This window comes from Rhodobium gokarnense (assembly GCF_025961475.1).
Classification (GTDB): domain Bacteria; phylum Pseudomonadota; class Alphaproteobacteria; order Rhizobiales; family Rhodobiaceae; genus Rhodobium; species Rhodobium gokarnense.
In genome coordinates this window covers 1-230,686 of sequence record NZ_JAOQNS010000006.1, presented here as the reverse complement: position 1 = coordinate 230,686, position 230,686 = coordinate 1, and the positions used below count along the sequence as shown (strand labels likewise).

Genomic DNA, 230,686 nt, shown 5'->3' with positions numbered 1-230,686 from the left:
ATGGTGGTGATGAAGTTGATGGCGCCAAGGATCGAGGAGGCGCCGGCGACGTGCAGCGCCAGGATCGCGAAGTCGACGGCCGGGCCGGGACTGCCGGAGGTCGACAGCGGCGCGTAGATCGTCCAGCCGGTGCCGGCACCTGAGGCGCCGGAAAGCGAGCCGGGCACGAACATCGACAGGATCAGCAGCGTCAGCGCCGGCGGCAGCAGCCAGAACGAGATGTTGTTCATGCGCGGGAAGGCCATGTCCGGGGCGCCGATCATGATCGGCACGAACCAGTTGGCAAAGCCGCCCATCAGCGCCGGCATGACCATGAAGAAGACCATGATCAGGCCGTGGCCGGAGACGAAAACGTTGAAGGTATGCGGATCGCCGAAGATCTGCATCCCCGGCTCCTGCAGTTCCATGCGCATGACGACGGACAGGAGCCCGCCGACGACACCGGCCACGATCGAGAAGATCAGGTACATCGTGCCGATGTCTTTGTGGTTGGTCGAGTATACGTAGCGCTGCCATCCGGTGGGATGATCGTGCGCCTCTGCTGCCGCACCCGCCATTGAAGTTTCCCCTTTTGAGTCTCGGGCCGCCCGGCGCGGGGCCGACGCGGCCGACTATGCGTTACGGGCCCGCGCCTAGCGCTTGGCCACGTCGATTGCCTTCCTGTCGGCCTTGATGGAGGCCATCAGCCCCTTGTAGGCCGCGTCGATGTCATCCTTGGCGGCCGCGGACCAGGTGGCGAACTGCTCCTCGGTCACGGCCCGCACCGAAATCGGCATGAAGGCGTGGCGCGAGCCGCACAGCTCCGAACACTGGCCGAAATAGACGCCCGGCCGCTCGGCCTGGAACCAGGTCTCGTTGAGGCGTCCCGGCACGGCGTCGACCTTGACGCCGAAGGCCGGCACGGCGAAGGAGTGGATGACGTCGGCGGCGGTCACCTGGACGCGGACGACCTTGCCGACCGGAACGATGACCTGGTTGTCGACGGCGAGAAGCCGCGGCACGTCGCGCTCCGTCAGGCCCTGCTTTTCGATGCGCTCGGCCCGTTCGTCGTCGGCCAGCATGATGGAATCGAAGGACAGGCCGTCATAGCCGTCGTCTGTGTACTCAAAGCCCCAGTACCACTGGTAGCCCGTCGCCTTGATGGTCAGGTCCGCCTCCGGCACCTCCAGCTCCTTGTAGAGCAGGCGGAAGGAGGGAACGGCGATGGCGACCAGGATCAGGATCGGCACCAGCGTCCAGACCACCTCCAGCATGGTGTGGTGCGAGCGCTTGGACGGCGTCGGATTGGCGCTGGCGTTGAATTTGATGATGACGAGCACCATCAGCACGGCGACCAGCAGCGTCACGCCGACGGCGATGTACAGGGTGAAGGCGTTGAACCAGTGAATGTCTTCCATCACCGGGGTCGCGGCGTCCTGCATGCTGATGCCCCAGGGCACCGGCTGGTCGGCCAGAGCCGCGCCGATAAATCCGGTGAGCGCGGCGAATGCCGCAAGGACATGCGCGGCGAGACGCATCGTCGGTTTGATCACGTCGTTGCCCCCTTCCCTTCTCGTTGTTCTTGGGCGCCGGTCCTGCCGTCGTCCGTGAGCCTGCCTCGGGACCGCCCGCCGTTCCGGGCATAAAGCCTCTGCGTCAATCGGTCCTGCTAAAGTGGTTCTAGCTTTAATTTGATGTGGATCAAAAACTCAAGTCCAACTTACGTACATTCATTTTTTTGAATTTATCCCGGTGCACAAACGGTTTGCAAGCCCAATCGCGGCAAGTTGACGCAGGCTCTTACGACATGAAAAATCGCATCTATCGGGATCGCTGCCGTCTCACCGCCGCAAATCGATGAAATAGGGGCCGGGCCGTGAATTTCGGCGTTTTGCACCGCCCTGCCGTGGGTCGTCCCGCTTTGGGCTGGCGAAATGACAGCGATTCGGGCACAGATGGGACGGGCGCCGCTGTCGGCGCCCGGGTTTGGTACAGGTTTTCGGACGGGCGGGAGAACGACGTGGTGTTCTTGCGATATGTTGCGCGCCTTGCGGCGGGAGTGGCTTTGGTGACCGGTCTGGCGATGGCGCCGGCGGCCGGCCAGGGCCAGGTGCGGTCCCAGCACGGCGACTGGCAGATCCGGTGCGACACGCCGCCGGGCGCCAAGGCCGAGCAGTGCGCGCTGATCCAGAACGTGACGGCCGAGGACCGCGAGAATGTGGGCCTCTCCGTCATCGTCCTGAAGACCGCCGACCAGAAGGCCCAGCTCCTGCGCATCCTCGCCCCGCTCGGCCTGCTGTTGCCGCACGGCCTCGGGCTCAGGATCGACGACGAGGAAATCGGCCGCGTCCAGTTCATGCGCTGCCTGCCGAATGGCTGCATCGCCGAGGTCACCCTCAACGAGGACCTCCTGAAGAAGCTGGAGACCGGCACGACCGCCACCTTCATCATCTTCGAAACCATCGAGGAAGGCATCGGCATCCCGATCTCCCTCGCGGGCTTCAAGGAAGGCTACGACGCGCTGCCATAAGCGGCCGTCCCTCTCCTCTCATTCCCGCTCATACCGGCGGCATCGGCGGCGGCTGATGCCACGGATCGTTGGCGCTTGCGTTGATTCGGGCCCCTGCCCCCCGGCGCGGCCGCACGCAGTCCGTGAGCCCCAGGTCGCGGGCAAGGGCGGGGGACAGGTCGCGCGGATCGAGGCGACGTCGCGGCCCCCCGACCACCACCGAGAAAACCTGAAAAACGGCAAGGAGGGAGCGCAGCCGGCCGCGGCCGGCAAACGGGTTCTGGCCCATGGCGGAACGCCTCATGCATCAACAGGATGCGGCCATCATCCCACGCCGTGCTTGCTTTTCCAGTTTGAATTCGGCCCTAATGCATAAACAGGGCTTATCCATGGGACGCCGATGAAGGACCGTCGCCTGCCGCCGCTGCCTGCCCTTCGCGCGTTCGAGGCCGCCGCCCGGCACCTTAGCTTCACCCGCGCGGCAAACGAGCTCGGCATGACCCAGGCCGCCGTCAGCTATCAGGTGCGGCTGCTGGAGGAAAAGCTGGGCGTGCCGCTGTTCCTGAGGCGGCCGCGCAAGGTGACGCTGACCGATGCCGGATCGCGGCTTGCCGGGCGCGCCGGCGAGGCCTTCGACATTCTCGCCGAGGCGGTCTCGGACATTGCCGAACGGGCCGACGAGACGCTCGTCATCTCCTGCAACACGACCTTTGCGACGACCTGGCTCGGCAATCATATCGGCGACTTCCAGATGAAGCACCCGGCGCTTGCCGTGCGCCTCATCCCCTACAATTTCAACCGGGCCTTCGGCGAGGACGACGTCGACGTGGCGATCGTCGCCGGCACGACCGTCGAGCCCGGCCTCACCGGCCACCTCCTCGTCAGCGCTGCATTCACACCGATGCTGCATCCCGGGCTCGCCGCGGCCGCCGGGGGCATCGCCCGGCCGGCCGATCTTCTGAAGCTGCCGATCATCGGTTCGGACGATCCCTGGTGGAGGCAATGGTTCGCCGCGGCCGGCATCGACAATCCCGACCTCGGCCACAACCCCGTCGCCGAAATGGGTGCCCAGATGCTGGAGGCGCACCGCGCCATCGCCGGCCAGGGCGTCGCCATCCTGACGCCGTTCTTCTATCGCGAGGCGATCGCCCGGGGCGACCTCATCCAGCCCTTCGAGCTCCAGCACGACAATGGCGAGGCCTGGCGCCTGGTCTATCCGGCACGACACCGTAACCAGCGCAAGATCCGGCTGTTTCGCGACTGGCTGCTGCCGCAGATGCCGGCGGCCTCGTCCCCTCCGGCACCGGCTTTTGCGGCGACAGGCGGTGACAGGCGGGGCGCAACGCCCTAAATCTCTATCGACTTTCCAGGATATGCGGCGCCCCTCCCGGCGCCGACGAGGAGCCTCTTTGATGACAGAACCGACCAGCGACGACCTCATCCGCGCTGCCGGCCTCGACACCGACCGGGTCACGGCGATCGCCGCCGATGCCCTTTCCGGCGCCGACGACGGCGAGCTGTTCTTCGAATACAGCCAGTCCGAGGCGCTGATGTTCGACAATGGGCGGCTGAAGTCGGCGAGCTACAACACCGCGCAAGGGTTCGGCCTTAGGGCCGTCGCCGACGAGGCCGTCGGCTATGCCCATTCCGATGAACTGTCCGAGGCGTCCCTGAAGCGCGCCGCCGACGCCGTCCAGGCGGTCAAGCGCGGCTATGCCGGCACCTATGCCGCCCCGCCGGCGCGCACCAACCGCTCGCTCTACGGCGATGCCAACCCGCTCGACGGGCCGGTGTTCGAGGAAAAGGTCAAGCTCCTGCAGACCATCGACGCCTATGCCCGCGACCGCGATCCGCGGGTGCGCCAGGTGACCGTCTCCATGGCCGGCTCGCACCAGATCGTCGACATCCTCAGGGCCGACGGCGCCCGGGTCCGCGACGTGCGCCCGCTGGTCCGCCTCAACGTTTCCATCGTCGTCGGCGACGGCGACCGCCAGGAGGCCGGCAGCCACGGCACCGGCGGGCGGGAAGCATTCTCCCGCTTCATCACAGAGGACTCCTGGCAGTTTTGCGCCGACGAGGCCCTGCGCCAGGCACTCGTCAATCTCGATGCGGTGCCGGCCCCGGCCGGCAGCTTCGATGTCGTGCTCGGCCCCGGCTGGCCCGGCATCCTCCTGCACGAGGCGGTCGGCCACGGGCTTGAGGGCGACTTCAACCGCAAGGACCAGTCGGCCTTTGCCGGCCTCCTCGGCCAGCGCGTCGCCTCTCCGGGCGTCACCGTCATCGACGACGGCACCATTGCCGACCGGCGAGGCTCGCTCACCGTCGACGACGAGGGCACGCCGACCGAGCGCACCGTTCTCATCGAGGACGGCATCCTCAAGGGCTACATGCAGGACCGCCAGAACGCCCGGCTGATGGGCGTCAAGCCGACCGGCAACGGGCGGCGCCAGTCCTTTGCCCACGTTCCCATGCCGCGCATGACCAACACCTACATGCTTGCCGGCGAACACGACCCGGCGGAAATCCTCGCCTCGGTCAAGGACGGCATCTATGCCGTCTCCTTCGGCGGCGGCCAGGTCGACATCACCTCGGGCAAGTTCGTGTTCTCCTGCACCGAGGCCTACCGGATCGAGAACGGCAAGGTCGGCGCCCCGGTCAAGGGCGCGATGCTGATCGGCAACGGCCCGGATGCGCTGACCCGTGTGCCGATGATCGGCAACGACATGGCGCTCGATCCGGGCATCGGCACCTGCGGCAAGGCCGGTCAGGGCGTTCCCGTCGGCGTCGGCCAGCCGACGCTGAGGATCGATGCGATGACCGTCGGCGGCACCGGGTAGTCCCGCCAGGCGTCCCCCGCGGCCTTTAAGGGGCCATCCTGTCGCAGCCTTTTTTCGCCTTGCGGACCGGCGCGGCGAGACGATACCACTTGGCCGCGATAGCCGATTCATTTCGACGGGAACGGGACGCCGTGGAATCGACGTCACAATTCACCCATGTGCTGGTGCTGCTGGCGGCAGCGGTCATTGCCGTGCCGATCTTCAAGCGGCTGGGGCTTTCCTCCATCCTCGGCTATCTCGCCGCCGGCATCGCCGTCGGCCCGAGCGGGTTCCGGATCTTCACCGATCCTGCGGAAATCCTGCACACGGCCGAACTCGGCGTCGTCTTCCTCCTGTTCGTCATCGGGCTGGAGCTGAAACCCTCGCTCTTGTGGTCGATGCGCCGCGACATCTTCGGCCTCGGCACATTGCAGGTGGTGGTGACCGGCGCGATCCTGACGGGCGCGGCGCTCGCCGGCTTCGGCTTCGACCTATCCGCGGCCCTTATCGCCGGCTTCGGCCTGGCGCTGTCGTCGACCGCCTATGGCGTGCAGACGCTGGAGGAACGGGCCGAACTCAACACGGGCTACGGCAAGCGGGCGTTTTCCATCCTGTTGCTGCAGGACCTTGCCATCGTCCCGCTCCTGACCCTCGTCTCGGTGCTGGCGCCGTTCGGCGAGCCGCGCAACCTGACCACCGGCCTCGTCAGTGCGGCTGCGGCCGGTGCGGCACTCCTCGCCATCGTCGTCGCCGGGCGCTATTTCATCAATCCGCTGTTCCGCACCCTTGCCCATGCGCGGGCCCGCGAGATCATGACGGCGGCCGCCCTCCTCGTCGTCATCGGCGCGGCCTGGCTGATGGAGGGGGTCGGCTTTTCCATGGCGCTTGGCGCCTTCCTTGCCGGCGTCCTCTTGGCCGAATCGTCCTTCCGGCACGAGCTGGAAGCCGACATCGAGCCGTTCCGCGGCCTCCTCCTCGGCCTCTTCTTCCTCGCCATCGGCATGTCCATCGACCTTGCCGTCATCGTCCGCAACTGGACGACCATCGCCGGCGCCGTCGTTGCCCTCCTTGCCGTCAAGACGGTGCTTCTCTACGGCCTGACCCGGGCCTTCGGCGCCTCCCACAATGAGGCGGTGCGGGTCGCGGTGCTGCTACCGCAAGGCGGCGAGTTCGGCTTCGTGCTGTTTTCGACGGCCGCCGCGGCACAGGTCATGCGGGTTTCCGACACCACCATGCTGGCCGCAATCGTCGCCATCTCCATGGCGCTGACGCCGGTCGTCGGGCTTGCCTCCAGGCGGCTCCTGCGTGCCCCGCGGCGCGAGGAACTGAAGGAGGATTTCGCCGGCGCCCGCGGCACGGTCTTCATCGTCGGCTTCGGCCGCTTCGGCCAGATCGTCTCGCAGGTGCTGCTCGCCCGCGGCATCGACGTCACCATCATCGACAACGACCCGGCGCGCCTGAAGGCCGCCGCCCGCTTCGGCTTCCACATCTACTACGGCGACGGCATCCGGCTCGACGTGCTGCGCGCGGCAGGCGCCGCCAAGGCCGAGGTCATCGCGGTCTGCACCGCAAGGCGCTCGGCCGACAGGATCGTCAGCATCGTGCGGTCCGAATTCCCCCTCGCCAAGCTCTATGTGCGCTCAGAGGACCGCATGCATTCGCTGGAACTGCGCCGCAAGGACGTCACCTACGAGCAGCGCGAGACGCTGGAATCGGCGCTTGCCTTCGGGCGGGAGGCACTGGTGGAACTCGGCGTCGACAACAGCGAGGCCGACGAGGTGGTGGACAGCGTGCGCCGGCTCGACGCGGAACGTCTGGTGCTGCAGGAGACCGACGGCATCCAGGCCGGCAACGACCTCGTCTTCCGCAAGCGCGTGGTGCCGCACCCGCTGACAAAACCCCACCGGGAGAGCCAGGCGCTCAGCGAGGAGACCCGGGCGGTCGCATCCGACGACAAGGACGGTTGACGAAGCTCACGCCTCCGTCCGTTCTTCTTCGGCCGGATCGAGGGTCTTTTGCAGCGTTGCACCATGCTGCCAGGCATCGATGGCGCGGGACAAGTCGTGCTTCAGCGTCTCGCGCAGCGGTGCCGTCGCCCGCATGATCTCCGCGGTCTTTAAAAAATCGAGCACCCGGAAGGCGTTGATGTCGGGGCGCACGAGGATATCCGGCCGGCGCAGCTTCAGTTTCTCGCGCAGGATCGAGTGCATCAGCAGTTGGGTGGCGCCGAAGATCGATTCCGTGGCGTTCGGCAGGCCCCCATGGTCGCCGGGCTCCGGGCCGCCGACGACGTCGACGGCAACGACGATGTCGACGTCTTCCGGCAGGGTGTCGAAGGGCAGCGGATTGATGACGCCGCCGTCGACCATGATCCGTCCGTCCAGCACCACCGGCTTGAAGATGACCGGAATGGCGATGGAGGCGGCAACCGCCGGCAGCAACGGACCGGACCGGATATCCGCCTCGCACCAGCCGTAGAAATCGGCGGCGACGATGGTGAGCGGGGTCTTCAACTCCTCAAAAGTCAGCGCGATGGTGTCTGGCAGGAACATCTGCGTCACCCGCTCGGCATCGAAACGGGCGATGCCGCGATTGCCGAACAGCTCCGACAGGCCCTTGGGGCGCACCTTCCAGAGCCGGCCGAGGACGTCGGCGCGGTTGGCGAAGGTGGCGGTGGCGAATTCGCGAATTTCCGCGCCGGTCATGCCGCTGGCATAGCCCGCCCCGATCATCGCGCCGATGGAAGCGCCGGAGATCGCCGTCGGGCGGATGCCGAGGTCGTCGAAGGCCTCAAGGACGGCGATATGGGCCATGCCTCTCGCACCGCCGCCGCCAAGGGCAAGCCCCACTTTCGGGGTCGTCATTGTTTTTTTCCTTTCGTCAGACCGGACCCCAACACGCGGGACCGTCAGGCCCTGCCTGTCAGGCCCCTGCCCGCTCGGCATAGTGCCAGGCGGCCTCGGCCAGCGGGCGGACCTGTGCGGCCATGCGCGCCGCCTCCGGGTTGGCGGCGGTGCCGTCACGGACGCGGCCGATGATGCCCTGGAAGATCGCCGCCAGCCGGAAGAAGTTGTAGGCGAAGTGAAAGTCCAGATCGGCGCGCACGCCGAGGCCGGTCCGCTCCTCATAGATCGCCAGATAGGTATCCAGCGCCGGGATTCCGAGGGCTTCGAGGTTTTCGCCTTGAAGGGTGCCGACGCCGGCGCCGGTGTCCGAGGCCGGCATCACCCATTGCATGGCGTGGTAGGCGACGTCGGCGACGGGATCGCCGAGGGTCGCCAGTTCCCAGTCGAGCACGGCCTCGATGTTCGGGCCGGCGGCGGAGACGATGAGGTTGTCGAGGCGATAGTCGCCATGGACGAGGCGGGTCGGATTTTCCGGCGGCAGGTTGTCCGGCAGCCAGTCAACCAGTCGGTCCATCTCCGGGATCTCCTCGGTCGTCGACAGGCGGTACTGCTGGGACCAGCGGGCGATCTGGCGGGCGACATAGCCGCCCTTGTGGCCGAAATCGCCAAGGCCGAGGGCGTCGGGATCGAGGGCGTGCAGTTCGGCCAGCGTCCGGTTCATGGTGTCGTAGACCGCCGCCCGTTCCACCGGGTCGGAGCCGGGCATCGCCGGCTCCCAGAAGATGCGGCCGCGGACCTCGTCCATGAGGTAGAACATGGAGCCGATGACGCTCTCGTCGCGGCAGAGGACGCGGGCGGTCGCCACCGGAAAACCGACGCTGCCGAGCGCCGAAATCACCCGGTATTCCCGGTCGACGGCATGGGCCGACGGCAACAGGTCGCCGGGCGGCTTGCGGCGCAGCACGTAGTTCTTTTCCGGCGTCTTCAGAAGGAAGGTCGGGTTCGACTGGCCGCCCCGGAACTGCTGCAGTTCGACCGGGCCCCTGAAGCCGGCAACGGCGGTTTCCAGCCAGCGCTCCAACCGGGCGACGTCGATCGCCAGATCCTCGTCGACGGGCCTTGTGCCGGAAAAGGCCTGTTGGCGATCGAGCCGGTCGGGCACCGCTCAGCACTCCCCTTTCAGGAAGGGCAGCAGCGCGGCAAGCGTCTCTTCCGGCGCCTCCTCGGCGACGAAATGGCCGCTATCGACGGCGGTTCCGTCGACGTCCTCGGCCCAGCGGCGCCAGACTTCGAGCGGCGAGGGTCCGGCGGGCGCGAGGCCGCCGCCGCCCCAGATGGCACAGAGCGGTACCCCGATCCGGCGCCCGGCCTCGACGTCGGCGGTGTCCAGCTCCATGTCGATGCCGGCGCCGGCCCGGTAGTCCTCGCAGGCCGCATGGACGCGGGCCGGATCGGTGAAGAGACGGCGATAACGGTCGAGCGCCCGCGGGTCGAAGGCGGAAAGGTCCCTAGCCTTGGTCCAGCTTGCGATCGTGTGGTCGAGATAACGCTCCGGTTCGCCGGAAATCAGCATTTCCGGCAGGGGCTCCGGCTGGGCGAGGAACAGCCAGTGGTACATCGACAGCCCGTAGGCCATGTTCATGCGCTGCCAGTACTCATAGGTCGGCAGGATGTCGAGGACGGCGACGCGCTCGAGGCGTTCGGGCTGGTCGAAGGCGAGCCGGTAGGCGACGCGGGCACCGCGGTCGTGACCGGCGATCCGGAAGCGCTCGTGGCCGAGGCCGGCCATCAGGGCGACGACGTCGCTCGCCATGGTGCGCTTGGAATAGGCCGCGTGGTCGCCTCCGCCGCGCGGGGCATCGCTGTCGCCGTAGCCGCGCAAATCCGGAATCACCAGCGTGAAATGCTCGCTGAGCGCCGGGGCCAGGCGATGCCACATCACGTGGCACTGGGGATAGCCGTGGAGGAGGACGAGCGGCGGGCCGTCGCCGCCGATCCGGCAGTGGAACTCCACGCCGTTGGCGGCGCGGCGCTCCGTCGCAAAGCCCGGAAATAGATCGTCGCTGCCGGTCATGGCCGATTCTCCGCCGCGGGGTAGGACGCAGCGAAGTGTGGCCAGCGGCGACGTCCTTGGCAAGACGGGCGGCGGCGCCGAAGCGGCTTTGAAAACTTCTAAAAAACGGCCGTCAGGCGGTCGTCTTGCCGTCTCCCTCGGGTCTGGAGTCGCCGTCGCCGACAGGGGCCGCCGAGGCCCCGGCAGGTGTTTCTTCCTGCGTTTCCTGCGGCGTTTCCGGGCCGCTTTCGGCCTCCTCGCGGGCGATCGCCTGCCAGCCGATATCGCGGCGGCAGAAGCCGTTCGGCCAGTCGATGGCATCGACCGCCTGATAGGCGCGCTGCTGGGCCGCCTTCACGGTTTTTCCGAGCGCCGTGACATTGAGGACACGCCCGCCGGTGGCCAGCAGCCGGTCGCCGTCCATCGCCGTGCCGGCATGGGTGACGGTGACGTCCGCCATCGCCGCGGCGGCCTCGACATTGGCGATCTCGGTGCGCTTTTCGTAAGACCCCGGATAGCCCTTGGAGGCCATGACCACGGTGAGCGCCGTCTCCGGGCGCCAGGAAAGCTCGGTCGCCTCCAGCGTGCCCTCGGCGCAGGCAAAGAGCAGCGGCAGCAGATCATCGTTCAGCCGCGCCATCAGCACCTGGCATTCCGGATCGCCGAAGCGGACGTTGTATTCGATCAGCTTGGGACCGTCCTTTGTCAGCATCAGCCCGGCATAGAGGACGCCGCGATAGGTGATGCCCTTTTCTGCCAGCGCCTTCACCGTCGGCTCGATGATCTCGCGCATGGTGCGGGCGACGAGATCCGGGGTCATCGCCGGCGCCGGCGAATAGGCGCCCATGCCGCCGGTGTTCGGCCCCGTGTCGCCGTCGCCGACGCGCTTGTGGTCCTGTGCGGTCGCCAGCGGCACCACGGTCTTGCCGTCCGTCAGCGCAAAGAAGCTCGCCTCCTCGCCGACCATGCATTCCTCGATGACGACGCCGCCCTCCATGCCGCCCTCGAAGCAGGCGTCGACGGCGGCCACCGCCTCGGCCGAAGTTTCGGCCACCACCACGCCCTTGCCGGCGGCGAGCCCGTCGGCCTTGACGACGATCGGCGTGCCGATCACCGAAAGGTAGAGCTTGGCCGCCGACGGATCGTCGTAGCGGCGGTAGCGGGCGGTCGGGATGCGGGCGCGGTCGCAGACCTCCTTGGTGAAGGCCTTGGAGCCTTCCAGCCGGGCGGCCTCTTTGGTCGGCCCGAAGGCCTTGATGCCGGCGGCATCGAGGTCATCGACGAGGCCGGCGACGAGCGGGGCTTCGGGTCCGACGACGACGAGGCCGATCTCCTTGTCGCGGCAAAAAGCGATGACGGCGTCGTGGTCGTCCACATTCAACGCCACGCATTCGGCGACGTCGGCCATGCCGGCATTTCCCGGCGCGGCAAAAAGCGTGTCGCACATCGGCGAGCGGGCAATTGTCACGGCCAGCGCATGTTCGCGGCCGCCGCTGCCGATCAGCAGAACATTCATGTCGGTGCAATTCCTTTGAACGACGATTCCGGACAGATCGCTTAGCATGTCGCGCCCTCAAGGCAAATGAAGGGCACCGCGACCGCAAACCGCATGGCCGAGCGGCTGCGCTTCGGTGTCGCATTGCAGCAAGGGCTTTTCGCCGGGGCCGTTGGGCCGTAAGAAGGGGCGTTCAGAAAGGACGGGCCACCATGAGCGAACTGACCGGAATGGTCACCGATGCGGTTTCCGGCAACTGGGTCGACCGGCGCGCGCCGGCCTGGCTGAAGCCCTATGGCCGGCTGGCGCGCTGGGACCGGCCGATCGGCTGGTGGCTCCTGATGTGGCCGTGCTGGTGGTCGGCGGCGCTCGCCGCCGGGCATGCAGGAACGCCGTTTCCCGATCCCTGGCACCTGTTCCTGTTCATGGTCGGGGCGATCGCCATGCGCGGCGCCGGCTGTACCTATAACGACCTGGTCGATGAAAACATCGACAGCCGGGTGGAACGCACGCGCACGCGGCCGATCCCGAGCGGCCAGGTCACCCGCAACCAGGCCCGCATCTTCATGGTGCTGCAGTCGCTGGTCGGGCTCGCCGTCCTCGTCCAGTTCAACCGATTCTCCATCGGCCTCGGCATCGCGTCGCTCGCCATCGTCGCCGCCTATCCGTTCATGAAGCGGGTGACCGACTGGCCGCAGTCCGTCCTCGGGCTGTCCTTTTCCTGGGGCGCGCTGATGGGCTGGGCCGCCGTTTTCGGCCACCTCGACTGGGCACCGGTGGCGCTCTATTTCGCCGGCTTCTTCTGGACCATCGGCTACGACACCATCTACGCCCACCAGGACAAGGAGGACGATGCCCTCGTCGGCGTGCGCTCCACGGCGCTGCTGTTTGCCGACCGGACCCTGCAATGGGTGAGCGGGCTCTATCTCGCTGCCGTCTTCTGCGTCGCGCTGGCGCTCTGGCTCGCCGGTGCCGGGCCCTTCGCCTATCTCGGCCTTCTCGCCGTCATGGTCCATCTCGGCTGGCAGCTCGCGCGCCTCGACATCAACGATTCGGCCCGCTGCCTCGCCCTCTTCCGCTCCAACCGGGATACGGGCTGGCTCTTGTTCGGCGGCTTGGTGCTCGACAGCCTTGCGCGGAATCTTTGAGCGCTGATTGTTGGGCGGGGCCTTGCAACAAATAAGGCCGTCACCCCGGACTTGACCCTGCCTCTGCGCCATCATCATTGGCCCTGAGATATGCAAACGACTCCGAAAAGGACTGGATTGCTTCGCTGCGCTCGCAATGACGATGATCATTTCAGCGTCATTGCGAGGAGGCCGAAAGGCCGACGTGGCAATCCATCGGGCCGAGTCGCAAATATCACGCTAACAGTTTGAAATCAAAGGCCCTATGGATTTCCGGATCAAGCCCGGCAATGACCCCTGAGGGGGGACACGTAGGAGACCTCGCAACGGGCATACCGTGTTGACAGGGACAATGGGTCCCGGCTCTGCGCTGCGCTCCGGCCGGGATGACGACGGAGGGTTACTGAGCTTCCTCGACACTCAAGAACAGTAACTGCGTGTCGCCGCTTTCGCGCTTTTCCAGCAGCGAAAAGCCCTCCGGGAGCACGATCTCGCTGCGCCGGTCCTCCTCCAGAACGAAGATGGCCCCAGGCCGCGCCCAGCCGCCCTCGCGGACCGAGGAAAGCGCCTTTTCGCCAAGACCCTTGCCGTAGGGCGGATCGAGGAAGACGATGTCGAAGGGCATCATCGGGCTGCACTTGCCGAGGCGGGTCGCGTCGCGGCGGTAGAGCTTGGCAAGGCCGGTGGCGCCGAGCGTTTCCATGTTGGTGCGGATGGCGGCGCGGGCGTCCGGCCCCTCCTCCACGAAGAGGACAAAGCGCGCGCCGCGCGACAGGGCTTCCAGGCCGAGCGCACCGGAGCCAGCGAAGAGGTCGAGGACGCGGGCGCCGTCGAGCGGGTCGTCATAGCCGTGGGCGAGGACGTTGAAGAGGCTTTCGCGCAGGCGATCCGTCGTCGGCCGGGTCGCACGGCCGCGCGGGGCGGCAATCGCCGCACCCTTGAACCGTCCCGCCACGATCCTCATCGGGCGGTTCTCACGGCTTCGGCCGGCGGCCGGACGGGCGTCCGGAGGGTTTCGCGGCGCCGCCGGCGGCGGGCTTGCCCGAGGGCTTGCCGGCCGTGCGGACCGGTGGCTTGCCGGGCCGAAGCGTCCGGTTGCGGTCGCGCTTGTCGGGGACGTCGTCGACGTCGACCATGCCCCGGCGCCGGCGCGGCTTTTTCGGTTGCGGCTTGGCGGTTGCGGCATCTTTCTTCGCCGGCTTCTTCGGCGCGGGCTTCTTCTCGCCCGCCTCCTCGGCGAAGGGCGTGTCGAAATCGGCGCCGGCCTCCACCGCGAGCCGGTGGCCGAGCTGGTCGCGCAGTACCCGGCCGCGGATCTCGCGCACCTCGCCGTCGGCGAGGTCGCCAAGCTGGAACGGGCCGTAGGAGACCCGGATCAGCCGGTTGACGGCGAGCCCGAGCGCTTCCAGCACCCGCTTGACCTCGCGGTTCTTGCCTTCCCTTAACGCAAGAGTCAGCCAGGCATTCTCGCCCTGCTCGCGGTCGAGCGTTGCCTCGATCGCCCCGTAGAGAATGCCGTCGACGGCAAACCCGTCGGCGAGCCTGTCGAGATCGGCCTGCGTGATCGAGCCGTAGGCGCGCACCCGGTAGCGGCGCAGCCAGCCGGTCGCCGGCAGTTCCAGCACCCGGGCAAGGCCGCCGTCATTGGTGAGCAGCAGCAGGCCCTCGGTGTTGATGTCGAGGCGGCCGACGCTCATGACGCGCGGCATCTCCGCCGGCAGTTTTTCAAAGACGGTCGGCCGGCCTTCCGGATCGCGGTTGGTGGTGACGAGGCCGCGCGGCTTGTGGAACAGCCACAGCCGCGTGCGCTCGCGCTTCGGCAGCGGCTTGCCGTCGACGAGGACGTCGTCCCTTGGGCCGACCGTCGTTGCCGGGGTCGTCAGCACCTTGCCGTTAAGCGACACCCGGCCCTCGGCGATCCATCTTTCCGCGTCGCGGCGCGAGCAGAGCCCGGCGCGCGCCATCACCTTGGCGATGCGTTCGGCCTTCGGCGCGGGGCCGGCTGATTTTGTCTGGGTCTTCATGGTGGTGGCGTGATAGCAGGAAAGCGAAAGCCATGCGAAGCGGAAACGACGCGCGATGACCAGCGAAACGTCCCTGCCGATGACCGCGGCGCTGGAAGAGGCCCGGGCGGCAGCCGCGCGCGGCGAGGTGCCGGTCGGTGCCGTCATCGTCAAGGACGGGACGATCGTCGCCCGCGCCGGCAACCGGACGCTCCAGGACCGCGACCCGACAGCGCATGCCGAGCTGCTGGCCATCCGTACGGCAGCGGCGAGCCTTGGCACCGAGCGGCTCATCGGCTGCGACCTCTATGTCACGCTGGAGCCCTGCGCCATGTGCGCGGCGGCGATCTCGTTCGCCCGCATCCGCCGGCTCTATTTCGGCGCCGGCGACCCGAAAATGGGCGCGGTGGAGCACGGGCCCCGGTTCTTCTCCCAGGTCACCTGCCACCACGCCCCGGAGGTCTATTCCGGCATCGCCGAGACGGAGGCCGCAGAGCTTCTCAAAGCCTTCTTTCGCGACCGCAGAAATTGAGGGACTGGCGATTCCCGCGCGAAACGCCTATTTTGCTCCTCAAGCACCCGAACCTTTGGAGCCCTGATGAACCGCTACGAAGCGCCGCGTCCGGCGAGCGAAGCCAAGATCCGCTATCTCGATGCAGACTTCCAGGTCCTGCAGCCGGGCAGCTATGTGCGCTGCGCCGTCACCGGCCAGCCGATCCCGCTCGACGAACTGCGCTACTGGAGCGTCGAGCGCCAGGAAGCCTATGTGGACGCCGCAGCCTCGCTGAAGCGTCACCTGGAAACGCGCTGAGGCGCGCGCCACCAAGTCAGCCACTGTCATTGCGAGCGCAGCGAAGCAATCCAGGGCCACACGCTCCGAGCGTACCGCTCTGGATCGCCGCGTCGCATTCCCAGGCTCGCGTCACGCGCCGCTCCCCGTCCTTCGGACCCTCGCGATGACGGACATGTTCGGTCTTATTTGACCTTTGCCCAGCCCTTCTTGGCGTTTCGGGCGGTGTGGTTGGCAAGCGCCGCCAGCACCAGCGCCTTCGGCGCCTCATCGACAAAATCGATCGAGACCTTCAGGAGGCGTGCCGCCTCGCAAAGGCGCTGGACGGCGCCAGACCCTGCCTGCATGCGGGCGTGGTCCTTTTCCGTCGTCACCAGTTCCCGCCCTTCGCTCGATGCCCGAGAAAGCAGCTTTGCGGCCTCCGCATCGGTGAAGACGTGGTGGTCGGAAAAGGGAGCGCCGGCGACATCGGCGCCGCAGGCCGTCAGGCTTTCGAAGAATTTTTCCGGCCGGCCGATGCCGGCAAAGGCGAGGACGCGCTTGCCTTCGAACTCCGCGCCGTTCTGAGGCGCCAGCACGGCCGCATGCAGCGGGATGCCATAGTCCGCGGCGATCGCACGGAGGCCGGCGTCCACCGGTCCCTCGCCGACGGCGATGATGGCGTCCGCGAACTGGAGCTGGGTGTCGAGCGGCGCGCGCAAGGGGCCGGCGGGAAAGACCAGGCCGTTGCCGATGCCGGCCGCCGCGTCGACGACGACGAAGCTGAGGGTCTTTGCCAGAGAGTGATTCTGGAAGCCGTCGTCCATGACGAGGACGTCGGCGCCGGCCTCAATGGCAGTCGCGGCCCCCGCCACCCGGTCACCGCCGACGACCACCGGCGCAATCGTCGCCAGAAGCAGCGCCTCGTCGCCGATATGGGCGGCCGTATGCACCGCCGGATCGGCCAGCACCGGGCCCTTCAGCCGGCCGCCATAGCCGCGGGTCAGCACGGCCGGCTTTTTCCCCGCCTCCAGCAGCATGCGCACCACGGCGATCGCCACCGGCGTCTTGCCGGCGCCGCCCATGGTGAAATTGCCGACGCAGATGACCGGCACCTCGGAGCGCAGCCGCGGCCGCTTGTACATGCGGTGGCCGGCAATGGCGCCGTAAAGGACGGAGAGCGGCCAGAGGGCGCGGGAGGCAAGGCTGTCCTTCTGCCACCAGAACTCCGGCGCCCGGTTCATTTCGCCGCCTCCCCCCAATGGACAAGGCAAGGCTTCAGGGCCGCATAGGTCTTTTCGAGCGCGCCACGGCCTTCGGCGACGATCGCCTCGGCCTTTTCGCCCATCTCGCGGGCGACATCGGGATTGTCGAGGAGATGGCCGACGGCGCGGATCAGCCCTTCGCCATCGGCCACAGGGGCCATGGCGCCGGCGTGGTCGAGCTCGCGATAGACGTCGGCGAAGCTCGACAGGTGCGGCCCGGCGACCAGCGCCACCTTCAACTGGGCCGGCTCGATCGGATTGTGGCCGCCGAACGGGATCATCGAGCCGCCAACGAAAGCGACGGGCGCCAGGCGATAGAACAGCCCCAACTCGCCGATGGTGTCGGCGATGTAGACGTCGGTCTCCGGCCCGATCGCCGCCCCTTGCGCGCGGCGCGCAACGGTCAGGCCGCGCTCGGCAAGCGCTGCGGCGATTTCCGGGCCGCGGCGCGGATGGCGCGGCACCAGCAGCGTGAGGAGGCCGGGACGGTCGGGCGCCAGGGTTTCGTGGACGGCGGCAACGGCATCGTCCTCGCCGGCATGGGTGCTCGCCGCGACCCAGACCGGCCGGCCGCCGATCTGCCCTGCAAGATCCGCCTCCGCAGCGGCATCGGACGGCAGCGTCTCACTGTCGAATTTCAGGTTGCCCGTCACCACCACATCGGCAAGGCCGAGGTCGCGGAAGCGCTCCGCGTCGCGCTCAGTCTGGGCGAGGCAGCGGTCGACGAGGCCGAAGACGGTGCCGGCGAGCGCCGGGCGCTTCTTCCAGCGCGACCAGGAGCGGCGCGACAGCCGGCCGTTGACGATGCCGACAGGAACGTCCCGCGCCGCCAGTTCCGAAAGCGTCGCCGGCCACAGCTCCGATTCCACGAAGAACGCCGCCTGGGGCCGCCAGGTGTCGAGGAAGCGGCGCACGGCCGGCACCACGTCGAACGGGACATATTGGTGGATGGCGCCGGTGGGCAGCCGCTTGTCGGCGATCTTGGCCGAGGTCACGGTCGCCGTCGTCAGCAGCACGGCGACGTCGTCGGCAACGAAGCGCTCGACCAGCGGCAGGACGGCGTTGGTCTCGCCGACGCTGGCCGCATGGACCCAGACCAGCGGGCCCGCCGGGCGTGTCAGAGAGGCCCGACCGTAGCGCTCGCCGCTGCGCGCCGGGTCCTCCTTGGCCTTGCGGTTGCGCCAGGCGAGCAGCAGGTGGAGGAACGGCGTCGCCGCGCGGCCGAGGCCGCGATAGAACACCATTGCCGGCGAAAACCGTGTCGGAGCCGCCATCATGCCGGATCAGTCTGTTGTTTCATCGGCAATCGCATAGGCCCGTTTTATGACCGCGTCGAGGCCTGCCTTGACTCGTTCGCATTCGCGCTTGAGCCCCGCCTCGTCGAGATTGGACGGTACGAAGATCGGATCGCCGGCAACGAATCCGCAGCGGCTGAACGGCACGTTGACCGCCATCCTGTCCCAGGTGTCGAGCGTGATGCGGCGGGATGTCGCATAGCCGGTCGGCAGGATCGGCCGGCCGGAGCGGCTGGCGAGCTGGACGATGCCGGGGCCGCAGACTCGCGCGGGGCCCTTCGGGACGTCCGCGGTGAGCGAGACGGAGACACCGTTTTCCAGGCACCTCAGCGCCTCCAGGAAGCCGCGCACGCCGCCGCGGCGGGAGATCTGGCGCGCGGTCTTGCCGCCGGAGGCGCGGATCAGGCCCATGCCGAGCTTCTTTGCGGCAATCGCGTTGATGTCGCCGTCGCCGGACTTGGAGATCATGACGCGGATGTCGGCGTTGGTCGGCCTCGCGAACGGCATCAAAAAATGCTGGCCGTGCCACATGGTAACGATGTTGGGGACGACCGCGTGGTAGTAGCCGTCGATGTCCTCCGGCTCGATGATCAGCGTGCTGGTGCGGTCGACGAAATCCAGATAGGCGGCGAGCGTATTTCCTATGAGGCGCCGGAACGCCTCCGATTTGACGACCCGTTTCAGCATGGCGTCAGCCGGCGCTCGCGGCGGGCGTTGCCGGGGTTTTGGGCTCGGGCGCCGCGCCGTCGGCGTCGCCGCGAAACTGGGTGCGGTGGAGATGGGCGTAGAGGCCGTCGCGGGCGATCAGCTCGGCGTGAGTTCCGGTCTCGACGATGCGGCCCTTGTCCATGACGACGATGATGTCTGCCTTTTTCACCGTCGACAGCCGGTGAGCGATCATCAGCACGGTGCGTCCCTCAAGCAGCGTGTCGAGGGCAAGCTGCACCTTGGCCTCGGCTTCGGCATCGAGCGCGCTCGTCGGCTCGTCGAGGAGGACGATGGGGGCATCGCGCAGGATGGCGCGGGCGAAGGCGATGCGCTGTTTCTGGCCACCGGACAGGAGATTGCCGGATTCGCCGACGCGGGTCTCATAGCCGTCGGCGAGCGCGGCGATGAACTCGTCGGCGCCGGCGGCCCGTGCGGCATCGAGAATGGCCTCGTCGGTGGCGCCCTCCGAGCCGTAGCAGATGTTGGCGCGGACGGTGTCGTCGAAGAGCACCGGCTCCTGGGTCAAAAGCGCGTTGGAGAGGCGCACGCTCGACAGCGTCGCGTCGCGCAGGTCCTGGTCGTCGACGAGGATGCGTCCAGAATCGGGGTCGAAGAAGCGCAGCATCAGGTTGATCAGCGTCGACTTGCCGGCGCCGGACGGCCCGACAAGGGCGATGCGGCTGCCGGCGGGCACGTCGAGGGTGAAGTCGGCAAGGACCGGGCGCCCCTCTTCGTAGGAGAAGCTGACATTGTCGAACCGGATGGCGCCTTCGCGCACGACCAGGGGCTTTGCCGCGGGGTTCTCGGCGACCTTGGTGTCGCGGTCGATGATGCCGTAGACACGCGAGGCCGCGATGACGCCTTCCTGCAGCGTGTTGTGGAGCTGGGCGAGCGCCTTCACCGGCTGGTAGATCAGCATCGCCGCCGTCATGAAGCCGGAGAAATGGCCGAGGGTGAGATCGCCATAGATGCCCTGGTAGCCGCCATAGAGGATGGCGCCGGCAAAGCCGAGGCCGGAGAGCGATTCGGCGACCGGCGCGGTGGCGGCGCGCATCCTGACCGTCTGCATCATGTATTCCAGCGTCCGGTCGATGATCGCGCGGGCCCGCGACGTCTCCTCGGCCTCGCGGTGATAGGCCTTGACGACGCGGATGCCGTGCAGGGTCTGGGCGACGATGGAGCCGAGGTCGCCGGTCTCCTGCAAGGTGCGGCGGACCGAGGAGCGGGTGCGCTTTCGCTGCAGGCGCAGGAGCGAGCCGCCGATCGGCAACGCGGCAAGGACGATCAGTGCCAGGAGCCAGTCCATGTAGAACATGGCGCCGGTCAGGAAGACGATCTGCAGGAAGTTCTTGGCGATGCCGGAAAGGGTCTGGGCGGCGGCGCGGTTGACCACGGTGACGTCGGTCATGAAGACCGAGACGAAGCGCCCGGAATGGGTCGACTGCAGCCAGCCGAGGTCGGAAAAGGCAAGCTTTTCGAAGAGCTGGGTGCGCAGATCCGCAATGATGCGGCTGCCGAGATAGGCTTCCGTGACCCGCGAGGTGTAGTCGGCAAGGCCGCGCGCCACCATCACCAGGAGGACGGCGACCGGCAGCACGTAGAGCATCGCCTCCTTGCGGGCGATGAAGATGTCGTCGATCGCCCGCTGCATCAGGAACGGCATGGCGCCGGTGGTGGCGGCAACGAAGGCCATGGTGGCGAGCGCCACCACCAGCAGCGGCCAGCGCGGCTTCAGGTGGTCGCGGGCAATGCGGCGAACGACCTCAAAGGTCTCGATCGGCGGCACGTCGAGGGTGTCGTCGTCCCGCGCGTCCATCGCCTTGTCTAGAAGGATACCCTTCAACCAATTATTCCCGCATTGTCGCCGGCGTTCACGGACGCTCAATACACGTCGCGACCGCCGGCGTCATCCCTTTGCCACCTACCGCGGCAACGGGTCAGCCCTGCAGATCCTTGTCGTGGTCCGGGTCGAGCAACCGGTGCACGTGGATGATGAAATAGCGCATATGGGCGTTGTCGACGGTCATGTGCGCCTTCGATTTCCAGACGTCGTAGGCGGCAGCGTAGTTCGGGTAGACGCCGACCACCTCGACCTCGTCGAGGTTGGAAAAGGTCACGTCTTCCAGGTCTTCCAGCTCGCCGCCGATGACGATGTGGAGAAGCTGCTTCTGCTTGTCTTCGGCCATTTTGTGCTCCGCATGAGATCGGGTGTCGTCCGGGAGGAACGGCTATCGGTGACGGACGGACGAGGCGATCCGCTGCCGCAGCGCTTCATGGACACCGGCGGCGGCAGCCACCAGCGCCGGATGACGCAAGCGCCGTTCATTATAGCGGATCTGGCGGCCGTCGATATCCGTCATCAGACCGCCCGCTTCATGCACGATCAGGTCGGCGGCGGCAAGGTCCCAGTCATAGGCGTCGGGACGGGCGGCGGCGCCGTCGATACGGCCGTCGCCGACCAGCGCGAGGCGATAGGCGAGCGAGGGGATGAAGCCGGCCCGCCTGATGCCGGTCGCGGCCAGCGCCTTGTCGGAAATGACGTTCTTGGAGCCGGCGATCAGCGCGCCCTTCAGGCCCTTATGGCGGCTCGGCGCAATCGGCGCGCCGTTGAGGCTGGCGCCGGCGCCGGCGGAGGCCAGGAACAACTCGTCGTGAACCGGGGCAAAGAGGGCGGCGGCAACGGGCCGGCCGGCCTCGGCGATGGCCAGCGACACGGTCCAGTCGGGCCGACCGTCGACGAAGGCCCTGGTGCCGTCGATGGGATCGACGACGAAGACCCGGGCGCAGCCGAGCCGGGTCGCGTTGTCCTCCGATTCCTCGGAAATCCAGCCATGGTCGGGCCGCGAGGACACGAGGCGCTCGCGCAGGAAATCGTCGACGGCGATATCGGCCTCGGTGACGACCGAGTTGCCCTCCTTCATCCAGCGGTCGGGATCGCGCCGGAAATAGGTGAGCGCGAGGGCCCCGGCATCGCGGGCGGCCCCTGCCAGGAGGTCGAGGTCGGCACGCCCGGCGGCGTCAGCGTCCGGCAATGGTCACCCCTTCGACGGCGACCGTCGGCACCTCGATGCCGAAGCGGTACTCGGGATCGTTGGCGGGGATCATGCGGGCGAACATGTCCTTCAGGTTGGCCGCGACGGTGATCTCGCTGACGGGCGTGGTGATCTCGCCGTTCTCGAACCAGAAGCCGGAAGCGCCGCGGCTGTAGTCGCCGGTCACCGCATTGACGCCGTGGCCGATGAGGTCGGTGATGAAGAGCCCGGAGCCGATCTCCTTCATCAGCTCCTGCGGCGACTTCTCGCCGGCGCCGAGCGTGACGTTGGTGGCCGACGGCGAGGTGCCGCCGCCACCGCGCGAGGCGCGGCCGTTGGTCTCAAGGCCGAGTTCGCGGGCGGTCGCCGAATCGAGCAACCAGGACTGCAGCACGCCGCCGTCGACCAGGTCGAGCGGCGAAACGCTCACCCCTTCCGCATCGAAGGGGCGCGAGCCGAGGCCGCGACGGCGCAGGGGATCGTCGGCAATGCGGATGCCGGGCGCAAAGACCGGCTTGCCCAGACGGTCGGTCAGGAAGCTGGTCTTGCGGGCGATGGCGCCGCCGCTGATGGCGGCGATGAAATGGCGGATGAGGCTGGCCGCCGCGCGCGGCTCATAGATGACGGTTGCGCCGTTGCGGGTCTCGATCTTGTCGGCGCCGAGCCGGGCCACCGCTCGCTCGCCGGCGCCGCGGCCGATCTTTTCAGGCGCATCGAGATCATCGCGGTGGGTGGCGACCGACATCTCGTAGTCGCGCTCCATCGCCGTGCCGCTGCCGGCGATGGCCGTCATGGAGATGGTGTGGCGGGAGACGAGGTAGGAGCCGGCAAAGCCGTCGGAGGTGGCAAGGACGAGGCCGGAGAGGCTGGTGCCGGCATGGGCGCCGCCGGATTTGGCAACGCCGTCGACGGCAAGGCCGGCCTCTTCGGCAACGAGCGCCACGTCGGTAAGCGCCTTGGCGTCCGGCTGCACCGGGTCGACGAGGTCGAGGTCGGGGAACTCGCGGGCGAGCCGGTCGCTGTCGGCAAGGCCGGCGAAGCGGTCCTCCGGGGCGACCCTGGCCATGGCGACGGCGCGCTCGGCCAGCGTGTCCAGCCGGTCGAGCACATTGGCCGAGACCGAGGCGGAGCGGTTGCCGACGAAGACGCGTAGCGAGAAGTCGTCCGACTCGGAGCGCTCGCTCTCCTCCACCTTGCCGCCGCGCACGTCGATGCCGAGCTGCACGCCTTTGACGACGACCGCATCGGCGGCATCGGCGCCGGCGCGCTTGGCCGCGGCAACGAGCTCGGCGGCCCGCGCCTCGAGCGGTTTTAGATCCAGATCAACTGACATTGAAAGAGTCTCCAGGTTGGGGACTTCTTAGGGCGCCCAGAGCGGTGCGGCAAGCGCGGCGGATTTTCCGGACGGTCGGGTGCGTGCTGCAACGGGCCTCGAACGGGCCGCCGTCAAGATGAACAAGAGGTTTCCAAAAGTCCCGGTGAGATTCTGCTAACCCTTTCAGAAATCACTAAAATTTAACCAGACCGCTTAAGCCGATCCAAACCTGTCCCGCATAAATTGACCATCAACATGAACACGGGAACTCAAGAAAAACCATCCCAAGCAAAGTTCATGAGGCGTCAAATGTTGAGTAAAAGAGCCGCTCTTGAGCGGAACAGCTTCGGCTTGAGGCTGGATCCCTTCTCCCTGCCTGCGCGTTATTCGGCCCCGCTTGCCGGCGCGCAGGCAGGCGATGAGGCAAATATCTATCTCGACCGGGACCTGGTGGTGGTCAAGAGGCGGCTTTCGGGCCTGCCCCTCACCGTCTCGCTGCCGGTCTCGGCGTTCACGGGTATCGCCGTGCGCTCGACCCCGCTCGACGAGGAGGGCGCGGTCGCGGTCTCCATCGAGCTTCTGCACCGGGACCCGGCGCTGTCGCTGCCGCTGGTCGTCGCCGACTGCTATGACGAGATCGTCGCCGACTGGCAGGCCTGGTCGAAGACGCTCGGCCTGCCCCTGATGCTGATCGAGGCGGACGGCAGCCTGACCCAGCCGGTCGCCCATATCGGCCGGCTGCGCTTCGACGGCACGCTGTCGCGCCGCCGCCGGGCAAACCGTCGCCGGCGCCCACGCTTCCTCGGCCGGCGCAAGACCGGCCTGCCGGAGCGCACCGAGACGCGCTACGCGGAACGCGAGATCATCGCGCGGACGTAACGACGTCCGCGCCTTCCCGACATCAGCTCGAAGACTGCCCGACGACCGAAATCGTCAGGTCTCCGCCGGCCAGCACCCGCTTGGCCGCGCGCTTGACGTCTTCCAGGGTGACGGCCTCGATGAGGCCGTTGCGCTTGTCGATATAGTCGATGCCGAGGTCTTCCTGCTGGATGGCGACCAGCGCCTCGGCAATCTTGTCGGACGAGTCGAAGCGCAGCGGGTAGGACCCGATCAGGTATTTCTTGGCCTTTTCCAGCTCCTCGGCCGTCGGCCCCTCCTCCGCCATGCGGCGGATTTCGTCGCGGATCAGCTTCAGCGTCTCGTCGGCGCGCCCGGACCGGGTCGCAGTGCCGCCGAGGAAGATGCCGGCGTGGTCCATCGGCGCGAGATAGGTGTAGACGGAATAGGCAAGGCCGCGCTTCTCGCGCACCTCCTCATAGAGCCTTGAGGTAAAGCTGCCGCCGCCGAGGATGTGGTTCATCACATAAGCCGGGACAAAGTCCTTGTCGGCGCGCTTCAGGCCGGCGCCGCCGAAGCGGATGACGGTCTGCGGGATGGCCATCGATTCCACATTGCGCGCGCCGGTCACCGGTGAGACATCCGGCACCTCGGTGAGATTGGCCTTTTCCGGCAGGTCGCCAAAGACCTCGTCGACGAGCTTGCCGACGGTTTCCGCATCGATGGCACCGACGACGGCGATCTTCAGATTGTCCCTGGCAAAGACGTCCTTGCGGAAGGTCTTCAGGTCATCGACGGTGATCTTCTTGACGCTTTCCTCCGTGCCCTTGCTGGGATTGCCGTAGGGGTGGCTGGGGAAGGCGGTCTTGAACCAGACGCGGGCGGCGATGTTGCCGGGGTCCTTCTCGTTGCGGCGGATCGAGGTGAGCACCTGGGCGCGGATGCGCTCCACCGGCTCGGCATCGAAGCGCGGCTCGTTGACGGCGAGCTTCAACAGGTCGGCGCCCTCGGAGAGATTGGTCGTCAGGGTGCGCAGGCTGCCGTAGAAGGCATCGCGGCCTTCCGAGAAGGAAAGCTTCACCGAGGTGTCCTGCAGGCGCTCCTGGAAGGCGGCGCTGTCGAGATCGCCGGCGCCCTCGTCGAGGAGGCCGGAGACCATGTTGGCAACGCCCGCCTTACCTTCCGGGTCCTGGGTCGAGCCGCCCTGAAAGGCGAAATTGACCGCGATCAGCGGGATCGAATGCTCTTCCACCAGCCAGGCCTCGATGCCGCCGGGGCTGACGACCCGCTGGATCTCCATGGCGCGGGCGAACGGCGTGAGCGCCACCAGGGCGACGAAGGCGAACGCGACGGTGAGCGCCTGAAGCGCGCCGCGGGCGGGAACATGCTGCCGGATCACGGGCCGGGTCTCCTTCATTGTCATCGTCTCTGTCGGCATCTGAGCGGGCATCAGGATTTCGGCTCCGGTTTCTTGGCGGGCGCATCGGCGCCGTCCTTCGGCGCGTCGGCCGCGGTCTTGACGGGGGCCGGGAGGAGTTTGGCGGTCACGGCATAGTCGTTACGCAGATACGTTTTCGCGGCGTCCCGGACCTCCTTGGCCGTCACCTTGTCGATGCGGGCGGGCCAGGTCTGGACGCCCTCCACGGTGCCGCCGGTGGTCAGCGCGGCGCCGAAGATACGAGCAAGGGTCGCCTGGCTGTCCTGCGCGTAGATGGCGTCGGCGACGATGGTGCGCTTGGCGCGGGCCAGTTCCTCGTCGGTGACGCCGTTTTCCGCGACGTCGCGGATGATTGAGTCGATCTCGGTCGTCAGGGCGTCAAGCTCGATGCCCGGGCGCGGCGAGGCATAGACGGAGAAGCGGGTGTCGTCGAGGGAGGTGCCCTGGTACCAGGAGCCGGCGCTGGCCGCGAGCTTCTTGTCGACGACGAGGCTGCGGTAGATGCGGCTGGTCGAGCCGCCGCCGAGCACTTCGGCAAGGACGTCGAGCGCCTCGGCCTCGCCCTCCTTGGCCGTCGTGTAGCTCGGCGTCGGCCAGGCGCGGCGCACGCTCGGCTGCGTCACCTGCGGATCGCGCAGGATGAGGAACCGCTCGGCCATCGGCTTGGGATCGGTCGGGCGGATGCGCGGGCCGGGATCGGCGCGGCGCGCGACCTTGCCGTAGGTCTTTTCCGCAAGCGCCTTCACCTCGTCCGCAGTGACGTCACCGGCAACGACGAGGACGGCGTTGTTGGGCGTGTAGAAGCGGTTGTAGAAGGCAATCGCATCGTCGCGGCTCAGCTTTTCCATCTCGTGGCGCCAGCCGATGATCGGGATGCCGTAGGGGTGCTGGACGTAGAAGGCGGCGTCGAAGGCCTCGCCGAGCCGGGCGGACGGCGAGTTGTCGACGCGCGAGGCGCGCTCTTCCAGGATGACGTCGCGCTCCGGCAGCACCACCTCGTCGGTGAGCACCAGATTGGCCATGCGGTCGGCCTCGAACGACATCATCAGCTCAAGGTTCTGCTTGGAGACCTTCTGGTAGTAGGCGGTGTAGTCGTAGGAGGTGAAGGCGTTCTCCTCGCCGCCGATCTCCGCGACCGTTGCCGAGAACTCGCCGGTCGGGTGGGTCTTGGTACCCTTGAACATCAGGTGCTCAAGGAAGTGGGCGATGCCGGAAACGCCCGGCTTTTCGTCCGCCGCGCCGACCTTGTACCAGATCATGTGGGTGACCACCGGAGCCCGGCGATCCGGGATGACGACCACTTCCAGGCCGTTATCAAGCGTGAAGGTGGACACGTCGGCGCCGACGACCGGCGGCTTCTCCGCCGCCTCGATGGCCTTGGTCTCGGCAAGGGCCGCCGGAGCACCGGCGAAAAGGGCGGGGCCGACGGCGAGGAAGGTTGCGGCGGCAAGGCTCGGAATCCAGTGCTTCAAGGCGGGTCCTCTCGGCTGTTTCGGCGGACGGCGGCGAAGGCCGTCGTCTTCGGCAGGCGCGCGCGTTCCCGCGCGCGTTTTCAAAGCAATATAGGCGGCGGAAAACGCCCTGCCATAACCATTACGCGATTGTAATCTTTAGGCGGATCGGCAACGGACCACAGGGCGGCGTGCCGGCGGGGCACGCCGCCGGCGCACGGGACAAAAACGCGAACTTGAGAAAGGTCAGGTCGTACCGGCAAGGCCGGGCGAGATCAGAACAGGTCGCCGAGCCACTTGTTGACCTTGGACTTGTTCTCCGGCGGGCCGACCGGCGCGTTCGGCGCCGGCTTGCGGAAGTCGCTCGGCGGCTCGACCAGATAGCGGCGCTCGGGCACCTCGCCCGGATCGAGTTCCAGGTCCGTGTCCGGCACGTCGACGCGCTGGCCGTCCATTTCGGCGCGGGTCAGGCGCGGGGAAATGGATTCCTTCTGGCGCAGGCGCTCCAGATAGTTGCGCGGACGGCCCTTTTCGCCGGCACCGGAAATGCGGCCGGCCTCGATCTCTTCCTTGGTCAGGAGCGGCGCCTCGTCCTTCTTCAGGCGCTCCATTTCCTTCAGGGTGGCGGCCTGGCGCCGTGCGGCGTCCTTTTCTTCCTGGTCGACCGGGAAGTTGGCGACCTTTTCCTCCGCGGCGGCCGGGTCTTCCGGCGGCGGCAGATCGGTCTCGGAGGCGGGCATGGCCAGCGGCGAGCGCGGCGCATAGTTGATCGGCTTGTTGTCCGGATTGACGCCGCCGAGGCCTTCCATGATGCGGTTGACGACGGCCGTGTCCGGCGCCTCTTCGGCGCGCGTGCCGTCGTCGAAGCTACCGGAGGAGCCCGTCAACAGGCTGTTGCAGCCGGCAAGCATGCCGACGCCGACCACCAGGCAAAGCGGTTTCAGAAAACGCAACACTCTCGGTATCTCCGTCACCCGGCGATCCTCAATTCCGGCGGCCCGCGCCGCGACAGTCGTCGCGCCATTGCAGGCCGCTGTTCTAGCCGGTCGGTTCTTGCCCGTCCTTTGCGGCATCTTTCGGGCGGCCGACGAGGGAGTCGTACAGAAGACCGACGACGCCCGCAACAATCCATATGTCCGCGAAGTTGAACACATACCACGAGAATTGACCGATGTGAAAATGAAAGAAATCGGCGACGGCGCCGCGGAACACCCGGTCGATGCCGTTGCCGAGCGCCCCGCCGAGGACGAGGCCGAGGGAAATCGCCGGCAAAAAACGTGTCGCCCTGAGGAGCCAGAGGAGGAAAACCACGCCGGCGACGGCGGTGACGGCGATCAGAACCCAGCGGCCGAAATGGCTGTCCTGCTGGAACAGGCCGTAGGAGACGCCGCGATTCCAGGTCAGCACCAGATTGAACCAGGAGGTCACCGCGATCGGGCTTTTTTCCGCGATATCAACGACATGCAGCATCCAGTATTTGTGGATCTGGTCGACGAGCAGGCCGAAGACCAGGACCGCAAGGCCGAGCGACCGCGCCCGCCGGGCGCGGTCGGTATCGCGGGGCTCCGTCATTGCGCGGCAGCGGCAGCGCGGGCCTGGAACTCGCGCATCGCCTCGGCGTCGCGCGGGCTGAGGTCCGGCCACTCCGGATCGGCGCCGATGTCGGTCAGCACCTTCCAGGAGCGGGCGCATTTGGTGCCTTCCGCCTTTGCCGGCACGACCGAGACGCCGGCGACGTCATCAAGGCGGAACGCATCGTGCGGCCCCTCGCCCTGGACGACCTCGATGCCCGACGTGATCGAGACCTCGGCGAGGTCGACGCCCTCAAGGGCGACGATCAGACCGGCATCGGAGATGAACACCTTCGGCGCGGCTTCCAGCGAGGAGCCGATGCGCTTTTCGCGGCGCTCGATCTCCAGCGCGCCGGTGATGACCCGGCGCACGGCACGGATCTTCGCCCATTTCGCCGCCAGGTCGTCGTTGCGCCAGTCGGCCGGCACCTCGGGGAAGAGGTGCAGGTGAACCGTCTCCTCCTCGGCCGGGAACCGCGACAGCCAGGCCTCCTCCATGGTGAAGGGCAGCATCGGCGCCAGCCAGGTGACGAGGCACTCGAAAAGCTGGTCGATGACGTAGAGCGACGCCTTGCGGCGCGTCGAGGAGTAGGGATCGCAGTAGAGCGCGTCCTTGCGGACGTCGAAATAGAACGCCGACAGTTCGACCGTCATGAAGTTGAAGAGGGTCGAGACGATGCGCTTGAAGTCGAAGTCCTTATAGGCCTTGCGGACCAGGGCATCGAGCTCGACCAGCCGGTGCAGCATCAGCCGCTCCAGCTCCGGCATGTCGGCAATGTCGACGTCCTCGCCCTCGAAATGGGCGAGCGAGCCGAGCATCCAGCGCAGGGTGTTCCTGAGCTTGCGGTAGGCATCGACGTTGGTCTTGATGATCTCCTTGCCGATCCGCTGGTCCTCGCCATAGTCGGTGGACATCACCCAGAGCCGGAGGATATCGGCGCCGTTGTCCTTGATGACGTCCTGGGGGAACACCTGGTTGCCGAGCGACTTCGACATCTTGCGGCCGTCCTCGGCCATGGTGAAGCCGTGGGTGATGACCGTGTCGTAGGGCGCCCGGCCGCGGGTGCCACAGCTCTCCAGCAGCGAGGAATGGAACCAGCCGCGGTGCTGGTCGGAGCCTTCCAGATAGACGTCGGCGGGCCATTTGAGGTCCGGGCGCTGCTCCAGGCAGAAGGCGTGGGTCGAGCCGGAATCGAACCAGACGTCGAGGATGTCGTTGACCTTGTCCCAGGCCGACGGATCGTCGACGCGGCCTTCAAGGAACCGCTCCCTGGCGCCATCGGCGAACCAGGCATCGGCGCCCTCTTCTTCGAACGCGGCGATGACGCGATCGTTGACCTCCTGGTCCTGCAGGATCTCGCCGGTCTCCTTGTTGACAAACACCGTGATCGGCACGCCCCAGGCGCGCTGGCGCGACAGCACCCAGTCCGGGCGATGCTGGATCATGCCGTAGAGCCGGTTCTTGCCGGCAGCCGGCACGAAGCGGGTGTCCTCGATGGCGTTCAGGGCGCGGGTGCGGAGCGTGTCCTTTTCGGTTGAAGCGCCGCCATTAAGACCGAAACCGTCGAGGTCCCGGTCCATGTGGACAAACCATTGCGGGGTGTTGCGGAAGATGATCGGCTTTTTCGACCGCCAGGAATGGGGGTACTGGTGCTTCAGGCGCGCGCGGGCGATCAGCGCCCCGGCCTCCACCAGCTTCTCGATCACCACCTTGTTGGCGTCGCCCTTCTTGCCGTTCTGGTCGATCACCCGGCTGCCTTCGAAGCCCGGGGCGTCCTTTGTGAAGAAGCCTTCGGCGTCGACCGGATGGGGGATATTTGACGAGATCCCCCTCTCCTCGATCTCGGCCTTCTTCTCCATCCAGATGTCGAAGTCCTCGCCGCCATGGCTGGGGGCGGTGTGGACGAAGCCGGTGCCGTCCTCGTCCGTGACGTGGTCGCCGTCGAGCATCGGCACGGAAAAATCGTAGCCGAGATCGGCGAGCGGATGGGCGCAGGTGATGGCGGAAAGTTCAGAGGGTCGAACATCACATAGCCGCTCGAAGCCCTCGACCCGGGCAGACGCCATGACCTTGTCGGCAAGACTGTCGGCGAGCAGATAGGTATCGCCTGCCTTAGCCCAGTTCTCTTCCGGCGCCGCCGTCACCCTGTAGAGGCCATAGGCAATCCGCGAGGAATAGGAGATCGCCCGGTTGCCGGGGATCGTCCAAGGAGTCGTCGTCCAAATCACAACGCTAGAAGACACGAGAGCATCGACGAATTCTATACCAGAAAGGCCATCCTCCTGCGCATTCATAAAGCGTGCGCCTTCAAAGCGAGTTACCGGGAACTTCACGAAGATCGTGTCGGATTCGTAGTCGTGGTACTCGACCTCGGCCTCGGCGAGCGCGGTGTGTTCCACCACCGACCACATCACCGGCTTGGAGCCGCGATAGAGCTGGCCGGACATGGCGAACTTCATCAGTTCCTTGGCGATCAGCGCCTCGGAGGAAAAGGCCATGGTGGTGTAGGGCGTCTCGAAGTCGCCCTCGACGCCGAGGCGGCGGAACTCGCCCGACTGCACCGTGATCCAGTGGGCGGCGAAGTCACGGCATTCCTTGCGGAATTCGTTGATCGGGACGTCGTTCTTGTTCTTGCCCTTGGCGCGGTACTGCTCCTCGATCTTCCATTCGATCGGCAGGCCGTGGCAATCCCAGCCCGGCACGTAGTTGGAATCGTAGCCGAGCATCTGCATGGAGCGGGTGATGACGTCCTTCAGCACCTTGTTGAGGGCCGTGCCGATATGGATGTTGCCGTTCGCATAGGGCGGGCCGTCGTGGAGCACGAACTTCTCGCGGCCTGCGGCCTCTTCGCGCAGGCGCCGGTAGAGGTTCATCTCGTCCCAGCGCTTCAGGATTTCCGGCTCCTTCTTGGGCAGGCCGGCGCGCATGGGGAATTCGGTGTTCGGCAGGAACAGGGTCTTGGAATAGTCCCGGGTATCGGTCGTATCGGTCATTGCGGGGTCGCTTTCGGCGATGCGCTTTTTGTCGCGCATCCTGTCATCGGGAGTGTGGACGTTTGCGGCGAATGAAGAGCCCGGCCGGGCAGCGGCGCGGCTCTTTCGGTCCCGGTCCCTCGCGCGCCGTTTTGTCGGCGGTCAGGCGAAGGCCGGGCGCGTAATTCGAATCGGCGGCCGCAACGGCCGTATCGCGTTTTTCATCGGGCTCATGGCGCGCCTTTTACCAACCGGGGCTCCCCAAGAAAAGCCTTGCTTTGGTTTCGCCCCGTTCGCCGGCCCGCGGGGTTTATTGCGGCGCGAAAACGCGGCAAGGTGCAGCCCGATCGCGAAGGGGGCCGCCACGGCATGCGCATTCTGTTCCTGCACAACAATTTTCCCGGCCAGTACCGGCGGCTGATGCAGTATCTCGCCGACGACACGAGTATCGAGATGGTGGCGGGAACGCTCGCCACCAACAGCCAGACCTTTCCGATCAGCCGGGTGAACTACAAGCCGCACCGGGAGGTGACCCAGGCGATCCATCCGGCCGCGGCAACTACGGAATCGGCGATCCTGACGGCGCAGGCCGCATTCCAGGGGCTCTATCCCCTGAAGCAGCGCGGCTGGCGGCCGGACATCGTCTGTGCCCATTCCGGCTGGGGGCCGGCGCTGTTCCTGCGCGAGCTGTGGCCCGACACGAAGCTCCTCTCCTATTTCGAATGGTATTATCAGCCGCGCGGTTCCGATGCGGACTTCCTCGATGATGGCGACCGTTCGGAAGACTCTGACGCCCGCACCAGGATGCGCAACGCACCGATCCTGATGGACATCGCCCAGATGGACTGGGGCGTCTCGCCGACGCGCTGGCAGCTCTCGCAGTTTCCCGACCACCTGACGGCGCGCATCAGCGTGCTCCATGACGGCGTCGACACCGACTATCTGGTGCCGGACGGCGATGCGACGCTGGAGGTCGACGGGGTGACGCTGACGGCAAAGGACGAGGTCGTCACCTATGTCGCCCGCGGCATGGAGCCCTATCGCGGCTTTCCGCAATTCATGGAGGCGGTGGCGCGGCTGCAGAAGCACCGCCCGAACCTCCACACGGTCATCGTCGGCGACGACCGGGTCGCCTACGGCACCAGGCGCAAGGACGGCAAGAGCTACAAGGAGCACGCGCTGGAAACGCTCGACCTCGACACGTCGCGCGTCCATTTCCTCGGTCTCGTTCCCTTCGCCACCTTCCGCAGCGTCATCCAGATCTCCAGCGTCCACGTCTATCTGACGGTGCCGTTCGTGCTCTCCTGGTCGATGCTTGAATCGATGTCCTGCGGCGCGCTGATCGTTGCCTCCGACACGCCGCCGGTGCGCGAGGTGATCGCCGACGGCCTCAACGGGCTCCTCACCGACTTCTTCGATACCGAGAGGCTCGCGGCCCGCGTCGAGGAGGCGATCGAGAACCAGGTGAAGCTACGCCCCTTGCGCCTTGCCGCGCGGCAGACGGCGCTCGACCGCTATGCGGCGAAGAACCTCGTCCCGGCACATCGCCAGCTCATGATCGACGTTGCCACCGGCACATTGCCCGGACGGGGAAAGTAGCTCCGGCGACGCCGGTCAGTTCGACCAGAATTCCGGATCGAAGATCACCAGCACGGTAAAAAGCTCCAGCCGGCCCATCAGCATGGCCGCCGACAGCACCCATTTGGCGCCGTCGGAGAGCGGGGCGAAATTGCCGGACGGGCCGATGACGTCGCCAAGGCCGGGGCCGACATTGCCGATCGCCTGGGCGGCACCGGTGAGCGCGGTGACCAGGTCGAGGTGGAGCAGTGTCAGGATCACCGTGAAGACGCCGACGAGGCCGAGATAGGCAACGAGGAAGGCAAGCACCGAGGTGACGATGTCGGGCGTCAGGCGGACGTTGTTGTAATGCTCGGAGACGACCCGGTGCGGCCGCACCATCACCCTCAGATGGTGCCGCAACGTGCCGGCAAAGACGATGAAGCGGAAGATCTTGATGCCACCGCCCGTGGAGCCGGTACAGCCGCCGACGAAGGTGAGCATGAAGACCGTGCCGACGATGGGCGCGCCCCAGAGCGTGTAGTCCTGGTAGGAAAAGCCGGTCGTCGTCACCACCGAGGTGAAATTGAAGGCCGCCATCAGCAGCGCGTCGAGCAGCTCGAAGCGGTGGGTGAAGACGAGGAAAAGGGCGCCGAACAGCGAGACGATGACGAGGAAGCGGAACAGCGTGATCACCTGCGGGTCGCGCCACAGGGCGAGCGGGCGGCCGCGCACGGCCTGGATGATCAGCGTGAACGGCACGCCGCCGAGGAACATGAAGAGGACCGCGAACCACGCCGTCGCCGGTTCGGTGAAATAGCCGAAGGAGGCGTCGTGGGTGGAAAAGCCGCCCGTCGACAGCGTCGTCATGGCGTGGTTGATGGCGTCGAACCAGGTCATCTCCGAGGCCCGGTAGGCGAGCGCGCACAGCGCCGTCAGAAGCAGGTAGACGCCGGCGAGCAACCGCACGAAATCGCCGGCGCGCGGCACGATCTTTTCGCTGCGGTCGGAACTTTCGGTCTGGAAGAGCTGCATGCCGCCGACCCGAAGGTATGGCAGCAGCACGATCGCCATGACGATGATGCCGATGCCGCCGAGCCATTGCAGGATCGAGCGCCACAGGAGCAGCCCCGGCGGCTGCTGTTCCAGATGGTCGAGGACGGTGGAGCCGGTGGTAGTGATGCCGGAGACCGCCTCGAAGGCGGCATCGGCGTAGGAAATGCCGAGGCCGAGGAAGGGCAGCGCGCCGAAGGCCGGCAGCGTCGTCCAGGCGAGCGTCGTCAGCAGGAAGGCCTGGCGGATGCTGAGGCCCTCGACCAGTTCCCGGTGGAAGGAGAGCGCCAGGAGGAGGCCGATGGCTCCGGTGAACAGCGCCGAGGCGACGAAGGCGATCCAGTCCGGGTTGCCGACGGCGACGTCGACGATCGCCGGCACGATCATCGCCGTGGCGAGGCCGAAATAGAGAAAGCCGAGGATGAAGAAGATCGGCCGGACGTTCATCAGGAGCCCTTCAGGGATGCCGCGCACGGCGCACCGCGCGCGGCAGCGTTCGGGGTCGCCCCCGCACAATTGCTAAAACCGTCTATATGCGGCGGTGGTTCCTGATGCAAAGGGAGGTTTTCAGGAAAACGCAAGGGCGGCATCGAGCGCCGACAACGGCGCCAGCCCGGACAGCACCATGCGCGCCTCTTCGGTGTCACGGGTCATCTGGGCGATCAGCGCCTCGATGCTGTCGAACTTTTCCTCCGCCCTCAAGTAGGAGACGAAGGTGACGTCGACGGTCTTGCCGTAAAGGTCGCCGTCGAAATCGAACAGGAAAACTTCCAGCAGCGGGATGCCGTCGCCGAAGGTCGGGCGGCGGCCATAGCTTGCCGCCCCGTCATAGAGGACGCCGTCGACGCGCATCCGCACGGCATAGATGCCGTGGGCAAGGCCGCAGTCGCCGGGAAGCTTCATGTTGGCGGTCGGAAAGCCGAGTTCGCGGCCGCGCTTGTCGCCGTGGACGATTTCCTCCTCGATGAACCAGCGATAGCCGAGGAGGCTGGCGGCGCCCGTCACGTCGCCCTCTTCCAATGCGGCGCGCACGCGGCTTGAGGAAATGCTGGCGCCGCCCTCGTCGCCGAAGGCGTCCGCGACGGTAACGCCGAAGCCAAAGCGCGTTCCGGCCTCCTCCAAAAAACTCGGCGAGCCGGCCCGGCCCTTGCCGAAATGGAAGTTGTAGCCGACGACCACGTGGCTCGCCTTCAGGCGCTCCAGCAGGATGTCCTCGATGAAGTCCTCGGCCGAGACGGCGGCGAAATCCCGGTCGAAGGGGACGACGACGACGCCGTCGAGCCCGATCGCCTCGATGACCCGCGCCTTGGCGTTCGGCGGCGTCAGGCGGAAGAGCGGCAGGTCGGGGCGGAAGACGCGGCGCGGATGGGGCTCGAAGGTCATGGCGAGCGCGGGCACGCCCTTGTCGCGGGCGATCGTGACGGCGCGCTCCAGCACCGCCTGGTGGCCGCGGTGGACGCCGTCGAAATTGCCGATGGCGACGACGCCGCCCTTGACCGCAGCCGGAACGGCATCCAGCCCGGCGGCATGGACGAACCGACCCTTTGAGGCGTTGCCGACATCTTCCATGAAAAATTTCGGATCCTGTTGCGCCGCGGAAAGATCACTTTCCCATAGGCCCTTGCGGCGGCGCGACCCTGCCGCCTCACCGGATCGGCGTCAAGTGCCTGGCGTCATCGACCGGGCATCGGCCGTGCTCAGGTGGCCAGCGGCCTGGAGCCGAGCGGGCGCGCGGTGCGCGAGGGTACCTTGACCATCGCCTCGCCGTCGAGCACCAGCGTCTCGCCGACATGGCACTCGCAATGGAGCCGCGCGCGATGGCCGCGCTCCAGGAGTTCGATGACCTCCACCGTGACGACGACCTCGTCGTCGATATGGACCGGCGCCTTGAAGTTGAGGCTCTGGGACAGGTAGATCGCGCCCGGCCCCGGCAGCCGCGTGCCGAGCACGGCCGAGATCAGGCTGGCGGTGTAGAGGCCGTGGGCGATGCGGCTCTTGAAGGGCGTGCGCGCGGCAAAATGTTCGGAAAGATGTATCGGGTTGCGGTCGCCGGAGACCTCGGCAAAACCGACCACGTCGGAGGCGGACACGGTCTTGATGAAGGTTTCCGTCATGCCGACGGAAAGATCTTCGTAAAATAAAGTTCTGAGTTCCAGCACTTTCTGTTTCTCCCACCGGGAAAGGCCCGTTGCTCTTGTCTTGCCCCGCCCTTCCGGCCGGTGCCGCGGCGGCGAGGGTTTCCGGGGCCGAACGGGCCCTCGACCTCACCCTTAGGCGAGAGCCCCAACAGCGTCAACAGGACCATCGGATGGGGCGGCCGGGGCGCCCGAAAGCCCCCCTTCGGGAGCCCCCGGGGCAAGGCTTCCTGCGGTCCTGAATACCGCAAAGCCGAGGTTTTCCGCCCGTATACATAGACTTTTTCGGAATTAACGGAACTTTCAGAGCCTATCACTATATTCGGCGATGGGGATGCACATGATTACAGACAATCAACCCCCCAGTCGCAACATCGCGAACCAATTCAGGGGCGTATTCGCCGCGGTCGTTGAGAAGTGTGGAGTAAACGATGGCGCTTGATCTTTCAATGCCGGTCCTTGTGGTCGATGACTACAAGACTATGATTCGCATCATTCGGAACCTGCTGAAGCAGCTCGGGTTCACGGACATCGACGAAGCTTCGGACGGTACCGAGGCGTTCGACAAGATGCAGGAACGCAAGTACGGTCTGGTCATTTCCGACTGGAATATGGAGCCGATGACCGGATACGAACTCTTGAAAAAGGTTCGTGCGGAAAATTCGATCTCCAAGACGCCGTTCATCATGGTGACGGCGGAATCGAAGACCGAAAACGTGATCGCCGCCAAGAAGGCCGGCGTCAACAACTACATCGTGAAGCCGTTCAACGCGCAGACGCTGAAGGGCAAGATCGACGCCGTTTTCGCGTCCGAGTAATCGCCGACAGGCATTGACGGGACCGCCGGGGCTCCCCCGGCGAGGTTCCGGTTCCGTGATCGGGACCGGATGAGGGATCGATATGTCCAAGGGTTCGCCAGACCACGTCAAACGCGTGGCGGAATATATCCAGCAGCACAAGCCGAGCGACGGCGATATCTCGTTGAAGGAAGTCATGGCGCTCGCCGAGACCATGACCGACTCCTACAAGGAGGTCTTCGAGAAGATCAACACCGTCGTCTACAAGGACCTGACGGCGATCGCCACGGCGATCGAGGAGATGCGCGACGAGATCTCGAGCCTTCGGGCCGAAGACATCAAGCACAACCGCATCCCGGAGGCCGGCAAGGAGCTCGATGCCATCGTCGCTTCAACCGAGCAGGCGACGCACTCGATCATGGAAGCGGCCGAGGCCATCATGGCGGCCGACCAGAGCGACCCGGAGGCCTTCCAGGAAATCGTCAACGACCGCGTCGTGGAGATCTTCGAGGCCTGCGCCTTCCAGGACATCACCGGGCAGCGGATTTCGAAGGTGGTTTCCACCCTCTCCTTCATCGAGACGCGGGTGTCGTCCTTCATTGACCGGCTGAAGCTCGTCGGCGAGGACGCGGCCCATGAGGAAACCGCGGAAGAACGCCGCCGCCGCGAGCTGATCCTGCACGGACCGCAGCACGCCGGCGAAGGCGTCGACCAGAGCGACATCGACCGGATGCTCGCCGAAGACGGCGACGAGGCCGACGACACCGGATCGAGCTCCCAGAACGACATCGACAAGCTTTTCGACTAGAGCGTTTCACGCGTATTCTTATCCGAAAATCGGTTTCCACTTTTCGGGAATACGCTTCAGTCTCCAACGGCGGGCAAACAGAAAGACCGGACGGCGCGCGGTTATCCGACCGCGCGCTTTGCGTTTTGCCGCGATCGGCTGCGGTTATCCGAACAGGGCGATCTTGGCCTTGTAGATTTTCACGAAGAAGCGGTTCATCAGGCTGCGAACGGGGTAGCGCCGCCGTCGCTGCGCGCCGCTGTTCTCATGTACGCCGGCGATCGAGGCGGGAGTAACGCCCAGCACCGATGCCAGACGGTCGAGGTCGTCCTTGTTGCCCGTCCGGTAGACCATCACGGAGCCGCCGACGCCGCGGAAGAAGTCCAGGACCTCGGCATTGAAGTCGCGATAGGCCGCGATGTGTTCTTCCTCGCGCCCGTGCGGGTAATAATATCCGAAAAACCTGCGCATCGCGACGTTGCCCTGCCAGTGGTAACTTTCCGCGTGGGTCTTCAGGCTTTCTATCCAGGCGAATTCGTCTTCGCGCATGGACAGGATGAACAGGGCCTTGTTTTTATATTTCTGCCAAAGCTCGCGGTAGACGATCGGGATCGGCCAATCGGAGAACGCATCGGCTTCGTCCAGGAAATCGCCGAAATCGGAGCAGTCCCCGCTCCAGACCGCCTGCAGCAAGGCCTTGTTCTTGCCGCGCTGGCGCAGGCCTGCGATCTCGAAAATACGCCGTAACGTGGACAATCCGGTTTTGGGAAGACCGACCACGAAGATCTTGGCGTACCCGGCATTCCCGCCATCGCCAAATGTCAACTCAGACGCCGCCACAACCGCTGCAGCCCTATTTTGAAAACTTATCCGTTTTACAAATTCTCCAGACTATCTGCAACTCGTATCATACGAAATTTGAATTTTGGCACACAAAGGGGAGTCGAGTGGCAGGGCGTGTCAAAGCCCCGCTTGTCGGCAGGCGATTTGCGATCTATCGAAGATATGCGCGGACGGCGAGGATATGCGCGGCCGGCCGGCCTGCGGTCGATGGCGCCCGCGGCCGGCGCGCCGGTCCCTGTCCTACCAGGAAAGCCGCGGCATGGCGGCGACCACCCGGCGGCCTTCCCGGTCGAGCCGCTCGGCCACCCTGGCGGCGTCCGGCGCATCGATCGGGCCGAAATCGGCGGCGTGGATGCCGCCGGTGATGAACAGCGTCGGCAGGCCCTGGTCGCATGCGCCGGCGATGTCGGTCGGCAGGCCGTCGCCGATGGCAAGGACCTCGTTCTTGCCGAGGTCGGCCCCGGCCACCTCGGCGAGCCGGGCAAGGGCGGCGTCGTAGATCGGCGCATGGGGCTTGCCGAAGATCGTCACGTCGCCGCCGATGGCGGCATAATCGCGGGCGAGCGCGCCGGCGCACCAGATCAGGGTGTCGCCGCGGTGGACGACGACGTCGGGATTGGCGCAGACGAGGCGAAGCCCCTTTGCCTTCAGCTCGGCGAGAAGATCGCGATAGTCTTCCGGCGTCTCCGTGGTATCGTCGAAGAGGCCGGTACAGACGACGAGTTCCGCCTCGCCCGGGTCGACGCGGTCGATGCCGGTGCCGTCATAGAGGGTGAGGTCGCGGTCGGGGCCGAGGTGGAAGACCTTGCGGACGTTTTCGCGCTCGAAAAAGAGCTGGGTGGCATCGCCGGAGGTGACCACGCTGTCGAACGCATCGCGCGGCACGCCGACATGGGCGAGCTGGTCGTAGATCGGGCCGGACGGGCGCGGCGCATTGGTCAGCAGCACCACGGCGCCGCCGCCGGCGCGGAATTGCTGAAGCGCCTCGCAGGCGGCCGGAAACGCGGCGATGCCGTTGTGGACGACGCCCCAGACGTCGCAGAGGAGGCCGCGATAGCGGCCGGCGATTTCGGAAAGGCCCTTGGCGAGCGGAACGGATGCGGTTGTCATGGCGCTGGCGGTAGCCGGTAACGGGGTGGGGGTCAAGGCGGCGGCCTGAATGTCTGCCCTGCATGGACCGACTTCGCAGGGAAGTGTTGAAGCCATGTGACGGCGGGGTGCGAATCCGGCAGTAATCAGAGTTTCAACAGAGGTTGGAAACGAAACCCGTGGCGATCAAGAAACTTTCCGATGCAGTCGTCAACCGGATCGCGGCCGGCGAGGTCGTGGAGCGGCCGGCGAGCGTCGTCAAGGAACTGGTGGAAAACGCGCTCGATGCCGGCGCGCGGCGGATCGAGGTGGTGACCGCCGGCGGCGGCAAGTCGCTGATCCGGGTCAGCGACGACGGGCGCGGCATGACGCGGGCGGACCTTGAGCTCGCCGTGGAGCGCCACTGCACCTCCAAGCTGACCGAGGACGACCTCCTCGACATCCGCACCCTCGGCTTTCGCGGCGAGGCGCTGCCGTCCATCGGCGCGATCGCCGAGCTGACGATTGCGAGCCGGCACAAGGACGAGCCCCATGGCTGGGAGATTGCAGTCGCCGGCGGGCGCCTAACGGCACCGAAGCCGGCGGCGCTGACCGCCGGCACGCGGGTGGAGGTCAAAGAGCTCTTCTTTGCAACGCCGGCGCGGCTGAAATTCCTGAAATCGGACCGGGCCGAGGCGACGGCGATCACCGATGCGGTGCGCCGGCTGGCCCTCGCCCATCCCGCGATCCGCTTCTCGCTGACGGGGTCCGACCGCAGCGCCCTCGACTTTCCTGGCGCCACCAGAGGCGAGCGCATCTCCCAGGTGATCGGGCGCGAATTCGTCTCCAACGCCATCCCGATCGAGGCGGAGCGCGAAGGAGTGCGGCTCTCCGGCCTTGCCGGGCTGCCGACCTACAACCGGGCCAACACGCTGCAGCAGTTCTTCTTCGTCAACGGCCGGCCCGTGCGCGACAAGCTGCTGCTCGGTGCGCTCAAGGGCGCCTATCGCGACCTCCTTGCCCGCAGCCGCCATCCGGCCGTCGCGCTCTTCGTCGACCTCGACCCGCATGAGGTCGACGTCAACGTCCATCCGACCAAGGCCGACGTCAGGTTCCGCGATCCGGGGCTGGTGCGCGGGCTGGTGGTCGGCGCCGTCCGCCAGGCGCTCGGCGCCAGCGGGCCGCGGGCGACGACGACGGGGGCGGCCCGGACCCTTGAGGCGCTGAGGCCGCGCGGCGCGCCCCCTCCCCGCGCGCCGCACCGGCCGGCGACGGCCTGGCAATCGACCGACTGGCGCACCTCGCCGTACCGGCCGGTGGCACCTGTTGCGGGCGCCGATACCGAGACGCTGCCGCTGGAGCGCCCGGCGCCTGGCGGCTTTGCGGAGGAGCAGGCCGGCTTTGCCGATTTCGCCGCGCCGTCGGCCGACGCGCGCGGCCATGACGAGGCGTTAGGAGACAGCGTCGATGATATGGCGCTGCCACTGGGGGCCGCGCGGGCGCAACTGCACGAGACCTATATCGTCGCCCAGACCGATGACGGCATCGTCATCGTCGACCAGCACGCCGCCCATGAACGGCTGGTCTATGAGCGGCTGAAGACGGCGCTGGCGACCAAGGGCGTCGCCCGCCAGATCCTGCTCATCCCGGAGGTCGTCGACCTGCCGGAAGAGGACATCTCGCGGCTTCTCGACAGGGCCGAGGAACTCGCCGAGACCGGCCTCGTCGTGGAAGCCTTCGGCCCCGGCGCCGTCGCGGTACGCGAGACACCGTCGATGATGGGCGAGATCGACATTCGCGGCCTTGTCACCGATCTCGCCGACGACCTTGCCGAGTGGGAGGCCTCGACCCGCGTGCGCGACCGGCTCGACCACATCGCCGCGACCATGGCCTGCCACGGCTCGGTGCGCGCCGGCCGGCGGCTGAAGGCGGCGGAAATGAACGCGCTCCTACGCGACATGGAGGCAACGCCCAATTCCGGCCAGTGCAACCACGGCCGGCCGACCTTCGTGGAGCTGAAACTCTCCGACATCGAGCGGCTGTTCGGGCGGAAGTGAGTCCCAAGGAAAAGGGCGCCACCTACGCTCAGTTGGCCCATAGGTTACCTGCAATCTGAGTTGACGGGAACGAGGCGAACGTGCGGAATACGCTCTCTCGGAGCAAATTCAACACGGCGCTTCCCCCTCAATGCCAAACCGCAATCGAAGTGACAGAGGTGCACTCATAGCGCTTGGATTGGCGCTCGCCGCGATCGTGGCGGTTGTCGCTATCCAAACGTTGATGCCGGAACGAAACGGCCCAACGGCGCCTCAGCCTAAGTCACAACAAGTAGAGCGTGCCGAGCAACATGAACTCCAAAACCTCGTAGCCGCTATTCGCGAATTTAGGCCTTGGCAGGACTCCTACGCCCAATGGACTATGGCTGTTTTCGGTATTCTCGCCACGGCTGTTAGTGCTTTGGCGGTTTGGTTGGTCAACAATACTCTGGCTGAAACCAGGAAGGCTACAAGAGCTGCGGAGGAAGCCGTTGCCGCCACCCGTGAAATGGGAGAGGCGCAGGTCCGAGCATACCTCACTACCGATGGGGGCCGGATCCGGAGTGGAGCCGTAAAAGGCCACCTGGCCTTCAAGATCGAAATTACCCTGAAAAACAGCGGCCAATCGCCCGCGTTTGGAATCAGGGTAAGCGCAAGGATTTCGGCCAGCAACGCAAGCGTCGTACTCCCATTTGATGTGTTTGCTCATTGCAAAATAATTGGTGCGGGCGAGTCGGAAGCTGCAGAAAGCCAAGACTACATATTCAAAGGAAGACCGTGGCCACCGGAATTCGGATCAGATGGCACTTTGTCGGTCTTGGGAACTATTCACTGGCGAGATGTTGTCGGCGGTAAACATGAAACAGAGTTCGAACTTCGCCAAAAAAACGGCGGTTGGATGAACGCGGACAAGGGCATCATCGACTACGAGATGCTTGGCGCCTCGACCGTTATGCGCATAAACGGACGTGACACCAGACGAGCTAGCAATCATCGAAAGCGTTAGAATGGTTCGGCATCCGTTCGCTCTTGCTTTGTTCGCCCCATTCGCCAGATGCCGCCTCTCCCCGTCACCCCGGACTTGATCCGGGGCCTATTGCCCCTCACCGCACGGTATGCCGGATAGTGCAAGTATGGGCATCGGCGCGGAACGAGGTTTCGTCAAACGCCGAGAAGGGCTACTGCATCGAGAGAGGCAATGGGTCCCGGGTCTCCGCTGCGCTCCGCCCGGGATGACGGCGGAGAGAGAACGCGCCCGGGATGGAGCAAGGGAGAGATGACCCGGCAAGACCGACGGGCGTAGCGCCCTACCCCGCGGCGCGGCGGCGGGTTTTGGCGAGGCTCGGGGCCGGCGGCGGGGTGGTCGGGGCGGGCTGGGAGGTGCCGTCGGGCGGCGACAGGGAGGCGAGCACTTCCGGGCGCACGGGTTTGGGATGGGCGAAGACGGCGCCCTGGCCGTAGCGCAGCTTGAAGTCGAGGAGGCCGATGACCTGGGCCTCGCGCTCCACCGTGTCGGCGACGATCTCGATGCCGTGGCGCGAGGCAAGGTCGGCGATGTCGGCGACGTGGATGTCGGCGCGCGGCGGCGTGTCCTCGTCGAGGAGGCGCCCGGCCGGCAGCTTGACGAAGCGGAACCCGCGGGCGGAAAGATCGGCAAAGTCGATATGCAGGTCGCGGACCCGGTCGAGCGAGAAGCGGCAGCCGAGGTCGCGCAGGAAGGTGAGGCCTTCAAGCTCCAGCGGACCCATGGCGCGCAGGGATTCCTGGCGCAATTCGAACACCATGGAGCGGGCGAGATCCTTGTTGATCTCCAGGAAGCGCTCGAACTCGCCGAGGAACTGCTCGTCGACGAGGCTGGTGCCGGACAGGTTGCAGAACAGGCCGAGGCCGCGGTTGCGCTGGGTCAGGCGGCGGGCGATGCGCGAGGCGTTCTGCAGCACGAAGCGGTCGATGCGCGGCATCTGGCCGGCGCTTTCCGCGGCATGCAGGAAGGTCTCCGGATAGAGGTAGCTGCCGTCCTCCTCGATCAGCCGGGTCAGCACCTCGTAGAAGCGGACCTGGCGCTGCGGCAGGGAGACGATCGGCTGCATGTGCAGTTCGATGCGGTCGTTGTCGAGGGCGGAGCGAACCGCGGCGACGAGCCGGCGGCGCTCGGCATCCAGCCGGGCGGATTCCTTGCGCCTGGCCGCCGCCTCGGCCTCCTCTTCAGCAAGCGCGGCGCGTTCTTCCGCCTCCTCGTCGCGTGCGGGCCCGCGGACCTCGCGCGCCGGGGCATCGCGCGAGGGGATCATCGCCACCGGCGGCGGCGCGGCGGCCTGGCGCTCGCGCTCTTCCAGCTCGGCGATACGGGCTTCGCTTTCGGTCAGCTGCTCGGCCATCTGCTTGACGATGGCGCCCAGCACCTCGACCTCGGCGAGCAGGGAATCGATCTGGTTGCTGCGTTCCGGCTGGGTTTCCGCCTCCAGCTTGACGAGACGGCGCTCCACATTGGTGATCTCGTCGGCAGTGGCCTCGAAATTCTCCAGGATCTCGTCGAAGCGCGAGGCGACGATCCGGCGCTCGCGGCGGCGCTGGGACTCCGCCTGCAGCATCACCACCACGAGCATGACGGCGGCGGACAGCAGAAGCGCCTCGCCGATTTCCGCGCCAAGCTGCAGATGGGCGATGACGCCGACGGAGCCGGCGATCACAACCATGCAGACGAATACGAAAACGGCGATGATCCGGGCCATACGCGTGTCGAACAGTTCGCTTGCCGCGATTCCCCTGCAGAATCGCGAATCATTAAGGGGATGATGCGCGATTTTTCCCCGGCCTGCACGGTCGGTCTCACCTGTTTCCCCGGAGAAAGGCTTTCAATCCCCCCGGTTTTCACCGGTTTTCCAGTACCGCGCCCGCGTTCGCAGCCTGGCCAGGACGTGCAAGAGGACGCCGGCTGATGCGTGAAATTTCCCCGAAATCTCCGGCGCGGGGCTTCTGAGCGGTCAAAACCGGGCTTTTCCCGGTGCAGTCCAGCGCCTCAACCAATACAACTCTCCAGTCGGACACAGGCAATCCCCGGTTCATATACAGTTTATCCACAGGTTCCTGCACAACCGCGACACCCCGCCGCGCGATGCGGCCAGCGACCGGCTTGACCTTCCCGTTGCTGGAAGCACCAAGGTCCGCTCAGAAGCATTTTCCACCCAGGAGATCCCAGATGATCAGCCTCAACGTTACCGGAATGTCCTGCAATCACTGCGTGGCCGCGGTCAAGAAAGCCGTCACCGACGTCGATCCGGCGGCCGAGGTCGCCGTCGATCTTCAGGCCGGCCGTGTCGACATCGCCTCGGCGACCAAGGAAAAGGCCACTCTTTCCCAGGCGATCGAAGACGCCGGTTACGAGGTCACGAGTTAGTTTTTTTCGCTCACGGGGCGCACCGCACCCTGGTCGGGTGCTGTCCGTGCGCGGGTACGGCGCATCGGCGCCGGGCCGCTGTCGCGACCTGAAAGCTCTTTTGACTGACGAGGCTGCTAGCCGCGCAGCGGTTCGGCGCGATCGCGGATGGCGTGGTAGGCCTTTTTGAGGGCGGCGCGGGCGCGGCGGCGGCCGAGTTCGGTCGCCCGTGCCGCGGCGAAGGCGGCGGCGCTTGCGCCCGGTTTCAGATCGACCAGGAGGTCGACCGAGTCGGCCGTCTCGGGCCACAGATGCGCCATCAGCGGATGGCCGGCGTCGGTGCAGGAATCGGCGAAGGCCATGCCGGGATCGGCGGCAATCCCCCTGGTCACGTCCATCACCACCAGCATGCCGGGACTGAACCGGGCATAGGCCTCGTCATAGGTCGTCTTCCAGCAGAAGGCGGCGTTGCCGGAGCGGGTGACGATCGACATGGCCAGAGGCGCGCCGTCCAGTTCCAGGCTGTCGATGCGCACCTGGCCGGCTTCCGCCAGGTCGCAGACCGTGCGCAGGAAGAACCTCAGCGCATCGGGCTTGGTCAGGATCGCGCCCTTGCGGCGCCCCTTCCAGCCAGCACCTTCCAGCTCCACGAAACGGCGGAAAGCGACCATCACATCGCCGGGGCGCTCATAGACGCGCGCCTCCAGCCGGCCGAGGGCGGCAAGGTCGTCGCGATTCTTGACCATGCGCTTGCGGCGCCGCGCGCTCATGGCGCTTTTCAGGTGCGCCTCGCCGTCGGAGATGGCGCCGAGCACGATGTGCGGGTGGCGCTCCAGGAGGCAGAGCCGGCGCCGCGTGGCGTCGGCCGCATGGGTGATGTCGCTAAGGAGGCCGGACAGGTCCATCATCGTCGGCAGCACCAGATGCCGGGCACGGCCCGTGGCGGCGATCGCATCGAGCATCGCCGCCCAGACGGCGGGCCCGGCGCCGGGACCGATGAGCGGCGTCGCGCGGGTGCCGGAATCGTGCTTCCAGGTGAACCAGACCGGCCGCGACGGACCCCAGTGGTGGGGCTCCAGGACGATCGGCCAGACGCCGGAAAGCATGGCCCTTTGCCGGTCGGCCCAGGCGAGCACCATGAACACCCGGTCCGGATGGCGCGCCTCGGCGAGCGCGGCCTTCAGCACCACGGGCTCGAAGAAGACGTTGGCGACGACGGCGCGGCGGGCCAGATCGGCAAGCGGCGCGGCAAAAGCGTCGAGATCGGCCATCGGCCGGACCTCGACCACTACCGCCGTATCGGCAAGGCGGCTGCGGACGGCGGCCTCGGTGGCGGGATCGTCGAGGAAGGCCGGTGCGGCGGCGTCGAAACGGGCGGTTGAGGCGTTCATCCGGCCAGCGGCCCCTTCGGTCCGGGAGTGGTGGCGGCCTTGCGGGTCAGGATGCCGCGCAGCGCGGAGATGAGGTGGCGCGCATCGCCATAGGGCATCGGCACGAAGCCGAGGCGGCGGCGGACGGCGACGAGCGAGAGCCCGATCTCCATGGCGACCGCGATGGTGGTCGCCGTCGCCGCGCCGACGGTGCCGGCAATCGGGATAAGGATCAGGTTGAGGACCGTGTTGAGGGCGAGTGCGCCGGCAAGGATGACCACGCAGACGACGTGGTGACCGGTCATTGCCAGCATGGTCTGGGCCGGGGCGACGGCGGCGCGCATGGTGACGGCGACGAGGAGGATGAGGAGGACGTTGTAGGCGGCGGTGAACTCCTCGCCGAAAGCGGCAAGCAGCAGCGGCCCGGTGACGACGATCGCGATGCCGAGGACGAGCGAGGGCAGCAGCGACAGGGTCACCGCCTGGCGCGCGGTCTCGCGCAGGCCCTCATGGTCGTTGACGGCCTTGCCGTGGGAAAAGCGCGGGCCGAAGACGGCGATCACCGCATAGGGCACGAAGGAGACGAGCGCGACGACGCGGGTCGCGGCATAATACAGCCCGACCTCCTCGGCACCACGCAGGCTGCCGACGAGAAGCACGTCGACGTGGTTCATCAGCGCCAGCATTCCTTCCATCAGCACCAGCGGCATGGAGACGGCGAGCCAGGTCTTCAGTTCGTAGCGCGACGGTCCGGCCGGCACGAGGCCGTGGGTACCGCTCTCGGTGATCACGGTCTGGACGAGCACGGTGAGCGAAAAGGCGATGGCGACGACGGCCATGGCGTTGGTCGCCGTCGGCGCCAGCCCGAGGGCGAGCGCGGCGATGACGACGCCGGCGATCATCAGCAGCGGCCGCAGCACGTAGATCGGCGCGATGCCGCGCAGCGGCCAACCATGGCCGCGGCAGAGCCCGTCATTGATGTCGGACATGGCGTAGAACGGGAGCGCGGCGAGCGCCAGGACCAGCGGCAGCCGGTAGGCCGGCTCGACGATGTCGCCACCAAGGGTGAGAACCGGAATGCCGACGCCGGCGACGACGATGGCGGTCGTCAGGCCGACGGCGCGCCCGGCGCGGCGCAGCCCGCGCAACAGGTCCTCGCGGCCGAGCGCCAGATATTCCGGCACGAAACGGATCATGGCGCCGCCGAGGCCGAGCGAGACCCAGCCGCCGATCAGAAGGAAGATCACCCAGACATTGGCGAAGACGCCGTATTCGGCCGGCGTCAGCCAGCGGGCAATGGCGATCTGGGCAAGGAAGATGAGGCCGGCCCCGCCGATCCTGAGGCCATAGACCATGAGGGCCCGGAGCGCGCCGTTGTCGCTGCGGCAGACGCGGCCGACAAGGACGCCGAGGCGGCCGGCGCGGGCGGAAAGGCCCGGCGGCGCGCAGTCCTGATGTCCAAGGTCGACGGCTGTCACGGGGCTCCCCTCTTTTTTCTTGTGAAACCGGCCCGGATCGACCGCTCTCCCAGACCGATAACTTAGGCGGAAACCCTTTCATTCCCGTGAGTTTGTATCGTTACCAGGATGTGAATCCGGCCGCGGCCGTCGCCATTACATCGACATTGAAACCCTTTGTTTACCGTGTTGGCGGAAAACAGAAGCGTTGCGGCCTTCGGGCCGGTCGGGGATTGCAGCTCGGGGTTTGACGCCCGCTTCTTGCCGGTTCCTTGCCGATGCCCTGCCGGCCGATCCGCGTTGAAGGGGCATTTCTGGTCATGGGTGGAATCCGGGATTCGGTCGCCAACTGCCGCATCCTCGTCGTTGAGTCCGATCCCGCCGAACGGCGGGTCCTTTCCGCCGAACTGGACGGTGCCTTCGCGGCGGCCTCCGCGCCGGTCTTTGCCACGGAACCCCGGGACGCGCTGGCGCGGCTTCGCAGCGACAGCTTCGACCTCGTCCTCCTCGACATCGCCACCGTCGGCGAGAGCGAGCGCATCGCCGATTTCGCGCGCCAGGCGCCGGAGGCCGTGCTGCTGGCCACCTCGCGCACCGGCACGGTGACCGGCGCCGTTGAAGCGCTCCGGGCGGGCGCCGACGACTTCATCGTCAAGCCGTTCACCGCGCGCCGCATCAAGGAGCGTTTCGCCGAATGCGCCGCGCGTCGCCGGCGCCCGGTTCCGACCGCCGCTCCGCGCAAGGCGGAAAACGCCTCGGACCGGGACTTTGAGAATTTCGTCGGCACCTCGCCGGCCATGCTCGGCGTCTACGAGCAGATCAGGCGCATCGCCAATTCCCGCGCCCCGGTCTTCATCACCGGCGAATCCGGCACCGGCAAGGAGCTGTGCGCGGAAGCCGTGCATTCCCGCTCGCCGCGGGCCGACGGGCCGTTCATCGCGATCAACTGCAGCGCCATTCCCGCCGACCTGATGGAAAGCGAGATCTTCGGCCACCAGCGCGGCGCCTTCACCGGCGCCATCAGCGACCGGCCGGGCGCGGCGGAACTTGCCGACGGCGGCACGCTGTTCCTCGACGAAATCGGCGAGATGGATCTCGGCCTGCAGGCAAAGCTGCTGCGCTTCATCCAGACCGGCACGGTGCGCCGGGTCGGCGGCACCGCCATCGAGGCCGTCGACGTCCGGTTCGTGTGCGCCACCAACCGCGATCCGATGGCCGAGGTCGCCGAGGGCCGGTTTCGCGAGGACCTCTTCTACCGGCTGCACGTCCTGCCGATCGCCCTGCCGCCGCTGCGCCACCGGCCGGAGGACGTGCTGCCGCTCGCCGGCATCTTCCTCCGCCGTTTCGCCAGCGAAGAGTCGAAGGCCTTTTTCGCCTTCGATCCGGCCGTGGAAGCCCGGCTTGCGGCCTATTCCTGGCCGGGCAACGTGCGCCAGCTTGAAAACGTGGTGCGCCAGATCGTCGTCCTCTTCGACGGCGACGTGGTCACCGCGGACATGCTGCCGCCGGGCGTCTGCGCGAGCGGCGAGGGCGCCGGGCGCATGCCGATCGATGCACTTCGGCCGCGCTTTCACGGGCACCACGCGATCGTGCCGTTTCGCGAGCAGGAACAACAGATTATCGAGCAGGCGCTGGATGCCTTCGACGGCAATATCTCGCGCGCCGCGGCGGCCCTTGAGATCGCTCCCTCAACCATTTACCGCAAGCGCCAGAGCTGGCTCGGGCGCCATCCCGGCGCCGGAAACTGACCGCGGCGCGCCGACAAAGCCGTCCGGCTGCGTTTACCTCCTTGTTAATTCATTCTTAAGGGTCGGTTGTTCGCCGGCGAAAACCCGTGTAATTGCCTCTGATATAAGCCGATCTTCTGACTGATCGGCCGCGTTGCGCTTTTTGAGTCGGGGGTTGGGTCATGTGGCGCGTTCTGGTGTTGAGTGCGGCAATCGTTGGCGGGGCGTGGGCGGCCCATGCCGAGACGCCGGCGGCACTCGCGGAAAAGACCGCCAGTCTGATTGCGGCGGAAAAGCCCGCCGAGGCACTCGGTGCGGCAGAGGCGCTGCGCGATGCGGCCTGGCAGGCGGCGCCGCTCGGCTTTACGACGGCGCGCTTCGTCGCCGCTCCCGCCAAGGGCTACGGCCGCTATGAGCCGCGCGAGGACACCACCTTCAAGGCCGGCGAGCCGATCGCCGTCTATGCCGAGCCGGTCGGCTACGGCTTCGGCCGCGACGGCGAAGACATCCTCATCGACCTCGACGCCGACCTGGAACTGAGGACGCCCGACGGGCAGATCCTCGTTGCCCAGACCGATTTCACCCGCCTCAGCGCCCGCACGCGCCGGCCGGTCTATGAGTTCCAGGTGTCGTTCTCGCTGAACCTTTCCGGCCTGCAGCCCGGCGACTACGTGCTCTTCACCCGCCTGAAGGACGCCCACAGCGACAAGGCGGGAAGCTTCGAGCTCCCATTCACCATCAAGGGACCGGAGCCGGCACCGAAGCCGCAATAGGCAAAGCCGCAAAACTCCCCGTCCCTTTTGAAGGTGTCGCATCGCCGGCAAAGCCGGTATGGTGCGCGCCGCCGCCCGAACCGGGCGGTTTCTTTTTCGCCCCTTGCCCCACGCTGCCCGCGGAGCTCCCTACCATGGCGCGCCTTACTCCCGTTTTTGTCATGGTCCTTGCCCTTGGCGGCCTGTCGCTGATGGATGCCCTCGTCAAGATGCTCGGCGCCAGCTATCCGGTCTGGCAGATCACCTTCCTGCGCTATGCCTTCGGCCTTACCGTGGCGCTTCTGCTCATCCCGCTGGCGCGGCCGGCCTGGCCCGACGCCCAGACGATCCGCGCCAACATGCTGCGCGGTATCCTGGTGCTTGCCGCGGCGGCCAGCTTCTTTCATACCGTCCAGTATCTGCCGTTGGCGCTGGCGACGACCCTCTTCTTCCTCGCGCCGCTGTTCACGGTCGCGCTCGGCGGCCTCCTTCTCGGCGAACCGGTTACCCGCAGCGCGCTTGTCGCCCTCGGCCTCGGCCTTGCCGGCGTCGTCGTCATCGCCGGCGGCTCGCTCGCCACCGACCAGCTTGACGGCACGCTGACGGAGAACGCGATCGGCTTTGCGCTCGGCATCCTGACGGCCATCTGCTATTCGACCGCCATCGTCACCATCCGCGTGCGCGCCCAGAAAGACGACAAGGTATCGATGGCCGTGCTGCAGTCGCTCGGCGCCGTCATCCTCGTCACGCCGCTCGGGCTTGCAACCTGGGAGCCGGTCGCGACCGCCGATCTCGGCCTCTTCCTTGCCGTCGGCACCTGCGGAACCATGGGCTTCCTGGCCATTTCCTACGCCCTGTCGCTGGCGCCGGTGACGCGCATCGCGCCGCTGGAATATGCCGCCTTCCTGTGGGCGAGCCTGTGGGGGTTCCTGTTCTTCGGCGAGACGCCGCGGCTGCCGACCATCCTCGGCGGCGCCCTCATCGTCATTGCCGGCCTCATCGTCATCCGCCAGGAGAGTGCGGTGGCCATGACCGAGGAAGAGACGCCGCCGGTGTAACGGACAACGGCGATCACCGGGCGGGCGTCACCTCGATCTCGACCTTGTCGGGATAAAAGGCGACATGGCCGGCGATCGCAGCCGTTCCCTCGATCGGCGTCCGGTAGCTCCAGGCGGCGTTTTCCGCCCGCGTTCCCTTTGCGACGATGTGGAAATAGCTGGCATCGCCCTTGAACGGGCAATGGGTCCGGTGCGCCGACGGCTCGAAGGCGTCCGGCCTGAGGTCCTTCTGCGGCACATAGTAGACGACCGGATAGCTGCCCTCCGACAGCGCCAGCGCCTCGCCGCTTTCCGCCACGATCGTGCCGGCAAGGCGCACTGTTATTCGCCCGGGAAAGGGCGTCACCTCGATGCGGCGACCGGTTTCGGCCATTGCTGTTTCCTCCGTTCCTGTCCGCCCTGCCTGACCGGGATAACCGGCGCGACGCGGCGCCGGTTTCAAGCAAACGCCGGGCTCGCAGTTTACGCGTTCCTGGGCTACCGTTCGTGCGTTTTTGAAAGCCACCTGCCCGAGGAGACCATGGCGACCGTCTTCGACCTGAAACCGCGGTTCCAGGCCCTTTTGCGGCCGCTCGTCGTGCAACTGGCCGGAGCCGGCATCACGCCGAACGAGGTGACGCTCTTTGCCCTCGTCCTCTCGGCTGCCGGCGGCAGCTTCCTTATCTCCGTGCCCGACGCCCCGGCGATGCTTCTCATCCTTCCCGTCGTCCTCTTTCTGCGCATGGCGCTCAATGCCATCGACGGCATGCTGGCGCGCGAGCACGACATGAAGACCAGGAGGGGCGCCGTCCTCAACGAGATCGGCGACGTCCTTTCCGACCTCTGCCTCTATCTGGCGCTGATCCCGCCCTTCCTTGCCCTCGGCGCCGCGGCCATTCCGGTCGTTGCCTTCTGCCTCGGCGCGGTGCTGACGGAATTCGCCGGCCTGCTCGGCCAGGTCATCGGCGGCGGACGGCGCCATGACGGGCCGATGGGCAAGTCGGACCGGGCGCTGGCCGTCGGCGTCACCGCGTTTCTCATCGCCGTCTTCGGCCTGCCGGTCGTCGTCATCGATGGCATCTTCGTGACGCTTGCCATCGCCACGGCGCTGACCGTCTGGAAGCGGCTCGATGCGGCGCTGAAGGCGGCCGGAGAGGACGGCTGAGCGCGCCCGTCACGCCTCGTCCGGCATCGTCCTTTTCAGAAAGGCGTCGAAGAGCGGCACGGTGAACGCGGCAAACCCGTATTTCGGGCTGTAGATCATGCCGTTGGAAATCAGCGCATCGCGGATCGGCGCCACGTTCTGGGAGGTCTTTCCCATGGCCCTGGCGATGTCGCCGGAGCGGTGCGGACCGGGCCCGAGTTCGGCCATCGCACGCAAATAGCGCTTCTGGGGATCGGACAGGCGGGCAAAGCGGGACTGGAAGAAATTCTCGTCGAGCCGGGCGATCGCCGCTTCACTCGCCTTCTTCACATCCCGTTCCGTGATCGGCGAGGCCTTTGCCGTGTTCCAGCACTGGTAGCCCCATTCCTGCAGGAAGTAGGGATAGCCTTCCGTCACTTCGAGGATGCGGGCGATCGCGGCGTCCTTGAAGGCGACGCCGGCCGCGCTAGCAGGCGCGACCAGTGCGCGTTCCGCCTCCGTGTCGTCCAATGCGCCGATCCGGTTGTAGTCGAACAGCCGCTCGGCATAGGACTTCGCTTCGCCGGAGAGCTTGACCAGCAGCGGCAGTCCGGCGCCGACGACCAGGAGCGGCAGGCGCTTCTGGTCGATCCGGTGGATCGCCATGATCAGCGCCTCGAACTCGTCCTCGGCCAGCGTCTGGATCTCGTCGATGAGGAGGACGATGGAGGTGTTCCGCGCCTTTGCCGCCTCGGCCGCGGCGACGAAGAGCTCGGCAAGATCGCGGCGCAAGGTGCCGCTGTCGGCGACGCCCGCCTCCTCCTCCACGTCGACGGAGAATTCCACGTCGCCATATTTGAGCTTGATGGCGGAAACGAAGCTCTTCAGGACCCTCAGCCCCTTCTTCACCGTCTCGCTGACGCCCTTCATGCGGTCGAACTTCAAGAGCGCGGCGCGCAGGGTCGCGACGATGACGACGGAGAGCGGCTCGTTGCGGCTGACCTCGATGAAGTCGGTGAAGGCGCCCGCCTCATCCGCGATCTCCTGGATCTCGTTGAGGAGCACGGTCTTGCCGACGCCCCTGAGCCCGACCAGCATCAGGCTGCGCGCCGGCTTTCCCGCCCGGCTCATGGCGACCGCGAGCCGCGCCGCCTCGAGGATCGCATCGCGACCGGCAAGCTCCGGCGGCGGCGTCCCGGCGCCGGGGGCGTAGGGGTTGGAAAGCGGGTTCATGGCACCGAGCTTATGGCGAGTTTATAGCGTGACGAGGTAAACTTCATAGAACCGGTTCGCCGGCGATTATAGCGAGTTTATCGAGTATGGGGATAAACTGCTGCCGAAACGCGTCAGCGCCTGAAAGGCTTATTTAGACAGGCAAATATCAATATTATCATCTTTAAGTTGAAAAAGATTACTTGGTGATCAAGAATAAGGCCGCCTTATCTTGAGGAGTGATTGCGATGCCGATCGATCGTTACGGAATCTGGTGTGGGCAAGCCGTTCGGGTGACGGCCGAAACCAATGCCGACGATGCGGAAACACCGCACATCCACCTGTTCTACAACGACGGCGGCGGGAAGGATTTCCGGGCATCGATAAATGTGAAATCGACGGCCGCGATTTCAGAACTGGCCCTCTACAAGGACGAGCATTTTTCTCACCCCGTTCTCCAGTTGCTGCCGGAGGTGAGCCCGGGATTCCATCAATTGCCGCCAAAACCCAATTCGCTCGCCATCGACTACATCCGCAGCAATCTGCTCGACTTTTCCGAAGGCCTTCTGTTGCCGCACGACATTCCGGGCCGGGAGAACGACCTTCTCGACCTGATGCTCCCGACCCTGCGCCAGGCGGCGGAGAAGAAATCGAAGGTTTTCCTGTTCGGCGAGCCTTATTCGGGCAATGACGGCATTCACGACGTTCACATGAACCAGGGAAATGCCAGGAGTTTCGAAAAATACAACGGCGTCTGGCAAGACGGCGGCCTGATCATCGAAGACACCGACAATGACCGCCACATCGCGATCTGGCTCGCATTTGGATCGCAGGCGGTCCATACGGACGAAAAGACCGGAAACGCCCTGCCGGGAAGCCAATTGGTCGCCGAACTTCTGGGCAAAGACAGGCCGATCCCGCCGCGTCCCGATATTGAGGTGATCCCCGAGGACCTTCCGGTCGCCATCGTCAGCGCGCTCGTCAATCCGATCGGCGGCGAGAACCAGGACGCCCATTCGGGCCGGCCCGAGCTCGTCTATCTGTTGAACCGGACGACATCGGGTATTTCGCTTGCCGGCTGGCAACTGCTCAACCGAAACGATGACCCCCGTGTCCTTTCAAGCGACGTGTGGCTGGCGCCGGGCGACGTGCGCGCCGTGACGATGGGCGACGTTCCGCTCTCGAACAGCGGCGGCCTGATTTCCCTGCTCGACCCAGACGGCACGAAGGTCGACGGCGTCAGCTACACGCGTGACGATGCCAAGAACGAGGGACAGATCGTGCTCTTCCGCAGCGGCTGAAAACGCCGTCCTGCAAGTGTGGCAATGGCCGGCGCGGCCGTCAGCCCTCTCCGATCCGCCCCTTGAGCCCCGCAAACAGCGGATTGGTCGCCTCAAAGACGTAGTCGACCGAAGAGACCGTGACCGTTTCCGCGCCGTTCTCGCGCAGCCAGACGACGCAGGGGTAGACCTCGTCGACGGGGCAGTGGAGCACCAGGTTGGAGCCCTGGGCGCCGAAGGGGACGGTGGCCCCGAAGCGGGAGACGGCGTCGTGGCCGAGCATGGCCGCGCGGGCGACCGTGGTGCGGATTTCGCGGATTTGGCCGGCGCGGGCCTCGGCCGCGATGCGGTCGAGGATCGTGCGGGCGGCGGCAAGGGGCTCCTCGTCCCAAGGCGCACGCAACGCTGCCACCAGATGGGCCTGGGAGCGGCGGATGACGCCGTCCGACAGGATCTTGAGGTTGTTGGCGACGAGGGTCGCGCCGGTCGTGGTGATGTCGACGATGAGTTCGGCAACGCCGGAGGCCGGCGCGCCTTCCGTCGCGCCCAGGCTTTCCACGATCCGGTAGTCGGCAATGCCGTTCTCGGCAAAGAACGCCCGCGTGGTGCGGATGTATTTCGTCGCGACCCGCATCGCGCGGCCGGAGGAGGCGCGCATGTCCTGGGCGACGTCGGAGAGGTCGGACATGGTCGACACGTCGATCCAGGCTTTCGGCACGGCGACGACCACGTCGGCATGGCCGAAGCCGAGGGGCGTGACGAGATGGAGGCAGGTATCGGGCTCGGCGACCGTCTCGTAGACGAGGTCGAGGCCGGTGACGCCGAAATGGACGTTGCCGGCCGCAAGCTCCCGGGCGATCTCCGAGGCCGACAGGAAGGCGATCTCGACGCCGTCGAGCCCCTTGATGCGGCCGCGATAGTTGCGGGCACCGCCGGGCTGTTCCAGCTTCAGGCCGGCGCGGGCGAAGAACGCGGCAGCGTTTTCCTGCAGGCGGCCCTTGGAGGGGACGGCAAGGATCAGATCGCGGCTCATGTCAGCGCTCCAAGGCCGTTGGCGCCGAGCGCGGCGACACCGCCCGGCACCCGCTCGATCCAGATCGAAAAGCCGACGGCGGGCACCTCGCAGGGGGCGCCGAGCAGCGCCAGCAGCTTGTCATAGCGGCCTCCGCCGACGAGCGGACCGAGGTCCGGCCGGGCTGGGTCGAATATCTCGAAGACGAAGCCGGTGTAGTAATCCAGCCGGCGGCCGAAATCGGCGGCAAAGCGCATCCGGTCATAGGCGATGCCGCGGTCGGCGATGAGCTGGGCGCGGTGGTTGAAAGCCTCCAACGCAGCCGTCAGGTCGACGCCGGCATCGGCCGCGATCACCGCCAGCCGGTCGGCGACGACGTCCGGCGTGCCGGCAACATCGAGGAAAGCGGTCATCAGCTCGGCGATTTCCGGCCGGGCGCTGGAACCTGCGGCAAAGGTCGCCTGTTCGAGAAAGCGCTCGGCGATCTCGTTGGCGGTGCGGCCGCCGACGGTGGCGATGCCGGCGATGGAGAGGAGGTCCTCGACGAGATCGCGGGCAGCTTCGTGGTCGACGCCTTCCAGCGCGGCCAGCAGACCGGCGCGGCGGTCCTCGCCGCCGGGGCCGCGGCCGGCAAGCTGTTCGATCAGGGCATTAAGCCGCGCGCGGTCGCCGAAGGCGGCCTTCAGCCGACGCTTCCAGATCGCGGCGAGATCGAGCCCGTCGACGAAGGCAAAGAACAGGGCCTGGTCGCCGAGGCGAATATCCGGGGATTCCAGGTCGAAGGCCCTGAGGCACGACAGTGCGAGGGTCAGCGCCTCGGCGTCGGCGCCCTCGCGATCCTCGCGGCCCAGCGACTCGATCCCGGCCTGGGGGAACTCGCCGGTGCCGCCCGGACGCTGGCGGAACACCGGGCCGAGATAGGAATAGGCGGCCGCGCGCGCCGGATCGCCCGAGGCGATGTGGTGGCTGCAGACCGGGATAGTGAAATCGGGGCGCAGGCACAGCTCGGCGCCGCCGACGGTCGCGGTCAGGAACAGGCGGCCGCGCAGCTCCTCGCCGGCAAGGTCGATGAAGGTCTCGGCCGGCTGCAGGATGTCGGTCTCGACGAAACGGTAGCCCGTCGTCTCCATCAGCGAGCGCAGGCGCTCCAGCCGTTCGGAAAAATCGGTCATTGGCCCGCCTCCCCGTCCCGGTCCGCCGCCTGCTCGGCGAGCATTTTCTGGACGGTCTCGACGAGTTTTTCCCGCGGGACCGTCACCTGCGCCGGGCGGGCGGCGCGCCATTCGGCGTTGTCCTCGATGTTTTCCGACAGCCGCTTGCCCTCGATCAGGTCCTTGATCTGGACGACGCCCTCGCCGCGCTCGTCGGACCCCTGGATGATCGCCAGCGGGGCATTGCGGCGGTCGGCATATTGGAGCTGCTTGCCGAACTGCTTGGGGTTGCCGAGGAAGAGTTCGGCTCTGATGCGTGCTGCACGCAGTTCAGACACCATCGCCTGGTAGTCGGCGACGGCGGCGCGGTCCATGACGGTGACGATGACCGGGCCGTCCTCGTCGTCGAGCCGGACCTTGCCGGTCGCCTTCAAGGCCGACAAGAGCCGCGAGACGCCGATGGAAAAGCCGGTGGACGGCACGTCCTGGCCCTTGAAGCGGCCGACGAGGCCGTCATAGCGCCCGCCGCCGGCGACCGAGCCGAAGCGGACCACCTGGCCCTTGTCGTTGGTGACCTCGAAGGTCAGTTCGGCCTCGTAGACCGGGCCGGTGTAATATTCCAGGCCACGGACGACCGAGGGGTCGACCTCGACCTTGCCCTCATAGCCGGCGGCCCCGACGAGGCGGGCGATCTCGGCGAGTTCCTCGACGCCGGCGCTGCCGACGGCGCTTTCGGAGACGAGGCCCTTCAGGGTCTCGATCGTGTCGCTCGCCGCCGCGCCCTTGGCGCCGACGAAGGACAGTACCGTCTCGACCTCATTCGGTCCAAGCCCGGCGCCTTTGGTGAAATCGCCGCTGTCATCCTTGCGGCCTTCGCCGAGCAGAGCGCGGACGCCGTCGAGGCCGAGGCGGTCGAGCTTGTCGACGGCACGCAGCACGACGAGGCGTGTTCCGGCGTGCTCGGGACCGGCGAGCCCGATCGCCTCCATGACGCCGTCCAGAACCTTGCGGTTGTTGACGCGGACGACGTACTGGCCCTCAAGCCCGAGCGCATCCAGCGTGTCCGCCATCATCATGCACATTTCCGCGTCCGCCGCCGGGGTCGGCGCACCGACCGTGTCGGCGTCGAACTGCATGAACTGGCGGAACCGGCCGGGGCCGGGCTTTTCGTTGCGGAATACCCAGCCGTTCCGATAGGAGCGGTAGGGCTTCGGCAGGCTGTCAAAATTCTCCGCGACATGGCGGGCGAGCGGCGCGGTCAGGTCGTAGCGCAGGCTCAGCCACTGCTCGTCGTCGTCGGTGAAGGAAAAGACGCCCTCGTTGGGCCGGTCCTGGTCGGGCAGGAATTTCCCGAGCGCATCGGTATATTCGACCATCGGGGTCTCGACCGGATCGAAGCCGTAGCGCTCGAAGATCTCGCGGACCTTTTGCAACATGCGTTCCGTGGCGCGGATTTCCGCCGCTTCGCGATCGACGAACCCGCGCGGCAGACGCGCCTTCAGCTTGTCCGCTTTGGCCTTGCCAGACATGAAAACCCCGAGAATAGCAACCGGGCGCCGACCCTTTCGGCCGCGCCGGGCGCCCGCCGGGCGCCGCGGGATTTTCCTAGACGAAACGGCCGGCAAGGGCAAGGCGGCGGCTCATTCCAGCCTGTCCTCAGAAGCGGTGCCAGAGGCCGCCGGTCAGATAGCCATCGCGCGCGCCGTCGCGGCGCAGCCGGAGCCCGGCGGCGACGTTCCCGCGCAACCAGCCGAGGGGGGCGCCCAGAAGGGCCGCGCCGATGCGCCGCTCGTCATAGCTGTTGTTGCCGATGCCGACGAGTTCGGGACCGACGAAGAGGTCCGGCCGGAGCTCATGGCCGGCGAAGGCGCGGGCGTACCACAGCCCGTCGAAGGTGGAGGCGGAGACATAGCCGGTGGCGAGAATGTGCGGCGCGGGCTTTGCCCAGGTGTCGAGCGCGCCGCGGGCGGCGATGCGGGTGCCCTCGGCCGTGTTGCCCGGGTCGGGGCGCGACAGGGTCTGGCGTTCCACCGCCGGGCCGGCAAGCACAGTGACGCCGTAGCGCGGGCGCTCGAAGCGATAGCCGGCGGCGATGCCGGCGCCGCCGATGGCGGCATGAAACCAGCGCTTCGCATGGCGGCGCCGGCGGTAGCGGTACCAGCCGGTGCCGGCGGTCACGGCGCCGATGGGGGAGGACGCCCCGGCGCCGGCGGGCACAAAGCGCATGCCGATCGCCGCATAGGCGTTGTCCCGCGTGACGTCGAGGGAGGAGAAATAGAGCAGGCGCTTGAGGGCGAAGGATGTGCGCCCCGTCTCTTGCGAGGGATCGGCAGCGGCCGTTCCCGCCAGGATAATCGAGGCCAACGCGGAGCCGAGCACCCGCCGTGCGAAGACCCGGGCGGGCCGCGGCCCCATGCGGCGAAAACCGGCCGCGACCGGGCAAACCGCAACCCTGCTGCTGACGCCTGCCTGCGGCCCTTCTTGCGCGCTTTCGGCCTTTCGATCGGACGCCATACGCAAACGTCCGGCCGGCCCTGCGAAAGGGCCGGCCGCCCCTCACCCCAAAACGCCAAATACACTCTATGGTAGCGAAACCGGAGTCAAGGCGTGTATCCGCCGTCGTTGCCCCCGGCCGGCGCGCGCATCGGGCTTGCCGAGGCGGCCGCGAAATAGGTTATGCTCCGGATACCAATGCGGGGAGGCGGCCATGCGGCTCGACAAGAGTTTTCTGGAAAACAGCTTTTCGCTCGCCGGCCTGCCGGAGGCGCTGGCGGAGGGCCTTTCCGGGCTTGCCCGCGGCGTCAGCCTGTCGTCCGGCGAGATCCTGTTCCATGCCGGCGATCCGGGCAACGGCTTCTACGCTGTGCTCGAGGGCTCCATCAAGGTCAGCGTCATCTCGCACGAGGGCGAGGAGCAGTTGCTCGCCGTGTTCGGCCCCGGAGCGCTGGTCGGCGAACTGGCGCTGCTCGACGGCCGGCCGCGCTCGGCGACCGTGACGGCGCTGAAGCCGGCCAGGCTCGCCTTCATCGAAAAGGCCGCCTTCGAGCGCTTCGCCGATGCCAATCCGGCCGTCTACCGGCACATGCTGGCGGTCGTCGGCACGCGGCTCCGGCTCGCCAACGATGTCCTTGCCGCGCGCAGCTTCCTGCCGCTGCCGGGCCGGGTCGCGCAGACACTGCTGCAGCTCGCCGAGACCTTCGGCAAGCCGCTCGACAACGGCCGGGTGCTGATCCACTACAAGGTCAGCCAGGCGAACCTTGCCAACATGGCGGGCGCGGCGCGAGAAAACGTCAACCGCGTGCTCAGCGACTGGAAGCGCTCCGGCACCATCAGCCGCATTTCCGGCTATTACTGCATCGAGAACCACGACGCCCTGAAGGCGGCCTCGGAGATCTGAGCTGATAGTCGACCATGTCGGCACCTCGTTTTGGCCGCCGTGGTCGCCCGGGCGAAAGGGCGCCCTGGATTGCTTCGCTGCGCTCGCAATGACGATTTCACCCGTAATTTCAATGTCATTGCGAGGAGGCCGATAGGCCGACGCGGCAATCCATATGGCGTTGCGCGGCGCCCTGATCCCGCCAGACAGCCAAAAGCCCCGCCGGGGGACATCGGCGGGGCCTTCGGTCATTTGGAGGTCAGGTCAGGTTCGGATCAATCGCAGACCCAGACCTTCTTGCGGACGATCACGCGCTCGCCCCAGCGGTTGTAGCGCTTCTTGCGGACGATCTCCCAGCCGCAATCGCGGGTGGCGACATAGGCGGCGCCGGCGGCGAAGCCGAGGGCGGCGGCGCCGTAGCCCCAGCCGCGGCCGTGGCCACGGTGCCAGCGGTGGTGGCGACGATGGCGGTGGCGCCAGCCGACCTTCTGGACCTCGGCGGTGGTGTCGGCGGTGGCGGCGGCGACGGCCGGGCCGACATTGAGCGGGCCGGCGGCGGCCGGCGCGGCGGTGGCGGCAAAGGCGCCGGCAAGGATGCTGAGCGCGGTAAAGCCGGTGACGGTCTTCTTCATCAGGGTGTTCATGGCAGTGTTCTCCTCAAGGGTGTCTCTATGACTGTTTGGTTGGTGGTGGAGCTGTCCGTTCCTTCGGGGCTCCGCTTCGGGGCTCTTTGGTGCCCCCCGATGATTTGAAGGTAAGGGCGATCGCGCCCCGGCGTTGTGACCGGCGTCACGCTTTGGCGGGTTGGTCAAAAACCGCCGGAAATCCCGGCAAGAGGGATGCCGGACAAAGAAGGGCCCGGAAGGCGAGCCTTCCGGGCCGAGGCGGTCTTGGCGGCAAAGGCGGGAGGGGCTTTTTGCCCCTCTCCGCAAGCGGGATCAGTCGAGGCGCTTGGCCGAGCCGAGGTCGAGGAACAGCGTTTCGCCGGAGGCGTCGTCGACGCCGTCATTGTCGGTGACGGCAAGGATGCGGCCGTCGGCGGTGACCGTCAGGCCCTCGACCTTGTCGGGTGTCCAGCCCCTGGTCGCGGCCATTGCCGGCAACAGGTCGATGGCAAGGTGCTTTGCGACCACCGGCAGTTCGCCGCCGACAGGCGCGGGCGTCACGCCGTCGAGCGAGATCACCGTCACCTGCTTGATGGCGGCGTCCGGGCCACCCCTGTTGTCGCGCTCGATGAGGGCGAAGCGGGCGCCGCCGAGGGAGGTGATCTCCGACAGGCCGACCCAGCCGCCGGCGGCCGAGCGCGGCTTGTCCAGCGGATAGTGGACGAAGCCCCAGGTCTTTGCGGCCGGGTCGTAGATGCCGAGCTTGGTCATGCCTTTCGGGTCGTCGCCCCATTCGCGCTGGACGGCGACGACGACGCGGGTCTGGCCGTCGACCTCATATTCGGCAACGCCCTCCAGGCTGAAGCGCGCGGCCTTGGCGACGAGCTCTTCCGGCAGCGAGATTTCCTCCTCCACCGTGCCGTCGGCGGCGGCCTTGATCAGGAGGTGTTGCAGCTCCTTTTCGGGATGACCTTCGCTGGCGAGCCAGAAGCCGCCTTCGCCGTGGACCGCGATGCCTTCCAGATCGTAGCGCTTGGCAGCGCCGCCCTTGAGGTCGACATAGGAGACGATCTTTGCCGGCGTTTGCGACACGTCGAGGGTGAAGATGCGGGCCGCGTCATAAAAGCTGTCGCTGACCGCGTAGACCTTCGCGGCATCCGCCGGATCGGCGGCAAGGCCGGAAAGGGCGCCCCAGCCGATCGGCGCATCGGTCGCCGGATCGGTGTCGGAGACGATGGTCGGATAGGCCGGCGCCTTGGCACCGAAGCCGTAGATGCCGAGGACGGCGCGGACACTGTCCTCGGCGCTGTCCTTTTCATTGGCGACGACGAGAAGGTCGCGGGACGGGATGGCGAGGAGGCCTTCCGGGGCGACGTTGGTCGGCAGGAACTGGAGGAACTCCGGCTCGGCCCCCGTGTCGCGGTAGACGGCAACGAAATTGGCGCGCTCGCTGGAGACGAAGATCAGCCGCTCGCCGCGGAAGGTGCCGACGGTCGCCCCTTCCGGCTCGGCGCCCTTCTTGGCGGCGCGCTTGGCGGGATAGTGGCCGGTGCGCATCGCCATCTGCTCCAGCGTATTGCCGCTGTCATAGAGCACCGTTCCGGCCTTGTCGAAGATGGTGAAGCCACGCGAACCGCCCTTGTAGTCGCCCTCGTTCGCCGTGACGAAACGCTCGTTGTCGATCCAGGCGACGGCATCCGGCTCGCGGGCGACGTCCTTGATCGAGCCAGTGCCGTCGACGGCGCGGGCCTTCGCGGTCGGGATGTGCTCCGCGCTCGACGTGCCTGCGGAGAAGTGGGCCGTCACCTCGCCGGTGGCGAGGTCGACGAGGGCGATGTGGTTGTTCTCCTGCAGGGTGACGACGGCGATATTGTCGGCGTTGACGGAGACGAATTCCGGCTCCGGATCCTCCGGCGCGATCTCGGCAAGGCCGGTCATGTCGACGATGCGCACGGCGTCGCAGTTGGTGGGGCGGCCGTCGGCGTCGAGGTCGAAGATCGCAAGGTGGCCGGCCGGCATCTGCGGGATGACGCCGTCATTGAGGTCCTCGTCGCGCTCGTTCTCGATGGCGATCGCGACGAACTTGCCGTCGGGGCTGGCGGCAACGGAGTCCGGCTGGCCCTTGACGTCGCATTTGGCGACCGTCTCGCGGCTGTCGACGCCGATGACGGCGAGATGGCCGCCCGGCTTGACGAAGCTTTCCGAGGTGTTGACGCCGGCAAGGGCAAAGCCGCCGACGACGGCAACGGAGGTCGGCTCGCCGCCGAGGGCGGTGCGCCCGAGCGGCTTCGGCGCCGCCGGCTGGGTGGCGTCGACGAAGACCAGCGCCTCGCCCGGGCTGTCGGTGAAGATCAGGGTCCGGCCATCCATGGAGGCGGCGGCGATCTCGGCGACCGTCTCGGTCGTCCTGTCGACGCCCGCATCGAGGGTCTCGTAGACCGGCATCGACGCGAGGCGCTCGAAATAGGCGGCGCCGTCGGCGGCATTGGCGGGGGCATTGGCGGCGGTTACGGTGCCGGCGACGCACATCGCGCCGAGGCCGGTCAAGAGATGGCTGCGAAGGACGCGCATGATCTCTGGCTCTCCCTGGAAATTTCCGATGATCCGGACGTGAGGATTCGTTGAGGCTCGGCGGGAGGCTAGGAGGCGTTCATGCAAGCCGGGTGACGCTTGCTTGAAAGTTTTGTGACGGTCCGGCGACGCGGAAACGCCAGCATTGCCACAACGAAAAAGGGCGGCCCGAAGACCGCCCTTTCCCGTATTCGATTGCGTTAGGACGCGTGGCTTAGAAGCCCATGTCGCCCATGCCGCCACCCGGCATCGCCGGTGCGCCGGAGTCCTTCTTGGGAATCTCGGCGACCATCGCCTCGGTGGTGATCAGGAGGGCGGCGACGGAGGCCGCGTCCTGCAGGGCAGTGCGCACGACCTTGGTCGGGTCGATGATGCCGGCCTTGATCATGTCGACATAGGACTCGGACTGGGCGTCGAAGCCGAAGTTCTCGTCCTTGGACTCGGTCACCTTGCCGACGACGATCGAGCCTTCCACGCCGGCGTTCTCGGCGATCTGGCGGATCGGGGCCTCAAGGGCGCGCAGCACGATCTTGATGCCGGCGGCAACGTCGGCATTGTCGCTGGAGACCTTCTCCACGGCGCGGCGGGCGTGCAAGAGAGCGACGCCGCCACCCGGGACGATGCCTTCCTCGACGGCCGCACGGGTCGCGTTGAGGGCGTCGTCGACGCGGTCCTTCTTCTCCTTCACCTCGACCTCGGTGGCGCCACCGACGCGGATGACGGCCACACCGCCGGCGAGCTTGGCCAGGCGCTCCTGGAGCTTCTCGCGGTCGTAGTCGGACGTGGTTTCCTCGATCTGGCCCTTGATCTGGCCGACGCGGGCCTCGATGTCGGCCTTCTCGCCGGCACCGTCGACGATCGTGGTCTCTTCCTTGGTGATGGTGACGCGCTTGGCGGTGCCGAGCATGTCGAGGGTGACGTTCTCAAGCTTGATGCCGAGATCCTCGGAGATCACCTGGCCGCCGGTCAGGATCGCGATGTCCTCCAGCATGGCCTTGCGGCGGTCGCCGAAGCCCGGAGCCTTGACGGCCGCGACCTTGAGACCACCGCGCAGCTTGTTGACGACGAGCGTGGCGAGCGCCTCGCCCTCGACGTCCTCGGCGATGATCATCAGCGGACGGTTGGACTGAACGACGGCTTCCAGAACCGGCAGCATGGCCTGCAGGTTGGAGAGCTTCTTCTCGTGCAGGAGGATGTACGGATCCTCAAGCTCGGTGACCATCTTCTCGGCGTTGGTCACGAAGTACGGCGACAGGTAGCCGCGATCGAACTGCATGCCCTCGACGGTCTCCAGCTCGAACTCCAGAGCCTTCGATTCCTCGACGGTGATGACGCCCTCGTTGCCGACCTTCTGCATCGCCTCGGCGATCTTCTCGCCGATGATGTGCTCGCCATTGGCCGAGATGGTGCCGACCTGGGCGACTTCCTCGGAGGTGTTGATCGCCTTGGACTGGGCGGTCAGATCGTCGACGGCGGCCTTGACGGCCATGTCGACGCCGCGCTTCAGGTCCATCGGGTTCATGCCGGCGGCAACCGCCTTGGCGCCTTCCTTGACGATGGACTGGGCCAGCACGGTGGCGGTGGTGGTGCCGTCGCCGGCCAGGTCGTTGGTCTTGGAGGCGACTTCGCGCACCATCTGGGCGCCCATGTTCTCGAACTTGTCCTCAAGCTCGATTTCCTTGGCGACGGTGACGCCGTCCTTGGTGATGCGCGGGGCGCCGAACGACTTCTCGATGACGACGTTGCGGCCCTTCGGACCCAGCGTCACCTTGACGGCGTTGGCGAGGAGGTCAACGCCGCGAAGCATCTTGTCGCGGGCGTCGGATGCGAATTTTACTTCCTTGGCAGCCATATTTCAGCTCCTTGATTTCTTTCCCGGTCCGGAAGGATCCGCCGGGTGGTTCGGTGGTGGACTGGGACGGTCAGGCCGGGCTCGCGCCGGTCGGCGCGGATGCCGGGGTGACGTCCCGATCGTCGTTGCTACCGGCGGGTCAGCCGATCACGCCCATGATGTCGGATTCCTTCATGATCAGGACATCCTCACCATCGATCTTGACTTCGGTGCCCGACCACTTGCCGAACAGGACCCGGTCGCCGGCCTTGACGTCCATCGCGATCAGTTCGCCGGCCTCGCTGCGGGCGCCCTGGCCGACGGCGACGACTTCGCCTTCCTGCGGCTTTTCCTTGGCAGTGTCGGGGATGATGATGCCGCCGGCGGTCTTTTCTTCGGATTCGACGCGACGGACGACTACGCGGTCGTGAAGAGGGCGAAACTTCATTTTGAAAAGCTTCCTCTGAGTTTTTGCCGTGAACGTTTGTTCGCTGTTTGCGTGAGCGTTAGCACTCTCTTCAGGTGAGTGCTAACAGTCGTCGCTGAGTTAGTCACGGGGGAGGAAACTGTCAAGACGCGGTGCAACATGGCGGCGAAATTTTTCGCCTCAGAGCACCCTTGGGGCGACCTCAAACGCCGCCATCGTTAACGGCTTCAGATCGGCCTGTCGAATTGCGCCCGCTGGTTCTCTACGTCGTGTCGACACCAGCAGCTTTCAAGGTGGTCGTTGACGATGCCGACCGACTGCATGAAGGCGTAGGCCGTGGTCGGGCCGAAAAATTTCCAGCCGCGCTTCTTCAGGTCTTTGGCAAGCGCCACCGACTGCGCGGTCTTGGCGAGAGGGCCGAGGCTCGCCTTGTCGAAGCGGTCGGGACGCTCCTCCGGGGCCGGCTCGTAACGCCAGACGAAGGCAGCGAGCGAGCCCGCCTCCTCGACCAGTTCCACGGCGCGGGCGGCGTTGTTGATCGCCGCCTCGATCTTGCCGCGGTGGCGGATGATGCCGGCATCGCCGAGAAGACGTTCGACGTCGGCGGCGCCGAAGCGGGCGACCTTGTCGAAATCAAAGCCGGCAAAGGCGGCGCGGAAGTTCTCGCGCTTCCTGAGGATGGTCAGCCAGGACAGGCCCGACTGGAAGCCCTCCAGGCAGATCTTTTCAAAAAGGCGCCGGTCGTCGGCGACCGGGCGGCCCCATTCGGTGTCGTGATAGGCGAGGTAGTCCGGCAGGTTGCCGTGCCACCAGCAGCGCGGGTGGCCGTCGGTGCCGATCAGGATGCCGTCCTCGGCCGCCTGCTGCTTTCCGTCCTGGTCCATGAAATTCCCCTCGCCCTTCGGAGTGCGCAGAACATATCAGGAACAAACAAAAACGTCCAGACGGCCAAAGCCGTCCGGACGTCAAAAACTTTGGTGCGGTCTATTGCGTGGATCAGGCGAACAGCGCGTCGATATCGTCCTGGGAGGCGACGCCCTCGTCGACGGCCTGGGCCGGGCCGTTGAGCAGGGCCTTGTCGGCGTCGCTCTGGACCTTTTCCTCCTGGATCTCGCTCTCCACGTCCTTGAAGCTGTCGATGCCGCCCCAGATCTCCATCATCCGGGTGATGCGGTTCTCCACGAAGCGCAGGGCGTTGACGACCTTGGTGATGCGCTGGCCGGTGATGTCCTGGAAGTTACAGGCCTCGTAGATGCCAACGACCTTGTCCTGGATGTCGGCGGCCATGTCCTGGTCGCGGTTGGCGAGCCGGGCGACGAGGTTGGAAGCCTGCTCGTCGATGGTCTCGACGGCGGCGAGGATCTTTTCCGTCGCCTGCTCGGTGCCCTGCACGACCTCGTCGAGCTCGTCGGTGACGCGCGTCATCTGCTTGCCCTCGAACGAGTTGACATGCAGCGACGCGATCTCGCGCTTGGTCTGGCTGATGGCATCATGCATGGCATCGAGCTCGATCTTGAGCTTCTGCGCCTCGTGCATCTCCTGCTTGAGGTGTTTGAATTCCTCGTCGAGATGGGCGATGTCGGCCCGCACCTCGTCAGACCTGTCGCGGCCGTCTTCGCCGCCCGCCGCCGGCCGCGCCTTGGCAAGGTCGGTGACCATCTGCTTCAGCGCCGCGACCTCGCGCAGCACTTCCTGATGCCGCCGGTCGGCGAAGTGATCGACGGCAACCGGGCCGGAAGAGGCCATGCCGGCCGCCCCGCCGTGCATTGCCTCGACGCGAAAAAGTCGTCTGCGATTGGTCATGCAAGTCCTCATTATCCCGACGACAAAAGTAATCCGGTGAGAATTAAAGAAGTCCTTACCGTAGGGCGCGTTCTTTACCGCGATCGCAGAACGGTTGGACCGGACCCGACAACGCGCTAAAATCCGGCCAGTCGAACAAGGACACCGAACGTCCCATGTCCCGCGTCTTCATCGTCCGGCGCCGCACAAGCGGCATTGCTGCGGCCCTTGCCGCGGCCGTCTTTGCCGTCGCGCTCATCCCGGCCGCCGGCGGACGCAGCGTTGCCGCGCCCGCCGCCTACAGCGACCGTGAACTCATCGACGGCTTCATGAAGACGGTGTTCGGCCTGGAATACCGGACCTGGAACTGGCAGCCCTACCTCGTCAAGAAATACACCGGCAATGTCAGCTTCTTCGTGCGCAACATCTCCGGCAACGACCGCAGGCGCGACGCCACCGCCTTCATCCGCAGCCTGAGGCGCAAGATCCGCGGCCTCAGCGTCGACTTCGCGGCGCGGCCGGACGATGCCAATTTCGTCGTCTACATCGTCGACCGCAAGCAATATGCCGGCATCGTGAGGAACGAGATCTACGGCGATCCCGCGGCGAGCGCGCCCGGACGCTGCCTCGTTCGGGTGCTCTCCGACGAAAGCGGCATTTCGCGCTCGACCGCGGTCATCGTCGCCGACGAGGGCGAATTCCTGTTCCACCGCTGCCTGGTGGAGGAGGTGTTGCAGGGGCTCGGCCCGATGAACGACGACCGCAGCCTCACCCACAGCGTCTTCAACGACGCCTCGAGGCACAGCCAGTTCACCGACTACGACCGCTACATCCTCAACATGCTCTACCATCGCCGGATCCGCCCCGGCATGACCCAGCAGCAGGCGCGCGAGGTGCTGCCGAGCGTGCTGCGCGACGTGCGCCGCTTCGTGCATTAGGCCTGGCGCCTCTCCCGTCGCCCTCCCCTCCGGGGCTTTTTTCGTTCCTTTTGCCGCCGATTTTCGCCAAGATGGACGACCGGCCGCCCCACGGCTTCGCGCCCGAGCGCGGGGCCTGGTGCGAGAAAGGCGTGCGCCATGCTGAAACCTGCCCTGACCGCCCTCGCCTTCTGGCTTGCCGCCGCCAGCGCGGCGCTGCCGGCCACCCCGCGCGTTGAAGCCATCGTCACCGCCTATTCGGACGAGCAGCTCATCGACGGCTTCATGCGCACCGTGTTCGGCGCAGAGGACCCCTCGCAGCGGCGCGGACCCGGCGCCAACCACATCCGCAAGTTCCCCGGCCGGGTCCGGGTCCACGTCATCGACCTTGCCAGGCGCGACCACCGGACGGGCGACATCCGGCGCTTCGTCTCTAAGCTCGACCGCACCGTCAAGGGCCTCAGAATGTCGATGACGGCGAACCAGAACCGGGCGGAGATGATCGTCTTCCTCGTCGACAGAGCCGACTATCGCGGCGTCATCGAGGAGACCATGCCGAGCCAGTTCAACAAGCGGTTCCTGCTCACCAGCGACTGCTCGGCGGTCACCGGCGGGCGGCGCGGCGACAACCTCGACCGCGCCTTCGTCTTCATCGTCGTCAACGAGGGGCGGCGCGCGTTCCGGCACTGCATGATCGAGGAGATCAGCCAGAGCCTCGGGCCCGTCAACGACGACTGGCGGCTGAAGGACTCCATCTTCAACGACTATTCGACCGTCAGCCGCTTCAACGTCTTCGACTGGTTCATCCTCAACATGCTCTATGACCGGCGGGTCAGGGTCGGCATGACGCCGCGCCAGGTGGAGCGGGTGCTGCCGGCGGTGATCGCCGATGCCCGCATCCGGCTCCGGCGCATCGTCTCGACCGGCCAGTTGAGCCAGAGACGGTGACCGGGCGCCGCCCAAAAACGCCGCGCCGCCGATTCACCGGGCGTTAACCGCTTTTGCCAACCGATTTCTAACCATAGCCGCAAGGAGTCGGCCGCCGGGCCGTTTCCGCCCGGAATGATTCACCTTTTCCGAAATACCGCTCCTTAACCTTGATGGCGGGAAACGGGACACGGGGACCGGGCGCAGGGCGCCCGGAACCATCTCCCGACGACACGGTTGTTTCCCAGTGAGCCGGCGGGACACCCCGCCAATCAGCCGATTGACGAAATGTAGCCGAGTACGTCGATGAAACGCCTTTTTGCTCCGATGGCCCTGATGGTGTTTGGGATGGTCGCGACCAGCGGCGCGTTCCAGGCCGCCGCCGAGGGCCGCTATACCCAGAGACCGCCCGTCGTCCTCAGCCCGGACCTCTCCGAGCCCTGGCTTCTGCAACTCCAGCCGCGCCGCCGGGCCTATCGGGAAGCCCCGACATATCGCCGGGCACCGCGCACCTATGGCCGCGAGGAATATCGCGATCACCGCCGGGCCCCGCGCCTGTTCGGCCGCCGGGACGACCCGACCTATCGCCGCGCGCCGGCGCCCGCCCGCACCGACCGCTACGGCATGCGCTGGCAGGATGCCCCGAGCCGGGTGCGCCCCGCCTCCGTGGTGCAGCCGCGCCCGCATGTGGCCAAGCGCTCGCGCCGCGAGATGGACCCGAAATTCCTGCCGCAGACCGTTTCCTATGACGGCGGCCAGAAGCCGGGCACCATCATCATCGACACCAATGAGCGCTTCCTCTACCTCGTCCAGTCGGGCGGGACGGCCAAGCGCTACGGCGTCGGCGTCGGCCGGCCGGGGTTCGAGTGGGCCGGCACCCACAAGATCACCCGCAAGGCGGAATGGCCGGACTGGCATCCGCCGGCGGAAATGCGCCAGCGCCAGCCGGGCCTGCCGAAAATGATGGCCGGCGGTCCGAAGAACCCGCTCGGCGCGCGCGCCATGTATCTCGGCTCGACCCTTTACCGCATCCACGGCTCCAACCAGCCCTGGACCATCGGACACGCCGTCTCTTCCGGCTGCATCCGCATGCGCAACGAGGACGTGGTCGACCTTTACGGCCGCGTCGGCGTCGGCACCAAGGTCGTGGTGATGTAGGCACCGGCCTTTGATGGGACATTGAGACGGCCGCATCTCGAAAGGGATGCGGCCGTTTTCCGTTTTCAAGGTCGGTCAATGGGTCGGGGTCTTGCCGCTCCAGCGGGCCGGCTCGCATTGGACGCCATCGGCCGGCGCCGTGTCCGCCTCCTTGGCGCCGAGCTTTGGCAGTGGCGGCATTTTTTGTGTCGGCCCGGCCTCATCCTTGCCGGTCGCCTGACGTTCCGGCTTCGGCGGATCGCTCGCGGCAGCAGCCGTTGCCAGCGCAGCGGCCAGGACCGCAGCGAGGACCCGCGCCGCGCATCGGATGCCGGTTTGCCGGCCGATCAAAGATGTGGACAACTCACGCGTCGACATGTCGCCTTCCGACAACCGTTACACTTCGCTTGCATAACAGCATCGTCCGCGCTCAAACAAGGGCGTGGCCATTGCCGGGGCGCTTCCGCCTGCCGGCGATGCCGTATGCCGGCCATCCTGCCGGCGCCGAACGGTCCTTGCGGACAGGTGTCTGCACCGACGCCGACATGGCGTGCCCGGCCGTTGTCGTTTTCAAAGCAGTCCGAGATGCCGGCCTGTGGGATGAAGCGACCTCACCGCCGATCGGACCGCATTTCTCGTTCACGTGTCGGCGGCGCCGACGCCGTCTCGCCAGGAGGGAACAGGACCATGCTCACCAATCCGGACGCTGCAGGCGAACCCGAGGTCACCGTCGGCGAGCGCATCCGCCGCGCCCGCGAGGCGATGGGGCTTTCCGCCGCGCAGCTCGCCCGCCGGCTCGGCATCAAGACGCAGACGCTGACGATGTGGGAAGGCGACCGCTCCGAGCCGCGCTCCAACCGGCTCCTGATGCTCGCCGGGCTCCTCAATGTCAGCCCGAGCTGGCTCCTCAGCGGCCTCGGCACGGCCCCGGTCGGCGACCATACGGCGAGCGAGATGAAGACGCTCAGGGCCGAACTGAACTTGCTGAAGACCGAGATCGACAGCCTGTCGCGCCGGCTCGACAAGGTGATCACCCATTTCGACCGGCTGGTCGAGGACGAAACGGGCGAGTTGCCGGCCGGCGAGGAATAGGCGGCGGGCGGCCTTCGGACGACCGCAATGCCGTTGAAAAAGCTCAGAAATTCGTCATTGCGAGCGCAGCGAAGCAATCCAGGGCGGGGCTGGCCGAAGCGCACCAGGCCGCCTGCTTGAACGCCATCACCAGCCACACACTCCGCCGTCATCCCGGCCGCCGAGCCGGGGCCTATTGCCCCTCTCCAAGCGGTATGCCCTATCGATTCCTGTCGCTCCCGCCAGCTCGCTTCGCTCGCGGCTCCGCGGGGGCGGCCTGACCGGCCGGCGGGAGGTCGCTCCTGCAAGCCCTTCGGGCTCGATCGTCGATATCGCACGCCCTGCCTGGCACCAACGACATACCGTGTGGATTGGGGCAATGGGTCCCGGCTCTGCGCTGCGCTCCGGCCGGGATGACGCCGAGAGGCAAAGCAGCGGCAAACGGGAATACAGTGCGCTTGGCGCAGCGCGCGCAGCCAGCGTGCCCGAGCATTATTTCTCCCTGCCCTCCAGCGCCGCCGGCTGCGGCCCGCCATAGGCCCAGTCGAGGAGTTCCACCGTGTGGACCACCGGCACCTCGGCCTTTGCGGCCAGTTGGGTCATGCAGCCGATATTGCCGGTGGCGATCATTTGAGGCTCGGTCCGTGCGATGTTGGCGAGCTTGCGGTCGCGCAGGCGCCCGGCGATTTCCGGCTGGAGGATGTTGTAGACGCCGGCGGATCCGCAGCAAAGGTGGCCTTCCGGCACCTCGCGGACGTCGAAGCCGGCCGTTGCCAGCAGTTCCTTTGGCTGGCGGGTGATCTGCTGGCCGTGCTGCATGGAACAGGCGGCGTGGTAGGCGACGGCCTGGCCGGTTTCACGCACCGGAGGACCAAGGTCCAGCGTCTCCACATATTCCGAAACGTCCCGGGCAAGCCCGGCGACACGTGCCGCCTTTTCCGCATAGGCCGGATCGCCGGCCAGCAGATGGCCGTAGTCCTTCACCGTGGTGCCGCAGCCGGAGGCGGAAACGAGGATAGCGTCCAGCCCCTCCCCCTCGATCTCGCGCATCCAGGCATCGACGTTGCGGCGGGCCTGGGCGCGGGCGTCGTCGGCCTTGCCGAGGTGGTGGACGAGGGCGCCGCAGCAGCCCTCCCCCTCCGGCATGACGACCTCGATGCCGGCGCGATTGAGCAGACGCACCGCGGCCTCGTTTATCCCCGGCGCCAGCACGGCCTGGGCGCAGCCGGTCATCAGCACGACGCGGCCCTTGCGCCCCGTCACCGGAAAGCGGGCCGGCGCGATCGCTTCCGACCTTGGCGGCAGCCTTGAGGGCGTCAGCGCCAGCATGGCGGCGATCTTTTCAAGCCCTGGGATGCGGCGGATGAGCGGCAGGGCGAGGCGCGCGAACCAGGAGCCGGCGAGCGAGGCCCGGAACCGCCGCCGGTCCGGCAGCACGAAGGCGAGCGTGTCGCGCAGCATGCGATCCGCCCAAGGCCGCCGGTAGGTCTCCTCGATATGGGCGCGGGCGCCGTCGACGAGGTGCATGTAGTCGACGCCCGAGGGGCAAGTGGTCATGCAGGCAAGGCAGGTCAGGCAGCGGTCGATGTGCTTGACCACCTTCTCCGTCGCCGGCCGGTCGTTCTCCAGCATGTCCTTGATCAGGTAGATGCGACCGCGCGGCGAATCCAGCTCGTCGCCGAGCAGGACGAAGGTCGGGCAGGTCGCCGTGCAGAAGCCGCAATGGACGCATTTCCTGAGAATGCGGTCGGATTCGGCGATCAGCGGCTGAGCGAGCTGCTCTCGGGAAAAGGTGGTCTGCATTATTTACTGCGTGCTCAGAACGTCCAGGCCTCAAAACGTCCAGGTTTGGGGATCCGGGATCGGCTCGCCGTTGCTCGCCGCCTGCAGGCCCTTGATGCAGCGGATGATGACCCAGACGGCGACGAGGATCATCAACAGGAAGCCGATGAAGAGGAAGGTGAGCAGGAACGAGATGAAGCCGAACAGCAGCGATATCCAGAAGGTGCGGATCTGGAAGGTGTAGTGGGTATCGGCCCAGCCGCCCCGGCCGCGGTTCAGATAGGCGATGACGACGCCGATCAGCGGCGTGATGCCGAGGACGAAGCCGACCAGATAGAGGATGTAGATCAGCGTGACGTTCTTGGCCCCGGGCTCCATGTAGCCGCTGAGGTCGTCGGACCCTTGTGTGCTCATTTTCCGTTCTCCCCTGTTTGAAATCCCGATCGGTCGGTCACCCGCCCATCCGCCCCGGATTGAGGATGCCGGCCGGATCGAACTGGTCCTTCAGCCGGCGCGCGAGATTTGCGAGCGCCGCCGGCTGTGGCTGGAACACCGGCACGGCGGCGCGGGTTCCGGCATCGGCGCGGATCAGCGTCGCGTGGCCGCCCTGGGCTTCGGCGACGGCGCCGCGCACGGTGTCTGCCATCGGATCGGGCCCCGGCAGCATCAGCCAGACGAGGCCGCCGGCCCAGTCGAAGAAGGCCTTCGCGCCCTCCGCCGCTCCGATGACGGCGGCGACGACGGCGGGGCCGTCGGTCGGGGCAACGGAGATGCGCCAGAGCGGCAGGGACGTGTTGGCGGCAAAGGGTTTTACCGCGCCGATGGCGCGCCAGAGCGTTGCCGTCGTCGGCGTATCGAGGCGCTCGGCAAGGCCGAAGGGGCGCAGCACCTCGGCGAGCATGCCGGCGCGGGCCTCGACCGAGGGGCCGAAGCCTTCCAGCCGCATGACGGTCGCGCCCTCACCCAATCCATCGACGCCAAAGCCCCTGGCAACGTCGGCCGGCAGGTGTGCGGCGCCGGAGACTTCCGAGGACGAGCCCATGGCCGCGGCCATGGCGATCGCGGCGGTCTCGGGGTTAAGCCCGTGCACGACGAGGGTCGTCGCCGTCTCCGGCTTCGGCAGGGTCTTGAAGGTGAGTTCGGTAAGGACCGCAAGGGTTCCCCAGGAGCCGGCAAGGCCCTTCGTCAGGTCGTAGCCGGTGACGTTCTTCATCACCCGGCCGCCGGACTTGAAGATCTCGCCCCTGCCGGAGACGGCGCGGATGCCGAGGGCGTGGTCGCGCACGGCGCCCGCCTGCAGCCGGCGCGAGCCGGCAAAGTTGGTGCCGTAGAGGCCGGCGAGCGTCCCCTTGTCCGCCGCCTCGCCGAGGAGCGGGCCGAGATCAGCCGGCTCGAAGGCGAGCATCTGACCGTTGTCGTCCAGCAGCTTTTCGATCTCGGCGAGCGGCGTTGCGGCCCGTGCCGTCAGCACCAGTTCGGCCGGATCGTAGTCGACGATGCCGGAGAGGGCGGACAGGTCGACGCCGTATTCGGTCTGGGGCGGGCGGCCGATGCTGCGCTTGGTGCCGCCGGACCACAGCTCAAGTGGCGTCTCTTCCCCGAGCGCATAGGCGACGAGGGCTTCCACGTCCTTTTCGTCGGTCGGCTTGAACCTGTCGGTCATGTCGGCGGGCTGAACTTTCACTCAAAAACGCGGGATGTCGGGGAACGGCATCTGGCCCTTGTGGACGTGCATGCGGCCGAGCTCGGCGCAGCTATTGAGGGTCGGGAAGACCTTGCCGGGATTGAGGAGTTGCTTGGCGTCGAAGGCGCATTTGACGCGGATCTGGTGGTCCATGTCGATGTCGGTGAACATCTCGCCCATCAGGTCGCGCTTTTCGACGCCGACGCCGTGCTCGCCGGTCAGCACGCCGCCAACCTCCACGCAGAGCCGCAATATGTCGGCCCCAAAATCCTCGGCCTTGTCGAGGTCGCCCGGAATGTTGGCGTCGTAGAGGATCAGCGGATGCAGATTGCCGTCGCCGGCATGGAAGACGTTGGCAACGCCGAGGCCGTAGGACGCGGCCATCTCCTGCATGCGGGTCAGCACATGGGGCAGCGCCTTTCGCGGGATGGTGCCGTCCATGCACATATAGTCCGGCGAGATGCGCCCGACGGCGGGAAAGGCAGCCTTGCGGCCGGCCCAGAAGGAAAGCCGCTCGGCCTCCGTCTCGGAGACCCGGATATGGGCGGCGTTGTTCGCCTTCGCGATCGCGCCGACGCGCTCCAGGAGGTGGTCGACCTCGGCCTTCGGGCCGTCCAGTTCGACGATCAGCAACGCCTCGACGTCGAGCGGATAGCCGGCATGGACGAAGTCCTCGGCGGCGTGGATCGCCGGCCGGTCCATCATCTCCATGCCGCCGGGGATGATGCCGGCGCCGATCACGTCGGCAACGCATTTTCCGGCATCGTCGTTGGTGGGAAAGCCGATGAGGATGGCGCGGGCCGTGTCCGGCTGCTTCAGGAGCCTGACCGTCACCTCGGTGACGACGCCGAGCATGCCTTCGGACCCGACGACGAGGCCGAGGAGGTCGTAGCCCTCGGCATCGAGGTGCCTGCCGCCGATGCGGATCACCTCGCCCTCGATGGTGACGAGTTCGACGCCGAGCACGTTGTTGGTGGTAAGGCCGTATTTCAGGCAATGCACCCCGCCGGCATTCTCCGCGACGTTGCCGCCGATGGAGCAGGCGATCTGCGAGGACGGGTCGGGGGCGTAATAGAAGCCGCGGTGCTCCACGGCGCGGGTGATGCCGAGATTGGTGACGCCCGGCTGGACGACCGCGACCCGGTTGTCGAAGTCGATGTCGAGCACCCGGTTGAACTTCATCATCGACATCAGGACGCCGTCGGCGAGCGGCAGGGCGCCGCCGGAGAGCGACGTTCCGGCGCCGCGCGGCACCACCTTGACGCCGTTGTTATGGCAATAGCGCAGGACGCGGGCGACCTGGTCGACGGTTTCGGGAAGGACGACGACGAAGGGGACCTGGCGATAGGCGGTGAGGCCGTCGGTCTCGTAGACCCGCATCTCCGCCTCGTCGGAGATCACCCCCTCGCCGGGGACGATGGCGCGGAGCGCGGCGACGATCTCGTCGCGGCGCTGCAGCACCCCGGCATCGCTCGGCGGCATGACAAGGCCGCTCATGGCATCCTCCCCGGATGTTATCGTTTTGGCCGCACCCGCATGCGTGTGCGGCGTTTGAAGTCATTCTAGCGGGATTTCGCCGACCGGCCACCGCCGAAAGTCGTAGACGCCGGTTGCAGGGGCGATTTCGCTTCCACTATGCATCAAAATGTCGCTATCAAAGCATTTGTTTGGAAACGTACTAGCAGTCAATTTCCCGGTCTTATTCGCCGGTCGCCCGAAGAGCGGCGGCGTGACTACCGGATGTGAAACCTGCCACAGGAGCGAACACATGAAGGGTCTTATCGGCATCGGCATCGCCGCTGCTCTGACCATCGCGGCCACCGGCGCGGCGTCTGCCGCGGGCGACGCGGCCAAGGGCGAAAAGGTCGCCAAGAAGTGCGTTGCCTGCCACACCTTCGACGAAGGCGGCAAGAACAAGGTCGGCCCGAATCTCTGGGGCATCGTCGGCCGCACCGCCGGCACCCATGAGGGCTACAAATATTCCGAGAGCTACGTCTCCCTCGGCGAGGGCGGCATGACCTGGACGGAAGAGAACATCGCCGCCTATGTGCCGGATCCGAAGGGCTTCATCCAGGAAAAGACGGGCGACCCGAAGGCCAAGTCGAAGATGACCTTCAAGCTCACCAAGGACGAGGACATCGCCGACGTCATCGCCTATCTGGCGACGCTGAAGTAGACTTCCTCTCGCCGGATTTTTTCGAAAAGCCGGGCCCAGCGCCCGGCTTTTTTGTTTTTTTGGGAAGACGCACATTGACCGGACCGGTGGAGTGTTCGGTCGAGCCCTGCGCTCAATAGCCTCCGAGCAGTCCTAAACGAAGGTCGTCAATGCGTTGTCTTTTTGCAGGACGCGCATTGACCGGACTGGCGAAGCGAGTTGGCAAGCCCGGCGCTCCATAGCCTCCGAGCGATCTTCAGCGAAGGTCGTCAATGCGCTTTGGGGCCTTCAGGCCCTCAGTCCTTGTCCTTTTCGGCGTGGTGGCGGCGGATGCGCCTTGTCATCCAGTAGACGGCGCCCAGCACCATCGGCACGGCGACGCCGACGACGATCTCGGGCCGGACGGGCAGGACATGGGCCTCCTTCAGGCCCTTGGCGGCGTAGCCGATAATGCCGAGCAGGTAGTAGCTGATGGCACCGATCGAGAGGCCCTCCACCGTCTGCTGCAGGCGGAGCTGCAGCTTGGCGCGGCGGTTCATGGAGTTGAGCAAGGCCACGTTCTGGTGCTCCACGTCGATGGCGACGCGGGCGCGCAGGACGTCGATGGCGCGGGCGAGCTTGGTGGCGAGCTGGTTCTGGCGTTTCTCGAGCGACTGGCAGGTCCTCAGCGCCGGGTTCATGCGCCGGGCCAGGAACGTCTTCAGCGTGCCGTAGCCGGGCCAGGACTTCTCGTTGAGCGCGTCGAGGCGGATCTGCAGCACCTCGTCATAGGCCTGGGTCGCGCTCATGCGGTAGGAAAAGCGCGACACGTCGGCCTCCAGCTCGCTGGCGAGTTCCGTCAGGCGCGACAGCAGCGCGCGGTTGGAGGCGAGCTCGCCGCTTTCCCGGGCCTCGTTCGACAGGTCCGCCAGCTCCTGCTCGATGCGGTCGACGGTGGGCGTCGCCTTGCGCGCCGCCGGCAGGCCGAGCAGGGTCATGGAGCGGTAGGTCTCGACCTCCTGCAGACGCTGGAAGACGGCGCCAGCGCGCGCCTCGCTGATGCCGCGCGAGATGATGGCGTAGCGGGTCAGCCCGTTCTCGTCCTGGCGGAAGTCCGTGGCGATGACGGCCGCGCCCTCCTCCACTTCAGAGACGCAGAGGCTGCGCGGGTTGAACGGCGCCAGCGTCGGCTCGATGTCGCCGAGCACCTCGATGAGGGCAAAGCGGCCGCCGCCGACGAGCGGCCCCGGCGGCTCGAAGCCCTCGCCGAACGGGCCCATCGGCACCGGGCCGGTGAGCGGATCGTCCTCCGGCGGGCAGCGCCAGACGAAGGAGACGAACTCGTTGTGGCATTCCCAGCGCAACACGCCGATGTCGATCTTGGCGCGGTGGTAGCGCAGGCCCGGCTCGGGCGGCTTGCCGCCATGGCGGACATAGAGATCGGACGCCATCTCGGTGCATTCGTCCGGCGTCATCGTCGTGTTCATGAACGACAGGCTGACGACCCGGAGCGGCGGCTTGATCAGCGGGAACGGGCGGGCATGGATCTCGTCGAGGACCGCCTGGCGGTCCTGGTGGGCCTCAAAGCGGCGATAGCCGATCGTCACCGGCGCTGCGCCGTCCTCCGTTCCGGGCGTCGTCTCGTCGCTCATAGGCCCTCCGGTCCCCCGCTCTCGTGCCCGGAGTGTAGCCCAATGCGCCCGCCCGGATCACCACGGGACGATGACACCCGGGCTGTCCTGATGTCGCGGGGCGCCGGTCCGGGCGTCACCGCAAGAGGAAGCTCGGGAACCAGAGCGCGATCTCCGGAAAGATCATGACCAGGATCAGGCCGATCACCTGCAGGGCAACGAACGGCACGATGCCCTTGTAGATCTGCTGGATCTTCACCTCCGGCGGCGCCACGCCCTTCATGTAGAAGAGCGCGAAGCCGAAGGGTGGCGTCAGGAACGATGTCTGCAGATTGACCGAGACGAGGATGGTGAACCAGATCAGCGGCGCCTCGGCAACGCCCGGCCATTCGCCGATATGGCCGCCGAAATCGAGTCCGGCGACGATCGGCCCGAACACCGGCAGCACGATCAGCGTGATCTCGACCCAGTCGAAGAAGAAACCGAGCAGGAAGATCATGCCCATCAGCACCAGGAGGATGCCCCAGGGGCCGACGCCGGTGGCGGCGATGAATTCCTCGATCAGGGTGTCGCCGCCGAGCCACCGAAAGACGAGGCTGAAGCAGGTGGCGCCGACGAAGATGCCGAAGATCATCGCCGTCGTCAGCGCCGAGCGCTGGCAGACGTCCTTCAGCACGCTGCCGGAGAGCGCCCGGTTGATGAGGGCAAGGAGCGTCGCACCGACGGCGCCGACGCCGGCGGCCTCGGTCGGCGTCGCATAGCCCTTGAAGATGGAGCCGAGCACCAGGACGATGAGCAGCACCGGCGGCAGGAAGGAGCGCAGCAGCAGCGCGGTGAAGGCGGCGTTGCGGCTGGTGCCCCAGGCGCTGATCGCGAACAGGAAGACGACCACGGCGGCAAGCTGCAGCCAGTCGGCGGTGAAGAAGACGGCGGCGAAGGCGGCGATGGCAAGGACGAGCCAGGCGCTGCCGGGGATGCTGTCCGGCGATATCCGGCGCATCCTTTCGCCCATCGCCCGGTCGTTGTCGTCGAGCCCCTCGTCGGCCGGCATCGGCGGCGCCAGGTGCGGTTTCCAGAAGCACAGGCCCATGATGTAGACCATGTAGAGACCGGAGAGCAGCAGGCCCGGGATGATGGCGGCGATGAACACGGTGCCGACCGGGATCGACATCAGGTCCGACATGATCACCAGCATGATCGAGGGCGGAATGAGGATGCCGAGGGTGCCCGAGGAGGCGATGGTGCCGGTCGCCAGCGGCACGTTGTACTGCCGCTTCAGCATCACCGGCAGGGCCATCAGCGTCATCATCACCACCGAGGCGCCGATGATGCCGGTGGTGGCGGCCATGATCGTGCCCATCAGGGTGACGGAGAGGGCAAGGCCACCCGGGATGCGCCTTGTCAGCACCTGCAGGCAATGCAGGAGGTCGCGCGCGACGCCCGATTTTTCCAGCATCGTTCCCATGAAGATGAACATCGGGATGGCGACGAGGACCGGGTTTTCCATCGACCCGCCGAAGATGCGGTTCGGGACGATGACGAGGCGGGCGACGTTGAAGCCGCCCATCAGCTCGGCGATGAAGGCAAAGCCGAGGCCGACGCCGCCGAGGATCAGCGCCACCGGATAGCCGGTGAACAGCAGCAGCCCGAGGGCGACGAACATCAGGACCGGAAGCAGCTCCAGGACCGTCATTTCCTAAAACTCCTTCAGTCCGCGAGCCGGCCGCTGCGGGCCAGGTCGTCGGGTTCGCCGGCGTGCGGCGTGCCGGAATAGTGGGATCCGTGCCAGCGCAGGTGTCGCGGCGCGAAGAGATAGACCAGCGATTTCAGGATCGCGGAAATGCCGGCAAGCGCGAACAGGGAAAAGCCGAGGGGCAGCGCGGCCTTGATGATCCAGCGGTAGCTGAGGCCGGTCTGGGCGGCGGAGACCTCGTCGGTGGCGAATGCGCGCTCGGCGAAGGTGAAGCCGAACTTCACCACCAGATAGCAGTAGGGCAAGAGGAAGATGACGCCGCCGACAAGCTCCATCCAGACCCGCGCGTTCGGGCTCAGCCGGTCGCGGACCAGCTCGATGCGCACATGGGCGTCCTTCAGATAGGCATAGCCGAGGCAGAACAGGAACAGGACCGCATGGATATGCCACTCAAGCTCCTGCAGCTTGGTGGAGGAAAAGGCAAAGACCGTATCGAGGTAGTCCGGGTAGTATTCCAGGATCTTGCGCTGGGTGACGTCGTAGGCAATCACCACCATCAGCGGCACGAACAGCCAGGCGGACGACTTGCCAAAGAAGGAGACCAGCGCGTCGAGGTCCTTGATCGCAGTGATGGTGCCGGAGGCGGTGCCTTCCTTGTAGCGCCAGACCGCCAGCCAGAAGACGAGGGCGACCGCGGCAAGCACGACGAGCACCGCCTCGTTCTCCCAGGTGCGGAAGAAGGAGCGGCCGTTGGTGCCGTAGGTTTTGAGCACCGCCGGCAGCGCATCCGGGACCAGGATGAACAGGATGACGGCGGCAAGGCTGCCGAGGAGGACGAGCGCCGGGCGGGCGCCGACGAGCGCGGCCAGCACGATCAGCGCGGCACTGCCGGCGATCAGCCAGAGTGCGGCAGCGCCCGTCACGAAGATGGAGGCGGCAAGACCCGCAAGGCCCAGCCAGGCGAGCGGAGTGCCCATGGAGACGATCCTTCAGTGGGATGGCAGGTCGCGCGCTTGCGAGCGAGCGGAGCGACGCCGGCGAACGGGCGGCAGGAGAATGGCGGCAGCCGCCGCGCGGACGGAAATGGTCCGCACGGCGGCAACCGAAGTCGGAGCGTCCTGCCTATTCCAGGTAGCCGACGGCCTTCCACTCGGCATAGCCTTCGCGGAATTTCGACAGCGATTCCCAGACCTTGGCGAAGTTCTCGTTATTCGCCTTTTCCTCTTCCACGACCTCAAGCCAGGCGGCCTTCAGGGCGTCGAGGATCGCCGGATCCCACTTGTGGATGGTGACGCCCTCGTTCTTCAGGTCCTGCAGCGCCTTGAACTGGATCGCCTCGCCCTCGGCCAGGCCGTAGGCGACGTTGGCCTCGCAGACGGTCTCGATGAGCGCCTTGGTGTCGTCGCCGAGGCCTTCCCACTCGTCCTTGTTCATCATCAGCTCGAAGAAGGTCGACTGCTGGTGCCAGCCGGGGAAGTAGTAGTGCTTGGCAACCTGGTAGAAGCCGAGCTTCTGGTCGATGGCCGGCATGGAGAACTCGGTGGCGTCGATGGTGCCGAGTTCCAGCGCCGGGAAGATGTCGCCGCCGGCGAGGAGCTGGGTCGACACGCCCATCTTTTCCATCACCTTGGCGCCGAGGCCGAAGAAGCGCATCTTCAGGCCCTTGAGGTCGTCGACCGAGTTGATTTCCTTCTTGAACCAGCCGGAGGCTTCCGGCGCGATGACCGCGCAGACCAGCGCCTTGATGTTGTAGGGGGCGTAGATCTCGTCATAGAGCTCCTTGCCGCCGCCATACTTGATCCAGGCATAGTATTCGCCGGCGCTGGGGCCGAACGGCACGGCGGCGAACAGGGCGAGCGCGGTGTCCTTGCCGGTCCAGTAGCCCGGCGTCGACCAGGCCGCCTGTACGGCACCCGACGAGACCGCGTCGAAGGCCTCCAGCGCCGGTACGATGGCGCCCGGCTCCTGGAACTTGACCTGGACCTGGCCGTCGGAAATCTTGTCCAGCCGCTCCGAAATCACCTTGCCGAGCGTGCCGAGCTGGGTCAGCGAGCTGGCATAGGTGGACTGCATGTCCCAGTTGATCTTGTCGAACGCCGCGGCCTGCCCGGCAAGGGCGACCGAGGCGGTAAACGCACTGATGGCGAGTAGTTTCTTCATGCGAGGTTCCTCCCTGGTGGCATGATCCCGCACCGTTCGTTGCGGTGCTTATCGGTTCATTCGCGAAGCTTAGAACGATCCCGGCGACGATGGCCAGGGATTTCCTCCAGCCTCGACACAAGCGATCACACAAGTCGCCCTTATTGGGTAATAAACTTGACCACGCAAGGCAAGCCGGAATACTCTCGATAAAAGAATAATCCGTGAACGCCAGACAAAAACCAGCGACGCGGGGGAGCGAAACACTTTTCCATAGAAGCAAAAAGGCATGGTTTTTCAGCGCATACGGCACAATGTGACCGCAGACGCCGTCGTCGACCAAGTCGAGGGCCTGATCCTACAGGGCGTCCTGCGGTCGGGAGACCAGTTGCCGCCGGAGCGCGAACTGGCCAAATTAGTTGATGTCTCGCGGCCGATCCTGCGCGATGCCATCAAGAAGCTGGAGCAGCGCGGCCTCATCGTCACGCGCCATGGCGAGGGCACCTTCGTCGCCGACCTCATCGGCACCGTGTTTTCCGAGCCGATCATCGAGCTGTTCCAGCGCCGCCCGCCGGCCGTGCGCGACTATCTGGAGTTCCGCCGCGACATCGAGGCGGTCGCCGCCGGGCTCGCGGCCGAGCGCGCCACCGACGCCGACCGGGAGATCCTGACCCGGCTGTTTCGCAGCATGGAGGCGGCGCACGGGCGCGGCGACTTCGACGAGGAGGCCGCGATCGACGTGGAGCTGCATGCCGCGATCGGCGAGAGCAGCCACAACATCATGCTGCTCCATGTCCTGCGCGCCTGCTACCGGCTGCTCGCCGACGGCATCTTCTACAGTCGCAACAAGCTCTATGCCTATGCCGACGCGCCGGAGAGCCTCCTGCAGCAGCACCGGGCGATCTACGAGGCGATCATGGCCGGCGACCGGGCCGGCGCGGAGGAAGCGGCCCGCAGGCACATGGACTTCGTCATCACCACCATCGACGAGATCGATCGCGCCGGCATGTGGCAAACAGTTGCTTCCATGCGCCTGCAACAGCTAGACCAGCGACCGGGCGGTCGCGGCACGCGCCGCAGGACCGCCCGCGCAACGAAAGGACCCGACGGCACATGACATCCGCACCTCCCAGGCGCCCCAAGGTCGGGCTGTTCGTCACCTGCCTCGTCGACCTGATGCGCCCGGCCGTGGGGTTCGCTGCTGCGCGGCTGCTGTCCAATAACGGTTGCGACCTCGTCGTGCCGCCGGAGCAGACCTGCTGCGGCCAGCCGGCGTTCAATTCCGGCGACCGGGAGGACACGCGCGCCATCGCCGAACAGGTGATCGCCACCTTCGAGGGCTTCGACTATGTCGTCGTGCCGTCCGGCTCCTGCGCGGCGATGATGAAGGTGCACTATCCGGAATTGTTCGCGGCGGGCAGCAACTGGCGCGCCCGGGCCGAGGCGTTCTCGGCGAAGGTCTTCGAACTCGTCAGCTTCCTGACCGATGTGCTGAAGATCGAGGCGCTCGACGCCCGCTTTCCGGCCAGCGCCACCTATCACGACTCCTGCTCGGGCCTGCGCGAACTCGGCATCCACGACCAGCCGCGGAGGCTCCTTGCCGGCATCGACGGCTTGAGCCTCACCGAGATGAAGGACCCGGACGTCTGCTGCGGCTTCGGCGGCACGTTCTGCGTCAAATATTCCGACATCTCCAACGCCATCGTCGAACGCAAGGCGGCCAACATCACCGCCAGCGGCGCCGACACCGTGCTTGCCGGCGATCTCGGCTGCCTGCTCAACATGGCCGGCAAGCTGAAGCGGGACGGCTCGGCGATAAAGGCGCGGCATGTCGCGGAAGTGCTCGCCGGCATGGCCGACACGCCGGCCATCGGAGAAGGCTGATGCAGATCACCGCCCCGAAATTCAAGGAAAACGCGACCAAGGCGCTGCACGACGCCAGCCTGCAGAAGGCGCTCGGCAATGTGGAGCGCGGCTTCGTCGCCAAGCGGGCGAAGGCCGCCGCGGCGCTGCCGGAGTTCGATGCCCTGCGCGATGCGGCGCGCGACATCAAGAACCACACACTGGAAAACCTCGATCTTTACCTCGAAGCCTATGAGGAGAAGGTGACGGCGGCCGGCGGCCATGTGCACTGGGCCTCGACCGCCAAGGACGCCCGCGACGCCATCCTCGACATCTGCAAGACGGCGAATGCCCGCACGGTCACCAAGGGCAAGTCGATGATCACCGAGGAGATCGGCCTCAACGATCACCTCGAAAAGAACGGCATCCACCCGATCGAGACAGACCTCGGCGAATACATCATCCAGCTTCGCGGCGAGACGCCGAGCCACATCATCGCGCCGGCCGTCCACGTCAACAAGGAGGAGATCGAGGCCGATTTCCGCCGCGTCCACACCCACCTGCCGAAGGACCGGCAGATCACCGAGCCGACCGCCCTTCTCTCCGAAGCGCGCGTCGTGCTGCGCCAGGAATATTTCAACGCCGACGTCGGCATCACCGGCGCCAATTTCCTCATCGCCGAGACCGGCTCCTCGATCATCGTCACCAACGAGGGCAACGGCGACCTGACGCAGACGCTGCCGCGGGTCCACATCGTCGTCGCCTCGATCGAAAAGGTGGTGCCGACGCTGGAGGACGTCTCGACGATCCTGCGGGTGCTGGCGCGGTCCGCCACCGGCCAGGACATGTCGGTCTACACGACGCTCTCCACCGGGCCGAAGCGGCCGGAGGACCCGGACGGGCCGGACGAATACCACGTCATCCTGCTCGACAACGGCCGCTCGTCGATGCTCGGCACGGAGTTCCAGGACATGCTGCGCTGCATCCGCTGCGGCGCCTGCATGAACCACTGCCCGGTCTACCACGCGGTCGGCGGCCACGCCTACGGATCGGTCTATCCGGGGCCGATGGGCGCGGTGCTGACGCCGAAACTCTGGGGCATCGACCAGTCCGGCCACCTGCCGAACGCCTCGACCTTCTGCGGGCGCTGCGAGAGCGTCTGCCCGATGCGCATCCCGCTCCCGAAAATGATGCGGCACTGGCGCGAGCGGGCCTTCGAGGCGCATCAGGAGCCGGCCGCGCAGCGTTATGGGCTGAGCCTCTGGGCTTTCCTCGCCAAGCGCCCAAAACTCTATCACCTGGCGACCGGGATCGCCGCGCGGGGAATGGCGATGCTCGGCGGCAGCAAGCGCCGGCTGTCCTCGCTGCCGCTGGCCGGCGGCTGGACGAAGCATCGCGACCTACCGGCGCCGGAGCCGAAGACCTTCCTTCAGCAGTGGGCGGAGGGCAAGCGATGAGCCGCGACAGCATCCTCGGCACCGTCCGCGCCTCGCTGAAGGGCGACGCCGACCTCGATGCCCGCCGCGAGGCGGTTCGCGCGCGGCTTTCCGGCCACCAGCGCAACCTGATCCCGGCGCGCGGGCAACTCGGTGACGCCGAGCGCGTCGCGCTGTTCGCCGGGCAGGCGGAAAAGGTCGGCGCGACGGTCGCGCGCGTGGCGGATGCCGGCGCCGTGCCGGAAGCGGTTGCCGATTACCTGCGCGGCCGCAACCTGCCGCAGCGGATCCGCAAGGGCATGGACAAGCGCCTCGGCGCCCTCCCCTTCGACAAGACGCCCACTCTGGAGGTCAACACCGGCCCCTCCGACGGCACCGACCTCGTCGGCCTCAGCCACGCCTTCGGCGGCGTCGCGGAGACCGGCACGCTGGTGCTCGCCTCCGGAGGCGACAACCCGACGACCCTCAACTTCCTGCCGGAGACCCATATCGTCGTCATCTCCGCGGAAGACATCGCCGGCGACTACGAGACCGTGTTCGAGCGCGTCCGCGCCGCCTATGGCGAAGGCACCATGCCGCGCTGCCTCAACCTCGTCACCGGCCCCTCCCGCTCCGGCGACATCGAGCAGACCATTTTGCTCGGCGCCCACGGGCCGAAGGACGTGCACATCGTCGTGGTGGGGTAAGGGGCAAAGCCTTAAAGCATGTTGCGTTTTCCCTGAAACGGGAAACATGCTTTAAGTCTTTGTTTTGACGCGATTTCTTATCCAAAAAGTCTGTCAACTTTTTGGGAAAGCGCGTTAGGCAACGCTCAGGTGCTGATAGAGGATCAACGCACCCAGGCCCAACAGCGCGCAGCCGCCGAGCATCTCGGCCGCCCGCCCGAAATGCCGCCCGAGGAAGCGGCCCGCGAGGACGCCGGTCGAGCTCATGGTCATGGTCGCCAGGCCGATCGCGGCGGCGACGATGAGGATGTTCACATCGAGAAAGGCGAGGGAGACGCCGACGGCCATGGCATCGATGGACGTGCCGACCGCCGTGGCGATCGTCATCCACAGGTCCTGGGGCGGCCGCTCGTCCTCCTTGCGCGTCCAGGCCTGGTAGACCATGCGCAGGCCGACGGCGGCGAGCAGGCCAAAGGCGATCCAGTGATCGACCTTTTCCACATGACTGGCGGCGGCGACGCCGGCCGCCCAGCCGATCAGCGGCGTGATCGCCTCCACGATGCCGAAGATCGCCCCGGTCCGGATCGCCAGCCCGAAGCTCGGCCGGTCGCTGGCGGCGCCCTTGCCGAGCGAGGCGATGAACGCGTCGATGGACATGGAGACGGCGAGAACGCCGATGGCGAGGGGAGACATGGCCGGGTGTTCCTTTGGGCGAATCCGGGCGCTGGACGGCACCTGCCCGAAGACCCGCCGCACCACGGTCTCGCAAAGCCCGAAGGACCAGACACGCCACGCGAATTTGCGCGAGTATGTTGACGTGCCTCCGCCGCACCCGGCGGTCGCTACTCCCCGATGCCCCGTTGATACAAATCAACGACGGTAAGTCAAATGAAAACAATAGTTTAAAATGATACTTGGTTGCATTCTAGACACAGAATGGGCGGGAGGCTTCCGCGTGGGATGGAGGGGGTTTGGGGGCGAGATGGGGGCGGCGACGGAATGCGGACCCACATCGTCGCCATCTCCGCCGAGGACATCGCCGGCGACCACGAAACCGTGTTCGAGCGCGTCCGCGCCGCCTATGGCGAAGGCACCATGCCGCGCTGCCTCAACCTCATCACCGGCCCCTCCCGCTCCGGCGACATCGAGCAGACCATCCTGCTGGGCGCGCATGGGCCGAAGGACGTGCATGTCGTGGTGGTGGGGTAGCGGCGCACGGCCTCATCGGCCGAATGGCAACGCTATCCTGGCGTCCCACAGGGAACGCACAAGTCTCCTCAGAGGACGAAGAGGCCAAGCGGCGATGAGTGCGAATTGCCGGAATGGGCGGGGAAGCGGGCATTCGCTGCAGCAAGCACAAGCGACAGCAATGCGGACAAAGCTGCCATCTCAGAACCAAACGATAGTGCTCAAAGATCAGCACATAATTTCTGCGCAAATTTGCCCCTCCGAACAAAGCGATGCTTAGTCAGATAGATATGCTGATCGCGGGCTTTCAGTAACAGACTCTGCCTACGTTCGCACTAGACTTATCATCACCGGAGTGTCAGGGACTTAACCAGCCCTTGAACTAGGACCGAAGTCGATGGCTTTGGATTATATAACCCCGAACGCGAACCTCGCACGTGAACTGCACCAGGTCGCCAAGGAAGCCGCGCTAGTCGCTGACAGGTTGCGTGGCATCAATTTGATGCCACGAAAATTTCCTGAGGAAGCGGTGAACGAGCTTTGTCTCTCCCTCCTAAGCCTCAAAGATGGCACTGCTGAAGGCTGCGTCGAGCCGCTGAACTTTGCGCGATATATGCTCCCGTTGGTTCGACGGGACCACTTTTACATCGACGGCGAAGAGCCCGAGAATCTGGATGAAGAAGACACCTTCTTCATCCGCGATAGCCAACTCGATCAAGCGATGACCCGGCTATACGGCGCGGTCGGTACGGCGCTCGATGAGTATCGTGCTCAGGCCCAGAATAGGTATGACGACTATGTAGGCGCAGAAGAGAGCTTCGAATTCGAGGACGACGGTACGTTCGCAGAGATTTCTGACGCCTCGCGCGATGTATCCGAGAACGCTGAAGCAGAGCATCAAAATCTATCGGAATGGTCGGAACCTGATTCCAAGAAGGCCGAAAATCTAAGGCGTCAAATTCAAGACAGCGCGAACATTGCGCACTCAGTGCAGTCGCAAATTCGCATCCGCCCGATTGTTGCGCGTTGGTACGAATCTGCAGGCAAGGCACTTAGAAAATTGCCCGACGTGATCATCAGTACCGCTGACGTTATGAGAGCCGGAATAGATGTAGGACAGATTTGGGTCGAAGAATGGAGCGCGTTCAGAAAACGCCTTCGCCATCTTGCCTACGATCAAATGCGTGGCTTGGCTGACGCCTTGCAGGCGACAGGCGAACGTCTGAAAAAGCATTGTCGTCCAGCTCAAAATACTATCGAGAGACAGCGCGATCCCGAAGTCATGGCGGCAGAGCGCCGCGTGAAAGAGATTCTCTTGGCAGGAGACCCTTTGCCGAAGGAAATCGCCCAAAAGGCCGAAATCATTGTCTTCAGGAAACGCGACGGCACGATCAAGCGCTCTGAAGACCTGCTGTTGTTGACAAACGTTCGACGATTGGCGGTCGGCAATGCTGGGTTAAAGAGTAGCATCTTCTCCGCCCTGGGTCAGCTCTCGAACCTGACCAACCTAGTGGTGAGCGCAAACAAGGTCAGCGATATCTCTGCCCTGGGTCAGCTCTCGAACCTGACCAGCCTAGCGGTGAACGCGGCCAAAGTCAGCGATATCTCCGCCTTGGGTCAGCTCTCGAACCTGACCAGCCTAGCGGTGAACGCAAACAACGTCAGCGATATCTCTGCCCTGGGTCAGCTCTCGAACCTGACCAGCCTATCGGTAACCGCAAACAACGTCAGCGATATCTCCGCCCTGGGTCAGCTCTCGAACCTGACCAGTCTATCGGTGAACGCAAACAACGTCAGCGATATCTCCGCCCTGGGTCAGCTCTCGAACCTGACCAGACTAGCGGTGCACGCAAACAACGCCAGCGATATCTCCGCCCTGGGTCAGCTCTCGAACCTGACCAGCCTATCGGTGAACGCAAACAACGTCAGCGATATCTCCGCCCTGGGTCAGCTCTCGAACCTGACCAGTCTATCGCTGCACGCAAACAACATCAGCGATATCTCTGCCCTGGGTCAGCTCTCGAACCTGACCAGTCTATCGGTGTACGCAAACAACGTCAGCGATATCTCTGCCCTGCGTCAGCTCTCGAACCTGACCAGTCTATCGGTACGGGCAAGGCGCTTGGATTTGTCTGATATTGTTGGCTCGGAAAGCCTTACTTCGCTCAGGATTTCCGATGTGCGGCATCTAGATCTCGCACCCCTCTCGAAGTTAAAAAATCTGAGCGAGCTGAGTTTGGCAAATGTGAATTATCGAAACTCACGGTACCTAGATTCAGTTAAAATCAAGATCGTCGGCAATAGCAAGGACGCGCATTGGCCCCTGTTTCAATCGGACAGTCCGGAGTGAACAAGAAGGCTTGGGGTTATCCGCGAGGATAGAGGCTTATGTCGGACGACTATCAACGCATTGAAGTGATCACCGGAACGGCCCGCCGGAGATCATGATTACCGAACAGGGCTCGCAATTGCCGTTCGCTTCATAGCCGTTGAGTGGCAGCTCCGGGCCGGACGCGCCGGCGACGCCTATGGCGCCCTGCCGCCCTGCCGCCGCAGGATCACCGGGCCCGCGCGCTGCGGCGGCGGGGTCTCAGCGACCACACGCGCAGATCCGCGATCACCTTCGCCGTTGCCAGGAGAACCAGCGTGCAGAGCGCTGCCTTCGACACGGTTCCCATGGTCCCTTCGATCAGCATGGCATGGACGACGCTGCCGACGGCGGTCGCCGCCGCAAGGGCCGTGTGGGCGATGCGCCACCACAGGCGCGGCGGCAACTTCAACCGCTGGCGGAACGCCGCCAAGAGCGCTGCGGCGAAGACGGCCCACATGGCGATGACGCCCCAGACGGAGAAGGGCGTCGGCGACCGAAAGAGGAGGACGTCGACGACGTCCGGCGGGCTCGTCACCCAAAGCGCCGCGACATGGACGACGACGGCGAGGACCAGCAAGGCCCCGATCCCGCGATGCACCTTCCGCGCAAGCCGGCCGGAAAAGCCTGGCAGGAACCCGCCGATGATGAGGGGCTGGACCAGCAGCAATGCCATCGCGACGATGCCCGCAAAGCCCGCCGCGATATAGACCGGCTGGCGCCAGGCGAGCAGCGGGCTCGTCGCGGCAACCGCGATCGGCACCACGACGGCCGCCGCAAGGGCGGCCCAGATCAGGATGGCGCGGACCCGGGTCACGTCGTCTCGACCGCCACCGTCGTCAGGCCGGCTGTAGGACGAAGTCGGCATGCAGCGACGTGTCCCTGGAACTGCGCATCACCGGGCGCAGGAACACCGTCCTAAAGTCGCCGCTGTCATAGGCGAGGTGCCCATGGGGCTGGCCGAAGGCCGGCACGATCTGCGGCATCTCCAGGCGGAATTCGCCGTTGGCGTCGGTGAGCGTCGCGCCGTGGCTACGCCGGTCGCGCTCGTTGCCTTCGGTCGTGTGCGCCCAGATCTGGATGCGCTGGCCGGCGAGCGGGGCACCATCGCCGGCGCGGCGCACGGTGCCCGTCATCAGGAAACCGCCACCACCGATGCGCTCCACGATCGGGGCGCCGGGAATATAGTTGTTGGCCCCGCCGCGCATCGTCGGCGTCGGCGCGAGACCTTTCGCACTTGCCGGAACGCGGAGGCCGGAGACGCCGGATATGGCGACGGCACCGCCGACGGCGAGGAAGGTGCGGCGGGTGAAGAGGACGGTCGTCATGAACATGCCTCCTTTCGGGCATCCGGCCGCGTGGCCGGTGTGATCGGAGCGAACGAGAAGCTGATTGGATTGTAGCGTGCTTGCGATCAATTCCGAGGTAGGGCGGGCCGCGGCGGCGATAAACCGTTCTCACACCTTCGTGACACTCCGGCCCTGATCCTCGGCGCCATGGGCCGAAGGACGTGTATATCGTCGTGGCCGGGAAGGGTTCGCGACGGCGGGGGCGAAGCTGCTATGAAGGGTTTTCGTCCCGATTCTTCTCAGTGATTGTCCGATGCCCGCCACCGCCCTCAACATTCTGAAGACCGTCTATGGCTACGATGCGTTCCGGGGGCTGCAGGAGCGCATCGTCGAGCATGTGATTGCCGGCAACAACGCCTTCGTCTTGATGCCGACCGGGGGCGGCAAGTCGCTTTGCTATCAGATCCCGGCGATGGCCCGGCCCGGCATGGGGCTGATCGTCTCGCCGCTCCTCGCCCTGATGGCCGATCAGGTGGCGGCGCTGCGCCAAGCGGGGGTGAGGGCCGGCGCGCTCAATTCCGACCTGCCGCCGGAGGAGCGGCGCGCCCTTTGGGACGACATTTCGGCGGGCAATCTCGACCTGCTCTATGTGGCGCCGGAGACGCTGCTCAGCAACGGCGTCCTGGAGCGGCTCGGCCGGGCGAAGCTGTCGCTGATCGCCATCGACGAGGCCCACTGCCTCTCCCAATGGGGCCATGACTTCCGCCCCTCCTATCGCCAGCTCGACGTGCTCGTGCGGCAGTTTCCCGACATACCGCGCATGGCGCTGACGGCGACGGCCGATGCGCCGACGCGCGCGGAGATCCTCGCCCATCTTCAGATCGCCGAGAGCGATGCCTTCATCGCCGGCTTCGACCGCCCCAACATCCGCTATGCCATCGCGGAAAAGGACACTCCGCGCGCCCAGCTCAAGGATTTTCTGAAGCGCCACCAGGGCGAGGCCGGCATCGTCTATTGCCTCTCCAAGCGCAAGACCGAGGAGACGGCCGCCTGGCTGCGCGGCGAGGGCTACGACGCCCTGCCCTATCACGCCGGCCTCGACAAGGCCGAGCGGGCGGCCAACCAGCAGCGCTTCCAGCATGGCGAGGCGGTCGTCATGGTCGCCACCATCGCCTTCGGCATGGGCATCGACAAGCCGGACGTCAGGTTCGTCGCCCATATCGACCTGCCGGCGAGCGTCGAGGCCTATTACCAGGAGACCGGCCGCGCCGGGCGCGACGGCCTGCCGGCCGAGGCCCTGATGCTCTATGGCGCAGAGGACATCGCGCTGCGCAGCCGCTTCATCGAGGAATCGAACACGCCCGACGAGCGCAAGAGGACGGAGCGGAGCAAGCTCGATGCGCTGCTCGGGCTCGCCGAGACGGCCGGCTGCCGCCGCCAGGTGCTGCTCGCCTATTTCGGCGACGAGATCGCGCCTTGCGGCAATTGCGATACCTGCGCCGAGCCGCCGACCCTCTTCGACGGCACGATATCGGCGCAAAAGGCGCTTTCCTGCATCTACCGGACCGGCGAGCGCTTCGGCCAGGCCTATATCGTCGACGTGCTTCTCGGCGCCGAAAACGAGCGCATCGCCCGCTTCGGCCACGACCAGATATCCACCTTCGGCATCGGCACCGAGCACGACAAGACCCTGTGGCGGGCGATCCTGCGCCAGTTGATCGCGCTCCGCCTCGTCGACGTCGACCACGCGGGCCATGGCGGCCTCTCCATCTCGGACGCAGGCCGCGACTTCCTGCGCGAAAAACCAACCCTCATGCTCCGCGTCCCCGCCCCCCGCCGCTCCCGCCGCGGCAAGGCCGCCAAGAGCTCGACCCAGTCCGTCCTCCCCGAGGCCGACCAGGCCCTTTTCCAGGCCCTGCGCGAAAAACGCCTCGAGCTCGCCCGCGCCCAAGGCGTGCCGCCCTACGTCATCTTTCACGACAAGACGCTGATCGAGCTGGCTGCGGCGCGGCCGGCATCAAGGACGGAGATGGCGGGCGTGCCGGGCATCGGCGAAGCGAAGCTGGAGCGGTATGGGGAGGCGTTTCTGGAGGTGATTGCGGGGTTTGAGGGGTGATGGGGGCGAAGGCTGTTTTGCTCTGTGCTGCGGGGATGAAGAGCAAGCCGGCAACGTCACGCCACGTGCAGATGTAGTACCATGCGAAAGTCGTCGGCAGTCAAAACCCCACTACCCATTTGTCCGCGCTCTATGCTCACCATATTGGACCATACAGCAAAAGGCCTAAACTGCTCGCTAGCGCTTTCGTGCAAAGGTGATTAATGGCAAAGAAGATCGCATCTGTCGGAATTTCACTCGCATCTGATAATGTCGACTATATCGACTTTAACGATCGAGCCTCACTTCTTGATTGGGATATAGTTATATTCCGTCCAGAAGTTAATGAATTTATACGATACGACTATAAAATGAGCGAATACCAAGGGAAACCGTGCCTAAGTGACGGAAATTCTTTTGCGCTTAAAGAGGCCTGCGATCATTGGCGCAGGGAACTTGGCGAGGCGGTAGAGATTGGGAAGACGGTCATTGCGCACCTATGCAAACCGGCTGAAGTTTTCGTCCAAACTGGACAGAAAAAAACCTCTGGCACCGGGAAAAATCAAAAAGTAACTCGTATCGTTGATAATTTTGACAGTTATTGCTCCATTCCTGTCGATTTCAACTGGCACGTCGGGCGTGGGCGCGAGATCGTTCTTCGCCCAGAATACCAGGAAGTGCTTGCAAGTTATTGGCGACAGTTTGGTCCGCTTTCAAATTATGAAGTTGTGATTCCTGATATAGATAAGAATGCATGCCTAACCACAAAGCATGGTGACCGGGCCGTCGGACTCATCGTAGGGCATCAAATTTCCAACGGAGCTTTGCTGCTTCTTCCTGATATGGACTTCGCACCGGATCATTTTTTCTCCCAGGAAGAAGACCAGACAGACGAAGATGACGACCTGTTTACTGCTGATGCTAGAACGTTCGCCGCATCCTATATTGACGAGGTTATGGCAATTGATCGCGCACTGAGGCAGGGTGCAGAACGCACCTCGGAGCCGGGCTGGGCGAACGCTACGGATTACTTACTCAGTGCAGAAGGCGAGCTTCAACAGGAACTTCTCCGTGCCGAAGAAGCACTCGAACAGGCGCAAAAGCGCAAAGAAGACCTGAAAGCAGCACTCGTAGAGGCAGGTGAGCTTCGCGGGCTTTTGTATGAGTCTGGGAAACCGCTTGAGGCAGCGATTCTCAAGGCGCTCAGAATACTTGGGTTTAGTGCCGAGAACTACGATGACGGCAAGAGTGAGTTTGACGCAGTTTTTTCCTCCCCAGAAGGGCGTCTGTTAGGCGAGGCGGAAGGGAAGGACACGAAGGCAATTGCGATCTCGAAGCTACGACAGCTTGCAATGAACATTCATGAAGACCTTGAGCGTGACGAGGTCAGTAAGCCCGCAAAAGGAGTCCTCTTTGGTAACGCCTATCGCCTTACACCACCTTCCGAACGCTCGGAACCCTTTACCGAAAAATGCGTGACATCTGCAAAATCACAATCGGTTGCGCTCATACATACCCCAGATCTATTCGCAGTATGTCGGTACGTGATTGAGAGCGGTGATACGGAATTTGCCACGAAGTGCCGTGAAGCGGTGGTACATGGCATCGGGTTAGTGGCTTTCCCCGAGACGCCTACGGCGGATGCAGGTCAAGCGACCGGCGACGAAATTGCTTCAAATGAATCGCTATCCTGACCCGCTACGCCCCACCTCCCCATACCACGCATACCCCCGATAAAGCGGCGCGAAAGTCACGTCCGCCCCCCCCTCCCCCGCCGCCTCTTCCAGCGCCTCGCGCAGATCCGCACGAGGCGTGACATGAAACCCCTTCAGCCAGGCGAACAGCAGCCCCCGGAACGCCGCCGGGAGCCGTTCCTGTTGGCCGAAGTCCACGATATGCGCCCGCCCGCCCGGCTTCAGGTGGGAAAGGCCAAGGCGAAGCGCTTCGCGCCAGGGGGGGATCATGGAGAGGGTGTAGGAAAAAACGACGCGGTCGAAGGCGGGGACGCCGAAGAGGGCGTTGGCGTCGAAGTTGGCCGCGTCGGCGGCGGCGATGCGGATGCGGCCGATTTCGCCGGCGCGGGCGATGTTGGTGGCGGCGGTCTTCAGCATCGCTTCGGAGATGTCGATGCCGCAGAAGCGGGCGTAGGGGTAGCGGCGGCCGGCGGCGAGCATGTTGCGGCCGGTGCCGCAGCCGATCTCCAGCACCGAGCCGCCCTGCGGCGGGTCGAGCCTTGAGATCAGGTGGTCGCGGCCGAGCAGGTAGAATTTTCGGGTCGCGTCGTAGATGTGGCGCTGGTGGCGATAAATGCCGTCCATCAGCGCGCCGTTTGCCTGGCTTTCGGTATGCACGGGCGACGGGGCGGGCCCGGAAAACCGGGCCGCCGTCTCCGGATTGAAGGACTTCATGACGCCTCAGCCGTTGAACCGGTAGATGTGGAAGCCGCCATAGATCGACGAGCGGTCCCGGTGGCCGAGGTCCAGCGAGCGCTCTTCCTCATACGTCCAGCGACCGAGGATGTCGTCGGCAACCCGGCCCGGCAACAGGCTCGGCTCGGCGGCGGTGCGGAAGATGACGCGGGCGCCGGGCTTTGCCGTGCGGGTGATCTGGCCCCAGAGGTCGTTGAGTTGGGCGTCAGTCATCCAGTCCTGGGCGTCGAGCAGCACATAGGCGTCGAGAGTATCGTCGGCCTCGCCCTCCAGATGGTCGGTGAAGGAGCGGTTGACGACGTTCACGCGATCGGCGTTGTCGCGGATCTTTTCGAAATGCTCGTGGCGCAGATAGGGCGGCAGCGGGCCGGACTGGCCGCCGGCATAGCCGCGCGAAAAGGCCTGCCAGGCGAAATAGTTCTCGCCCATGGGGTGGTCGCAGGCGAGCTTTTCCAGCCGCGCCCGCAGCACCGTCGACATGTCGCCGCCGCCGGCCAGTGCCTCATATTGCGCCGGCGGGATGCCGAGGCCGTAGAGCGACATCTTCTTGGAGGTCGCCCAGCGCACCAGCCGCTTGTCGAAGATCGGCGCGATCACCGTGTCGAAATAGGTGCGCTGCTCGTCGATGGTCTTGCAGTGGACCATGTCCTTGGGATCGACGCCGTAGAGCCGGGCGACGAAATGGGCGGCGCCGACGAAATAGCCGAGGAGGCCGTGGTGGTAGAGGTCGCGGGAGAACAGCGTGATGCGCTTGCGGCCGGTGAGGTCGCGGCCCTCCCAGTATTTGCGGGTGTCGCCGTCGATGCGGTCGCGCAGGAAGCGCTTGTAGGCGCTGACGTTGGCCTTTTCGTCGGCCTCGCCGAAGAAGCGGTAGAAGGCGTCGTAGGACGGCAGGTGCCGGGCGCCGGCAAGCTTCAGCCGCGTCAGGGCGATGTGCGCGCGGTTGAGGTCGACGGCGGTGATGTCCTTGGGATCGGCCGTCAGGTAGGACAGGATGTTGCAGCCGCCGGAGGCGATCGCCACCATGCGGGACCCGGGCTTCAGGTCCAGGGCCTGCATGTCGACATCCGGGTCCTCCCAAATCTGCGGGTAGACGAGACCCTTGAAGGCGAAGGTGAAGGCCCGCTCCAGGAAGCCGTTGACGAGGCCCGCCTTCGGGCGGTGCACGGCCTTCTTCAGGAGGGTCTTGGTGGTTTTCGTCGGCGAATGGGGGGCGCTCTGGCTCATCACCGGATCGGCCTTTCCTCGGCTGGCGTTCGGTTTGAAAAAGATGAGAGCTGATAAGCCAAGAATGTGACAGTTTGGCTTCACACCCCTCAGGTTGCATCCCCGGAGCATCCCGCGCGGCCGGAGCGGCGCGGCGGAAGGGAAGGACAGGCGATGGCATTTCAGAACCGGGTGAGGCCCGACGGCGTCCTTGTCGCGCATGGCGCCCGCGGCACGATGATGGGCAATCGCGGCGGCCAACTGCATGATCCGGCTACAAAAACGCTGACAAAGCGGCGCTGGGCCTCGAAGGCCTGGATCGCCTGCGAGACGGCGTTCCGCGGCCGCTGGCGCGCGGTGATGGGGCGCGGCTATACGGAGCTCTTCTTTCTCGACGAGGTGACGGCGCTGTCGGCCGGCCACAGGCCCTGTTTCGAGTGCCGGCGGGCCGATGCGCGGGCGTTCGCCGAATCATGGGCGCGGGCGGCGGGGCTCGGGCGATCGCCGAAGGCCGGAGAGATGGACCGGGTGCTGCATGGGGAGCGGCTCGCGGGGCGGGAGAAGAGGCTGCACGAGGTATGCATCGACGGGCTGCCGGACGGGGCGATGGTCGTTTTTGAGGGTGTTCCGCACGCGGTCTCCGGGGACCGGCTGTTGCCTTGGCGTTTCGAGGGCTATGGGCTGGCTGTTGAGCGACCGGTGGGCATCACGGTTTCCGTACTGACGCCGCCCGCCATCCTCGCCGTGCTTGCCGCAGGCTACCGGCCGCGCTGGCACGAGAGTGCAGACCGTTGACTGTCCGGCTCAAGATACCGCTCGGCGTGCCAATGCTTGAAAAAACAAGTCGATACGAGCGGATCAGGCGGGCAGGACGGCCGTTTTTTCCCCGATCTTGACCCCTCTCATGCATCATTGCCGGGCTTGACTCGGCAATCCATGAGGCCTTTGTTTCCAATAAGATAGGCCGTTATCTGCCTCGATGCATCATAGACTACCGGATCAAGTCCGGTAGTGACGCGGAGTGGGGGGCAGCCGGCGTGCGCGCGCCTTCAGCCGGACAGCAAGCACGCGAAAGATGCCGGAGAAAGACGGACCGCAGCAGCAAAGTTTGCGGATGTTCGTCCGTCCTCACGGAACGGCCCGCCGCCCCCGCGCCCAGGCAAAGAACCGGCCGTCGATGGCCATCAGGCCGAGGGCGATGAGGGCCATGCCGGCGATTTCCTCGCCCGACAACCGCTCGCCGAGGAAGGCGGCGCCGAGCAGGATCGCGCTCACCGGGACCAGCAGCGTCACCAGCGAGACATTGGTCGAGCCCGCCGCCTTCAGGATGCGGAAATAGAGGATATAGGCAAAGGCGGAGGAGACCAGCGCCAGGGCGATGAGCGCGGCGACGGCCCCGCCGCTTGGCGCGGCCAACTGCCAGGGCCGGTCGAGGACGAACGCCACCGGGATCATCAGTGCCGACGATGCCGTGAGCTGGCCGCAGGCGGTGACCATCGGCGGCGTTCCGGCAAAGCGCCGGCCCCAGATGCTGGCAAGGCCATAGGAACACGCCGCGCCGACGCAGGCGAGTTGGGCGAGAACCGACCCGTCGGCATTCTCCAGGACGTCGACGCCGATCATTACGGCAACGCCGGCAATGCCGAGCAGGATGCCGAGGCCCTTGCCGGCGGTCAGCCGCTCGTCGGCCGTCAGCACCTGGGCGAACAGGGCGGTGAACAGCGGCGTCGTGGCGTTGAGGATGGCGGCAAGGCCGCTGGCGATGGTGATCTGGGCCCAGAACAGCAGCGTGAACGGCAGGGCGTTGTTGAGGAAGCCCATCACCGCGAAATTGCGCCAGGACGCAAGGTCGCGCGGCATGGCGTTGCCGAGGGCGCGCAACACGATCGCGAGGGCGGCCGCGGCAAGGCCGACCCGGCAGGCGACCACAGTCAGCGGCGGCACCTCGGCAACGGCGATCTTGGCAAAGAAGAACGAGCCGCCCCAGACGAGCGCGAGCAGGCAAAGCAATGCCCATTCGGCAGGGCCCATTTTCGGTGCGGCAACGGTCATGCTGACTACGCGCGAGCGATCCCTCGCGCCCTCCCCCGGTCTCAACGTCACGGGACGCTACGCGCGCTGCCGAAAGTCCGCTACCCGTTTCTTGCGGTCTTTCTTGAGGGCGGGCGTCGACCGAAGCTCGTCGATACCCTTGGGGCTTATTCTCCCCGCAGCCGGGCGACCCAGGCGCGGGCCATGTCGCGGCCGACGCGGTCGGCGACCGGGGCAAGCGTTTCGCGCTCCACGGCGAAGCGCTTGGGCCAGTCGGGGGCGAAGTCGGCGACCATGTCGGCGAACTCCGTGGTCCATTCCTCCACCATCTGAACCGTCGCCTCGAAATGGAACTGGATGCCGTAGACGGCGCGGCCGATCCTGAACGCCTGGTTCCTTGTCATGGAGCTTCGCGCCAGATGGACGGCGCCGGAGGGCAGGTCGAAGGTGTCGGTGTGCCAGTGGAACAGCGGGGCGGCGGCGGCGAGAGCGGAAATCAGCGGGTCGGTCTTGCCCTCCACGGTCGCGGTCACGTCGCGCCAGCCGAACTCCACCGGCCGGCCCACATGGTTGATGCCGCCATGGCCGCGGGCGACGAGCTGGGCGCCGAGGCAGATGCCGAGCACGGCCTTCTCCGCCTCGCCGAAGCGGCGGGCGAGCGCGGCGGTCAGCGGCAGGTCGGGATGGTTTTCGTCGTCGATGGCGCTCTGGGCGCCGCCGAGGATGACGAGGCCGTCATAGGGCGCATCGTCCTCGGGCACGTTGGCGCCCTCGTGGATGCGCACGATCTCGATCTCGATCCCCTCCTCAGCAAAGACGTCTGCGATCAGCCCGAGCGTTGCGCCCGGAAAATTCTCCAGAACCAGAACCCGCATGTCGCTCCTTTCGACAAGCCGTCGGCAGGCGCAGCACAGGCGTGCGCGCACACATTCGGCCTCTCGCATATTTTATTGGCGCGGTGGGAGTATCCCGCGCCGGGTTGGGATATAGTGGCTGCAACCTGCGTCAGACAGATCGGGAGGGAAGTCAATGGGCGAGATACGCCTTGGAGCATTCATCGCCGGGGCGGCCGTCGCCTCGGTTGTTTTTTTCGGCCTTGTTGCAGCCGGCATCGCCGAGGACATGCCGGAGCCGAAGGTCGGCGACAACGGCCTGCACACGCAGTCCTGGTTCCACGAATCGTTCCTCGACATGGCCGACGACCTCGCCGAGGCGAAGGCCGAGGGCAAGCACCTTGCCGTCATCTTCGAGCAGCGGGGCTGCCCCTATTGCCGGGAGATGCACCGGGTGAACCTTACCCGGCCGTCCATCGTCGACTACCTCAAGGAGCATTATTACGTCGTCCAGCTCGACCTGTGGGGCTCGCGCGAGGTCACCGACTTCGACGGCGAGGCGATGGAGGAGCGGGCGCTGGCGCGCAAATGGCGGATCACCTACACGCCGACGATCTCGTTCTTTTCCAACGAGGTCGACCTGTCCTCCGGCGACGACGGGCGCGACCTGGAGACGGCGCGGATGCCCGGCTATTTCAAGCCGTTCCACTTCCTCTCCATGTTCCAGTACGTGGCCGAAGGCGACTGGAAGGAAGAGCACTTCCAGAAATTCATCCAGGCAAAGTTCGACGAGCTGAAGGAAGCCGGCAAGACGCCCGAGGTGTGGGAATAGCTGCTGCTGTCCGATAAATGCCGATGCACTCCGGTACATACACACTCTGCATCATCACCGGGCTTGACCCGGTGATCCATGCGGCGCCAACCGATTGTTCCGAAAGGCAGAATGGATTGCCGGGTCAAGCCCGGCATTGACGCGGAGAGGGATCAAGACGCAGAGCGAACTCGCGTCCCGTTCGCCCGGCCGGCCGGCCCGCCCTATTCGGCGGCGACGCCGAGGGCTTCGTCGGCGTCCGGCACCGGCATGTTGCCGAGGGCGGAGACCACGTGGCCAGCGAGCGCTTCCATCGTGGCGCTGTTGGAATGCCAGTTCCGGAGGAGCCCGATCTCGCACATCGGCAGCGGCGGGAAGCCCTCGGCCGGGCCGAGGATCTTGACGCCGGGCCTCAGCGCCGATTCCGCGATGACGGAGACGGCAAGGCCGGCCTGGACCGTCGACATCAGTGCCGTGGTGTTGCGGCTGGAATAGACCAGGCGATAGGGGCGGTCGATGCCCTCAAGGGTCGCCATCGCCGTCTTGCGCCAGGTGCAGCTCGGCGCACCGAGGGCCAGCGGCAGCGGATCGTCGGCTTCCGTGTCGTGGTGCTTGGCGGCGATCCAGAACAGCGGCTCGCGGCGGAATACCTCCGAGCCCATCGTATCCTCGCAATGGGTGACGATCGCCATGTCCAGCTCGCCGGCGCGCACGCGCTTGGCCAGTTCGTCCGATTCGTCGCAGACGACGCACACCTCTACCCGCGGATTGGACCGCGCGAAGCGGGCGAGAATCTCCGGCAGGAAGCGTTCCGCGTAGTCGTCCGGCGTGCCGATGCAGACCCGGCCGCTCAGTTCGTCGTCGTTGAAGGCGGCGAGCGTCTCGTCGTTGAGGCGCAACAGGCGGCGGGCGAACGGGATCAGCTTGTCGCCGTCCTCCGACAGACGGACGTTGCGGCCGTCGCGGACGAACAACGGCTTGCCGATCTTGTCCTCCAGCCGGCGCATCTGCATGGAAACGGCCGACTGGGTGCGGTGAATATTGCTCGCCGCCTGGGTGAAACTGCCGGAATCCGCGATCGCCAGGAAGGTACGAAGTTGATCTAGATCAAGGAGTTGGGCCATGCCGGCCTCCATTCATCATCGAAAACGATTGAATACATAAAAAACATTCGTTGGACCGATCAGTCAAGGCAAATCATATTGGGGTCATTCCCGGCACGGAATGACTTGGCGCCCGAAAATACGTTTCGGGGCAACGCTCTCCCTTTCACCATCCGTCGCCGGCGCTGAGGAGCACACCATGAGCAAGGAGTTGCAGAGCACCGGTTTCCTGACCCGTCCCGCCACCGTCCTGACGGCCGCCCTCAAGGCCCTTTCGGCCACTGTGGAGCATCGCCGCCAGATCCGCCGCGACCGCCGCGAGCTTCGCCAGATGCTGACCTGGAGCAACCGCGCGCTGGAAGACATCGGCCTGACGCGCATGGACGTACGGATGGCTCTCGACCTGTCGGGCAAGACGGATGCCGCGACCTGGCTCGCCTCGCTCAAGTCCCAGCGCCAAGCGACCTTCCAGGAGGAAGCCGCCAAACGGCTGGCCACCTGCCGGGAACTGGCGCGCAACATCGCCGAACGTCGCAGGTCCCTTGCGTCCTGGGGCCCGGCTCAGGAGCCCTGCTGTTCCTGACGCCTACGGGCGACCGCAAGAAACGGGTTTCGCATCGTTCGCGACCCGCACAGAACAGGGAACACGGGTTCCCGCCCCTTCGCTGCCAGCCATGAAGGAGACGACCATGACCACCGAGTTGCGCAGCAGCAGTTTTCTCTCCCGGCTCGCCGATGTCTCGGCGAGCGCCCTTTCCGCCGTCGGCGCCTTTGCCGTTCGCCGCTGGCGGATCCACCGCAACCGGCGCGAGGTGCGCCAGCTGCTCGACTGGAACGCCCATTCGCTGAAGGACATCGGCCTGACGCCGATGGACGTGCGGCTCGCCGCCTCCATGCCCGGCTCGGTGGACTCCTCCACCCGGCTGCGCATCCTGGCGGTGGAGCGCCGGGCCGGCGAACGCGCCCAGGCCCGCGAGCGGATGGCGGAAATGCGCCGCATCGAGGCGGCCGCAAGGCGCACCGTGGAGACCGACAGCGAGCGTCCGGAGACCACGGCCTGCTGATGCCGCAAACGGCAGATAAGCCACGGGATCCGAACAACAGGATCCCGCGCAAGAAACAGGGAGCGACGGGCCGCCGTCCGCCGCTCCCCCTCTTTCGGAAGCAGCCGACGTCCATCCGGCCATGCGCAGGGCTCCAGACGATCCGGCCATGCGCCCGGTCCTCGGATGGGCGTCGGATGCCTCAGGAAGACCCCTCTCCCTGATGCAACCGCTGCACGGGGCATGACGCGGGAACCTTTTGCCCGCCTTGTGCCTTGTTGCTTCGTCACTCGCAGCCTTGGCCCGCCGTCCGCCCGGATGGCGGGCTTTTTTCGTAACGTCCCGGAGGCGTCTGGGGGCGTTCCCTCAATCCTCCTCTTCCTCTTCGTCCCCGGCCTCGTCGGCGGCGGCGAAGATGGCGCGGATCGCCCGCATGTGGGCGCGCTGGATGTCGAGGCCGGCGTCGAACAGGCTACCGAACATCTCCTCGCCCGTCGCCGGGGGGGTGTCGTCGACTTCCTCGTCCGCCACGTCCTCTTCAGACGGCGCCGTGCGGCCGCGGCCGAAACCCTCCAGGAAATCGCCGAGGGCATCGAGGACGTTGAAGTCCGGCTCGGGCGGCGGCGGCTCCGGCCGGCCGCGGGCAAAGCCCTCCAGGAAGTCGTCGAGCGGCATCGCCATTGCCTGCCTCGGCGCCTCGTGGGCAAGCCCGCCCATGAGGATCGCGGCGACGGCCGGCAGCATCGCGCGCACGACATTGGTCGCAATGCCGGTGGCCTGCTCGACCTGGTCGGAAACCGCGCGGCTGATCTCCTTGGAGCCGAGCAGGTGGCCGAGGATGACGTCCTCCTCGTGGCGCCGGGTCGGCGCAAAGGCGGCCATGGGGTCGAGGAAATAGCGCTGGTGGCCGCCGGTGCGCAGGGCCTGCAAAAAGCCGGCAAGGGCGAGCGGGTTGGCGGTGTTGCGCTTCAGGCCGAGGGAAAAGGCCGGCAGCATCGCCTCGACCACGCGCTCGGCATTGTCCATGGAAAGCCCGTACTGGCGGGCGATGTTCTCCATCGCGTCGCCGTTCTGGGCGTCGTAGAACAGGTTGATCAGCGAATAGCTCATGCCCGGCCCGGCCTCCCCTCCGGGAACGCGCAGCAGAAAGGGAGTCTCCGCGCGATTCCGCAATGATGGGGCATCCGCCGGTTGTGCGTCAAACCTGCGGTTTTGCGGGGGGCCTTCGGAGGGCCCTGCTCAGTAGGCGAATTCGTCGAATACCGGCTCGATGCTGCCGCCCCATTCCACATGGTATCTGCGCAGCATCTTCTGGGCCGGGGTCTCGCCGGTGGCCAGCGCCTCCTCGATGGTGGCCAGGAACGAGGTCTCGTCGAAGCCGGCCTGGTTGAGCCGGCCGCGGCGCGCAAGGCCCTTGCGCGACAGGTCGACGACGGTGCGGGCGATGTCGCCGACCGTGCCGCCGCGGAACGGCGTGTCGAAGGCCTCTTTCGGGATCCGGTCGCGCAGGGTCTGGCGCTCCTTGGCGGTCCAGTCGGCGACGAGGTCGGCGGCGGCGGCGAGGGAGTCCTCGTCATAGAGAAGCCCGACCCAGAACGCCGGCAGGGCGCAGATCTTGCGCCAGGGGCCGCCGTCGGCGCCGCGCATCTCGATGTAGCGCTTCAGCCGGACCTCCGGGAACAGGGTCGAGAGGTGGTTGTTCCAGTCGCCGACATTGGGCCGCTCGCCGGGCAGGAGGTCGAGCTTGCCGTTCATGAAGTCACGGAAGGTCCAGCCGGTGACGTCGTGGTAGGTGTCGCCGCGCTTGACGAAATACATCGGCACGTCGACGGCCCATTCCACATAGGCCTCGAAGCCGAAGCCCGGCTCAAAGACGAAGGGGATCATGCCGGTGCGGTCCGGATCGGTGTGGCGCCAGACCTCGGCCCGGTAGGAGAGGAACCCGTTCGGCTTGCCTTCCAGGAAGGGCGAATTGGCGAAGATCGCGGTGGCGATCGGCTGCAGGGCGATGCCGACCTGCATCTTCCTGACCATGTCGGCCTCGTCGGCGAAATCGAGATTCACCTGGATGGTCGAGGTCCGGTACATCATGTCGAGGCCGAGCGTGCCGACCTTCGGCATATAGTTGGTCATGATGTCGTAGCGCGACTTCGGCATGCGCGGCGTGTCCTTCAGCCGCCATTTCGGCGAGGCGCCGATGCCGAGGAAGCCGATGCCGAGCGGGTCGGCGATCTCGCGGAGCTGGGCGAGATGCGAGTGGGTTTCCTTGCAGGTCTGGTGGATGCTGTCGAGCGGGGCGCCGGAAAGCTCGAACTGGCCGCCCGGCTCCAGGCTGATGGCGCCGCCGCCGGTCGGATCGGCAAGGCCGATGATCGCCGGGCCGTCCATGATGCGGTCCCAGCCGAGCAGCGCCTCCATGCCTTCCAGGAGCTGGCGGATGCCGCGCGGGCCGTCATAGCCGACCGGCGTGTGCTCGTCCCGGTAAAAGGCGAATTTCTCGTGCTCGGTGCCGATGCGGAAATCGGACTTCGGCTTGCAGCCGGCGTCCATCCACGCCGCCAACTGATCGACCGACTCAATCGGCGTGTCGTCGAGCGTATCGCGCGCCATCTGGCCTCCAGCAAACTTTCCAAGGAATCGGCCGGGCTTCCAGCCCGCCACAGGGACAATTCGGCAGCGCCACGCCGGGCCGCCGGGGGATCGCGGCCAATCTAGATCAAAAGTTCCTGAGATCAAATCCTTGGGGGCGGAACAGCACGCGCGACAGCTGCGCGGCACCTAGGTACCAGCCGGCCTCCGATCGCCGGCAATCGTTCCGCATGCGCGGCTACAATGGGAAGAATCTTTGCGCATCCGTGACCGCCGCGCATCGGTCATCCGCCGCCCGAACGCCATCGGACCCGGATTAGATATACCGTAAGGCGAAATTTATATTGACATATATTAGTAGTATAGGACACTCTTCACAATGAACTGTAGCCGATGTCTTTCCTCAGAGTTTTCGCCATGAAAAACGTCTGCGCAACCATCTTGTTGTTAGGAATATTTTTCGCCGGAGAGGCGTTGGCCCGTGGTTATGACTTCGTTGTAACCTGTCAGGATGGCTATCAAGTGATCTACACTGTCAGATACGGTGACATCGACCCAGGGAAGGAATATGCGCGCGTCACCGCCGCAAGGAAACTTGCGCCATTTCACGGAAATTCTTGTTCCGCAAGCGATTTCAGAACTGCAGCCGACTGCCCAGGATGTCCGCGCGAGCAATTCGAGGGCGGAACCATTACCGGTGACGAGCTTGCGCGCCTAGGCAATGGCGATCTTACAGTAATACCTGAGGTTGCTATCGGCGTTCCCATAAAAACCGCAGACAAAATCATTAAGGGCATCGGAAAAGCTTTTAAATTCTGATCTCTTTAGCGTGACGAAAACTTTTTGACGTACGGTAACGCCAGAAACACACTTTTGCGGCGCTTTTTGAAGTTCTCATTTTGATCGTTCAGTGTGACTGGCCGGCTTAAGTCTTAGCGCGCGTTGCAGGCGCAGCCGGGTCCCTTGTGACATGTTTCCTTGCGGGAAATGCAGCTATTGCCGCAGGCCTTGCCCTTGCGGCAGGTCTTGCAGCACTCGGTTTTCACCGTGATCCATGGCGTCATCGGCCGGGCGGCTGCCGGTGCGATGAGACCGGCCAGAGCGCGTGGCTCAAACGCGGCAGATGCGGCTGCGGGTCCGGGAACGGTCACCGCGGCAAGGACGAATGCCGGGATGATACGGACGAGAGAAAGTGATTTTCTGACAGTCGGCATGGCGTGGGTCTGTCGGCCTTGCACCTGACGGTAGCAGGATACGGTCCATACACTCCGCCCAAAATCCGATGCACTGCAATATGTTCCCCAAGTTGCAGGAGCGCTGGCCGACGGCCGGCCGCCGCCTGCAATGAAAGCATCCCAGCGAAGAAGTGCTTCGCCGGCTTCACTACGGCCCGGCGCCTTCTTTTCCGGCTTATCTGCACAATATCTAAAATTTGCAAATATGCCTTTACGCCCGCGTCGGTTGTGCTAGTATTTCCCCCATAAATTGCAGACAAATACACCGGTGTATAAAAACACCTGCGAGGGGAGATGTGTCCATGACGCCGTTTCTCAATAATTTCGTGCGCCTGTATCTGTTATCCGCATTTTTCGTCTTTATTTCTTCTGCGATCCCACACGCGCAGGAGCAGCTCACCGCACAGGACATAGATGACGTCCGCTATATCGTGGAGCTGGCTAAGAAACGCGGCGCCTCGACCGGCCTTCTCGACTTCAACGATCCCGTGCAATACAGGTTCTTCCGGCGCCGGGCGATCCTGACGGGCGCAACGCCGGAGACGGCGCCACAATTTTTCCGCGAAATGGACGCGACGCGGGAGGCCCATATGAAGAAGGGCGGCCTCAGCGACGAAGAGGCGCTCGCGGGCGCCGCCGACGGCACCGGCGAGGTCGCCATCAACCAGGTCTCCGGCTTCGGCACCGCCAACGATACGGTCGAGGACTTCAGCGCCAGCCTGCTGTCGTCGACACCGGGCGGCAGCGAGCTGACGCGGCTCACCGTGCAGCTCCACGACGGCGCCTACGACCCGATCGGTCCGCTGGCCCAGAACACCGAACACGCCCAGGGCGAGAACACCCAGGTCAGCACGACCGGGACCTTCTCGACGCCGACGCAGCCACAGGACAAGCGCACGGTCTATACGGTCGGCACCTACCACTACCAGCCCTATGGCGGCGCGGCGCAGCACGGCTACATCGTCAACCAGAGCGACACGATCCCGCAGACGATCACCACCACCAACCCGGCCAAGCACGGCGGCAATGTCGCGGGCCAGATCCGCGTCTGCCTCAACCGCTCCGGCGACGACTGCGACATCACCGAGCCGAGCGGCGGCCAGCAGAACGTGATCTTCCCGGTCGCCGGCTCGATCACCTATTACGACGAGATCCAGACGCCGTTCGACAACAACAACTCGTTCAGCTCGGTGGTCATCACCAAGCAGCAGAGCGGCGGCGGCTGCCTGATGGCGGCATCCCAGAACCTCCTTCAGCTCGCCACCGTGTCGACCGACAAGATGACGCTGAGCTGGAACATCGATCCGGCGAGCTTCGGCGCCGCCTGCTTCAACCAGGCCGACCAGCTCGTCTACACGCTGACGGTCCAGGTGACGGTCGGCACCGGCAACAACGCCAAGCCGGTGTTCGCCTATGTCACCAACGCCACCGACGCCGTCGCCGACCTCAACACGGCGAAGATCCTGCCGATCCAGTTCCGCTGGGGGTGCCTGGCGGCCGGGACGGAAGTGCTGGTGCGCCGCGACCTCGACGACACCACCGTGCCGATCGAGGAGGTGCGGATCGGCGACCTGGTGCAGGCCAATCCGAACGGCGATCTGGTCAAGGTGATCGCCAACACCATCGGCACCGAGCCGATCCCGATGATCCGCATCCACACCGACGGCGACCGGTCGGTGCTCGTCACCGAGGGCCATCCGATGGTGACCTCCGGCGGCATCAAGCTGGCGCGCCAGCTTGCCGAGGGCGACGTGCTGTTCGGCCAGAAGGGCGAACACCTCCACGTCACCGGCCTGGAGCAGGAGATGTATGCCGGCAACGTGTGGAGCCTCGACGTCGCATCGGTCTCCTCCGACGGCACCGATCTCGGCTCCGACGGCACCACCTTCTTCGCCAACGGCATCCAGGTCGGCGACGTCAAGCTGCAGAACCGCTACGAGCGGCTGTCGCGCAAGGATCCGCGCTCGGTGCTCGAACGGCTTCCGGAAAAGTGGCACCAGGACTACTTCAACTACCTCCGCCTGCACGGCGGCAAGGAGTAGGCGCGGTGGCGGAGAAAACCGAACTGGACGCAACGGCGAAGCCGCCGGTGCTGTCGAAGGTGACGCTGACCCTGGAATGGACGGCGCCGGTGGATCCGGAGTTTCCGGTCAAGACCTACTTCGTCTCCGTCCGGGACGATCAGGGCAACCTGACCAACTACCCGGTGCCGTCCGGACAGATGACCTACACGCTGGACGTACCGCTCGACAAGAACGACCCCAGCTATGCCCGGATCGGCGTCACCTACGTCATCGGCTCTTCCGCACTTTCCGAAATGAGCGTCGCCTTCAACGTCGAACCGACGACCTGACGGCGGCGGCAATCGCGCAGCCCCGGCGCGGCGGCGGCCGCCGCGCTCCCGACATTTCCGACTTTTTCCGAGGAGAGAAGACATGGCGGTCAGTTACGACCAGGGCGGACACACCGTCTGGCTCAACGGCGAGATCTCGTCGCAAAGCGACATCACCCTTCTGGAGGCGCTGGAGCCGCGGGAGGACCCGGAGCAGTTCCCGCCGCTGAAGACCTCGCGCTATCCGGTCAGCCTGGAGGAATATGACCGGATGGTGGAGGAGGCCCGCAAGCCCTCCGACGAGACCGCGCAGGACGCGCGCACCGCCGGCGAGCGGGCCGTGCCGCCCGGCGAGGAGGAGCGCATCGGCGCGGCGCGGGAATTCTCCGAGGACCTCTCCGAACCGGCAACCGATGCCGCCCCCGGCATCCTCTCCACCTTCGAGGGCATCACCGCCACCGGCTGGTATCCGCCCGACCCGACCATCGCCGTCGGCAAGAGCCAGGTGCTGCTGTCGGTCAACAGCGACCTTGCCGTCTACGACAAGCTCGGCCGGTTCCAGTCGCGCTGGCCGAACCTGAAATCCTTCTTCAAGAAGGTGGTGCCGGGCAATGCCAAGGTGTTCGACCCGCGCCTGCTCTACGATGCGTTCAACAACCGCTTCATCGTCATGGCGGCGGCGACCCGCAGCAGCCCGAACGGCGCCTGGCTGCTGGTCGGTATCTCGGAGGGCGAGGACGCCTCGGGGCCCTATACGGTCTGGGCCTCCGACACCACGCTCAACAACGACACCGCCACCAACAACTGGGGCGACTATCCGATCGCCGGCTATGACGAGCAGGCGCTCTACGTCACCCTCAACATGTTCGAGTTCAACGGCAGCTACCAGTATTCCAAGCTGCGCATCTTCAACATGAGCGAACTGGCCGCCGGCGGCACCGGCAACGACCACCAGATCACCTATTGGGACATCTGGAGCATCAACGACCCGGACGGCCGCAACGCCTTTTCGATCAACCCGTGCATCCACTACCGGACCGCCGGCACCAATCTGCCGGCCTATCTGATGAGCGCGGTGTGGGCCAATTCCAGCCACCTGGTGCAGTGGAAGCTCGACAGCCCACTTGCCGGCTGGTCGAACGGCACGCCGACGCTGACCGCACAGGACGTTCCGTGCCTTGCCTATTCGCTGCCGCCGCAGGCCCAGCAGAAGGGCTCGAGCGTGCTGATGGCGACCAACGACACCCGGCTCCTGTCCGCCGTCTACCAGAACGCCGACAGCACCCAGCGCATCTGGGCGGCCCATTGCAGCCAGGTGTCCTGGGACGGCGACACGGAGGCGCGGTCCTGCGCCCAGTGGTACGAGATCGACATGCCGACGGCGACCGTCGTGCAGCAGAACCGGTTCGGCGCGTCCGGCATCTACTATTTCTTCCCGGCCCTCGACGTCGACCAGCGGCGCAGCGCCTACATGGTGATGGCGCGCTCCAGCGCCACCGAATACGCCTCGATCCGCGAGACCGGCCGGCGCAAGGAATACACCGCCGGCGAGATGGCACCGAGCGTGCAGATCCGCGCCGGCGACGGATCCTATTCCGTCAATGCCTCGCGGCAGCGCTGGGGCGACTACTTCACCGCCGTGCGCGACGGCCAGGACCTCTACAAGGTCTGGGTCTATGGCGAGTTCGCGGCCCCCAACAACCAGTGGAGCACCTGGGCGGCCTCGCTGAGGATCTAGCTTCCCGAAAAAACACGTCCACCAACGGAGACACCGTCCATGTTCACCCTGTTCAAGTCGCTGACCCTGCGCCAGGCGTTGTTCAACCAGGCGCCGGTGCTGATCGCCAGCCTGGCGATTGCCGAGATGTTCTACAAATTCCACAGCTTCCTGCTGGAATCGATCGCGTTCCTGGCGACCTGGTTCGTCCTCGACCTCGTCGTCTCGCTGCTGTTCGGAACGGCGACGAAAAAGCCGGACGCGACCTGAGCACAGCCGCGGGGCTGCCATGAAAACGGCAATTATCGGTGCGATCGTCGTCGTCATCGCCGTCGTGGCGGTTTTCGTGGGGTTGCAGATGTCGGCCAAGGACGAAAAGGGCAAGACACCGAAACCGCCGGCCGCGGACAAGGAAGTGCCGATCGGCATCCCGGTCCCGGAGGCGGAGTTCGAGGAGATGAAGGAGCGGGCGCGCAAGCCGCGCCCGGAGACCGGCGGCGGGCAGGCCGACCCGACCGGCAAGAAGCCGGACAGCGCCGACTGAGGCGCCGCGCGCCCGGCCGGCTCAGCTCCAGTCGCCGATGACGGCCTGGACGACGGCAAGGGCTGCGACAGCGGCGGTGTCGGCGCGCAATATCCGGGGCCCGAGCGGTATCGGCGTGACGAACTTCTGGGCCTTCAGGACCAGCCGCTCGTCGCGGGAAAAGCCGCCTTCCGGGCCGATCAGCACGGCGAGCGGGCCCTGGGAGAGGTCTGCCAGCGCCGGGATCGGGTTGAGGCCGTCGCTCGCCTCGTCGCAAAAGATCAGCCGCCGGCCGGGCTCATAGGTCGGATAGCGCTCGATCAGGTTGGCGAGCGCCACCGGCTCGCGCACCTCCGGCACCGCGAGGATGCCGCACTGCTCGGCCGCTTCGACGACGTTCCCCTCCATGCGCTCCAGATTGACCCGGCTCGCCTGGGTATGCTGGGTCAGCACCGGCTGCAGCACCCCTGCCCCCATCTCCACGGCCTTCTGCACCATATAGTCGAGGCGCGCGTGCTTCAGCGGCGCGAACAGGTAGTGCAGGTCCGGTAGCGGCGTCTGCGGGCGGGTCTGTTCGACGATCGCCAGCGTCACGTGGCGGCGCGTCGCCTCGGCGATCTCGGCCTTCCACTCGCCGTCATGGCCGTTGAAGACCAGCACCGCATCGCCCGGCCCCATCCTCAGGACGTTGACCAGGTAGTTGGCGTGGGATTTGTCGAGTTCGATGCGGGCGCCGGAATTGATCGAGGTTCTCAGATAAAGACGCTGCATGGTGAATTCGTAACGCGGCATGATCCCTCTTTCGCCGATTTCGCGGGTTGCGGCCGAAGCTGCCGAAACGGCAGGCCGGCTGAGGCGGGTGGGCGCCCGCGGCGCTTGACCGCCGGCAAGGCCCATGTCTCCCTTGGCACCGGAAGGAGGCAGCAGCTTGACCGATTCTCCATCGAATGTCGGCGAGTTCACCGTGTCGCAGATTTCCTTTGCGGTCAAAAGGACCGTGGAGGACGCCTTCGGCTATGTGCGCGTGCGCGGCGAGATCTCCGGCTTTCGCGGCCGCCATTCCTCCGGCCATGCCTATTTCGCCCTGAAGGACGAAAAGGCCCGGATCGAGGCGGTGATCTGGCGCGGCGCCTTCTCCAAGCTCGGCTTCATGCCCGAAGAAGGGCTGGAGGTGATCGCGTCCGGCAAGCTGACGACCTATCCGGGCTCGTCGAAATACCAGATCGTCATCGACCGTCTGGAGCCGGCCGGCGTCGGCGCGCTGATGGCGCTGCTGGAAGAACGCCGGAAAAAACTCGCCGCCGAGGGCCTGTTCGATGCGGAGCGCAAGAAGCGGCTGCCTTACCTTCCGAAGGTCATCGGCGTCGTCACCTCGCCGACCGGCGCCGTCATCCGCGACATCCTGCACCGGCTCGACGACCGCTTCCCGGTCCGCGTCGTCGTCTGGCCGGTCCGGGTCCAGGGCGAGACGTCGGCTGCGGAAGTCGCCGCCGCGATCCGCGGCTTCAACGCGCTCACCCCCGGCGGCAAGGTGCCGCGTCCCGACATCCTCATCGTCGCGCGTGGCGGCGGCAGCCTTGAGGACCTGTGGGGGTTCAACGAGGAGGTCGTCGTCAGGGCGGCGTCCGAGTCGCAAATTCCGCTCATATCCGCCGTCGGCCACGAGACGGACACGACGCTGATCGACCATGTCGCGGATCTGCGTGCGCCGACGCCGACGGGCGCGGCCGAAATGGCCGTGCCGGTGCGCTCCGAGCTGATCGCCGCGATCGACGACCTCGCGCGGCGCCATTTCGCCGGGCTCCTGCGCTATCTCGACGGCAGGCGGCGCGAGCTTCGGGCGCTTGCCCGGGTGTTGCCGAAGCCGGAGGATCTTGTTGCCGTGCCGCGCCAGCGCTTCGACGTTGCCGCGGGCCGGCTCGGCCGGGCGCTCGGCGCCAACACCCACGCCCATGCCACCCGCTATGCCCGGGTCTCTTCCCGGGTCTCCTTCGGCCTCGTCCAGCGGGCGCTGGAGACGCGCCGGCGCGACCTCGACCGGGCGGGCGAACGGCGGCGCCACGCCCTCACCCTTGCCCTCAACCGGCACCGGGCGCGCTTCGATGCCCGCGCAGGCCGGCTGCGGCCGGGGCTCGTCGCGGCGCGGGCGGCGGACGCGCGAAAGGCGCTGAACAGTGCCGAGCGCCAGTTCGGCGCCGCCCTCCTCCTCCGTCTTGAGCGCGGCCGGGCACGGTTTGCCGCCACCGCCAAGCTGATGGAATCGCTCTCCTACAAGCGGGTGCTGGCGCGCGGCTTTGCGGTCCTGCGCGACGCCGACAATGTGCCGGTGTCGAGCGCGGCGGCGATCTCCGGCGGCGACGTGCTCGACATCGAGCTTGCCGACGGCCATGTGGCCGCAATCGCGGGCGAAGCCAAAACGACGACACCGAAGAAGAAGCCGGCGAAGGCGAAGCCTGAAAAAACGAAAAAGCCGGACCAGGGGCAGCTCTTTTAGGGCGGGAACACGCCGGCGGCTCTGGTAACAAAAAAATTGCCTGAGGGAGGACAGCGGGCGATGGATCTGGACCTGACCGAGGAGCAGCGGCTGATCCGCGAGACCGCGGCGCGGCTCGCCGCCGACCGGCTGGCGCCGCTTGCCGAGACGCTCGATGCGGGCGGCGGCCGCGAGCCGTTCCTTGCCAATCTGAAGCTTCTCGCCGAAAACGGCTTCATGGGCCTCAACGTTACCGAAGAGCATGGCGGCAGCGCCGCCGGCACGGTCGCCTTCGCCCTTTCCGTGCGCGAATTCGGGCGGGCCTGCGCGGCGACGGGCGTCACCGTCTCCGTCACCAACATGGTCGGCGAGGTCATCCAGGCGGTGGGATCCGAGGAGCAGAAGGCGCGCCACCTGCCGAAGCTCTGCGACGGCAGCTACCCGGCCGGTGCCTTCTGCCTCACCGAGTCCGGCGCCGGGTCCGATCCCTCCTCCATGACAACCCGCGCGGTCATGGACGGCAACGAATGGGTGCTGAACGGGGCGAAACTCTACATCTCGTCCGCCGAATACGCCGGCGTCTTCGTCGTCTGGGCCGTCACCGACCCGGAGGCGCCACGCGGCAAGGGCATCACCTGCTTCCTGGTGGAGGCCGGCGCGCCGGGCATGACCATCGGCAAGGCGGAAAAGAAGATGGGCCAGACCGGCTCGGCCACCAACGAGGTCACTTTCCAGGACTGCCGCATCCCCGCCGATGCCGTCATGGGCGAGGTCAATGACGGGTTCCGGATCGCCGTTGGCGAACTCACCGGCGGGCGCATCGGCGTTGCCTCGCTGGCGCTCGGCATTGCCGAAGCCGCCATGGACCTTGCCAAGGCCTATGCGGTGGAACGCGAGCAGTTCGGCCGGGCGATCGCCGACATGCAGGGCGTGCAATGGATGATCGCCGACCGGGAGACGGAGTTGGAAGCGGCCCGCCTCCTGATCCTGCAGGCGGCCTGGCTGAAGGAAGCCGGCCGGCCCTTCGTGCGGCAAGCCTCCATGGCCAAGCTTTACGCCACCGAGGCGGCCCAGCGCGCCACTTATACGGCTTTGCAATTGCACGGCGGAGCGGGTTACATGAAGGACTATCCGCTCGAGCGCTTCGCCCGCGACGCCCGCATCACCACCATCTACGAGGGAACCAGCGAGATCCAGCGGCTGATCATCGCACGGGAAACCCTGAAACCTTTCAGATGACCGCCGTTCGGCGATTTACCGATCGTCCGCAACGCCTTAAAGCATGTATGGCGCGCGCCGGTTTTTGAGACGGGTCAAGGCAAAGCGCAGCGTTTTGGTCCATAATTGTCGCCAATCATTGGCGAGGAGGGAAAAATGGCAATCAAGGACATCGTCACCGTTCTCGACCTCAACCGGGACGGACCGGCTCCGAAGATGGCCGTGGAAGTCGCACGCTTCGTCGGCGCCCACGTCACCGGGCTGTCGCCCATCGTCGAGCCTGTGGTGCCCGGCTACGTCACCGCGCCGATCCCCGGCGACTTCCTGGAAGCCTCCATCCGCCAGGCCCGCGAGCGCGCGGAAAAGGCCGCAGCCGGCTTCGAAGACGCCATCAAGCGCAGCGACATCAACGGCGAGACCAGCCTCGTCACCATCGGCGACGGCGCCTGGGGCGGCCTTCTCGCCCGCACAAGGCTCTCCGACCTCGTCGTCATCGGCCAGGAGGACGCCGACCATCCCGAGCCGTTGCGCGAGGCGCTGATCGAGGCCGCCCTGTTCGATTCCGGTGTGCCGCTCCTGCTGGTGCCCTATGTCTCCTCGCCGACCTTCGCCGACCGCAAGGCGATGGTCGCCTGGGACGGCAGCCGCACGGCGAGCCGCGCCGTCCATGCCGCCCTGCCGATGCTGGAACTGGCCAAGAAGGTCACCGTGGTGTGCGTCGAAAACGGCTCCCGCTCCGAAGGCGAGGCCGGCGCCGACATCGCGCTCTATCTCGCCCGGCACGGCCTCAAGGTGGAGATCGACCGCATCCCGATGGCGCCGACCGGCGTCGGCGACACGCTGCTCAACTATGTGGCGGACAACGCCATCGATCTCGTCGTCATGGGCGGCTACGGCCACAGCCGGATGCGCGAGTTCATCATCGGCGGCGCCACCCGCTCTATCCTGAAGTCGATGACCGTGCCGGTGATGATGGCGCACTGACGCCGCACCAGGCCGAAACCGTTAACCCTTTCGGCAGATTCCGCGCCCGGGTGCCCCGCACCCGGGCGTTTTCGCGGCAACTGTTGCCTGCGACGAAAAACCGTTTCCAGGCAAGCTTCTAGGCGGATTGTAGACGGATTATACTTGGCTGATCACGGTCTATTGGCTTGCCAACGGGCCGAAAGACCCGAAATAGTCCTTCAGCAATCGTGATTTTGTCATGATTGAAGCCGAAAAGCTTTTCTCCGGACGCGTCGAGTGCGGCGCGTTTTTCTGGCAGAATCGATCCCGGATTCACGCGCAATCGGTGATTCGGTGCCCAAAAAAGAGTCCGAAACCCGGACAGAACAGATACTCCAGCAGGGCGAAACGTTCAGGGTTGCACGTAACGCACAACGTTTACGGGTGACACCATGACCGTTCGAAACCTTGACGTCCTGATGCGGCCGGCCAGCCTCGGCGTCATCGGCCCCAACCGCTTCGGCGACAAGGCCAAGTCCATCCTTTTCGACAGGATCGCCGCCTCCGGCTTTCCCGGCGACAGGATTGCCTGCGCCATCGACGGCGACATCCCGGACGGCTTCACGCGTTCCGATACCATCGACGGGCTTTCCGCCGCGCCGGAGCTTGCCGTGCTGCTGGCCGGCTCCGAGACGTCGGCGCGCGACCTGGAAGCCCTTGCCGACAAGGGCACGAAGGCCGTCGTCCTGATGGCGTCCGGCTTCGATGCCTGGGACCACGACACGCGCGCCAGGATGGTCAAGACGGCCAGTGCCTGCGGCATCCGCGTCGTCGGCCCGGGCAGCCTCGGCATCATTTCGCCGCACGCCAAGCTCGACGTCTCGCTGTCCGCACACAGCGCGACGCCCGGCGACCTCGCCCTCGTCTCGCGCTCCGGCGCCGTTGTCAACGCCATGCTCGCCTGGGGCGCCGCCCACCATGTGGGCTTTTCCGGCGTCGTCTCGCTCGGCCAGAAGACGGACATCTCCGTCGGCGACATGCTCGACTGGTTCGCCAACGACTACCGGACGCGGGCGATCCTCCTGCACCTGGAATCGATCTCCAATCCCGGCCTCTTCATGTCGGCGGCGCGCGCCGCGGCGCGTTCCAAGCCGGTCATCGTGCTGCGCTCGGGCGCCTATGGCCACCGGCGCGACGAGGTACTCACCGAAAGCGCCCGTCTCGCCACCCCCGATGCCGCCTATGACGCGGCGTTCCAGCGCGCCGGCCTGCTCAGGGTCCGGGACCTCGACGAGATGTTCGATGCAGCCGAGACCGTCAGCCGCTTCAAGCCCGGCTTCGGCCGGCGCCTTGCCATCGTCGGCAACGGCCATTCACTCGCCAATGTCGCCTCCGACCGCTTGCAGGCGGGCGGCGGCCAGATCGCCAAGCCGAGCCCGGAAAGCCGCGAGGAGCTGAAGAAGTTCCTGAGGCCCGCGGCCGCCAATGCCAATCCGTTCGTGCTCGACAACGATGCCCCGCCGGAGCATTTCTCCCACACCATCGCCGCGCTGATGGCCGACAAGCAGACCGACGGCGTCCTCGTCGTCATTGCGCCGAACGCCTTCATCTCCACGGCAGAGACGGTCACCGCGATTGCCGAGACGGCCAAGAAGACCCGCCGCGCCAGCATGAAGAAGAAGCCGGTGACGGTGGTGCTCGCCGACGAGGACCCGGCGCTGCGGCAAATGCTGGAAGAGGCCGGCATTCCCTGCTACCGCACGCCGTCGGAAGCCGTGCGCGGCTTCATGCACCTGGTGCGCTACGCCGAAGGCCAGGAGCTCCTGATGCGCACGCCGCCGAGCCTGCCGGCTGGCTTCACGCCGGCGGCCGTGCGCGCCCGCACCGTCATCGAGCGCTGCCTGATCGCCGGGCGCAACTGGCTCGACCCGACCTCGGTGCGCATCCTGTTGTCGGCCTACGGCATCCCGGTGATGGAATCGATCGTCGTCACCGACGGCGCGGAGGCCGAGGTCGCCGCCCATCGGCTGGCCACCGGCACGCGGCGCTTTGCCATCAAGATCGCCTCTCCCGACATCCCGTTCCATTCCGATGTCGACGGGGTCTGGCTCGACCTGCCCTCGCCCGCCGCCGTTGCCGATGCGACGGAAAAGATGCTGGAGCGGATGGCGACCGAGCACCCCGACAAGCGCATCGACGGCGTCGTCGTCCAGCCGATGCTGGATGCCCGCCACGCCCACGAGCTGGTCGGCGGCATCACCGACGATCCCGTGTTCGGTCCGCTGATCGTCCTCGGCGGCGTCGTCTCCGAAGGCGTCATCGACCTTGCCGTCGACCTGCCGCCGCTCGACCTCAACCTTGCGCGCCTCCTCCTGCAGCGCGCCGACATCTCCCATGTGCTCGCCGGCTCGCGGCACAGCGCGGCGATCGACCCGGAGGCGATCGCCCATCTGCTGGTGCGGCTGTCGCAGATCGCCATCGACTTCCCGGAGATCCGCGACCTCGACCTCGACCCGATCGTCATTGAGTCCGGCCGCATGGTCGTGCTCGATGCGCGCGTCGCCATCGGTCCGGTCGACCGCAGCCGCCACAAGCTCGGCCATCCGCGGCTGACCATCCGGCCCTATCCGCAGGAATGGGAGCGCAACATCACGCTGAAGGACGGCCGTCCGGTGTTCCTCCGCCCGATCCGCCCCGAAGACGAGGTGCTCTACGACGACTTCTTCGCCGAGGTCTCCGACGAGGACATGCGGCTGAGGTTCTTCGCGCCGATCAAGGAGTTCACCCACGCGTTCCTTTCCCGGCTGACCCAGATCGACTATGCGCGGGCGATGGCCTTCATCGCGCTTGACGGCAATACCGGCCAGCTCCTCGGCGTCGTCCGCCTGCACGCCGACGCCGACCACGACACGGGCGAATACGCCGTCCTCATCCGCTCGCCCCTGAAGGGCCTCGGCCTCGGCTGGGTGCTGATGAACCAGATCATCGAATACGCCCGCGCCGACGGCATCAAGGTCATCAACGGCGAGGTGCTGCACGAGAACGGCGGCATGCTGGCGATCTGCGAGGCGCTCGGCTTTTCCGTCCGCACCTCCGAGGACGACCGCTCCATCGCCAAGGTGACGCTGGAAGTGACGCCCGACGCGGATGCATCGCCGGTGCCGCAGTTGGAGAAGGTTGGGTAGTTTTTTCACTCAGGGTTCTGGTTTGCGCTCACGGCAGACGCGCTGCGCGCGTGCCTCCGCGGGGGCGGCGCAACGGCGCCGGCGGGCGGTCGCCCTTGCGAAGCCTGGGGGCTTCGGGGGTGCTCGCGGCCCTCGTTTTCGCTTACGGCAGACGCGTTGCGCGCGTGCCTCCGCGGGGGCGGCGCATAGGCGCCGGCGCCCGTTCGGGCTTGCGAAGCCTGACGGCTTCGGGGGCGCTCACGGCCGAGCGCTCGCTGACGCTCGCTGGCCTCCGCGGGGGCGGCGCAACGGCGCCGGCGGGCGGTCGCCCTTGCGAAGCCTGACGGCTTCGGGGACGCTCGCGGCCGCGCGCTCGCTGACGCTCGCTGGCCTCCGCGGGGGCGGCGCAACGGCGCCGGCGGGCGGTCGCCCTTGCGAAGCCTGGGGGCTTCGGGGGCGCTCGCGGCCGCGCGCTCGCTGACGCTCGCTGGCCTCCGCGGGGGCGGCGCTACGGCGCCGGCGGGCGGTCGGCCTTGCGAGCCCTGCGGGCTCGATGATCTTACATGCCAGCCCAAAACTCAGTCGTCATCCCGGGCTTGACCCGGGACCCATTGCCCGCCTCGACACGGTATGCCGGCGCGGCTCCGCGACGAACGGCGCGCCGCGCAAAGGCCGATGAACGTCACCGACGGCATACCGCGTGGGCAGGGACAATAGGCCCCGGCTCGGGGGCCGGGGTGACGGCGGAGGGTGTGGCGCGGTCGGCGTTTCAACGGGCAACGCGATACGCTATCGGCAACGCCGCTCTGGATTGCTTCGCTGCGCTCGCACAGCAATGACGGCGGAGGACGCCTCACGGCGCCCCAAAACTCAGTCGTCATCCCGGACTTGAGCCGGGATCCATTGCCCACCTCGACACGGTATGCCGTTGCGGCACTACGCACGACGGTGCCCCGCGCAAAGCCCGAGGACCTTCACCGACGGCATACCGCGTGGGTAGGGGCAATAGGCCCCGGACTAAATCCGGGGTGACGGCCGAGGATGGGGTGGGACCGGGGCTTCAACGAGCAGCGCGGTGCACTGACGCCAGCCAGCCCTACGCCCCCCTCGCCTTCTTCGCCGCGGCTCTGATCGCCGAGAGGGTCGTTGCCGGCGTGATCGCTTCCGGGTCGATGCGGACGTGGAGGATCGCGGGCTTGCCGCTTTGACGCGCGCGATCCAACGCCGGGAAAAACTCCTCCGTTTTCGTCGCCGTCTCGCCGTGGCCGCCATGGGCCCTTGCGAGGGCCGCGAAGTCCGGGTTGCCGACGTCCGTGCCGATGACACGGCCGGGATAGTTCCGCTCCTGGTGCATGCGGATGGTGCCGTAGATGCCGTTGTCGACGACGACGACGATGAGGGCTGCACCGTACTGGACGGCGGTCGAAAATTCCTGGCCGGTCATCTGGAAGCAGCCGTCTCCGGCCATGGCGATGACGGTGCGGTCCGGCCAGCGCAGCTTGGCGGCGACGCCGGCGGGAACGCCGTAGCCCATGGAGCCCGACGTCGGGGCGAGTTGGGTGCCGAGCTTGCGGAAGCGCCAGAAGCGGTGGATCCAGGTGGCGTAGTTGCCGGCGCCGTTGGTGATGATCGTATCGGCCGGCAGCTCGTCGCGGAGTTTTGCGACAATGGCGCCGAGCTGGACGTCGCCGGGGATATCTTCCGGCGGGACCGACCATTCCAGATAATCGCCGTTTGCGGCCCGTGTCGCCGCCTTCCAGATGTCGCGGGCCGCCGGCGGCACCAGCTTGTCCAGCGCGCCGGCGGCAGCGTCCGGGCTGGCGTTGATCGCCATTGCCGGCATGTAGACCCGGCCGAGTTCGCCGGCGTCCGGATGGATGTGGATCAGCGTCTGGTGCGGCATGGGCACGTCGAAGAGCGTGTAGCCCTGGCTCGGCGTTTCCGACATGCGCCCGCCGATCAGGATGACCACGTCGGCGCCCTTGATGCGCTCGGCCAGCTTCGGGTTGATGCCGAGGCCGACGTCGCCGGCATAGTTCGGGTGGGTATGGTCGAAGAGGTGCTGGCGGCGGAACGAACAGGCGACCGGCAGGTCGAAGCGTTCGGAAAAGCGCTGCAACGCCGCGCGGCCTTCCTCGCTCCAGCGCGCGCCGCCGGCAATGACGATCGGCCGCTCGGCCGTTGCCAGCGTCACCGCCACCGCTTCCATCTGAGACGATCCGGGCGAGACCTCCACCGGGCACGCGGCCGGGACGGTCTTTCCTGGCGCCAGCTCGCGCAGCATGTCCTCCGGCAGGGCGAGCACGACTGGGCCGGGACGGCCGGACATCGCCACGGTGAAGGCGCGGGCCATATATTCCGGGACGCGCTCGGCCTGGTCGATCTCGGCCACCCATTTGGCGATGCCGCCGAACATCTGGCGGTAGTCGACCTCCTGGAAGGCCTCGCGGTCGCGCTGGTCGCGGGCGATCTGGCCGACCAGCAGGATCATCGGCGTGGAATCCTGGCGCGCCACATGGACGCCGGAGGCGGCGTTGGTCGCGCCGGGGCCGCGGGTCACCATGCAGATGCCCGGCCGGCCGGTCATCTTGCCGTCGGCCTCGGCCATCATCGCCGCGCCGCCTTCCTGGCGGCAGACGGTGACGGCGATCTCCGTGTCGTAGAGGGCGTCGAGCACCGCCAGGTAGCTCTCGCCCGGAACGCAGAACACCCGGTCGACGCCGTTGGCGACAAGGGCGTCCACAACAAGCTCGCCGCCGGTCCGCATATTCGCACTCATGTCCGATGGTCTCTCACTGGAAGGGGATCGCGAGGGGATGGTCCGGGCTTACGCGGGGCGGCGCCCGCGCGCAAGTGGCGGAGCGGAAAACGGCGACAAATCAAAAAAAATGCCGCGCCCACCAGGGACGCGGCAGTGTGTTGCTCAATTGGAGCGACACAAGGGGGGAAGCTTGAAAAGCTCAGGATTTCGACTTGATCGCGATGCGGGCGGCCTCAATACCCTCGGGATCGGCTTCGACCGGCAGCGGACATCCGCTTCAAAGCCTGTCGGAGCGTTCGACCGGGGACCGGTCCTTGTCCTGCCACGCGCGTTCTGTCGTCTTCTCTCCTTCACACCTTGCGGCCGACCGAACGAGCGTTACCCCGTCGACGTCGGCCCGATATCCACTCCATCTTCCTGAATGGCCCCGCGGTTGCTTTGATCTTTGTCAATGACGGTGGTCGGCAGCCAGTGCGGAGCGAGAGAGAAGAGGTGGATGGTACTCGGAAATACCTCAATCAAGGCGCGCAAATACACCACGGCGGGACGGCCGCGGCCCCGACAGAAATGCGGAGTTTTCCGGGTTTTCCCTGATGGGCTACCGGGCCTGCGACCAACGCCGCATCGGCGGCCTCGCCGCCTGCATGGCGGCGGGCCGGATACCGGTTTTCCGATCCTGTGACCGCTTGCCGCAGCCCGCCCTGGTTGGTGCCGGCCGGCCTCAGACGTCGACGACGGTGACGACCTGGAAAGTGTAGAGGTCGCCGTCCTCGTCGCGGATGGAGACGTACTCGCCGGGCCGGAACGGGTGCTCGCCGAACTTGTAGCCGGCCTCGTCGTCCTCGTCGCCGTCGATGTCGTAGTGGAAGGCCCAGGTTCCGCCGCGGCGGTGGACCAGATGGCCGAGATCCTCCTCCTCGTCGCCCCAGAAGCGGCGAACGCGGCAATGCATGCGCTGCTTTTTCCATTCGACGGGATCGATGTGGCCGTTATCATCGAGGGGAGCAATGAACTCGTAGCCATGCAGGGACGACCCACCAGGGTGTTCCTTGGTGCGGGCCAGATTCAACCTGATCTTTTTCAGTCCGAGATGTTCCATGGCGTCACTCCCCCACACGGCTTTCAACTTATGCTGAACAGATTCAACGATCTGTCGCAATCGAACTCCACCAGAGCGACATCCGTCAACGGATTTGTGACGGCACGAACAAATGTCGCCCGGGCGGAGTCCACCGTCTTCAACAGATGGGGAAACGCACAATGAGCAACAACACCCGGCACCGCCAGCACGTCATGCAGGACCAGGGCGAAATCGTCGCTTTCCTCCAGGATCCAAAGACTTACGGGCTCAAGCAGGACGTGCGGCGGATCGACACCCACGCCGCAATGGTGTTCCTTGCCGGCGATGAGGTGCTGAAGATCAAGCGCGCCGTGCGCTATCCCTTTCTCGATTTTTCGACGCTGGAGAAACGCCGCCGCGCCTGCCATCGCGAAATCGAGGTCAACCGCGACAACGCGCCGGAGATCTATCGCGACGTCGTCGCCATCACCCGCGAGCCAGATGGCGGGCTCGCCATCGGCGGCGCGGGAACGCCCGTTGCGTGGGCGGTCCGGATGAACCGCTTCGACGAGACCGAGACGCTCGACCGCATCGCCGAGCATGGCCCGCTCAGCGACCGGCTGGTCGATGCGCTGGTCGCCCGCATCGCGGCCTCCCACGAGCGGGCGCCGAAGCGCGACGCCTTGCCATGGCTGAAAAGCCTTGCCGGCTACATCGCCAACAACGAGGCCGGCTTCAAGGAATGGCCGGATCTCTTCGACATCGGCCAGGTCCATGCCCTGTCGCATGCGATGGAGGATGCACTCGCCCGCCTCACCCCGCTGATCGAGCAGCGTGGCCGGCTCGGCCATATCCGGCTCTGCCACGGCGACTGCCATCTCGGCAACATCGCCTGCTTCGACGGCAAGCCGGTGCTGTTCGACGCCATCGAGTTCGACGATTCGATCGCCACCAACGACGTCCTTTACGACCTCGCCTTCCTGCTCATGGACCTGTGGCAGCGCGGCGACCACCGGGCCGCGAACCGGGTGCTCTGCCGCTATCTGGCGCACCGGCCGGACCCGGACCATTTCGAGGCGCTGGCGGCCCTGCCCTTCTTCATGGCGCTGCGCGCGGGGATCCGGGCGATGGTGACGGCGTCGCGGCTGGCGCATCTGGACGGCGCCGCCTTTGCCGAGGCCTCGGCCCAGGCGGGCGATTATTTCGCGCTCGCCCGCGCCCTGATGGACCCGGCGCCGCCGCGGCTCTATGCGGTCGGCGGGCTTTCCGGCACCGGCAAGTCGACGATCGCCGCGGCCGTTGCACCGCATCTCGACCGGGCGCCGGGGGCGCTGGTGCTGCGCTCCGACATCGAGCGCAAGGACCTTTTCGGGATCCCGGAGACCGAGCACCTGCCGGAGGACGCGTACACGCTGGAGGTCACCCACGAGGTCTATCACCGGATCATCGCCAAGGCGCGCACGGCGCTCGCTGCCGGCCAGTCGGTGGTGCTCGATGCGGTATTCTCCATGCCGGCGGAACGCGCGGCCGCGGAACGGATCGCCGAGGCGGTGGAGGTGCCCTTCCAGGGGCTGTGGCTGGAAGCGCCGGCCGAAACGCTGTTTGCCCGCGTCGAGGCGCGCACCGGCGATGCCTCCGACGCCGACGTCTCGGTGGTGGAACGCCAGCTCACCTACGACCTCGGCACCATCACCTGGGCCCGGGTCGATGCCTCCGGCGACACCGGGGAAGCGGTCGCGCTGGCACGCGAGGCCCTCGAAAGGGGCAGCATTCTGGCCGTTTAAGACGATGACGGGGCGGCGCACTGCCGATATAGTCGCCCCAAAATGCACCGGAGTACGCATGGCGGCGAACGCTATCCGGACACCGGGCCACGCCGAAGGTGGAAACGAGCGGGGGCTCAAACACATGCGCGCACCAATTCTGTCGGCCACCATCGCCGGACTTTTCGGCCTTTTCCTTGTCGCATCCGCCGTGGCGGAGACCAGCTTTCCAAGGGCCGAACTCGACGACGAGCACGAGCGGGTCGAGGTCAGCGCCGGCGGCATCACGGCTCGGGTCATCGCCGAGCCGCAGATCAGCGGCGGCGCCACCGAGGTGGTGCCGCTCCTAGAGGTGATCGTCGACGGGCGCACCGTTCTGCGCACCGAGGGCGTGTCGGCCGGCTCCGACTGGCGCCAGGGCGCGGCCGAGATCGCCGAGATGGATCCGGGGAACGCCACGCCCGAGGTCGTCTTTTCCAGCTATTCGGGCGGCGCCCATTGCTGCACGCGGGTGATCGTCGCGGCCGCCGACAAGGCCGGCAAATGGTCGGCCCATGTGATCGGCGACTGGGATGGCGGCGGCGACTATCTGGAGGATGCCGACGGCGACGGCACCGGGGAACTGGTGATCATCGACAACCGCTTCCTCTATGCCTTCGACTGCTACGCCTGCAGCGCCGCACCGCTGAAGATTCTCGCCATCCGGAACGGCAAGCCGGTGGACGTCACCCGCGACAAGCGCTTCGAAAAGAAGCACCGCACCTGGATCAAGGCGATGGAGGGCTGGGCCGCGGACCGCAACGGCGAGTTCGCCGCCGGCTTCTATGCCGGCTGGGTGGCGCAGAAATCGCTGGTCGGGGAAGGCAAGGAGGCCTGGGAGGCGATGCTGGAGGCCTACAAGAAAGCGCCCCAGGACGAGGGCTACGACATCTGCCGCACGGGCCAGCCGATGGAAAGCTGCAAGCCGGAAGACCAGGTCTCGGTCCCGTTTCCGGAGGCGCTGAAGGCGTTCCTTGACGAGGCCGGCTACCGATTCTGAGGGTATCCGCCGTATCCGGTTGAGGCCTTACGCCCCGCTACTTCCAGGCGTTTGCACATAAAAGAAGGCGTGTTGAACGGCGGGCCACACGAGCCAGCGTCGTTCAACACGCCTTAAGTCCTCCAGCATGCAAGGGAACAATAGCGCATTCGGCGCGGCCTCGATACTCCCCAAAAAGCACTTGGTATTTCTACCAAGGGACGTGTGCCATTTATGCAACTTTTATGATGCCTACGCGGTCTACGCACAATCGTGACGGCGCGGGCGCGGGCTACGCGCGGGGGAAATCGGCCGAATTCTGGAGAAATGGTACAGCTGGTAGGGGTCGAACCTACGACCTCCGGATCCACAATCCGGCGCTCTAACCAACTGAGCTACAGCTGCACAGGCGAAACGTTGGCGGACAATATGGAGAAACCGCCGCCTTTTCAAGAGGGCATCGGGCCAATCGGAAAGCGCCCCGAAATCCCTCGCCGGAGCGCTGGCCGGGCCGCGAATCGGTTGCCCTACCGCCTTCAAAAACCATAAAAAAACGCCCGGTGCGATGCACCGGGCGCCAGGCTAACATCAGGTCGTGGGAGGAAGCTTAAGCGACCTTGATGTTCTTGAAGGATTTCTCGAACACTTCCTTGAAGGGCTGCGAGGCGTCGGTGGCGGCGCGGGTGGCCAGTTCCTGCATGTCCTTGACCTGGGAACCGGCGGCCTCGAACTGCTTGCGGGCAAAGCCGGTCTGCAGCTCGATCGCCTCGGCCATCGACTTGGCGCCGAGCAGGTCCTTGAAGAAGTCGAACGTCGCGTCGGCGTTCTCCTTGACCAGGTCGATCGCCTTCCTGTTGAACTCGATCGCGTTCTGGCGGGAGGTCTCGTAGGAGTCCTCCATCATGCCGGTGGCGTCCTCGGTGGCCGTGCGGAACTTGTCGTAGGCGTCGCGGGCCTGGGTGACGCTCTTCTCGGCCATCTCGCGCATGGCGGTCGGGACTTCCATATTGCCCATATTGCCGATGGCGAAGGTGTCCTCGGCGGCCTTGGCGGCCGGCTTGGCAGCGGTCTTGGTGGTCTTTTCGGTGGTGGCCATTGTCTTTCTCCTCGGTTGTCCGTCGCCAGGTGATCCGCGCGGAACGAATGGGAAACTCTGCTTCCTGGCAGGCCCCGCCCGACCCGTTGCCGTCGGTGCCGATACCGGAACTGGCAGAATGTCTGCCCCTCAACTCTGCGACCCAATATAGGGAGACTTTTGCTGCAATGCAATATTTTTTTGCGCTGCAGCAAAATCCGCGTTTTCTGAAGGGGATAGCGGCAAGGCCGGGAGCCGAACGCAAAAAAGGCCGGCGGGAACCGGCCTTTCCATTATCGCAAAGGGGCGGACCGGCGCCTACTTGTCGCCGCTCTTGGTCGCCTCCGTGGCGGTCCGGGTGACGGCGTCGGAGAGCTCGCGGGCCTGTTCGCCGAGCGCGGTCATCTGCGTGCGCAGGAACTCGTTCTGGAGCTGCATCAGCTCCTGCATGTCCGCGACCTGCAGCGATTTCGTCGCATATTCGAAGGCCTTGGCGACGTTCTCCTCGGCATAGCCGAGCGCCTTCTTGTTGAAATCGAGGGCGCCGGTCTGGACCGTGGAGGCGGAGGATTCCACCGTCGTCACGGCCTTCTGCATCGCCGACATCATTTCGTCGAAGGCCTGCTGGGCCTGCTTGACGTTGCCTTCGGCCATCTGCCGAAACTGATCCGGCATCTCGAAGCCGGTCGGTTTTTTGGTTGCCATTTGCGGTTACTCCCAAGCGTGAATCCGTCGCCGGCCGCGTTGTTGTTATCGATGGTCGCCCGACGTGGCCGCAACCTATCAACGAAAATGCTGCACCGCAACATAAATCTCCCAGCCCGGGCGGCGTTTACCCTGTCGGCAATCTTGCCGCCCGGGACCGGGTCCGATGATGGACGCGATCGCGAATACTATATATTAACAAAGTATTAAAGGACATGGGGTCGACACCTAAGGCCCGCGGCGCCGAATATCGGGGCCGGCCGTGGCACGACGGACCGAAAACGTATGAGTATATCCGCCGCACAGCTTATCGATTTCCTCGGCGATCCGCGCATCGGGGCCCATTTCGGCGATGCGCGGCCAGTCTGGCTTTGGGACGCCAGCGGCCGCCGCATTCTGTGGGCCAATGCCGCGGGCACCCGCTTCTTCAGGGCGCGGACCCTTGCCGCCCTTGCCGGTCGCGACTTTTCCCGCGGCGGCGTTGCCGGCCATATCGCCCGGCTCGCGACAAGCGGTGCCGACCGGCCGAAGATCGTCCAGCTTCGCCTCTATCGCGGCATGACGGCGGTCAGCACGCCGGTGCTGTGCACGGTCGTGGAGCGGGGCGATGCGGACCCCGTCGTCCTCGGCATCGGGCTCAACGAGATGATCGATGCGCCGGAGGACGCCGAACAGCGCCTTTCCGACGATTGCGCCGTCCTCGGCGGCAACGGCCTTCGCGCCGCCGTCATCGACGCCGATGGCGCCATCGTTGCCGCGGGGCCCGGCTTTCCGGCCCCGGCCGACATTCCCGACACGGTCGCGGCCGCCGTCGGCAGCGCGCTTTCGCACGGCGCCACGGCGGCAACCGCGCTCTCCGGCGCCTTTGCCGGCCGGCGCATGCTGATTTCCCGGCTCGGCGATACCGGCAAGGCGATCGCGCTTCTGGCAACGCCTGGCGAGGCGGCGGCCCTTGCGGCCGACCCCGCCGCGATGGCGACGGCCTGGCCCGGCGTGCCGGTGCCGTCGATGTCGGAGCGCCGGCGGCCGGCGGAGCCGGCGGCGGCGCCGGGCGACGGAACGCCCGACCTGCCGAAGGACTGGTCCAGCGACGACGCCCCGCAGGGCAACGGCGAGAAGAGGACAGACCTGCCGCCGATGGTGCAGCAGACGATTGCCACGCCCTCGCCCGTCGGCGAAGCGCGCCCGCAGCCCGATGAGGACGCGACCGACGCGCCGGAGAGCGCTCCGGAGCCCGCCGAAGCCGACGCAGGGCCGACAGAGGAGACGTCGGAGCTTTCGGCATCCGATGCCGAAGAAGGCATTGCCGATGCCGGCGAGGAAACGGACGACGCGGCAGTGCCGCCGGCCGATGTCGCGGACGAAACGATCTCCGAAGACGCGCCGGCTGAGGCCGCCGAAGAGAGCAATGTGGCCGAGGCGGCCGCCGACGAAGACATCCCCTCCCCCGCCCCGACCGCTGCGGAAGCGCCCGCGAGCGTGCCGCACGAGGCGCCGACGCCGGCCGCCTTCACCTTCAAGCGCCGGGAGCGGCCGCACCGCTTCGTCTGGCAGATGGATACGGACGGCACCTTCACCTTCGTCAGCCACGAATTCGCCGACGCCGTCGGCCCGGCGGCGGCAAGCATCGTCGACCGGACCTGGCCGGAGGTCGCCGAACGCTACCGGCTCGCCAAGGCCGACGAGGTCTCGGCCGCGATCTCCAAGCAGGACACCTGGAGCGGGATCACCGTCGACTGGCCGGTCGAAGGCACGGACCTGCGCGTTCCCGTCGATCTCGCCGCCCTGCCCGCCTTCGGCCGCGGCCGCGAATTCGAGGGCTATCGCGGCTTCGGCGTCTGCCGGACGATGGAAGCCGAGTTCGACCCGCTCGCCTCCGGACGCCATCTCGGCGACGGCATCGCCAGCGACGTGCCGGATGGGACCGACGCCCCGGACACGGAAAACACCGAGACCGCCGAGACCGCCGACACCGCAGCATCGGTGACTGCTGTCGGCCTTACGTCCGGCGCGATGGACGAAATCGCCCGCCGGATCCAGTCCTCCGGCGACGAAACGCCGGAGGAGGCCGAGACGGCCGCGGAACCGGAGGCCGAAGACGAAGGGCCTGCGGCCACCGAGGCCGAACCGGCCGGGGAACCGGAAGCCGAATCGGAGATCGGCGCAACGGCCGACCCCGAAGAACCGGCCGACGACATCGCCGAGCGGGAAGCCGACGTCTTCGCCCCCGAACTGCGATACGAGCCGCGGGATGAGCCGCCGGCGATCCTGCGCACCACGCCAAGCGCGCCGCTCCTGTCGAAGCCCGAACTGCAGGCGTTCCGCCAGATAGCCGATGCGCTCGGCGCGCGGCTGGAAGGCGACGACGACGAGGTTGCCGAAACCGCGCTGAAAACCGACGGCGCGGAGGCGGAGAACGTCGTGCCGCTTCCCTCCGCCTTTGCCTCCTACAAGCCGCGCCAGATCGATCCGAGCCTTCTCGACCGGCTGCCGGTCGGCGTGCTGATCGCCCGCGACCAGACCGTGATCTACGCCAACCAGCCGATGCTCGACCTGATCGCCTATGACAGCCTCGACGCCCTCGACGAGGCCGGCGGGCTGGACGCCATCATCGTCGGCCCCGGCGAGGAAGCCGACGGCCCCTCCGAGAGCGATGCCGGCGGCCCGGCCGACCGCTATGTGCGCCTGCGCCGCCGCGACGACGACCTCGTCTCGGTGATGGCCCGGCTCCATGCCGTGCCGTGGAACGACGGCAACGCGCTGATGATGTCGTTCCGCCCGGCCGAAGAGCCGGGAAGCTCCCGGCCGCGCCTCGTCGCGGAGCGACCGGCGGAGAGCCCGGAACTGGCGAGCGCCCGGCACCGCGTCCGTGAGCTTGAGACCATCCTCGACACCGCCACCGACGGCACGCTGATCCTCGACGGCGACGGCACCATCCTCGGCGTCAACGCCAGCGCGGAGGCGCTCTTCGGCAGCGACCGCGAGGCGATGATCGGCCGCCGGCTGGTGCAGTTCCTTGCCCCGGAAAGCCGGCGCTCGGCCACCGACTATCTCGACGGGCTGACCAGGAACGGCGTCGCCAGCCTCCTCAATGACGGCCGCGAGGTCATCGGCCTTGCCGCCCAGGGCGGGCTGATCCCGCTGTTCATGACCATCGGCCGGCTCGACGACACCTCGGAGCGGGCCGGCGCGGCGCCGGCCTATGGCGGCGACCGCAAATACTGCGCGGTGCTGCGCGACATCACCCAGTGGAAGAAGGCCGAGGAGGAACTGACCGCCTCCAAACGCAAGGCCGAGGATGCCTCGTCCCAAAAATCCGACTTCCTGGCCAAGATCAGCCACGAGATCCGCACGCCGCTGAACGGCATCATCGGCTTTTCCGAAGTGATGATGGAGGAGCGCTTCGGGCCGATCGGCAACGACCGCTACCGCGATTATCTGCGCGATATCCACACCTCCGGCGAGCACATCATGAGCCTCGTCAACGATCTCCTGGACCTGTCCAAGATCGAGGCCGGCAAGCTGGAGCTCACCTTCGAGGCGGTGTCGCCGGCAGAGATCATCCAGGAGGGCGTGGCGCTGTTGCAGCCGCAGGCCAACCGCGCCCGGATCATCATCCGCACCAGCCTGCCGGCGTCCGTGCCGAAGGTCGTCGCCGATCCCAGGAGCCTGCGCCAGATCGTGCTCAATCTCCTGTCCAACGCCATCAAGTTCAACACGCCGGGCGGCCAGGTCATCGTCTCCACCGCGCTCGAAGACAATGGCGAGGTGACGCTCCGGGTCCGCGACACCGGCGTCGGCATGAGCGAGCGGGAGATCGAGATGGCGCTGGAGCCGTTCCGGCAGCTCCACACCTCGCGCTTCAGCGGCGGCACCGGCCTCGGCCTGCCGCTCACCAAGGCGCTGGCGGAGGCCAACCGGGCGAGCTTTGCCATCACCTCCGACCACGGCAGCGGCACGCTGGTGGAAATCAGCTTCCCGACGACCCGGGTACTCGCCGAATAGGCCCGTTTTTCAATGCCTTGCGCGGGGTGGGCGATATGCCCCGCCCCGCTGCGCCGTTTTCTTGGCCGGGGCGATTTCCCCGGCGCCGCAAATGGTCTATGCCCGGCTTCTAAAATAAACCGGGAAAGGGCCCCCAATGCTCACACAGTCGCAACTGGATGCCGCGCGCGACGTCGTCTACCAGGCGATGGCGCCGACGCCCGCCTATCGCTGGCCGCTTCTGGCCGAGGCCGCCGGCACCACGGTCGTCGTCAAGCACGAGAACATGACGCCGATCGGCGCCTTCAAGGTGCGCGGCGGGCTCGTCTATGTGGACCGGCTGAAGCGCGAGCGGCCGCATGTGAAGGGCATCGTGTCGGCGACGCGCGGCAATCACGGCCAGAGCCTTGCCTATGCGTCGGGACGGGCCGGCGTTGCCTGCACCATCGTCGTGCCTGAGGGCAATTCCAAGGAAAAGAACGCGGCGATGCGCGCCTTCGGCGCCGACGTCGTGGAACACGGCGCCGACTTCGACGCCGCGATCCCCAAGGCCATGGAGCTTGCCGAAGAGCTCGGCTACGAGATGGTGCCGAGCTTTGCCGCGGACCTCGTTGCCGGCGTTGCCACCTATTCCCACGAGCTTTTGACCGCCGCCCCGGATCTCGACGTCGTCTTCGTGCCGATCGGCCTCGGCTCCGGCATCTGCGGCATGGTCCAGGCCCGCAACCTCCTCGGCCACAAGACCGAGATCGTCGGCGTCGTCTCCGACAGGGCCGACGCCTATGCGCAGTCCTTCGAGGCCGGCGAGCGGCGCACCACGGAGACCGCGAACACCTTCGCCGACGGCGTCGCGGTCCGCACGCCCTCGCCCGAGGCCTTTGCGATCATCAAGGACGGGGTTGCGCGCGTCGCCCGGGTCTCCGATGAGCAGGTCGCCGATGCCATGCGGCTCTACTTCGCCGCCACCCACACGGTCGCCGAGGGCGCCGGAGCGGTCCCGCTCGCAGCAGTGATGGCCGAGAAGGAGACGCTGAAGGGCAAGACCGTCGGCGTGGTCCTGTCCGGCCAGAACCTCGACAGCGACCTTTATGCGAAGGTGCTCTCCGGCGGCGTACCCACCGTCTGACGCCACCGCCCCTCTCACCGCTTCCGCCGGCCCCCGGTTGCCGCGTCAAAGCGACCCTCTTTGCGACTAAATCGCAAGGATTTGACCTCTGTCATACCAGTGGATACAGCGGTGCGCTAAGCCGCGCCCTGCAATTTTACGGGGTGACTCTGTGGTGCGGCAGACGGGGTGACGATGGTGGCGATACGACGACTGGCGATGGTCCTTGCCGGCCTGGCGGCCCTTGCGCCGGCAGCGGCGTTCGGCGCGGACGCTGAGGCGGGGCGGGACGAGGAAGCGGCGGCGCCCGCGGCAGCGGAGAAAAAAACGCCGCCGCGCAAGAAGGTCGATTTCGACTATCCGTTCCTGACCTTTCAGGCGACCAACACAAGGCTCTTCCGCAACGTCCCGCGCTACGACCTGTCCCGCTGCGGCCACTATTACGGTGGGCCGAAGGGCACATTCGTTCCGGCGGGCGCCAACCCCGGCCTCAAGGCGCGCGCCGGCGTCCACGGCAAGATCGGCACCGCCTATACCGGCAACTGCGACCGCCGCGAGGCCTTTGCCGGCGGCTCGGCGCTCGTCGACGGCGTGCTGTTCCGCGCCATGACCTATGCGGAGGAATCCGGGTCCTATGAGGACGGCGCCGGAAAGACCGTGCGCTTCGGCGAGACCAAGCGGGTGGCCAACGGCGCCATCGGCTATCTCTCGCCGATCCACAAGTTCCTGTTATCCGGCGGCGTCGTCGACCGCCGCGATATCCTCTTTGCCACCGCCCCGGTCGACACGCCGAAGCTCGACATCGTCTACGGCACGCTGACCTACCGCTACGACGACAACGACACGCTCATCAACAAGGTGGCGGTCGACGGGCTCTTGCGCGAAATCGACCGGCGCAACGAGAATTTCGTCCTGCGCACCCTGACCCCCGGCACGCCCAAGGGGCGGGTGCTGCTCGACAACCGCGAGCGCGAGCTCAAAATCATGCTCGGCACCCGCACCGGGCCGGTGCAGCATATGTTCGGCTTCGGGTTTCGCGACGAGAACCGCTACGCCACGCGCTACCGCGACCATCCGGTGCTCGGCTCGCTCGCCAAGCAGAACCTCAATTTCGCCGACGCCACGATCACCCAGTACAGCGTGATCTATGAGGGCGCGCTGGCGCTGACCGCAAAACAGCGGCTGAAGCTCTGGGCGCAATACGACCGGGTCGAGGGCGAGGCCGCCAAGGCCAACGAGGTGCAGGCGGGCCGCCCGGCCGGGGCGCCGCTGACCTCGAACCAGCAATGGATGCAGACCTACGGGGTGAATGGCAGCGATCCGGCGGCGGAAAACAATTTCTCCGGCTCGCTGCGCTACGAGCGCGACTTCCTTGGGGCCACGGAAAGCGAGGCCGGCCAGTGGTTCGTCGAAGCCGGACGCTACATGCGCACCGCCGACATGCACGAGCGGTATCTCTCAAGCTGGGTCGGGCCTCCGGGAACGCCCGGCGGCTTCAAGACCTGGGCCGGCAATCCGGAGATCGACCCGGAGGCCCACCACAAGATCGCGGCCGGCGTGAAGATCGCCCGCGGCCCCTATGGCTTCGGCCTCGGCGGCTATGCCGACTTCGTGGAAGACTTCATCATCCGCGACAAGGCCCGCGGCCAGGACGGCGTCCTCATCTCCGACGGCTCCAACATCTACCGCAATGCCGATGCGCGGATCCTTGCCGTCGCCGCCGCCTTCGACTGGCGCTTCGCGCCCGGCTGGAAGCTGGGTCTCTGGTCGCAATATGTCTACGGCCACAACACCGAGGACGACCGGCCGCTCGCCCAGATCCCGCCGCTGGAAGGCCAGGTGACGCTGGAATATTCGGAGGAGATCTGGAGCGTCGGCGGGCGGCTGCGCGCCGTCTCGCGCCAGGACCGGGCCGACATCGACCCGCTGACCGGCTCCGGCGAAGACGACCAGGAGACCGACGGCTTTGCCACCGTCGACCTCTTCGCCTCGCTGCGACCGCAGAAATTCGCCGAGATCTCCGTGGGCGTCGAAAACCTCTTCGACAAGAACTACCGGGAGCACATCGACCGCGTCGATATCGGCGATCCGGACCGCTATGCCGTCAACATGCCCGGCCGCACCGTCTGGGTCCGCGGCCAGGTGACGTTCTGACGTTTTTTCCCCGCCCCTTGATCCAGCAGGGATCCGGTACGTAAGCTTTATTGACCGTATCGGTTCACCGGTGATATCCAGATCTCAAACTGCAAATGCCAATTGGTCGCACCTGGGGCGGTGCGGCAGTGGGAGACTGGAGAGCATGCCCGTAACAGGGCACCTATCTGCTTCGATCGCCACCCGCATTACGGCACCGCCGGTCCGGCTCCCCGCCGGCCGGCGGGACGTGCGGCCATGAGCTTTGCGGCCCCCACCCTCGACGACGCATCGACTGCCGCCGGCAGGACGCTCGGACCGCGCCTTGGTAGCGACGTCGCCTGGACGGTGCTGGTCAGCGTCATCTCCTTCTTCGCGCTGCTGCCGATCCTGGCGCTGGTCATCATCTCGCTGACGCCGGCCGGCGAGGTCTGGGCGCACCTGATCTCCACCGTGCTGCCGCGGGCGATCTCCACGACCGCCCTTTTGATGCTCGGCGTTGCCGGGGTCGTCACTGCCGTCGGGGTGACCACGGCCTGGCTCGTCACCATGTGCCGGTTTCCAGGCAGGCGGCTCTTTGACTGGGCACTGCTTCTGCCGCTCGCCGTCCCCACCTACATCGTCGCCTACACCTATGTGGAGGCGATGGACGTCACCGGGCCGATCCAGACGGCGATCCGCGCCGTCTTCGGCTTTTCCAGCGCCCGCGACTACTGGTTCCCGGAAATCCGCTCGCTGCCGGGCGCCGTCTTCGTCATGGGCATGGTGCTCTACCCTTACGTCTACCTGACGACGCGGGCGATGTTCCTGATGCAGTCGGCCTGCGCCCTCGATGTCGCGCGCACGCTCGGCGCCAATCCGCTGAGGCTGTTCGGTTCCGTCGCCCTGCCGCTCGCCCGCCCGGCGATCGCGGTCGGCGTGACGCTTGCCATGATGGAATGCCTCAACGACATCGGCGCGGTGGAGCATCTCGGCGTCAAGACGCTGACCTTTTCGATCTATGACACCTGGCTCAACCGCGGCAGCCTTGCCGGCGCCGCGCAGATGGCGACTGCCATGCTGGTCATCGTGTTCCTGTTGATCTGGCTGGAGCGCTTCGCGCGCCGGCACCAGCGCTATCACCAGACCTCCAGCCGCTACCGGATGCTGCCGAACTACCGGCTCACCGGCTGGAAGGCGGCCCTTGCCATCCTCGCCTGCTCCGCGCCCATCGTCCTTGGCTTTGTCGTTCCGGCGAGCGTCCTTGCCGATGTCGCCTCGCGGCGGCTGGAGCAGCTGAGCGCTCCGGGGTTCGTCTCGGCCGTCGTCAACAGCGTCGGCCTGTCGCTCGCCGCCGTGGTGCTGACGGTGCTGACCGGCCTCCTCGTTGCCTATACGCTCAGGCTCCGGCGCAACCGGCTGATCCACATGATCGCCCGGTTCTCCACCATCGGCTATGCGGTGCCCGGCACGGTGCTTGCCGTCGGCATCCTCATTCCGAGCGCTGCCTTCGACAATTTCCTCGACGGCTCGCTGCGCGCGACCTTCGGCATCTCCACCGGCCTGCTGCTGACCGGCTCCGGCGCCGTCATCGTCTATGGCCATGCGACGCGGTTCCTGGCGGTCGCCTTCGGCACCCTTGAGAGCGGCCTGCAAAAGGTGTCGCCGAACCTCGACATGGCGTCGCGGGCGCTGGGACGCACGGCGGCCCGCAGCCTCGTGGAAATCCACATGCCGATGATCAAGCCGGCGCTGGCGACGGCGTCCATGCTGGTGTTCGTGGAATGCATGAAGGAGCTGCCGGCGACGATCCTGTTGCGCCCCTTCAACTTCGAGACGCTGTCGACGACGGTCTATGCCGCCGCGTCCCAGGAAGCGTTCGAGCGCGGGGCGGTGGCGGCGCTCGCCATCGTCGCCGTCGGGCTGCTGCCCGTCATCTTCCTTGCCCGCACCAGTTCCTCCACCTTCCGCGACCGCAAGGCGGCACGCCGCGAGCGCGCCGGCGCCTGAGCAATCGCAAGGCCGGGGCCTATTGCGGCAGCACCATGATCTCGCCCTTGACGTTGTCGACGCAGACCGGGCTGTCGAAGAAGGTCAGTTCCGGCTCGCAGCCATATTTCTCGTTGACCAGCGCGCGCCAGGCATCGTCGAAGACGGCCTCGGCGGCGGCCCGGTTCTCGAACACGTAGAAGCCCCCCGCCTTGGCGTTTTGCGGATCGAAGATGTAGTGCTTGCGGATGAGGCCGCGAAGGCCGAGATAGCGCGGCGCCGTGGAGCGGAAGATGGCGGTGGCGGCGTCGAGGGTGGTTTCCGGCGCAAGCTGGAACTGGACGAATGCCGTGATCATGGCGGGGTCTCCCCTGGGGTCTGTCGGGCCTCGGCGCGCGCGACGGCTGGCGGCTGATCGTTCCCGGCAACGGGAAACGCGCCGGGCAGTGCGGGGCGTCGGGCGGCTGAGTCGTGTGCCCTATCTTTGTCCCACAATGTCACATGACCAAGACATGTTTTGCCGGAAAGCCCGACCGCAGGGGCGGCAAGCGGGTCGGGATCGGGCGGCCCGATCTTTTTAAAACCCTTGCGCAAATTCGGTTTCCTTTTTGGCATTCATGGTATATTCTCGCAACAGTAACCGAATGTCGAACTGTGCGAAGGGTGAAGTCATGGACCGTCAAACCGCGAGCTTTTGCGACGCCCTCAGCCGGATCTATTACACGCTGCCCTTCCGCGAGGGCATTGCCGGCACCGAGGAGGCGCCGGTCTATGTCAGCGCCATCGACACCCAGGCGCTGCTCTATATCGCCGAGCATCCGGACTGCATCGTCTCCGATGTCGGGGCGCATCTGGAAGCCGTGCCGACCACCGTCTCCAGCGTCATCGCCCGGCTTGCCGAGCGCGGCCTGGTGGTGCGGCTCCGCAACGACGCCAACCGGCGCATCGTCAATCTGAGGCTGACCGACGCGGGCTCGGCACTATGTGCGGAAATCGTCACCAATCGGCAGGAAGCCTGCAAGACGCTGCTTTCCAGCCTGCCGAAGGCCGAACGCGGCGACCTGGTGAAGAAGGTGGCGGCGCTGGCGAAGGTTGCGGAGACGGAATAGGGCGTCGGCCGTCATCGCGAGGAGGCCGAAAGGCCGACGCGGCGATCCAGAGCGACTGGCTCGGAGCGTGCGGCCCTGGATTGCCGCGCTCGCGTTGCTCGCTCGCAATGACGATCATTGATGGGATAGCGCCCGCAAAGGCGCTGCCCTACCCCTCGAACAGGCCGTAATGCACCGCGCCCTCGATGACGCCTGAGGTGTAATAGCCGGAAAGGCCCATGACGCCGCCCTTGGCGAAATAGGCTTTCAAATCCGGGTTCTCCGCCATTGCGGCCTTGACCTGCTCGACCAGTTGCGCGTCGGCGTTGCGCACGAGGACGCCGGAAAAGCCGGCGGTCAGCGGGAAGATGTCGTTGCCGCTGTCGCCGCAGAAAACGACCTCGTCCTTCGGTGCGCCGTGGGCTTCAGCGACGTATTCCAGCGCCGTCTGCTTGGTCGCGCTTTGCGGCAGGAAATCGATGAGGCCGTTGCCGTTGCCGGAATCGAAGCTGTAGACGATGACCTCGTCGAACTTGCCCTTCACCCGCTCCTCGACCTCGGCAAGGATGCGCTCGCGGTCGTCGTGGTCGGCGTAGTAGCTCTGCTTGAAGGGGCCGCAATGCTCGGCCTCCTGCTCGCGTATGCCGGCAATGCCGGAGACCGCATCGCGCACCGCGGCGGCGTCCCATCGCGGGCTGGTGCGGCGCACATGGGCGTCCCAGCCCGGATCGTCGACCCAGGCGCCGCCCTCGCGCTTGCGGATCGAGGTGCCGACGTCGCCGCACAGAAAGTCCGGATAGCGCACGCCGAATTCCGCGATCGCCTTTTCCGTCAAGTCGAGATTGCGGCCGGTGACGTAGACGACGAGGACGCCGTGCTTTTCCGTCAGTTCATTGAAGAGCGGGATGGCGTTTTCGTCCGGCTCCCAGCTTCCGTTCGGCAGCAGCGTGCGGTCAAGGTCGGTCGCCAGGATCTTAGCGTCGCTCATCGGAGGCCTCCGGTTTCTTCCCGTTCTTAGCGGCGGTCGATGGTCTTTTCCCGGCCGTCGCCCGCGTCATAGGTAACAACGAAGCCGTGGGTCCTCAAATCGGCGTCGAGCCGGGCATAGGCCGGACCGTTGATCCAGATCATCGTCAGGTGATGCGACTCCGACGGCTCCACCACCAGCCGGCCGGCAAAGGCCGGGAAGGTGTTGCGCAGGCGCATGAGCTTCAACTGGTCGCGCACAACCGGGCGCTCCAGATCGGCCTCGATGTCGTCGAGGTCGAGCGCCGTGCGGTTGATTTCCTTGTGGCCGCCGGTGCCGCCGCGGTCGGCGGCGGCGTAATCGTTCTTGCCGGCGAAGAGGTCGAGATACCAGACCTGGGGCAGGCCCGGCATGAACATCTGGATGGCGCGGGCGATCAGGAGCTTGCGGTCGCTCTCGCCGAGGGCGCTGTAGAAGGTGGCGTTGACCTGGTAATAGGCGATCTTCTTGCCGTCGGGGCCGAACAGGTTCTTGACCCGGCCGCCGCGCTCCACGATGCGGTTCATCACCGCCTCGATCTCGTCGTCGGAGAGGAGCCCGCCATCGGCCGTGCCGTCGCCCCGGAGGTCCAGCACCGGAATGCCGTCATGGCAGCCGAGCATGTTGACGGTCTTGATGTCCTTTTCCTGGATATCGGCGATCCAGTGGCGCAACGGCTCGGAAACGCCGCGGTCGAGCGCATCGATGACGAGGCCCGGGAAGAAGAAGTCGTAGATCAGGAAGCCCTGGCCGGCCACTTCCTCGTGCAGGCCCTCGCCATAGGCGGCGTGGATTTCCGGCAAGAGCTTCAGGCCGCAGTCGTCGGCCATACCCTTCAGGCGCGCCAGATAGTCCCAGGTGCCGGGCTTGTTGAAGAAATTGCGCTCGCCGCGCTCCTTGTGCAGATAGGCGAAGGCATCGAGGCGGATCAGCCGGGCGCCGTAGCCGGCCAGCTTCTTCAGCGTCGCGGCGTAGAACTCCCAGACCTTTTCGGAGCGCGCATTGAGGTCCATCTGGCCGAGATAGCTGCGCTTCGATTCCACGATATCGAGGACCTTGTCCCGCAATTCCTCGAACGCGCCGAAATCGATCTCCGACAGCGGCGTCTTTTCGCGGATCGCGGTGTTGACCATGTCGACCATGGCCGCGCACTGCCAGGGCTGCGGGTGGTCGACGCCGGCGAGGTCCTCCGGCGTGATTTCCGGATAGTTGACCTCCTGATAGAAGGTGTTCCAGTAGGGCCGCTCGCTGCCGTCCGGAAAACGGACATAGAGGATCGGCAGGCCCGGCTTCCTCATGAACAGCTTGTCGAGCTCGTCCTCGCTCGGCCCGTCCGGCGCCCAGAACTCGTTCCAGTCGATAAAGAAATCCTTGAACTCGGACTGGTCGCCCTTTTCCAGCATGTCGTGGAATTGCGGCGACCCGACCGACAGGTGATTGAGAACCAGGTCGAATTTCAGGCCGATGCCGAGGGCTTCCAGGTCCTTGAGGTCGTCGGCCGAGGCCATCTCCTCTTCAATGTCGTAGTCGATGATGGAAAAGCCGCGGTCGAGATCGCTGTGAAAGAAGGTCGGCAGAACGTAAAAATAGGAAAAGGCGCCTTCCAACTGCGGCTTTTTCAGCAACGAGATGCTGTCGGAAAGTCGTTTTCCGATGCTGTCCGGATAGGCGTTGAAAATGACGCCCTGGAAGACGCCGTCGTTAGCGGGCATGATTTATCCAGTTCCGTTGGACCGGGAGGGATCGCAAGGATTTGATTCGACTATAGCATTGCCGGGTAACGGAACGGTTACCCAGTCTCCGCCAGAGACTATGGGGTGACTTTCCGGCGCGATCAACCGTGACAAATCCAACCGGCCATATGGGCGGTCGCCTGGTGCGGAGGACGGCGAGGGTCCGCTGTCCTAGCTCTCCAGCTCTTCCAGCCCCGCGAACAGCTCCAGCGCCGACGGGTTGGCCAGCGCCTCCTTGTTCTTGACCTCGCGGCCATGGACGACGTCGCGGACGGCAAGCTCGGTGATCTTGCCGGACTTGGTGCGCGGGATGTCCTCCACCGCCACGACCTTGGCCGGCACGTGGCGCGGGCTGGCGCCCTCGCGGATCTTGACCTTGATCGCCTTGGTGAGGTCCTCGGTCAGCTCCATACCGTCGCGCAGGCGCACGAACAGGACGACGCGCACGTCGTCTTCCCAGGTCTGGCCGATGGCCAGCGCCTCGACCACTTCCGGGATCTGTTCGACGACGTTGTAGATCTCCGCGGTGCCGATGCGCACGCCGCCGGGGTTGAGGGTGGCGTCGGACCTTCCGTGGATGATCATGCCGCCATGGGGCGTCCATTCGGCGAAGTCGCCGTGGCACCAGACGCCGGGGAAGCGCTCGAAATAGGCGGCGTGGTATTTCGCGCCCTCCGGGTCGTTCCAGAACATGATCGGCATGGAGGGGAACGGCGCGGTGCAGACGAGTTCGCCCTTTTCGCCCTTCACCGGGCGGCCGTCCTCGGACCACACGTCGGCCGCCATGCCGAGGGACGGGCCCTGGATCTCGCCCTTGTAGACGGGCTTTGTCGGCACGCCGCCGACGAAGCAGGCGACGATGTCGGTGCCGCCGGAAATGGACGCCAGGTGCAGGTCCGGCTTGATGGCGTCATAGACGAAATCGAAGCTTTCCGGGGCGAGCGGCGAGCCGGTCGAGGTCATCACCCGGAGCGCGGAGAGATCGTGGGTGTCGCGGGGGCGAAGTCCCGCCTTCTTCACCGCGTCGATGAACTTCGCCGAGGTGCCGAACAGCGTCATCTTCTCGTCCCTGGCGAAGTCGAACAGCACGTTGCCGTCGGGATAGAAGGGCGAGCCGTCATAGAGCAGCAGCGTTGCCTCGCTCGCCAGGGCGGATGCCAGCCAGTTCCACATCATCCAGCCGCAGGTGGTGAAGTAGAACACCCGGTCGCCGGGGCGCACGTCGCAATGGAGCCGGTGCTCCTTGACGTGCTGCAGCAGCGTGCCGCCGGCCGAATGGACGATGCATTTCGGCACGCCCGTGGTGCCGGAGGAAAACAGGATATAGAGCGGGTGGGTCATCGGCAGCCGGGTGAAGGCGACGGGTTTTGCCGAAAAGGGCGCCAGCGCCGCGTCCAGGTCGGTGGCGCGGGGAACCTTGGCGGCGACGTCCCGGGCGGTGCCGAGATAGTCGACGATGAGGACGGTCTCCGCGCTCGGCAGCTTCTCGACGACGGCCTTCAGCTTGTCGGCGACCTCGATCTTCTTGCCGTTGTACCAGTAGGCGTCGCAGGAGATGAATACCTTCGGCTCGATCTGGCCGAAGCGGTCGAGGACGCCGCGCTCGCCGAAATCGGGCGAGCAGGACGACCAGATGGCGCCGATGGAGGCCGCGGCCAGCATGCCGGCATAGGCCTCCGGCATGTTCGGCAGCATGGCCGCAACGCGGTCGCCGGGGGCGACGCCGGCGGCGAGCAGCGCCTGCTGCAGCCTTGAGACGAGGGCGTTGAGGTCGGCCCAGGAGAGCCGCCGCTCCACCTTGTCCTCGCCGCGAAAGACCATGGCATCGCCGTCATCGGTGCGGCGCAGGAGGTTTTCCGCAAAGTTCAGCCTGGCCTCGGGAAAGAAGGTGGCGCCGGGCATGGCGGCCGGGTTGTCGAGCACCAGTTCGCCCTTCTCGCCCCTGATGGCGCAGAAGTCCCAGACCGCGTCCCAGAAGGCGGCGCGGTCGCCGACGGACCAGGCGTGGAGGGCGTCATAGTCGGCGAAGGGCCGGCCGACCTTGTCGGCGGCAAAGGCCATGAAGCGGGCCATCACGGTGTTCTTGATGCGGTCCGCCGACGGCGTCCAAAGCGGCGTTTCCTCGCTCACGCGTTTTTCTCCCGAACCGGTTTCTACTGGTGGAGGCACCGGACGGCGCCCGTATTCCCTTTATGAAAAGGCGTAGCACCGCGTTTTGGCCGTTTCAACAAGGGCGCGCATCGGGCAGGTCATTGCGTCCGGTAGCGGAATATTCACCAAGCGGAAAGGTTACCGCGGCACACTGGTTGACGGACCCTTGGGGATAAACGCGGCAGGAACGACGGCTCCGATGTGGCGGCTGATCCTGACAGTCTTGAAGATCACGTTGGCATCGCTCGCCGTCGGCGCCGCGCTCTCCGCGCTCGACATCTCCGCCGCCGACCTCCTCGCCGAGATCGGCATGACGCCGGAGCGGGTCCTGCAACTCCTCACCGACGGGCTCACCTGGGCCGTGCCGAACATCGTGCTGGGCTCGATGATCATCGTGCCGGTCTGGCTGGTGATTTTTTTGTTTAGGCCACCGCGGGGATAGGAGTTTTTTTCGCTCACGGCAGATGCGCTTCGCGCATCGCCTCCGCGGGGGCGCGCTTTCGCGCGGCGGGCGGTCGCCCTTGCGCGCCCGTTGGGCTTGATTGTCGTCTCGCCACACTCAGTCGTCACCCCGGCCGTAGCGAAGCGGAGAGCCGGGGCCTATTGCCCCTCGCAACGGTGTAGCCCGTCGCGACGCTTGCACTGCGAGCCATGCAGGCGCCGTGTTCCACTAACAGGCGACATACCGTGAGGACAGGGGCAATAGGCCCCGGGTCAAGCCCGGCGTGACGACGGAGGGTGGGGCCGATGCCGGAGCGTCATTCACATCGCCCGGAACCGCTCTTCCGTCATGCCGGGCGGGAGGGTGCGGAGAACCGGGATCCAATGCGCCTCGCAACGCTGAAGCCCGCCGCGACCGCTGGCTGGATTGCCGCGTCGGCCTGTCGGCCTCCTCGCAATGACGTTGAAAATAAAAGAGAAACCGTCATTGCGAGCGGAGCGAAGCAATCCAGAAGCGGCGCGCACCAACGTCCGACATACCGTGCGGGCAGGGGCATTCGACCCCGGCCTTCCGCTTCGCGACGCCGGGGTGACGGCGGAGATTGTGGCCGATCCGGCGACCCCAAAAAACCTACTGCTCCGCCATCCGCGCGGCCCGTTGCCGGCTGACCTCCTGGCGCTTTGTTATCAGGGAGGCGGCGATGACTCCGACCGTCACAAGCGCGATGAGGATGGTGCAGACGGCGTTGATCTCCGGCGTCACGCCGAGGCGGACCTGGCTGTAGATCTTCATCGGCAGGGTCGTGGCGCCCGGCCCCGTGGCGAAGCTGGCGATGACGAGGTCGTCGAGCGACAGGGTGAAGGCGAGCATCCAGCCGGCGATGACGGAGGGCAGGATGATCGGCAGGGTGATCTGGAAAAACACCTTGAAGGGCGGGCAGCCGAGGTCCAGCGCCGCCTCCTCCAGGTCTCGGTCGAAGCTCAAAAGCCGCGACTGGACGACGACGGCGACGTAGCACATGCCGAAGGTGATGTGGGCGATGATGATGGTCCAGAAGCCGCGGTCGAGGTTGATGGCGACGAACATCAACAAAAGCGACAGGCCGAGGATGACGTCGGGCATCACGAGCGGCGCATAGACCATGCCGGAAAACAGCGTGCGGCCGGGGAAGCGGCCGTAGCGCACGAGCGTCAGCGCCGCCAGCGTGCCGAGCACCGTGGAGACGCTGGCCGAGATCAGGGCGACCTTGATGGTCACCCAGGCGGCGTCCATCAGGCCCTGGTTTTCCAGGAGCGCGCCGTACCATTTGGTCGAGAACCCGGCCCAGACCGTGACCAGCCGGGACTCGTTGAAGGAGTAGATGACCAGCAGCACGATCGGCATGTAGAGGAACAGGAAGCCGGTGGTGATGGAGACGACGTTGAAGGGGGAAAGGCCCTTTCGCATCACTCGGCCTCCCCCTGTTTGGCCAGGCTGTTCTGGAACAGGACGATCGGGATGACCAGCACCAGAAGCAGGATGATGGCGACCGCGCTCGCCACCGGCCAGTCACGGTTGGAGAAGAACTCCACCCACAGCGTCTTGCCGATCATCAGCGTCTCGGAACCGCCGAGGAGGTCGGGGATGACGAACTCGCCGACGATCGGAATGAAGCACAGGAACGCGCCGGCGACGACGCCGGGGATCGACAGCGGGAAGGTGATCTGCCAGAAGGCGCGCCCCGGCGGCGAGCCGAGGTCGGCGGCGGCCTCCAGGAGGGACTCGTCCATCTTTTCCAGCGAGGCATAGAGCGGCAGGATCATGAACGGCAGGTAGGAATAGACCATGCCGATATAGACGGCGACGTTGGTGTTGAGGATCGTCAGCGGATCGGAGATGACGCCGAGATTCATCAGGAGCTGGTTGAGGAGCCCCTCTTTCTTGAGGATGCCGATCCAGGCGTAGACGCGGATCAGGAACGAGGTCCAGAACGGCAGGATGACCAGCATCACCAGCGTCGGCCGCCAGGCCTTCGGGGCCCGCGCCATGCCGTAGGCGACGGGATAGCCGACGAGAAGAATGAGGATGGTGGAGACGACGGCAACGAGCAGGCTGGAGGCGTAGGAGCGGATGTAGAGGGCGTCCTCGGTCAGCCAGACATAGTTGTCGAAGGAGAGCTGCTTGATCTTGTCCCACATCTCCACCGCGCCGTCGGTCAGGTCGAAGGTCGGCACGTAGGGCGGGATGGCGACCGCCACCTCCGACAGCGACAGCTTGAAGACGATGAGGAAGGGGGCGAGGAAGAAGACCAGCAGCCAGAGATAGGGAATGGCGACGACGAACCAGCGTGCCGGCCCCCGGCGGGCCATCAGGACGTCAGTCGGCTCCGTGTCGTCGCTGACGGGAACGGCGGTCTCGTCGGTCATGGCCGCCTCCCCTAGCTGGTCAGCACGATGCCGGCATCGGCATCGAAGGAGAGCCAGACCCGGTCGTCCCAGGAGATCGGGCGCTGGATCAGGCGGGTGGTGTTGGCCTGTGCGGATTTCAGGGTCTCGCCGTCGCCGAGATGGACGTGGTAGATCGACATGTCGCCGAGATAGCCGATGTCCCAGACCTCACCGCCGATGCAGTTGCGGTGGGTCTCGGCGGGCTCGTCGAGGGTCAGGCGCATCTTTTCCGGGCGGATCGCGAACCAGGCGTCGGCGCCCCTGGCGATGTCACCGTCAAAGGCGGCCTCGATGGTGCCGTGGCGGGTGTTTAGGGTGACGTGGCCGTCGCCGCAGCGCTCGACCTTGCCCTCGATGATGTTCACGTCGCCGACGAAATCGGCGACGTAGCGGGAGTTCGGCTGCTCGTAGATCTCCGAGGGCGTCGCCACCTGGATGATCTTGCCGTGGTCCATGACGGCGATGCGGTCGGCCACCGTCATCGCCTCTTCCTGGTCGTGGGTAACGATGATGAACGTCATGCCGAGGTCCTGCTGCAGGTCCGTCAGCTCGAACTGGGTCTCCTCGCGCAGCTTGCGGTCGAGCGCGCCGAGCGGCTCGTCGAGGAGCAGCACCTTCGGCTTCTTGGCGAGCGAGCGGGCGAGCGCGACGCGCTGGCGCTGGCCGCCGGAGAGCTGGTGCGGCTTGCGCTTGGCAAAGGCCTCCAGCTTCACGAGCTTCAGCATCTCCGCCACCCGGTCGGCGATCTCCGCCTTCGGCATGCCGTCCTGCTTCAGGCCGAAGGCGATGTTCGTCTCCACCGTCATGTGCGGGAACAGCGCGTAGGACTGGAACATCATGTTGGTCGGGCGCCTGTAGGGCGGCACGCCGGCGAGCGGCTGGCCCTCCAGCAACACATCGCCGACGGTCGGGTCCTCAAAGCCGGCGATCATGCGCATCATCGTCGTCTTGCCGCAGCCGGACGGTCCCAAAAGCGCGAAGAACTCGCGCTCGTAGATCGTCAGCGACAGGTCGTCGACGGCGGTGAAGGTGCCGAATTTCTTGGTGACGTTGCGAAACTCGATGAACGGCTTCGCCTTGGGGTCCAGCCAGGGCGCAAAGACGCGCCGCACCGGACCGACATCGATATTAGCCACGGCCTTAAAGACCTCCCCTTGCCCGGACAGTCGCCGGGGGCAACGGCACCCCGGCGGGGGGCGGCGCGCCGGCCGGGACCGGGCCCCGGGCGCGCCGCCGGATCGCGGACGGGCCTTACTGGCCAGTCTTGACCTTGGTCCAGGCGCGGGTGACGACGCGCAGCACCTTCGGCGGATAGGCCGTGGTGGTGTAGAGCTTCTCGGACGTCTCGGCGTCCGGATAGATCGCCGGGTCGTTGATGACGTCGTCGTTGAGGAATTCCTGGGAGGCGAGGTTGCCGTTGGCGTAGTAGACGTAGTTCGACGCCTTCGCCATCACCTTCGGCTCCATGATGTAGTTGAGGAAGGCGTGGGCCTCGTCGACATTGGTGGCGTCGGCCGGGATCGCCATCTGGTCGAACCACATCTGGGCGCCTTCCTTGGGGATGATGTATTCGACGGTGACGCCCTTGTCGGCCTCCGAGGCGCGGTCGCGGGCCTGCAGCACGTCGCCGGACCAGCCGATGGCGACGCAGATGTCACCATTGGCGAGCGCGTTGATGTATTCCGACGAATGGAACTTCTGGACGGTGCCGCGGACCTTGTCGAGCATCTCGGCGGCCTTGGCGATCTCGTCGGTGTCGTGGCTGTCGCCCCTGAACCCGATATAGTTGAGGGCGGTCGGGAAGATCTCCTCCGGCGCGTCGAGCCAATGGATGCCGCAATCCTTCAGCTTCTCGGCGATCTCCGGCTTGAAGACGAGGTCCCAGCTGTTCAGCGGCATGTCGTCGCCGAGGCGCTCCTTGACCTTGTCGACATTGATGCCGATGCCGGTGGTGCCCCACATGTAGTTGATGGAATAGGCGTTGTCCGGATCGTAGCCGGCGGTCAACTGCTGGATCTTCGGCCACATGTTCTTCAGGTTCGGCAGCTTCGACTTGTCGAGCTTCTGGAACACGCCGGCCTGGATCTGGCGCGACAGGAAGGTGCCGGAGGGAACGACCACGTCATAGCCGGTGCCGCCGGCAAGCAGCTTGGTCTCCAGCGTCTCGTTGGAATCGAAGACGTCGTAGACGACCTTGATGCCGGTCTCTTCGGTGAACTCCTTGAGGATCTCTTCGTCGATATAGTCCGACCAGTTGTAGACGCGGACTTCCTTGTCCGCGGCCGCGGCCGGCACGGTGGCGGTCATCGCGGCGGCAACGCCAGCGATCAGCGTGGTGGTGAAAAGCAGCTTGCGCATGTTTTGTATCGTCCCTCGTCTGGATCGGTGAGGTCTGGAAGCACCGGTTTTCCGGCATCTTCCGGTTTGACGGCTCCGCTCGACGTTATGAGTCTTGCCGCCGTCGCTCAACGGTTTTCTTTTGTCGGCGCGCGCCCAGGTGCGCACCCTTCCACCGACAACCGGAAGGGCGCAAAGGGCCACGGGCCGACAGGCCGTTTATTGGATTTTCTTAAAGATAGGTCGATCGCTCCAATGGTGTGATTTCGGTCAGGAACTCGTCGATCTCGGCGCGTTTCACGGCGACGAAGAGGTCGCGGTAGTCGGCGCCGAAGGCGCTGGCGATGAAATCGGAACGGGCGAACTCATCGAGCGCGGCCAGCATCGTCGACGGCAGCGACGGGGCTGCGCTCTCATAGGCGTTGGTCTCCACCGGCGGCGGCGGCGTCAGGCCCTGTTCCATGCCGTCGAGCATCGCCGAGAGGATTGCCGTCAGCACCAGATAGGGGTTGGCGTCGGCGCCGGAGATGCGGTGCTCGATGCGGGTCGCCTCGGGCGAACTCGCCGGCACGCGCAGGGCCACGGAGCGGTTGTTGTAGCCCCAGCTTGCCGCGGTCGGCGCGTAGGAGCCAGGCTGCAGGCGGCGGAACCCGTTCCAGCTCGGCACGAAGACCAGCGTCGAGGCGGCCATGGTCTCCATCAGGCCTGCGATGGCGGCCAGGTGCCGGGCCTCGCCGCCATTTGGGTCGGCGAAGGCGTTGTTGCCGTCGCGGCCGATCAACGAGACATGGACATGCAGGCCGTTGCCGGGCCAGTCGAAGAACGGCTTGGCCATGAAGCTCGCCTTCAGGCCGTGGCGCCTGGCAGCCGCGGCCACCAGCCGCTTCAGCATCATGGCGTCATCGGCGGCAGCGAGCGCGTCGGCGCGGTGCTTCAGGTTGACCTCGAACTGGCCGGGCGCGGCCTCCGAGACGATGGTGTCGATGGGCAGGCCCTGCTCGGTGCCGAAGGCGCGGATATCGGAGAACAGCGCCTCGAAATCGGACAGGTCGGCAAGGCCGTACATATTCTGCCTGTCGGGGCCGCCATTGCCCTGCAGCAGCGGCGCCAGATCGGTCGTGTGGGCGGCGCTGTCCGGGTCGACCAGGTAGAATTCCAGCTCGAAAGCGCAGGTGGCGTAAAAGCCGGCCGCGGCGAGCCGGTCGACGACGGCGGCGAGCCGCAGGCGCGGATCGGCGAAGAACGGCGCACCCTCGTCGGTGAACATCTGCAGCATCGCCTGAGCGGTCGGCCGCTCGGCCCAGGAGACCTTGCGCAGCGAGCCCGGCACGGCGCGGCAGAAGCCGTCGGGATCGCCGCTTTCCACATGAAGCCCCGTCTCCGTCACCTCGCGGCCCCAGATGTCGAGGCCGAACAGGGAGAGCGGGAAATTGATGCCGGTCTCGAAGGCCTTCTTCAGGGAATCCGCCGGCGCCCACTTGCCGCGCAAGACGCCGTTGGTGTCGGTGATCAGGTAATCGACGGCGTCAATGTCGGGATGGGCGGCGAGGAAGGCCTCGACCTCGTCGAAAGTGGCCGCGCTGTCGTCCGTCCGGTCGTCCATCGATACCTGCATGAAGACTGTTTTTCCAAAACGCCGCCCGTTCGCGAGTTCGATGCCGCGGCGGCGTGCCTGTTCGGCGCCGCTGTCGACATCGTGATCATGGGCGGCGATGTCTGCCGTTGCAAATTGGACGAATTGTGATCACATTTCTCGAAGCAATGTCAAGCGCGATCGCCGGTCCGGCCAAGGACGTAGCCGCGCATCGACGGCCACAATCAGGAGCGGCGCGGCGCAATGAGCCTCGACTACGACAGCACCCCGGATGCAACGCCCGAGCCCGGCGCCCGCGGCACGGTCCGCGACAAGGCGATCGCGGAACTGCGCCAGGCACTGCTGACCGGGCGGATCGTGCCCGGGCGGGCGCTGACCCTGCGCGGCCTTGCGGCAACGCTCGGCACCAGCCCGATGCCGGTGCGCGAGGCGATCCGGGCGCTTGCGGCCGAACACGCGCTGGAGATCCAGGCCAACGGCCGGGTCATCGTGCCGACCATGACGCCGTCGCGCTTCGACGACCTGATGCGCGCCCGGGTCCTGCTGGAGCCGGAGGTCGCGGCCCTCGCCCTGCCCTGCCTCGACCGGGCCTCGATCAAGGCATTGACGGCCATCGACGACGCCCTCGACCGGTGCCTGGAGACCGGCGACGTGGAGAACTACATGCAGTTCAACCACGATTTCCATTTCACCATCTACCGCGCCGCCGACGCGCCGGTCCTGCTGCCGCTGATCGAGAGCCTGTGGCTGCAGTTCGGCCCGTTCATGCGCACCGTCTATGGCCGGGTCGGCACCATCACCCTCGTCGACCAGCACAAGGAAGCCATCGCGGCGATCGCCCGGCGCGACGAGGCGGGCGTGCGCGAGGCGATCCGCAACGACATCCTCGACGGCATGCGCCTGATCGGCTCCGTCGACCTCGGCCGGGACGCCGGCGCGCCCGGATAGCATTTGACAAAAGCCCGGAATGTGATCACAAATCGGGCCAAATCTTTCAGACCACATTCGACGACCGGAGGGACACCCATGCTCGACAAGCCGACCCGCGACGACTGGCACAAGGCGGCGGCGGACCTTCAACTCCGCACAAAGGCCTTCATCGACGGCGCCTTCGTCGATGCCGCCTCCGGCAAGACCTTCGAGAGCATCAACCCGTCGACCGGCCAGGTGCTCGCCAATGTCGCCGAATGCGACAGCGCCGACGTCGACAAGGCGGTCAAGGCCGCCCGCACCGCCTTCGAGGACCGCCGCTGGGCCGGCCTGGCGCCGGGAAAGCGCAAGCGCGTGCTTTTGAAGTTCGCCGACCTCATCCGCAAGAACAAGGACGAGCTGGCGCTGCTTGAAACCCTCGACATGGGCAAGCCGATCCGCGACTCCTCGGGCATCGACGTGCCGCTGGTCGCCAACACCATCGCCTACTACGCGGAAGCCATCGACAAGGTCTATGACGAGATCGGGCCGAGCGCCGACGACACCCTGTCCATGGTGGTGCGCGAGCCGCTCGGCGTCATCGGCGCCGTCATCCCCTGGAACTTCCCGCTTCTGATGGCGTCCTGGAAGATCGGCCCGGCGCTTGCCACCGGCAACTCCATCATCGTCAAGCCGGCCGAACAGTCGCCGCTGTCGGCGCTCAAGCTTGCCGAACTCGCCGCCGAGGCGGGCATCCCCGACGGCGTCTTCAACGTCGTGCCGGGCTACGGCGAGACCGCCGGCCAGGCACTCGGCCGGCACATGGACGTCGACCTCGTCACCTTCACCGGCTCGACCGAGGTCGGCAAGCTGTTCCTGCAGTATTCCGGCCAGTCGAACATGAAGCGCATCGCGCTGGAATGCGGCGGCAAGAGCCCGCACATCATCATGGCCGATGCCGCCGACATCAAGACCGCGGCCTATACGGCGGCGGCCGGCATCTTCTTCAACCAGGGCGAGGTCTGCAACGCCGGCTCCCGGCTGCTGGTCGATGCCAGCATCAAGGACGAGGTGATGGAGCACCTGGCGACGGCCGCCGGACGCTGGCGGCCGGGCGACCCGCTCGATCCCGACACCCGCCTCGGCGCCATGGTCACCGAGGAGCAGATGGAGCGCGTGCTCGGCTATATCGCGGCGGGCCGCGAGGACGGCGCCGAACTGGTGCTCGGCGGCGAGCGCGAAATGGTCAACACCGGCGGCTTCTACGTGGAGCCGACCGTGTTCGACAAGGTGACGCCGCAGCACCGCATCGCCCAGGAAGAGATCTTCGGGCCGGTGCTGTCCACCCTCACCTTCAACGGCCTCGACGAGGCGATGGAGATCGCCAACAAGACCATCTACGGCCTTGCCGCGGCGATCTGGACCAGCGACCTGTCCACCGCCCACCGCGCCTCGCGGGCGCTCCGGGCCGGCACGGTCTGGGTCAACTGCTTCGACGAGAGCGACATCACGGTGCCGTTCGGCGGCTTCAAGCAGTCCGGCATCGGCCGCGACAAGTCGCTCCATGCGCTTGAGAAATACACCGAGCTGAAAAGCATCTGGATGAAGATATGAGTTCCTCCGACACACCGGTTGCGGCGGCACGGGGCGTTGCCTCCCTGGAGGAGGCGCGCGACTGGCTGAAGGCGCGGCGCATCGAGGACATCGAGTGCATCGTGCCGGACCAGGCCGGCGTGCCGAAGGGCAAGATGATGCCGACGGAGAAGTTCTTCTCCGGCACGACGATGACCATGCCCGGCTCGATCTTCATGCAGACGATCTCCGGCGACTATCCGGACCTGCCGGACGAGGTCGACTACGACCCGGCCGAGGGCGACCTGTTCTTCAAGCCGGACTTCTCGACGCTGGCCGTGGTGCCGTGGGAGAGCGACCCGACGGCGCAGCTCCTGCACGATGCCTATGACGGCGACGGCAACCTCTTCGACATCGCGCCGCGCCAGGTGCTGCGGCGGGTCGTCGGCCTGTTCGAGGAAAAGGGCTGGAAGCCGGTGGTCGCGCCGGAGATCGAGTTCTACCTGGTCAAGCCGAACACCGATGCCGACTATCCGCTGGAGCCGCCGATCGGCCGCTCGGGCCGGCCGGAAATTGGGCGGCAGTCCTATTCGATCTCGGCGATCAACGAGTTCGACGACCTGTTCGACGACATCTACGACTTCTCCGAGCTTCAGGGCCTTGAGATCGACACCCTGATCCACGAGGAAGGCGCAGCGCAGATGGAGATCAACCTGCGCCACGGCGACCCGCTGGAACTCGCCGACCAGGTCTTCATGTTCAAGCGCACGATCCGCGAGGCGGCGCTGCGCCACGACATGTACGCCACCTTCATGGCCAAGCCGATCGCCGACGAGCCGGGCTCGGCCATGCACATCCACCAGTCGATCGTCGACAAGGATACCGGTGAGAACATCTTTTCCGGCGAGGACGGCGAGGAGACGTCGCAGTTCCTCTCCTATATCGCCGGGCTGCAGCGGTTCCTGCCGCATGTGATGTGCATGCTGGCGCCGCACGTCAATTCCTACCGCCGGCTGACCCGCCACTCGGCGGCGCCGATCAACGTGCAGTGGGCCTACGACAATCGCACCGTGGGCCTGCGCGTCCCGAACTCCTCTCCGGCAGCGCGGCGCATCGAGAACCGGGTGCCGTCGTCCGATGCCAATCCGTATCTGGCGCTCGCGGCGTCGCTCGCCTGCGGCTATCTCGGCCTCACCCACGACCTCAGGCCGGACAAGGCGATCGAGGGGTCCGCCCGGAACCTGCCTTTCGGCCTGCCGCGCGGCCTCCTGGAAGCCGTCGCCCTGTTCGAATCCTGCGAGGAGCTCGGCGACATCTTCGGGCACCGTTTCGGCGCCGTCTACCGGGCGATGAAGGAAGAGGAATTCGAGACCTTCATGCGGGTCATCTCGCCCTGGGAACGGGAATACCTGCTGCTCAACGTCTAACGCCCGCCCTTTCGTCGTGGGCCCTCAACATTCGGGAGATGTGATCCCCATGAACGTGCTTTCGAACGTCTATCCGACCGCGGCGCTGCGCGAGGCCGATGCCCGCCACCACTGGCACCCGTTCACCGACACCGCCGCGCTCAACACCGAGGGCGCGCGGGTCATCGTCTCCGCCGACGGCGTCTGGCTGACCGATTCCGACGGCAACCGCATTCTCGACGGCATGGCGGGGCTCTGGTGCACCAATATCGGCCACGGCTGTGAGGAGATCGCCGAAGCGGTCTATGCCCAGATGAAGGAACTCGGCTACTACAACACCTTCTTCAAGACCACCCATCCGCCGGTCATCAAGCTGTCCGAACTGCTCTCGGAAATCACCCCGCCGCACATCAACCGGGTGTTCTTCTGCTCGTCCGGATCGGAAGCCAACGACACCATCGTGCGCATGGTCCGCACCTACTGGCAGATCAAGGGCAAGCCGGAAAAGCAGACGATCATCGCCCGCCACAACGGCTATCACGGCTCCACGGTCGCCGGCGCCAGCCTTGGCGGCATGGGCGGGATGCACGCCCAGGGCGGCCTGCCGATCCCCGGCATCCACCACATCGCCCAGCCCTACTGGTACGGCGAGGGCGGCGATCTAAGCCCGGAGGAGTTCGGCCTTTGGGCGGCACGCGAGCTAGAGCGAGCGATCGATGCCCTCGGCGAGGACAAGGTGGCGGCGTTCATCGCCGAGCCGATCCAGGGCGCCGGCGGCGTCATTGTGCCGCCGGACAGCTACTGGCCGGAGGTCAAGCGGATCTGTTCGGAACGCGAGATCCTGTTCATCGCCGACGAGGTGATCTGCGGCTTCGGCCGGCTCGGCACCTGGTTCGGCTCCGACTATTACGGCCTCAAGCCCGACCTGATGCCGATCGCCAAGGGCCTTTCCTCCGGTTACCTGCCGATCGGCGGCGTGCTGATGGCCGACCATGTCTCGGAGACGCTGGAACAGGGCGGCGAGTTCTTCCACGGCTACACCTATTCCGGCCATCCGGTGTGCTGCGCGGCGGCGATCGCCAACATCAATATCCTCCGCAGCGAGGGCATCGTGGAACGCGTTGCTTCGGACACCGGCCCCTATCTGCAGCAGAAATGGCTGGCGCTCGGCGAGCATCCGCTGGTCGGCGAGGCGCGCATGGTCGGAATGGTCGGGGCCCTGGAACTGGCGCCGGCGAAGCCGGACCGCACCAAGCGGTTCGAGCCGGTCGGCGACGTCGGCACGCTGTGCCGCGACATCTCCTTCAAGAACGGACTGGTGATGCGGGCGGTACGCGATTCCATGATCGTCTCGCCGCCTCTGGTGATCACCCGCGAGGAGATCGACGACTTCATCGAGCGGGTCACAAAGACGCTCGATGCCACCCTTTCCGAACTCACGAAAGCGGGCCTGATGGGATGAGCCGGCCGGAGGCGGAACCGCACGCAGATTCCTATTATGCCGCAACCGCCATCGGCATGCGGAGCTGGCCGGCGCTTTTCGGCGAATCCTCTGCAGACATCTGCGTCATCGGCGGCGGCTTCACCGGGCTTTCCACGGCCGTGCATCTGGCCGAGCTCGGCTTTTCCGTCGCGCTCTTGGAAGCCAACCGGATCGGCTGGGGCGCAACGGGGCGCAATGGCGGCCAGCTCCATTCCGGCCAGCGCCGCGACCAGGACTGGCTGGAGCGGGCCGTCGGCAAGGACGACGCCCGCCATTTGTGGGAGCTGTCGCAAGAGGCCAAGCGCGTCGTCAAGGAGCTGATCGCCCGCTACGACATCGACTGCGATTTCGCCCCGGGCCTCATCGAGGCCATGCACAAGAAGCGTTATGTCGCGGAGGATCACGCCTATGTGGAAAAGCTCCGCCGCGATTACGGCTACGAGGCCATCACCCTCCTCGACCGGGACGAGGTGAGCGCGGCGCTCGGCACCGACGTCTATTACGGCGGCTCGCGCGACGCGGAGGCCGGCCATCTCCATCCCTTGAACTTCGCGCTCGGGCTCGCCCGGGCCGCCGACGGGCTCGGCGTGAAGATCTACGAACGCACACGGGTGCTCGCCATCCATGAGGGCGAGCCGATGCGGGTCGACACCGACGACGGCTGCATCCGCGCCGAGGCGGTGGTCGTTGCCGGCAACGGCTATCTCGCCGGGCTCGACCACGAGACCGAAACGCGGATCATGCCGATCAACAATTTCGTGCTGGCAACCGAGCCGCTCGGCGAAGAGCGGGCTCGGGCCCTCATTCCCGGCAACGAGGCGGCCTCCGACAGCCGCTTCGTCATCAACTACTGGCGGCTCAGCCCCGACGGGCGGATGCTGTTCGGCGGCGGCGAAAACTACACTCCGAGCTTCCCCAAAGACCTTCCGGCCTTCGTGCGAAAGCACATGCTGAAGATCTATCCACAACTTCACGATGTTGTGATCGATTATGCGTGGGGCGGTACGCTGGCCGTCACGGTGCCCCGCATGCCCTATCTCAGGCGGCCGACGCCAGGGCTCTATGCAGCGGTCGGCTATTCCGGACATGGCGTCGGAATCGCCAATTTGGCCGGAAAACTGCTCGCCGAGGCGATTTCCGGCGACCAGAAAAAGCTGGATACATTCGCAAGACTTCCGATCCCGCGCTTCCCGGGCGGCAAGATGCTGCGCTGGCCGATGCTCTTTCTGGCGATGAGCTGGTTCGCAATGCGCGACAGAATCTGAACCAAAACGTTCGACCAACCGTATAATTATTATGCGTCACCCGGCGGGCGCCGCCGCTTTGTGTCGACAATATGACAAGCAACGCTGCGAAGTAAGCCGCTTAACTGATTTTTATTTGACCACTATTTCGAAATATATCTTTGGTTATTGCTCCTAGAATTGTTAATTTGTGAAATACTGCGTTGTTTTTTGCGAATTGAAACCATTATCCGGCAGCGTCATACGCGGATGAATTTGACTCGAGCCTAGAGCGTGACGCTTCAATTCTCCCTTGTGCCATAGTTCTATACTTTTGTATACAAATGAATTGCGGTTTATTGATAAATTCATCGGATGCTATATTTTGAGACCAATCGGTCCACGTGTATGATTCGAAAAGTGGTGGATCGGTTGCCTGAAATGGATACAGAGGCCAAATTCATGGATGCAAGAAAACTAAAACCTGCTGACATCGTCGAGGCGGTGCGCAGCGACATAATGGCGGGGATCCTCAAGCCCGGAGCGGCTTTGATCCAAGACACCCTGGCGCGGCGCTATGGTGTCAGCCGGATCCCCATTCGCGAGGCGCTTCGACGCGTCGAAGCCGAGGGACTGATCGACGTGGTCTATGGAGGCGGCACCTTCGTCCACGTCCCGGATACCTCGGAAATCGCGGAAGTCTTCGAGATCCGTCTGCAACTGGAGCCGCATGTGCTCCGGCTGTCGATGCCGCGGCTCGGGCCGCGTGATTTCGAGGCGGCGGAAACGGCGATCGGTCTTTTGCGCGAGGAAGGTGGCGGCCTTTCCATCGGCGAGATCGACCGGCGGTTCCACGACGCGATCTATGCGGGGGCCGACCGGCCGCTCCACATGGAGACCATCCGCACGTTGCAGGCACGCCTCGCCGGCCTCCTGGCCACCGCGATGACGCCTGCCTCGGTCGCCGTTCTCGAAGAGGACATGAAGGCGATCCTGGATGTCATCCGCAAGGGCGACGAGAAGGAAGCCTCGGGTCGGCTGGTGCGCCAGCTCATCCGCACCCGCGAAAACCTGATCTCGGCGAGCGAGCCGGTGGATGAGGTGCGCTACGCCTGAGTGGCATAGCCGCGCATGACGAAAATGCAGAGGGCGGTGTCGACGGTGCATGAGAACGCCGACATTTAGCCGCCCAACGCATTCTTTTTCCCATTGATACGATTTGCGGACCGGCGCCTGTGCGCCCGACGCCCCCGGCCGGCGACTACGCCCGCGCCGGGCTGGCGGAAAACCTCAGCAACAGCGCCGTCACGGCCAGCATCGCCGTGACCGCGGCGAGCGGCACCAGGCCATCGGTGATGAACGGCGCGACGAGCGCCGTGCCGACGGCCGCGACACCAAGCATCGCCATGATCACGAAGGCCGACCCGCGGGCATCGTCCTCGGCGGCAACGATCGCCTGGTGGAAGCCCGCCGGGCCGCGGATGCCGAGACCTCCATTCACCAGCAGGAAGATCGCGGTCACGATGGCCGTATCGGCGCCACCGGCAACGGCATAGACCAGCATGGCGACGGCGCCGACGGCAAAGATCAGCGCACCGGCCCGGACCACCCATTCCACCGTGAACCGCTTCACCAGCCGGCCCGAGACATTGGCCAGCACGATGAAAACGGTGATCCCGATCGCCTGCATGATGATGAAATCCGTGACCGTCGCCCCGAGGTCGACGACGAAGACAGTCGGCGCGCCGAACACGAAGAGGAGCAGCCCGCCGACCGTTGCCGCATGCTCGATGGCGCTCCGCACGAACGTCCAGTTCGACAGCAGATGGCGATAGCCGCCGGTACCGTTCCGGCGCGGCGCGTCGGGCAGGAGCCGGCGCCAGAAAAGGACCAGGAGCCCGAGGGAGAACGCAAGGGCGGCAAGCAGATGGAAGCTTGCCCGCCAGCCGAACGCGTTCAGCAGCCAGAGACCGGCGATCGGGCCGAGGGCGGGGGCCAGCACCTCGATGCTGCTGATGCGCCCGAGGGCGCCGACGGCATCTTCGTCGCCATAGAGCGCCCGCAGGATGCCGGGCGCGAACACGGCCGCCGCGGTGGCCGAAGCGCCCTGCACCGCACGCAGGCCGATCAGGGCATCGAGCGAGGGCGCCATTGCGGCAAGGGCGGAGACAAGGGCGTAGACGAGGAGCGAGCCCGCCAGCAGCTTTCGCTGGTCGAAGCGGTTGCCCAGTTCGCCGAACATGAGCAGCCCGACCACCGTGCCGCCGGTGAACGCGGCAAGGACGAGCTGTGCCCGCTCCAGCGTCCCGCCGAGCGCGGCCGGCAGGCTCGGCACGGCCGGCAAGACCAGGTCCGTGCCGGCGAGCCCGATGACGGTTCCGCTGGCAACCAGGACGAACGCGGCCGCACGCCGTAAGCTTGGAAGAGACCCGGACATCGGATCGGCCGTCTCAGATGTTTGCAGGGGCCGGTGCCAGGACCGGTCGGAGGGAGGATCAGGCTTTCGGCCCCTAGCTGAACAGCTCCGGGCGGTGCAGCATCAGGGCCTGGGCGAGGATGACCGTCTTGGCGTCGCGGATCTGGCAGGAAACGACCGCCTGGCGGAGCTGGTCGCAGGTCCATTCCAGGACCTCGATGTCCTCTCCCTCATGGGCAAGCCCGCCGCCTTCGTGGATCTGGCTGTCCTCGCCGTATTCGGCGAGAAAGAGCACCATCTTTTCCGTAATGATGCCGGGCGAGGAATAGACGTATCCGACGCGGCTCAGATAGGTGACGTCGTAGCCGAGTTCCTCGGCCGCCTCGCGCCGCGCCGTCGTCTCCGGGTCGGCATCGCCCTCGTCGGTGAGGCCGGCACACACCTCCACCAGATGGCCGTCGGCATCGTCGAGATAGACCGGCACGCGGAACTGGCGCACCAGCAGGACGGTGCGGCGGCGCGGATCGACCGGCAGGACGCAGACGCCCGAGCCGTGGTCATGGACCTCGCGCACGACGGTCAGTTCCGAGCCGTCGCGGGCCGGATGGGTCACGGTCATGCGCTCGAAGGTGACGAAGCCCCGATAGACGACCTCACGGTCCTCGATCCGGACGGCATCGCCGGCTTTCGGCTCTTCCATGGCTCACGACCCTTGCTGCAATTGCTGAACGGTTGCCGGCAGCGGACACCCCGCACCAGCCTTGTCGCGTGATGCCCGATTGCCCCGGAAAGGACAAGGCGGCATTTTGCCTGCCGCTTTCGCCCCGCGTGCTTGCAACCTGACGTTCAGCCGTTGTCCATAGCGCGGCGCCGCTACTTCATCGCCTGCAGGATCGACACGTAGTTGGCGACGGCCGCACCGCCCATGTTGAAGACGCCGCCGAGGGAGGCGTCCTTGACCTGTATGTCCCCGGCCGTGCCGGTGAGCTGCATAGCCGTCAGGACGTGCATGGAAACGCCGGTGGCGCCGATCGGATGGCCCTTGGACTTCAGGCCGCCCGACGGGTTGACCGGCAGCTTGCCGTCCATCGCCGTCCAGCCCTCCAGGATGGCGCGCTCGCCCTCGCCTTCCCTGGTCAGGCCCATGGCCTCGTATTCGATCAGTTCGGCGATGGTGAAGCAGTCGTGGGTTTCCACGAAGGACAGGTCGTCGAGCGTCACGCCGGCCTCGGCCAGCGCGTTCTGCCAGGCAACGCCGCAACCCTCGAACTTCAGGATATCCCGCTTCGACATCGGCAGGAAATCCTGGACGTGGGAGGCGGCCCTGAACGCGACGGCCTTGTCGCGGCCGAGCGCGGTCGCGGCGTCCGTCAGCACCAGCGCGGCAGCGCCGTCGGAGACGAGCGAGCAGTCCGTGCGCTTCAGGGGGCCGGCCACATAGGGGTTCTTTTCCGATTCGGCCCGGCAGAAGTCGAAGCCGAGGTCCTTGCGCATCTGGGCGAAGGGGTTGTTGACGCCGTTCCTGTGGTTCTTGGCGGCAATGGCGGCGAGCGCGTCGGACTTGTCACCGTGGCGCTGGAAGTATCCTTCAGCGATCCTGCCGAAGACGCCGGCAAAGCCGGCCGGCGTGTCGCCGTCCTCCGGCAGGTAGGACGCCTTCAGGAGGTTGCGGCCGATCTCCGGGCCCGGCGTCGTCGTCATCTGTTCCACGCCGACGACGAGCACGAAACGCGCCTTGCCGGCGGCAATGGCGGTCAGGCCCTGGTGGACGGCGGCGGAGCCGGTGGCGCAGGCGTTTTCCACCCTCAGCGCCGGCTTGAAGCGGAAGTCCGGGTCGGCCTGCAGCACCAGCGAGGCGGTGAAGTCCTGGGCGGAGAAGCCGCCGTTGAAATGGCCGAGCAGGATCTGGTCGACGTCACGGGCCTCAAGGCCGGCATCGGCGACGGCCCTGTTGGCGACGTCGACGATCAGGCTCTCGACGGTTTCCTCGCCGAGCTTGCCGAATTGCGAATGGGCCCAGCCGATGATCGCTGCGGTCATTTTGGATACTCCCTCCTTGTCGCCCCGTGACCGGACGGCGGGTCCGGCGGGCATCTTTGCCTCACCTATAGCATGGGACGGGAGGACGAATAGGAGATATCGAGGGCGTGACGGCTGTGCGGCTAGCGCCGGCGCCGGGCTTCCACGCCGACATCGGGATCGGTGACGTCGCCGTCATTGTCGAAGAAGCGGCGGTAGTAGCGCTCTCGCTCGCGCGTCTCGATCTCGTCGACGCGGTCGCGGGCATCGGTGATGCCGTAGGGCCGGCTGCGGTCGGCGTCGAGGTGGTTGCCGAACAGCGGGAAGGAGACCTTGCCGAGGACGTTGCGCAGGGAATCGTCCCAGCGGCGCGGGCCCTCCATGCCGCCGTTCGCCCGGACGACGATGAAGCGGCCGGGCCGGACGATGCCGGTGCAGGTGCCGTCGACGCAGACGTCGACCGCGCCTTCGACGAGGATGACGATGACCTTTTCCGCCTGGACGACCAGATCGAAGATGGTGCCGCGCACGCCGATGGTCGCGAGCGGCGTCTTGACCGTGTAGCTCCGCGAGTTCGACGAGCCGGAAACGAAGCGGAACGCCCCCTTCACGGCCTCCACCGAGACCTCCTCGGCGGTGCCACCCGGATTGTAGACGAAGCGGTCGAGCACGACTTCCGATACCGGGCCGATCGAGAGGCTCGTCTCGTCGAGGAACAGGAGCTGGGCCGTGCTTTTCTCGCGGGTCGCGATGCGCTCGTTGCCGAAGACGCCGTTGCCGGGGGAGAGGGTCCGCACCTGGCTCGCCAGCGTGCCGGTGACGTCGCGCTGGATGGCCGAGGCAACGCCGATGCGGTCGGCGGCATGGGCCGTTGCCGCGGTGGCGGCCATCACACCGGCCGCAACGAGCAGCAGAAGTCTGCGTCTGACCGAAATCATTGCGTTCCGCCTTCCCTGCCCCGTTCCGCCTGCCCCGGCAGTGTTTCGTCAAGCCATCATCCGGCCTTGGCAACGTTGTCGCCCAACACCGAAGGCTTTGTCCAGCACCAGAATGCAACACTTCGCACTCAAATCCACAGGCGGTTTCCGAAACACATTGCGCGGGCGTTGTCGTTTGGTAGTTTCGCCTGAGAATTTCTTGCCGCGAACCTTGGGCCGCCGAGATGACCGCATTGACGACCACGGGGACGACCACGGGAAGCCGGAACCGCATGACACGTCTCGCCGCCCTCCTCGCCGGCACGTTCCTTCTGACCGGGATCGCGGCGCCGGTGCTCGCCGACGGGGCGATCGATCCCGGCTACGGCGCGGTGCTCGCCGATCCGACCGATCCGATGATCAACAACGCCTATGCGGCGCGGGCCGAGGCGCGCGGCGAATACCGCAAGGCACTCGCCACCTATGAGCGCGTCCTCGTCCACCATCCGGACAATGCCGAGGCGATCAGCGGCCTGATGCGCATGCGCCGGCGGCTGCAGCCGTCGACCACCCAGGTGTTCCTGGAGCTCGGCGGCGCCTACCAGTCGAACCCGCGCCAGTTTCCCTCGCCGGGCGAGACCGACGACGGCAACGCCTTTGCCGTCGTCCGTGTGCTCGATGAGCGCTCCTTCGGCACGCAGCGCTGGCGCACGATGATCGAGGGCAGCGGCGAGATCTTCGGCGACCTCGACGTCCTCAACAATTTCGCGATTTCGGCCGATACCGGCCCGCTGTTCGACCTGACGCCGACCATTGCCGTGCGCCCGGCGCTCGTCGGCGGCTATGCCTGGCTCGACGGCGACAGCTTCTTCGGCGAATTCGGCGCCTCGCTCGGCTTTGAGGGCTACCTGCAGGGCGCCCTGCAGTCGATCGAGTTGCGCGCCACCTGGCGCGACTATGCCGACCGCTGGGTCTCCGACGACGGCGCCGTCATCGACCTGCGCGGCCATTTCGGCTATGGCGGCCTCCTCGACGATGCCGATGCCATCGTCGTCAAGCCGCGGCTGCGCTGGAGCGGCGTCGACACAAGGCCCGGCGTCGTCATCCCGAGCGGTTTCGAGCCCGGCCGCTATTTCGAGGCCGGAACCCGGGTGGAATACTACTATCCGTTCGCCGAGTGGCTGCTGGCCGGCCCCAATGTCGGCCTGTTCCAGCGTTGGTTCGACAAGCCCGTCGTCGTCGGCGGCGCCGACCGGCGCGACACCTATCTCGCCCCCGGCGGGTCGGTGATCCTGCGCGACCTCGTTGCCGAGAACGTCGATTTCCGCTTCGACTACCGCTACGAGATCCAGAACTCCAACGATCCGACCCGCGACTTCGACAATCACGCGGTGGCCGGACGGGTCCTGGCCCGGTTCTGACATGGCGGCCGGTGCGCCGCGCCGGGCAAGGCGGCCGCGGCAATCGCCGGGGCTGGCGATCCTTGCGGCCGGCGTCATCGTCGCCGCAGCCTTCCTTGCCCGGGTAACGCTGCCCGACACGCTCACCAACCTGTCCAACCTCGTCTTCGATGCCTATCAGCGGGCGCTCCCCAGGGAATGGTCGCCAGAGCTTCCCGTGCGGATCGTCGACATCGACGAGGCCTCGCTGGCGCGCCTCGGCCAGTGGCCGTGGCCGCGCGACCGGTTGGCGGCGATCGCGGAATTCGCCCGCGACGCCGGCGCCGCGGCCATCGTCTTCGATTTCCTCTTCGCCGAGCCGGACCGCACCTCGCCGGAAGAGGTGCTGACGACGCTTGCCGACACGCCGGCGCGGCGCGCGCTCGCCAAGGCGCTGGAGCTTTCCGTCCCGCACGACATCTCCTTTGCCTCCGCGCTCGGCGAGACCGGCTCCGTCATTGCCGCGGCCTTGACCCAGAAGCCGGGCGGCACGCTGCCGGTGAAGGCCGGCTATGCGGTTGCCGGCGACGACCCTAAGCCGTTCATCCGCCGCTATGCGGGCGCGACGGCGCCGCTCGACGTGCTTGCCGACAACGCCAGGGGGATCGGCGCCATCAACTGGCTGCCCGACCGCGACCAGGTGATCCGCCGGGTGCCGATGGTGCTGTCCGGTCCCGACGGCTTCGTGCCGACGCTCGCAGCGGAGGCGCTCCGGGTGGCGCAGGGCGCCTCGACCTATGTGCTGCGCGCCTCCAATGCCAGCGGCGAGACCGCCTTCGGCGCGACGACCGGGCTCAACGCCATCCGCATCGGCGCCTTCGAGGTGCCGACCGATGCCAACGGCGCCGTCGTCGTGCGCTATTCGGAGCCGGCGCCGGGCCGTTATGTTCCGGCCTGGAAGATCCTCGCCGGCGAGGTCCCGGCCGAGGAACTGAAGGGGCGTATCGTCCTTGTCGGCACCAGCGCGGCGGGACTGTTCGACCTCAGGGCGACCCCGGTCGCCGCCGTCGTTCCGGGCATCGAGGTGCATGCCCAGGTGATCGAGCACATCGTCTCCGGCGGCTGGCTGGCGCGGCCCGACTGGGCGCCGGGGCTGGAGATCGTTGCCGCCGTCCTCGGCGCGCTGTTCTCCGCCGTCGTCGTCGCCAAACTGCCGGTGCGCGGTGCGCTGCCCGTGGCGCTGTCGCTCTCCGCGCTCTTCTGCCTTGCGAGTTGGTTCGCCTTCACCCGGCAGGGGCTCTTCATCGACCCGGTGTTCCCCGCCGGCACAGCGCTCGGCGCGCTCTTTGCGGCCTCGGCGACCGTGATCTTTTCCAAGGAGCGGGCGCGCCGCGAGATCCGCAACGCCTTCAGCCGCTACCTCGCCCCCGACCTCGTCGACGAGGTGGCGGCCGATCCGGCGCGGCTGAAGCTCGGCGGCGAGATGCGGGAGATGACGCTTCTGTTCTCGGACATTCGCGGCTTCACCACCCTGTCGGAGGGCATGGAGGCGGAGACGCTGACCCGCTTCCTCAATGCGTTCCTGACGCCGATGACGGACGTCATCCTGTCGCGCCGGGGCACCATCGACAAATATATGGGCGATGCGGTGATGGCGTTCTGGAACGCGCCGGTCGACGATCCGGACCATGCGAGCAACGCCTCAGGCGCCGCGCTCGACATGCTGGCCGCGCTGAAGACCTTCAACGCCGAGCACGGCGAGACCGCAAAGGTCGCCATCGGCATCGGCATCAACACGGGCGCGTGCTGCGTCGGCAATCTCGGCTCCGAACAGCGCTTCGACTATTCGGTGATCGGTGACGACGTCAACGTCGCCTCGCGGCTGGAAGGCCTCACCAAATTCTACGGCGTCCCGATCCTTGCCGGCGAGGCAACGGTCGCGGCAGCCAAGGGCTACGAATTTCTGGAACTCGACCGGGTGCGGGTGAAGGGCAAAAAGACGGCGCTGACGGTCTCGGCCCTCCTCGGGGATGCCGGCGTTGCCGCGGAGATCGACCTTGTCCGGCTCCGGGAGACGCAGGCCGCGATGCTCGCCGCCTACCGGGGACGGGCCTGGGACATCGCGCTCTCGCACCTTGCTGATCTCCCCGCCCTTTCCGCCGGCCGGCTCACCGACTATGCCGCGGCGATGGGCTACCGCATCGCGCGGCTGCGGACCGCGGCGCTCGCCGACGATTGGGATGGGGTGTTCGATCCGGAGAGCAAGTGAGGGCGCTCAAGGCCTTATGGTTCTCCGGGCCGCGGCTTGCGCACTCCGGGGCCCACCCACTCCGCGTCATTGCCGTGCTTGACACGGCAATCCATGAGGCCTTTCGGAACAATCGGTTAGGTTGTTTTTGCCGCTCGTCATCATGGACCACCGGGTCAAGCCCGGCGGTGACGCAGAGAGGATGGGTGCGGGAGAGCGCAGGTCACGAACCGTGGCAAAAGCGCTCAGCCCCCAGAATCCAAAGCAATCACGATCTTGCCGACATGGCCGCCAGCGCGCATCAGCTCGAAGGCGTCGCGGTAGCGGTCCAGCGGGAAGATCTCGTGCACCCAGGGTTTTATGCGATGGGTCGCGACCGCCGCCATCATCCGGGCCATGTCGCCGAGGGAGCCGCAGGTGACGCCCTGCAGGCGGACCTGGCGCATGACGGCGAGCGGCAGGTTGAGGGGTGCGTGGCTGCCGGAGAGGTTGCCGATGAGCGCCACCGTGCCGCCGGGCTTGACCGAGCGCATGGCGTTTTCCAGCGTCGCTGCGCCGCCGAGCTCGATTACGAGGTCGGCGCCGTCGGCATCGAGGCGCTCGCGTACCGCGCGCGACCATTCCGGCACCTCGACATAGTTGGCGGTGGCGTCGACGCCTATTTCGGAAATCCGGTCCAGCTTTTCGTTCGAGGACGACAGCACCATGGTGCGGGCGCCGGCGATCCGGGCGAACTGCGTGGCAAAGAGGGCAACGCCGCCGGTGCCTTCGACGACGACGGTGCCGCCGGGGCGGAGGTTGCCGTGTTCGACCACCGCGCACCAGGCGGTGATGCCGGCGCAGGGAAGGGTCGCGGCTTCCGCCAGCGACAGGTGATCGGGGACGGCAAAGAGCGCGCGCTCCGGAACGAGGACGTAGTCGGCACAGAAGCCGTCGCCGCCGGGCCCGCCGCGGATGGTCTTCAGGCCCAGGGCATCGGGCGGACCGTCGATCCAGCCTTCCGCGATGCCGTTGACGACCCGGTCGCCGGGGGCAAACCGCGTGACGCTCGGCCCGACGGCGTCGACGATGCCGGCGCCGTCGCAGGTCGGCACCACCGGCATTTGCTGGCGCGGATTGTAGGAGCCTTCGACCAGCAGCAAATCGCGGTAGTTGAGGGAAACGGCGCCGATGCGGACCAGCACCTCGCCGGGCCCCGGCTCCGGTTTCGCGCGCTCGGCGATGTTGAGGTTCTCAAAGCCGAAGCCGCCGTCCAGCACCAATGCGCGCATGCTATTTTCCCTTGCCCATTGATCTTCCGTCATTGCGAGCGAGCGGAGCGAGCGCGGCAATCCAGAGCGGCTCGTTCGGAGCCAGCGGCCCCTGGATCGCCGCGTCGGCCTTCGGCCTCCTCGCGATGACGCAAGTATTTGGTCCGCGCCCCCCGTCAATCCGGCATCGGGATTTCCGGCATCTGCTTCGGCACGTGGTAGCCGCGCTGGACGGCCGGGCGTTCGGCGACGGCGACGTACCAGCGCTTGACGTTCGGATAGTCGTTGAGGTCGATGCGCTGCCAGTCGAAGCGGGTCGCCCAGGGCCAGATCGAGATGTCGGCGATGGAATAGTCGCCGCAGACATAGTCGCGGCCTTCCAGGCGCTTGTCGAGGACCCGGTAGAGCCGCTCGGTCTCCGTGCCGTAGCGCTCCTCGGCATAGGGCGCCTTGCCGGGGTTGAATTCCAGGAAGTGGTGGGCCTGGCCGAGCATCGGGCCGAAACCGCCCATCTGCCACATCAGCCATTCGATGACCTCGAAGCGGCCCTTGATGTCGGTGGGCATCAGCCGGCCGGTCTTTTCGGCGAGATACATGAGGATGGCGCCCGATTCCATCAGGTGGATGCCGGTGTCGTGGTCGACGATCGCCGGGATCTTGTTGTTCGGGCTGATGGCGAGAAACTCCGGCGCGAATTGCTCGTTCGCCATAATGTTGATCGGCTTGACCGTGTAGGGCAGCCCCAGCTCCTCCAGAACGATGGAGGCCTTGCGCCCGTTCGGCGTCGTCCAGGTGTAAAGATCGATCATGATCGGCCTTTGCTGTTCGGCTTGGTCGATTGTCGAATCGGAAAAAAGAATCCGGTCGGCGGAATTTCGCGCAAACATCGTCTTTTTGACCGGCCGGATCAACCATCCGTTTTTCTGCACCTTGCGGCCCCGACCGGGACATGAAACACGGATGACCGCACGCAGCCGCCGCCAACCGCCAGGGATTCTCTTGCCATGACGCCCGCCGCCGACCGCCGCCTCGTTGCCGCACGCCGTGCGCTCGAACACCTTCGCGAGGCAGCAAGGCTCAGCCTCGATTTCGAACTGTGGGACGGCTCGACCGTGCCGGCCGACGCCGATCCGGGGAGCCTTCGGATCGCGGTCTCGGACCCGGCCGTCTTTTCCCGGCTGATCCGCGCACCGCGCATCCCGACCCTGATCGAGCTCTACGCCGCCGGCCTCGTCGACATCAAAAACGGCTCGTTCTTCGACCTTGCCGAAAAGCGGCCGGAAACGCGGACCCGCGACATTGCGAAAAAGATCAACAAGGGGCTCCTGCTGAAGGCCGCCCTCCCCTTCGCGCTGTCGTCCTCCAAACCGGGGACGGCGCCGGAGGCCCATGGCGTCGATGGGGGCACGGCGGCGACCCTGTCGCGCGGCAGCGACAAGGCGGACATCGCCCATCACTACGACGTGTCCAACGACTTCTATCGGCTCTTCCTCGACCCGGAGATGGTCTACACCTGCGCCTACTTCACCGACTGGCAGAACGACCTCGCCACCGCCCAGAAAGACAAGCTGGAGATGATCTGCCGCAAGCTCAGGCTGCAACCCGGCGAGCGGCTGCTCGATATCGGCTGCGGCTGGGGCTCGCTCATCACCTATGCGGCCGAGCACTACGGCGTCGAAGCGGTCGGCGTGACGCTGTCCGAAGAGCAGGCGGAGCTGGCCGGGCACCGGATCAAGGAGCGGGGACTGTCGGACCGGGTCTCAGTGGAACTTCGCGACTACCGGGCGCTTTCCGGCGACTTCGACAAGATCGCCTCCATCGGCATGTTCGAGCATGTCGGCATCGACAATGCAGACGGCTATTTCTCCTCGGTCCGAAAGCTGTTGAAGCCGCGCGGGCTTTACCTCCACCACGCAATCACACGGCGGGCCAAGGCGACCGACCGGCTGTTCCGGCAAAAGCGCAAGGAATACAACGCCATGGTGCGCTACATCTTCCCCGGCGCGGAGGTCGACCATATCGGCATGTCGCTGAAGGGGCTGGAGGCGAACGGCTTCGAGGTCCACGACGTGGAGGGCTGGCGCGAGCATTACGGGCGCACGACCGAGCTCTGGGCAAAGGCGCTGATGGCCAACCGCGAGGCGGCCGTTGCGATCGCCGGCGAGGCGCGCACCCGCATCTGGATCGCCTATCTGTCCGGCGTCTCCCTCGCCTTCCAGCGCGGCACGCTGCAGATCTTCCAGACCCTCGCCTCCCGCCGCGCCAAGGGCTCTGCCGGCCTGCCGCCGACGCGGGAGGATTTGTATCGGTAGACCGATTCCAGGCCGCTCGAACGCGGTTTCATATTAACTGTATCCACAACTTAAACTATACGCCTTGTACGCGTCGTGTTAGGCCCGCAGACATCGCTATTGTCCGATGCGGGAGCATAAGCATGAGTATTTTCAAGCGTGTATCTATTCTTGCCGCAATTGTTGCTTCGGCCTCGGCGCTCGCGCCCGACATGGCCTTTTCCCAGGAAACCGCGTCCGGCGGCGTTGCCCGATCGACCTACAAAGAGGATTTCAACGGTGCCGATCGCATGACCATGCTCGGCGGCCAGATCAACTTTGCCAGTACCAAGTCGAGTTGGTTCGTCTCGGTCATCGGCGGGAAGCTTATCTTCGAGAACAGGACCAATCCCAATCTCACCCACTACAACGAGATCAACTGGGTGAAATATGAGGGAACGTCCTTTTTGTCTTCCACCCACAGGGCGACCATCTCCGTCACCGTCGACGCCGCCAATGAAGGGCGCGGCGGCGCGGGCATCCTGGTCGGGAGCGCAGGCCGCGGCCACCACTGGATGTTCTGCATCGACCGGCAGGGCCGGTACTACGTCTTCACCAAGAACAGGGGCAAACTGCAGCCCGCCTTCGGCGGTCGCAGCAATGCGGTCACTCCGGACGAGCCCAATCGCGTGACCTATGAATGGCAGGACAACCGGATCGCCTTCTTCGTCAATGGCGTGGAAGTCATCCAGGTGCCCTTCGATGCCCGCAAGGGCGAGCAGGTCGGCATCGCCCTGACCGCCTTCGGGCTCGGCACCTACCGTTTCGACGACCTAGAAATTTCCAAGAAGAACTGACGCCGGTCCCTCGCATACGGCGGTTCTCAAGCGGCGGACGTCCAGAACCGCACGGCCGCGGGCCCGAGTTGCTGCAGGGTCGCCCGAAACCGCACCTCATCGACATGCCTGACAAGCGCCGCCGCGACGCGCTCGATGGCGTGTTCGGGTGCGAAATTGTGGTGTTGGCGGTGGTGGCGCACTTCCGCGTTCATGGCCAGATGGTCAGCGAAGGGCTTTTTCGGGGCCTCGGGGTCCCAGCCGGCGACGAAGATCGCGCGCAGCACGGGTGGCAGCACGCCGGCGAAGGCAAGGGCCTCGTCGGCCGTCAACCTTGCCCGGAAGACCAGCAACACGCCTTCGACCGCAGTAAAGGTCTGGTTGCGGGTGGTGAGGTCGAGTTCTTCCTTGGCGTTGCGCAGAAACGCTTCGAATTCTTCCGAGGCGTGGGCGTAGTCCATCGGCATCGGCATGGCGGCGGGCTCCGGAACCGGTTCGCCCGCCGTTCTACACCGGCCGATGCTCAGGCCGCCAGCCGGTCCCTCTCATGCGGGGCGTCGTAGTCGAGGTCCGGGCCGACGGGGACGATGCCGGTCGGGTTCAGGGTCTTGTGGCTGCCGTAGTAGTGGTTCTTGATGTGGTCGAGATGCACCGTCCCGGCGACGCCCGGCACCTGGTAGAGGTCGCGCAGATAGCCGGACAGGTTCGGATAGTCGGCGATGCGGCGGATGTTGCACTTGAAGTGGCCGACATAGACCGGATCGAAGCGCACCAGCGTGGTGAACAGGCGCCAGTCGGCCTCGGTGATCTTGTCGCCGGTCAGGTAGCGCCGGGTCGCCAGGCGCTCCTCCAGGAAATCGTGGGTTTCGAACAGCGGCCCGACGGCCTCCTCATAGGCGTCCTGGCTGGTGGCGAAGCCGGCCTTGTAGACGCCGTTGTTGACGGTGTCGTAGATGCGCTCGTTGAGGGCGTCGATCTCTTCGCGCCTGGCTTGCGGATAATAGTCGCCGAAGCGGGCGCCGACGGCGTCGAAGGCGCTGTTGAACATGCGGATGATTTCCGCCGACTCGTTGGAGACGATGGTGCCGGTCGTCTTGTCCCACAGCACCGGCACGGTGACGCGGCCGGAATAGTCCGGCTTTGCCGCCAGATAGACCTCAAAGAGCCGCTTGGCGCCGTGGATCGGGTCGGGGATGACGCCGGGTCCGTCCTCGAAGGTCCAGCCTTCCTCGCCCATGTGCCAGTTGACGACCGAAACCGTGATCATCTTTTCCAGGCCCTTGAGGGCGCGGAAGATCAGCGTGCGGTGGGCCCAGGGGCAGGCATAGGAGACGTAGAGGTGGTAGCGGTCCGGCTCGGCCCGGAAGCCCTTGTCGCCGCTCGGCCCGGGCGCGCCGTCGGCCGTCACCCAGTTGCGGAAGGGGGACTCGGAGCGCACGAAGCGGCCGCCGGTCGCGTCCGTGTCGTACCACTGATCTTTCCAGACGCCGTCAACCAGCAAACCCATGGCGCAGTCCTTTCGTTGCTCTGCCGCAAGCACATGTAAGGCAACGAGGGGCCGAGGCCATCGGTTCCGGGGTGAACAGTCTGGTTCCGTTTTGAAAAAATGCGCCGGTGCCCCGCTTACACGATGCACCGGCGGAACGGACGCGGCAGGCGTCAGACGAATTCGCTGACGTCGATGGTGAAGGTCTGGCGGCTGACGGAGCCGTCCGGCGCGCGCGCCGTCACCTCCAGGTCGACGGAGGGCTCGGCATCGGCATCGAAGGCGGCGCCGTCGGCGAGCATGACGTTGCCCTCCTCGTCGACGAAGAAGCGATCGTCGTCGACCTCGTAGCGCATGGCGCCTTCGACAGGCTCGGCCGGGGTTTCGAGGGGCTCGTCAGCGGGCGCTTCGTCGGCGGAGGCGGCGTCGAAGGACGCCGGCTCGTCGGCGGGCGTTGCGGCGGGCTCGGCCGCGGGCGTCTCGAGCGGATCGAATGCCGGTGCTTCCGGTTCCGACAGGACGGGGGCCGGCGGTTCGTCAGGAAGCGGCTCCTCAACCGCCGGCGCGCTCGCCCGCTCATTCCGGTCGCCGAAAAGGTCCGGCTCCGGGTCGGCGTAATGGGGCACCAGGGTAACGTCGGCGACGCCGTTGGCCAGTTCCGGAGCGTCGTCGTCCAGTTCGCCGATGACGAAATGGCCGTCCGGGCCGAGATAGAAATAGTATTTGCCGAATTCGTGCTCGGCTTCTTCGTCGGCGTATGTGACCGGCTCTTCGTATCCGGCCGGCTCTTCCTCCTCACGCGCCTCTATGGCCTCGTCGACAACCGGCTCGGCCTCCGCGCGTGCGACGTCGGCGAAGGCGGCATAGGGAATATCGTCGACGGGCCGTTCGACGTCCGGATCGGCCTCCTCGATGACCCGCACCAGGTCCGCCGCATCGGCGCTGGCGTCCGAGGGCTCTTCGGACCGGGAGATGCCGTCATCCGGCGCGACGGGCTCTTCAGCGCCAAGGGCGACATCTTGTTCGGATATGGCCTCTTCCGAGAAAGCTCCTTCAGCAAGGACCTCTGACGGCTCGCCCAAACCCTCGTCCGCAAGGAAGGGCTCTTCGGTGACGCCTTCGGCTTCCGCAACGTCGTCGTCGAAAGCCGGCTCTTCGGACCCGCCGTCGTCTTCGCTTGCCGACACCAGGTCGGACTGCCGCTCGTCGAATGCCGCTTCCTCCGCAGCCGTCTCCTCGCCGGCGTCTTCCCGGTTCGGGTCGCCGTGGAGCAGGGCGTCGTCCGGCGCATCCTCGGCTTCACGTTCGGACTCGCCATCGGCGCCGTAAAACGGCTCGGCGACAGGCACGGGCGCTTCCAGGATTTCGGTGGCCGGCGCGTCGGCGGCGTCCAGCTCAGCGGCGTCGATCTCGGCGACCAGCGCCGCCTGTTCGGCGTCCGGATCGCTTTCCAGCACGGCGGTCGGGCCCGGGATCTCGACCTCTTCTCCGGTCCCATCGTCGTCGACGGCGACTAGTTCGACCCGGGCCGTCTCCGGCTCCAGGGGCAGGTGATCGGCGTCGCCAACTGCGACCGCACCTGCGGGCCCATCTTCTTCGCCCGCGCCGGGCTCGGAAAACGCCGCGAGCGCGTCGGACGCGGCCTGTTCGGCAATGGCGAAGGGATCTGGCGTGAATGGATCGGAGGCGACAGGCTCGGGTTCCGGTTCGCCATCGATCCCGTCGCTTTCCGGGGCGTCGTCGGTCTCGGCGTCCTCCGCGTCCGGTTCGGCGACGCTTGCCACGTCGATCGAAATCGGCTCGTCGAAGACCTCGCCGGTGATGTCGGTGATCCGGAGGATCAGCCGGTGTTCCGGCACGGCGCGGAACGCATCCTCGGCGCCCTTCCTCACGTAAAGGACGTCGCCGGTCATCTCGAAGATGTCGGCGCCCTCGCCGACGATCTCATACGAAAAGCTCTCGCCGCCGTCGTCGGCGGCAAGTTCCGCGACCAGCAGCCGTCCGTCGGCCCCGTCATCGGGAACGCCGCTGCCTTGCGGCGCGGGATATAGCGGGTGTTCGACAGACTCTGTCTCGAACTCGGCCATGATACGCCCTCACACATACTCTGCGGGCGGCCCGGCCTGATGGGCGGCCCACGGGCTAGAGTGTGCCGCATCAGGGTAAACGAGAGTGAAACGCCAGAGTTTAATTGTTCTAATATTAGTTTTTTTGCATCTATGCGCCCGGCAGTTGCGGATTCTCAATGCGCTTTTGTCGCACCGCGCCTAGGACTCCAGAGCCGGTCCGAGGATCACCCGTCCCGTTGGACGCGCCCTTGGCTGGCAGGGGACCGCAGAAGCGAACAACGACAACGGGCAGGCCGGCGTGCCGGACGTCCAAATCACGAAAATGCGCGGTTTCCTTGAGGGAGGATGACGTCTCGCAGGCGGCGCCTGCGCCCGTCACCTGAAAGAACGTGCTGCGCGAAGACGCGATGACGGGCGCCCGGAACAACCACCGGGACCGGCAACAGGGAAGGTGTGTCCGGAACCTCTTTTCATACAACCAAAGGTTTTCGAGCAAGCACGCGATGAGACAGAAAATCATCCAGGAAAAATACCCGATCTTCGTCCTAGAGCTGCAGAAGGACGAGACCGACATGCAATCGGCCGACGACATCGTCGCCCGGCTGAAGAGCAATATCGAGGCGGACCGGGTCGCCCGCTATATCGGGGTCTTCGACCACTACAACCACACCAAGGCGCTGCCCGACGGCTCCATTGCGCCGGAGATCGAGGACGCCAAGAACATCCTGTTCTGCTTCGGCGTGGCGCTGCCGAGCGCGGAGATGCTGGCGCTCCGGCCGCGCTCCATCGGCGTTGCCGAGCTCGCCGACCGGTTCATCGTCTCGTTCCTCGAGGCGCCGATGCCGGTCGCCAACATCGCCATGGAAAACTGGGTCAGGGCGCTGCGCGCCGACCCGGTGACGGCATGAGGAGCGGACAAATGCGCATTGCCGTTACCAGCCAGAACTTTCGCACCATCACGCCGCATGCCGGCAAGACCCGGCGTTTCATGATCTTTCTCGCCGACGGGACGAACGCGCCCGTCGTCGTCGACAAGCTCGACCTGCCGAAGGACCAGAGCCTCCACGAGACCGCCTTCGACGCGCCGCACCCGATCGACGTCGTCGACGTCGTCGTCACCCAGAGCTGCGGCTCCGGGTTTCGGCGCAAGATGGACGCGCGCGGCATCCGGGTGGTCGAGACCAGCGAAACCGATCCTCACAAGGCGGCGGAAGCCGTGGCGGCCGGACGGGAGCTTCTCCCCGCCCCGCCCCACGACGACTGCAGCCACTGACAATGGAATGAGCCCGATGCGAAAGTCCGCAACCGCCCTTTGCCAGCTTGCCGCCTTCCTTTTCGCCGTAACGACGGGATCGATAGCGGCATTGGCTGCGGACGACCAGGACCACGACGGCAAGTCGGGCGGCACCGCCGACCACGCCAAGTTCGAGGAACTGAAGAAGGACTTCGCGTCGGGCCCGGAGGTCACCAAGGCCTGCCTCTCCTGCCACAACAAGGCGGGCGACCAGGTCATGCACTCGATCCACTGGAAATGGGAATTCCAGAACGAAAAGACCGGCCAGACGCTCGGCAAGAGCCACGTCATCAACGCCTTCTGCGGCAATGTGGCGGCCAACGAGCCGCGCTGCACGAGCTGCCATGTGGGCTATGGCTGGACGGACATGGCGGCCGGGCCGCCGAAGGACGAGACCAAGGTCGACTGCCTCGCCTGCCACGACCGCACCGGCACCTACACCAAGATCGCGACCGCGGCGGGAGCGGTCCCGGTCGAGCCGGTGTCGCCGACGGCCAAGACCATCACCGGCGCCAAGGCGGTCGCCCTCGACCTCGGCAAGATCGCCCGCAGCGTCGGGCTGCCGCAGCGGGAGAACTGCGGCCAGTGCCATTTCTACGGCGGCGGCGGCGACAACGTGAAACACGGCGACCTGTCGTCGGTGCTGTTTCAGCCGACCAAGGCCGTCGACGTCCACATGGACAAGGACGGGCTGAACTTTGCCTGCTCCAAATGCCATGTCAGCAACGAGCACCAGTGGGCCGGCAGCCGCTACGACGTGAAGGCGATCGACACGGTGGGTACCGGCAAGCCGGGCGCAAGGCGGGACGTTGCCACCTGCGAATCCTGCCACGGCGCCAGCCCGCACCCGATCGATACCGTTGCCGGCATCAAGCTCAACAACCACACCGGCCGGGTCGCCTGCCAGACCTGCCATATCCCATCCTTTGCCCGCGGCGGCGTTGCCACCAAGACCAAGTGGGACTGGTCGACCGCCGGCAAGCTGAAGGAGGGAGCGCCCTACCACGAGGAAGACTTCACCCAGAGCGACGGACAGCATCTGCACACCTATCTCTCGACCAAGGGCGACTTCGAGTGGGGCGAGAACGTCACGCCCTATTACGCCTGGTTCGACGGCCAGGTGCGCTACACCCTCGCCGACGAGACCATCGACCCGACGAAGACCGTGGAGATCAACCGCATCAAGGGCAGCCCCGACGATCCCAATTCGCGGATCTGGCCGTTCAAGCGGATGGAGGGGCGCCAGGCTTATGACGCCAAGCTGAACCACCTCGTCTACAACCACGTCTTCGGGCCGGAGACCGACAGCGCCTTCTGGACCAATTTCGACTGGGACAAGGCGATCAAGGCGGCGATGGAGCATGTGGGCGTGGAGTATTCCGGAGACTACGGCTTCGTCGACACGCACATGTACTGGCCGATCACCCACATGGTGGCGCCGAAGGAAGACGCGCTGGCCTGCGCCGAATGCCACGCCAGGGACGGACGGCTTGCCAGCCTTGCCGGCTTCTACATGCCGGGCCGGGACCATTTCTCCTGGCTCGACATCATCGGCTACCTGGCGATCGCCGGGGCGCTCGGCGGGGTCATCCTGCACGGGCTGGCGCGCGTCATGATGCGCGGCAGGACAAAGCATTGATCAGCAGCGGGGGAGACGCGCCATGACCGACCAGAACCACTATCACGACATCCGGGCCCAGGAAAAACCGCCGGTCATCAAGAAGAAGAACAAGGCGGGCCTGTGCCCCGGCCAGAACCACTATGTGATGATCTACACCCGCTACGAGCGGTTCTGGCACTGGTCGCAGGCAGCGCTGATCTTTGCCCTGTTCTTCACCGGGCTCAACATCCACGGCACCTTTTCGCTGATCTCGTTCAAGCTCGCCGTGACGATCCACACCTTCGCGGCGATCGCGCTGATCGTCCTTTGGATCTTCACCACCTTCTGGAATTTCACCACCGGCCAGTGGCGGCAGTACCTGTTCAAGGAAGGCATCTTCAAGATCATCCGCTTCTACGCCTACGGCATCATTGTCGGCGAGCCGCACCCCTACAAGAAGGGGCTGCAGAGGAAGCAGAACGCTTTGCAGTCGCTCGCCTACATGACCTTCATGCTGATCGTCGGACCGGCGCTGTGGTCGACCGGCATCATCTACCTGCTCTACGACCTCTGGCGCGACATGCCCTATGCCGGCGTCATCCTGCCGATCGTTGCCTTCCTGCACACGGCGGCGGCCTTCATGATCGCCATCTTCGTCATCGTCCATGTCTACATGACGACGACGGGCAAATCGGTTCTCCACTACGTCAAGACGATGATCACCGGCTATGACTGCGTGGAGCTGACAGAGGCCGAGGAGGCGTATATCCGCGAGACGCAGTCGGTTTCGATCATCGAGTGAGGGAAGTGGCCGGGCGCCCGATGTGCCACCTGCACATTGACCGACCCGAGATCCGTTCTCGACCTTTTCAGGTTTCGGGCAGTTCCGGCGCGCGGCCGACCCGTTCGGCCAGCCGGGTCACGGTCAGGCCCTGGACGACGATGGAAAACACCACGACGATATAGGTGGCCGTCAGGATCAGCGGCTTCCACTCGCCGTCGGGCAGCGACAGGGCGAGCGCGACGGATATGCCGCCCTTCAGCCCGCCCCAGGTCATGATCGGGATAATGCCCCGGCTGAAGGCCTGGAAGGGTTTCAGCATCAGCACCGGGACCGAGACGGAAGCGAGCCGGGCGACCAGCGACAGGGCGATCGCCAGGGCGCCGGAGACCAGGAAATCGACCTCGAACGCCACGGCGAAGACCTCGAACCCGATCATCAGGAAGAGGACCGCGTTGAGGATCTCGTCGATGAGCTTCCAGAAGGCCGAGACGTAGAGGCGGGTCTCCTCCGACATGCCGTAACGGGTGCCGATATCGCCGATCAGCAGCCCGGCGCAGACCGCCATGATCGGCGCGGAGACATGGAGCCAGACGGCCAGCTCGTAGCCGCCGAAGGCAAGGCCGAGGGTAATCAGAACCTCCAGCGAATAGTCGTCGATGCGGCGCATGACCCGAAACGTCAGCCAGCCGAGGACGATGCCGAGGACGGCCCCGCCGAGCGCCTCGCGCACGAACAGGATGGCCGCATCGGCAAGGCCCGAGCCATGGTTCTCACCGGAGGGAAAGGCGAGGCCGACGAGCACGAGGAAGACCACATAGCCGACGCCGTCGTTGAAGAGGCTTTCGCCGGCAATCTTCGTTTCCAGGGATTTCGGCAGCTCCGCCTCGCGCAGGACGCCGAGCACCGCGACCGGGTCGGTCGGCGAAATCAGCGCGCCGAAGACGAGGGCGACGAGCAGCGGCATGCCGGTCAGCCAGGAGAACCCGGCGCCGACGATGACGGTCGACAGGCCGACGCCGATCGTCGCCATCAACAGGATCACCAGCCAGTCCTTGCGGAGATCGGACAGCTCCACATGCAGCGCGCCGGCGAACAGCAACAGGCCGAGCATGCCCTCCAGCAGCGCCTCGGAGAATTCCAGCTCCAAAACCTGAGCCCGGATCGCCTCCTCCACCGTCAGCCCCGGGAACAGCGCGTCCGTCCCGATCACCGCGAAGGACGCGACCAGCGCGACGACCAGAATGCCGATCGCCGAGGGGAGCCGCAGAAACAGATAATTGATCGCCCCGAAAACCCCGGCGAGCACGATCAAAAGCGATGCGATCTGAAGAAGCGACATGGCGATCCTGTGGAGGTTTGCAGGACGGTCATATCATTTGCGGGGCAGGGGGACCAAGGTGTTGGAGGGGAAACTGGGCTGTGAGCGCGGTGTTGGTCGGGGCAGACGGGGCAGCGGTTTGCCTGCACGCGGCGGCGGCCTTCGTGATCGCCATCTTCGTCATCGTCCACGTCTATATGACGACGACGGGCAAATCGGTCTTCCACTACGTCAAGACGATGATCACCGGCTATGACTGCGTGGAGCTGACGGAGGCGGAAGAGGCATATATTCGGGAGACGCAGTCGGTTTCGATGATTGAGTGAGGGGTGGGCAAGGCCATCCGCCCCATCTGGCCTTTGCGAAACGCCAAAAAAAGAACGTTTGAATACCCGCAAATCTGAAGTAGCTTGCGAACACGTGTATTCTCGTTACAATGATATTCGGCCAACTGAAATTCGACCGACGTTCAAAAATTTCCAATACAGTTCGATGAACGAAATTTAGTTTACAGTTTGTCGCTGGCACCGTACTCCCTGTCCTTGGACTAATTCTCTGCACTCAATATTCGAGATTTCTCTTTCTCAACTCAAGAAATTCAATATGGGAACTTTCGCCTATGAAAGATTTCGAGAAATTTGAATCCGACGTTCGATCAACTTTGTCGCTGAAGGGGTTCAGAGTCGTCCACGACGAAATGATACTTGGACACAAAAAGATTGATAGCTATTTCGAATCCGAATTTATGGGTAAGAAAGAGCGAACAGCCGTTGAATGCAAGAATTACTCACATCCCTTAACGGAATCGCAAATTTCGGATATTTGCAGCACATATCAACCATTAATAGATTCGTCAAATATTGATAACCTTCTTATTGTAACAAAACATGGACTTCACCCGGCAGCAGAGACCCATATTCAACTGAGAAAAAGCTTCTTTCACCAGACGCTGGATGAGCTAGAAAACTCTATTATCGATTTTTCTGAATATATCGATACAATTGAGGAAACCTTTAAGTCCGAAACTGTTCGGGAATACTTTATCGAACCAATCGGGACTCATTTTTCAAGCGGAACCGTTTTTGACTATCGACACGGTGAATCGTTGACGAACCACATTTGCTCCCGCCTACTCAACGGCAATCAACCACTGGCCGTACTCGGCGCATATGGCGTGGGAAAAACGACCCTCGCAAAGTCGATATACCTAATGCTATGCGAAAAACGCCGATCAGGCGAAGTGTTCATGCCTGTCTTTATCCCACTTTCTAAATTTAGTGGCGAGCAAAATATTGAAGGACTTCTTGGACGCGTATTTACCTCCGACTATAATGCCAAGGGGTACAATTTCGCACGTTTTACGAGATTAAATAACAGGCGAAAAATTATCCTCATATTGGATGGGCTTGACGAGATGCGACACATGTTGCGCTGGGAAGAGTTCAAGTTCAATATAGATGAGCTTAGGAAATTAATAAATTTGAATTCTCGAGTTCTTTTATTGGGTCGACCTACAGCATTTACCAATAAAGTTGAGTATGATTATGTCATTAACGCAAAGCCGGAGCGAAAATTACTTCTTTCGGCAGACGATATTCCATTTGACGAATATGAATTATCCACTTTTGATGCGGAACAAATTGAATCAATGGCCACAAGTTATTACAGATCAAAGAACATCTCTGGAAGACGTGTTGTTCAAACTGTAAACTTGGTGTCGAATCCCGAGCAAAAACGAATTAACGATTTAGCTAAACGCCCAATTCAATTAATGATGCTGCTGGAGATTCTACCTGAAACCAATATCGATATATCTACGATGACAGTTTGGCTACTGTATTCTATTTTTCTGGACAGCTTAATTGATCGCGAGCTAAAAAACATTTCCCGGAAAGCCTTTGGCGTTAAAGCGCGACGGAGATTTGCTCAAGTAATTGCTAGCTGGCTTTGGGAAAAGACAGGAGAATCATCGGTTTCCGCCTCAGAAATACCGCGTGAAGTTATTGCACTCTTTTCGCGAAAAGGTGACGACCTTGATGCAATTAGGCGTGATTTAGTCATGTCGTGCTTTTTATCTTCGCAGGGCGGTGAGGCCCTGCACTTCCCTCACAGATCAGTGCAAGAATTTCTTGTAGCAGAGTTCCTTTATGAATTTGCGATACAAAAAAAACGTGACCGTCGGTTCGAGCCACCCAGCTGGTTGCTAGATATATCGATAAATGAAGAGATAGTGGAGTTTCTTTGCTCAATTTTAAATTATGATCAATTTGGAATTTTTCTTAAGGCCTATCTTAAAAACAATAAATCTATTAGCTTACCTGCACTAGAGAATTTCTCTGAAAATAAGGATATAATTTCACATTGCCTTAAGCTTGTTTTGGAAACGGAACAAGATGCCGTTTTGCTAATTTTACTTGTGAACTTCCTTCGAAAACGCAGTCAAGAAATCGATTATGATGATGCGACGCCAGTTTTTCGATCGAAAATTCTTGCGGCCATCAATCGTTGCGCGCATGAATACGAGCGAAATTTTTCTTTGGAAACGCACCGGCACCATAACCTGCGATACGGGGCGCATTGCTGTGTCGTTGGACTTGTTCTTTCCGCTTTTGAGACTGATAGAGATAAATATATTTATAATATAATAGACGGGTTTTCGAAATTTATTGGTCATAAGAGACAGCGGGTCGAAAGGATGATTGGAAGAAGGCATTCGGTGAAAATGTTGAATGTGGCCCAATATGAGCCGGCAGTGATGAGTGTACTTAGGGCAATCTGTTTTTTTGCGGGAAAACCCGTGAAACTGGAAAGTTTGGTCGATGCGTTTCGACCCGTTCTCAGAAGCGCTTTGGTGGTTGATGAGTGGGCGGAACTAGGTGGCCTGCGCCATTTGGTATCTAGCTCGGAAATTACTATTTGTCTCGATAAAACGTGGGCCTCTCAGTTGATTCAAGAGGAGCGAAAATTTAAATGAACATGTCTTCTCATCTTTTTGGGGCCATCTTAACGGTGCAAGAGAATTTACACTTTAGGTTATCTTATAGCATTGCCTGCAATGGTAGTGGAAAGGGTTTATAAACTACGCTCTTTCTGTTGTCAGCTGAAGATCGTATTAGAGCCCGGAGCGGAGCATGTCGTTTTCAACGCACCGTATTTTTTCCCTGCTAGCTTGAACCATCTTAGCCGCGTCGGCGTAGAAACAACCTCTTCGTCAAGGACGAATTCGAAACACACATATCACATGCGATAAAAACGATTTTTTGCGCCATAATCGGCTGCGACAACAAATCTCGATTTCTATCAAATAGATATATTTTCCAACATCTTAACCGAAAGTCACATTCGTAACAAAGAAGTTTTTCATTTGCCGTTTTTCGCCAGAAGGCGATAATTGCGCCATTCCCGACGGCCAAGCGCCCCGCGCATGACTGCCGCCCGACGTTCCCGGGGTGATCCTGTCATCCCGCGGCGTTAGGCTTGTGCGCAACGCATCCCGAATATCGCGGGCGCTTCGGCCGTCCCATCAAAGGTACCCTTCAGGAAGGTGACCGCACAATGATCGACGCAACCTTTGTTGAACTCTCCCGGTGGCAGTTCGCCGCCGTTGCCATGTACCACTTCATCTTCGTGCCGCTGACCCTGGGGCTGATCTGGATCCTTGTCATCATGGAGTCGGTCTATGTCATGACCGGCAAGCAGATCTACAAGGACATGACCAAGTTCTGGGGCAAGCTGTTCGCCATCAACTTTGCCCTCGGGGTCACCACCGGCCTCACCATGGAGTTCCAGTTCGGCACCAACTGGTCCTACTACTCGCACTATGTGGGCGACGTCTTCGGCGCGCCGCTCGCCATCGAGGGGCTGATGGCGTTCTTCCTTGAGTCGACCTTCATCGGCCTGATGATCCTCGGCTGGGACAAGCTGACCAAGGTGCAGCACCTGGCCGTCACCTTCCTGACCGCGCTCGGCTCGAACCTCTCCGCGCTCTGGATCCTGGTCGCCAATGGCTGGATGCAGAACCCGGTCGGCTCGGAGTTCTCCGCGGAAACCATGCGCATGGAGATGACCGATTTCTGGGCCGTGGTGTTCAACCCGGTCGCCCAGGTCAAGTTCATCCACACGGTCGCCGCCGGCTACACCTGCGCCTCCGTCTTCGTCATCGGCATTTCCTCCTGGTACCTGCTGAAGGGCCGGGACGTCGCCTTTGCCAAGCGGTCCTTTGCGGTTGCCGCCGGCTTCGGCCTTGCCGCCTCGCTGTCGGTGATCGTGCTCGGCGATGAGTCCGGCTACGAGCTCGGCGACGTGCAGAAGGTCAAGCTGGCCGCCATCGAGGCGGAGTGGGAGACCCAGCCGGCGCCGGCTGGCTTCACCCTGTTCGGCATCCCCGATGACGCCGACATGACGACCCATATGGACATCCGGATCCCCTGGGTCATGGGCCTCATCGCCACCCGCTCGCTCGATACGCCCGTCATCGGCCTGAAAGACCTCATCGCCCACAACGAGACGCGCGTGCGCTCCGGCATGATCGCCTATGAGAACCTCACCAAGCTGCGCAACAACGAGCGGACGGACGAGATCGTCGCCGCCTTCGAGGCGCACAAGGCCGACCTCGGCTACGGCCTCCTTTTGAAGCGCTATGTGGAGAACCCGGCCGACGCCACCGACGACCAGATCGCCCAGGCGGCGCGGGACAGCATCCCTTACGTGCCGTACCTCTTCTGGAGCTTCCGGATCATGGTCGCCATCGGCTTCTTCTTCCTCGCCCTTTTCGGCGCCGCCTTCTGGGTGCTCGCGCGCGGTCGGCTGGAACAGAACCGCTGGCTGCTTCGGGTCCTCTTCTATTCCATCCCGCTGCCCTGGATCGCCATGGAGCTCGGCTGGATCGTCGCGGAATACGGCCGCCAGCCCTGGGCCATCGGCGAGGTGCTGCCGACGTTCCTCGCCACCTCGGCACTGACGACGGCGGACCTCATCTTCTCGATCTCCGGCTATCTGATCTTCTACAGCGTCCTCCTCGCCATCGAGCTGTTCCTGATGGTCAAGTTCGCCCGGCTCGGCCCGAGTTCGCTGCACACCGGCCGCTACTACCACGAGCGCAACGGCAACGGACGTTCGGGCAACGCCCCGGCCGCCCAGCCCGCCGAATAGCCGGCACCAGGGAGACTGAACGATGTTACTCGACTACGAAGTGCTGAAATTCCTCTGGTGGGGCCTGGTCGGAACGCTTTTGATCGGCTTTGCCATCACCGACGGCATGGATATGGGCGTCGGCACGCTGCTGCCCTTCCTCGGCAAGAGCGACGGCGAGCGCCGCGTCATCATCAACTCCGTCGCCCCGCACTGGGACGGCAACCAAGTCTGGCTGATCACCGCGGGCGGCGCCATCTTCGCCGCCTGGCCGGCCGTCTATGCTGCCGCCTTTTCCGGCTTCTATCTCGCCATGCTCCTGGTCCTGATCGGCCTCTTCTTCCGGCCGGTCGGCTTCGACTACCGCAGCAAGCTGACGGACTCCACCTGGCGGACCGCCTGGGACTGGGGCCTCTTTGCCGGCGGCTTCATCCCGGCGCTGGTCTTCGGCGTTGCCTTCGGCAACCTCCTGCAGGGCGTGCCGTTCTATCTCGATCCGTTCCTGAAGCCGCACTATGAGGCGACCTTCATCTGGGCGCTCCTCGGGCTGCTCAACCCGTTCGCCCTCCTTGCCGGCCTCATCAGCGTCGCCATGCTGGCAATGCATGGCGGGGTGTGGCTGCAGCTTCGCACCGAGAACGTCATCGCGGTCCGGGCGCGGCGGGTCACCGGCATGTTGGCGGTGTTCGTCACCGCTGCCTTCGCCATTGCCGGCGTCTGGCTCTATTTCGGCATCGACGGCTATCGCATCATCTCGCAGCCGCCGCTCGATGCGGTCGCCAACCCGCTCGCCAAGGAGGCGGTCAGGGCTCCCCTCGCCTGGTTCGACAACTATGCGGCCTATCCGATCGCGCTGGTCGCGCCGGCGGTCGGGCTTCTCGGCCCGCTCGTCACCTGGATGCTGTGCGCAGCCAGGCGGCCGGGGCTCGGCTTCGTTACCAGCGCCCTCTCCATGACCGGCATCATCGCCACGGCGGGCATCTCCATGTTCCCGTTCGTGATGCCGTCGAGCACGCAGCCGTCCTCCAGCCTCACGGTCTGGGACGCGCCGTCGAGCCATCTGACGCTGACCGTGATGTTCTGGTCGGTGGTGATCTTCCTGCCGATCGTCCTCCTCTACACCGTCTGGGCCTATACCCGCATGTGGGGCAAGCTGACGGTGGAGGACATCGAATCCCGCGCCCACGAAGTCTACTGAGGACGAAGGAGAGAAAAATCATGTGGTATTTCGCCTGGATCCTCGGCGTCACCGCGGCGCTCGCCATCGCGACCATCAACGTCATGTGGTACGAATTCCAGAACGAGTTCGAGGTCGACGAGAACGGGGAGCAGAAGGACTGATTTCCCCGAGCGACAATGACAACCGGGCGCGCCGGAAACGGCGCGCCTTTGCATGGATGCGGGGGAGATTAGCGAGGCGTTGCGGGTGGACCGCGTCAAGACGTTCCTGAAGGCCGAAAAGCCGATCGCGACCCGCGATCTGCGCCTGTCCGTCGCCCTCTCCTTTGCCAACGGGCTTTTGATCATTGCCCAGGCGTTTCTGATCGCCAGCGCCGTTGCGGCGGTCGCCATCGACGGAGCGTCGCTCGACGCCGTCCTGCCGTCGCTTCTTCTGCTCCTGCCGCTGTTCCTTGCCCGCGCGGGTCTCATCTATTTCGCCGAGCTGGCGAGCTTTCGCGCCGGCGCCGCGGTCAAGCGCGACCTCAGGGCGCGCGCCCTCGACCATCTGAGGCTTGCCGGGCCCGTGGCTCTTGCCGAGCAGCCGACCGGGCGGCTGGTGACGGCACTCACCGACAGCCTTGCCGCCATCGAGCCCTACTATGCGCGCTACCTGCCGACGGCGAGCCTCGTTTCCCTGCTGCCGCTCGCCGTCCTGGTCGCGGTCCTTCCCAGCGACTGGGTCTCGGCCCTCGTCCTCGTCGTCACGGCGCCGCTGATCCCGCTCTTCATGGTGCTGATCGGCGGCGGCGCGGAACGCATGAACCAGCGGCAGTGGCGCAAGCTCGCCCGCATGTCGGGCCACCTCATCGACGTCATCCAGGGGCTGACGACCCTCAAAATCTTCAACGCCTCGCGGCGCGAAGCCGCCGAGGTCGCGCGCATGGCCGAGGACTACCGGCGCGACACCATGGCGGTGCTGCGGCTCGCGTTCCTCTCCTCGCTGGCGCTGGAGTTTTTTGCCACCGTTTCCATCGCCATCGTCGCCGTCTTCATCGGCTTCCGGCTGCTGTGGGGCGAGATGGCGTTCTTCAACGGTTTTTTCGTGCTGCTGCTGGCGCCCGAGTTCTACCTGCCGCTCCGCACCCTGGGGACCGCCTACCACGCCCGCATGGAGGCGATCGGCGCGGCCGAGCGGGTGACGGAGCTTTTCGATATTCCGGTGCCGGCGCGGCCGGAAGGCGGGAACAAACTGGCTGACGGCGAGCGCATCGCGATCACGTTCGAAGACGTCGGCGTCGTCTTTGCCGACGGGCGCGTCGGGCTCGACGGCTTTTCGCTCGAGATTGCCGCGGGGGAGCGGATCGCCCTCGTCGGGCCCAGCGGCGCGGGCAAGTCGACGGTCCTCAACCTGCTGCTCGGCTTCATCGCTCCGACCTCCGGCCGGATTCTCGTCAACGGCACACCGCTCGACGCGATCGACATTGCCGACTGGCGCCGGCACATCGCGCACCTGTCCCAGCGCCCGCACCTCTTCCACACTGATCTCGCCGAGAATATTGCGATGACCGACGGCGCCGTCGACGAGGCCCGGCTCGAGGCCGCGACGGAGGCGGCCTCTGCCCGGGAGATCGTTGCCGCGCTGCCGGACGGCTTTTCCACGCGCCTCGGCGAGCGCGGCTTCGGGCTGTCCGGCGGCGAGATCCAGCGGATCGGCCTTGCCCGCGCCTTCTATCGCGACGCGCCTCTCGTGCTGATGGACGAGGCGACGGCGCATCTGGACCGCGACAGCGAGAAGAAGGTCTCGGAGGCTATCGACCGGATCGCGGAGGGCCGCACGTTGATCGCCATCGCCCACCGGCTGGAGACGGCGCGGGGCGCCGACCGCATCGTCCTGATGGAGGCCGGAGAGGTCGCCGCGACCGGCGCGCCCGCAGACTTTTCCGACGATCCGCGCCTTGCCGGGCTGATCGCTGAGGAGGTCGCGCAATGAGCGACCTCCTGCGCCTTCTGAAGCTGTTCCGGCCGTACTGGCTGTGGATGGCCGGTTCCATTCTGCTCTCGCTCGCCTCCGTGCTTGCGAATGTGGGGCTGATGGCGGTCTCGGGCTGGTTCATCACGGCGATGGCGCTGGCCGGCCTTGCCGGCGTTTCCATGAATTATTTCACGCCGGCCGCCCTCATCCGCGCCTTTGCCATCGTGCGCACGGTCGGGCGCTATGCGGAGCGGGTGATCAGCCACGAGGCGACGTTCCGGCTGCTTGCCGAACTCAGGACCTGGTTCTACCGGCGGATCGAGCCGCTGGCGCCGGCGGGGCTCGCCAAGGCCCATTCCGGCGACGTCCATGCCCGCATCGGCGCCGACATCGACCGGCTGGAACTGGTCTTTTTGCGGGTCTTTGCGCCGGTGACGGTGGCGGCCCTTGCCTCGCTCGTCGTCATCGCCGTGCTCTTTGCCTGGCACCCGCTCATTGCCGCCAGCCAGGCCGTGCTTCTCGCCCTTGCCGGCATCGCGCTTCCCGTGCTCGTCGCGAGGGCCGGCAGCGCGCCTTCGGAACGGCTGACGCACCAGGGCGCGGATATGAACACAAAGCTCGTCGACATGCTCGACGGGCTCGGAACGCTTCAGGCGTACGGCTTCGACGCCAGCCACGCCGCGCGCATCGATGCGCTCACCGGCGACATGATCGCAGAGGAAACGAGGCTCTCACGCCTTTCCGGCCTTTCCATCGCCGGCGTCGGGCTCGCCACCAACCTGGCGCTCCTTGCCGCCATCGCGCTTGCCGTTCCCGCCGTGCGCTCCGGAGCGCTGGCGCCCGCAGACCTTGCGATGGTCGCATTGCTGGCGATGGCGAGCTTTGAGGCCATCGGGCCGTTGCCGCTCGCCGCCCAGTCCCTCGGCGGCACGCTCGCTTCGGCCCGGCGCATCTTTGCCCTTGCCGACGGAACGCCGCCGGTTCCGGTGCCCGCCAGCCCGGCCCCGCTGCCAAGGGTCGCAGGGGACGTTCCGGCCCTTTCCTTCCGCGGCGTCACCTTCGCCTATCCGGGCTCCCCGCGCCCCGCCCTTTCCGGCATCGATCTCGACCTCATGCCCGGCACGCGCACCGGCATCCTCGGCGCCTCCGGCTCCGGCAAGTCGAGCCTTGTCAATCTGGCGCTGCGGTTCTGGCCGCCGGACGCCGGCAGCATCTTCCTTTGCGGCACCGACGTCGCCACTCTCGACCCGGAGGACGTCCGCCGAAAGATCTCCGCGGTCTCCCAGCATGCCCATCTGTTCACCGCCTCGATCGCCGAAAACCTGCGCGTTGCCGCGCCCGATGCCGCCCTCGGCAAGCTCGAAGAGGCGTGCCGGATTGCCCAGGTCCACGACTTCATTGCCGCCCAACCGGATGGCTACGACACCCTCGTCGGTGCCAACGGCCTGAAGCTTTCCGGCGGCGAGGCGCGGCGCATTGCCGTTGCCCGCGCGCTCCTGAAGGAGGCGCCGATCCTCCTCCTCGACGAGCCCGGCGAGGGACTCGACCGGGCGACCGAGACGGCGATGCTTGACGCCCTCTTCGACGCCACCCGCGAGCGGGCCGTCCTCTACATCACGCACCGACCGGTTGCGCTTGAGCGAATGCATGCGTTGCTGCTAATGGAAAGAAGTCGCATTGTGGATCGGCGCGCCGGCCACCAGATGGGATAAAGAGGTTTTCTTTATGCCTCTTTCCCGTCCGTTTTGCCGCCATTTGCGGCCCTATCGAGCAAGAAGACGATGAAGCGCATTTCGCCAAACGAAGCCTGGACCGGGGTTGCAGACTGCCTCAACTGCAACATCAGACAGTCGGTTCTGTTCTCCGACCTTTCCGAGGCCGACTTCGATCTGGTGCACCGGCCGATCGACCAGCTCACCTATGCCCGCGGCGCGGAGATTTACGGCATGGGCGAAAAGGCGACCTCGCTGTTCACCATTCGCACCGGCCTCGTCAAGCTGACCCGGTTCCTGCCCGACGGCACCCACCGCATCGTCCGGCTCCTGCGAAAGACCGACATCATCGGCATCGAATCGATCGTCAGCGACAGCTACAGCCACAGCGCCACGGCGCTGCACCCGACCGAGCTGTGCCGGTTGCCGGTGGGCACCATCCGGGAGCTTTCCAACTCCAATTCCCGACTGTTCCACGAATTGATGGCGCGCTGGCACCGGGCCCTCAGCGAGGCCGACCGCTGGATCACCGAATTCTCCACCGGCCCGTCCCGCGACCGGGTGGTGCGACTGCTGCTGTGGCTGTCGGAGGTCGAGCCGGACGGGCGCTGCGAGCTGTTCAGCCGCGAGGATCTCGGCGCCGTGCTCGGCCTAACGACGGAAACGGCGAGCCGGATGATGGCCGAGTTGAAGCGCCAGGGCTACATTTCCGAACCGCACACCAATCAGTTTCTCTGCGACATCCCCAATCTGCGCCGGCTGGTCGCCTGAGCCTACATGAACAAATTGTAATGTAACCGCGCGCATCGCGTGCGGGTACCCGTAACCCGTTGATTTCCACCGCATCCCGGCCCTCCCGGCAGCGCCCCCCCAAGGGCGCTCGAAAAGGGGACGACAGGATGTCACATTCCTCTTCCGTGATCGGTTTAAGGATCATTACGCATGGCCAACCAGGCCTCCCAAGGACACCGACCACAAGGATATTCAATGATGCGCAAGTTCTTACTCTCGACGCTTTTCGTGGTGCTGCCCGCGGCCGTGGCCTTCGCCCAGTCGGCCGAGGACACCGCCAAGGCCCGCATGGCCTATTTCGAGCTGCTCGGCTTTGAAATGCACGGCCTTGCCGCCATGGCCAAGGGCGAGGTCGACTACGACGCCGACGCCGCCATGGCCCACGCCAAGGACCTGAAGGCGCTCACCGGCTACACCATCTCCGACCTGTTCGCGCCGGGCACCTCCAACGCCGACCTGCCGGGCAAGACCCGCGCCCTGCCGGCAATCTGGGAAGACATGGAGAGTTTCGGGGAAAAGGGTAAGGCGTTCCACGTCGCCGTCGATGAGCTGAACGCGGCTGCCGGCAACGGCCTCGATGCCCTCAGGCCCGCCGTCGGCAAGCTCGGCGCCGCCTGCAAGGGCTGCCACGACGACTTCCGCGCCAAGGACTTCTGATTCCCACACCACACCATAAGACACCCCCGGGACCCGTCTTTCGGGCCCCGGGTCCTCTTTCCCCCAGGACTTTCCTCCAGGACTCTCCTCCAGGACCGGGACCGACGACCATGACGATTGCAGCCGACCCGAAACGCTCGCCGCGCGCCGCCGCCTCCGACGCGACCGAAGAGGTCCGCCTCTGGGACCCCGTCGTGCGCATCCTGCACTGGGCGCTCCTTGTCGCCTTCGCCGCCGCCTGGATCCTCGGCGAGTTCGGCCCGGCCGACATGACCTACCATTTCTGGGCCGGCTATACGGTCGCCGGCATCGTCGTCCTGCGCGTCATCTGGGGCTTCATCGGCCCGAAGCCGGCGCGCTTTTCCAGCTTCGTCAAGGGCCCGGGCAAGGTACTCGCCTATGCCGGCACCATGTTCTCGCGCAAGCCCTCCAACCTTGCCGGCCACAATCCGGTCGGCGCGATCTTCGTCGTCGCCATCCTCGCCCTCCTTGCCCTGCAGGTGATGACCGGGCTCGTCTCCGACCCGGAGGACTACATCAATGTCGGCCCGCTGGCGCAGTACGTCTCGTCGGCGACCTCGCGCTTTGCCCTCTCCTGGCACGAGCCGCTGGCGATCATCGCCCTCGTGCTGACGATCATCCACGTCGTCTCGATCTATTTCTACAAGTTCTACAAGGGCGAGGACCTGATCATCCCGATGATCACCGGCTGGAAGAAGGTGAAGAAGGACTGAGGCGGGCTACCGGCGCGCCGAGGTCATCTCGGCAACGATTGCCATCGTCTCGACGGAGACCCGCGTGACCCGCATCAGCAGGTCGATCACGGTCTCCTTGTAGTCGGCGAAGCGATAGGTGTTGAATTTTTCCCGGATGGTCGGGTCGCGCGGCTTCTTTTCCTTGTACTGGTCGAGAATCCACTCAAGGCCCGAGCGGTTGCCGAGTTTGTACGCCCAGCATTCGGGCGGCACGCTGGAAAGCTGGGTCTCGCTGTCGAGGACGATGATGCCGTTGTCCCTGTCGGCCTTCAGCTTCGGCGTCGGCGCCTGGTCGGCCTCGCGCGCCCTTTCGTCGGGCACGTCGGTGCGCTGCAAGGGCCAGGGCTCCACGGTCTCGTAGCCGATGTGGAGATCCATCAGCCTCTCGCCCCAGTCCGCCCACTGCCAGAAGTCGGGATAGAACGGGATGCGCGGGAACTCGCGCTTCAGGTTGATGGCGTATTTCTCGCGGTAGACCGGATCGTGCAGCACGCCGTAGCAATAGTGGAAGATGGCGTCTTTGGTGATCGGCTTCTTCTTGGTCTTGCCGTAGTGCTTTTCGAACTGGCGCAGCCCCCAATCGGTGATGTTGTCGACCCGTTCGCCGGAGGAGGTGTAACGGTAGCGGGGCGTGCAAACAGTTCCGGCTGCGGGACCAACAAAGTGAAGATCGGGAAGTCGATTGACTGAATGCGCTAGCCATGGCTTTTGGGCCGCAGGGTCAGTAAAAACGATCAGAAAGTTTTCTTTATTTGATTCAATTGGAAAAATAGAGTCCTGCTGGTAAATACGATGGGTAATAATCCTATCATAATAGGTGTACATTTTAACAAATGGGCGGTATTCTGCTGTTCTAATCCGCTCAGAACTTATCTTTAAAACAACTTGCCTACGCAAATAATCTTCAAGTTCGCTTGTCCACTTAATTTCTCTAGAAACCCAAGAAGATATACTCCCCCTACCATCGGATTTTGACCATTTTTTTCTTTCCGACTCGTACTTGTCGACAAAAAAATTGACTTTTCTAAGAAGGGCCTGTTGGTCAAAATCGTAAACCCATGAATCGCGGGATGTAACCACACCCAATGAAAACAGTTTAAAAAGCGCTCTTTCCTGCCGTGGCGTTTTTCCCAATTTCGCTTTCTTGTCGGCGATGGGAACTAATTCTTCCCAATCATTCTCAACCTGATTGATCCAATAATTCCGCTTCGACGGCACGATGGTTTCGGTCGAAAGCGAGGACAGCCGGGTCCCGGCGAGAAAGGCAAGCTTGTCCTCGGCCCGCTCCATCTCCGGCCGCCGGGCATAGTGGATGACGGCGCCCGACTTGCCCCGCTTCTTGACGAGGAAGGAGATCGCAACCCCGGTCTGGATGCCGAAGACATTGTGGGTGGTGCCGGAGAGTTTCGGGTTGGCGCGCACGTCGCCACCGAGATCCACCACCCAGATTTCGGCAAACTCCTCTGCCACCACCTTGCGGAAGCCGTCGAAGGTGCGGCTGTCGATGAAGCTGCGGTTGGTGATGAAGGCGATGACGCCGTCGTCGTGGAGCCGGTCCGAGGCCCAGCGGAAAAACCGCGCATACATGTCGTAGAGCTTGGTCTTCTGGGCGGTCGAGGCGCGGATATAGGTCGCCTTGATCGCCTCGTCGATCTGCCGGTAGGTCCGGTTCTTGTTGTTTTCATTCTCGTTCTGCTGATTGGCGTTGTAGGGCGGGTTGCCGATGATGACGGAAATCTTGCGCCGGTTCTGGCGCTGGATGCGCTCGATGTTCTCCTCCGACATGGCGCCGAAGAGATCGTGCTGGTGGCCGGTGCGGATGCCGAGGGCATCGACATTGTCGAGCGTGTCGACGAAGCACAGGCTCGGGAACTCGGCATACTGGCCGGTGATCGCCGCATAGGTCGCCTCGATGTTCAGATTGGCGACGTAATAGGGAAGGATCGCCACCTCGTTGGCGTGCAGCTCGTTCTTGTATTTCTCCGCAAGCCGTTTGCGCTGGCCGCGGAAATGCTCCAGCAATTCGCAGATGAAGGTGCCCGTACCGGTCGCCGGGTCGAGGATTTCGACATGCTTGTCGATCAGGCCGCGGCCGAAATGCTCGCGGCACAGCCAGTCGGCACCCTCGATCATGAAGCGGACGATTTCGTTCGGGGTGTAGACCACGCCGAGCCGGTCGGCTGCCTTCGGGTTGTAGACCTTGTAGAAACTCTCGTAGATGACCTTGAGGAAGGCCTGCTTTTCCGAATGGCCGGAAATCTGCGCCGCGTTGGCGCGGATCGCAGCGTAGTAGCGCTCCAGCCCCTTCAGGGTCTCGCGCTTGACGGCGCCGGTGAAGAATTTTGCCTCGAGCGCATAGAGCGCCTTGGCGATGTTGTTCTCCCGGTGGAAGTCGCCCTCGTTGAAGACGTGGTTGAAGATTTCCTCCGTCAGGATGTGCTGGATCAGCATCTCGCGCACATCGGCCTCGCCGAGCGTCGGGTTCACCGTGTCCTTGACGTGGGTGAGGAACCGCTCCGCCTCGGCCTTGAAGCCCTTGTTACGCGCATAGGCGGCGTCGATCTTTTCCCGGAGCGCCTCCAGCACGAAGGGCAGGTCGGCCTTGAACTGCTCGACCGCCTTGCGGAATTCGGCGATTTCGGGTCGCTCATAATCGAAGAACCGGAGCACGAGCTGCGCAAGGGCGCCGCCGTCGCGCATGTCGCAGCGCAGAACCTCCTGGCGGTTCTGCCACAGGACGGCCGTTTTGGAGTTCTCGAAGACGATGTTGTCCTGCGGATAGCCGCGGGAGAATTTCTTGGCGATCTCCGTGTCGATGTCGTCGGCGGTGTCCTTGGCCTCCCAGAAGCCGAGCGGGACCCGCAGGTCGTGCAGCACGGTGCCGTCCGGATAGACCTTGGTCTTGCGCGCAGTCTCGTATTCCAGCTCGGGGATGAAGATCAGCCCCTCGCCCTTGGCCCAGTTCTTCAAAAGGTCTTTGAAGGCCTCGCGAATGACCTGCTCGGTCGCTGTTCCGGAGAACTGCTTCAGGCGGTCGATCGCGTTGAAATACTCTTGAATAAGATACTGCGCCATGCGTGCGGCCAAGGGCGGGAATCGAACAGAAGATGTAAGCCTATCTGAAGTGCGAGCCCGATCAAGCACGGAGCGGCTCGCAGCAGATCACCCCGAAAACGGCCTATTCGATCTCTCAGTCGTTCGGCTCACTTTTCCGCACTTCCGCGCACACAGACACAAGTTGATGGTAAACAAAATCTAAACCATAGAGCGTCGACCCCCCGTTTCCGCCACTGCACCCCTCAGTTTTACTTACCGGACAATACCTACAGACCTGAAAATCATTATATTCGATATCGTGAATATTCTTTTTTTGGCGTTAGGGTCTGGCGAAATCGCTCCATCAGGCGTATTTAAAGGGCACCCACTAGACGAAAGTCGAAAGAGTCGCCGACCGTCAATCGGGATGCGCCGGGTTGTCTCCCAAGGATCCGGCTTTAATTGTTCCAAAGAGCAAATTTACGACGCCCCCTCCCGGTCGCCGTTTCCGATTGGTCGTGACGAGGATGAGAAGAGCTATGGGCCTGCTCATCGATGTCGTTTGGACATTGTCCAGCCCTGGAACCCGACGGTTCCTCGACGCTACCCCCATCGCTCCGAAAGACCCTTGCCGCCGCGCCGCCCTCCCGGGCGCGAGTGGGGAAACCGCCGCTTTTGCCTCTTCCAGAACGAGGATTACGCTATGAACGTATATGCCAATGCCTCCAGCCTCCACGCCGACCCCTGGACCGGGTTCAGCGACGGGGCGTGGCGCACCGAGATCGACGTACGCGGTTTCATCCAGGAGAACTACACCCCCTATGAAGGGGACGACAGCTTCCTGGCCCCGGCGACGGAGCGCACCAAGGCATTGTGGGAGAAGCTCGGCGAACTCCTGAAGGCAGAGCGCGAAAAGGGCGTCCTCGACGTCTCCGCCGACCGCGCCTCCTCGATCACCGCGCACGATGCCGGCTATATCGACCGCGAGGAAGAGCTGATCGTCGGCCTGCAGACCGATGCGCCGCTGAAGCGCTCGATCATGCCCAATGGCGGCCTGCGCATGGTGGAAAACGGCCTTGAGGCCTACGGCTTCAAGCTGGCGCCGGAGGTCAAGGAAGTCTGGACCCGCTACCGCAAGAGCCACAACCAGGGCGTCTTCGACGTCTACAGCCCCGACATCCTCGCCGCCCGCAAGTCCGGCGTCATCACCGGCCTGCCGGATGCCTATGGCCGCGGCCGCATTATCGGCGACTATCGCCGCGTTGCGCTCTACGGCACCGATTTCCTGCGCGAGCAGAAGAAGGCCGAGTTCCACGCCCTCGACGACGCCGATTTCAGCGAGGCGACGCTGCGCCTTCGCGAAGAGATTTCCGAGCAGTACCGCGCGCTGGACGAGCTGCGCGAAATGGCCGCCAAATACGGCTTCGACATCTCGCATCCGGCCCAGAACGCCCGCGAGGCGATCCAGTGGACCTATTTCGGCTATCTCGCCGCCGTCAAGGAGCAGAACGGCGCGGCGATGTCGCTCGGCCGCATCTCCACCTTCCTCGACATCTATGTCGAGCGCGACATGGCGGCCGGGTTCCTGACCGAGGAAGCCGCCCAGGAGATGATCGACGACCTCGTCATCAAGCTGCGCATCATCCGGTTCCTCCGCACCCCCGACTACGACCAGCTTTTCTCCGGCGATCCGACCTGGGTCACCGAGGTCATCGGCGGCATGGGCGAGGACGGCCGCACGCTGGTCTCCAAGACCGGGTTCCGGTTCCTCAACACCCTCTACAATCTCGGCCCGGCGCCGGAGCCGAACCTGACCGTTCTGTGGAGCACGGCGCTGCCGAAGGGTTTTAAGGCGTTCTGCGCCAAGGTCTCGGCCGACACCAGCGCCATCCAGTACGAGAACGACGACCTGATGCGCGAGAAATGGGGCGACGACTACGGCATCGCCTGCTGCGTCTCGGCCATGCGCATCGGCAAGCAGATGCAGTTCTTCGGCGCCCGCGCCAACCTCGCCAAGGCCCTCCTCTACGCCATCAATGGCGGCGTCGACGAGACGTCGGGCAAGACCGTCGCGGAAGGCCTGGAGCCGATCACGGCGGACGTTCTGGACTATGACGAGGTCGTCGCGAAATTCGACAAGGCGACCGACTGGCTCGCCAAGACCTACGTCAAGGCGCTCAACGCCATCCACTACATGCACGACAAATACGCCTATGAGCGGATCGAGATGGCGCTGCACGACCGTGACGTTCTGCGGACGATGGCCTGCGGCATTGCGGGCCTGTCCATCGTCGCCGACGCGCTCTCGGCCATCAAGCACGCCAAGGTGAACGTCATCCGTAACGAGAACGGGCTCGCCGTCGACTACAGGATCGAGGGCGACTATCCGGCCTTCGGCAACAATGACGACCGCGTCGACGAGATCGCCGTCTGGCTTACCGAGACCTTCATGGACAAGGTCAAGGCGCAGCCGGTGTTCTATCGCGACGCCCTGCCGACCCAGTCGATCCTGACCATCACCTCCAACGTCGTCTACGGCAAGAAGACCGGCAACACGCCGGACGGACGCCGGGCCGGAGAGCCGTTCGCGCCGGGCGCCAACCCGATGAACGGCCGCGACAAGAAGGGTTTTGTGGCCGCCGGCGCCTCGATCGCCAAGCTGCCCTACGGCTCGGCCCTCGACGGCATCTCCTGGACGGCGTCCGCGACCCCGTCGAGCCTCGGCCATACGGAAGAAGACCGCATCGCCAACCTCTGCAACTGCCTCGACGGCTTTGCCGCGGCGAAAGGCTTCCACGTCAACGTCAACCTCCTGAAGAGGGAGACGCTGCTGCACGCGATGGAGCACCCGGAGGAATATCCGCAGCTCACCATCCGCGTCTCCGGCTATGCGGTGAACTTCATCAAGCTGACCCGCGAGCAGCAGATGGACGTCATCAACCGCACCTTCCACGCGACGATGTAGTCGGCCGAAAACACCGCCGGTCGTGGCCCCGCGCCGCGGCCAGCACTCCTAGCGAGATCGGATCGGCCCGTCCTCCCACGGGCTGATCGGTCCGAAGTGTCCCACGCGAAACGGCATCCCCGGCCGAGGCCGGAGGCGCGTTCGCGAGCAACCCTCAAGGACCGTCTTGGACGCGCGCGTTCACCATCCGCATCCCGTTGCCGGCGTTCACCACGACGCCGACCACGGCTTTCTGCATTCGGTCGAGACCGGCGGCGCGATCGACGGGCCGGGCGTGCGCTTCGTGTTCTTCATGGCGGGCTGCCTGTTCCGCTGCCTCTATTGCCACAACCCGGATACCTGGAAGCTGCACAACGGCCGGCGCGTCGACGCCGACGATATGCTGGAGGAAGTGACGCGCTATGCCGGCTTCCTGAAGCTTGCCGGCGGCGTCACCTTTTCCGGCGGCGAGCCGCTGATGCAGGCCGCCTTCGTCGGCCAGGTGACGCGGCGGATCAAGGAAGAACTCGGCCTCCACATCGCGCTCGACACGCAAGGTTTTTTGCACGAGAGCCTCGATGACGACTGGTTCGATCCGGTCGACCTCGTCATGCTCGACATCAAGCACATCGATCCGGTCCGCTACGAGAAGCTGACCGCCCAGCCGCTGCAGCCGACGCTGGACTTCGCCCACCGGCTCGCGGCGATGCAAAAGCACGCCTGGATCCGCTACGTCCTCGTCCCCGGCCTCACCGACGCGCCGGATGACGTCGCCCGCATGGCCGACTTCGTCGCCGGCCTCGGCTCCATTATCGAGCGCGTCGAAGTCCTCCCCTTCCACCAGATGGGCGCGGCGAAATGGGCCGAACTCAACAAGCCCTACGCCCTTGCGGATACGCCAACGCCCGACGATGCGGCGACGGAGGCGGCGCGGGATGTTTTTCGGGCTCGGGGGCTGGTGGCGAGTTGAGGGGCTGGGTGGGCGCGTTGCGTCCCCGCCTGGCGCCTCTCTCGGAGTATAAGAGACGTCTTATGGAACGAGCGAATAACTCGTGCTGCGCCCTCCGGCGGCATCCTTCACCAGAATATTCCGTCTGATCAGGTCGTCGATGTCGCGCAGGGCCGTGTCCTGGGAGCATTTCTCGATTTTGGCCCATTTCGACGAGGTGAGCTTGCCCTCAAAGCCGTCCATGAGGCGATTGAGCATTTCGCGCTGGCGGTCATTGAAGGAGGCCGCCGCGTGGGCTTCCCAGAAGCGTGCCTTGCCGAGGACTGAGGACAGAACCGCCTCTGCCCCTTCGAAGGCGCGTCCGAGACAGGCCAGGAACCAGTCCAGCCAGTCGGTGATATCGAGATCGCCCTTCTGGGTGCGCTCCAGGGTGTCGTAATAGGCGTTTCTCTCGGCCCTGATCTGCGCCGACATGCTGTAGAAGCGCTGCGATGTGCCTTCCGAGCGTGCCAGGGCCATGTCGGCGATCGCGCGGGCGATGCGCCCGTTGCCGTCGTCAAAGGGATGGAGGGTGACGAACCAGAGATGGGCGATCCCCGCCTTCAAGACCGGATCGGTCACGGGCCGGGAATTGAACCAGTCGAGGAACGCCCGCATTTCGGCGTCGAGCCGTCCGGCCTCCGGTGCCTCGAAGTGAACCTTCTCCTTGCCGAAGGGGCCGGAGACGACCTGCATCGGGCCGGAGCTGTCGTCGCGCCATGCGCCGACAGTGATACGGGTCATGCCGCTGCGCCCCGTGGGAAAGAGGGCCGCGTGCCAATCGAACAGCCGATCGGCGGAGAGCGGTGCGTCGTAGGTCTGGGTGGCATCGAGCATCAGCTCGACAATCCCCTCGACATGCCGGTCGGCCGGAACCAGGCCGCCAATATCGAGACCGAGACGCCGGGCGATGGAGGAGCGCACCTGCGCCTTGTCGAGACGCTCGCCCTCGATCTCGCTGGATTTGAGGACGTCTTCGGTCAGGGTCTTGAGAACGGCTTCGGATCGAAGCGGAAAGCCGAGCGCTTCCATCCGCCCGATCAGGCGGCCCTGGCGGTGGCGAACGTCGGCGAGCAGGCTTGAAAGCTTTTCTGCATTCCAGCGAAAAGCGGGCCAGTCCTTTCCTTGGTGAATATAGCGGATCATTCAACGCATCTCCTGCGGAGATTATCGCATCTATTCACCGCAGAACGCAAGGCTATTCGACGCATTATTTGCGGAGAATAGCGCTCCTATTCACCGCATCGCGCTTTTTTTTTCAAAGTGTTCAGGCAGTTCGACATCTCGCGCCGGGCCAGCCGCAGCCCGGTGGCGGCATTCGATCGGCGCGGGATTGGTCATCAGGTGTGTACAGAGCAACCGACACTCCCCGACAAATGGTGTGCGTCGATGGGGACTGTTCGAACGCAAAGCGTTCGCGAGGCCAAACGGGCACCGGCCGGTCAGGCCGCGCCATCGGAGGCGTGAGCGCATGCGAACTGCCGTGAGATCGGAAATATGGTGCCGCCGGAGTGATTTGAACACTCGACCTCTCCCTTACCAAGGGAGTGCTCTACCCCTGAGCTACGGCGGCATCGGCCCTTGGCGGGCGTCAAGCCATCTGGGGCTTGTTGGCGCGGGGCGACTCTTGAGGGCTCGTCCGCCGGCGCCTAGCCGCGGTGGAACCACAGATTTCGTCCCGATGCAACAGCGTTTTCGGTGCCGCCCGTGCGGCATGGCGCCGGGGCGCCGCAAACGCCGCGCTCTTCTGCCATAGCCTCCCGTTCGATGCAAGGGGAACCGGCAGCGCCAGCGGCGCCCTCGCAGCGCTCCTGTGATCGGAGCCGAGGCTGCATGAACCTGCGGGCTTGGCGGATGCCGTCTCATCGCCTAAAACCCTCGGCCATGACCGGGGACACACCGAAGAAATCCGACGCGCGGGCCGAGCGCGAGAAGCGTCTCGCCGACGCTCTTCGCCAGAATCTCAGGCGCCGCAAGGCCGGCCCGCCGGCGGATGATGCGCGCCATCCGGTGGACGACGACGCGCAAACCCCGGCGGAAAAGCCCGGCGGCGGCGGCTGACCCCTTTATTCTCCGGCTTATTGACGCCACATCGGGCATCATAGTGTCGGCGAACGCCCCGACCCTTTAGCGGCCCTTTTATCCAGGAAACGGACAGCATTCATGGAAAGCCTCAAGATCATCGGCGGCAACGCCCTTAACGGCACCATCCCGATCTCCGGGGCCAAGAACGCCGCCCTGCCGCTGATGACGGCCGCGCTCCTCACCGAGGAGACCCTGACGCTGGAGAACGTGCCGCGCCTGCGCGACGTGCGCCAGCTCGCCGAGATCCTCGTCAATCACGGCGTCGACTACACCATCGCCGGCAAGCGCGCCGGCCAGAACGGTGCTGCCGGCCAGACGCTCAATCTCAACGCCCACGAGATCGTCGACACCACGGCACCCTACGACCTCGTCTCCAAGATGCGGGCGAGCTTCTGGGTCATCGGGCCGCTGCTTGCGCGCATGCGCGAGGCGCGGGTGTCGCTGCCGGGCGGCTGCGCCATCGGCACCCGGCCTGTCGACTTTTACATCCAGGGCCTTTCCAGCCTCGGCGCGGAGATCGAGATCGAGGGCGGCTACGTCAACGCCAAGGCGCCGCGCGGCCTCATCGGCGACCGCATCGTCCTGCCGAAGGTCTCCGTCGGCGCCACCCATACGCTGATGATGGCGGCAACGCTTGCCCGCGGTGAGACGGTGATCGAGAATGCCGCCCGCGAGCCGGAGGTCGGCGACCTCGCCGAATGCCTTATCGCCATGGGCGCGAAGATCGAGGGCATCGGCACTGACACGCTCACCATCGACGGCGTGGACAGCCTCCACGGCGCCACCCACCGGGTGCTGCCGGACCGCATCGAGACCGGCACCTACGCCATGGCCGTCGCCATGACCGGCGGCGATGTGCTGCTGGAAGGCACCCGCGCCGACCTCCTGGAATCCGCCCTCGACATCCTGCGCCAGACCGGCACGGAGATCACCGAGACCAACAAGGGCATCCGCGTTTCCCGCAAGGCCGGCGACATCCTGCCGGTCGACGTCATGACCGCGCCCTTCCCGGAGTTCCCGACCGACCTGCAGGCCCAGTTCATGGCGCTGATGACGCGGGCCAAGGGCACCTCGCACATCACCGAGACGATCTTTGAGAACCGCTTCATGCATGTGCAGGAGCTGGCCCGGCTCGGAGCCGACATCCATCTTGACGGCCAGGTCGCGACGGTCGACGGCGTCAGGTCCCTGCGCGGTGCGCCGGTGATGGCGACGGACCTTCGCGCCTCTGTCTCGCTGGTGATCGCGGGGCTGGCGGCCGAAGGCGAGACCGTCGTCAACCGCATATACCATCTCGACCGCGGCTTTGAGCGGCTTGAGGACAAGCTCAACGCCTGCGGCGCGGAAATCACCCGCGTTGCGGCCTGATGGCATCTCGGCATCCGCTGGAACGTGCCCTATCTGTTGCGAAGACGATCCGCAGAGGCTAGGTCTGGGACGACACCTTGCCGGCGACGGACGGGTATTTCCGGAAACGAACGACGCACCATGAACGCACTGAAGCTGATAGCCCTCGACAGCGAAGACCTCGATATCGTGTCGGCGCATGTCCAGGACGCGGTCCTGAAGACCGGCGACATCAAGTGGATGCCGAAGCAGCAGCGCTTCCTCGTCGCCATGAACCGGTTCGCCTGGGAAAAGGCGGACAGGACGGCCAAGAACGGGTTCGAGCGGCGGCGCGCCGTGCTGCATTTCGACCGGGTGCGGCGGGCCCAGGCGCATAACCTGACGCCGGCCGACAAGGACGAGGTGCTGGCCCTGCTGGCCGTCCGGTTCTCCGCCGCAGAGGAGCCGGAGGGCACGGTGGAACTGGCCTTTGCCGGCGGCGGCACGATCCGGCTGGAGGTGGAGTGCCTGGAGGCGCAGCTTTCCGACCTCGGCGCTGCCTGGGAGACGAAATCGAAGCCGCAGCACGACACGGACGAAACTGACGGCGAAAACAACGCGTAGCCGACCGGCCCTTTGGGGGGCCGAAACCGGGAGACCAAAGGCGTGGCGATCAGGCTCGACAGCCGCAAGGACAGTTTCGAGGCAGACTTTCAGGCGTTGCTTGCCACCAAGCGCGAGGTGTCGGAGGACGTCGACGCGGTGGTGCGCGAGATCATCGCCGATGTGCGCGCCCGGGGCGATGCCGCGCTCTTCGACTACACGAAGAGATTCGACCGGCTGGACCTGACCCAGACCGGCCTCGCCATTTCGGCTGAAGAGGTCGACGCCGCCGTCGCCAGCGTCGATGACGAAACGCGCGCGGCGCTGACGCTCGCCCGCGACCGCATCGCCGCCCATCACGGCCGCCAGGTGCCGGGCGACGACCGCTACAAGGATTCCACGGGCGTCGAACTCGGCTCGCGCTGGACGGCGGTGGAATCGGCCGGGCTCTACGTTCCGGGCGGCACGGCGGCCTATCCGAGCTCGGTGCTGATGAACGCCGTGCCGGCCCTCGTTGCCGGCGTCAAGCGCATCGCCATGGTCGTGCCGACGCCCGACGGCGTCGTCAATCCGCTGGTGCTGACGGCCGCAAGGCTCGCCGGCGTTTCGGAAATCTACCGCATCGGCGGGGCGCAGGCCGTCGCGGCGCTCGCCTATGGCACAGAGACCATCAAGCCGGTCGCCAAGATCGTCGGGCCGGGCAATGCGTTCGTCGCCGCCGCCAAGCGCCAGGTCTTCGGCACGGTCGGCATCGACATGATCGCCGGACCGTCGGAAATCCTTGTCGTCGCCGACGACGGCAACGATCCGGCCTGGATCGCCGCCGACCTCCTCGCCCAGGCCGAGCACGACCGCTCGGCCCAGTCGATCCTGATCACCGACAGCGCGGCGTTCGCCGACGCCGTGGAAGCGGCCGTCGCCGACCAGCTCAAGACGCTGCCGCGCGAGGAGATCGCCAGTGCGAGCTGGCAGGATTTCGGGGCGACCATCGTCGTCGACAGCCTTGAGGACGCGCCGGCGCTGGTCGACCGGGTGGCGCCGGAGCACCTGGAACTCGCCGTCGCCGATCCGGAAGGCCTCTTTGCCAGGATCACCAATGCCGGCGCCGTCTTCCTCGGCCGGCACACGCCGGAGACCATCGGCGACTATGTCGGCGGCTCCAACCACGTGCTGCCGACCGCCCGCTCCGCCCGCTTCTCCTCCGGCCTGTCGGTGCTCGACTTCGTCAAGCGCACCAGCATCCTGAAATGCGATCCGGCAAGCCTGAGGACCCTTTCCGGCGCCGCGGTGGCGCTCGCCGAGGCCGAGGGACTGCACGCGCACGGCCGGTCGGTCACGATCCGTCTCAATTGACGCCGCGACGGCAGGCCCGGCATAGGTAGGACATGGCTGAGGACAGACCCGATGCTGGTTACGGACCCGCCGACCGCCTGATCGAGATCACGCTCGACGAGAACTCGATCGCGCGTTCGACGCCCGACATCGAGCACGAGCGGGCGATCGCGGTCTACGACCTCCTGGAGGACAACCGGTTCCGCGTCGAGACCTATGAGCCCGGCGGCCCCTATCGCCTTCTCATCGGCATCGTCGACAAGAAGCTGTTCCTGGACGTAACCCACGAGGACGGCGAGCGGATCGTCACCCATGTCCTGTCGCTGACCCCCTTCCGCAGGATCATCAAGGACTATTTCCTGATCTGCGAGAGCTATTTCCACGCCATCAAGACCGCCTCGCCGAGCCAGATCGAAGCCATCGACATGGGCCGGCGCGGCGTCCACAACGAGGGCTCGGAGGTGTTGCAAACGCGGCTTAACGGCAAGATCGCCATCGACCTGGATACGGCGCGCCGCCTGTTCACGCTGGTCTGCGCCCTGCACTGGAAGGGCTGAGGGTGGCCGCGGCGCCGGGTGCCTTGCGGCCCGGGGCGGTGCTTTTCGCCTGCGGCCTCAACGCCATCCGCTCGCCCATGGCCGAAGCCATCCTGAAGCAGCTCTTCCCGCGCCAGATCTACGTCCAGTCCGTCGGCGCCCGCCGCGGCGAGACCGACCCGTTCGCCGTCGCCGTCATGGAAGAGCTCGGCCTCGACATCTCAAAACACCGGCCGCAGACCTTCGACGACCTGGAAGACACCCATTTCGACCTCGTCATCACGCTCGCCCCGGAAGCCCACCACAAGGCCCTGGAACTGACCCGCACCGAGGCCATCGACGTGGAATACTGGCCGACCCTAGACCCCGGCCTTGCCACCGGCTCGCGCGAGCAGATCCTCGATTCCTACCGCGCGGTCCGCGACGGCCTCATGGAGCGCATCAAGGATCGCTTCGACTGGAACCCGGTGCCGGGGGACTGAGGGGATTTCTGCCGAGCGTCCGGCATCGTCGCGGCGCAGCCGGCAATACGAAGGACGACATGACCTCCATCCTTGCGCTTCGCGCACAGTCTTGCACGGCGGGAACTGCGAGGTCTTCAAGACTGCTCGGCTAACGACGTGGCCATTTTACGACTGCCCGCATTCGGGACTCGACGATTGCGGTTTATGGTGTATGCTTTAGTCATATGATTGGAGCATATACTATGGGCATACAAACCAATCTGATCCTCGCCTTTTCGAACCTCGTCCAGACCGCGGTCGCCCGCAGCAGTTCGCATCTCGATCCGGACGGCAGCGTGCTGCTGGCAATCCATGCCCATGCCGGCGCGCCGATCCGGGACATCGCATCGATGATGCAGCTTTCGCATTCGGGCGCCGTCAGGGTGATCGACCGGCTGCAGGGATCCGGCCTGGTAGAGCGCCGGCAGGGCGCAGACAAGCGCAATGTGGCGCTCGTCTTGACGCCGGCCGGGCGCGACCAGGCAGAGGCGATATTGGCGCTGCAGGAAACGGCCATTGCGACACGTCTTGAGATGCTCTCCCAACAGGACCTGTCGCACCTCGAAAACACGCTGGAGCGCATTTTGGAAGGCGCCGCGGAAGACAGGCTCGAGGCCTGGCGGCTCTGCCGACACTGCAACCACGCGATCTGCGAAAATGCCCGCTGCCCGGTCGGAGGCCATATCGCATGACGACCCGCTACGACGCCCATTTCGAGCTTGGCGACGCCACGTGGCTGAACACGGCCCACCAGGGCGCGCTGCCGACTGTGGCCGCCGAGGCTGCCCGGCGCGCGATCGCGTGGAAGCAGAAACCGTTCGAGTTGACGGGCGAACGCTTCAAGGGCGTTCCGGAAGGCCTGCGCGCTGCCGTCGCGCGCCTTCTCAACGCCAACGAGGACGAAATCGTCCTCGCCAACAGCGCATCCTACGGGCTGCACCTGATCGCCAACGCCTATCCGTGGCGGCAAGGCGACGAGATCATCGTCATGGAGACCGATTTCCCGTCCGACATTCTGCCATGGCTGGCGCTGGAAGCCCGATACGGCGTGAAAGTGCGGCGCCTGAAGCCGCAAGGGCGCGTGCTGTCGCCCGACGAGCTGCGTGCGGCCGTCACGCCCGCCACGCGGCTTTTCTGCACGACCCTCGTCCACTCCTTCTCCGGACATGCCATCGATCTCGACGCGCTGGGAGACGTCTGCCAGAGCGCCGGCGTCGTCTTCGTCGTCAACGCCTCCCAGGCCCTCGGCGCGCGCGCCCTCGACGTCACCGGGCATCCGGTCGATGCCGTCACGACGGTGGGGTTCAAGTGGCTCTGCGGCCCCTACGGCACCGGCTTCTGCTGGATGGCGCCGCGGCTGATCGACCGGCTGCACCGCACCCATGCCTATTGGCTGTCGATGCTGACGGCCGACGACCTCGCCGGCGAGCTCGGCGAACTCCGCGTCGGGCCCGTCGAGCGGGCGGCCGACTTCGACGTTTTCGGCACCGCCAATTTCTTCAATTTCACGGCGTTGCGGGAGGCCATCGACCTGCTTTTGGCGATCGGCCTCGAGGCCGTCGAGGATCACAATCAGCGCCTCGTTCAGAAGCTGGTCGAGAGTTGCACGGAAAACGGATACCGGCTCATCAGCCCATCCGCGGCAACGGCGTCTCGCTCCTCGCTCGTTCTTCTCACCGACGACGATCCGGCCGCCCTTGCCCGGCTCAAGAGCCGCCTCGACCGCGAAGGGATATTTACCGCCGTTCGCGCCGGGGCGGTGCGGTTGTCACCGCACCTCTACAATTCGACTTCGCAAATCGATCTCGTCGGAGACATTCTCAATGAATCAAGAGCGTCGTGATCGCCCAACTCTCCTTGCATCTGTTATGGAGACGTCGACGCTTTCCCCGAACATCGAAAGGCCCTGCCCCATGACGTCCTCCTCCCATGCCAAGTTCGATCCGTCCCGGGCCCGGGAATATACCGAACAGGCGCGGATCGGGCTGGCCGGGTACGACGCCTGCCACGAGCTTTCGGCCTGCATCCTGTCGGCGGCCCTTGCCGGCGCCAGGGAGCGGCGCATCCTCGTCGTCGGCGCGGGCGGCACCGCCGGCGAGATCACCGCCACCGCGCGGCTGGAGCCGAACTGGACCTTTGTCGCGGTCGACCCGTCCGAGCCGATGCTGGCGCTGGCGCAGGCCGCGGTCGAGGAGGCCGGGATCGGCGAGCGCGTCACCTTCGTCCGCGACGCCGTCTCGGCCCTGCCGGCAGAGCCTGCCTTCGACGCCGCGCTGATGATCGGCGTGCTGCACCATATCCCGGGCGATGCCGACAAGGCGCGGCTGCTTGAGGACATCGCCGGCCGCCTTCTGCCGGGCGGATCGCTCGTCCTTGCCGGCAACTACAGGGCCTATGACAGCGAACCGCTTCTGCAGGCCGCGTGGGCAAACCGCTGGCGGCTCCATGGCGCGTCAGAAGGCGAGGTCGAGGCAAAGCTGGCGCGCATCAAGGCCGGCGCCGTGCCGCCGGCGTCCGAGGAGGCCGTCGCCGACCTTCTCGCCGCCAGCGGCTTTACCGCGCCCGAGCGATTCTTCTCCAGCCTCTTCTGGGGCGCCTGGCATACGCGGCGCGCGACCTAGCTTTCGTGCCGGATGGCCCTGCCACCGGCGCTCCTTCCGTCCCTCCTGCCCTACTCCATAGCGAAATCGGCTTTAGGAGTTTCCTTTACGTTCCCGATCCGCTAGGTTCCGGGCGAATTTTCATGCGACAACCGAGAAACGAATGGCGAAGGAAGAAGTTCTGGAATTCCCCGGAGTGGTCACCGAACTGCTCCCGAATGCGACGTTCCGCGTCAAACTGGAAAACGAGCACGAGATCATCGCCCACACGGCGGGACGCATGCGCAAGAACCGCATCCGCGTTCTGGCCGGTGACAAGGTGCTGGTCGAAATGACCCCCTATGATCTGACCAAGGGCCGGATCACTTACCGCTTCAAATAGTGGGCCGCTTCAGAAGCTGGACGCCTCCCGACAGCGCCCGCTAACAGTCCGTCCGTAGCGCAACCAGACGTGCCGGAATCCGCGATGTCCGACAAGCAAATGCTCATCCTCGGTTCCGGTTCGCCGCGCCGGCTGGCGCTGTTGCAGCAGGCCGGCATCGAGCCCGACCGGCTGCACCCGGCCGATATCGACGAGACGCCGCAGCGCGGCGAGGTTCCGCGCACGCTGGTCAATCGCCTGGCGCGCACCAAGGCGGAGATGATCCGACTGTGGATGGATCGCGACGCGGCGGTCAGCGACGCCTATGCCGTCACAGCCGACACCGTCGTCGCCGTCGGCCGCCGGGTGCTGCCGAAGGCGGAGATGCTCGACGAGGCGGAGACCTGCCTGGAGCTCCTCTCCGGCCGCTCGCACCGGGTCTATACGAGCGTGTGCGTCGTCAATCCCAAGCACGACATCCGCCAGAAGCTGGTGGAGACGCGGGTGCGCTTCAAGCGGCTCGGGCGCGAAGAGGTTGCCGATTACCTCGCCTCCGGCGAATGGCGCGGCAAGGCGGGCGGCTACGCGATCCAGGGGCTTGCCGGCTCCTTCGTCGTCAAGCTGACCGGTTCCTACACCAATGTGGTCGGCCTGCCGCTGTTCGAGACCGTTTCGCTGCTGTCCGGCGAGGGCTACCGCGTGCGCGCCGGCTGGATCGATCCCCTCACCTCCGACGTGTAACGCCGGCGCGTCCCGCGCATCGCGATTTGCGCATATTAGATATCACCAAAATCCCGGTTCCCACGCTTCCGCTTGTTGTTCTAGGCTGAGATCCAAGAACACAACCGGGAGACGTCCATGAACCTTGCCGCCTGGCTGGCGCGCGCCGCAAAGAGCAGCCGGGACCGACCGGCGATCCTCGCCGACAACCGCGCGTTGCGCGACTATGGCGGCTTTGCCGAGCGCGCTGGCCGCCTCGCTGCGGCGCTCACCGGCCCGCTCGGGGTTCAAGCCGGCGACAGGGTTGCGATCGTCTCGAAAAACTCCGCCGATTATCTGGAGATGCTCTACGGCATCTGGTGGGCCGGCCTCGCCGCCGTCCCCGTCAACGCCAAGCTGCACGGCGCGGAGATCGGCTGGATCCTGGAGAATTCCGGCGCCCGCATTGCCTTGGCCAGCGCCGACATCGCCGGCGACGTCGACGCCCACCGGCCGGCAACTCTTGAAGAGCTGATCGAGGTCGGCAGCGCCGACTACGCCGGCCTCTTTGCCGCCGAGCCCCTCCCCATTCAGCCCCGCGCGCCCGAGGACCTTGCCTGGCTGTTCTACACCTCCGGCACGACGGGGCGGCCGAAGGGCGCCATGCTCACCCACCGAAATCTGGCGGCGATGTCCTTCGCCTACCTCTCGGACGTCGACCCGACGATGCCGGACGACACGCTGCTCCACGCCGCGCCGATGAGCCATGGCTCCGGGCTTTATGCGATGGCCCATGTCTGCCGCACTGCTGCCAATGCCGTGCCGGCCTCCGGCGGCTTCGATCCGGACGAAGTCCTGCGGCTCATCGCCGAGCGGCCGGGCACGTCGATGTTCGCCGCGCCGACCATGATCAAGCGGCTGGTCGAGGCGCCGCGCGAGATCGATCCCGCGAGCATCCGCACCATCATCTGGGGCGGAGCGCCGATGCATGTGGCCGATGCGATCCGCGCGATCGACCGGTTCGGCCCGCGCTTTGCCCAGATCTACGGCCAGGGCGAATCGCCGATGACCATCTCGGTGCTGCCAAAGACCGACATTGCCGACCGCGACCATCCGCGCTGGCGCGAGCGCCTGGCCTCCGCCGGCATCGTCAATTCGGCGGTGGAGGTGATGATCGCGGATATCAAGGACAATCCGTTGCCGCCCGGCGAGGCCGGCGAAATCCTGGTGCGCGGCGATGCCGTGATGCCCGGCTACTGGCAGAACCCGGAGGCGACAGCCTCGGCGCTTCGCGGTGGCTGGCTGCACACCGGCGATGTCGGCGCCTTCGACGACGACGGCTACCTGACGCTGATGGACCGCTCCAAGGACATGATCATTTCCGGCGGCTCCAACGTCTATCCGCGCGAGGTCGAAGAGGTGCTGCTTGCCCACCCGGGCGTTCGCGAGGTCTCGGTCATCGGCCGGCCGGACGACGACTGGGGTGAGGTCGTCGTTGCCTATGTCGCCGGCGAGGCCGAGGCCGGCGAGCTCGACGCCCTCTGCCTTTCCGGCATCGCCCGCTTCAAGCGGCCGAAGGACTACGTCTTCGTCGAGGCCCTTCCGAAGAACAATTACGGCAAGATCCTGAAGACCGAACTGCGCCGGCAGGACGCGGAGCGCGCCCGGGCCACCAACAGGGATGCGAGCTAGATGACGATCGGACGGTTACACAACAAGGTGGCGCTGGTGGTCGGCGCCGGGTCGATCGGCCCCGGCTGGGGCAACGGCAAGGCGACCTCGGTGCTGTTCGCCCGCGAGGGCGCGCGGGTGTTCTGCACCGACGTCAACGGCGCGGCGGCAGATGAGACGGTCCGCATCATCCGCGAGGAAGGCGGCGCGGCGACCCCGTTCCGCGCCGACGTCTCAAAGAGCGACGACATCGAGGCGATGGTCGCCGCCTGCATGAACGCCCACGGCCGCATCGACGTGCTGGACTACAATGTGGGGATCGCCGAGGTCGGCGGCGTCGTCGACGTCTCCGAGGAGGACTGGGACAGGGTGTTCGCGATCAACCTCAAGGGCGCGTACCTGGCCATGAAACACGTCATCCCGATCATGCAGGCCCAGGGCGGCGGGTCGATCGTCAACATCTCCTCGATCGCCTCGATCCGCTATACCGGCGTTCCCTACGCCACCTATTCGGCGACCAAGGCCGCCCTCAACCACCTGACCAGGACGACGGCCGTGCAATACGCGCCGGACAAGATACGGGTCAACGCGGTGCTGCCCGGGCTCTTAAAGACGCCGATGGTGGAAAAATCCGTCGGCCTTGCCAGGGAATATGCGGCCGGCGACGTCGACAAGATGTGGGAGGCGCGCAACGCCCAGTGCCCGATGGGCGAGATGGGCGATGCCTGGGACGTCGCCTATGCGGCGCTCTACCTCGCCTCCGACGAGGCGAAATACGTCACCGGCCTGGAACTCGTCGTCGACGGCGGCATCACGCTGAAATATTCGTGATTTTCTGCTGCCGCGCGGCGCCCGTCGCCACGGGAATGACATCCGATCCCGGGCGGAGACCCGGTTCGAACGCCGGCACCCGCTCCGTGCCATGCCTTGCTGCGCGCGTCATTGCCGTGCGTTCCGCGCCCTGGCGAAGGGCTGCGGCAGAAACCCAAAGATCGGCTACCGGTCGTCGCGCGGCAGAGGGCGGCCCGGCAAACCTTGTCTTGCCGACCGTGAATGGGATAAGCGGGAACGATGAGCGATTCCGAAGACACCCCGAAAAAGGCCGACAATGTCGAGCCCCTGCGCCCGACCCGGCCCTGCCCGATCTGCAAGAAGCCGTCGCAGCGCAAGTTCTATCCGTTCTGCTCCAAACGCTGCGCCGACGTCGACCTCAATCGCTGGCTGACCGGCGCCTACGCGATCCCCGTGGTGGAGGAAGACCGCGGCTTCGGCGGCGACGATCCGGTGGATTGAGGGCCGGTGGATTGAGGGTCGGCCGATACGTCCTTGCTCGCCAGGCGGGGCGAGGTGGCACCCTGCCAGTGGCCTGTTGCCCGGGGCCTGGTGACGGTCCGTTCGCCTGCCCCGTCGTCCGGGCGTCGAGCCTCCCCATTCCAGGCCATCCGCATGCCTGCCCGACCTGCTTTTCGCCGGCGGCCGATGGCCCCGGCGACAATGCCAGCCGGCCATCCCTTGGCGCTGCAGGTCCCGTCCTTTCCGCGTCGTTGCGTCCGGATTTCCACCCGGCGGCCAATCGCCGGCAGGAGACCCCGGCCGGCGAAATGACCTCGTTCGAGGGTGCTGGACAGGGCGGATCGAACTCTCTATAACGCCGTGGTCGTTTCGCGGAGACGCGGCGGATTTTCGTCGCAACGCCGCATTTTCGGGACGATCAAGCCCAGGTAGCTCAGTTGGTAGAGCAGCGGATTGAAAATCCGCGTGTCGGTGGTTCGATTCCGCCCCTGGGCACCATATCTGCCAATATTTTCAATGACTTATTTCTTCGCCTCGCGCGAGGAACAAAAACCTAGGTGGCATATAGGTAGCAGCGCGAACCGCTTTGGCAGGGAACGTTCACTGCGCTGGCCCAAGCGATTGCGATGAACATACGCGCGACAACGAAGGCGCGGGTGCCGGGGAGGTGGTTTCCGCGGGCAACCATGCCGCTTCGCCGGATCCTGTATTGATGTCGCTCCGAGCTTATTTGACTTTCGATCCAACTGGCAGAAGGAGAAAGCGGCAGGAGAGTTGGCACGTCATGCCAGAGTATACTTTGATGCGCAGTCGGAAGATGGGCGCCAATGGTCGATTTCTACAGGACCCTTTGCATGGAAGATGCAAAGTTGTGGGTGGCATGCCGGGCCGATGCAGCCGGTGCCTGTTTCCGTTCCAATTCCGCCGTTTGCGATGCCCGCATAAATCGCATTCACGCGCCGGCATCTTGACGCCGGCTGTCCCCCGGTCTCAACTATTCTTGATCCGCGAATACCACCGGACGCCCGCCATTGCTTCCGAGTTGCGATTTTTTGATGTACGTTGACAGTCATGGGCGATCCGTCGATACGCAGCAACACGCAAAGATCTGATCGAAGCGTCAGGGCGATCAAACTCGCCGAGTTTGCCGATTATCGCGGCACGGCCGAGCCTTTGCTTCCGGTCTTGGAAGTATCGTCGGTACAGCTTCAGCCAGGGCCCGCACTCACCAACATGACGATTTTTTCGTCGGACAAGGTCTCGATCCTTGGCGTCCGGCACAACGCGGCTTCGGTCGGCGTCGTCATAATCGAACCCTGCTGCTACAGTTTCATGTGGTGGGACGGTGGAGAAGAGTGCCGGATCAACGGCGAGCTTGCCCGTCGGTCGGTGCTCTATGCGCAAGGCGCGCAGGACGGATTTCATGCAACCGGCGGCAAGCGGCAGACCATGGGCATTGCCGTACGCCGCACCGACTTCATCGAGACGGTTGCCGCCCTTCGCGGCGTCGGCCCGGAGGATGTCCTTCTGAACCGTTCGGCGCTGGACCTCACGGCCGGGGCCGCAACCCGGTTTCGAGCCGGCGTCGACATGCTCATCAGGAGCGCGATCGGGCCCGGACCCGGAAACCCGTCCGGCGCCGGCACGGTGGATCCAAGCGAGGCAATCTTTGGCTTGCTTGTCGACGCATATCTCCACGCGCCGCCCAGGCAGCTGCAGGAAAACTGGGCCCGCCCACCGGAGCAAATCGTTCGCCAGGCCGAGGAACGGTTTTTCGCGGCGCAAGGAGCCCCGGTCTCGCTGGCCGACCTGTGTGCCGCCACGGGCGTCAGTCAATCCGCCCTTTACCGCGCCTTTCGCACGGTCTGCGACGAGCCGCCCCTTGCGTATTTCCGCAAGCGCCGGTTCACGGCTGCCCGCAGGGCGCTCATCAAGTCGCCGGCGCACCGCGGCGGCGTCAAGAGCGCCGCCATTGCCGCCGGCCTGACCGAGCTCGGTCGGTTCGCGATCGAGTATCGACGCCTGTTCGGAGAGGCTCCGTCAACGACGTTGAACAGGGTCACGCAGCTCTAGCCGCGGTTTCTCCGCTGGACCCCGTCGGGCTGCCGGAAAACACGACGGGCCAAACCCGCGATCGGCATTCTTCCCGTCAATTGAGCGTGTTCTTATAGATCACGCCGTCCTTCATGATGATTTTGAAGTTCTTGTGCGGGTCGGCGATCAGGTCGATATCGGCGAGCGGGTCGCCGTCGACAAGCAGCAGATCGGCATAGGCACCCTCCACGACGACGCCGAGCGGGCCTTTCTGGTACGGGTGCCGGGGGCCGGACAGCTTGAAGAGCGTCTGGTTGCCGCTGGTTGCAATGCGGAGCACCTCCGCGGGCTTGAACCAGCGCGTGAGCTTCGGGATCTGTGCGGCCTGCCGGTCGATCAGGTCGGGATTGTTTTGGAAGTCCGTGCCGAAGCCGATCTTGATGCCATACTGCTTGGCGAGCTTGTAGGCATTGTCCACACCACCCAGCAGGAGATTGTACTTCTGTTCGCTGAACGATCCCGGCTTGAACGGGATCCTGTCCTGATCGTCGAGGAAGGGCTGCATGCAGACCCAGACATCCTTTTCCGCGATCATCCGGGCGGTTTCCTCGTCCATCATCTGGCCGTGTTCGATGCTCCGGACCCCGGCATCGAGGGCGTGCTGAATCGCCTTCGGCGTATAGGTGTGGACCATAACGTAGGTATTCCAGTTATCTGCCTCTTCGACAGCGGCCCGGAGTTCCTCGTCGCTGTATTGCGCCACATCGAGGGGGTCGGCAAAGGAGGATACGCCGCCGCCCGCCATCACTTTCAGCTGTGTCGCCCCCTTCATGAAATTCTCGCGCGCGCGCCGCCGTACCGCGTCGACCCCGTCTGCTGTTGCCGTGTAGCCGAGGATTTCGGGGTCGATGAGTTCGCGCCCCTCCTTGCGCGGCAGGACATTGGGAAAGCGGAAATCCGCATGGCCTGACGTCTGGGTCAGGAACGCCCCTGAGGGCAGGATGCGCGGACCGGGAATCCGTCCCTCGTCGATCATCGCTTTGATGCCGAAGACGTTGCCGCCGGCATCGCGGATCGTCGTAATCCCCTGCATCAGCACGCGTTCGATGCCAAGCACCATGGCGACGGCGACGTAATTGTGATCCCGGGTCAGCAGTTCGATGTTGGTGACGCTCGACTGCATGGTATGCCAGTGGCAGTCCGAGAGGCCCGGCATAAGCGTCCGCCCGTCACCCGCGATGATCGTCGCATCGCCATCGGCCGTCACATCGGGGCCGATCGCATCGATCATGTTTCCCTTGATCAGCACGTTGGTCGGGTTGCCCAACGCCGACCCGGTGCCATCAAAGACCCGGACATTTTCAAACAGGACTGTCGTTTTCGTGCTGTCGTCCTGCGCAACCGCCGCAGACACGGAGAGGATCAAGGCTGTCGCGATGGCGGCGAATGAGACTTCCTTCAGCATGAAACAACTCCGTTCGAACCGGCATTGGCCAAGATGCCCGCCAACGGCGTGACGCGCGCCTGTCTTGCCGCTTTGGCACGGTCACGTGTGACAGTTTTTCATAGTATCCATGCCGACGCGGCCCGGTCTAGCTCTCGTTTCTGCTGTCATATGCAACGGGGTCGGTTTGATAAGAATTGCATAGTGTTTGACAAGATCTGCATACCAACTTCGGTTCCTGTTTCGGAACAAAGGCCGTAACGTCCACCAACAAAACTGTCCGCTCGGCTCCACAGGAAGGCTTCAGACCTGTGCTTGAGCCAAAACGGGCTCTGCGTCGAAACCCGGAGTTTCGCAGCGGACAGATAAGAGCCGAAAGCGGTTCAAAAAGGGGGAGATGACGCCGGATGGCCAACATTCTTGAGGGTATCAGAGTGATCGAGGTCGCCTCCATGGCGGCGGCGCCGAACTCGACCGTGATCCTCGCCGATCTCGGCGCAGAGGTGATCAAGGTCGAGCCGCTCGGCGGCGATCCCTGGCGCTATGGGCACCTGACGCCCGGACTGCCGCCGAGCAAGGTCGCCTGGACAACCTACATCCAGAACCGCACCAAGAAGTCGATCGCGCTCAACCTCAAGAAGCCGGAAGCCCAGGAAGTCCTGCACAAGCTGGCGGCGACGGCCGATGTCTTCCTGACGAACTCGCCGCACCCGGTGCAGCAATCCCTGAAGCACACCTACGAGGACATCAAGGCGGTCAACCCGAACATCGTCTATGCCTCGATCAACGGCTTCGGTCAGAACGGCCCCGACAGGGATGCGCCGGGCTTTGACGCGACCGCATGGTATGCCCGGACCGGGATCATGGAGGAGCTGCGGCCGAAGGACGGCCCTCCGGTCGCCCTGCCGGTCGGCCTGGGTGACCTCGGCACGGCGGCGACCCTGGCCGGTGCGGTCCTGGCCGGACTTTTCCACCGTGAGCGGACGGGCAAGGGTTCCGAGGTTTCGACCTCGCTGATGCACAATGGTCTGTGGGCGAATTCCTGCATGATGCAGGCGGCGCTGGTCGGCACGCCGCCGATGCCGAAATTCCACATCGATGAGTGGCCGAACCCGGTATCCGGTGGTCGTTTCAGGACCAAGGACGGTCGCTACATCCTGATCATGGAAATAAATCCCAACAACATCGAGAATCTTCGCGATGCCTTCGGCGCCGACCACCTGAAGGGGGATGAGCGTTTCGCGACGCCGCAGTCGCGCCTGCAGAACGCCAAGGCGCTGTACGACGAAATGCAGGCCATCGTCGGCTCCTACGACCTTGACGTCGTCAGGAAGCGCCTGAGCGATTTCGGCGTGAACTACGGCGTGGCGCAGACGACCGCGGAATGCATGAGCGACGACCACATGATCGCCAATGGCTGCTTTCCGGAGGTCGAGGGCGCGGACGGTATCCGCACCGTCGACAGCCCGATGCAGATCCACAGCGAGGGGTATGAAAAGGTCAAGCCCCGGACCCCGCCGGCGGTCGGCGAACACACCATGTCCGTGCTGACGGCGCTCGGCTACAGCGAGGCGGACGTCAAGGCGATGGTCGAGGCGAAGGCGGCAGGCCTGCCAGGCTAGGGCACAAGGCTCAGCGAAATGATCAACCGGCCGCGTCCTGCAACGGGACGGGCACAGGACAGCTTTGTCCGGCAATTCGATGGGAGTGAAGCCGTGTCACATGAGTACAAATATTTCGAAGACTTCAATGTCGGCGATACCGAAATCGATGCGACCAGTGCCCGAACCGTTTTCGAAACGGACATCGTCATGCATGCCATGCATTCCGGAGACTGGATGCCGCACCACGTCGACGTGGAATTCGCAAGGACGCAGCCGTTCAAGAAGCCGATTGCCCACGGCAACCTGTCCTTTTGCGTCGGCACCGGGCTGATCGTCATGGCCTCGGACAGAAATCCGAACGTGATGTCCTACGGGTACGACAAACTCCGCTATCCGCACCCCGTCTTTGCCGGCGATACGCTCACCGCTTCGGTGAAGGTGATCGACAAGAAGGATCACCCCAAACACAAGACCCATGGCCTGATGACGCACGCGGAGACGGTGACCAATCAGCGGGGCGAGGTCGTCTGCTACGCCGAGCACGTTTTCTACACGCTGAGACGGACGCCCTTGGACTGATTGACGGTCATCCCGGCGACAAGGGGGCGGACATGAATGAGCCGACCGGTCTGAAAATCGGCCCGACCATGGACCTGTTTCGCGGCATGGACGTGATCTGGCTGCTCGACCAGTGGGTCGACCGGCAACCGGACAAGACCTTCGTCATCTGGGCGCCGTTCGACGGCGAGGCGCGGCGCTGGACCTATGCCGGACTGGCGCGGGACGCCAGACGCTTTGCCGCCGGCCTGCATGCGCGCGGCCTGGGCGCCGGGGACTTCGTGCTCATGCACCTGGAGAACTCGGCCGATTTCCTGATCGCGTGGCTGGGCTGCGCCTATCTGGGTGCGGTGCCGGTAACGACCAATACGCGGTCGGTGCCCGAAAACGTGCGCTACTTCGCCGAGGTGATGAAACCCGCCTGCGCCATCACCCAGGCGTCGCTCGCCGCAATGGTCCGCGAGGCCTGCGGCGACGAGGCCCGGATGATCCTGGCCGGAGACCCCTCGCCGCAGGGCGACGCCAAGACCTTCGGCGCCGAACCCTTTGCCGAGGTCTTTTCCGACGCCCCGCTGCCGCATCTCGCCCCCGACCCCGGCCGCGACTTCGCAGTCCAGTTCACGTCCGGTACCACGTCGCGTCCCAAACCGACGGTCTGGACGAACGCAAACGGCCTTTGGGCCGGCAAGTCCATGTCGATGAACATGCGTCTGCGACGCGAGGACGTGACCCTGCTCTACATGCCGCTGTTCCACGCCAACGCGCAGATCACCTTTCTCACGGCGCTGTGGTCCGGCGGAACGGTTGTCGTCCACCCCAGATTCTCCGCGTCGCGCTTCTGGGATGCCTGTGCCGCCCACGGCGTCACCTGGGTGTCGATGATCCCCTTCGCGTTCAAGGCATTGAAGGGACGGCCCGTGCCGGACCACAAGGTCCGTGTGCTGATGGGGCTGGCGCGCCTGCCGGACGCCGAAGAGGAATTCGGCGTTCGGACCATGGCGTTGTGGGGGATGACCGAGACGCTGTCGTCCTGCATCGTCACCGATCCCGACCATCCCGGGCCCGCAGGCACGATGGGCCGACCGTCGCCGTTTTACGGCGTCGAGGTCCGCAGGAAGGATGGCATTCCGGCCGGACCGGGCGAGCAGGGCCTTCTCTATATCCGCGGGGAAAGAGGCGTCTCGCTGTTCAAGGAATACTACCGCAACGCCGAGGCGACCGAGGCGGCATTCGATGCGACCGGGGCGCTCGATACGGGCGACGTGGTCCGTATCGACGGCGACGGCTGGATGTTTTTCGTCAACCGCGACAAGGACATGTTGCGGGTCGGCGGCGAGAACGTGGCGGCTCTGGAGATCGAAACCGCCATTGCCGAAACCGGCCTGGCGATGGAATGCGCGGTGGTGGCGCAGCAACACCACATGCTGGGCGATGTGCCCGCCGCGTTCGTCACGCTGAGCGAGGCCGGCAAAGGCCTCGGGCAAGAAGACGTGAGCCGCCGGATTATCGCCCATTGCCGGGAGCGACTGGCGGATTTCAAGGTGCCGCGGTCGGTCCACATCGTCGACGATTTTCCCCGTTCAACGCTGGATCGGATCGCAAAGAACAAGCTGCGCGAGCGGCTGAAACCGATCGAACCCGACTGATCGCCGTGTTGCCCGCCAAGCCGGGCGCGCTTCCGGACCCTCTGAAAATGAGCAAAAACAATGAGTTGGATTGATATCACCGTTCTATTGCTCGTCACGATAGGCCCGGTGCGCGGCGCGCTCGTATTCCTGGGCCTGACGAAATCGGCGGATGCCAAGCTGAAACGTGCCATCGCCATCCGGACCGTAAGCGTTTCGGCGGTGATTTGCGTCATTTTCGCGCTGCTCGGTGCGGTCATTCTGGCGGGGCTCAAAGTCAGCGTCGAGGCCCTGTTGATCGCCGGCGGGGCAATCCTGTTCATCTTTGCCCTTCAACTGATACTCGGCGAGGACAAGGAACAATCGTCGGACGTCCCGCCGCCGGCACCCTCGCTCGACATCGCAACCTTTCCGCTCGCGGTGCCGCTCATGGCCTCGCCCCACGGCCTTGTTGCGATCGTGGCGATCGAGGCGACCCTCAAGGGGGCAACGCAGGCCGCGATCTTCGTTGCGATCATCATGGGCATCATGGTGTTCAACCTGGGTTTCCTGCTGGCCGCGGATCGGATTTTTTCCAGGATTCCGCCCGCCATTCTCAAGATATTCCTGCGCGTCGTCGGGTTGTTGCTTTGCGCGCTGGCCGTTCAGTTGATCATCTTCGGATTTGACGGTCTCGGCCTCATCCCAAACCCCGAAATCGGTATCAATAAAGCAGCCTGAACAGCTGATCGTACTTCTGCAGGCCGAAAGAGGATCGAGAGAAATGGCCGAATTTAAATTCATGAAGACCGAGCGTCGGGGGAATGTCGGTATCGTCACCTTCAACCGTCCCGAGGCTTTGAATGCACTGAACGAGGACGTGGCCATTGAAGTCACGGATGCCCTGAGAGCATTCGATGCCGACGACAGCATCGGCTGCATGATCCTGGCTGGCGGGGAGAAGGCATTCTGCGCCGGCGCTGACATCAAGTATGTCCTCGATCAGACCTTCGAAACCGCCTACCTCCACGACTTCGCCAACTACATGGACCAGGTCGCCGAGGTCCGGAAACCCATCATCGCCGCCGTCAGGGGCTTTGCCTTCGGAGGCGGAACCGAGATCGCGCTCATGTGCGACATCATCCTCGCCGACCTCACGGCACAGTTTGCGCTGCCCGAGGTCGGCTTGGGCGTGATCCCGGGCGCCGGAGGACCGGCGCGCATGACACGGTCCGTCGGCAAGGCCAAGGCGATGTACTACGTGTTGACCGGCAAGCGCTTCGACGCCGCCGAGGCCGAGCGCATCGGGATGATCACCAAGGTCGTGGAAGACGGCAGGCTGATGGACGAAGCCATGGCGCTCGCTCAGGAAATCGCCGCTATGCCGCGTCTTTCGGTGCTGGCCTGCAAGGAAGGCGTCAACCAGCAGGCGGAGGTGCCCCTGATCCCGGGCCGAAAGGTCGAGCGCAGACTGGCCCACGCCTTGTTCGGCTCCGCCGACAAGATGGAAGGCATGGCCGCCTTCGCCGAGAAGCGAAAGCCGAATTTTACGAAATACTGAACCGAAGCATCAGCCGGCGGTTGGCGTGTGAGAGGAACAGACATGGAAAAAGTGATCGTCGAAAAATCGCGTGGGATCATCCACGTGCGGATCTATCGCCCTGAAGTCATGAACGCCTGTGACGGCGAGACATACAACGCCATCGCGGATGCATGGGATGAGCTTGAGAACGACCCCGAACTGAGGGTGGGCATCCTCAGTGGCGAGGGGCGGGCCTTCTGCACCGGAACGGATGTCAGATGGGTGAAGTCGCCCGATGCCGAGGGATTTGTCGATCGTCTGTATCCGCGCATGCTGACACTGAGCAAGCCAGTGATTGCGGCCATACAGGGCCATTGCAACGGCGGCGGGCTGGAGCAGGCTCTCGGCGCCGATATCAGGGTTTGCACGGAGGATGCCCATTTCGGCGCAGGCGAAATCCGGCTTGGCTGGATTCCGGGCGGCTATGGGACCCAGAGATTGCCGCGCGTGATCCCTTTGGGCCCGGCGCTTGAACTCCTCTACACCGGAGGGCGCATCGGCGCACAGGATGCCTATCGCCTGGGCCTCGTCAACCATGTGGTGTCACAGGATCAGTTGCTCGAGACGTGCACACAGATCGCGGATGAAATCGCAAAGAGTGCGCCGCTTGCCGTCCAAAAGATGAAGACCACTGTCATGCAGGGCCTCGATATGCCGTTGCCTCAGGCGGTCCGACTGGAAAAGGAAAGCTTTGATTTCCTTATGCGGACCGAAGACGCGAAAGAAGGCGCTCTGGCGTTTTCTGAAAAGCGGGCTCCGAACTGGAAAGCCAGATAGTCACGGGCCTGTATCGCCTGGTCAGAACAGGCGCGCCGCAGGTGTTCGGCGCACCGATGGGCAACGGAAACGGGAAAATGACGTCCTTCACACGAATTCAAGACATGGTCTGCGCCAGGGTTGCGGCGCGTCCAGGCTGGACTTTTGCCGTTGCCCTGGCCCTGACGTCGGTCGTTTTTTCTCCGCAAACCGCAATTGCGGAGGAGGCGACCCCTTCCGCCGTCGCGGCATCGGCGGGCGGCAACCTGAGCGGGCACCCGCTGAACGGCCCGGAATCCGCAGATTCGCTTTTGACGGACAGCGGCGAAGAGAAACAGGACCTGCTCGACCGGAATGTTCTCCAGGAATGGGAAGCCTGGAAAGCGGCCGTTACGGAGAAGACCGGGCTCTCCTTCGGTGCCGATTACACGATTGTGGGGTTCGGGGCCAACACCAGCCTTGGCGACAGGACGGCGGTGTCGGGGATCGCCCGCATTTACGGTTCCTGGGCCCTGTTCAACCGCGGTGCCGCAAACACCGGAAGTATCGAGTTCAAGGGGGAGAATCGTCATTCCTTCACGGACACCCCTCCGCAATTGCTCGGTCTGGCGGCGGGCTATGTCGGAGTAACCCAGCCTGTCTTCTCGGACCAGCGCTTTCGGACAACCACCCTCTACTGGAAACAGCGGTTCCTTGAAGATCGGGCGGTCGCCCGTCTCGGGTTGGTCGACGTCAAGGAGTATTTCGACGTCTTTGCATTGGGCAGTCCCTGGTCGGGCTTCCAAAACCTGGTGTTTTCCACCGGTGCCAATACGATCGCGATATTGCCCGACGGCGCATTCGGCGGGATGGCCGGCGGCTACCTGACCGACCATATCTACTCGGCCGTGGGTATTGCCGATGCCAGCGCCGACCCGACCTCGGCCTTCCAGAGCTTTGAAACGTTCTTCAGTGATTTCGACACCTTCAAGACGTTCGAGATCGGACTGACCGGAGGGGGAAAACTGCTCTTTGTCGACAACGCGCACATTTCATTCTGGCATATGGATGACATCGCCAGGACGGGCGCGCCCGGGGGATGGGGTGTGATCGGGTCGGCATCGAAGCTGATCGACGGCAAATGGCTGGCGTTCCTGCGCGGCGGCTGGGCCCATGAAGGCGGCGGGCTCTACGAGGCCTCGGTCAGCACCGGGTTCGGCTACATGCCGACGCCGGCGGGAAATCTCCTCGGCGTCGGCGTCAACTGGGGACGTCCGAACAGGCATACGCTCAAAGCGGCTCTTGACGATCAATGGACCGGCGAAGTTTTCTACCGAGTTCAGGTGTCAGAGAATTTCCAGGTAACCCCAAGCGTTCAGCTTCTCGGCGATCCGGCGCTCAATCCAGACAAGGACCTCATTGCGCTGTTCGGCCTGCGCAGTCGGGTGACGTTCTGAGTCAGGATCACAAACCGCGCGAGCAGCACGACGGATTTCCAAAAAACGGCGCAACGTTGCCACAGGGTCCGATGCATGGGCCAGGCAACGGTGATCACCTGCGGTCAATGATCCTGCGAAACGTATCGGCCGTCCGCTCGCTACAGGACTGCAAGGCATCCATGGCGTGGTCGGCATAGAGCAGCGTTGTCTGTGCCGACTTGTGGCAGAGCAATTCTCCGACCCGCCGCGGGGATTGGCCGCTCATCACTGCCCAGGAGGCGAAGGTGGAGAATGACATGGTTCTCGATATTGCCTCGATCCGTCGCGATGCTCCTGGCTTCTTGTGTGCTTCGGCGTAGTCAGTGAGTTAGCGGACCGCCAGGCCAACGACGGTCTCGGCTCGTCGCAGCCCTGCAAACCTGACTTTTACCGCTAGGTAGCAAGAAATCGGGAGAAGCAAGGATGCTCGTCGAGCGATGCTGACGAGTCCGGCATGACAACATTTATTAAAGCAGCGTTCTAGGCGCTTCCTGAGAATTGGCAGAAAAAAGTAGTTAGCGATTTGAAAATCCGCATGTTGGTGGTTCGATTCCTCCCCTGCCGTCTGAGCCGCTATGTTTCAGCATGTTCGGGAATATGCAGGTGGTGACGCAAACATTGGAAACGACCTCTCAAATGATGAATTGCAGTATTCTCTGAATAACATTCGGCAAAGACTCGCTTGGTCGCCTGCTGAAAGCGACCGTCCGAAGCAGGCTGAATCAAGTCCGCTACGTGCTGACAGCCGCCACAGGTGTTGAAAAGAGTTGTGTTACGCACAAAGATAGCGCCGTCCACTATGCTAACGCTGGGGCTCGTAGCACGTCTCCGCGCACATGAAGCCATTGGTATTTTGACTCTCCGGGTCAGTGAAGCCCCATCAATTCCTGGATCGGCATCGCCCGCCCATGGCCAAAGCCAACAAAATACCTCGGCTCATGCGGCACTTGCAAGAATTCCCCACCTCGGGGACGCGTGCTGACGAAAGTAGTTAACAAATAATCTTGCCTCGCAAAATCACGCGCCGATCCGCATAGTAGTGGCCAGGACCATTTTTGTGACCTCCACGAGGTGAGGAAATTCAATATTTTCAATTGTGTCTGTTGTCTTGTGGTATCGGGGGTTATCGGTAGCCTCGTAGACACCTATGCAGGCGTAGCCTTTCTCTTCAAATGGCATATAGTCACTATTCCAGATGTCGGTGTGCTCGACCTCAAGCGAGGTATAATCGGCGGCGGCCTGCGCCATCATCAGCCCATAAGCCTTCGCTGCGGCATCGTTTTTTGGATTGCGGTTACCTTGATCGTATTCGACGACGATGTGGCCGGGTTTGTCGACACCCTGATAAGCTATCATATCGAGATTAATGACGACATCGATCGGCCATTGATCGGACGCCGCAATTTCGGCGCAATGGGATGAACCATACAAGCCCTGCTCTTCGCCACCGAAGGCTACGAACATTACGCCCCGCTTCAGCTCGACATCCCTTAGGATATGCGCCAATTCCAGAAGCACTGCGACGCCGGAGGCGTTGTCGTCTGCGCCCGGCGCATTGGCGTCAGGCAGTTCGGAAATCGAGTCATAGTGGGCGCACACGAGGACGAACCCCGTGCCGTTGGTGGCGGGTCCGCAGAGAACATTTCGCTGTTGGACTTCCCCGCCGCCTGGCATGTTGAAGGGTTGATATCGGGGAGCCCGTTCGCCAGTGTAACCCTGCGCAACAAAGCGATTGTGAATCCAAGTGGGTACCCGTGCAATGCCGCTGGAATACGAAAACCGCGTGCCGAAATCACCGAGGCCAACGATCGTGTCGCGCAGCCTTTGCTCGCTCACTTTCGCAAGCTGAGTACTGATAGAACGGTCTTGTCTTTTGCTCTTGGCAGCCTGGCTCTTGAAGCGTCCGACCGCCTCACCACGTTTTTTGCAGCATGGCGAATAGGCCAGCAGGCGTTCGATGATCGGAATGAGATCGACCAGCTTGTCAACTTCGCCCTTCTCCTGACCTGGGCCCTTAAAATGTATCGCCATCATGCCCAGACGGCGTGCGCCGATGACATGCTCCTCCGTCACGGTGATAAAAAGCGCATGATGAAAGTGCACCTCATCTCCCAGCTTCTTCAGGGCAGCCTCGAAAATCCGACGATCGGGTTTGCCGACCCCAATCGCCGTGGACAGCGTGACGCGCTGCTGGAATGGCCTGAAATGCGGCGCCAATCCTGTTGCCTCAAGTATTTTGTAGTACTCCTGATGAAGCCGGTCGTTTTCCTCCTCAGTAGCCGCCCAATAATAGTCGGACACCAGTCCCAATTGGACCGGTAGTCCATCCGGATCGCGAACGGTTCCAACCGATTCGAGCAACTCGGTAGCACCGTCGAGCACTTTGTTATAGCCGTCGACAAGAGTGTTGCCGAGATCAAACAGAACGATCCTCATTGCAATTCTCCTGATGGTGCCGAATGCATTTCGGAATCGTCGCCTGTCATTTTCGGACAAGGATTCGCCTCACGACCGGCACAGGCGTGTCATTGATCAGAACGCTTGCACGGGCGTGCACGATGCCTACCTCTTTGCGGCCGCATTTTCTCCGTCGGACCCTGCGCCAGCGACTCCCGGAGCGCCGGGAGACCCTGGCATGGCACATACGGTGGAGTCATTCGGATTGCAGATGTTGTAGTCCTGAAATTTCCGGATGAACGTTGCCGCATGGATGTCGCCAGGGAATAGGCTTTGCGCTGCAAGCACTGTGAATTGTGCGAGTTCGTGCATCTTGGCACCGCTGGAGCTTAGACCAAACATGCCTTGAATAACGATCTTGTCGCCATCTTCCGGCGGCTTTCCGGCGCCGATTAGCATAAGTTGCGCCTGAAACAGTGGTGAAGCCCACAACTCGTCAGAAATCGCGCCTCCGCCAATCGGTTGGTGGTCGCTGTAAAACCTCGACGGATCATACTTTACGTCGGTTGAAAGGTTTACCCGGCGACCACTCCAACCGCGACAATTCGGATCCCCGGTACCTATTCCGTCCCAGTTGAATACCTTGTTGGTCTGAAACGCATTTCCGTTTTCTTTACGGAGACTGAGGGTCGCTGCCAAGTAGTCACCAAAACCTTCGCCCATCGCACGGGTGTCGCCGCCGCGCCATCTGTTGGCGGCAACATCGGCATGCACGGCATGACCATATTCGTGCCAGATGACGTCCGCGTCCTCATTGTCGTCCACGCAGCCATGACCAAAGGACAGTATACCCGATTTCCCCGTAACCCCGTTGGGTCGATGATAGGAGTTGTCGTTGCCGCTCACACCGTTTGCATCGACTTCGATCGGTCGGGCGATGATGTTTGCGAACCCCAAGGATTGAATGTATCTCTGCGTCTGATCGATGTGATAATAGGTCATGGCATCGTTGAACGCAGTATCGCCACGTTTTGCCGTCCAATTCCCGTCGGTGGAAGTGGAGGGTTCGTCGGTCGGAGACTCGAAATCGACGATGCGCACCCACGGCCCATCCAGGTGGAACACACCGCTTTCCCGACGCAGGTCCTGGAGCGGCCGCGTGCGATAGGCTTGATCAAATGCGCTGGCCAGGGAATCGTCACGCAACGTGGCGTCCTGCAAGGTGGTTACCGGATCGCCATCGAACACCAAAGCGGTTCCGTCTGCACTTTCAGCGGCAACTTCGACCAACGGGGCAGACAGATTCTTCATACGGTTTTCGACGATCTTCAGTTCGTAGGCGCGAAACAGGTTACGGCGGTCTGCGACCGGTCCGGTTCCGCGTTCCACATGTCCCGATTTCTCATGTTCTCCAAGGTTGGTGGCCCGGTTTTGTTTTTGAATGATTTCGCCGGTTTCAGCATCCACAAGATACTGCCAATAACCATATGGTTTGTTGACAGCTACCATGACGTCATAGACTAGCATGAAACTGTTCTCTGACGGCCAGTATTTGAGATCGACGGAAGGCAGCTCGAGTACCTCGGCGCCTTGCTCGACATTTAAATCCTGCCAGGCGATATCAAGGGCACGCTCCTGGTCAAGCACGGCAAGTTCGTTTTTGTTGGCCGCTGCCGTGGTCGTCGTTGGATAGACGTTGTTGGAGACGCGTGTGACATTGCCGTTCTTGTCGACGGTGACGACGATCTCGCCAGTAATGACTTCCCGTCCACCAAGAAACTGTTGATAACGATAATGTTTTCCTAAGAGGGATTCCTGTTCGTCGACCAGCTTCAGTTCGGCCGCACTGTCTGTAAGCCCATAACGATTGGAATTGGCGGCCAAAAATTGGAGCACGTCATTTCGCATCGATTTAGCTGTCTTCTCGCCGATGACCATCGCGTCAGACGGAATGACGAACATCTTTCTTTCGATCGCCTCAGGCGTCACGAAATCCAAACGCGGAGTCGTGCGGCCGTCGGTGTGATAGGTGCTTTGACCTGTGATATCGGCAGCCTGAGCTGGAAACTGACCGAACACCAAGACCAGGCAACACAACGAAATAATTGACGCTTTTAAAACCAACATCTTCATGCTCCCCTGTTGTCTTCGCAAGCATCATAACATTCATTTGAATTAACGCAATTTTCAACTAATTTTCACGCTCGTATCATTGATATTTCTTAGGGTCGACATACATTTTTACGCGAGATAACAATATCTTGCGGACTATCTGTTGTGAGGCCGATATGGACGACGTTAATCAACGTATCGGCTTATACCACAACTCTCCCACGATCCTTCGCCAAACGGCGGGAATAACCGTTCCATGCGAAGGTGCATTCCACGGCCGTGCGACACAGAAAAACTTCGAAGCTGTCAGATCGATAGCCGATGAGAACTTCGAGGGAATCAAAATACAAACAATGGTTTTGATGTAATATTTTTTCGTGTATTCTTTAAATTGTAGCCCGCATGGAGGCTATTAGGCAATTGCTGAAACGGCAGGGGTTATGCTTATGAGAAAAAAGATGCATTTGTCGGCTGGTTTGATCTTTCTCGCATTGACATCAGCATCGAGCGGCCAGCAAACGGTCGTCCTCGACACCATTCGAGCCAATGAAGAAGGTGCGAGAGTCAAGATTGCGATACCACCGAAGAAAACCATTGGCGACGCAGCATTGGAAATAGGGAGAAGACAATCGCCACGCTCCGAGTTTTTGAGAACCCTGACCAAAGAACAGGAAGCAGATATTGTCGACCGTGCCTATCCACTGATGGCCGCGAAGTGGCCGTTTAACGAAGTCAATGTCTGCTGGGAAGACCTCGAACCGGAATTCATCCACGCGCGGATGATCGTGCGCAATGCCATACGCGATACCTGGGAGGCGGCATCCGGCCTAAAATTTCTCGGTTGGGGAAAATGTCATAAAAATGCCGGCGGCATTCGCATCGCGGTCGAGGATTCCGGTCCACATGTGAAATTCCTTGGCAAGTTCATTGGCGGGCTTCGCAACGGCATGGTGCTGAACTTCACTTACAACAATTGGAGCCAAGGGTGCCAGTCTATGCTCGACTACTGCAACCGCGTGATTGCGGTGCATGAATTCGGGCACGCGATCGGATTTGCACACGAACAAAACCGCCCCGATACGCCCGGCGAATGCGACGAACGGCAAGGAACCGACGGCGACACGTTACTGACTCCGTGGGATTTGCATTCCGTCATGAATTACTGTAATCCGACTTACAGTAATGATGGCGTCTTGAGCGAGTTCGATATACTCGCTGTTCAGTATATCTACGGCAGGAACTAGTCATGTTCCGGATGTTATCACGTTTTCTGGTGTCGCTCTTAAGCGTAGCGCTAATGTCAGTGCCGGCGGCGTCCGATGCAAACCAAGCACATGACCTTGTTCGCAAGAGTCTCGTCTATCTAACCGCATTAGGAACGCCCCAAACCGGCGACCTCGTCGGTGTTGACGACGCCTCAGAAAGTCACGCCACTGGCTTTATCGTTAGCAGCGATGGCTTTGTTCTGACAACTGAACACTTTTTTGAAAAATTAAAAGAAGACAACGCAAATAGGATCAAGATCACGGGCCGAATTGGAGACGTGAAAGCGCAATCGATCTCGGCGCAATACATCTCAGCGCTGGAAAGCCTGGATCTTGTCCTACTTAAGCTGCAACTCCCGTACGGTCAAAAGCGTCCGGCAGCACTGACAATCGGTGATACGCTGAGCATAGATCAATCCAGTCCGCCAAAATTCTTGACCTCCGGTTTCTCGGGAGAAGCTTACAAGCGCAGACTAGCCGCCTTTAATGATGCCAGCAATGCGGAGGTTTCCTTCGCTTGGACCCTGAACGTCAAAATCGGACCTGGTCAGAGCGGCAGTCCAGTCTATCTTGATGACGGCACGGTGGTCGGCGTTGTCAAGGGGACTGCGAAGGATGACGATGAAGCCACGCTGATGATCCCGATTGAGTATGCCCTGCCTCTTATCGGGCATTTTCGCGTTATCGAGATGAACAGGAAAATCGACTGGCTACTGAAAACGGTTGGCGAGGTGTCCGATGACGACCCGCCGCTTCATTTACGCTTAAACAAGGTCGAAGCTAATCTTGAGGAAATCGCTTCTAATTTCAGCTGGGAGGCTGAAAGTAGAAGAGATGGTTCTTTAAGTGTTCACTACAAGAAAATCATCGGTGGCGGACCAAAAATTAAAAAAATTCATCTTTCTGTGCAGCCTCATATGAAGATTCGGCAACCAAACGCCGACAACATAGTCATCAGTCCAATGGCCCGACTGCGGCTGCGTACTGCCACCGATGATCCTCCTATTTTTGAGCTTAAGAAAACCCGCCATGATGGCCGGGACGGCGAATTCATTATTCCCGATATACAGAAAAAATTGAAAAGTCTTTTGAGTCTTACCGACGGCGCGGTGGAGGGGCAACGCCCCTTTGATCATTTGGAATTGGTGATCACGCCGATATTGGAGAGCGACGAGAAACTACCGTCAACCACTATTAAGGAACAACTGGCCTATGACTGGTTCGAATAGGCGGCTAAAAATGGTCGGGTGCCGGTTTTGGCTTGCCATCTCAGTGGCATTCCCACCGATGGCAATAGACCATGCCACCGCTGGATCTCTCAATGCGTCGTCGGTGCAAACAGGCACGCTCCTCCCTAACCAGCCTGTTTCAATGCCAATCGAACCGTTAGGGCTGGAAGTTGCGGGGGCGCAAATTTTCGTGATGGGCAATGACGCGGGGACCGACTCGACCGTCATGCGATTTGCCTCAGAAGATTTGGAGAAACCGGCTCGTGTTGACCTCGATTTCACGGCGTTCGACATCGCACTTTCGGAAACAGGCGATGTCCTTTTTGTCGTTGGTATCCAGGAGGGAAAGCCAGTGCTGGAATCCCTTTCGAGCGACCTCAAACGGCTCGGCAAGCTAACACTTGATGATGACCTTGTATGGCCGACGTTAAGCTACTCAGCGACTGAACAGTTGATCATTGCGGACTTAAAGAGCAACAAGAAGGGACTATTATTTGTAGACATTGCCAATCCCAAAAATCTGCGCCACGCGCCCCGTTTATTTTTTGACACGTCGATCGGGATTTCCGAGGTTTGGTGGGATCCCACAAGCGAGGTAATGTTCGCAAACGCTGCACAATCTCCTATGCTTATTACGGTCGATACAAGCCAAAAAAGAGCCAGTGGCTTCCTTGCGTGGCGCTCAACGTCGGAGAATCCGAGCCCGCTGGCTGTGCACGGCTGGACCGGCGCACATTCATGCAGGAAGGGAGCGTCATCTTCTTTCGTAATTGCTGCTTCCTTAACCGGATACCTCGCCCTCGTTGACTATGAGCCGATTTCGCAGTCGCTCGACACGTTATCGGTGGTCCCCGGCGTTGGAAAAAAGGTGGAGAACAGGTTCTATGAACACACCGACATCATCCGGCCCGCGAACCTCATTGCGAGTTCTTGCGATCAGTCGGTCATCTGGCTTGGCTACCAAAGCCGTCCGGAAATAGTCCAATTCTCGCGCGCGCAGAACTCAACGACACTGGACAAGATCGGTGAAATCCGCCTGCCTTTCGTGCCCACCGACATTGCAATCGATCCATCTGGGGCATTCGCTGTCGCTATTTCTCGCGAGCGCCGCTTAATCGTCCGCTATGATAGACGGGGCGAAAACGATGGTACAGGAATCACTGGCGACCCCGAAATTCGCAAAATACAGCGGCTGTTGTCGGAGAGAGGTTATCCGGTCGGTTACATTGACGGCATTGCAGGGCCGCGCACTTATAAAGCGGCGTCCGAATTCGCTAAAAACAAAGAGAAAAATGCGGGAAAGATTCACGATCTCAATTCACTGAAAAGTTTATTTGCTTTTCAATGAGCGTAGCTCCCGACATACGCACTGCATATTTCAGCCGCCTAGGGAAATGGCATGGGAATTTGGATCTGCTAGTGGCACCCGCCAAAAACGATCGGCGAACTGAAGGAATTCCCGACAAAAGGTGGCGCTTCATCCCAACGCCTTTCGGACATCATGTAAGCGACAAGACCGCTTGTATGACCGGATATTTCATGCGCTGACGCTCAAGATGAATGGATTTTTTGCACTTGCTCAGTGTCGGTTTGGGTCAGAAAAAACATCGGCGCTAATCTCGTTAGTGTCTGCTGTTGGGTTGTAACCGGACTACTTGATGTCCGGTATAACGTAGCGGCAGAGCAGGTGAAAAGCTGCCTTGCCTTTGCCCGGTGCTAAGCGGCAATCGCTTCGACCGAATGCTGCTGGCTCATTCAGCGCGGTGACCGATTTCATAACTGAACGTTCTGCAATTTCCACGGCCTATTAATCGAAGGAAAATATTCGTATTTTGTATTGGGCAAAGATGGGGGAGTAATATAGAAATATGAGAGATCTAATGTGTGAATGATAATTAAAATTTATCGCATATGATCGATTCCGCCCTTGGGCACCATTTTTCAGAAATGAAATCTATGCGTTACCCCTCCAGCAACCAGGGACCTTCGAGACTTGCGCGAAATTAGTACCGCATTGGTGCCAATGCGCCGGGGGGGGGGGCCCCGCCCCCCCCCCCCCCGGGGGGGGGGGGGGGGGGCGGCAAAAATTAAAACGGGGGGGGTTTTTTTGGGGGGGGTTTTGGGCGCCGCTGTTGTTTTTTTTAAAAGGGCGGGGCCGCGCGC

The 230,686-nt window shown here is 65.0% G+C and carries 193 protein-coding genes, 3 tRNA genes, 1 pseudogene and 1 riboswitch (1 of these 198 cut by a window edge); of the genes and pseudogenes, 107 read left to right on the top strand and 90 right to left on the bottom strand.

Features of this window, described 5'->3' with window-relative positions; genetic code table 11:
* Together ctaD and coxB are read right to left on the bottom strand one after the other, a co-directional pair.
* Window positions 1-557: the 5' end (the start) of a cytochrome c oxidase subunit I gene (gene ctaD / locus M2319_RS12610; protein WP_264601810.1), read on the bottom strand. It extends 1,039 nt beyond the left edge of the window; the window shows 557 of its 1,596 coding nt (coding positions 1-557); the start codon lies at window positions 555-557; its stop codon lies beyond the left edge, outside the window.
* A 75-nt stretch (window positions 558-632) separates the two neighbouring features.
* The gene (gene coxB / locus M2319_RS12605; RefSeq protein ID WP_264601900.1) at window positions 633-1,517 is read right to left on the bottom strand and encodes a cytochrome c oxidase subunit II; all 885 of its coding nucleotides are present in this window, start codon (window positions 1,515-1,517) and stop codon (window positions 633-635) included.
* Window positions 1,518-2,062: 545 nt separating this feature from the next.
* Here coxB and M2319_RS12600 point away from each other — a divergent pair.
* The 4 genes from M2319_RS12600 to M2319_RS12585 all read left to right on the top strand — a co-directional run bounded on the left by M2319_RS12600 (window position 2,063) and on the right by M2319_RS12585 (window position 7,271).
* Window positions 2,063-2,509 (top strand): invasion associated locus B family protein, encoded by a 447-nt coding sequence (locus tag M2319_RS12600; RefSeq protein ID WP_264601899.1) that lies wholly within the window; start codon window positions 2,063-2,065, stop codon window positions 2,507-2,509.
* A gap of 379 nt (window positions 2,510-2,888) precedes the next feature.
* Window positions 2,889-3,839: a LysR substrate-binding domain-containing protein gene (locus M2319_RS12595; protein ID WP_264601809.1), complete on the top strand. Its 951-nt coding sequence runs from the start codon at window positions 2,889-2,891 to the stop codon at window positions 3,837-3,839.
* Between the two features lie 61 nt (window positions 3,840-3,900).
* Window positions 3,901-5,325: a metalloprotease TldD gene (gene tldD, locus M2319_RS12590; protein ID WP_264601808.1), complete on the top strand. Its 1,425-nt coding sequence runs from the start codon at window positions 3,901-3,903 to the stop codon at window positions 5,323-5,325.
* 131 nt (window positions 5,326-5,456) lie between these two features.
* A complete protein-coding gene (locus M2319_RS12585) occupies window positions 5,457-7,271 on the top strand; it encodes a monovalent cation:proton antiporter-2 (CPA2) family protein (protein WP_264601807.1) in 1,815 nt (604 codons plus the stop codon).
* 6 nt (window positions 7,272-7,277) lie between these two features.
* Here M2319_RS12585 and M2319_RS12580 read toward each other — a convergent pair whose 3' ends face one another.
* The 4 genes from M2319_RS12580 to purD all read right to left on the bottom strand — a co-directional run bounded on the left by M2319_RS12580 (window position 7,278) and on the right by purD (window position 11,719).
* Complete coding sequence (locus tag M2319_RS12580; RefSeq protein ID WP_264601806.1) at window positions 7,278-8,168, bottom strand: patatin-like phospholipase family protein; 891 nt, start codon at window positions 8,166-8,168, stop codon at window positions 7,278-7,280.
* Window positions 8,169-8,226: 58 nt separating this feature from the next.
* Window positions 8,227-9,312, bottom strand: a complete 1,086-nt coding sequence (locus tag M2319_RS12575) for a phosphotransferase family protein (RefSeq protein WP_264601805.1) — start codon at window positions 9,310-9,312, stop codon at window positions 8,227-8,229.
* Between the two features lie 3 nt (window positions 9,313-9,315).
* Window positions 9,316-10,224: an alpha/beta fold hydrolase gene (locus M2319_RS12570; protein ID WP_264601804.1), complete on the bottom strand. Its 909-nt coding sequence runs from the start codon at window positions 10,222-10,224 to the stop codon at window positions 9,316-9,318.
* 112 nt (window positions 10,225-10,336) lie between these two features.
* Window positions 10,337-11,719 carry a phosphoribosylamine--glycine ligase gene (gene purD / locus M2319_RS12565; RefSeq protein WP_264601803.1) on the bottom strand — a complete coding sequence of 461 codons (1,383 nt, stop codon included), beginning with the start codon at window positions 11,717-11,719 and terminating at the stop codon, window positions 10,337-10,339.
* A gap of 191 nt (window positions 11,720-11,910) precedes the next feature.
* Between purD and ubiA the strand changes: the two genes are divergently transcribed.
* Entirely contained in the window at window positions 11,911-12,846 is a 936-nt protein-coding gene (ubiA, locus tag M2319_RS12560) for a 4-hydroxybenzoate octaprenyltransferase (protein WP_264601802.1), read from the top strand.
* 379 nt (window positions 12,847-13,225) lie between these two features.
* Here ubiA and rsmD read toward each other — a convergent pair whose 3' ends face one another.
* Both rsmD and M2319_RS12550 read right to left on the bottom strand, forming a co-directional pair.
* Window positions 13,226-13,789, bottom strand: coding sequence for a 16S rRNA (guanine(966)-N(2))-methyltransferase RsmD (gene rsmD, locus M2319_RS12555; RefSeq protein WP_264601801.1), 564 nt, complete (start codon window positions 13,787-13,789; stop codon window positions 13,226-13,228).
* 276 nt (window positions 13,790-14,065) lie between these two features.
* Window positions 14,066-14,849, bottom strand: a pseudogene (locus tag M2319_RS12550) (pseudouridine synthase); the annotation flags it as partial.
* Between the two features lie 55 nt (window positions 14,850-14,904).
* Between M2319_RS12550 and M2319_RS12545 the strand changes: the two are divergent.
* Together M2319_RS12545 and M2319_RS12540 are read left to right on the top strand one after the other, a co-directional pair.
* Window positions 14,905-15,360, top strand: coding sequence for a nucleoside deaminase (locus tag M2319_RS12545; RefSeq protein WP_264601800.1), 456 nt, complete (start codon window positions 14,905-14,907; stop codon window positions 15,358-15,360).
* Window positions 15,361-15,423: 63 nt separating this feature from the next.
* The gene (locus M2319_RS12540) at window positions 15,424-15,639 is read left to right on the top strand and encodes a DUF2093 domain-containing protein (RefSeq protein WP_264601898.1); all 216 of its coding nucleotides are present in this window, start codon (window positions 15,424-15,426) and stop codon (window positions 15,637-15,639) included.
* A 164-nt stretch (window positions 15,640-15,803) separates the two neighbouring features.
* Here the strand turns inward: M2319_RS12540 and lpxK are convergent, their stop codons facing one another.
* The 7 genes from lpxK to M2319_RS12505 all read right to left on the bottom strand — a co-directional run bounded on the left by lpxK (window position 15,804) and on the right by M2319_RS12505 (window position 23,230).
* Complete coding sequence (gene lpxK, locus M2319_RS12535) at window positions 15,804-16,841, bottom strand: tetraacyldisaccharide 4'-kinase (RefSeq protein ID WP_264601799.1); 1,038 nt, start codon at window positions 16,839-16,841, stop codon at window positions 15,804-15,806.
* Complete coding sequence (locus M2319_RS12530) at window positions 16,838-18,136, bottom strand: 3-deoxy-D-manno-octulosonic acid transferase (protein ID WP_264601798.1); 1,299 nt, start codon at window positions 18,134-18,136, stop codon at window positions 16,838-16,840. The genes lpxK and M2319_RS12530 overlap by 4 nt, the downstream gene beginning before the upstream one ends.
* 9 nt (window positions 18,137-18,145) lie before the next feature.
* Window positions 18,146-18,844, bottom strand: a complete 699-nt coding sequence (locus M2319_RS12525) for a lysophospholipid acyltransferase family protein (protein ID WP_264601797.1) — start codon at window positions 18,842-18,844, stop codon at window positions 18,146-18,148.
* 4 nt (window positions 18,845-18,848) lie between these two features.
* Window positions 18,849-20,708 (bottom strand): ABC transporter ATP-binding protein, encoded by a 1,860-nt coding sequence (locus M2319_RS12520; RefSeq protein WP_264601796.1) that lies wholly within the window; start codon window positions 20,706-20,708, stop codon window positions 18,849-18,851.
* Window positions 20,709-20,802: 94 nt separating this feature from the next.
* Window positions 20,803-21,051: a DUF4170 domain-containing protein gene (locus tag M2319_RS12515; protein WP_264601795.1), complete on the bottom strand. Its 249-nt coding sequence runs from the start codon at window positions 21,049-21,051 to the stop codon at window positions 20,803-20,805.
* Window positions 21,052-21,093: 42 nt separating this feature from the next.
* Complete coding sequence (locus M2319_RS12510) at window positions 21,094-21,897, bottom strand: 3'(2'),5'-bisphosphate nucleotidase CysQ (RefSeq protein ID WP_264601794.1); 804 nt, start codon at window positions 21,895-21,897, stop codon at window positions 21,094-21,096.
* Entirely contained in the window at window positions 21,884-23,230 is a 1,347-nt protein-coding gene (locus M2319_RS12505; RefSeq protein WP_264601793.1) for a TldD/PmbA family protein, read from the bottom strand. Before M2319_RS12505 ends, M2319_RS12510 begins: the two co-directional genes overlap by 14 nt.
* Window positions 23,231-23,521: 291 nt before the next feature.
* Between M2319_RS12505 and M2319_RS12500 the strand changes: the two genes are divergently transcribed.
* Window positions 23,522-24,091, top strand: coding sequence for a DUF6101 family protein (locus M2319_RS12500; protein ID WP_264601792.1), 570 nt, complete (start codon window positions 23,522-23,524; stop codon window positions 24,089-24,091).
* A 22-nt stretch (window positions 24,092-24,113) separates the two neighbouring features.
* Here the strand turns inward: M2319_RS12500 and M2319_RS12495 are convergent, their stop codons facing one another.
* The 5 genes from M2319_RS12495 to ileS form a co-directional block, all read right to left on the bottom strand.
* On the bottom strand, window positions 24,114-25,448 hold the full coding sequence (locus tag M2319_RS12495; protein WP_264601791.1) for a M16 family metallopeptidase: 1,335 nt from the start codon (window positions 25,446-25,448) through the stop codon (window positions 24,114-24,116).
* Window positions 25,449-25,498: 50 nt separating this feature from the next.
* Window positions 25,499-26,959, bottom strand: a complete 1,461-nt coding sequence (locus M2319_RS12490) for a M16 family metallopeptidase (protein ID WP_406682109.1) — start codon at window positions 26,957-26,959, stop codon at window positions 25,499-25,501.
* A 254-nt stretch (window positions 26,960-27,213) separates the two neighbouring features.
* On the bottom strand, window positions 27,214-27,894 hold the full coding sequence (locus M2319_RS12485; RefSeq protein WP_264601790.1) for a hypothetical protein: 681 nt from the start codon (window positions 27,892-27,894) through the stop codon (window positions 27,214-27,216).
* Between the two features lie 82 nt (window positions 27,895-27,976).
* On the bottom strand, window positions 27,977-28,510 hold the full coding sequence (gene lspA / locus M2319_RS12480) for a signal peptidase II (protein ID WP_264601789.1): 534 nt from the start codon (window positions 28,508-28,510) through the stop codon (window positions 27,977-27,979).
* Window positions 28,507-31,503, bottom strand: coding sequence for an isoleucine--tRNA ligase (gene ileS, locus M2319_RS12475; protein WP_264601788.1), 2,997 nt, complete (start codon window positions 31,501-31,503; stop codon window positions 28,507-28,509). Before ileS ends, lspA begins: the two co-directional genes overlap by 4 nt.
* Window positions 31,504-31,851: 348 nt before the next feature.
* On the opposite strand from ileS, the gene M2319_RS12470 reads away from it, so the two are divergent.
* Window positions 31,852-33,081 (top strand): glycosyltransferase, encoded by a 1,230-nt coding sequence (locus tag M2319_RS12470; protein WP_264601787.1) that lies wholly within the window; start codon window positions 31,852-31,854, stop codon window positions 33,079-33,081.
* 15 nt (window positions 33,082-33,096) lie between these two features.
* Here M2319_RS12470 and M2319_RS12465 read toward each other — a convergent pair whose 3' ends face one another.
* From M2319_RS12465 to M2319_RS12455, 3 genes are all read right to left on the bottom strand, one after another.
* Window positions 33,097-34,539 carry a TrkH family potassium uptake protein gene (locus M2319_RS12465; RefSeq protein WP_264601786.1) on the bottom strand — a complete coding sequence of 481 codons (1,443 nt, stop codon included), beginning with the start codon at window positions 34,537-34,539 and terminating at the stop codon, window positions 33,097-33,099.
* A 120-nt stretch (window positions 34,540-34,659) separates the two neighbouring features.
* Window positions 34,660-35,661 carry a bifunctional riboflavin kinase/FAD synthetase gene (locus M2319_RS12460; protein ID WP_264601785.1) on the bottom strand — a complete coding sequence of 334 codons (1,002 nt, stop codon included), beginning with the start codon at window positions 35,659-35,661 and terminating at the stop codon, window positions 34,660-34,662.
* A 128-nt stretch (window positions 35,662-35,789) separates the two neighbouring features.
* On the bottom strand, window positions 35,790-36,206 hold the full coding sequence (locus M2319_RS12455; protein WP_264601896.1) for a MaoC family dehydratase: 417 nt from the start codon (window positions 36,204-36,206) through the stop codon (window positions 35,790-35,792).
* Between the two features lie 452 nt (window positions 36,207-36,658).
* Between M2319_RS12455 and M2319_RS12450 the strand changes: the two genes are divergently transcribed.
* Both M2319_RS12450 and M2319_RS12445 read left to right on the top strand, forming a co-directional pair.
* Window positions 36,659-37,045: a response regulator gene (locus tag M2319_RS12450; RefSeq protein ID WP_264601784.1), complete on the top strand. Its 387-nt coding sequence runs from the start codon at window positions 36,659-36,661 to the stop codon at window positions 37,043-37,045.
* 82 nt (window positions 37,046-37,127) lie between these two features.
* The gene (locus M2319_RS12445; protein WP_264601783.1) at window positions 37,128-37,832 is read left to right on the top strand and encodes a protein phosphatase CheZ; all 705 of its coding nucleotides are present in this window, start codon (window positions 37,128-37,130) and stop codon (window positions 37,830-37,832) included.
* A gap of 144 nt (window positions 37,833-37,976) precedes the next feature.
* Here the strand turns inward: M2319_RS12445 and M2319_RS12440 are convergent, their stop codons facing one another.
* Both M2319_RS12440 and M2319_RS12435 read right to left on the bottom strand, forming a co-directional pair.
* Window positions 37,977-38,636, bottom strand: a complete 660-nt coding sequence (locus M2319_RS12440) for a sulfotransferase (RefSeq protein WP_264601782.1) — start codon at window positions 38,634-38,636, stop codon at window positions 37,977-37,979.
* A gap of 258 nt (window positions 38,637-38,894) precedes the next feature.
* The gene (locus M2319_RS12435) at window positions 38,895-39,764 is read right to left on the bottom strand and encodes a TIGR01459 family HAD-type hydrolase (RefSeq protein ID WP_264601781.1); all 870 of its coding nucleotides are present in this window, start codon (window positions 39,762-39,764) and stop codon (window positions 38,895-38,897) included.
* 158 nt (window positions 39,765-39,922) lie between these two features.
* Here M2319_RS12435 and mutL point away from each other — a divergent pair, with 158 nt between their 5' ends.
* Entirely contained in the window at window positions 39,923-41,779 is a 1,857-nt protein-coding gene (gene mutL / locus M2319_RS12430) for a DNA mismatch repair endonuclease MutL (protein WP_264601780.1), read from the top strand.
* A gap of 178 nt (window positions 41,780-41,957) precedes the next feature.
* The gene (locus tag M2319_RS12425) at window positions 41,958-42,764 is read left to right on the top strand and encodes a hypothetical protein (protein ID WP_264601779.1); all 807 of its coding nucleotides are present in this window, start codon (window positions 41,958-41,960) and stop codon (window positions 42,762-42,764) included.
* 301 nt (window positions 42,765-43,065) lie between these two features.
* Here the strand turns inward: M2319_RS12425 and M2319_RS12420 are convergent, their stop codons facing one another.
* Window positions 43,066-44,490, bottom strand: coding sequence for an EAL domain-containing protein (locus M2319_RS12420; RefSeq protein WP_264601778.1), 1,425 nt, complete (start codon window positions 44,488-44,490; stop codon window positions 43,066-43,068).
* A gap of 467 nt (window positions 44,491-44,957) precedes the next feature.
* Between M2319_RS12420 and M2319_RS12415 the strand changes: the two genes are divergently transcribed.
* Window positions 44,958-45,155, top strand: coding sequence for a cation transporter (locus M2319_RS12415; RefSeq protein WP_264601777.1), 198 nt, complete (start codon window positions 44,958-44,960; stop codon window positions 45,153-45,155).
* Between the two features lie 116 nt (window positions 45,156-45,271).
* Here M2319_RS12415 and M2319_RS12410 read toward each other — a convergent pair whose 3' ends face one another.
* On the bottom strand, window positions 45,272-46,525 hold the full coding sequence (locus tag M2319_RS12410) for a GNAT family N-acetyltransferase (RefSeq protein WP_264601776.1): 1,254 nt from the start codon (window positions 46,523-46,525) through the stop codon (window positions 45,272-45,274).
* On the bottom strand, window positions 46,522-47,982 hold the full coding sequence (locus M2319_RS12405) for a lipopolysaccharide biosynthesis protein (RefSeq protein WP_264601775.1): 1,461 nt from the start codon (window positions 47,980-47,982) through the stop codon (window positions 46,522-46,524). The genes M2319_RS12410 and M2319_RS12405 overlap by 4 nt, the downstream gene beginning before the upstream one ends.
* Before the next feature lie 299 nt (window positions 47,983-48,281).
* On the opposite strand from M2319_RS12405, the gene M2319_RS12400 reads away from it, so the two are divergent.
* From M2319_RS12400 to M2319_RS12390, 3 genes are all read left to right on the top strand, one after another.
* The gene (locus M2319_RS12400; RefSeq protein WP_264601774.1) at window positions 48,282-49,709 is read left to right on the top strand and encodes a sigma-54-dependent transcriptional regulator; all 1,428 of its coding nucleotides are present in this window, start codon (window positions 48,282-48,284) and stop codon (window positions 49,707-49,709) included.
* 161 nt (window positions 49,710-49,870) lie between these two features.
* Complete coding sequence (locus tag M2319_RS12395) at window positions 49,871-50,461, top strand: hypothetical protein (protein ID WP_264601773.1); 591 nt, start codon at window positions 49,871-49,873, stop codon at window positions 50,459-50,461.
* Between the two features lie 134 nt (window positions 50,462-50,595).
* Complete coding sequence (locus M2319_RS12390) at window positions 50,596-51,498, top strand: DMT family transporter (protein ID WP_264601772.1); 903 nt, start codon at window positions 50,596-50,598, stop codon at window positions 51,496-51,498.
* A gap of 13 nt (window positions 51,499-51,511) precedes the next feature.
* On the opposite strand, the gene M2319_RS12385 is transcribed toward M2319_RS12390, so the two are convergent.
* A complete protein-coding gene (locus M2319_RS12385) occupies window positions 51,512-51,871 on the bottom strand; it encodes a DUF427 domain-containing protein (RefSeq protein ID WP_264601771.1) in 360 nt (119 codons plus the stop codon).
* A gap of 147 nt (window positions 51,872-52,018) precedes the next feature.
* Here M2319_RS12385 and M2319_RS12380 point away from each other — a divergent pair, with 147 nt between their 5' ends.
* Window positions 52,019-52,642: a CDP-alcohol phosphatidyltransferase family protein gene (locus M2319_RS12380; protein WP_264601770.1), complete on the top strand. Its 624-nt coding sequence runs from the start codon at window positions 52,019-52,021 to the stop codon at window positions 52,640-52,642.
* Window positions 52,643-52,651: 9 nt separating this feature from the next.
* Here the strand turns inward: M2319_RS12380 and M2319_RS12375 are convergent, their stop codons facing one another.
* Entirely contained in the window at window positions 52,652-53,833 is a 1,182-nt protein-coding gene (locus M2319_RS12375) for an ATP-binding protein (RefSeq protein ID WP_264601769.1), read from the bottom strand.
* Window positions 53,834-54,060: 227 nt separating this feature from the next.
* Between M2319_RS12375 and M2319_RS12370 the strand changes: the two genes are divergently transcribed.
* Window positions 54,061-55,113: a DUF2278 family protein gene (locus M2319_RS12370; RefSeq protein ID WP_264601768.1), complete on the top strand. Its 1,053-nt coding sequence runs from the start codon at window positions 54,061-54,063 to the stop codon at window positions 55,111-55,113.
* Between the two features lie 40 nt (window positions 55,114-55,153).
* Here M2319_RS12370 and hisG read toward each other — a convergent pair whose 3' ends face one another.
* From hisG to bcsS, 4 genes are all read right to left on the bottom strand, one after another.
* A complete protein-coding gene (gene hisG, locus M2319_RS12365) occupies window positions 55,154-56,125 on the bottom strand; it encodes an ATP phosphoribosyltransferase (RefSeq protein ID WP_264601767.1) in 972 nt (323 codons plus the stop codon).
* The gene (locus M2319_RS12360) at window positions 56,122-57,276 is read right to left on the bottom strand and encodes an ATP phosphoribosyltransferase regulatory subunit (RefSeq protein ID WP_264601766.1); all 1,155 of its coding nucleotides are present in this window, start codon (window positions 57,274-57,276) and stop codon (window positions 56,122-56,124) included. Before M2319_RS12360 ends, hisG begins: the two co-directional genes overlap by 4 nt.
* Window positions 57,273-58,784 carry a histidine--tRNA ligase gene (gene hisS / locus M2319_RS12355; protein WP_264601765.1) on the bottom strand — a complete coding sequence of 504 codons (1,512 nt, stop codon included), beginning with the start codon at window positions 58,782-58,784 and terminating at the stop codon, window positions 57,273-57,275. Before hisS ends, M2319_RS12360 begins: the two co-directional genes overlap by 4 nt.
* A gap of 127 nt (window positions 58,785-58,911) precedes the next feature.
* Window positions 58,912-59,670: a cellulose biosynthesis protein BcsS gene (bcsS, locus tag M2319_RS12350; RefSeq protein ID WP_264601764.1), complete on the bottom strand. Its 759-nt coding sequence runs from the start codon at window positions 59,668-59,670 to the stop codon at window positions 58,912-58,914.
* A gap of 292 nt (window positions 59,671-59,962) precedes the next feature.
* Between bcsS and M2319_RS12345 the strand changes: the two genes are divergently transcribed.
* On the top strand, window positions 59,963-60,652 hold the full coding sequence (locus tag M2319_RS12345; protein WP_264601763.1) for a Crp/Fnr family transcriptional regulator: 690 nt from the start codon (window positions 59,963-59,965) through the stop codon (window positions 60,650-60,652).
* Window positions 60,653-60,906: 254 nt separating this feature from the next.
* On the opposite strand, the gene M2319_RS12340 is transcribed toward M2319_RS12345, so the two are convergent.
* From M2319_RS12340 to M2319_RS12315, 6 genes are all read right to left on the bottom strand, one after another.
* Entirely contained in the window at window positions 60,907-61,275 is a 369-nt protein-coding gene (locus M2319_RS12340) for a hypothetical protein (RefSeq protein WP_264601762.1), read from the bottom strand.
* 294 nt (window positions 61,276-61,569) lie between these two features.
* Window positions 61,570-63,807, bottom strand: coding sequence for an esterase-like activity of phytase family protein (locus tag M2319_RS12335; protein ID WP_264601761.1), 2,238 nt, complete (start codon window positions 63,805-63,807; stop codon window positions 61,570-61,572).
* Between the two features lie 214 nt (window positions 63,808-64,021).
* The gene (gene groL, locus M2319_RS12330) at window positions 64,022-65,659 is read right to left on the bottom strand and encodes a chaperonin GroEL (protein WP_264601760.1); all 1,638 of its coding nucleotides are present in this window, start codon (window positions 65,657-65,659) and stop codon (window positions 64,022-64,024) included.
* Between the two features lie 139 nt (window positions 65,660-65,798).
* Window positions 65,799-66,086 (bottom strand): co-chaperone GroES, encoded by a 288-nt coding sequence (gene groES, locus M2319_RS12325; RefSeq protein ID WP_264601759.1) that lies wholly within the window; start codon window positions 66,084-66,086, stop codon window positions 65,799-65,801.
* Between the two features lie 206 nt (window positions 66,087-66,292).
* Window positions 66,293-66,949 (bottom strand): DNA-3-methyladenine glycosylase I, encoded by a 657-nt coding sequence (locus M2319_RS12320; RefSeq protein WP_264601758.1) that lies wholly within the window; start codon window positions 66,947-66,949, stop codon window positions 66,293-66,295.
* 112 nt (window positions 66,950-67,061) lie between these two features.
* Window positions 67,062-67,868, bottom strand: coding sequence for a protein phosphatase CheZ (locus M2319_RS12315; RefSeq protein WP_264601757.1), 807 nt, complete (start codon window positions 67,866-67,868; stop codon window positions 67,062-67,064).
* Between the two features lie 155 nt (window positions 67,869-68,023).
* Here M2319_RS12315 and M2319_RS12310 point away from each other — a divergent pair, with 155 nt between their 5' ends.
* The 3 genes from M2319_RS12310 to M2319_RS12300 all read left to right on the top strand — a co-directional run bounded on the left by M2319_RS12310 (window position 68,024) and on the right by M2319_RS12300 (window position 70,849).
* Window positions 68,024-68,785 carry a DUF2927 domain-containing protein gene (locus M2319_RS12310; protein ID WP_264601756.1) on the top strand — a complete coding sequence of 254 codons (762 nt, stop codon included), beginning with the start codon at window positions 68,024-68,026 and terminating at the stop codon, window positions 68,783-68,785.
* 138 nt (window positions 68,786-68,923) lie between these two features.
* Window positions 68,924-69,712 carry a DUF2927 domain-containing protein gene (locus M2319_RS12305; protein ID WP_264601755.1) on the top strand — a complete coding sequence of 263 codons (789 nt, stop codon included), beginning with the start codon at window positions 68,924-68,926 and terminating at the stop codon, window positions 69,710-69,712.
* Window positions 69,713-69,997: 285 nt separating this feature from the next.
* The gene (locus tag M2319_RS12300) at window positions 69,998-70,849 is read left to right on the top strand and encodes a L,D-transpeptidase (RefSeq protein ID WP_264601754.1); all 852 of its coding nucleotides are present in this window, start codon (window positions 69,998-70,000) and stop codon (window positions 70,847-70,849) included.
* 75 nt (window positions 70,850-70,924) lie between these two features.
* Here the strand turns inward: M2319_RS12300 and M2319_RS12295 are convergent, their stop codons facing one another.
* The gene (locus M2319_RS12295) at window positions 70,925-71,206 is read right to left on the bottom strand and encodes a hypothetical protein (RefSeq protein WP_264601753.1); all 282 of its coding nucleotides are present in this window, start codon (window positions 71,204-71,206) and stop codon (window positions 70,925-70,927) included.
* 309 nt (window positions 71,207-71,515) lie between these two features.
* On the opposite strand from M2319_RS12295, the gene M2319_RS12290 reads away from it, so the two are divergent.
* Window positions 71,516-71,920 carry a helix-turn-helix domain-containing protein gene (locus M2319_RS12290; protein ID WP_264601752.1) on the top strand — a complete coding sequence of 135 codons (405 nt, stop codon included), beginning with the start codon at window positions 71,516-71,518 and terminating at the stop codon, window positions 71,918-71,920.
* A 471-nt stretch (window positions 71,921-72,391) separates the two neighbouring features.
* On the opposite strand, the gene glcF is transcribed toward M2319_RS12290, so the two are convergent.
* From glcF to M2319_RS12270, 4 genes are read right to left on the bottom strand one after another with little or no spacing between them, the layout of a single operon-like run.
* Entirely contained in the window at window positions 72,392-73,702 is a 1,311-nt protein-coding gene (glcF, locus tag M2319_RS12285; protein WP_264601751.1) for a glycolate oxidase subunit GlcF, read from the bottom strand.
* A gap of 30 nt (window positions 73,703-73,732) precedes the next feature.
* The gene (locus tag M2319_RS12280; RefSeq protein ID WP_264601750.1) at window positions 73,733-74,095 is read right to left on the bottom strand and encodes a DUF4870 family protein; all 363 of its coding nucleotides are present in this window, start codon (window positions 74,093-74,095) and stop codon (window positions 73,733-73,735) included.
* Between the two features lie 37 nt (window positions 74,096-74,132).
* On the bottom strand, window positions 74,133-75,344 hold the full coding sequence (locus M2319_RS12275; RefSeq protein ID WP_264601749.1) for an FAD-binding protein: 1,212 nt from the start codon (window positions 75,342-75,344) through the stop codon (window positions 74,133-74,135).
* Window positions 75,345-75,365: 21 nt separating this feature from the next.
* Entirely contained in the window at window positions 75,366-76,862 is a 1,497-nt protein-coding gene (locus M2319_RS12270) for an FAD-linked oxidase C-terminal domain-containing protein (RefSeq protein ID WP_264601748.1), read from the bottom strand.
* Between the two features lie 271 nt (window positions 76,863-77,133).
* Here M2319_RS12270 and M2319_RS12265 point away from each other — a divergent pair, with 271 nt between their 5' ends.
* Window positions 77,134-77,541, top strand: a complete 408-nt coding sequence (locus M2319_RS12265) for a c-type cytochrome (protein WP_264601747.1) — start codon at window positions 77,134-77,136, stop codon at window positions 77,539-77,541.
* A 275-nt stretch (window positions 77,542-77,816) separates the two neighbouring features.
* Here M2319_RS12265 and M2319_RS12260 read toward each other — a convergent pair whose 3' ends face one another.
* The 4 genes from M2319_RS12260 to M2319_RS12245 all read right to left on the bottom strand — a co-directional run bounded on the left by M2319_RS12260 (window position 77,817) and on the right by M2319_RS12245 (window position 82,983).
* Entirely contained in the window at window positions 77,817-79,151 is a 1,335-nt protein-coding gene (locus M2319_RS12260; protein ID WP_264601746.1) for a DUF3422 family protein, read from the bottom strand.
* Between the two features lie 115 nt (window positions 79,152-79,266).
* Window positions 79,267-80,823: a TRAP transporter large permease gene (locus M2319_RS12255; RefSeq protein WP_264601745.1), complete on the bottom strand. Its 1,557-nt coding sequence runs from the start codon at window positions 80,821-80,823 to the stop codon at window positions 79,267-79,269.
* 14 nt (window positions 80,824-80,837) lie between these two features.
* On the bottom strand, window positions 80,838-81,800 hold the full coding sequence (locus M2319_RS12250; protein ID WP_264601744.1) for a TRAP transporter small permease subunit: 963 nt from the start codon (window positions 81,798-81,800) through the stop codon (window positions 80,838-80,840).
* A gap of 145 nt (window positions 81,801-81,945) precedes the next feature.
* Window positions 81,946-82,983, bottom strand: a complete 1,038-nt coding sequence (locus M2319_RS12245; protein ID WP_264601743.1) for a TRAP transporter substrate-binding protein — start codon at window positions 82,981-82,983, stop codon at window positions 81,946-81,948.
* Between the two features lie 268 nt (window positions 82,984-83,251).
* On the opposite strand from M2319_RS12245, the gene M2319_RS12240 reads away from it, so the two are divergent.
* Genes M2319_RS12240 through M2319_RS12225 form a run of 4 tightly spaced genes read left to right on the top strand, consistent with a single transcriptional unit; the run spans window position 83,252 to window position 86,926 of the window.
* Complete coding sequence (locus tag M2319_RS12240; RefSeq protein ID WP_264601742.1) at window positions 83,252-84,079, top strand: FadR/GntR family transcriptional regulator; 828 nt, start codon at window positions 83,252-83,254, stop codon at window positions 84,077-84,079.
* On the top strand, window positions 84,076-84,846 hold the full coding sequence (locus M2319_RS12235) for a (Fe-S)-binding protein (RefSeq protein ID WP_264601741.1): 771 nt from the start codon (window positions 84,076-84,078) through the stop codon (window positions 84,844-84,846). The genes M2319_RS12240 and M2319_RS12235 overlap by 4 nt, the downstream gene beginning before the upstream one ends.
* Entirely contained in the window at window positions 84,846-86,261 is a 1,416-nt protein-coding gene (locus M2319_RS12230; protein WP_264601740.1) for a LutB/LldF family L-lactate oxidation iron-sulfur protein, read from the top strand. Before M2319_RS12235 ends, M2319_RS12230 begins: the two co-directional genes overlap by 1 nt.
* Window positions 86,258-86,926, top strand: coding sequence for a LutC/YkgG family protein (locus tag M2319_RS12225; protein WP_264601739.1), 669 nt, complete (start codon window positions 86,258-86,260; stop codon window positions 86,924-86,926). The genes M2319_RS12230 and M2319_RS12225 overlap by 4 nt, the downstream gene beginning before the upstream one ends.
* 114 nt (window positions 86,927-87,040) lie before the next feature.
* Here the strand turns inward: M2319_RS12225 and M2319_RS12220 are convergent, their stop codons facing one another.
* Window positions 87,041-87,598 (bottom strand): manganese efflux pump MntP, encoded by a 558-nt coding sequence (locus M2319_RS12220; RefSeq protein WP_264601738.1) that lies wholly within the window; start codon window positions 87,596-87,598, stop codon window positions 87,041-87,043.
* Between the two features lie 49 nt (window positions 87,599-87,647).
* Window positions 87,648-87,768: riboswitch (yybP-ykoY riboswitch) on the bottom strand.
* A 136-nt stretch (window positions 87,769-87,904) separates the two neighbouring features.
* Between M2319_RS12220 and M2319_RS12215 the strand changes: the two genes are divergently transcribed.
* Window positions 87,905-88,114 (top strand): LUD domain-containing protein, encoded by a 210-nt coding sequence (locus M2319_RS12215; protein WP_319801782.1) that lies wholly within the window; start codon window positions 87,905-87,907, stop codon window positions 88,112-88,114.
* Window positions 88,115-88,490: 376 nt separating this feature from the next.
* Window positions 88,491-90,443, top strand: a complete 1,953-nt coding sequence (locus M2319_RS12210) for a leucine-rich repeat domain-containing protein (RefSeq protein WP_264601737.1) — start codon at window positions 88,491-88,493, stop codon at window positions 90,441-90,443.
* Between the two features lie 208 nt (window positions 90,444-90,651).
* On the opposite strand, the gene M2319_RS12205 is transcribed toward M2319_RS12210, so the two are convergent.
* A complete protein-coding gene (locus tag M2319_RS12205; protein WP_264601736.1) occupies window positions 90,652-91,329 on the bottom strand; it encodes a ferric reductase-like transmembrane domain-containing protein in 678 nt (225 codons plus the stop codon).
* Entirely contained in the window at window positions 91,301-91,789 is a 489-nt protein-coding gene (locus M2319_RS12200) for a peptidase associated/transthyretin-like domain-containing protein (protein WP_264601735.1), read from the bottom strand. Before M2319_RS12200 ends, M2319_RS12205 begins: the two co-directional genes overlap by 29 nt.
* 274 nt (window positions 91,790-92,063) lie before the next feature.
* On the opposite strand from M2319_RS12200, the gene recQ reads away from it, so the two are divergent.
* On the top strand, window positions 92,064-93,866 hold the full coding sequence (recQ, locus tag M2319_RS12195; protein WP_264601734.1) for a DNA helicase RecQ: 1,803 nt from the start codon (window positions 92,064-92,066) through the stop codon (window positions 93,864-93,866).
* 203 nt (window positions 93,867-94,069) lie between these two features.
* A complete protein-coding gene (locus M2319_RS12190; protein ID WP_264601733.1) occupies window positions 94,070-95,539 on the top strand; it encodes a hypothetical protein in 1,470 nt (489 codons plus the stop codon).
* On the opposite strand, the gene M2319_RS12185 is transcribed toward M2319_RS12190, so the two are convergent.
* Window positions 95,531-96,253 (bottom strand): class I SAM-dependent methyltransferase, encoded by a 723-nt coding sequence (locus tag M2319_RS12185; protein ID WP_406682106.1) that lies wholly within the window; start codon window positions 96,251-96,253, stop codon window positions 95,531-95,533. The genes M2319_RS12190 and M2319_RS12185 overlap by 9 nt on opposite strands.
* 6 nt (window positions 96,254-96,259) lie before the next feature.
* Window positions 96,260-97,501 (bottom strand): DUF3419 family protein, encoded by a 1,242-nt coding sequence (locus M2319_RS12180; protein ID WP_264601732.1) that lies wholly within the window; start codon window positions 97,499-97,501, stop codon window positions 96,260-96,262.
* 153 nt (window positions 97,502-97,654) lie between these two features.
* Between M2319_RS12180 and M2319_RS12175 the strand changes: the two genes are divergently transcribed.
* Window positions 97,655-98,275 (top strand): hypothetical protein, encoded by a 621-nt coding sequence (locus tag M2319_RS12175; RefSeq protein ID WP_264601731.1) that lies wholly within the window; start codon window positions 97,655-97,657, stop codon window positions 98,273-98,275.
* A gap of 333 nt (window positions 98,276-98,608) precedes the next feature.
* Here the strand turns inward: M2319_RS12175 and M2319_RS12170 are convergent, their stop codons facing one another.
* On the bottom strand, window positions 98,609-99,532 hold the full coding sequence (locus M2319_RS12170) for a DMT family transporter (RefSeq protein ID WP_264601730.1): 924 nt from the start codon (window positions 99,530-99,532) through the stop codon (window positions 98,609-98,611).
* Window positions 99,533-99,678: 146 nt separating this feature from the next.
* Complete coding sequence (locus M2319_RS12165; RefSeq protein WP_264601729.1) at window positions 99,679-100,386, bottom strand: type 1 glutamine amidotransferase; 708 nt, start codon at window positions 100,384-100,386, stop codon at window positions 99,679-99,681.
* Window positions 100,387-100,540: 154 nt separating this feature from the next.
* Here M2319_RS12165 and M2319_RS12160 point away from each other — a divergent pair, with 154 nt between their 5' ends.
* A complete protein-coding gene (locus M2319_RS12160) occupies window positions 100,541-101,176 on the top strand; it encodes a thioredoxin family protein (protein WP_264601728.1) in 636 nt (211 codons plus the stop codon).
* A gap of 203 nt (window positions 101,177-101,379) precedes the next feature.
* On the opposite strand, the gene M2319_RS12155 is transcribed toward M2319_RS12160, so the two are convergent.
* Window positions 101,380-102,279, bottom strand: coding sequence for a LysR substrate-binding domain-containing protein (locus M2319_RS12155; RefSeq protein WP_264601727.1), 900 nt, complete (start codon window positions 102,277-102,279; stop codon window positions 101,380-101,382).
* 178 nt (window positions 102,280-102,457) lie between these two features.
* Here M2319_RS12155 and M2319_RS12150 point away from each other — a divergent pair, with 178 nt between their 5' ends.
* Together M2319_RS12150 and M2319_RS12145 are read left to right on the top strand one after the other, a co-directional pair.
* Complete coding sequence (locus M2319_RS12150; protein ID WP_264601726.1) at window positions 102,458-102,841, top strand: hypothetical protein; 384 nt, start codon at window positions 102,458-102,460, stop codon at window positions 102,839-102,841.
* A 106-nt stretch (window positions 102,842-102,947) separates the two neighbouring features.
* On the top strand, window positions 102,948-103,322 hold the full coding sequence (locus M2319_RS12145; RefSeq protein WP_264601725.1) for a DUF1127 domain-containing protein: 375 nt from the start codon (window positions 102,948-102,950) through the stop codon (window positions 103,320-103,322).
* 345 nt (window positions 103,323-103,667) lie between these two features.
* On the opposite strand, the gene M2319_RS12140 is transcribed toward M2319_RS12145, so the two are convergent.
* A complete protein-coding gene (locus M2319_RS12140; RefSeq protein WP_264601724.1) occupies window positions 103,668-104,411 on the bottom strand; it encodes a DUF937 domain-containing protein in 744 nt (247 codons plus the stop codon).
* 129 nt (window positions 104,412-104,540) lie between these two features.
* Window positions 104,541-105,911 carry a glutamate--cysteine ligase gene (locus tag M2319_RS12135; protein ID WP_264601723.1) on the bottom strand — a complete coding sequence of 457 codons (1,371 nt, stop codon included), beginning with the start codon at window positions 105,909-105,911 and terminating at the stop codon, window positions 104,541-104,543.
* Window positions 105,912-106,307: 396 nt separating this feature from the next.
* Between M2319_RS12135 and M2319_RS12130 the strand changes: the two genes are divergently transcribed.
* From M2319_RS12130 to M2319_RS12105, 6 genes are all read left to right on the top strand, one after another.
* Window positions 106,308-106,709, top strand: coding sequence for a hypothetical protein (locus M2319_RS12130; protein WP_264601722.1), 402 nt, complete (start codon window positions 106,308-106,310; stop codon window positions 106,707-106,709).
* A gap of 718 nt (window positions 106,710-107,427) precedes the next feature.
* Window positions 107,428-109,167 carry a Hint domain-containing protein gene (locus M2319_RS12125; protein WP_264601721.1) on the top strand — a complete coding sequence of 580 codons (1,740 nt, stop codon included), beginning with the start codon at window positions 107,428-107,430 and terminating at the stop codon, window positions 109,165-109,167.
* Window positions 109,168-109,172: 5 nt separating this feature from the next.
* Window positions 109,173-109,478 carry a hypothetical protein gene (locus tag M2319_RS12120; protein ID WP_264601720.1) on the top strand — a complete coding sequence of 102 codons (306 nt, stop codon included), beginning with the start codon at window positions 109,173-109,175 and terminating at the stop codon, window positions 109,476-109,478.
* An 82-nt stretch (window positions 109,479-109,560) separates the two neighbouring features.
* Window positions 109,561-111,195, top strand: coding sequence for a hypothetical protein (locus tag M2319_RS12115; RefSeq protein WP_264601719.1), 1,635 nt, complete (start codon window positions 109,561-109,563; stop codon window positions 111,193-111,195).
* Window positions 111,196-111,234: 39 nt separating this feature from the next.
* On the top strand, window positions 111,235-111,444 hold the full coding sequence (locus M2319_RS12110) for a hypothetical protein (protein WP_264601718.1): 210 nt from the start codon (window positions 111,235-111,237) through the stop codon (window positions 111,442-111,444).
* A 19-nt stretch (window positions 111,445-111,463) separates the two neighbouring features.
* Window positions 111,464-111,718 (top strand): hypothetical protein, encoded by a 255-nt coding sequence (locus tag M2319_RS12105; protein WP_264601717.1) that lies wholly within the window; start codon window positions 111,464-111,466, stop codon window positions 111,716-111,718.
* Window positions 111,719-111,739: 21 nt separating this feature from the next.
* Here the strand turns inward: M2319_RS12105 and M2319_RS12100 are convergent, their stop codons facing one another.
* The gene (locus tag M2319_RS12100) at window positions 111,740-112,489 is read right to left on the bottom strand and encodes a 16S rRNA (uracil(1498)-N(3))-methyltransferase (RefSeq protein ID WP_264601716.1); all 750 of its coding nucleotides are present in this window, start codon (window positions 112,487-112,489) and stop codon (window positions 111,740-111,742) included.
* Window positions 112,490-112,592: 103 nt separating this feature from the next.
* Here M2319_RS12100 and xseA point away from each other — a divergent pair, with 103 nt between their 5' ends.
* The 4 genes from xseA to M2319_RS12080 all read left to right on the top strand — a co-directional run bounded on the left by xseA (window position 112,593) and on the right by M2319_RS12080 (window position 119,518).
* On the top strand, window positions 112,593-114,191 hold the full coding sequence (gene xseA, locus M2319_RS12095) for an exodeoxyribonuclease VII large subunit (RefSeq protein WP_264601715.1): 1,599 nt from the start codon (window positions 112,593-112,595) through the stop codon (window positions 114,189-114,191).
* Between the two features lie 60 nt (window positions 114,192-114,251).
* Complete coding sequence (locus M2319_RS12090) at window positions 114,252-115,409, top strand: acyl-CoA dehydrogenase family protein (RefSeq protein ID WP_264601714.1); 1,158 nt, start codon at window positions 114,252-114,254, stop codon at window positions 115,407-115,409.
* Window positions 115,410-115,544: 135 nt separating this feature from the next.
* On the top strand, window positions 115,545-116,372 hold the full coding sequence (locus M2319_RS12085) for a universal stress protein (RefSeq protein ID WP_264601713.1): 828 nt from the start codon (window positions 115,545-115,547) through the stop codon (window positions 116,370-116,372).
* A 413-nt stretch (window positions 116,373-116,785) separates the two neighbouring features.
* The gene (locus tag M2319_RS12080; RefSeq protein WP_264601712.1) at window positions 116,786-119,518 is read left to right on the top strand and encodes a bifunctional acetate--CoA ligase family protein/GNAT family N-acetyltransferase; all 2,733 of its coding nucleotides are present in this window, start codon (window positions 116,786-116,788) and stop codon (window positions 119,516-119,518) included.
* Between the two features lie 1,075 nt (window positions 119,519-120,593).
* Here M2319_RS12080 and M2319_RS12075 read toward each other — a convergent pair.
* Window positions 120,594-122,264: a thiamine pyrophosphate-binding protein gene (locus M2319_RS12075; protein ID WP_264601894.1), complete on the bottom strand. Its 1,671-nt coding sequence runs from the start codon at window positions 122,262-122,264 to the stop codon at window positions 120,594-120,596.
* A 715-nt stretch (window positions 122,265-122,979) separates the two neighbouring features.
* A complete protein-coding gene (locus tag M2319_RS12070) occupies window positions 122,980-123,357 on the bottom strand; it encodes a hypothetical protein (RefSeq protein WP_264601711.1) in 378 nt (125 codons plus the stop codon).
* Window positions 123,358-123,518: 161 nt separating this feature from the next.
* Between M2319_RS12070 and M2319_RS12065 the strand changes: the two genes are divergently transcribed.
* Together M2319_RS12065 and M2319_RS12060 are read left to right on the top strand one after the other, a co-directional pair.
* Window positions 123,519-125,102: a bifunctional aminoglycoside phosphotransferase/ATP-binding protein gene (locus tag M2319_RS12065; RefSeq protein WP_264601710.1), complete on the top strand. Its 1,584-nt coding sequence runs from the start codon at window positions 123,519-123,521 to the stop codon at window positions 125,100-125,102.
* A gap of 124 nt (window positions 125,103-125,226) precedes the next feature.
* Window positions 125,227-126,120, top strand: coding sequence for a hypothetical protein (locus M2319_RS12060; RefSeq protein ID WP_264601709.1), 894 nt, complete (start codon window positions 125,227-125,229; stop codon window positions 126,118-126,120).
* A 307-nt stretch (window positions 126,121-126,427) separates the two neighbouring features.
* Here the strand turns inward: M2319_RS12060 and M2319_RS12055 are convergent.
* The 3 genes from M2319_RS12055 to M2319_RS12045 all read right to left on the bottom strand — a co-directional run bounded on the left by M2319_RS12055 (window position 126,428) and on the right by M2319_RS12045 (window position 127,879).
* Window positions 126,428-126,504: transfer RNA gene (locus tag M2319_RS12055), tRNA-His, on the bottom strand.
* Between the two features lie 202 nt (window positions 126,505-126,706).
* Window positions 126,707-127,195 carry a phasin gene (locus M2319_RS12050; protein WP_264601708.1) on the bottom strand — a complete coding sequence of 163 codons (489 nt, stop codon included), beginning with the start codon at window positions 127,193-127,195 and terminating at the stop codon, window positions 126,707-126,709.
* 297 nt (window positions 127,196-127,492) lie between these two features.
* Window positions 127,493-127,879, bottom strand: coding sequence for a phasin family protein (locus M2319_RS12045; protein WP_264601707.1), 387 nt, complete (start codon window positions 127,877-127,879; stop codon window positions 127,493-127,495).
* Between the two features lie 285 nt (window positions 127,880-128,164).
* Here M2319_RS12045 and M2319_RS12040 point away from each other — a divergent pair, with 285 nt between their 5' ends.
* The 4 genes from M2319_RS12040 to M2319_RS12025 all read left to right on the top strand — a co-directional run bounded on the left by M2319_RS12040 (window position 128,165) and on the right by M2319_RS12025 (window position 137,090).
* The gene (locus M2319_RS12040) at window positions 128,165-131,884 is read left to right on the top strand and encodes an ATP-binding protein (RefSeq protein WP_264601706.1); all 3,720 of its coding nucleotides are present in this window, start codon (window positions 128,165-128,167) and stop codon (window positions 131,882-131,884) included.
* Window positions 131,885-132,020: 136 nt separating this feature from the next.
* Window positions 132,021-132,989 (top strand): threonine dehydratase, encoded by a 969-nt coding sequence (locus M2319_RS12035; protein WP_264601705.1) that lies wholly within the window; start codon window positions 132,021-132,023, stop codon window positions 132,987-132,989.
* 177 nt (window positions 132,990-133,166) lie between these two features.
* Complete coding sequence (locus M2319_RS12030; RefSeq protein WP_264601704.1) at window positions 133,167-135,122, top strand: TonB-dependent receptor domain-containing protein; 1,956 nt, start codon at window positions 133,167-133,169, stop codon at window positions 135,120-135,122.
* A 237-nt stretch (window positions 135,123-135,359) separates the two neighbouring features.
* Complete coding sequence (locus tag M2319_RS12025) at window positions 135,360-137,090, top strand: ABC transporter permease (protein WP_264601703.1); 1,731 nt, start codon at window positions 135,360-135,362, stop codon at window positions 137,088-137,090.
* Window positions 137,091-137,109: 19 nt separating this feature from the next.
* Here M2319_RS12025 and M2319_RS12020 read toward each other — a convergent pair whose 3' ends face one another.
* Window positions 137,110-137,427: a YdhR family protein gene (locus tag M2319_RS12020; RefSeq protein WP_264601702.1), complete on the bottom strand. Its 318-nt coding sequence runs from the start codon at window positions 137,425-137,427 to the stop codon at window positions 137,110-137,112.
* Between the two features lie 313 nt (window positions 137,428-137,740).
* Here M2319_RS12020 and M2319_RS12015 point away from each other — a divergent pair, with 313 nt between their 5' ends.
* Window positions 137,741-138,178 (top strand): MarR family winged helix-turn-helix transcriptional regulator, encoded by a 438-nt coding sequence (locus M2319_RS12015; protein ID WP_264601701.1) that lies wholly within the window; start codon window positions 137,741-137,743, stop codon window positions 138,176-138,178.
* A gap of 148 nt (window positions 138,179-138,326) precedes the next feature.
* On the opposite strand, the gene M2319_RS12010 is transcribed toward M2319_RS12015, so the two are convergent.
* From M2319_RS12010 to M2319_RS12000, 3 genes are all read right to left on the bottom strand, one after another.
* Entirely contained in the window at window positions 138,327-139,145 is an 819-nt protein-coding gene (locus M2319_RS12010) for an HAD family hydrolase (RefSeq protein ID WP_264601700.1), read from the bottom strand.
* A 26-nt stretch (window positions 139,146-139,171) separates the two neighbouring features.
* Entirely contained in the window at window positions 139,172-140,875 is a 1,704-nt protein-coding gene (locus tag M2319_RS12005) for an alpha-amylase family protein (protein ID WP_264601699.1), read from the bottom strand.
* Between the two features lie 192 nt (window positions 140,876-141,067).
* Window positions 141,068-143,026: an acetoacetate--CoA ligase gene (locus M2319_RS12000; RefSeq protein WP_264601698.1), complete on the bottom strand. Its 1,959-nt coding sequence runs from the start codon at window positions 143,024-143,026 to the stop codon at window positions 141,068-141,070.
* Between the two features lie 220 nt (window positions 143,027-143,246).
* On the opposite strand from M2319_RS12000, the gene M2319_RS11995 reads away from it, so the two are divergent.
* Window positions 143,247-143,489, top strand: a complete 243-nt coding sequence (locus M2319_RS11995; RefSeq protein ID WP_264601697.1) for a DUF6460 domain-containing protein — start codon at window positions 143,247-143,249, stop codon at window positions 143,487-143,489.
* A gap of 630 nt (window positions 143,490-144,119) precedes the next feature.
* Here the strand turns inward: M2319_RS11995 and M2319_RS11990 are convergent.
* From M2319_RS11990 to M2319_RS11970, 5 genes are all read right to left on the bottom strand, one after another.
* A complete protein-coding gene (locus M2319_RS11990; protein ID WP_264601696.1) occupies window positions 144,120-144,935 on the bottom strand; it encodes an ABC transporter permease in 816 nt (271 codons plus the stop codon).
* On the bottom strand, window positions 144,935-145,837 hold the full coding sequence (locus M2319_RS11985) for an ABC transporter permease subunit (RefSeq protein WP_264601893.1): 903 nt from the start codon (window positions 145,835-145,837) through the stop codon (window positions 144,935-144,937). The genes M2319_RS11990 and M2319_RS11985 overlap by 1 nt, the downstream gene beginning before the upstream one ends.
* A 68-nt stretch (window positions 145,838-145,905) precedes the next feature.
* Complete coding sequence (locus M2319_RS11980; protein ID WP_264601695.1) at window positions 145,906-147,051, bottom strand: ABC transporter ATP-binding protein; 1,146 nt, start codon at window positions 147,049-147,051, stop codon at window positions 145,906-145,908.
* A gap of 115 nt (window positions 147,052-147,166) precedes the next feature.
* Window positions 147,167-148,273, bottom strand: coding sequence for a polyamine ABC transporter substrate-binding protein (locus M2319_RS11975; protein WP_264601694.1), 1,107 nt, complete (start codon window positions 148,271-148,273; stop codon window positions 147,167-147,169).
* A gap of 211 nt (window positions 148,274-148,484) precedes the next feature.
* Entirely contained in the window at window positions 148,485-149,867 is a 1,383-nt protein-coding gene (locus M2319_RS11970) for a glutamine synthetase family protein (protein ID WP_264601693.1), read from the bottom strand.
* Window positions 149,868-150,089: 222 nt separating this feature from the next.
* Here M2319_RS11970 and M2319_RS11965 point away from each other — a divergent pair, with 222 nt between their 5' ends.
* From M2319_RS11965 to M2319_RS11940, 6 genes are all read left to right on the top strand, one after another.
* Window positions 150,090-150,794 (top strand): GntR family transcriptional regulator, encoded by a 705-nt coding sequence (locus M2319_RS11965; protein ID WP_264601692.1) that lies wholly within the window; start codon window positions 150,090-150,092, stop codon window positions 150,792-150,794.
* Between the two features lie 78 nt (window positions 150,795-150,872).
* Window positions 150,873-152,369 (top strand): aldehyde dehydrogenase, encoded by a 1,497-nt coding sequence (locus M2319_RS11960; RefSeq protein ID WP_264601691.1) that lies wholly within the window; start codon window positions 150,873-150,875, stop codon window positions 152,367-152,369.
* Window positions 152,366-153,754: a glutamine synthetase family protein gene (locus tag M2319_RS11955; RefSeq protein ID WP_264601690.1), complete on the top strand. Its 1,389-nt coding sequence runs from the start codon at window positions 152,366-152,368 to the stop codon at window positions 153,752-153,754. Before M2319_RS11960 ends, M2319_RS11955 begins: the two co-directional genes overlap by 4 nt.
* Window positions 153,755-153,803: 49 nt before the next feature.
* Window positions 153,804-155,195 (top strand): aspartate aminotransferase family protein, encoded by a 1,392-nt coding sequence (locus M2319_RS11950; protein WP_264601689.1) that lies wholly within the window; start codon window positions 153,804-153,806, stop codon window positions 155,193-155,195.
* Window positions 155,192-156,481, top strand: a complete 1,290-nt coding sequence (locus tag M2319_RS11945) for an NAD(P)/FAD-dependent oxidoreductase (RefSeq protein WP_264601688.1) — start codon at window positions 155,192-155,194, stop codon at window positions 156,479-156,481. The genes M2319_RS11950 and M2319_RS11945 overlap by 4 nt, the downstream gene beginning before the upstream one ends.
* A gap of 366 nt (window positions 156,482-156,847) precedes the next feature.
* On the top strand, window positions 156,848-157,555 hold the full coding sequence (locus M2319_RS11940; protein ID WP_264601687.1) for a GntR family transcriptional regulator: 708 nt from the start codon (window positions 156,848-156,850) through the stop codon (window positions 157,553-157,555).
* A 145-nt stretch (window positions 157,556-157,700) separates the two neighbouring features.
* Here the strand turns inward: M2319_RS11940 and M2319_RS11935 are convergent, their stop codons facing one another.
* The 4 genes from M2319_RS11935 to M2319_RS11920 all read right to left on the bottom strand — a co-directional run bounded on the left by M2319_RS11935 (window position 157,701) and on the right by M2319_RS11920 (window position 161,812).
* The gene (locus M2319_RS11935) at window positions 157,701-158,876 is read right to left on the bottom strand and encodes an MFS transporter (RefSeq protein WP_264601686.1); all 1,176 of its coding nucleotides are present in this window, start codon (window positions 158,874-158,876) and stop codon (window positions 157,701-157,703) included.
* 73 nt (window positions 158,877-158,949) lie between these two features.
* Window positions 158,950-159,555 (bottom strand): NUDIX domain-containing protein, encoded by a 606-nt coding sequence (locus M2319_RS11930; protein ID WP_264601685.1) that lies wholly within the window; start codon window positions 159,553-159,555, stop codon window positions 158,950-158,952.
* Window positions 159,556-159,728: 173 nt separating this feature from the next.
* Window positions 159,729-160,895: an acetyl-CoA acetyltransferase gene (locus tag M2319_RS11925; RefSeq protein ID WP_264601684.1), complete on the bottom strand. Its 1,167-nt coding sequence runs from the start codon at window positions 160,893-160,895 to the stop codon at window positions 159,729-159,731.
* Between the two features lie 122 nt (window positions 160,896-161,017).
* On the bottom strand, window positions 161,018-161,812 hold the full coding sequence (locus M2319_RS11920; protein WP_264601683.1) for a FecR family protein: 795 nt from the start codon (window positions 161,810-161,812) through the stop codon (window positions 161,018-161,020).
* 272 nt (window positions 161,813-162,084) lie between these two features.
* Between M2319_RS11920 and M2319_RS11915 the strand changes: the two genes are divergently transcribed.
* Both M2319_RS11915 and M2319_RS11910 read left to right on the top strand, forming a co-directional pair.
* Window positions 162,085-163,212, top strand: a complete 1,128-nt coding sequence (locus M2319_RS11915; RefSeq protein WP_264601682.1) for a hypothetical protein — start codon at window positions 162,085-162,087, stop codon at window positions 163,210-163,212.
* A gap of 1 nt (window position 163,213) precedes the next feature.
* Entirely contained in the window at window positions 163,214-165,439 is a 2,226-nt protein-coding gene (locus M2319_RS11910) for a CHASE2 domain-containing protein (protein WP_264601681.1), read from the top strand.
* Between the two features lie 224 nt (window positions 165,440-165,663).
* On the opposite strand, the gene M2319_RS11905 is transcribed toward M2319_RS11910, so the two are convergent.
* On the bottom strand, window positions 165,664-166,689 hold the full coding sequence (locus M2319_RS11905; protein ID WP_264601680.1) for a zinc-dependent alcohol dehydrogenase family protein: 1,026 nt from the start codon (window positions 166,687-166,689) through the stop codon (window positions 165,664-165,666).
* Between the two features lie 155 nt (window positions 166,690-166,844).
* A complete protein-coding gene (locus M2319_RS11900; RefSeq protein ID WP_264601679.1) occupies window positions 166,845-167,477 on the bottom strand; it encodes a glutathione S-transferase family protein in 633 nt (210 codons plus the stop codon).
* A gap of 195 nt (window positions 167,478-167,672) precedes the next feature.
* Between M2319_RS11900 and M2319_RS11895 the strand changes: the two genes are divergently transcribed.
* Both M2319_RS11895 and M2319_RS11890 read left to right on the top strand, forming a co-directional pair.
* Entirely contained in the window at window positions 167,673-168,980 is a 1,308-nt protein-coding gene (locus M2319_RS11895) for an SAM-dependent methyltransferase (protein ID WP_264601678.1), read from the top strand.
* 122 nt (window positions 168,981-169,102) lie between these two features.
* Entirely contained in the window at window positions 169,103-169,795 is a 693-nt protein-coding gene (locus M2319_RS11890; RefSeq protein ID WP_264601677.1) for a hypothetical protein, read from the top strand.
* A 26-nt stretch (window positions 169,796-169,821) separates the two neighbouring features.
* Here M2319_RS11890 and M2319_RS11885 read toward each other — a convergent pair whose 3' ends face one another.
* The 3 genes from M2319_RS11885 to M2319_RS11875 all read right to left on the bottom strand — a co-directional run bounded on the left by M2319_RS11885 (window position 169,822) and on the right by M2319_RS11875 (window position 173,347).
* Window positions 169,822-170,247: a DUF2267 domain-containing protein gene (locus M2319_RS11885; protein ID WP_264601676.1), complete on the bottom strand. Its 426-nt coding sequence runs from the start codon at window positions 170,245-170,247 to the stop codon at window positions 169,822-169,824.
* A gap of 50 nt (window positions 170,248-170,297) precedes the next feature.
* Window positions 170,298-171,281 carry a glutathione S-transferase family protein gene (locus M2319_RS11880; protein ID WP_264601675.1) on the bottom strand — a complete coding sequence of 328 codons (984 nt, stop codon included), beginning with the start codon at window positions 171,279-171,281 and terminating at the stop codon, window positions 170,298-170,300.
* A gap of 152 nt (window positions 171,282-171,433) precedes the next feature.
* Window positions 171,434-173,347 carry a hypothetical protein gene (locus tag M2319_RS11875; RefSeq protein WP_264601674.1) on the bottom strand — a complete coding sequence of 638 codons (1,914 nt, stop codon included), beginning with the start codon at window positions 173,345-173,347 and terminating at the stop codon, window positions 171,434-171,436.
* Window positions 173,348-173,832: 485 nt separating this feature from the next.
* On the opposite strand from M2319_RS11875, the gene M2319_RS11870 reads away from it, so the two are divergent.
* The 4 genes from M2319_RS11870 to M2319_RS11855 are packed head-to-tail and all read left to right on the top strand — an operon-like array spanning window position 173,833 to window position 177,025.
* Window positions 173,833-174,237: a DUF6858 family protein gene (locus tag M2319_RS11870; protein ID WP_264601673.1), complete on the top strand. Its 405-nt coding sequence runs from the start codon at window positions 173,833-173,835 to the stop codon at window positions 174,235-174,237.
* 11 nt (window positions 174,238-174,248) lie between these two features.
* Window positions 174,249-174,602 carry a NifB/NifX family molybdenum-iron cluster-binding protein gene (locus M2319_RS11865; protein ID WP_264601672.1) on the top strand — a complete coding sequence of 118 codons (354 nt, stop codon included), beginning with the start codon at window positions 174,249-174,251 and terminating at the stop codon, window positions 174,600-174,602.
* Between the two features lie 16 nt (window positions 174,603-174,618).
* Window positions 174,619-176,262 (top strand): tetrathionate reductase family octaheme c-type cytochrome, encoded by a 1,644-nt coding sequence (locus tag M2319_RS11860; protein ID WP_264601671.1) that lies wholly within the window; start codon window positions 174,619-174,621, stop codon window positions 176,260-176,262.
* A gap of 22 nt (window positions 176,263-176,284) precedes the next feature.
* Window positions 176,285-177,025 carry a cytochrome b/b6 domain-containing protein gene (locus M2319_RS11855; protein ID WP_264601670.1) on the top strand — a complete coding sequence of 247 codons (741 nt, stop codon included), beginning with the start codon at window positions 176,285-176,287 and terminating at the stop codon, window positions 177,023-177,025.
* Between the two features lie 67 nt (window positions 177,026-177,092).
* On the opposite strand, the gene M2319_RS11850 is transcribed toward M2319_RS11855, so the two are convergent.
* Window positions 177,093-178,346, bottom strand: a complete 1,254-nt coding sequence (locus tag M2319_RS11850) for a cation:proton antiporter (protein ID WP_264601669.1) — start codon at window positions 178,344-178,346, stop codon at window positions 177,093-177,095.
* 80 nt (window positions 178,347-178,426) lie between these two features.
* On the opposite strand from M2319_RS11850, the gene M2319_RS11845 reads away from it, so the two are divergent.
* From M2319_RS11845 to M2319_RS11800, 10 genes are all read left to right on the top strand, one after another.
* Window positions 178,427-178,651: a hypothetical protein gene (locus tag M2319_RS11845; protein WP_264601668.1), complete on the top strand. Its 225-nt coding sequence runs from the start codon at window positions 178,427-178,429 to the stop codon at window positions 178,649-178,651.
* A 293-nt stretch (window positions 178,652-178,944) separates the two neighbouring features.
* On the top strand, window positions 178,945-181,299 hold the full coding sequence (locus M2319_RS11840; protein ID WP_264601667.1) for an NACHT domain-containing protein: 2,355 nt from the start codon (window positions 178,945-178,947) through the stop codon (window positions 181,297-181,299).
* A 584-nt stretch (window positions 181,300-181,883) separates the two neighbouring features.
* Complete coding sequence (locus M2319_RS11835; RefSeq protein ID WP_264601892.1) at window positions 181,884-183,476, top strand: cytochrome ubiquinol oxidase subunit I; 1,593 nt, start codon at window positions 181,884-181,886, stop codon at window positions 183,474-183,476.
* Window positions 183,477-183,498: 22 nt separating this feature from the next.
* On the top strand, window positions 183,499-184,653 hold the full coding sequence (gene cydB / locus M2319_RS11830) for a cytochrome d ubiquinol oxidase subunit II (protein WP_264601666.1): 1,155 nt from the start codon (window positions 183,499-183,501) through the stop codon (window positions 184,651-184,653).
* 20 nt (window positions 184,654-184,673) lie between these two features.
* Window positions 184,674-184,796: a cytochrome bd-I oxidase subunit CydX gene (cydX, locus tag M2319_RS11825; RefSeq protein ID WP_264601665.1), complete on the top strand. Its 123-nt coding sequence runs from the start codon at window positions 184,674-184,676 to the stop codon at window positions 184,794-184,796.
* 85 nt (window positions 184,797-184,881) lie between these two features.
* A complete protein-coding gene (cydD, locus tag M2319_RS11820) occupies window positions 184,882-186,606 on the top strand; it encodes a thiol reductant ABC exporter subunit CydD (protein WP_264601664.1) in 1,725 nt (574 codons plus the stop codon).
* Entirely contained in the window at window positions 186,603-188,300 is a 1,698-nt protein-coding gene (gene cydC / locus M2319_RS11815) for a thiol reductant ABC exporter subunit CydC (protein ID WP_264601663.1), read from the top strand. The genes cydD and cydC overlap by 4 nt, the downstream gene beginning before the upstream one ends.
* Before the next feature lie 69 nt (window positions 188,301-188,369).
* The gene (locus tag M2319_RS11810; RefSeq protein WP_264601662.1) at window positions 188,370-189,071 is read left to right on the top strand and encodes a Crp/Fnr family transcriptional regulator; all 702 of its coding nucleotides are present in this window, start codon (window positions 188,370-188,372) and stop codon (window positions 189,069-189,071) included.
* A gap of 219 nt (window positions 189,072-189,290) precedes the next feature.
* Entirely contained in the window at window positions 189,291-189,749 is a 459-nt protein-coding gene (locus M2319_RS11805) for a c-type cytochrome (protein WP_264601661.1), read from the top strand.
* A gap of 110 nt (window positions 189,750-189,859) precedes the next feature.
* Window positions 189,860-190,483: a cytochrome b/b6 domain-containing protein gene (locus M2319_RS11800; protein WP_264601660.1), complete on the top strand. Its 624-nt coding sequence runs from the start codon at window positions 189,860-189,862 to the stop codon at window positions 190,481-190,483.
* A gap of 6 nt (window positions 190,484-190,489) precedes the next feature.
* Here the strand turns inward: M2319_RS11800 and M2319_RS11795 are convergent, their stop codons facing one another.
* On the bottom strand, window positions 190,490-193,579 hold the full coding sequence (locus tag M2319_RS11795) for a type ISP restriction/modification enzyme (protein ID WP_264601659.1): 3,090 nt from the start codon (window positions 193,577-193,579) through the stop codon (window positions 190,490-190,492).
* Between the two features lie 664 nt (window positions 193,580-194,243).
* Here M2319_RS11795 and pflB point away from each other — a divergent pair.
* Window positions 194,244-196,505: a formate C-acetyltransferase gene (gene pflB / locus M2319_RS11790; protein ID WP_264601658.1), complete on the top strand. Its 2,262-nt coding sequence runs from the start codon at window positions 194,244-194,246 to the stop codon at window positions 196,503-196,505.
* Between the two features lie 166 nt (window positions 196,506-196,671).
* Entirely contained in the window at window positions 196,672-197,454 is a 783-nt protein-coding gene (gene pflA / locus M2319_RS11785) for a pyruvate formate-lyase-activating protein (protein ID WP_264601657.1), read from the top strand.
* Between the two features lie 60 nt (window positions 197,455-197,514).
* On the opposite strand, the gene M2319_RS11780 is transcribed toward pflA, so the two are convergent.
* Window positions 197,515-198,615, bottom strand: coding sequence for a Fic family protein (locus M2319_RS11780; protein ID WP_264601891.1), 1,101 nt, complete (start codon window positions 198,613-198,615; stop codon window positions 197,515-197,517).
* Between the two features lie 355 nt (window positions 198,616-198,970).
* A tRNA-Thr gene (locus tag M2319_RS11775) sits at window positions 198,971-199,045 on the bottom strand.
* 311 nt (window positions 199,046-199,356) lie between these two features.
* On the opposite strand from M2319_RS11775, the gene M2319_RS11770 reads away from it, so the two are divergent.
* From M2319_RS11770 to M2319_RS11695, 16 genes are all read left to right on the top strand, one after another.
* The gene (locus M2319_RS11770) at window positions 199,357-199,533 is read left to right on the top strand and encodes a hypothetical protein (protein WP_264601656.1); all 177 of its coding nucleotides are present in this window, start codon (window positions 199,357-199,359) and stop codon (window positions 199,531-199,533) included.
* 102 nt (window positions 199,534-199,635) lie between these two features.
* Window positions 199,636-200,925, top strand: coding sequence for a UDP-N-acetylglucosamine 1-carboxyvinyltransferase (murA, locus tag M2319_RS11765; RefSeq protein WP_264601655.1), 1,290 nt, complete (start codon window positions 199,636-199,638; stop codon window positions 200,923-200,925).
* A gap of 120 nt (window positions 200,926-201,045) precedes the next feature.
* The gene (locus M2319_RS11760; RefSeq protein WP_264601654.1) at window positions 201,046-201,507 is read left to right on the top strand and encodes a DUF2948 family protein; all 462 of its coding nucleotides are present in this window, start codon (window positions 201,046-201,048) and stop codon (window positions 201,505-201,507) included.
* Between the two features lie 42 nt (window positions 201,508-201,549).
* The gene (gene hisD, locus M2319_RS11755) at window positions 201,550-202,839 is read left to right on the top strand and encodes a histidinol dehydrogenase (protein ID WP_264601653.1); all 1,290 of its coding nucleotides are present in this window, start codon (window positions 201,550-201,552) and stop codon (window positions 202,837-202,839) included.
* Window positions 202,840-202,871: 32 nt separating this feature from the next.
* A complete protein-coding gene (locus M2319_RS11750; RefSeq protein ID WP_264601652.1) occupies window positions 202,872-203,375 on the top strand; it encodes a UPF0262 family protein in 504 nt (167 codons plus the stop codon).
* The gene (locus M2319_RS11745; protein ID WP_406682117.1) at window positions 203,372-203,836 is read left to right on the top strand and encodes an arsenate-mycothiol transferase ArsC; all 465 of its coding nucleotides are present in this window, start codon (window positions 203,372-203,374) and stop codon (window positions 203,834-203,836) included. The genes M2319_RS11750 and M2319_RS11745 overlap by 4 nt, the downstream gene beginning before the upstream one ends.
* Window positions 203,837-204,060: 224 nt before the next feature.
* Entirely contained in the window at window positions 204,061-204,549 is a 489-nt protein-coding gene (locus M2319_RS11740) for a MarR family winged helix-turn-helix transcriptional regulator (protein ID WP_264601650.1), read from the top strand.
* Window positions 204,546-205,700 (top strand): aminotransferase class V-fold PLP-dependent enzyme, encoded by a 1,155-nt coding sequence (locus M2319_RS11735; protein WP_264601649.1) that lies wholly within the window; start codon window positions 204,546-204,548, stop codon window positions 205,698-205,700. Before M2319_RS11740 ends, M2319_RS11735 begins: the two co-directional genes overlap by 4 nt.
* 70 nt (window positions 205,701-205,770) lie before the next feature.
* Window positions 205,771-206,478 (top strand): class I SAM-dependent methyltransferase, encoded by a 708-nt coding sequence (locus M2319_RS11730; RefSeq protein WP_264601648.1) that lies wholly within the window; start codon window positions 205,771-205,773, stop codon window positions 206,476-206,478.
* Window positions 206,479-206,620: 142 nt separating this feature from the next.
* Window positions 206,621-206,839, top strand: coding sequence for a translation initiation factor IF-1 (gene infA / locus M2319_RS11725; protein ID WP_004435948.1), 219 nt, complete (start codon window positions 206,621-206,623; stop codon window positions 206,837-206,839).
* An 84-nt stretch (window positions 206,840-206,923) separates the two neighbouring features.
* Complete coding sequence (locus M2319_RS11720; RefSeq protein ID WP_264601647.1) at window positions 206,924-207,559, top strand: Maf-like protein; 636 nt, start codon at window positions 206,924-206,926, stop codon at window positions 207,557-207,559.
* A 117-nt stretch (window positions 207,560-207,676) separates the two neighbouring features.
* Complete coding sequence (locus tag M2319_RS11715; protein ID WP_264601646.1) at window positions 207,677-209,209, top strand: AMP-binding protein; 1,533 nt, start codon at window positions 207,677-207,679, stop codon at window positions 209,207-209,209.
* A gap of 6 nt (window positions 209,210-209,215) precedes the next feature.
* Window positions 209,216-210,019: an SDR family NAD(P)-dependent oxidoreductase gene (locus tag M2319_RS11710; RefSeq protein ID WP_264601890.1), complete on the top strand. Its 804-nt coding sequence runs from the start codon at window positions 209,216-209,218 to the stop codon at window positions 210,017-210,019.
* Between the two features lie 240 nt (window positions 210,020-210,259).
* Complete coding sequence (gene yacG, locus M2319_RS11705; protein WP_264601645.1) at window positions 210,260-210,481, top strand: DNA gyrase inhibitor YacG; 222 nt, start codon at window positions 210,260-210,262, stop codon at window positions 210,479-210,481.
* 422 nt (window positions 210,482-210,903) lie between these two features.
* A tRNA-Phe gene (locus M2319_RS11700) sits at window positions 210,904-210,979 on the top strand.
* A gap of 573 nt (window positions 210,980-211,552) precedes the next feature.
* The gene (locus M2319_RS11695) at window positions 211,553-212,554 is read left to right on the top strand and encodes a helix-turn-helix domain-containing protein (RefSeq protein WP_264601644.1); all 1,002 of its coding nucleotides are present in this window, start codon (window positions 211,553-211,555) and stop codon (window positions 212,552-212,554) included.
* Between the two features lie 76 nt (window positions 212,555-212,630).
* Here the strand turns inward: M2319_RS11695 and M2319_RS11690 are convergent, their stop codons facing one another.
* Complete coding sequence (locus M2319_RS11690; protein WP_264601643.1) at window positions 212,631-213,980, bottom strand: metal-dependent hydrolase family protein; 1,350 nt, start codon at window positions 213,978-213,980, stop codon at window positions 212,631-212,633.
* Between the two features lie 386 nt (window positions 213,981-214,366).
* Here M2319_RS11690 and M2319_RS11685 point away from each other — a divergent pair, with 386 nt between their 5' ends.
* The 7 genes from M2319_RS11685 (at window position 214,367) to M2319_RS11655 (ending at window position 221,499) form a co-directional block, all read left to right on the top strand.
* Window positions 214,367-215,581 (top strand): CaiB/BaiF CoA transferase family protein, encoded by a 1,215-nt coding sequence (locus M2319_RS11685; RefSeq protein ID WP_264601642.1) that lies wholly within the window; start codon window positions 214,367-214,369, stop codon window positions 215,579-215,581.
* A gap of 18 nt (window positions 215,582-215,599) precedes the next feature.
* The gene (locus tag M2319_RS11680) at window positions 215,600-216,142 is read left to right on the top strand and encodes a MaoC/PaaZ C-terminal domain-containing protein (protein ID WP_264601641.1); all 543 of its coding nucleotides are present in this window, start codon (window positions 215,600-215,602) and stop codon (window positions 216,140-216,142) included.
* A gap of 32 nt (window positions 216,143-216,174) precedes the next feature.
* Window positions 216,175-217,767 carry an AMP-binding protein gene (locus M2319_RS11675; protein ID WP_264601640.1) on the top strand — a complete coding sequence of 531 codons (1,593 nt, stop codon included), beginning with the start codon at window positions 216,175-216,177 and terminating at the stop codon, window positions 217,765-217,767.
* A 60-nt stretch (window positions 217,768-217,827) separates the two neighbouring features.
* Window positions 217,828-218,466, top strand: a complete 639-nt coding sequence (locus tag M2319_RS11670; RefSeq protein WP_264601639.1) for a MarC family protein — start codon at window positions 217,828-217,830, stop codon at window positions 218,464-218,466.
* Between the two features lie 43 nt (window positions 218,467-218,509).
* Complete coding sequence (locus M2319_RS11665; RefSeq protein WP_264601638.1) at window positions 218,510-219,286, top strand: enoyl-CoA hydratase-related protein; 777 nt, start codon at window positions 218,510-218,512, stop codon at window positions 219,284-219,286.
* 42 nt (window positions 219,287-219,328) lie between these two features.
* The gene (locus tag M2319_RS11660; RefSeq protein WP_264601637.1) at window positions 219,329-220,084 is read left to right on the top strand and encodes an enoyl-CoA hydratase/isomerase family protein; all 756 of its coding nucleotides are present in this window, start codon (window positions 219,329-219,331) and stop codon (window positions 220,082-220,084) included.
* A 77-nt stretch (window positions 220,085-220,161) separates the two neighbouring features.
* Entirely contained in the window at window positions 220,162-221,499 is a 1,338-nt protein-coding gene (locus M2319_RS11655) for a carbohydrate porin (RefSeq protein WP_264601636.1), read from the top strand.
* 1,038 nt (window positions 221,500-222,537) lie between these two features.
* Here the strand turns inward: M2319_RS11655 and M2319_RS11650 are convergent.
* Together M2319_RS11650 and M2319_RS11645 are read right to left on the bottom strand one after the other, a co-directional pair.
* Window positions 222,538-223,956 (bottom strand): M20/M25/M40 family metallo-hydrolase, encoded by a 1,419-nt coding sequence (locus M2319_RS11650; protein ID WP_264601635.1) that lies wholly within the window; start codon window positions 223,954-223,956, stop codon window positions 222,538-222,540.
* Window positions 223,957-224,082: 126 nt separating this feature from the next.
* A complete protein-coding gene (locus M2319_RS11645) occupies window positions 224,083-226,050 on the bottom strand; it encodes a M36 family metallopeptidase (RefSeq protein WP_264601634.1) in 1,968 nt (655 codons plus the stop codon).
* A gap of 425 nt (window positions 226,051-226,475) precedes the next feature.
* On the opposite strand from M2319_RS11645, the gene M2319_RS11640 reads away from it, so the two are divergent.
* Genes M2319_RS11640 through M2319_RS11630 form a run of 3 tightly spaced genes read left to right on the top strand, consistent with a single transcriptional unit; the run spans window position 226,476 to window position 229,871 of the window.
* Entirely contained in the window at window positions 226,476-227,273 is a 798-nt protein-coding gene (locus tag M2319_RS11640; protein WP_264601633.1) for a M12 family metallopeptidase, read from the top strand.
* Between the two features lie 2 nt (window positions 227,274-227,275).
* Window positions 227,276-228,523, top strand: a complete 1,248-nt coding sequence (locus tag M2319_RS11635; RefSeq protein WP_264601632.1) for a S1 family peptidase — start codon at window positions 227,276-227,278, stop codon at window positions 228,521-228,523.
* Window positions 228,524-228,581: 58 nt separating this feature from the next.
* Complete coding sequence (locus tag M2319_RS11630) at window positions 228,582-229,871, top strand: peptidoglycan-binding domain-containing protein (protein ID WP_264601631.1); 1,290 nt, start codon at window positions 228,582-228,584, stop codon at window positions 229,869-229,871.
* Window positions 229,872-230,686: the final 815 nt, after the last annotated feature.

What these genes read in the sequence shown, in the direction of transcription:
- M2319_RS12060 (WP_264601709.1), top strand. Translation starts at nt 125,227, where the DNA reads ATGCGCGCACCAATTCTGTCGGCCACCATCGCCGGACTTTTCGGCCTT.
- M2319_RS12170 (WP_264601730.1), bottom strand. Translation starts at nt 99,532, where the DNA reads ATGACCGTTGCCGCACCGAAAATGGGCCCTGCCGAATGGGCATTGCTT.
- M2319_RS12015 (WP_264601701.1), top strand. Translation starts at nt 137,741, where the DNA reads ATGGACCGTCAAACCGCGAGCTTTTGCGACGCCCTCAGCCGGATCTAT.
- M2319_RS12420 (WP_264601778.1), bottom strand. Translation starts at nt 44,490, where the DNA reads ATGGCCCGGATCATCGCCGTTTTCGTATTCGTCTGCATGGTTGTGATC.
- M2319_RS12380 (WP_264601770.1), top strand. Translation starts at nt 52,019, where the DNA reads ATGGCGACCGTCTTCGACCTGAAACCGCGGTTCCAGGCCCTTTTGCGG.
- M2319_RS11955 (WP_264601690.1), top strand. Translation starts at nt 152,366, where the DNA reads ATGAGTTCCTCCGACACACCGGTTGCGGCGGCACGGGGCGTTGCCTCC.
- cydB (WP_264601666.1), top strand. Translation starts at nt 183,499, where the DNA reads ATGTTACTCGACTACGAAGTGCTGAAATTCCTCTGGTGGGGCCTGGTC.
- M2319_RS12110 (WP_264601718.1), top strand. Translation starts at nt 111,235, where the DNA reads ATGTTCACCCTGTTCAAGTCGCTGACCCTGCGCCAGGCGTTGTTCAAC.
- M2319_RS11650 (WP_264601635.1), bottom strand. Translation starts at nt 223,956, where the DNA reads ATGAGGATCGTTCTGTTTGATCTCGGCAACACTCTTGTCGACGGCTAT.
- M2319_RS11800 (WP_264601660.1), top strand. Translation starts at nt 189,860, where the DNA reads ATGACGATTGCAGCCGACCCGAAACGCTCGCCGCGCGCCGCCGCCTCC.
- groES (WP_264601759.1), bottom strand. Translation starts at nt 66,086, where the DNA reads ATGAAGTTTCGCCCTCTTCACGACCGCGTAGTCGTCCGTCGCGTCGAA.
- M2319_RS12460 (WP_264601785.1), bottom strand. Translation starts at nt 35,661, where the DNA reads ATGGAAGATGTCGGCAACGCCTCAAAGGGTCGGTTCGTCCATGCCGCC.
- M2319_RS11900 (WP_264601679.1), bottom strand. Translation starts at nt 167,477, where the DNA reads ATGATCGATCTTTACACCTGGACGACGCCGAACGGGCGCAAGGCCTCC.
- recQ (WP_264601734.1), top strand. Translation starts at nt 92,064, where the DNA reads ATGCCCGCCACCGCCCTCAACATTCTGAAGACCGTCTATGGCTACGAT.
- M2319_RS11850 (WP_264601669.1), bottom strand. Translation starts at nt 178,346, where the DNA reads ATGTCGCTTCTTCAGATCGCATCGCTTTTGATCGTGCTCGCCGGGGTT.
- M2319_RS12395 (WP_264601773.1), top strand. Translation starts at nt 49,871, where the DNA reads ATGTGGCGCGTTCTGGTGTTGAGTGCGGCAATCGTTGGCGGGGCGTGG.
- M2319_RS11770 (WP_264601656.1), top strand. Translation starts at nt 199,357, where the DNA reads ATGACCGGGGACACACCGAAGAAATCCGACGCGCGGGCCGAGCGCGAG.
- yacG (WP_264601645.1), top strand. Translation starts at nt 210,260, where the DNA reads ATGAGCGATTCCGAAGACACCCCGAAAAAGGCCGACAATGTCGAGCCC.
- infA (WP_004435948.1), top strand. Translation starts at nt 206,621, where the DNA reads ATGGCGAAGGAAGAAGTTCTGGAATTCCCCGGAGTGGTCACCGAACTG.
- lpxK (WP_264601799.1), bottom strand. Translation starts at nt 16,841, where the DNA reads ATGAACCGGGCGCCGGAGTTCTGGTGGCAGAAGGACAGCCTTGCCTCC.
- M2319_RS11630 (WP_264601631.1), top strand. Translation starts at nt 228,582, where the DNA reads ATGGCAATAGACCATGCCACCGCTGGATCTCTCAATGCGTCGTCGGTG.
- M2319_RS12595 (WP_264601809.1), top strand. Translation starts at nt 2,889, where the DNA reads ATGAAGGACCGTCGCCTGCCGCCGCTGCCTGCCCTTCGCGCGTTCGAG.
- M2319_RS12310 (WP_264601756.1), top strand. Translation starts at nt 68,024, where the DNA reads ATGTCCCGCGTCTTCATCGTCCGGCGCCGCACAAGCGGCATTGCTGCG.
- M2319_RS11920 (WP_264601683.1), bottom strand. Translation starts at nt 161,812, where the DNA reads ATGATTTCGGTCAGACGCAGACTTCTGCTGCTCGTTGCGGCCGGTGTG.
- hisS (WP_264601765.1), bottom strand. Translation starts at nt 58,784, where the DNA reads ATGTCTGGCAAGGCCAAAGCGGACAAGCTGAAGGCGCGTCTGCCGCGC.
- M2319_RS11635 (WP_264601632.1), top strand. Translation starts at nt 227,276, where the DNA reads ATGTTCCGGATGTTATCACGTTTTCTGGTGTCGCTCTTAAGCGTAGCG.
- M2319_RS11975 (WP_264601694.1), bottom strand. Translation starts at nt 148,273, where the DNA reads ATGCGCAAGCTGCTTTTCACCACCACGCTGATCGCTGGCGTTGCCGCC.
- M2319_RS12515 (WP_264601795.1), bottom strand. Translation starts at nt 21,051, where the DNA reads ATGGCCGAAGACAAGCAGAAGCAGCTTCTCCACATCGTCATCGGCGGC.
- M2319_RS12505 (WP_264601793.1), bottom strand. Translation starts at nt 23,230, where the DNA reads ATGTCAGTTGATCTGGATCTAAAACCGCTCGAGGCGCGGGCCGCCGAG.
- M2319_RS11960 (WP_264601691.1), top strand. Translation starts at nt 150,873, where the DNA reads ATGCTCGACAAGCCGACCCGCGACGACTGGCACAAGGCGGCGGCGGAC.
- M2319_RS12375 (WP_264601769.1), bottom strand. Translation starts at nt 53,833, where the DNA reads ATGAACCCGCTTTCCAACCCCTACGCCCCCGGCGCCGGGACGCCGCCG.
- M2319_RS12045 (WP_264601707.1), bottom strand. Translation starts at nt 127,879, where the DNA reads ATGGCAACCAAAAAACCGACCGGCTTCGAGATGCCGGATCAGTTTCGG.
- M2319_RS12580 (WP_264601806.1), bottom strand. Translation starts at nt 8,168, where the DNA reads ATGACGACCCCGAAAGTGGGGCTTGCCCTTGGCGGCGGCGGTGCGAGA.
- M2319_RS11995 (WP_264601697.1), top strand. Translation starts at nt 143,247, where the DNA reads ATGTGGCGGCTGATCCTGACAGTCTTGAAGATCACGTTGGCATCGCTC.
- M2319_RS12525 (WP_264601797.1), bottom strand. Translation starts at nt 18,844, where the DNA reads ATGCTGAAACGGGTCGTCAAATCGGAGGCGTTCCGGCGCCTCATAGGA.
- xseA (WP_264601715.1), top strand. Translation starts at nt 112,593, where the DNA reads ATGTCTCCCTTGGCACCGGAAGGAGGCAGCAGCTTGACCGATTCTCCA.
- M2319_RS12345 (WP_264601763.1), top strand. Translation starts at nt 59,963, where the DNA reads ATGCGGCTCGACAAGAGTTTTCTGGAAAACAGCTTTTCGCTCGCCGGC.
- M2319_RS12260 (WP_264601746.1), bottom strand. Translation starts at nt 79,151, where the DNA reads ATGAGCGACGAGACGACGCCCGGAACGGAGGACGGCGCAGCGCCGGTG.
- M2319_RS12410 (WP_264601776.1), bottom strand. Translation starts at nt 46,525, where the DNA reads ATGAACGCCTCAACCGCCCGTTTCGACGCCGCCGCACCGGCCTTCCTC.
- M2319_RS11860 (WP_264601671.1), top strand. Translation starts at nt 174,619, where the DNA reads ATGCGAAAGTCCGCAACCGCCCTTTGCCAGCTTGCCGCCTTCCTTTTC.
- glcF (WP_264601751.1), bottom strand. Translation starts at nt 73,702, where the DNA reads ATGCAGACCACCTTTTCCCGAGAGCAGCTCGCTCAGCCGCTGATCGCC.
- M2319_RS12070 (WP_264601711.1), bottom strand. Translation starts at nt 123,357, where the DNA reads ATGGAACATCTCGGACTGAAAAAGATCAGGTTGAATCTGGCCCGCACC.
- M2319_RS12025 (WP_264601703.1), top strand. Translation starts at nt 135,360, where the DNA reads ATGAGCTTTGCGGCCCCCACCCTCGACGACGCATCGACTGCCGCCGGC.
- M2319_RS11925 (WP_264601684.1), bottom strand. Translation starts at nt 160,895, where the DNA reads ATGACCGCAGCGATCATCGGCTGGGCCCATTCGCAATTCGGCAAGCTC.
- M2319_RS12280 (WP_264601750.1), bottom strand. Translation starts at nt 74,095, where the DNA reads ATGAGCACACAAGGGTCCGACGACCTCAGCGGCTACATGGAGCCCGGG.
- M2319_RS12545 (WP_264601800.1), top strand. Translation starts at nt 14,905, where the DNA reads ATGACCAGCGAAACGTCCCTGCCGATGACCGCGGCGCTGGAAGAGGCC.
- M2319_RS12530 (WP_264601798.1), bottom strand. Translation starts at nt 18,136, where the DNA reads ATGGCGGCTCCGACACGGTTTTCGCCGGCAATGGTGTTCTATCGCGGC.
- M2319_RS12290 (WP_264601752.1), top strand. Translation starts at nt 71,516, where the DNA reads ATGCTCACCAATCCGGACGCTGCAGGCGAACCCGAGGTCACCGTCGGC.
- M2319_RS11950 (WP_264601689.1), top strand. Translation starts at nt 153,804, where the DNA reads ATGAACGTGCTTTCGAACGTCTATCCGACCGCGGCGCTGCGCGAGGCC.
- M2319_RS11930 (WP_264601685.1), bottom strand. Translation starts at nt 159,555, where the DNA reads ATGGAAGAGCCGAAAGCCGGCGATGCCGTCCGGATCGAGGACCGTGAG.
- M2319_RS11855 (WP_264601670.1), top strand. Translation starts at nt 176,285, where the DNA reads ATGACCGACCAGAACCACTATCACGACATCCGGGCCCAGGAAAAACCG.
- M2319_RS12445 (WP_264601783.1), top strand. Translation starts at nt 37,128, where the DNA reads ATGTCCAAGGGTTCGCCAGACCACGTCAAACGCGTGGCGGAATATATC.
- M2319_RS12105 (WP_264601717.1), top strand. Translation starts at nt 111,464, where the DNA reads ATGAAAACGGCAATTATCGGTGCGATCGTCGTCGTCATCGCCGTCGTG.
- bcsS (WP_264601764.1), bottom strand. Translation starts at nt 59,670, where the DNA reads ATGGGGCCGCGGCCCGCCCGGGTCTTCGCACGGCGGGTGCTCGGCTCC.
- M2319_RS12010 (WP_264601700.1), bottom strand. Translation starts at nt 139,145, where the DNA reads ATGAGCGACGCTAAGATCCTGGCGACCGACCTTGACCGCACGCTGCTG.
- M2319_RS12085 (WP_264601713.1), top strand. Translation starts at nt 115,545, where the DNA reads ATGGCAATCAAGGACATCGTCACCGTTCTCGACCTCAACCGGGACGGA.
- M2319_RS12315 (WP_264601757.1), bottom strand. Translation starts at nt 67,868, where the DNA reads ATGACCAATCGCAGACGACTTTTTCGCGTCGAGGCAATGCACGGCGGG.
- M2319_RS12455 (WP_264601896.1), bottom strand. Translation starts at nt 36,206, where the DNA reads ATGACGGAAACCTTCATCAAGACCGTGTCCGCCTCCGACGTGGTCGGT.
- lspA (WP_264601789.1), bottom strand. Translation starts at nt 28,510, where the DNA reads ATGACGGAGCCCCGCGATACCGACCGCGCCCGGCGGGCGCGGTCGCTC.
- pflB (WP_264601658.1), top strand. Translation starts at nt 194,244, where the DNA reads ATGAACGTATATGCCAATGCCTCCAGCCTCCACGCCGACCCCTGGACC.
- M2319_RS11985 (WP_264601893.1), bottom strand. Translation starts at nt 145,837, where the DNA reads ATGGCCCGCCGGGGGCCGGCACGCTGGTTCGTCGTCGCCATTCCCTAT.
- M2319_RS11945 (WP_264601688.1), top strand. Translation starts at nt 155,192, where the DNA reads ATGAGCCGGCCGGAGGCGGAACCGCACGCAGATTCCTATTATGCCGCA.
- M2319_RS12155 (WP_264601727.1), bottom strand. Translation starts at nt 102,279, where the DNA reads ATGGCCCAACTCCTTGATCTAGATCAACTTCGTACCTTCCTGGCGATC.
- M2319_RS12450 (WP_264601784.1), top strand. Translation starts at nt 36,659, where the DNA reads ATGGCGCTTGATCTTTCAATGCCGGTCCTTGTGGTCGATGACTACAAG.
- M2319_RS11715 (WP_264601646.1), top strand. Translation starts at nt 207,677, where the DNA reads ATGAACCTTGCCGCCTGGCTGGCGCGCGCCGCAAAGAGCAGCCGGGAC.
- M2319_RS12075 (WP_264601894.1), bottom strand. Translation starts at nt 122,264, where the DNA reads ATGCGGACCGGCGGCGAGCTTGTTGTGGACGCCCTTGTCGCCAACGGC.
- M2319_RS12125 (WP_264601721.1), top strand. Translation starts at nt 107,428, where the DNA reads ATGACGCCGTTTCTCAATAATTTCGTGCGCCTGTATCTGTTATCCGCA.
- M2319_RS11865 (WP_264601672.1), top strand. Translation starts at nt 174,249, where the DNA reads ATGCGCATTGCCGTTACCAGCCAGAACTTTCGCACCATCACGCCGCAT.
- groL (WP_264601760.1), bottom strand. Translation starts at nt 65,659, where the DNA reads ATGGCTGCCAAGGAAGTAAAATTCGCATCCGACGCCCGCGACAAGATG.
- M2319_RS11935 (WP_264601686.1), bottom strand. Translation starts at nt 158,876, where the DNA reads ATGTCCGGGTCTCTTCCAAGCTTACGGCGTGCGGCCGCGTTCGTCCTG.
- M2319_RS12600 (WP_264601899.1), top strand. Translation starts at nt 2,063, where the DNA reads ATGGCGCCGGCGGCCGGCCAGGGCCAGGTGCGGTCCCAGCACGGCGAC.
- M2319_RS12230 (WP_264601740.1), top strand. Translation starts at nt 84,846, where the DNA reads ATGCAGATCACCGCCCCGAAATTCAAGGAAAACGCGACCAAGGCGCTG.
- M2319_RS11840 (WP_264601667.1), top strand. Translation starts at nt 178,945, where the DNA reads ATGAAAGATTTCGAGAAATTTGAATCCGACGTTCGATCAACTTTGTCG.
- M2319_RS11905 (WP_264601680.1), bottom strand. Translation starts at nt 166,689, where the DNA reads ATGCGCGCATTGGTGCTGGACGGCGGCTTCGGCTTTGAGAACCTCAAC.
- M2319_RS11645 (WP_264601634.1), bottom strand. Translation starts at nt 226,050, where the DNA reads ATGAAGATGTTGGTTTTAAAAGCGTCAATTATTTCGTTGTGTTGCCTG.
- M2319_RS12235 (WP_264601741.1), top strand. Translation starts at nt 84,076, where the DNA reads ATGACATCCGCACCTCCCAGGCGCCCCAAGGTCGGGCTGTTCGTCACC.
- purD (WP_264601803.1), bottom strand. Translation starts at nt 11,719, where the DNA reads ATGAATGTTCTGCTGATCGGCAGCGGCGGCCGCGAACATGCGCTGGCC.
- M2319_RS12570 (WP_264601804.1), bottom strand. Translation starts at nt 10,224, where the DNA reads ATGACCGGCAGCGACGATCTATTTCCGGGCTTTGCGACGGAGCGCCGC.
- M2319_RS11685 (WP_264601642.1), top strand. Translation starts at nt 214,367, where the DNA reads ATGGCCAACATTCTTGAGGGTATCAGAGTGATCGAGGTCGCCTCCATG.
- M2319_RS12470 (WP_264601787.1), top strand. Translation starts at nt 31,852, where the DNA reads ATGCGCATTCTGTTCCTGCACAACAATTTTCCCGGCCAGTACCGGCGG.
- M2319_RS11750 (WP_264601652.1), top strand. Translation starts at nt 202,872, where the DNA reads ATGGCTGAGGACAGACCCGATGCTGGTTACGGACCCGCCGACCGCCTG.
- M2319_RS11735 (WP_264601649.1), top strand. Translation starts at nt 204,546, where the DNA reads ATGACGACCCGCTACGACGCCCATTTCGAGCTTGGCGACGCCACGTGG.
- M2319_RS12300 (WP_264601754.1), top strand. Translation starts at nt 69,998, where the DNA reads ATGAAACGCCTTTTTGCTCCGATGGCCCTGATGGTGTTTGGGATGGTC.
- M2319_RS12175 (WP_264601731.1), top strand. Translation starts at nt 97,655, where the DNA reads ATGGCATTTCAGAACCGGGTGAGGCCCGACGGCGTCCTTGTCGCGCAT.
- M2319_RS11670 (WP_264601639.1), top strand. Translation starts at nt 217,828, where the DNA reads ATGAGTTGGATTGATATCACCGTTCTATTGCTCGTCACGATAGGCCCG.
- rsmD (WP_264601801.1), bottom strand. Translation starts at nt 13,789, where the DNA reads ATGAGGATCGTGGCGGGACGGTTCAAGGGTGCGGCGATTGCCGCCCCG.
- M2319_RS12165 (WP_264601729.1), bottom strand. Translation starts at nt 100,386, where the DNA reads ATGCGGGTTCTGGTTCTGGAGAATTTTCCGGGCGCAACGCTCGGGCTG.
- M2319_RS12270 (WP_264601748.1), bottom strand. Translation starts at nt 76,862, where the DNA reads ATGAGCGGCCTTGTCATGCCGCCGAGCGATGCCGGGGTGCTGCAGCGC.
- M2319_RS11805 (WP_264601661.1), top strand. Translation starts at nt 189,291, where the DNA reads ATGCGCAAGTTCTTACTCTCGACGCTTTTCGTGGTGCTGCCCGCGGCC.
- M2319_RS12385 (WP_264601771.1), bottom strand. Translation starts at nt 51,871, where the DNA reads ATGGCCGAAACCGGTCGCCGCATCGAGGTGACGCCCTTTCCCGGGCGA.
- M2319_RS12130 (WP_264601722.1), top strand. Translation starts at nt 106,308, where the DNA reads ATGAAAAACGTCTGCGCAACCATCTTGTTGTTAGGAATATTTTTCGCC.
- M2319_RS11695 (WP_264601644.1), top strand. Translation starts at nt 211,553, where the DNA reads ATGGGCGATCCGTCGATACGCAGCAACACGCAAAGATCTGATCGAAGC.
- M2319_RS12295 (WP_264601753.1), bottom strand. Translation starts at nt 71,206, where the DNA reads ATGTCGACGCGTGAGTTGTCCACATCTTTGATCGGCCGGCAAACCGGC.
- M2319_RS11875 (WP_264601674.1), bottom strand. Translation starts at nt 173,347, where the DNA reads ATGGCCGAGTTCGAGACAGAGTCTGTCGAACACCCGCTATATCCCGCG.
- M2319_RS12145 (WP_264601725.1), top strand. Translation starts at nt 102,948, where the DNA reads ATGACCACCGAGTTGCGCAGCAGCAGTTTTCTCTCCCGGCTCGCCGAT.
- M2319_RS11690 (WP_264601643.1), bottom strand. Translation starts at nt 213,980, where the DNA reads ATGCTGAAGGAAGTCTCATTCGCCGCCATCGCGACAGCCTTGATCCTC.
- M2319_RS12035 (WP_264601705.1), top strand. Translation starts at nt 132,021, where the DNA reads ATGCTCACACAGTCGCAACTGGATGCCGCGCGCGACGTCGTCTACCAG.
- coxB (WP_264601900.1), bottom strand. Translation starts at nt 1,517, where the DNA reads ATGCGTCTCGCCGCGCATGTCCTTGCGGCATTCGCCGCGCTCACCGGA.
- M2319_RS12465 (WP_264601786.1), bottom strand. Translation starts at nt 34,539, where the DNA reads ATGAACGTCCGGCCGATCTTCTTCATCCTCGGCTTTCTCTATTTCGGC.
- M2319_RS12185 (WP_406682106.1), bottom strand. Translation starts at nt 96,253, where the DNA reads ATGAAGTCCTTCAATCCGGAGACGGCGGCCCGGTTTTCCGGGCCCGCC.
- M2319_RS12340 (WP_264601762.1), bottom strand. Translation starts at nt 61,275, where the DNA reads ATGAACACCCTGATGAAGAAGACCGTCACCGGCTTTACCGCGCTCAGC.
- M2319_RS12210 (WP_264601737.1), top strand. Translation starts at nt 88,491, where the DNA reads ATGGCTTTGGATTATATAACCCCGAACGCGAACCTCGCACGTGAACTG.
- M2319_RS11795 (WP_264601659.1), bottom strand. Translation starts at nt 193,579, where the DNA reads ATGGCGCAGTATCTTATTCAAGAGTATTTCAACGCGATCGACCGCCTG.
- M2319_RS12080 (WP_264601712.1), top strand. Translation starts at nt 116,786, where the DNA reads ATGACCGTTCGAAACCTTGACGTCCTGATGCGGCCGGCCAGCCTCGGC.
- M2319_RS11760 (WP_264601654.1), top strand. Translation starts at nt 201,046, where the DNA reads ATGAACGCACTGAAGCTGATAGCCCTCGACAGCGAAGACCTCGATATC.
- M2319_RS12245 (WP_264601743.1), bottom strand. Translation starts at nt 82,983, where the DNA reads ATGAAGAAACTACTCGCCATCAGTGCGTTTACCGCCTCGGTCGCCCTT.
- M2319_RS11810 (WP_264601662.1), top strand. Translation starts at nt 188,370, where the DNA reads ATGAAGCGCATTTCGCCAAACGAAGCCTGGACCGGGGTTGCAGACTGC.
- M2319_RS11990 (WP_264601696.1), bottom strand. Translation starts at nt 144,935, where the DNA reads ATGCGAAAGGGCCTTTCCCCCTTCAACGTCGTCTCCATCACCACCGGC.
- M2319_RS12115 (WP_264601719.1), top strand. Translation starts at nt 109,561, where the DNA reads ATGGCGGTCAGTTACGACCAGGGCGGACACACCGTCTGGCTCAACGGC.
- ubiA (WP_264601802.1), top strand. Translation starts at nt 11,911, where the DNA reads ATGAGCGAACTGACCGGAATGGTCACCGATGCGGTTTCCGGCAACTGG.
- M2319_RS11675 (WP_264601640.1), top strand. Translation starts at nt 216,175, where the DNA reads ATGAATGAGCCGACCGGTCTGAAAATCGGCCCGACCATGGACCTGTTT.
- M2319_RS12415 (WP_264601777.1), top strand. Translation starts at nt 44,958, where the DNA reads ATGATCAGCCTCAACGTTACCGGAATGTCCTGCAATCACTGCGTGGCC.
- M2319_RS11660 (WP_264601637.1), top strand. Translation starts at nt 219,329, where the DNA reads ATGGAAAAAGTGATCGTCGAAAAATCGCGTGGGATCATCCACGTGCGG.
- M2319_RS12190 (WP_264601733.1), top strand. Translation starts at nt 94,070, where the DNA reads ATGGCAAAGAAGATCGCATCTGTCGGAATTTCACTCGCATCTGATAAT.
- M2319_RS12275 (WP_264601749.1), bottom strand. Translation starts at nt 75,344, where the DNA reads ATGACCGACAGGTTCAAGCCGACCGACGAAAAGGACGTGGAAGCCCTC.
- M2319_RS12220 (WP_264601738.1), bottom strand. Translation starts at nt 87,598, where the DNA reads ATGTCTCCCCTCGCCATCGGCGTTCTCGCCGTCTCCATGTCCATCGAC.
- M2319_RS12135 (WP_264601723.1), bottom strand. Translation starts at nt 105,911, where the DNA reads ATGGCGCGCGATACGCTCGACGACACGCCGATTGAGTCGGTCGATCAG.
- M2319_RS11740 (WP_264601650.1), top strand. Translation starts at nt 204,061, where the DNA reads ATGGGCATACAAACCAATCTGATCCTCGCCTTTTCGAACCTCGTCCAG.
- M2319_RS11910 (WP_264601681.1), top strand. Translation starts at nt 163,214, where the DNA reads ATGGCGGCCGGTGCGCCGCGCCGGGCAAGGCGGCCGCGGCAATCGCCG.
- M2319_RS11655 (WP_264601636.1), top strand. Translation starts at nt 220,162, where the DNA reads ATGACGTCCTTCACACGAATTCAAGACATGGTCTGCGCCAGGGTTGCG.
- M2319_RS11640 (WP_264601633.1), top strand. Translation starts at nt 226,476, where the DNA reads ATGAGAAAAAAGATGCATTTGTCGGCTGGTTTGATCTTTCTCGCATTG.
- M2319_RS12255 (WP_264601745.1), bottom strand. Translation starts at nt 80,823, where the DNA reads ATGACGGTCCTGGAGCTGCTTCCGGTCCTGATGTTCGTCGCCCTCGGG.
- M2319_RS12020 (WP_264601702.1), bottom strand. Translation starts at nt 137,427, where the DNA reads ATGATCACGGCATTCGTCCAGTTCCAGCTTGCGCCGGAAACCACCCTC.
- M2319_RS12500 (WP_264601792.1), top strand. Translation starts at nt 23,522, where the DNA reads ATGTTGAGTAAAAGAGCCGCTCTTGAGCGGAACAGCTTCGGCTTGAGG.
- M2319_RS11680 (WP_264601641.1), top strand. Translation starts at nt 215,600, where the DNA reads ATGATCAACCGGCCGCGTCCTGCAACGGGACGGGCACAGGACAGCTTT.
- M2319_RS12200 (WP_264601735.1), bottom strand. Translation starts at nt 91,789, where the DNA reads ATGACGACCGTCCTCTTCACCCGCCGCACCTTCCTCGCCGTCGGCGGT.
- M2319_RS12040 (WP_264601706.1), top strand. Translation starts at nt 128,165, where the DNA reads ATGAGTATATCCGCCGCACAGCTTATCGATTTCCTCGGCGATCCGCGC.
- M2319_RS12065 (WP_264601710.1), top strand. Translation starts at nt 123,519, where the DNA reads ATGAGCAACAACACCCGGCACCGCCAGCACGTCATGCAGGACCAGGGC.
- murA (WP_264601655.1), top strand. Translation starts at nt 199,636, where the DNA reads ATGGAAAGCCTCAAGATCATCGGCGGCAACGCCCTTAACGGCACCATC.
- M2319_RS11965 (WP_264601692.1), top strand. Translation starts at nt 150,090, where the DNA reads ATGAGCCTCGACTACGACAGCACCCCGGATGCAACGCCCGAGCCCGGC.
- M2319_RS12225 (WP_264601739.1), top strand. Translation starts at nt 86,258, where the DNA reads ATGAGCCGCGACAGCATCCTCGGCACCGTCCGCGCCTCGCTGAAGGGC.
- M2319_RS12390 (WP_264601772.1), top strand. Translation starts at nt 50,596, where the DNA reads ATGGCGCGCCTTACTCCCGTTTTTGTCATGGTCCTTGCCCTTGGCGGC.
- M2319_RS12335 (WP_264601761.1), bottom strand. Translation starts at nt 63,807, where the DNA reads ATGCGCGTCCTTCGCAGCCATCTCTTGACCGGCCTCGGCGCGATGTGC.
- M2319_RS12180 (WP_264601732.1), bottom strand. Translation starts at nt 97,501, where the DNA reads ATGAGCCAGAGCGCCCCCCATTCGCCGACGAAAACCACCAAGACCCTC.
- M2319_RS11880 (WP_264601675.1), bottom strand. Translation starts at nt 171,281, where the DNA reads ATGGGTTTGCTGGTTGACGGCGTCTGGAAAGATCAGTGGTACGACACG.
- M2319_RS11940 (WP_264601687.1), top strand. Translation starts at nt 156,848, where the DNA reads ATGATTCGAAAAGTGGTGGATCGGTTGCCTGAAATGGATACAGAGGCC.
- M2319_RS11915 (WP_264601682.1), top strand. Translation starts at nt 162,085, where the DNA reads ATGACACGTCTCGCCGCCCTCCTCGCCGGCACGTTCCTTCTGACCGGG.
- M2319_RS11895 (WP_264601678.1), top strand. Translation starts at nt 167,673, where the DNA reads ATGACGCCCGCCGCCGACCGCCGCCTCGTTGCCGCACGCCGTGCGCTC.
- M2319_RS12265 (WP_264601747.1), top strand. Translation starts at nt 77,134, where the DNA reads ATGAAGGGTCTTATCGGCATCGGCATCGCCGCTGCTCTGACCATCGCG.
- tldD (WP_264601808.1), top strand. Translation starts at nt 3,901, where the DNA reads ATGACAGAACCGACCAGCGACGACCTCATCCGCGCTGCCGGCCTCGAC.
- M2319_RS12320 (WP_264601758.1), bottom strand. Translation starts at nt 66,949, where the DNA reads ATGGACCAGGACGGAAAGCAGCAGGCGGCCGAGGACGGCATCCTGATC.
- M2319_RS12305 (WP_264601755.1), top strand. Translation starts at nt 68,924, where the DNA reads ATGCTGAAACCTGCCCTGACCGCCCTCGCCTTCTGGCTTGCCGCCGCC.
- cydC (WP_264601663.1), top strand. Translation starts at nt 186,603, where the DNA reads ATGAGCGACCTCCTGCGCCTTCTGAAGCTGTTCCGGCCGTACTGGCTG.
- M2319_RS12150 (WP_264601726.1), top strand. Translation starts at nt 102,458, where the DNA reads ATGAGCAAGGAGTTGCAGAGCACCGGTTTCCTGACCCGTCCCGCCACC.
- M2319_RS12100 (WP_264601716.1), bottom strand. Translation starts at nt 112,489, where the DNA reads ATGCCGCGTTACGAATTCACCATGCAGCGTCTTTATCTGAGAACCTCG.
- cydX (WP_264601665.1), top strand. Translation starts at nt 184,674, where the DNA reads ATGTGGTATTTCGCCTGGATCCTCGGCGTCACCGCGGCGCTCGCCATC.
- M2319_RS12400 (WP_264601774.1), top strand. Translation starts at nt 48,282, where the DNA reads ATGGGTGGAATCCGGGATTCGGTCGCCAACTGCCGCATCCTCGTCGTT.
- M2319_RS11885 (WP_264601676.1), bottom strand. Translation starts at nt 170,247, where the DNA reads ATGCCGATGCCGATGGACTACGCCCACGCCTCGGAAGAATTCGAAGCG.
- M2319_RS11665 (WP_264601638.1), top strand. Translation starts at nt 218,510, where the DNA reads ATGGCCGAATTTAAATTCATGAAGACCGAGCGTCGGGGGAATGTCGGT.
- M2319_RS12140 (WP_264601724.1), bottom strand. Translation starts at nt 104,411, where the DNA reads ATGAGCTATTCGCTGATCAACCTGTTCTACGACGCCCAGAACGGCGAC.
- M2319_RS12215 (WP_319801782.1), top strand. Translation starts at nt 87,905, where the DNA reads ATGCGGACCCACATCGTCGCCATCTCCGCCGAGGACATCGCCGGCGAC.
- M2319_RS12435 (WP_264601781.1), bottom strand. Translation starts at nt 39,764, where the DNA reads ATGACAACCGCATCCGTTCCGCTCGCCAAGGGCCTTTCCGAAATCGCC.
- M2319_RS12370 (WP_264601768.1), top strand. Translation starts at nt 54,061, where the DNA reads ATGCCGATCGATCGTTACGGAATCTGGTGTGGGCAAGCCGTTCGGGTG.
- M2319_RS11890 (WP_264601677.1), top strand. Translation starts at nt 169,103, where the DNA reads ATGAGTATTTTCAAGCGTGTATCTATTCTTGCCGCAATTGTTGCTTCG.
- hisG (WP_264601767.1), bottom strand. Translation starts at nt 56,125, where the DNA reads ATGAGCCGCGATCTGATCCTTGCCGTCCCCTCCAAGGGCCGCCTGCAG.
- M2319_RS12360 (WP_264601766.1), bottom strand. Translation starts at nt 57,276, where the DNA reads ATGACCGATTTTTCCGAACGGCTGGAGCGCCTGCGCTCGCTGATGGAG.
- M2319_RS12205 (WP_264601736.1), bottom strand. Translation starts at nt 91,329, where the DNA reads ATGCCGACTTCGTCCTACAGCCGGCCTGACGACGGTGGCGGTCGAGAC.
- M2319_RS12160 (WP_264601728.1), top strand. Translation starts at nt 100,541, where the DNA reads ATGGGCGAGATACGCCTTGGAGCATTCATCGCCGGGGCGGCCGTCGCC.
- ileS (WP_264601788.1), bottom strand. Translation starts at nt 31,503, where the DNA reads ATGACCGATACGACCGATACCCGGGACTATTCCAAGACCCTGTTCCTG.
- M2319_RS12005 (WP_264601699.1), bottom strand. Translation starts at nt 140,875, where the DNA reads ATGCCCGCTAACGACGGCGTCTTCCAGGGCGTCATTTTCAACGCCTAT.
- M2319_RS11720 (WP_264601647.1), top strand. Translation starts at nt 206,924, where the DNA reads ATGTCCGACAAGCAAATGCTCATCCTCGGTTCCGGTTCGCCGCGCCGG.
- M2319_RS11730 (WP_264601648.1), top strand. Translation starts at nt 205,771, where the DNA reads ATGACGTCCTCCTCCCATGCCAAGTTCGATCCGTCCCGGGCCCGGGAA.
- M2319_RS12240 (WP_264601742.1), top strand. Translation starts at nt 83,252, where the DNA reads ATGGTTTTTCAGCGCATACGGCACAATGTGACCGCAGACGCCGTCGTC.
- M2319_RS12050 (WP_264601708.1), bottom strand. Translation starts at nt 127,195, where the DNA reads ATGGCCACCACCGAAAAGACCACCAAGACCGCTGCCAAGCCGGCCGCC.
- M2319_RS12090 (WP_264601714.1), top strand. Translation starts at nt 114,252, where the DNA reads ATGGATCTGGACCTGACCGAGGAGCAGCGGCTGATCCGCGAGACCGCG.
- M2319_RS12250 (WP_264601744.1), bottom strand. Translation starts at nt 81,800, where the DNA reads ATGGGCACTCCGCTCGCCTGGCTGGGCCTTGCGGGTCTTGCCGCCTCC.
- M2319_RS11870 (WP_264601673.1), top strand. Translation starts at nt 173,833, where the DNA reads ATGAGACAGAAAATCATCCAGGAAAAATACCCGATCTTCGTCCTAGAG.
- M2319_RS11970 (WP_264601693.1), bottom strand. Translation starts at nt 149,867, where the DNA reads ATGCAGGTATCGATGGACGACCGGACGGACGACAGCGCGGCCACTTTC.